This window comes from Campylobacterota bacterium, from assembly GCA_040752835.1.
Lineage (GTDB): Bacteria > Campylobacterota > Campylobacteria > Campylobacterales > Sulfurimonadaceae > Sulfuricurvum.
Map to the genome: position 1 here is coordinate 1 of JBFMGG010000007.1, position 227,547 is coordinate 227,547.

General features: G+C 54.1%; 245 protein-coding genes, 8 tRNA genes and 1 rRNA gene (1 of these 254 only partly in view). 164 read left to right on the top strand and 90 right to left on the bottom strand.

Features of this window, described 5'->3' with window-relative positions; genetic code table 11:
- Positions 1-2: 2 nt before the first annotated feature.
- Both rrf and AB1763_05955 read left to right on the top strand, forming a co-directional pair.
- Positions 3-118, top strand: a 5S ribosomal RNA gene (rrf, locus tag AB1763_05950).
- 239 nt (positions 119-357) lie between these two features.
- Complete coding sequence (locus AB1763_05955; GenBank protein MEW5832362.1) at positions 358-600, top strand: helix-hairpin-helix domain-containing protein; 243 nt, start codon at positions 358-360, stop codon at positions 598-600.
- On the opposite strand, the gene AB1763_05960 is transcribed toward AB1763_05955, so the two are convergent.
- From AB1763_05960 to bioD, 3 genes are read right to left on the bottom strand one after another with little or no spacing between them, the layout of a single operon-like run.
- Positions 597-1,541, bottom strand: a complete 945-nt coding sequence (locus AB1763_05960; GenBank protein ID MEW5832363.1) for an aminodeoxychorismate synthase component I — start codon at positions 1,539-1,541, stop codon at positions 597-599. The two genes, AB1763_05955 and AB1763_05960, sit on opposite strands and share 4 nt — an antisense overlap.
- Positions 1,541-2,410, bottom strand: coding sequence for an aspartate carbamoyltransferase catalytic subunit (locus tag AB1763_05965; protein ID MEW5832364.1), 870 nt, complete (start codon positions 2,408-2,410; stop codon positions 1,541-1,543). Before AB1763_05965 ends, AB1763_05960 begins: the two co-directional genes overlap by 1 nt.
- A gap of 17 nt (positions 2,411-2,427) precedes the next feature.
- Entirely contained in the window at positions 2,428-3,078 is a 651-nt protein-coding gene (gene bioD / locus AB1763_05970; protein MEW5832365.1) for a dethiobiotin synthase, read from the bottom strand.
- An 85-nt stretch (positions 3,079-3,163) separates the two neighbouring features.
- Here bioD and AB1763_05975 point away from each other — a divergent pair, with 85 nt between their 5' ends.
- The 20 genes from AB1763_05975 (at position 3,164) to dxs (ending at position 24,836) form a co-directional block, all read left to right on the top strand.
- Entirely contained in the window at positions 3,164-4,399 is a 1,236-nt protein-coding gene (locus AB1763_05975; GenBank protein ID MEW5832366.1) for a PLP-dependent transferase, read from the top strand.
- Between the two features lie 19 nt (positions 4,400-4,418).
- Entirely contained in the window at positions 4,419-4,712 is a 294-nt protein-coding gene (locus AB1763_05980) for an ATP-dependent Clp protease adaptor ClpS (GenBank protein MEW5832367.1), read from the top strand.
- A gap of 2 nt (positions 4,713-4,714) precedes the next feature.
- A complete protein-coding gene (clpA, locus tag AB1763_05985) occupies positions 4,715-6,895 on the top strand; it encodes an ATP-dependent Clp protease ATP-binding subunit ClpA (GenBank protein MEW5832368.1) in 2,181 nt (726 codons plus the stop codon).
- Complete coding sequence (gene aat, locus AB1763_05990) at positions 6,895-7,539, top strand: leucyl/phenylalanyl-tRNA--protein transferase (protein MEW5832369.1); 645 nt, start codon at positions 6,895-6,897, stop codon at positions 7,537-7,539. Before clpA ends, aat begins: the two co-directional genes overlap by 1 nt.
- Positions 7,540-7,691: 152 nt before the next feature.
- Positions 7,692-8,249 carry a hypothetical protein gene (locus tag AB1763_05995; protein ID MEW5832370.1) on the top strand — a complete coding sequence of 186 codons (558 nt, stop codon included), beginning with the start codon at positions 7,692-7,694 and terminating at the stop codon, positions 8,247-8,249.
- 109 nt (positions 8,250-8,358) lie between these two features.
- Positions 8,359-8,805, top strand: coding sequence for a DUF3015 family protein (locus tag AB1763_06000; protein ID MEW5832371.1), 447 nt, complete (start codon positions 8,359-8,361; stop codon positions 8,803-8,805).
- A 57-nt stretch (positions 8,806-8,862) separates the two neighbouring features.
- Positions 8,863-10,659, top strand: coding sequence for a DUF4105 domain-containing protein (locus tag AB1763_06005; protein MEW5832372.1), 1,797 nt, complete (start codon positions 8,863-8,865; stop codon positions 10,657-10,659).
- A gap of 48 nt (positions 10,660-10,707) precedes the next feature.
- Positions 10,708-11,691 carry a transaldolase gene (locus tag AB1763_06010; GenBank protein MEW5832373.1) on the top strand — a complete coding sequence of 328 codons (984 nt, stop codon included), beginning with the start codon at positions 10,708-10,710 and terminating at the stop codon, positions 11,689-11,691.
- Between the two features lie 7 nt (positions 11,692-11,698).
- Positions 11,699-12,901 (top strand): PilT/PilU family type 4a pilus ATPase, encoded by a 1,203-nt coding sequence (locus AB1763_06015; GenBank protein MEW5832374.1) that lies wholly within the window; start codon positions 11,699-11,701, stop codon positions 12,899-12,901.
- A 78-nt stretch (positions 12,902-12,979) separates the two neighbouring features.
- Positions 12,980-13,516 (top strand): 50S ribosomal protein L25/general stress protein Ctc, encoded by a 537-nt coding sequence (locus AB1763_06020; protein MEW5832375.1) that lies wholly within the window; start codon positions 12,980-12,982, stop codon positions 13,514-13,516.
- A 2-nt stretch (positions 13,517-13,518) separates the two neighbouring features.
- Positions 13,519-14,067 (top strand): aminoacyl-tRNA hydrolase, encoded by a 549-nt coding sequence (gene pth / locus AB1763_06025; protein MEW5832376.1) that lies wholly within the window; start codon positions 13,519-13,521, stop codon positions 14,065-14,067.
- 55 nt (positions 14,068-14,122) lie between these two features.
- Complete coding sequence (locus AB1763_06030; protein ID MEW5832377.1) at positions 14,123-15,211, top strand: LptF/LptG family permease; 1,089 nt, start codon at positions 14,123-14,125, stop codon at positions 15,209-15,211.
- A gap of 17 nt (positions 15,212-15,228) precedes the next feature.
- Positions 15,229-16,431: a diaminopimelate decarboxylase gene (gene lysA / locus AB1763_06035; protein MEW5832378.1), complete on the top strand. Its 1,203-nt coding sequence runs from the start codon at positions 15,229-15,231 to the stop codon at positions 16,429-16,431.
- Positions 16,432-16,440: 9 nt separating this feature from the next.
- Positions 16,441-17,220 (top strand): HAD-IIA family hydrolase, encoded by a 780-nt coding sequence (locus tag AB1763_06040; GenBank protein ID MEW5832379.1) that lies wholly within the window; start codon positions 16,441-16,443, stop codon positions 17,218-17,220.
- Positions 17,217-18,299: a prephenate dehydratase gene (gene pheA / locus AB1763_06045; protein ID MEW5832380.1), complete on the top strand. Its 1,083-nt coding sequence runs from the start codon at positions 17,217-17,219 to the stop codon at positions 18,297-18,299. Before AB1763_06040 ends, pheA begins: the two co-directional genes overlap by 4 nt.
- The gene (gene hisC, locus AB1763_06050; protein MEW5832381.1) at positions 18,296-19,390 is read left to right on the top strand and encodes a histidinol-phosphate transaminase; all 1,095 of its coding nucleotides are present in this window, start codon (positions 18,296-18,298) and stop codon (positions 19,388-19,390) included. The genes pheA and hisC overlap by 4 nt, the downstream gene beginning before the upstream one ends.
- 17 nt (positions 19,391-19,407) lie before the next feature.
- A complete protein-coding gene (fliF, locus tag AB1763_06055) occupies positions 19,408-21,129 on the top strand; it encodes a flagellar basal-body MS-ring/collar protein FliF (GenBank protein ID MEW5832382.1) in 1,722 nt (573 codons plus the stop codon).
- Between the two features lie 8 nt (positions 21,130-21,137).
- Positions 21,138-22,163, top strand: coding sequence for a flagellar motor switch protein FliG (fliG, locus tag AB1763_06060; protein ID MEW5832383.1), 1,026 nt, complete (start codon positions 21,138-21,140; stop codon positions 22,161-22,163).
- Positions 22,164-22,168: 5 nt separating this feature from the next.
- Entirely contained in the window at positions 22,169-22,951 is a 783-nt protein-coding gene (fliH, locus tag AB1763_06065; GenBank protein ID MEW5832384.1) for a flagellar assembly protein FliH, read from the top strand.
- A 67-nt stretch (positions 22,952-23,018) separates the two neighbouring features.
- A complete protein-coding gene (dxs, locus tag AB1763_06070; GenBank protein ID MEW5832385.1) occupies positions 23,019-24,836 on the top strand; it encodes a 1-deoxy-D-xylulose-5-phosphate synthase in 1,818 nt (605 codons plus the stop codon).
- On the opposite strand, the gene pgeF is transcribed toward dxs, so the two are convergent.
- Entirely contained in the window at positions 24,823-25,575 is a 753-nt protein-coding gene (gene pgeF, locus AB1763_06075) for a peptidoglycan editing factor PgeF (GenBank protein ID MEW5832386.1), read from the bottom strand. The genes dxs and pgeF overlap by 14 nt on opposite strands.
- A 78-nt stretch (positions 25,576-25,653) precedes the next feature.
- On the opposite strand from pgeF, the gene AB1763_06080 reads away from it, so the two are divergent.
- The 4 genes from AB1763_06080 (at position 25,654) to AB1763_06095 (ending at position 29,342) form a co-directional block, all read left to right on the top strand.
- Positions 25,654-25,731 (top strand) — tRNA-Pro (locus tag AB1763_06080).
- Between the two features lie 101 nt (positions 25,732-25,832).
- On the top strand, positions 25,833-27,767 hold the full coding sequence (ovoA, locus tag AB1763_06085; GenBank protein ID MEW5832387.1) for a 5-histidylcysteine sulfoxide synthase: 1,935 nt from the start codon (positions 25,833-25,835) through the stop codon (positions 27,765-27,767).
- Positions 27,758-28,936, top strand: coding sequence for a PatB family C-S lyase (locus AB1763_06090; GenBank protein ID MEW5832388.1), 1,179 nt, complete (start codon positions 27,758-27,760; stop codon positions 28,934-28,936). The genes ovoA and AB1763_06090 overlap by 10 nt, the downstream gene beginning before the upstream one ends.
- Positions 28,923-29,342, top strand: coding sequence for a pyridoxamine 5'-phosphate oxidase family protein (locus AB1763_06095; GenBank protein ID MEW5832389.1), 420 nt, complete (start codon positions 28,923-28,925; stop codon positions 29,340-29,342). The genes AB1763_06090 and AB1763_06095 overlap by 14 nt, the downstream gene beginning before the upstream one ends.
- Here the strand turns inward: AB1763_06095 and AB1763_06100 are convergent.
- Positions 29,314-29,490, bottom strand: a complete 177-nt coding sequence (locus AB1763_06100; protein ID MEW5832390.1) for a uracil-DNA glycosylase — start codon at positions 29,488-29,490, stop codon at positions 29,314-29,316. The two genes, AB1763_06095 and AB1763_06100, sit on opposite strands and share 29 nt — an antisense overlap.
- Positions 29,491-29,535: 45 nt before the next feature.
- Between AB1763_06100 and AB1763_06105 the strand changes: the two genes are divergently transcribed.
- Positions 29,536-30,222 carry a dUTP diphosphatase gene (locus AB1763_06105; protein MEW5832391.1) on the top strand — a complete coding sequence of 229 codons (687 nt, stop codon included), beginning with the start codon at positions 29,536-29,538 and terminating at the stop codon, positions 30,220-30,222.
- 13 nt (positions 30,223-30,235) lie between these two features.
- Here AB1763_06105 and AB1763_06110 read toward each other — a convergent pair whose 3' ends face one another.
- Together AB1763_06110 and waaC are read right to left on the bottom strand one after the other, a co-directional pair.
- Positions 30,236-31,117, bottom strand: coding sequence for a lipid A biosynthesis lauroyl acyltransferase (locus AB1763_06110; GenBank protein ID MEW5832392.1), 882 nt, complete (start codon positions 31,115-31,117; stop codon positions 30,236-30,238).
- Positions 31,114-32,112, bottom strand: a complete 999-nt coding sequence (waaC, locus tag AB1763_06115) for a lipopolysaccharide heptosyltransferase I (protein MEW5832393.1) — start codon at positions 32,110-32,112, stop codon at positions 31,114-31,116. The genes AB1763_06110 and waaC overlap by 4 nt, the downstream gene beginning before the upstream one ends.
- Positions 32,113-32,178: 66 nt before the next feature.
- Between waaC and AB1763_06120 the strand changes: the two genes are divergently transcribed.
- From AB1763_06120 to pssA, 8 genes are all read left to right on the top strand, one after another.
- Positions 32,179-33,087 carry a PDC sensor domain-containing protein gene (locus AB1763_06120; protein ID MEW5832394.1) on the top strand — a complete coding sequence of 303 codons (909 nt, stop codon included), beginning with the start codon at positions 32,179-32,181 and terminating at the stop codon, positions 33,085-33,087.
- Entirely contained in the window at positions 33,084-33,695 is a 612-nt protein-coding gene (hisH, locus tag AB1763_06125; GenBank protein ID MEW5832395.1) for an imidazole glycerol phosphate synthase subunit HisH, read from the top strand. Before AB1763_06120 ends, hisH begins: the two co-directional genes overlap by 4 nt.
- Before the next feature lie 15 nt (positions 33,696-33,710).
- Positions 33,711-34,409 carry a 1-(5-phosphoribosyl)-5-[(5-phosphoribosylamino)methylideneamino]imidazole-4-carboxamide isomerase gene (gene hisA / locus AB1763_06130; GenBank protein ID MEW5832396.1) on the top strand — a complete coding sequence of 233 codons (699 nt, stop codon included), beginning with the start codon at positions 33,711-33,713 and terminating at the stop codon, positions 34,407-34,409.
- Positions 34,410-34,484: 75 nt separating this feature from the next.
- Positions 34,485-34,859: a chemotaxis response regulator CheY gene (locus AB1763_06135; GenBank protein ID MEW5832397.1), complete on the top strand. Its 375-nt coding sequence runs from the start codon at positions 34,485-34,487 to the stop codon at positions 34,857-34,859.
- Positions 34,859-35,695, top strand: coding sequence for a 50S ribosomal protein L11 methyltransferase (locus AB1763_06140; GenBank protein ID MEW5832398.1), 837 nt, complete (start codon positions 34,859-34,861; stop codon positions 35,693-35,695). Before AB1763_06135 ends, AB1763_06140 begins: the two co-directional genes overlap by 1 nt.
- Positions 35,696-35,697: 2 nt before the next feature.
- Positions 35,698-37,644 (top strand): ATP-dependent zinc metalloprotease FtsH, encoded by a 1,947-nt coding sequence (ftsH, locus tag AB1763_06145; protein MEW5832399.1) that lies wholly within the window; start codon positions 35,698-35,700, stop codon positions 37,642-37,644.
- A 24-nt stretch (positions 37,645-37,668) separates the two neighbouring features.
- A complete protein-coding gene (locus AB1763_06150) occupies positions 37,669-38,316 on the top strand; it encodes a phosphatidylserine decarboxylase (GenBank protein ID MEW5832400.1) in 648 nt (215 codons plus the stop codon).
- 24 nt (positions 38,317-38,340) lie between these two features.
- Entirely contained in the window at positions 38,341-39,069 is a 729-nt protein-coding gene (pssA, locus tag AB1763_06155) for a CDP-diacylglycerol--serine O-phosphatidyltransferase (GenBank protein ID MEW5832401.1), read from the top strand.
- On the opposite strand, the gene AB1763_06160 is transcribed toward pssA, so the two are convergent.
- From AB1763_06160 to AB1763_06170, 3 genes are read right to left on the bottom strand one after another with little or no spacing between them, the layout of a single operon-like run.
- Entirely contained in the window at positions 39,057-41,402 is a 2,346-nt protein-coding gene (locus AB1763_06160) for a tetratricopeptide repeat protein (protein MEW5832402.1), read from the bottom strand. The genes pssA and AB1763_06160 overlap by 13 nt on opposite strands.
- 18 nt (positions 41,403-41,420) lie before the next feature.
- Complete coding sequence (gene serS, locus AB1763_06165; protein MEW5832403.1) at positions 41,421-42,665, bottom strand: serine--tRNA ligase; 1,245 nt, start codon at positions 42,663-42,665, stop codon at positions 41,421-41,423.
- A 54-nt stretch (positions 42,666-42,719) separates the two neighbouring features.
- On the bottom strand, positions 42,720-43,622 hold the full coding sequence (locus AB1763_06170) for a methylenetetrahydrofolate reductase (protein ID MEW5832404.1): 903 nt from the start codon (positions 43,620-43,622) through the stop codon (positions 42,720-42,722).
- 65 nt (positions 43,623-43,687) lie between these two features.
- Here AB1763_06170 and serB point away from each other — a divergent pair, with 65 nt between their 5' ends.
- From serB to AB1763_06185, 3 genes are all read left to right on the top strand, one after another.
- The gene (gene serB, locus AB1763_06175; protein MEW5832405.1) at positions 43,688-44,320 is read left to right on the top strand and encodes a phosphoserine phosphatase SerB; all 633 of its coding nucleotides are present in this window, start codon (positions 43,688-43,690) and stop codon (positions 44,318-44,320) included.
- A complete protein-coding gene (locus AB1763_06180) occupies positions 44,314-44,655 on the top strand; it encodes a hypothetical protein (protein ID MEW5832406.1) in 342 nt (113 codons plus the stop codon). The genes serB and AB1763_06180 overlap by 7 nt, the downstream gene beginning before the upstream one ends.
- A gap of 173 nt (positions 44,656-44,828) precedes the next feature.
- Positions 44,829-45,161, top strand: a complete 333-nt coding sequence (locus AB1763_06185; protein ID MEW5832407.1) for a c-type cytochrome — start codon at positions 44,829-44,831, stop codon at positions 45,159-45,161.
- Positions 45,162-45,200: 39 nt separating this feature from the next.
- Here the strand turns inward: AB1763_06185 and AB1763_06190 are convergent, their stop codons facing one another.
- Positions 45,201-45,527 (bottom strand): NGG1p interacting factor NIF3, encoded by a 327-nt coding sequence (locus AB1763_06190; GenBank protein ID MEW5832408.1) that lies wholly within the window; start codon positions 45,525-45,527, stop codon positions 45,201-45,203.
- Positions 45,528-45,642: 115 nt separating this feature from the next.
- Between AB1763_06190 and AB1763_06195 the strand changes: the two genes are divergently transcribed.
- Positions 45,643-46,506, top strand: a complete 864-nt coding sequence (locus AB1763_06195; GenBank protein MEW5832409.1) for a TIGR01777 family oxidoreductase — start codon at positions 45,643-45,645, stop codon at positions 46,504-46,506.
- Here AB1763_06195 and AB1763_06200 read toward each other — a convergent pair.
- Genes AB1763_06200 through AB1763_06240 form a run of 9 tightly spaced genes read right to left on the bottom strand, consistent with a single transcriptional unit; the run spans position 46,460 to position 54,267 of the window.
- The gene (locus tag AB1763_06200) at positions 46,460-47,443 is read right to left on the bottom strand and encodes a 6-phosphofructokinase (protein MEW5832410.1); all 984 of its coding nucleotides are present in this window, start codon (positions 47,441-47,443) and stop codon (positions 46,460-46,462) included. The two genes, AB1763_06195 and AB1763_06200, sit on opposite strands and share 47 nt — an antisense overlap.
- The gene (locus tag AB1763_06205) at positions 47,440-48,045 is read right to left on the bottom strand and encodes an ABC-type transport auxiliary lipoprotein family protein (protein ID MEW5832411.1); all 606 of its coding nucleotides are present in this window, start codon (positions 48,043-48,045) and stop codon (positions 47,440-47,442) included. Before AB1763_06205 ends, AB1763_06200 begins: the two co-directional genes overlap by 4 nt.
- Positions 48,046-48,047: 2 nt before the next feature.
- The gene (locus AB1763_06210; GenBank protein ID MEW5832412.1) at positions 48,048-49,016 is read right to left on the bottom strand and encodes an MlaD family protein; all 969 of its coding nucleotides are present in this window, start codon (positions 49,014-49,016) and stop codon (positions 48,048-48,050) included.
- Positions 49,000-49,755, bottom strand: a complete 756-nt coding sequence (locus AB1763_06215; GenBank protein MEW5832413.1) for an ATP-binding cassette domain-containing protein — start codon at positions 49,753-49,755, stop codon at positions 49,000-49,002. The genes AB1763_06210 and AB1763_06215 overlap by 17 nt, the downstream gene beginning before the upstream one ends.
- A complete protein-coding gene (locus tag AB1763_06220) occupies positions 49,752-50,870 on the bottom strand; it encodes an ABC transporter permease (protein ID MEW5832414.1) in 1,119 nt (372 codons plus the stop codon). The genes AB1763_06215 and AB1763_06220 overlap by 4 nt, the downstream gene beginning before the upstream one ends.
- 7 nt (positions 50,871-50,877) lie before the next feature.
- Positions 50,878-51,633 carry a metal ABC transporter permease gene (locus AB1763_06225; protein ID MEW5832415.1) on the bottom strand — a complete coding sequence of 252 codons (756 nt, stop codon included), beginning with the start codon at positions 51,631-51,633 and terminating at the stop codon, positions 50,878-50,880.
- Positions 51,630-52,505 carry a zinc ABC transporter substrate-binding protein gene (locus AB1763_06230; GenBank protein ID MEW5832416.1) on the bottom strand — a complete coding sequence of 292 codons (876 nt, stop codon included), beginning with the start codon at positions 52,503-52,505 and terminating at the stop codon, positions 51,630-51,632. The genes AB1763_06225 and AB1763_06230 overlap by 4 nt, the downstream gene beginning before the upstream one ends.
- Positions 52,506-52,514: 9 nt before the next feature.
- Positions 52,515-53,933 (bottom strand): hypothetical protein, encoded by a 1,419-nt coding sequence (locus tag AB1763_06235; GenBank protein MEW5832417.1) that lies wholly within the window; start codon positions 53,931-53,933, stop codon positions 52,515-52,517.
- 58 nt (positions 53,934-53,991) lie between these two features.
- Positions 53,992-54,267: a hypothetical protein gene (locus tag AB1763_06240; GenBank protein MEW5832418.1), complete on the bottom strand. Its 276-nt coding sequence runs from the start codon at positions 54,265-54,267 to the stop codon at positions 53,992-53,994.
- Between the two features lie 91 nt (positions 54,268-54,358).
- Here AB1763_06240 and AB1763_06245 point away from each other — a divergent pair, with 91 nt between their 5' ends.
- Positions 54,359-55,159: a serine hydrolase gene (locus AB1763_06245; protein MEW5832419.1), complete on the top strand. Its 801-nt coding sequence runs from the start codon at positions 54,359-54,361 to the stop codon at positions 55,157-55,159.
- On the opposite strand, the gene AB1763_06250 is transcribed toward AB1763_06245, so the two are convergent.
- Entirely contained in the window at positions 55,156-55,650 is a 495-nt protein-coding gene (locus AB1763_06250; protein ID MEW5832420.1) for a DNA-deoxyinosine glycosylase, read from the bottom strand. The two genes, AB1763_06245 and AB1763_06250, sit on opposite strands and share 4 nt — an antisense overlap.
- 85 nt (positions 55,651-55,735) lie before the next feature.
- Between AB1763_06250 and purH the strand changes: the two genes are divergently transcribed.
- The 4 genes from purH to ung all read left to right on the top strand — a co-directional run bounded on the left by purH (position 55,736) and on the right by ung (position 59,366).
- Positions 55,736-57,271 (top strand): bifunctional phosphoribosylaminoimidazolecarboxamide formyltransferase/IMP cyclohydrolase, encoded by a 1,536-nt coding sequence (gene purH / locus AB1763_06255; GenBank protein ID MEW5832421.1) that lies wholly within the window; start codon positions 55,736-55,738, stop codon positions 57,269-57,271.
- 149 nt (positions 57,272-57,420) lie between these two features.
- Positions 57,421-58,302 (top strand): J domain-containing protein, encoded by an 882-nt coding sequence (locus tag AB1763_06260; protein ID MEW5832422.1) that lies wholly within the window; start codon positions 57,421-57,423, stop codon positions 58,300-58,302.
- A 3-nt stretch (positions 58,303-58,305) separates the two neighbouring features.
- A complete protein-coding gene (locus AB1763_06265; GenBank protein ID MEW5832423.1) occupies positions 58,306-58,692 on the top strand; it encodes a helix-turn-helix transcriptional regulator in 387 nt (128 codons plus the stop codon).
- Positions 58,692-59,366 carry a uracil-DNA glycosylase gene (gene ung, locus AB1763_06270; protein MEW5832424.1) on the top strand — a complete coding sequence of 225 codons (675 nt, stop codon included), beginning with the start codon at positions 58,692-58,694 and terminating at the stop codon, positions 59,364-59,366. The genes AB1763_06265 and ung overlap by 1 nt, the downstream gene beginning before the upstream one ends.
- Here ung and AB1763_06275 read toward each other — a convergent pair.
- The 3 genes from AB1763_06275 to AB1763_06285 are packed head-to-tail and all read right to left on the bottom strand — an operon-like array spanning position 59,341 to position 63,070.
- Positions 59,341-60,087: a CHAD domain-containing protein gene (locus AB1763_06275; GenBank protein MEW5832425.1), complete on the bottom strand. Its 747-nt coding sequence runs from the start codon at positions 60,085-60,087 to the stop codon at positions 59,341-59,343. The genes ung and AB1763_06275 overlap by 26 nt on opposite strands.
- A 23-nt stretch (positions 60,088-60,110) precedes the next feature.
- Complete coding sequence (locus AB1763_06280) at positions 60,111-61,118, bottom strand: endonuclease/exonuclease/phosphatase family protein (GenBank protein ID MEW5832426.1); 1,008 nt, start codon at positions 61,116-61,118, stop codon at positions 60,111-60,113.
- Positions 61,118-63,070, bottom strand: coding sequence for a M3 family metallopeptidase (locus AB1763_06285; GenBank protein ID MEW5832427.1), 1,953 nt, complete (start codon positions 63,068-63,070; stop codon positions 61,118-61,120). Before AB1763_06285 ends, AB1763_06280 begins: the two co-directional genes overlap by 1 nt.
- A gap of 85 nt (positions 63,071-63,155) precedes the next feature.
- On the opposite strand from AB1763_06285, the gene AB1763_06290 reads away from it, so the two are divergent.
- Complete coding sequence (locus AB1763_06290; protein MEW5832428.1) at positions 63,156-63,767, top strand: DUF502 domain-containing protein; 612 nt, start codon at positions 63,156-63,158, stop codon at positions 63,765-63,767.
- A gap of 1 nt (position 63,768) precedes the next feature.
- Here the strand turns inward: AB1763_06290 and AB1763_06295 are convergent, their stop codons facing one another.
- Positions 63,769-64,866, bottom strand: a complete 1,098-nt coding sequence (locus AB1763_06295) for a trypsin-like peptidase domain-containing protein (protein ID MEW5832429.1) — start codon at positions 64,864-64,866, stop codon at positions 63,769-63,771.
- A gap of 2 nt (positions 64,867-64,868) precedes the next feature.
- Complete coding sequence (locus tag AB1763_06300) at positions 64,869-66,197, bottom strand: hypothetical protein (protein ID MEW5832430.1); 1,329 nt, start codon at positions 66,195-66,197, stop codon at positions 64,869-64,871.
- A gap of 96 nt (positions 66,198-66,293) precedes the next feature.
- Between AB1763_06300 and pyrH the strand changes: the two genes are divergently transcribed.
- The 6 genes from pyrH to AB1763_06330 are packed head-to-tail and all read left to right on the top strand — an operon-like array spanning position 66,294 to position 73,298.
- Positions 66,294-67,004 (top strand): UMP kinase, encoded by a 711-nt coding sequence (pyrH, locus tag AB1763_06305; protein ID MEW5832431.1) that lies wholly within the window; start codon positions 66,294-66,296, stop codon positions 67,002-67,004.
- A 22-nt stretch (positions 67,005-67,026) separates the two neighbouring features.
- The gene (locus AB1763_06310; protein ID MEW5832432.1) at positions 67,027-67,242 is read left to right on the top strand and encodes a DNA-directed RNA polymerase subunit omega; all 216 of its coding nucleotides are present in this window, start codon (positions 67,027-67,029) and stop codon (positions 67,240-67,242) included.
- A 21-nt stretch (positions 67,243-67,263) separates the two neighbouring features.
- On the top strand, positions 67,264-69,420 hold the full coding sequence (locus AB1763_06315) for a RelA/SpoT family protein (GenBank protein ID MEW5832433.1): 2,157 nt from the start codon (positions 67,264-67,266) through the stop codon (positions 69,418-69,420).
- A gap of 3 nt (positions 69,421-69,423) precedes the next feature.
- The gene (gene tyrS, locus AB1763_06320; protein MEW5832434.1) at positions 69,424-70,626 is read left to right on the top strand and encodes a tyrosine--tRNA ligase; all 1,203 of its coding nucleotides are present in this window, start codon (positions 69,424-69,426) and stop codon (positions 70,624-70,626) included.
- Positions 70,623-71,714: a nitronate monooxygenase gene (locus AB1763_06325; protein ID MEW5832435.1), complete on the top strand. Its 1,092-nt coding sequence runs from the start codon at positions 70,623-70,625 to the stop codon at positions 71,712-71,714. Before tyrS ends, AB1763_06325 begins: the two co-directional genes overlap by 4 nt.
- Before the next feature lie 6 nt (positions 71,715-71,720).
- Complete coding sequence (locus AB1763_06330; protein MEW5832436.1) at positions 71,721-73,298, top strand: N-acetylmuramoyl-L-alanine amidase; 1,578 nt, start codon at positions 71,721-71,723, stop codon at positions 73,296-73,298.
- Positions 73,299-73,304: 6 nt separating this feature from the next.
- Here the strand turns inward: AB1763_06330 and galU are convergent, their stop codons facing one another.
- Positions 73,305-74,126 carry a UTP--glucose-1-phosphate uridylyltransferase GalU gene (gene galU, locus AB1763_06335; GenBank protein ID MEW5832437.1) on the bottom strand — a complete coding sequence of 274 codons (822 nt, stop codon included), beginning with the start codon at positions 74,124-74,126 and terminating at the stop codon, positions 73,305-73,307.
- Between the two features lie 149 nt (positions 74,127-74,275).
- Between galU and AB1763_06340 the strand changes: the two genes are divergently transcribed.
- Together AB1763_06340 and AB1763_06345 are read left to right on the top strand one after the other, a co-directional pair.
- Positions 74,276-74,920: a hypothetical protein gene (locus AB1763_06340; GenBank protein MEW5832438.1), complete on the top strand. Its 645-nt coding sequence runs from the start codon at positions 74,276-74,278 to the stop codon at positions 74,918-74,920.
- 146 nt (positions 74,921-75,066) lie between these two features.
- A complete protein-coding gene (locus tag AB1763_06345; GenBank protein ID MEW5832439.1) occupies positions 75,067-76,278 on the top strand; it encodes an EAL domain-containing protein in 1,212 nt (403 codons plus the stop codon).
- 83 nt (positions 76,279-76,361) lie between these two features.
- Here AB1763_06345 and AB1763_06350 read toward each other — a convergent pair.
- The 3 genes from AB1763_06350 to pyrF all read right to left on the bottom strand — a co-directional run bounded on the left by AB1763_06350 (position 76,362) and on the right by pyrF (position 77,401).
- Positions 76,362-76,451: transfer RNA gene (locus AB1763_06350), tRNA-Ser, on the bottom strand.
- Between the two features lie 69 nt (positions 76,452-76,520).
- Entirely contained in the window at positions 76,521-76,667 is a 147-nt protein-coding gene (locus AB1763_06355) for a hypothetical protein (GenBank protein ID MEW5832440.1), read from the bottom strand.
- A 50-nt stretch (positions 76,668-76,717) separates the two neighbouring features.
- Entirely contained in the window at positions 76,718-77,401 is a 684-nt protein-coding gene (pyrF, locus tag AB1763_06360) for an orotidine-5'-phosphate decarboxylase (protein ID MEW5832441.1), read from the bottom strand.
- 169 nt (positions 77,402-77,570) lie between these two features.
- Between pyrF and AB1763_06365 the strand changes: the two genes are divergently transcribed.
- Positions 77,571-78,137 (top strand): YceI family protein, encoded by a 567-nt coding sequence (locus AB1763_06365; protein MEW5832442.1) that lies wholly within the window; start codon positions 77,571-77,573, stop codon positions 78,135-78,137.
- A 1-nt stretch (position 78,138) separates the two neighbouring features.
- On the opposite strand, the gene AB1763_06370 is transcribed toward AB1763_06365, so the two are convergent.
- Both AB1763_06370 and AB1763_06375 read right to left on the bottom strand, forming a co-directional pair.
- A complete protein-coding gene (locus AB1763_06370; protein MEW5832443.1) occupies positions 78,139-78,540 on the bottom strand; it encodes a hypothetical protein in 402 nt (133 codons plus the stop codon).
- A gap of 2 nt (positions 78,541-78,542) precedes the next feature.
- The gene (locus AB1763_06375) at positions 78,543-81,161 is read right to left on the bottom strand and encodes a valine--tRNA ligase (GenBank protein ID MEW5832444.1); all 2,619 of its coding nucleotides are present in this window, start codon (positions 81,159-81,161) and stop codon (positions 78,543-78,545) included.
- A 113-nt stretch (positions 81,162-81,274) separates the two neighbouring features.
- Here AB1763_06375 and AB1763_06380 point away from each other — a divergent pair, with 113 nt between their 5' ends.
- Positions 81,275-83,353, top strand: coding sequence for an ATP-dependent helicase (locus tag AB1763_06380; protein ID MEW5832445.1), 2,079 nt, complete (start codon positions 81,275-81,277; stop codon positions 83,351-83,353).
- A gap of 6 nt (positions 83,354-83,359) precedes the next feature.
- On the opposite strand, the gene AB1763_06385 is transcribed toward AB1763_06380, so the two are convergent.
- From AB1763_06385 to AB1763_06480, 20 genes are all read right to left on the bottom strand, one after another.
- Positions 83,360-84,607, bottom strand: a complete 1,248-nt coding sequence (locus tag AB1763_06385) for a type II secretion system F family protein (GenBank protein ID MEW5832446.1) — start codon at positions 84,605-84,607, stop codon at positions 83,360-83,362.
- Entirely contained in the window at positions 84,604-86,340 is a 1,737-nt protein-coding gene (locus AB1763_06390; protein MEW5832447.1) for a GspE/PulE family protein, read from the bottom strand. Before AB1763_06390 ends, AB1763_06385 begins: the two co-directional genes overlap by 4 nt.
- Before the next feature lie 12 nt (positions 86,341-86,352).
- Positions 86,353-86,898 (bottom strand): hypothetical protein, encoded by a 546-nt coding sequence (locus AB1763_06395; GenBank protein MEW5832448.1) that lies wholly within the window; start codon positions 86,896-86,898, stop codon positions 86,353-86,355.
- A complete protein-coding gene (locus tag AB1763_06400) occupies positions 86,895-87,623 on the bottom strand; it encodes a tetratricopeptide repeat protein (protein ID MEW5832449.1) in 729 nt (242 codons plus the stop codon). Before AB1763_06400 ends, AB1763_06395 begins: the two co-directional genes overlap by 4 nt.
- Positions 87,616-88,428 (bottom strand): AAA family ATPase, encoded by an 813-nt coding sequence (locus AB1763_06405; protein MEW5832450.1) that lies wholly within the window; start codon positions 88,426-88,428, stop codon positions 87,616-87,618. Before AB1763_06405 ends, AB1763_06400 begins: the two co-directional genes overlap by 8 nt.
- 4 nt (positions 88,429-88,432) lie before the next feature.
- A complete protein-coding gene (gene mshL / locus AB1763_06410; protein MEW5832451.1) occupies positions 88,433-90,040 on the bottom strand; it encodes a pilus (MSHA type) biogenesis protein MshL in 1,608 nt (535 codons plus the stop codon).
- 9 nt (positions 90,041-90,049) lie between these two features.
- Positions 90,050-90,568: a hypothetical protein gene (locus tag AB1763_06415; GenBank protein MEW5832452.1), complete on the bottom strand. Its 519-nt coding sequence runs from the start codon at positions 90,566-90,568 to the stop codon at positions 90,050-90,052.
- Positions 90,565-91,200, bottom strand: a complete 636-nt coding sequence (locus AB1763_06420) for a hypothetical protein (protein ID MEW5832453.1) — start codon at positions 91,198-91,200, stop codon at positions 90,565-90,567. The genes AB1763_06415 and AB1763_06420 overlap by 4 nt, the downstream gene beginning before the upstream one ends.
- Positions 91,197-92,738: a hypothetical protein gene (locus tag AB1763_06425; GenBank protein MEW5832454.1), complete on the bottom strand. Its 1,542-nt coding sequence runs from the start codon at positions 92,736-92,738 to the stop codon at positions 91,197-91,199. The genes AB1763_06420 and AB1763_06425 overlap by 4 nt, the downstream gene beginning before the upstream one ends.
- Positions 92,739-92,750: 12 nt before the next feature.
- A complete protein-coding gene (locus tag AB1763_06430) occupies positions 92,751-94,040 on the bottom strand; it encodes a M99 family carboxypeptidase catalytic domain-containing protein (protein ID MEW5832455.1) in 1,290 nt (429 codons plus the stop codon).
- A gap of 3 nt (positions 94,041-94,043) precedes the next feature.
- Positions 94,044-94,997, bottom strand: a complete 954-nt coding sequence (locus AB1763_06435) for a L,D-transpeptidase family protein (GenBank protein ID MEW5832456.1) — start codon at positions 94,995-94,997, stop codon at positions 94,044-94,046.
- Positions 94,991-95,869: a GTPase Era gene (era, locus tag AB1763_06440; GenBank protein MEW5832457.1), complete on the bottom strand. Its 879-nt coding sequence runs from the start codon at positions 95,867-95,869 to the stop codon at positions 94,991-94,993. Before era ends, AB1763_06435 begins: the two co-directional genes overlap by 7 nt.
- A 9-nt stretch (positions 95,870-95,878) precedes the next feature.
- Positions 95,879-97,207 (bottom strand): HslU--HslV peptidase ATPase subunit, encoded by a 1,329-nt coding sequence (hslU, locus tag AB1763_06445; protein MEW5832458.1) that lies wholly within the window; start codon positions 97,205-97,207, stop codon positions 95,879-95,881.
- Positions 97,208-97,212: 5 nt separating this feature from the next.
- Positions 97,213-97,746, bottom strand: a complete 534-nt coding sequence (gene hslV, locus AB1763_06450; GenBank protein ID MEW5832459.1) for an ATP-dependent protease subunit HslV — start codon at positions 97,744-97,746, stop codon at positions 97,213-97,215.
- 2 nt (positions 97,747-97,748) lie between these two features.
- Positions 97,749-98,195 carry a 50S ribosomal protein L9 gene (gene rplI, locus AB1763_06455; GenBank protein MEW5832460.1) on the bottom strand — a complete coding sequence of 149 codons (447 nt, stop codon included), beginning with the start codon at positions 98,193-98,195 and terminating at the stop codon, positions 97,749-97,751.
- 14 nt (positions 98,196-98,209) lie between these two features.
- On the bottom strand, positions 98,210-98,941 hold the full coding sequence (locus tag AB1763_06460) for a ferredoxin-thioredoxin reductase catalytic domain-containing protein (protein ID MEW5832461.1): 732 nt from the start codon (positions 98,939-98,941) through the stop codon (positions 98,210-98,212).
- A 9-nt stretch (positions 98,942-98,950) separates the two neighbouring features.
- Positions 98,951-100,168, bottom strand: coding sequence for an argininosuccinate synthase (locus AB1763_06465; GenBank protein MEW5832462.1), 1,218 nt, complete (start codon positions 100,166-100,168; stop codon positions 98,951-98,953).
- A 96-nt stretch (positions 100,169-100,264) separates the two neighbouring features.
- Complete coding sequence (locus tag AB1763_06470) at positions 100,265-100,519, bottom strand: hypothetical protein (protein ID MEW5832463.1); 255 nt, start codon at positions 100,517-100,519, stop codon at positions 100,265-100,267.
- The gene (fliS, locus tag AB1763_06475) at positions 100,509-100,883 is read right to left on the bottom strand and encodes a flagellar export chaperone FliS (GenBank protein ID MEW5832464.1); all 375 of its coding nucleotides are present in this window, start codon (positions 100,881-100,883) and stop codon (positions 100,509-100,511) included. Before fliS ends, AB1763_06470 begins: the two co-directional genes overlap by 11 nt.
- A gap of 52 nt (positions 100,884-100,935) precedes the next feature.
- Positions 100,936-101,331 carry a flagellar protein FlaG gene (locus AB1763_06480; protein MEW5832465.1) on the bottom strand — a complete coding sequence of 132 codons (396 nt, stop codon included), beginning with the start codon at positions 101,329-101,331 and terminating at the stop codon, positions 100,936-100,938.
- Positions 101,332-101,435: 104 nt separating this feature from the next.
- Between AB1763_06480 and AB1763_06485 the strand changes: the two genes are divergently transcribed.
- From AB1763_06485 to AB1763_06495, 3 genes are read left to right on the top strand one after another with little or no spacing between them, the layout of a single operon-like run.
- On the top strand, positions 101,436-102,641 hold the full coding sequence (locus tag AB1763_06485; protein ID MEW5832466.1) for an MFS transporter: 1,206 nt from the start codon (positions 101,436-101,438) through the stop codon (positions 102,639-102,641).
- Complete coding sequence (locus AB1763_06490; GenBank protein ID MEW5832467.1) at positions 102,638-102,937, top strand: hypothetical protein; 300 nt, start codon at positions 102,638-102,640, stop codon at positions 102,935-102,937. The genes AB1763_06485 and AB1763_06490 overlap by 4 nt, the downstream gene beginning before the upstream one ends.
- Positions 102,934-104,238 (top strand): MATE family efflux transporter, encoded by a 1,305-nt coding sequence (locus AB1763_06495; protein ID MEW5832468.1) that lies wholly within the window; start codon positions 102,934-102,936, stop codon positions 104,236-104,238. Before AB1763_06490 ends, AB1763_06495 begins: the two co-directional genes overlap by 4 nt.
- Positions 104,239-104,240: 2 nt before the next feature.
- Here the strand turns inward: AB1763_06495 and AB1763_06500 are convergent, their stop codons facing one another.
- Positions 104,241-104,657 (bottom strand): PAS domain-containing protein, encoded by a 417-nt coding sequence (locus AB1763_06500; GenBank protein MEW5832469.1) that lies wholly within the window; start codon positions 104,655-104,657, stop codon positions 104,241-104,243.
- A gap of 111 nt (positions 104,658-104,768) precedes the next feature.
- Here AB1763_06500 and AB1763_06505 point away from each other — a divergent pair, with 111 nt between their 5' ends.
- On the top strand, positions 104,769-106,793 hold the full coding sequence (locus AB1763_06505) for a hypothetical protein (protein MEW5832470.1): 2,025 nt from the start codon (positions 104,769-104,771) through the stop codon (positions 106,791-106,793).
- A gap of 9 nt (positions 106,794-106,802) precedes the next feature.
- Entirely contained in the window at positions 106,803-107,897 is a 1,095-nt protein-coding gene (dapE, locus tag AB1763_06510; GenBank protein MEW5832471.1) for a succinyl-diaminopimelate desuccinylase, read from the top strand.
- Here the strand turns inward: dapE and AB1763_06515 are convergent.
- Complete coding sequence (locus AB1763_06515; GenBank protein MEW5832472.1) at positions 107,881-108,885, bottom strand: hypothetical protein; 1,005 nt, start codon at positions 108,883-108,885, stop codon at positions 107,881-107,883. The two genes, dapE and AB1763_06515, sit on opposite strands and share 17 nt — an antisense overlap.
- Positions 108,885-110,066, bottom strand: a complete 1,182-nt coding sequence (locus AB1763_06520; protein MEW5832473.1) for an amidohydrolase — start codon at positions 110,064-110,066, stop codon at positions 108,885-108,887. The genes AB1763_06515 and AB1763_06520 overlap by 1 nt, the downstream gene beginning before the upstream one ends.
- 62 nt (positions 110,067-110,128) lie before the next feature.
- Between AB1763_06520 and AB1763_06525 the strand changes: the two genes are divergently transcribed.
- The 29 genes from AB1763_06525 (at position 110,129) to AB1763_06665 (ending at position 131,598) form a co-directional block, all read left to right on the top strand.
- On the top strand, positions 110,129-110,524 hold the full coding sequence (locus AB1763_06525; GenBank protein ID MEW5832474.1) for a DUF255 domain-containing protein: 396 nt from the start codon (positions 110,129-110,131) through the stop codon (positions 110,522-110,524).
- Positions 110,525-110,534: 10 nt separating this feature from the next.
- On the top strand, positions 110,535-110,906 hold the full coding sequence (locus tag AB1763_06530) for a RidA family protein (protein ID MEW5832475.1): 372 nt from the start codon (positions 110,535-110,537) through the stop codon (positions 110,904-110,906).
- 62 nt (positions 110,907-110,968) lie between these two features.
- Positions 110,969-111,277: a 50S ribosomal protein L21 gene (gene rplU, locus AB1763_06535; protein ID MEW5832476.1), complete on the top strand. Its 309-nt coding sequence runs from the start codon at positions 110,969-110,971 to the stop codon at positions 111,275-111,277.
- A gap of 36 nt (positions 111,278-111,313) precedes the next feature.
- Positions 111,314-111,571 (top strand): 50S ribosomal protein L27, encoded by a 258-nt coding sequence (gene rpmA / locus AB1763_06540; GenBank protein ID MEW5832477.1) that lies wholly within the window; start codon positions 111,314-111,316, stop codon positions 111,569-111,571.
- 208 nt (positions 111,572-111,779) lie between these two features.
- Positions 111,780-112,874 carry a GTPase ObgE gene (gene obgE / locus AB1763_06545; GenBank protein ID MEW5832478.1) on the top strand — a complete coding sequence of 365 codons (1,095 nt, stop codon included), beginning with the start codon at positions 111,780-111,782 and terminating at the stop codon, positions 112,872-112,874.
- A gap of 2 nt (positions 112,875-112,876) precedes the next feature.
- Positions 112,877-113,650, top strand: a complete 774-nt coding sequence (proB, locus tag AB1763_06550) for a glutamate 5-kinase (protein MEW5832479.1) — start codon at positions 112,877-112,879, stop codon at positions 113,648-113,650.
- A complete protein-coding gene (gene fmt / locus AB1763_06555) occupies positions 113,647-114,558 on the top strand; it encodes a methionyl-tRNA formyltransferase (GenBank protein MEW5832480.1) in 912 nt (303 codons plus the stop codon). The genes proB and fmt overlap by 4 nt, the downstream gene beginning before the upstream one ends.
- Positions 114,539-115,174, top strand: a complete 636-nt coding sequence (locus tag AB1763_06560) for a biotin--[acetyl-CoA-carboxylase] ligase (GenBank protein ID MEW5832481.1) — start codon at positions 114,539-114,541, stop codon at positions 115,172-115,174. The genes fmt and AB1763_06560 overlap by 20 nt, the downstream gene beginning before the upstream one ends.
- Positions 115,171-115,953: an AAA family ATPase gene (locus AB1763_06565; GenBank protein ID MEW5832482.1), complete on the top strand. Its 783-nt coding sequence runs from the start codon at positions 115,171-115,173 to the stop codon at positions 115,951-115,953. The genes AB1763_06560 and AB1763_06565 overlap by 4 nt, the downstream gene beginning before the upstream one ends.
- Before the next feature lie 9 nt (positions 115,954-115,962).
- On the top strand, positions 115,963-116,802 hold the full coding sequence (locus tag AB1763_06570) for a ParB/RepB/Spo0J family partition protein (protein MEW5832483.1): 840 nt from the start codon (positions 115,963-115,965) through the stop codon (positions 116,800-116,802).
- 68 nt (positions 116,803-116,870) lie between these two features.
- Positions 116,871-117,293 carry a F0F1 ATP synthase subunit B' gene (locus AB1763_06575; protein ID MEW5832484.1) on the top strand — a complete coding sequence of 141 codons (423 nt, stop codon included), beginning with the start codon at positions 116,871-116,873 and terminating at the stop codon, positions 117,291-117,293.
- An 8-nt stretch (positions 117,294-117,301) separates the two neighbouring features.
- Positions 117,302-117,817: a F0F1 ATP synthase subunit B gene (locus AB1763_06580; GenBank protein ID MEW5832485.1), complete on the top strand. Its 516-nt coding sequence runs from the start codon at positions 117,302-117,304 to the stop codon at positions 117,815-117,817.
- A complete protein-coding gene (locus AB1763_06585) occupies positions 117,818-118,354 on the top strand; it encodes a F0F1 ATP synthase subunit delta (protein MEW5832486.1) in 537 nt (178 codons plus the stop codon).
- A gap of 21 nt (positions 118,355-118,375) precedes the next feature.
- A complete protein-coding gene (gene atpA, locus AB1763_06590; protein MEW5832487.1) occupies positions 118,376-119,893 on the top strand; it encodes a F0F1 ATP synthase subunit alpha in 1,518 nt (505 codons plus the stop codon).
- Between the two features lie 8 nt (positions 119,894-119,901).
- A complete protein-coding gene (atpG, locus tag AB1763_06595) occupies positions 119,902-120,789 on the top strand; it encodes an ATP synthase F1 subunit gamma (protein MEW5832488.1) in 888 nt (295 codons plus the stop codon).
- 14 nt (positions 120,790-120,803) lie between these two features.
- Positions 120,804-122,204, top strand: coding sequence for a F0F1 ATP synthase subunit beta (gene atpD / locus AB1763_06600; protein ID MEW5832489.1), 1,401 nt, complete (start codon positions 120,804-120,806; stop codon positions 122,202-122,204).
- 27 nt (positions 122,205-122,231) lie between these two features.
- Positions 122,232-122,624 (top strand): ATP synthase F1 subunit epsilon, encoded by a 393-nt coding sequence (atpC, locus tag AB1763_06605; protein MEW5832490.1) that lies wholly within the window; start codon positions 122,232-122,234, stop codon positions 122,622-122,624.
- A gap of 3 nt (positions 122,625-122,627) precedes the next feature.
- On the top strand, positions 122,628-123,191 hold the full coding sequence (locus AB1763_06610; GenBank protein MEW5832491.1) for a MotA/TolQ/ExbB proton channel family protein: 564 nt from the start codon (positions 122,628-122,630) through the stop codon (positions 123,189-123,191).
- Positions 123,191-123,580 (top strand): biopolymer transporter ExbD, encoded by a 390-nt coding sequence (locus AB1763_06615; GenBank protein ID MEW5832492.1) that lies wholly within the window; start codon positions 123,191-123,193, stop codon positions 123,578-123,580. The genes AB1763_06610 and AB1763_06615 overlap by 1 nt, the downstream gene beginning before the upstream one ends.
- Positions 123,581-123,614: 34 nt before the next feature.
- Positions 123,615-124,367 (top strand): TonB C-terminal domain-containing protein, encoded by a 753-nt coding sequence (locus tag AB1763_06620; GenBank protein MEW5832493.1) that lies wholly within the window; start codon positions 123,615-123,617, stop codon positions 124,365-124,367.
- Between the two features lie 4 nt (positions 124,368-124,371).
- Positions 124,372-125,619 (top strand): Tol-Pal system protein TolB, encoded by a 1,248-nt coding sequence (tolB, locus tag AB1763_06625; protein MEW5832494.1) that lies wholly within the window; start codon positions 124,372-124,374, stop codon positions 125,617-125,619.
- A 52-nt stretch (positions 125,620-125,671) separates the two neighbouring features.
- Positions 125,672-126,232: an OmpA family protein gene (locus AB1763_06630; protein MEW5832495.1), complete on the top strand. Its 561-nt coding sequence runs from the start codon at positions 125,672-125,674 to the stop codon at positions 126,230-126,232.
- Complete coding sequence (locus AB1763_06635; GenBank protein ID MEW5832496.1) at positions 126,233-127,099, top strand: tetratricopeptide repeat protein; 867 nt, start codon at positions 126,233-126,235, stop codon at positions 127,097-127,099.
- A 72-nt stretch (positions 127,100-127,171) separates the two neighbouring features.
- Positions 127,172-127,693 (top strand): peptidylprolyl isomerase, encoded by a 522-nt coding sequence (locus AB1763_06640; GenBank protein MEW5832497.1) that lies wholly within the window; start codon positions 127,172-127,174, stop codon positions 127,691-127,693.
- Positions 127,680-128,450 carry a helix-turn-helix domain-containing protein gene (locus AB1763_06645; GenBank protein ID MEW5832498.1) on the top strand — a complete coding sequence of 257 codons (771 nt, stop codon included), beginning with the start codon at positions 127,680-127,682 and terminating at the stop codon, positions 128,448-128,450. Before AB1763_06640 ends, AB1763_06645 begins: the two co-directional genes overlap by 14 nt.
- Entirely contained in the window at positions 128,450-129,385 is a 936-nt protein-coding gene (gene fabD / locus AB1763_06650) for an ACP S-malonyltransferase (GenBank protein ID MEW5832499.1), read from the top strand. Before AB1763_06645 ends, fabD begins: the two co-directional genes overlap by 1 nt.
- Positions 129,382-130,140 (top strand): nitrilase-related carbon-nitrogen hydrolase, encoded by a 759-nt coding sequence (locus AB1763_06655; GenBank protein ID MEW5832500.1) that lies wholly within the window; start codon positions 129,382-129,384, stop codon positions 130,138-130,140. Before fabD ends, AB1763_06655 begins: the two co-directional genes overlap by 4 nt.
- 17 nt (positions 130,141-130,157) lie before the next feature.
- Positions 130,158-130,850, top strand: coding sequence for a 5'-methylthioadenosine/adenosylhomocysteine nucleosidase (locus tag AB1763_06660; protein MEW5832501.1), 693 nt, complete (start codon positions 130,158-130,160; stop codon positions 130,848-130,850).
- Positions 130,851-130,866: 16 nt separating this feature from the next.
- The gene (locus AB1763_06665; protein MEW5832502.1) at positions 130,867-131,598 is read left to right on the top strand and encodes an ATP-binding protein; all 732 of its coding nucleotides are present in this window, start codon (positions 130,867-130,869) and stop codon (positions 131,596-131,598) included.
- Here AB1763_06665 and AB1763_06670 read toward each other — a convergent pair.
- The gene (locus AB1763_06670) at positions 131,588-132,037 is read right to left on the bottom strand and encodes a hypothetical protein (GenBank protein MEW5832503.1); all 450 of its coding nucleotides are present in this window, start codon (positions 132,035-132,037) and stop codon (positions 131,588-131,590) included. The genes AB1763_06665 and AB1763_06670 overlap by 11 nt on opposite strands.
- Entirely contained in the window at positions 132,022-133,011 is a 990-nt protein-coding gene (locus tag AB1763_06675; protein MEW5832504.1) for an A/G-specific adenine glycosylase, read from the bottom strand. The genes AB1763_06670 and AB1763_06675 overlap by 16 nt, the downstream gene beginning before the upstream one ends.
- Before the next feature lie 109 nt (positions 133,012-133,120).
- Here AB1763_06675 and AB1763_06680 point away from each other — a divergent pair, with 109 nt between their 5' ends.
- Both AB1763_06680 and hcp read left to right on the top strand, forming a co-directional pair.
- Complete coding sequence (locus AB1763_06680) at positions 133,121-133,750, top strand: Crp/Fnr family transcriptional regulator (GenBank protein ID MEW5832505.1); 630 nt, start codon at positions 133,121-133,123, stop codon at positions 133,748-133,750.
- A 106-nt stretch (positions 133,751-133,856) separates the two neighbouring features.
- On the top strand, positions 133,857-135,182 hold the full coding sequence (hcp, locus tag AB1763_06685; GenBank protein MEW5832506.1) for a hydroxylamine reductase: 1,326 nt from the start codon (positions 133,857-133,859) through the stop codon (positions 135,180-135,182).
- Between the two features lie 39 nt (positions 135,183-135,221).
- On the opposite strand, the gene AB1763_06690 is transcribed toward hcp, so the two are convergent.
- Positions 135,222-135,392, bottom strand: a complete 171-nt coding sequence (locus tag AB1763_06690) for a hypothetical protein (GenBank protein MEW5832507.1) — start codon at positions 135,390-135,392, stop codon at positions 135,222-135,224.
- A gap of 51 nt (positions 135,393-135,443) precedes the next feature.
- On the opposite strand from AB1763_06690, the gene AB1763_06695 reads away from it, so the two are divergent.
- Complete coding sequence (locus tag AB1763_06695) at positions 135,444-136,013, top strand: YigZ family protein (GenBank protein ID MEW5832508.1); 570 nt, start codon at positions 135,444-135,446, stop codon at positions 136,011-136,013.
- Here the strand turns inward: AB1763_06695 and AB1763_06700 are convergent.
- On the bottom strand, positions 136,010-136,975 hold the full coding sequence (locus AB1763_06700) for a DUF3137 domain-containing protein (protein ID MEW5832509.1): 966 nt from the start codon (positions 136,973-136,975) through the stop codon (positions 136,010-136,012). The genes AB1763_06695 and AB1763_06700 overlap by 4 nt on opposite strands.
- Positions 136,972-137,532 carry a LemA family protein gene (locus AB1763_06705; protein MEW5832510.1) on the bottom strand — a complete coding sequence of 187 codons (561 nt, stop codon included), beginning with the start codon at positions 137,530-137,532 and terminating at the stop codon, positions 136,972-136,974. The genes AB1763_06700 and AB1763_06705 overlap by 4 nt, the downstream gene beginning before the upstream one ends.
- Positions 137,533-137,653: 121 nt before the next feature.
- Between AB1763_06705 and AB1763_06710 the strand changes: the two genes are divergently transcribed.
- From AB1763_06710 to AB1763_06735, 6 genes are all read left to right on the top strand, one after another.
- On the top strand, positions 137,654-137,974 hold the full coding sequence (locus AB1763_06710) for a hypothetical protein (GenBank protein ID MEW5832511.1): 321 nt from the start codon (positions 137,654-137,656) through the stop codon (positions 137,972-137,974).
- 67 nt (positions 137,975-138,041) lie between these two features.
- The gene (locus AB1763_06715) at positions 138,042-138,371 is read left to right on the top strand and encodes a copper-binding protein (GenBank protein MEW5832512.1); all 330 of its coding nucleotides are present in this window, start codon (positions 138,042-138,044) and stop codon (positions 138,369-138,371) included.
- Positions 138,368-138,622, top strand: a complete 255-nt coding sequence (locus tag AB1763_06720) for a hypothetical protein (GenBank protein MEW5832513.1) — start codon at positions 138,368-138,370, stop codon at positions 138,620-138,622. The genes AB1763_06715 and AB1763_06720 overlap by 4 nt, the downstream gene beginning before the upstream one ends.
- Positions 138,619-139,968, top strand: coding sequence for a TolC family protein (locus AB1763_06725; GenBank protein MEW5832514.1), 1,350 nt, complete (start codon positions 138,619-138,621; stop codon positions 139,966-139,968). The genes AB1763_06720 and AB1763_06725 overlap by 4 nt, the downstream gene beginning before the upstream one ends.
- The gene (locus tag AB1763_06730; GenBank protein ID MEW5832515.1) at positions 139,955-141,289 is read left to right on the top strand and encodes a copper oxidase; all 1,335 of its coding nucleotides are present in this window, start codon (positions 139,955-139,957) and stop codon (positions 141,287-141,289) included. The genes AB1763_06725 and AB1763_06730 overlap by 14 nt, the downstream gene beginning before the upstream one ends.
- Before the next feature lie 60 nt (positions 141,290-141,349).
- Complete coding sequence (locus AB1763_06735; GenBank protein ID MEW5832516.1) at positions 141,350-142,414, top strand: SO_0444 family Cu/Zn efflux transporter; 1,065 nt, start codon at positions 141,350-141,352, stop codon at positions 142,412-142,414.
- Positions 142,415-142,430: 16 nt separating this feature from the next.
- On the opposite strand, the gene AB1763_06740 is transcribed toward AB1763_06735, so the two are convergent.
- The 8 genes from AB1763_06740 to AB1763_06775 all read right to left on the bottom strand — a co-directional run bounded on the left by AB1763_06740 (position 142,431) and on the right by AB1763_06775 (position 144,748).
- Positions 142,431-143,009, bottom strand: coding sequence for a DUF2238 domain-containing protein (locus AB1763_06740; protein ID MEW5832517.1), 579 nt, complete (start codon positions 143,007-143,009; stop codon positions 142,431-142,433).
- A gap of 45 nt (positions 143,010-143,054) precedes the next feature.
- A tRNA-Asp gene (locus tag AB1763_06745) sits at positions 143,055-143,131 on the bottom strand.
- Between the two features lie 7 nt (positions 143,132-143,138).
- A tRNA-Val gene (locus tag AB1763_06750) sits at positions 143,139-143,214 on the bottom strand.
- A gap of 18 nt (positions 143,215-143,232) precedes the next feature.
- A tRNA-Asp gene (locus AB1763_06755) sits at positions 143,233-143,309 on the bottom strand.
- A gap of 7 nt (positions 143,310-143,316) precedes the next feature.
- Positions 143,317-143,392 (bottom strand) — tRNA-Val (locus AB1763_06760).
- Positions 143,393-143,410: 18 nt separating this feature from the next.
- Positions 143,411-143,486: transfer RNA gene (locus tag AB1763_06765), tRNA-Glu, on the bottom strand.
- Positions 143,487-143,499: 13 nt separating this feature from the next.
- A tRNA-Lys gene (locus tag AB1763_06770) sits at positions 143,500-143,575 on the bottom strand.
- An 81-nt stretch (positions 143,576-143,656) separates the two neighbouring features.
- On the bottom strand, positions 143,657-144,748 hold the full coding sequence (locus AB1763_06775) for a CinA family protein (GenBank protein ID MEW5832518.1): 1,092 nt from the start codon (positions 144,746-144,748) through the stop codon (positions 143,657-143,659).
- Between the two features lie 109 nt (positions 144,749-144,857).
- Between AB1763_06775 and ileS the strand changes: the two genes are divergently transcribed.
- The 9 genes from ileS (at position 144,858) to AB1763_06820 (ending at position 154,766) form a co-directional block, all read left to right on the top strand.
- Positions 144,858-147,632, top strand: a complete 2,775-nt coding sequence (ileS, locus tag AB1763_06780) for an isoleucine--tRNA ligase (protein MEW5832519.1) — start codon at positions 144,858-144,860, stop codon at positions 147,630-147,632.
- Positions 147,629-147,754 (top strand): hypothetical protein, encoded by a 126-nt coding sequence (locus AB1763_06785; GenBank protein MEW5832520.1) that lies wholly within the window; start codon positions 147,629-147,631, stop codon positions 147,752-147,754. Before ileS ends, AB1763_06785 begins: the two co-directional genes overlap by 4 nt.
- Positions 147,751-149,091, top strand: coding sequence for an Asp-tRNA(Asn)/Glu-tRNA(Gln) amidotransferase subunit GatA (gene gatA / locus AB1763_06790; GenBank protein MEW5832521.1), 1,341 nt, complete (start codon positions 147,751-147,753; stop codon positions 149,089-149,091). Before AB1763_06785 ends, gatA begins: the two co-directional genes overlap by 4 nt.
- A gap of 5 nt (positions 149,092-149,096) precedes the next feature.
- Complete coding sequence (gene guaB, locus AB1763_06795) at positions 149,097-150,542, top strand: IMP dehydrogenase (GenBank protein MEW5832522.1); 1,446 nt, start codon at positions 149,097-149,099, stop codon at positions 150,540-150,542.
- A gap of 103 nt (positions 150,543-150,645) precedes the next feature.
- Positions 150,646-151,911 (top strand): O-acetylhomoserine aminocarboxypropyltransferase/cysteine synthase family protein, encoded by a 1,266-nt coding sequence (locus AB1763_06800; GenBank protein ID MEW5832523.1) that lies wholly within the window; start codon positions 150,646-150,648, stop codon positions 151,909-151,911.
- 8 nt (positions 151,912-151,919) lie between these two features.
- Positions 151,920-153,017, top strand: coding sequence for a homoserine O-acetyltransferase (locus AB1763_06805; protein ID MEW5832524.1), 1,098 nt, complete (start codon positions 151,920-151,922; stop codon positions 153,015-153,017).
- Positions 153,014-153,208, top strand: a complete 195-nt coding sequence (gene xseB / locus AB1763_06810; GenBank protein ID MEW5832525.1) for an exodeoxyribonuclease VII small subunit — start codon at positions 153,014-153,016, stop codon at positions 153,206-153,208. The genes AB1763_06805 and xseB overlap by 4 nt, the downstream gene beginning before the upstream one ends.
- Entirely contained in the window at positions 153,208-154,008 is an 801-nt protein-coding gene (locus AB1763_06815) for a carbon-nitrogen hydrolase family protein (GenBank protein MEW5832526.1), read from the top strand. The genes xseB and AB1763_06815 overlap by 1 nt, the downstream gene beginning before the upstream one ends.
- Before the next feature lie 83 nt (positions 154,009-154,091).
- Positions 154,092-154,766, top strand: coding sequence for a HesA/MoeB/ThiF family protein (locus tag AB1763_06820; protein MEW5832527.1), 675 nt, complete (start codon positions 154,092-154,094; stop codon positions 154,764-154,766).
- A 55-nt stretch (positions 154,767-154,821) separates the two neighbouring features.
- On the opposite strand, the gene AB1763_06825 is transcribed toward AB1763_06820, so the two are convergent.
- The 6 genes from AB1763_06825 to AB1763_06850 form a co-directional block, all read right to left on the bottom strand.
- Positions 154,822-155,382 carry a c-type cytochrome gene (locus AB1763_06825; protein MEW5832528.1) on the bottom strand — a complete coding sequence of 187 codons (561 nt, stop codon included), beginning with the start codon at positions 155,380-155,382 and terminating at the stop codon, positions 154,822-154,824.
- Between the two features lie 122 nt (positions 155,383-155,504).
- On the bottom strand, positions 155,505-155,687 hold the full coding sequence (locus AB1763_06830; GenBank protein ID MEW5832529.1) for a hypothetical protein: 183 nt from the start codon (positions 155,685-155,687) through the stop codon (positions 155,505-155,507).
- Between the two features lie 302 nt (positions 155,688-155,989).
- On the bottom strand, positions 155,990-157,411 hold the full coding sequence (locus AB1763_06835; protein MEW5832530.1) for an efflux transporter outer membrane subunit: 1,422 nt from the start codon (positions 157,409-157,411) through the stop codon (positions 155,990-155,992).
- Entirely contained in the window at positions 157,404-160,535 is a 3,132-nt protein-coding gene (locus AB1763_06840) for a multidrug efflux RND transporter permease subunit (protein MEW5832531.1), read from the bottom strand. The genes AB1763_06835 and AB1763_06840 overlap by 8 nt, the downstream gene beginning before the upstream one ends.
- Before the next feature lie 2 nt (positions 160,536-160,537).
- Positions 160,538-161,668: an efflux RND transporter periplasmic adaptor subunit gene (locus AB1763_06845; protein ID MEW5832532.1), complete on the bottom strand. Its 1,131-nt coding sequence runs from the start codon at positions 161,666-161,668 to the stop codon at positions 160,538-160,540.
- The gene (locus AB1763_06850; GenBank protein MEW5832533.1) at positions 161,665-162,126 is read right to left on the bottom strand and encodes a MarR family transcriptional regulator; all 462 of its coding nucleotides are present in this window, start codon (positions 162,124-162,126) and stop codon (positions 161,665-161,667) included. Before AB1763_06850 ends, AB1763_06845 begins: the two co-directional genes overlap by 4 nt.
- 152 nt (positions 162,127-162,278) lie before the next feature.
- Between AB1763_06850 and AB1763_06855 the strand changes: the two genes are divergently transcribed.
- The 10 genes from AB1763_06855 (at position 162,279) to ligA (ending at position 172,031) form a co-directional block, all read left to right on the top strand.
- On the top strand, positions 162,279-163,073 hold the full coding sequence (locus AB1763_06855) for a polysaccharide deacetylase family protein (GenBank protein MEW5832534.1): 795 nt from the start codon (positions 162,279-162,281) through the stop codon (positions 163,071-163,073).
- Positions 163,074-163,129: 56 nt separating this feature from the next.
- Positions 163,130-164,266: a succinyldiaminopimelate transaminase gene (locus AB1763_06860; protein MEW5832535.1), complete on the top strand. Its 1,137-nt coding sequence runs from the start codon at positions 163,130-163,132 to the stop codon at positions 164,264-164,266.
- Positions 164,263-164,730, top strand: a complete 468-nt coding sequence (locus AB1763_06865; GenBank protein MEW5832536.1) for a hypothetical protein — start codon at positions 164,263-164,265, stop codon at positions 164,728-164,730. The genes AB1763_06860 and AB1763_06865 overlap by 4 nt, the downstream gene beginning before the upstream one ends.
- Positions 164,727-166,037 carry a UDP-N-acetylmuramate--L-alanine ligase gene (gene murC, locus AB1763_06870; GenBank protein MEW5832537.1) on the top strand — a complete coding sequence of 437 codons (1,311 nt, stop codon included), beginning with the start codon at positions 164,727-164,729 and terminating at the stop codon, positions 166,035-166,037. The genes AB1763_06865 and murC overlap by 4 nt, the downstream gene beginning before the upstream one ends.
- A gap of 3 nt (positions 166,038-166,040) precedes the next feature.
- Entirely contained in the window at positions 166,041-166,370 is a 330-nt protein-coding gene (locus AB1763_06875) for a hypothetical protein (GenBank protein MEW5832538.1), read from the top strand.
- Complete coding sequence (locus AB1763_06880) at positions 166,367-168,586, top strand: endonuclease MutS2 (protein ID MEW5832539.1); 2,220 nt, start codon at positions 166,367-166,369, stop codon at positions 168,584-168,586. Before AB1763_06875 ends, AB1763_06880 begins: the two co-directional genes overlap by 4 nt.
- 40 nt (positions 168,587-168,626) lie before the next feature.
- Entirely contained in the window at positions 168,627-169,004 is a 378-nt protein-coding gene (locus tag AB1763_06885; GenBank protein MEW5832540.1) for a hypothetical protein, read from the top strand.
- 422 nt (positions 169,005-169,426) lie between these two features.
- The gene (locus AB1763_06890) at positions 169,427-169,708 is read left to right on the top strand and encodes a type II toxin-antitoxin system RelE/ParE family toxin (protein ID MEW5832541.1); all 282 of its coding nucleotides are present in this window, start codon (positions 169,427-169,429) and stop codon (positions 169,706-169,708) included.
- Between the two features lie 10 nt (positions 169,709-169,718).
- Complete coding sequence (locus AB1763_06895; protein ID MEW5832542.1) at positions 169,719-170,015, top strand: HigA family addiction module antitoxin; 297 nt, start codon at positions 169,719-169,721, stop codon at positions 170,013-170,015.
- A gap of 3 nt (positions 170,016-170,018) precedes the next feature.
- On the top strand, positions 170,019-172,031 hold the full coding sequence (gene ligA / locus AB1763_06900) for an NAD-dependent DNA ligase LigA (GenBank protein ID MEW5832543.1): 2,013 nt from the start codon (positions 170,019-170,021) through the stop codon (positions 172,029-172,031).
- On the opposite strand, the gene AB1763_06905 is transcribed toward ligA, so the two are convergent.
- Positions 171,957-173,150, bottom strand: coding sequence for an NAD(P)/FAD-dependent oxidoreductase (locus AB1763_06905; GenBank protein ID MEW5832544.1), 1,194 nt, complete (start codon positions 173,148-173,150; stop codon positions 171,957-171,959). The two genes, ligA and AB1763_06905, sit on opposite strands and share 75 nt — an antisense overlap.
- Before the next feature lie 94 nt (positions 173,151-173,244).
- Between AB1763_06905 and AB1763_06910 the strand changes: the two genes are divergently transcribed.
- From AB1763_06910 to AB1763_06970, 13 genes are all read left to right on the top strand, one after another.
- Positions 173,245-173,955 carry a TlyA family RNA methyltransferase gene (locus tag AB1763_06910; GenBank protein MEW5832545.1) on the top strand — a complete coding sequence of 237 codons (711 nt, stop codon included), beginning with the start codon at positions 173,245-173,247 and terminating at the stop codon, positions 173,953-173,955.
- Complete coding sequence (locus AB1763_06915) at positions 173,936-174,763, top strand: bifunctional riboflavin kinase/FAD synthetase (protein ID MEW5832546.1); 828 nt, start codon at positions 173,936-173,938, stop codon at positions 174,761-174,763. The genes AB1763_06910 and AB1763_06915 overlap by 20 nt, the downstream gene beginning before the upstream one ends.
- A gap of 60 nt (positions 174,764-174,823) precedes the next feature.
- Positions 174,824-175,501 carry a F0F1 ATP synthase subunit A gene (locus tag AB1763_06920; GenBank protein MEW5832547.1) on the top strand — a complete coding sequence of 226 codons (678 nt, stop codon included), beginning with the start codon at positions 174,824-174,826 and terminating at the stop codon, positions 175,499-175,501.
- Between the two features lie 9 nt (positions 175,502-175,510).
- Positions 175,511-175,801 (top strand): hypothetical protein, encoded by a 291-nt coding sequence (locus AB1763_06925; protein MEW5832548.1) that lies wholly within the window; start codon positions 175,511-175,513, stop codon positions 175,799-175,801.
- Positions 175,798-176,352 carry a thiamine phosphate synthase gene (locus tag AB1763_06930; protein MEW5832549.1) on the top strand — a complete coding sequence of 185 codons (555 nt, stop codon included), beginning with the start codon at positions 175,798-175,800 and terminating at the stop codon, positions 176,350-176,352. The genes AB1763_06925 and AB1763_06930 overlap by 4 nt, the downstream gene beginning before the upstream one ends.
- Before the next feature lie 11 nt (positions 176,353-176,363).
- Positions 176,364-177,794: an Asp-tRNA(Asn)/Glu-tRNA(Gln) amidotransferase subunit GatB gene (gene gatB / locus AB1763_06935; GenBank protein MEW5832550.1), complete on the top strand. Its 1,431-nt coding sequence runs from the start codon at positions 176,364-176,366 to the stop codon at positions 177,792-177,794.
- A 13-nt stretch (positions 177,795-177,807) separates the two neighbouring features.
- The gene (locus AB1763_06940) at positions 177,808-179,367 is read left to right on the top strand and encodes an ion transporter (GenBank protein ID MEW5832551.1); all 1,560 of its coding nucleotides are present in this window, start codon (positions 177,808-177,810) and stop codon (positions 179,365-179,367) included.
- Entirely contained in the window at positions 179,364-180,065 is a 702-nt protein-coding gene (locus AB1763_06945) for an NAD-binding protein (protein ID MEW5832552.1), read from the top strand. Before AB1763_06940 ends, AB1763_06945 begins: the two co-directional genes overlap by 4 nt.
- The gene (locus tag AB1763_06950) at positions 180,062-180,952 is read left to right on the top strand and encodes an NAD(P)H-dependent glycerol-3-phosphate dehydrogenase (protein ID MEW5832553.1); all 891 of its coding nucleotides are present in this window, start codon (positions 180,062-180,064) and stop codon (positions 180,950-180,952) included. The genes AB1763_06945 and AB1763_06950 overlap by 4 nt, the downstream gene beginning before the upstream one ends.
- A gap of 6 nt (positions 180,953-180,958) precedes the next feature.
- Entirely contained in the window at positions 180,959-181,249 is a 291-nt protein-coding gene (locus AB1763_06955; GenBank protein ID MEW5832554.1) for a Dabb family protein, read from the top strand.
- 12 nt (positions 181,250-181,261) lie between these two features.
- The gene (locus AB1763_06960) at positions 181,262-181,459 is read left to right on the top strand and encodes a hypothetical protein (protein ID MEW5832555.1); all 198 of its coding nucleotides are present in this window, start codon (positions 181,262-181,264) and stop codon (positions 181,457-181,459) included.
- Between the two features lie 25 nt (positions 181,460-181,484).
- The gene (locus AB1763_06965) at positions 181,485-182,576 is read left to right on the top strand and encodes a hypothetical protein (GenBank protein MEW5832556.1); all 1,092 of its coding nucleotides are present in this window, start codon (positions 181,485-181,487) and stop codon (positions 182,574-182,576) included.
- 65 nt (positions 182,577-182,641) lie between these two features.
- Positions 182,642-183,067, top strand: coding sequence for a hypothetical protein (locus AB1763_06970; GenBank protein ID MEW5832557.1), 426 nt, complete (start codon positions 182,642-182,644; stop codon positions 183,065-183,067).
- Positions 183,068-183,090: 23 nt separating this feature from the next.
- Here AB1763_06970 and abc-f read toward each other — a convergent pair whose 3' ends face one another.
- The gene (abc-f, locus tag AB1763_06975) at positions 183,091-185,049 is read right to left on the bottom strand and encodes a ribosomal protection-like ABC-F family protein (protein ID MEW5832558.1); all 1,959 of its coding nucleotides are present in this window, start codon (positions 185,047-185,049) and stop codon (positions 183,091-183,093) included.
- A gap of 5 nt (positions 185,050-185,054) precedes the next feature.
- Positions 185,055-185,372, bottom strand: a complete 318-nt coding sequence (locus tag AB1763_06980) for a hypothetical protein (GenBank protein MEW5832559.1) — start codon at positions 185,370-185,372, stop codon at positions 185,055-185,057.
- Between the two features lie 87 nt (positions 185,373-185,459).
- On the opposite strand from AB1763_06980, the gene AB1763_06985 reads away from it, so the two are divergent.
- Entirely contained in the window at positions 185,460-185,891 is a 432-nt protein-coding gene (locus AB1763_06985) for a DsrE family protein (protein MEW5832560.1), read from the top strand.
- Positions 185,892-185,908: 17 nt separating this feature from the next.
- Positions 185,909-186,214 (top strand): monooxygenase, encoded by a 306-nt coding sequence (locus AB1763_06990; GenBank protein MEW5832561.1) that lies wholly within the window; start codon positions 185,909-185,911, stop codon positions 186,212-186,214.
- On the opposite strand, the gene AB1763_06995 is transcribed toward AB1763_06990, so the two are convergent.
- Positions 186,211-187,914: an EAL domain-containing protein gene (locus AB1763_06995; GenBank protein MEW5832562.1), complete on the bottom strand. Its 1,704-nt coding sequence runs from the start codon at positions 187,912-187,914 to the stop codon at positions 186,211-186,213. The genes AB1763_06990 and AB1763_06995 overlap by 4 nt on opposite strands.
- A 176-nt stretch (positions 187,915-188,090) precedes the next feature.
- On the opposite strand from AB1763_06995, the gene AB1763_07000 reads away from it, so the two are divergent.
- Genes AB1763_07000 through mscL form a run of 5 tightly spaced genes read left to right on the top strand, consistent with a single transcriptional unit; the run spans position 188,091 to position 191,845 of the window.
- Positions 188,091-188,435: a glycine zipper domain-containing protein gene (locus tag AB1763_07000; GenBank protein MEW5832563.1), complete on the top strand. Its 345-nt coding sequence runs from the start codon at positions 188,091-188,093 to the stop codon at positions 188,433-188,435.
- Between the two features lie 48 nt (positions 188,436-188,483).
- Entirely contained in the window at positions 188,484-189,479 is a 996-nt protein-coding gene (locus tag AB1763_07005; GenBank protein MEW5832564.1) for a hypothetical protein, read from the top strand.
- Positions 189,479-189,880, top strand: a complete 402-nt coding sequence (locus AB1763_07010; GenBank protein ID MEW5832565.1) for a hypothetical protein — start codon at positions 189,479-189,481, stop codon at positions 189,878-189,880. The genes AB1763_07005 and AB1763_07010 overlap by 1 nt, the downstream gene beginning before the upstream one ends.
- Entirely contained in the window at positions 189,870-191,384 is a 1,515-nt protein-coding gene (locus tag AB1763_07015; GenBank protein ID MEW5832566.1) for an HD domain-containing phosphohydrolase, read from the top strand. The genes AB1763_07010 and AB1763_07015 overlap by 11 nt, the downstream gene beginning before the upstream one ends.
- Before the next feature lie 23 nt (positions 191,385-191,407).
- Positions 191,408-191,845 (top strand): large conductance mechanosensitive channel protein MscL, encoded by a 438-nt coding sequence (gene mscL / locus AB1763_07020; protein ID MEW5832567.1) that lies wholly within the window; start codon positions 191,408-191,410, stop codon positions 191,843-191,845.
- Between the two features lie 6 nt (positions 191,846-191,851).
- Here mscL and AB1763_07025 read toward each other — a convergent pair whose 3' ends face one another.
- Genes AB1763_07025 through AB1763_07045 form a run of 5 tightly spaced genes read right to left on the bottom strand, consistent with a single transcriptional unit; the run spans position 191,852 to position 196,777 of the window.
- Positions 191,852-192,418, bottom strand: a complete 567-nt coding sequence (locus tag AB1763_07025; GenBank protein MEW5832568.1) for a hydrogenase-4 component G — start codon at positions 192,416-192,418, stop codon at positions 191,852-191,854.
- Between the two features lie 39 nt (positions 192,419-192,457).
- On the bottom strand, positions 192,458-193,669 hold the full coding sequence (locus tag AB1763_07030; GenBank protein ID MEW5832569.1) for an ABC transporter permease: 1,212 nt from the start codon (positions 193,667-193,669) through the stop codon (positions 192,458-192,460).
- The gene (locus tag AB1763_07035) at positions 193,666-194,361 is read right to left on the bottom strand and encodes an ABC transporter ATP-binding protein (GenBank protein MEW5832570.1); all 696 of its coding nucleotides are present in this window, start codon (positions 194,359-194,361) and stop codon (positions 193,666-193,668) included. The genes AB1763_07030 and AB1763_07035 overlap by 4 nt, the downstream gene beginning before the upstream one ends.
- A complete protein-coding gene (locus tag AB1763_07040; GenBank protein MEW5832571.1) occupies positions 194,361-195,572 on the bottom strand; it encodes an efflux RND transporter periplasmic adaptor subunit in 1,212 nt (403 codons plus the stop codon). The genes AB1763_07035 and AB1763_07040 overlap by 1 nt, the downstream gene beginning before the upstream one ends.
- Positions 195,569-196,777, bottom strand: coding sequence for a TolC family protein (locus AB1763_07045; protein ID MEW5832572.1), 1,209 nt, complete (start codon positions 196,775-196,777; stop codon positions 195,569-195,571). Before AB1763_07045 ends, AB1763_07040 begins: the two co-directional genes overlap by 4 nt.
- A gap of 127 nt (positions 196,778-196,904) precedes the next feature.
- Here AB1763_07045 and AB1763_07050 point away from each other — a divergent pair, with 127 nt between their 5' ends.
- On the top strand, positions 196,905-197,789 hold the full coding sequence (locus tag AB1763_07050; protein ID MEW5832573.1) for a rhodanese-like domain-containing protein: 885 nt from the start codon (positions 196,905-196,907) through the stop codon (positions 197,787-197,789).
- Positions 197,790-198,096: 307 nt separating this feature from the next.
- Here AB1763_07050 and AB1763_07055 read toward each other — a convergent pair whose 3' ends face one another.
- Positions 198,097-198,744 carry a ferritin family protein gene (locus AB1763_07055; GenBank protein ID MEW5832574.1) on the bottom strand — a complete coding sequence of 216 codons (648 nt, stop codon included), beginning with the start codon at positions 198,742-198,744 and terminating at the stop codon, positions 198,097-198,099.
- Between the two features lie 142 nt (positions 198,745-198,886).
- On the opposite strand from AB1763_07055, the gene AB1763_07060 reads away from it, so the two are divergent.
- The 13 genes from AB1763_07060 (at position 198,887) to AB1763_07120 (ending at position 209,913) form a co-directional block, all read left to right on the top strand.
- Positions 198,887-199,222: a DUF2325 domain-containing protein gene (locus AB1763_07060; protein MEW5832575.1), complete on the top strand. Its 336-nt coding sequence runs from the start codon at positions 198,887-198,889 to the stop codon at positions 199,220-199,222.
- 111 nt (positions 199,223-199,333) lie between these two features.
- Positions 199,334-199,489 (top strand): hemin uptake protein HemP, encoded by a 156-nt coding sequence (locus tag AB1763_07065; GenBank protein MEW5832576.1) that lies wholly within the window; start codon positions 199,334-199,336, stop codon positions 199,487-199,489.
- Between the two features lie 36 nt (positions 199,490-199,525).
- Positions 199,526-201,556 carry a TonB-dependent receptor gene (locus AB1763_07070; protein ID MEW5832577.1) on the top strand — a complete coding sequence of 677 codons (2,031 nt, stop codon included), beginning with the start codon at positions 199,526-199,528 and terminating at the stop codon, positions 201,554-201,556.
- A 193-nt stretch (positions 201,557-201,749) separates the two neighbouring features.
- A complete protein-coding gene (locus tag AB1763_07075) occupies positions 201,750-204,029 on the top strand; it encodes a TonB-dependent siderophore receptor (GenBank protein MEW5832578.1) in 2,280 nt (759 codons plus the stop codon).
- Positions 204,030-204,111: 82 nt separating this feature from the next.
- Entirely contained in the window at positions 204,112-204,795 is a 684-nt protein-coding gene (locus tag AB1763_07080; GenBank protein ID MEW5832579.1) for a Fe2+-dependent dioxygenase, read from the top strand.
- 26 nt (positions 204,796-204,821) lie between these two features.
- Positions 204,822-205,244: a TonB-system energizer ExbB gene (gene exbB, locus AB1763_07085; protein ID MEW5832580.1), complete on the top strand. Its 423-nt coding sequence runs from the start codon at positions 204,822-204,824 to the stop codon at positions 205,242-205,244.
- Positions 205,231-205,614 (top strand): biopolymer transporter ExbD, encoded by a 384-nt coding sequence (locus AB1763_07090; GenBank protein MEW5832581.1) that lies wholly within the window; start codon positions 205,231-205,233, stop codon positions 205,612-205,614. The genes exbB and AB1763_07090 overlap by 14 nt, the downstream gene beginning before the upstream one ends.
- Entirely contained in the window at positions 205,611-206,282 is a 672-nt protein-coding gene (locus AB1763_07095; protein MEW5832582.1) for a TonB family protein, read from the top strand. Before AB1763_07090 ends, AB1763_07095 begins: the two co-directional genes overlap by 4 nt.
- A gap of 115 nt (positions 206,283-206,397) precedes the next feature.
- Positions 206,398-206,595 carry a hypothetical protein gene (locus tag AB1763_07100; GenBank protein ID MEW5832583.1) on the top strand — a complete coding sequence of 66 codons (198 nt, stop codon included), beginning with the start codon at positions 206,398-206,400 and terminating at the stop codon, positions 206,593-206,595.
- A gap of 55 nt (positions 206,596-206,650) precedes the next feature.
- A complete protein-coding gene (locus AB1763_07105) occupies positions 206,651-207,874 on the top strand; it encodes a M48 family metallopeptidase (GenBank protein MEW5832584.1) in 1,224 nt (407 codons plus the stop codon).
- Positions 207,859-208,692, top strand: a complete 834-nt coding sequence (gene prmC / locus AB1763_07110; GenBank protein MEW5832585.1) for a peptide chain release factor N(5)-glutamine methyltransferase — start codon at positions 207,859-207,861, stop codon at positions 208,690-208,692. Before AB1763_07105 ends, prmC begins: the two co-directional genes overlap by 16 nt.
- The gene (locus AB1763_07115; GenBank protein ID MEW5832586.1) at positions 208,685-209,164 is read left to right on the top strand and encodes a DUF4149 domain-containing protein; all 480 of its coding nucleotides are present in this window, start codon (positions 208,685-208,687) and stop codon (positions 209,162-209,164) included. Before prmC ends, AB1763_07115 begins: the two co-directional genes overlap by 8 nt.
- Positions 209,161-209,913: an ABC transporter ATP-binding protein gene (locus AB1763_07120; GenBank protein ID MEW5832587.1), complete on the top strand. Its 753-nt coding sequence runs from the start codon at positions 209,161-209,163 to the stop codon at positions 209,911-209,913. Before AB1763_07115 ends, AB1763_07120 begins: the two co-directional genes overlap by 4 nt.
- Before the next feature lie 17 nt (positions 209,914-209,930).
- Here AB1763_07120 and AB1763_07125 read toward each other — a convergent pair whose 3' ends face one another.
- The 5 genes from AB1763_07125 to AB1763_07145 all read right to left on the bottom strand — a co-directional run bounded on the left by AB1763_07125 (position 209,931) and on the right by AB1763_07145 (position 214,734).
- Positions 209,931-210,293 (bottom strand): hypothetical protein, encoded by a 363-nt coding sequence (locus tag AB1763_07125; protein MEW5832588.1) that lies wholly within the window; start codon positions 210,291-210,293, stop codon positions 209,931-209,933.
- 106 nt (positions 210,294-210,399) lie between these two features.
- Complete coding sequence (locus tag AB1763_07130; protein ID MEW5832589.1) at positions 210,400-210,690, bottom strand: J domain-containing protein; 291 nt, start codon at positions 210,688-210,690, stop codon at positions 210,400-210,402.
- 14 nt (positions 210,691-210,704) lie between these two features.
- Positions 210,705-211,853: a cell division protein FtsZ gene (gene ftsZ / locus AB1763_07135; GenBank protein ID MEW5832590.1), complete on the bottom strand. Its 1,149-nt coding sequence runs from the start codon at positions 211,851-211,853 to the stop codon at positions 210,705-210,707.
- A gap of 18 nt (positions 211,854-211,871) precedes the next feature.
- On the bottom strand, positions 211,872-213,269 hold the full coding sequence (ftsA, locus tag AB1763_07140; protein MEW5832591.1) for a cell division protein FtsA: 1,398 nt from the start codon (positions 213,267-213,269) through the stop codon (positions 211,872-211,874).
- A gap of 1 nt (position 213,270) precedes the next feature.
- Complete coding sequence (locus AB1763_07145) at positions 213,271-214,734, bottom strand: peptidylprolyl isomerase (GenBank protein ID MEW5832592.1); 1,464 nt, start codon at positions 214,732-214,734, stop codon at positions 213,271-213,273.
- Between the two features lie 116 nt (positions 214,735-214,850).
- Between AB1763_07145 and AB1763_07150 the strand changes: the two genes are divergently transcribed.
- Positions 214,851-216,158 (top strand): adenosylmethionine--8-amino-7-oxononanoate transaminase, encoded by a 1,308-nt coding sequence (locus AB1763_07150; protein ID MEW5832593.1) that lies wholly within the window; start codon positions 214,851-214,853, stop codon positions 216,156-216,158.
- Here AB1763_07150 and AB1763_07155 read toward each other — a convergent pair.
- The gene (locus AB1763_07155; GenBank protein ID MEW5832594.1) at positions 216,144-216,734 is read right to left on the bottom strand and encodes a class II aldolase and adducin N-terminal domain-containing protein; all 591 of its coding nucleotides are present in this window, start codon (positions 216,732-216,734) and stop codon (positions 216,144-216,146) included. The genes AB1763_07150 and AB1763_07155 overlap by 15 nt on opposite strands.
- 46 nt (positions 216,735-216,780) lie before the next feature.
- Between AB1763_07155 and AB1763_07160 the strand changes: the two genes are divergently transcribed.
- From AB1763_07160 to AB1763_07215, 12 genes are all read left to right on the top strand, one after another.
- On the top strand, positions 216,781-217,662 hold the full coding sequence (locus AB1763_07160; protein ID MEW5832595.1) for a LysR substrate-binding domain-containing protein: 882 nt from the start codon (positions 216,781-216,783) through the stop codon (positions 217,660-217,662).
- 12 nt (positions 217,663-217,674) lie between these two features.
- Positions 217,675-218,610: a 16S rRNA (cytosine(1402)-N(4))-methyltransferase RsmH gene (gene rsmH / locus AB1763_07165; protein MEW5832596.1), complete on the top strand. Its 936-nt coding sequence runs from the start codon at positions 217,675-217,677 to the stop codon at positions 218,608-218,610.
- On the top strand, positions 218,607-218,885 hold the full coding sequence (locus AB1763_07170) for a hypothetical protein (protein ID MEW5832597.1): 279 nt from the start codon (positions 218,607-218,609) through the stop codon (positions 218,883-218,885). The genes rsmH and AB1763_07170 overlap by 4 nt, the downstream gene beginning before the upstream one ends.
- A gap of 104 nt (positions 218,886-218,989) precedes the next feature.
- Entirely contained in the window at positions 218,990-219,397 is a 408-nt protein-coding gene (locus AB1763_07175) for a hypothetical protein (GenBank protein MEW5832598.1), read from the top strand.
- Between the two features lie 8 nt (positions 219,398-219,405).
- Positions 219,406-220,296 carry a polyprenyl synthetase family protein gene (locus AB1763_07180; GenBank protein ID MEW5832599.1) on the top strand — a complete coding sequence of 297 codons (891 nt, stop codon included), beginning with the start codon at positions 219,406-219,408 and terminating at the stop codon, positions 220,294-220,296.
- Entirely contained in the window at positions 220,296-221,588 is a 1,293-nt protein-coding gene (gene hemA, locus AB1763_07185) for a glutamyl-tRNA reductase (GenBank protein MEW5832600.1), read from the top strand. Before AB1763_07180 ends, hemA begins: the two co-directional genes overlap by 1 nt.
- Positions 221,588-223,291, top strand: a complete 1,704-nt coding sequence (locus AB1763_07190) for a proline--tRNA ligase (GenBank protein ID MEW5832601.1) — start codon at positions 221,588-221,590, stop codon at positions 223,289-223,291. The genes hemA and AB1763_07190 overlap by 1 nt, the downstream gene beginning before the upstream one ends.
- Positions 223,288-223,698 carry an FxsA family protein gene (locus tag AB1763_07195; protein ID MEW5832602.1) on the top strand — a complete coding sequence of 137 codons (411 nt, stop codon included), beginning with the start codon at positions 223,288-223,290 and terminating at the stop codon, positions 223,696-223,698. Before AB1763_07190 ends, AB1763_07195 begins: the two co-directional genes overlap by 4 nt.
- Positions 223,652-224,488 (top strand): DsbA family protein, encoded by an 837-nt coding sequence (locus tag AB1763_07200; protein ID MEW5832603.1) that lies wholly within the window; start codon positions 223,652-223,654, stop codon positions 224,486-224,488. Before AB1763_07195 ends, AB1763_07200 begins: the two co-directional genes overlap by 47 nt.
- A 3-nt stretch (positions 224,489-224,491) precedes the next feature.
- Positions 224,492-225,439, top strand: coding sequence for a hydroxymethylbilane synthase (hemC, locus tag AB1763_07205; GenBank protein MEW5832604.1), 948 nt, complete (start codon positions 224,492-224,494; stop codon positions 225,437-225,439).
- Entirely contained in the window at positions 225,436-227,259 is a 1,824-nt protein-coding gene (locus AB1763_07210; GenBank protein ID MEW5832605.1) for a menaquinone biosynthesis decarboxylase, read from the top strand. Before hemC ends, AB1763_07210 begins: the two co-directional genes overlap by 4 nt.
- A 113-nt stretch (positions 227,260-227,372) precedes the next feature.
- A protein-coding gene (locus AB1763_07215; GenBank protein ID MEW5832606.1) for a cytochrome C crosses the window boundary here: on the top strand, positions 227,373-227,547 show its 5' portion. Its footprint extends 161 nt past the window's final position; only the first 175 of its 336 coding nucleotides appear in the window; the start codon lies at positions 227,373-227,375; the stop codon falls past the right edge of the window.

Here is a 227,547-nt window from a genome sequence, read left to right on the forward strand (position 1 = left end):
GCTCTGGTGGCTATAGAGAGGGGGAAACGCCCGGCCCCATTCCGAACCCGGAAGCTAAGACCCTCTTCGCTCATAATACTGCACCTTTCAGGTGTGGAAACGTAGGTCGCCGCCAGGCCGCAAGATTATTATTCCCCTAAAACCTCATAATAAAATACTTCTTGACTAACCATCAATCTTATAAATCATCAATTCTTATATTCTTCCTTTATTTACTGTCAAATCGTTTCACTTTAAATGATTGTATTCCCTTTGTAGCTGTCTTGCACAATTACCTAACGTTATAATCTTTATCCAAATACAATAAAAAATGTTAAATTATGCTATAGTATATTTATCTTTGCACAAAGGTCTAATATGCTCAAGCTGTTGTTTTTGTTATTCCTTCTGGTGTCGGTAGCGTTTGGTGTCGTCAACATCAATAAAGCCAATTCGGCGCAGTTGCAGACGCTCAGGGGGATCGGGCCCACGAAAGCCCAGGAAATCATCAAGTACCGCAAATCGCACGGCGGCTTTAAAAACGTTTCCGAACTCATCAATGTCAAGGGGATCGGTCCGAAAACTTTCGAAAAAATGAAAAAAGAGGTATCGCTGCGTTAGGGAATGTAGATCTTGTCGATCATTTCGTTGTATTCTCTTTCCCAGTCGCTCTCGGCGGTTATTCCGCCGCCGCTTTTGTAGAATAGCTCGCCGTCTTCGTTGCGTTCGATATAGCGAATCGCAACGGCACTGTAAAGTTTCTCTCCGTCGTAGTAGCCGAATATCCCGGTAAAATATCCCCGCTCATACCCTTCGACTTCTTCGATGATTTCGACCGTTTTTTTCTTCGGTGTGCCGCTGATACTCCCGGCGGGTAAAAGTGCACGAAGAATATCTCCCGCATGTTTTTTCCACTCTGCGTCGAGTTGTCCGCTGATGTGTGAACTCACCTGATGAAGACGTTTGATCCCGGTGTCGATGGTTGTGATGTAGCGGAATTTTTCGACTTTTACATCGCGTGCGACAATGCCAAGATCGTTGCGCAGAAGATCAACGATCATTGTATGTTCCGCTGTCTCTTTCGGATCGTTGAGTATGGTTTCTATCGCGTTCGGAAGAGCGGCATCGATCGTCCCTTTCATGGGGTAGGTGTGGATACGTGAGGTTTCGTCGATCATGATAAAGGGTTCGGGTGAAAAACAGACGAAGCGATTCCCAAACCGCATCTTGTAAGGGGCATGTGCCATAGCGTAGATCGAATCAAGCGAGTGGGGTGTTGTGATTTTGGTGGGTTGAGTCAGGTTAAGAAGGTAGGTGTTCCCGGCGCGGATATGCTCAAGAATCCGATCGAACCGGATTTTGTATGATTCCGGCGAAACGGGATGAAATAAGGGCTTGTGCGGTACGTTGCCCGTAGGAACGCCAGCAGGGGAAAAACTAAATTCGATATCGTGTTCGCCAAGCGCTTCAAGGGGATAACAGCTTAAGTGTTCCCCTTTGAAGTCGGTATGGAAAAAAACGGGGATACCCTGTGCGATGAGCCGGGTGAAGCGCTCATACATCAGGCGATTAGCGCCTTGAGGACGGCCATGCGGATCGCAACGCCGTTTTTGACCTGCTCGAGGACTTTACAGCGCGGGTCTTTGAGCATGGCATCGTCGATGTCGATGTTCCGGTGGACCGGTCCGGGGTGGAGGAGAATAAGATCGCGATCGCCGATCAGTTCCCGGGTAATGCAAAAATCGCTGGCGTAATCCTTCAGTGAACCGTATGTTTGATGAGAATGGCGCTCGGTTTGCGTCCGTAGGCTCATGATCGCATCGACGTTGTCCACAACTCCGCGAAGGTTGTGGGTTGTGTTCAATCCCGTTTCGGGAAGAAAGTGAGGCGGTGCCACCAGCGTGATCTCCATACCGAACCGCGTGAGCAGTTCAATGTTGCTGTTGGCGACGCGGGAATTTTTGATGTCGCCGACAATGGCGATTTTTTTTCCTTTGAGATTTCCGAAATGGCGTTTCAGGGTAAAAAGATCAAGTAACGCTTGTGTCGGGTGTGCGTGTGCGCCGTCTCCGGCGTTGATAATCGAAGCGGCCGTGTGTTGCGCAAGGATGTTCGGAACCCCCGCATGCGCATGGCGGACGATCATGGCATGAGGTCCCATCGCATCGAGGTTCATAGCGGTGTCGACGAGGGTCTCCCCTTTTTTCGTCGAACTTTTCTGGACATCGAGGTGGATTACTTCGGCACCGAGCCGTTTGGCGGCGATTTCAAAAGAGCTTTTCGTACGGGTGGAATTTTCAAAAAAGAGGGTGATAATGATCTTCTCGCGCAGGATCGGATCGAACCGCCCTCCCAGATAGTGTTCCGCGTCGTGCAGGACAGACTCGATCTGTTCGGTCGAAAAATCGTCGGTTCGTATCAAATGGCGCATGCTCTCTCCTCTATGGCTTATGCAATTGTATCCAAAAGTGCGCGGGCTATCGCATCGATGTCGCGCCCTATAACGTATAGCTTGTCGAAACGATCGGCAAAATAGGGAAGCGACGTTTGCTCAAAAGAGTAATCCTCGTCGCGGCAGTTGAATCCCCAGACATGGGGAAGGCGTGCTTCTTCAAGCGCTTTGAGATTGAGCAGAGTGTCGTTGATGCATCCCAGCCGGCAGTGGGTTACCAACAAGGTCACGGCATCGAAACGGCGCGGTAGATCGATCATCATCGTTTCCCGATCGATCGGAACAAACAGCCCTCCGGCCCCCTCGATGAGAACGATGTCGCAGAGGGATTCGATTTTTGCGAATGCGGCGTCGAGCTGCTCCAACGGGATCGGTTGCGCGCCGCCGGCGACGTATGGGGCGGCCGGGAGCGGGAACCGGAGAGGAACGATCTCTTCGAGGCTGAGCGAACGAAGCGGCGGATTATGGATGCATGCCGCATCCCACAGCGCTTTGCCGTCCTGGGGAATATCCCTTACACCCGTTTCAATCGGCTTGAATACCCCTACACGAAGACCCATGCGGCTGTAGGCGTCGATTAATAGCCGGGTAGTATAGGTTTTGCCGATGTCGGTGTTGGTGGCGGTAACAAAGATTCGTTTGGCCAATGCAATTTCTTTTTCGTTATAATTGCCGAAATTGTAATATAAAATTGATAAAACACGGCTATTGCGCCGTAAGGATGATACCGTTATGCGTTTTGAAGAATTTACGACCCGGTTTGTTCAACAGACAGGGAAAAAAGAGGGAGCCATCAGCCCCGTTATGGTCAATTCCGCGTCGTTCGGATACGGCAACAGTGAGACCGGGGAAGGGATATTCGACGGATCGGTCAAAAAACCTCTGTATGCGAGGGTCGGAAATCCGACGTCTGCCCAGCTCGAGCAGATTCTGGCGTCGATGGACGGAGGGATCGGGGCGATAGCCGCATCTTCGGGCATGGGGGCAACCGCGATGGCGACCCTGAGTCTACTGCGCGCGGGAGATGAAATCATCAGCGTCGGCGGACTTTTCGGCGGCACATATTCGTATTTTTCCGAGACGTTGACGCGTTTCGGGATCAAAACCCGCTTTTTTGACGTGGATGCGTTCGAAGCGATCGACGAAGCGGTGAATACGGCGACCAAGATCATTTTTCTCGAAAGCGTGGGGAACCCCAACATGCGCCTTCCCGACATCGCCCGCATCGCTCATATCGCGGAGTGTCACGGCGTTGCGCTGATCGTCGACAATACGATCACCCCGCTTAGCGTCTCTCCTTTGGCCCTCGGGGCCGACATCGTCGTTTATTCGACGACGAAAATCATTACGGGTAACGCTTCGGCGCTCGGCGGGGCGGTGGTTTTCCGTGCGATTTCGGAAGGCAACGACAAGTTCAAGACGCCCCGTTACCGTGACGTTGAACCTTTCATCCAAAAAATGGGGGCTATGGCCCTTGTGGCCAATGCCAAAAAGCGGGCTCTCCGTGATTTCGGGATGAGCGCGAACGGTTTCGGGAGCTATCTGACGATGCTGGGGCTCGAGACGCTGCCGCTGCGTCTGGACCGAATCGTTTCATCGGTCGAAAAAGTGGCCGGGGCGCTCGATGCCAAAGGATTGAAAATCAACCACCCTTCGCTGGCGCATCATCCGCACCATGAACGTTACAAGACGCAGTTCGCCAACGGGTGCGGGACGCTGCTCACCGTCGATCTGGGGAGCAAAGAAGCGGCGTTCGAGTTCCTGAACCGTTCGAAATTGATTACCATCACCGCCAATATCGGGGACAGCCGAACGCTGGGATTGCATATGGGATCGACGATTTACCGTGATTTTGACGAACCGACGCGTGAGTTTTTGGGGATTACCCCGGGACTTGTACGTATTTCGATCGGTCTTGAAAGTCCTGAAGCGATTATCGACGATTTCATTCGTTCGGCAAATTTCTAAAAATAGGGTATAGTTCAATATGGCGCTGAAACATGAGTTGGAAAACGAAACGACGCTCACCCATCCCAAACAGTACAAGGTCTTTTTGCTGAACGACGATTATACGTCGATGGATTTTGTCGTCGATATTTTGATCCGTGTTTTTCGCAAAAACTTTCACGAAGCCCATGCGATCATGATGGAAGTTCATCAGAAAGGGCGCGGTCTGTGCGGCGTCTATCCGTATGAAATCGCCGAGATGAAAGTCTATCAGGTCGGTGTGGCGGCGCGTGAAAACGGTTTCCCCCTAAAAGCGATACTCGAGGAGGCGTAAAAATGGTCAGCAGCGAGCTTAACGCGATTTTTCAAAAAGCCCTGGCGTTTGCGAAACACCAGCGTCACGAATACCTGACGATCGAACACGTTATGCTCGCACTTCTGAACTCTTCGGAAGGGGAAACCGTGATCCGCGAATGCGGCGGGGACGTCGAGAATATGAAAGAGGCATTGGGCACCTACCTGATCCGGATGATCGAACCGCTTCCCGATGACGTGAACCAGGAACCGTTCGAGACGGTCGCCCTCGCACGGATGGTGGAGGGGATGATGCATCATGTCCGCAGTGCCCAGAAAGAGTACGCCGACGTCGGGGATTTGCTGGCGGCGATTTTTGAGGAAAACCATACCTATGCGTGCATCCTCCTGCACGAACAGGGGATTGAGCGGGTGGATGTCCTCGAAGCGATATCGCATCGGAACATCGGAAACGAACCTTCCGCAAACGACGGGATCGAAGGGGCGTTGGCGCAATATGCCCTCAATCTGATTGCCTTGGCCAAAGAGGGGAAAATCGATCCGGTCATCGGACGCGTGAACGAGATCGAACGTTCGATTCAGACGTTATGCCGCCGTAAAAAGAACAATCCTCTTTTGATCGGGGAACCCGGAGTCGGGAAAACGGCGATTGCCGAAGGGCTGGCGCTGCGCATCGTGGCGGGAGAAGTTCCTGACATCCTTGCAGACGCGGAAATTTTTGCGCTTGATCTGGGGGCGATGCTGGCGGGGACGAAGTATCGGGGCGATTTCGAGAAACGGCTCAAAGCGGTCATGGACGAAGTGCAAGAACATCCCAACGCCATCTTGTTTATCGACGAAATCCATACGATTGTGGGTGCCGGAGCGGTCGGTGGCGGGAGTATGGACGCTTCCAACCAGCTCAAACCGGCCCTGGCTTCGGGCCGGATCAAATGCATGGGAGCAACGACCCATGCGGAGTACCGCAACGTCTTTGAAAAAGACCGCGCCCTGAGTCGCCGCTTTGCCCGAATCGACGTCGGAGAACCGAGCATGGAAGAAAGTTTCCTGATCCTCAAAGGATTGCGCGGGCGGTATGAACAACATCATCGCGTGAAGTACACCGATAAAGCGCTTCGCAGTGCGGTGGAACTTTCCAAAAAATACATCACCGACCGTTTTTTGCCCGATGTGGCGATCGATCTGATCGACGAGGCGGGAGCGTCGTTTCATCTGGCCAAGCACAAACGCCGTACGATCACTCCGCACGACATCGAGACGGTTATTTCGAAAATGACGGGTGTCCCGGTATCGAAAATGGGTGAGGATGTCCGAGAGAAACTTTCCGGCCTCGAAGCGGAACTCAAATCATCGGTCATCGGTCAGGATCATGCCGTAACGCTGGTCGTCAAATCGATCAAGCGCTCTTATGCCGGGTTGAGTGCTCCGAACAAGCCGATCGCATCGTTTTTGTTTGCCGGACCGACGGGGGTGGGAAAAACCGAACTGGCCAAATCCCTGGCCGATAAACTCGGGATTTATTTTGAACGGTTCGATATGTCCGAGTACATGGAAAAACATGCGCTCAGCCGCCTCATCGGAGCCCCTCCTGGGTATGTGGGATTCGAGCAGGGAGGATTGCTGGTCGAAGCGGTGCGCAAACACCCTTACATGGTGCTCTTGCTTGATGAAATCGAAAAAGCCCACCCGGATTTGATGAACGTACTGCTGCAGGTGATGGACAGTGCCACCCTGACCGACAATACCGGTTTTAAAGCCAATTTTGCCAATGTGGTGTTGGTCATGACCTCCAACATCGGCGCGAGCGAGCGCAACGTGATGGGGTTCAATGCCGACAGCTCGATCTCCAGACACGAGGCACTCAAAGCCTTTTTTACCCCGGAGTTTCGAAATCGTCTGGACGCCGTCGTCGAATTCGGTGCCCTTCCGCCGACGGTTGTCGAGGGGATCGTGGACAAATTCATCGTGCAGCTCAATGCCCAGCTCAAACCGAAAAAAGTTTTCGTCGAGGTCGCACCCGCCGCAAAAGCCTATCTGGCGAAAACGGGTTACGACAAAGCAATGGGCGCGCGGCCTTTGGCCCGGATTATTCAGGAAAAAATCAAAGACCCGCTGGTGGATGAGATGCTGTTCGGAAAATTGGCTGGTGGCGGAAAAGTTTTTGTGGACTATTCCGACCGACTGGAGTTCCGGTTCCTCTGATGATCCCCAAGCTTCCCCATCATCTTGCTTTCCCCGATCCCCGAAGCGCTTCGGAAGAGGGTATCGTCGCTTTTGGCGGCGATCTCTCGCCCTCACGGCTCATGATGGCGTACCGGATGGGGATATTTCCCTGGTATACTGCGGGAGACCCGATTCTATGGTGGTCGCCCGATCCAAGGTTGATTCTCGTACCGGACGAATTCAAACTGCATCGTTCCCTGCGCAAAAAACTGCACTCCTTCGACATACGTTTCGATACGGCCTTTTCTGAAGTGATTCGCGAATGCGCACGAATTCCTAGAAAACGGCAAAAAGGGAGTTGGATCGTTCCCGAAATGGTCGACGCTTATGAAGAGCTTTTCGCACTCGGATATGCCCACAGTGTAGAGGCCTATCGCGAGGGGGAACTCGTCGGCGGGCTTTATGGCGTATTGGTGGGGAAAGTGTTTTGCGGCGAATCGATGTTTGCAAAGGTGAGCGATGCTTCCAAAGCGGCGCTTGCAACATTGATCGCGAAAACCGAAGAATGGGGGATCGATTTTATCGACTGTCAGGTCCCGACCGAACATCTTAAAAGCCTCGGTGCGCGGGAAGTGTCGCGCGAAGAGTTTTTAAAGCGGTTGGATGGGGCAAAAACGGCATAAATATTGTGCAGGTACGGTTTAAAATATTCAAATGTATGAAATGAACCATGATTTTTAATAACTTTAAACATATCGTAATCTTTTTAAAAGTAGAATCAATTTAAGGAATACTTAATATTTCTAAAATACTCCTACAGAAGGATAGGTGAATCATGCGCAATCTTTTGTTTTCATCCGTTGCTCTCGCAAGCTTGCTACTATTGTCCGGTTGTGCGAATAAAGTTCCCAACTACGCAAGCTCTCCTCAAAATATCCGTGCGGTTAAAAATCTTCACAGCGAAGAAAAAACGACGGTCAAAATCGCTGCGTTCAAAGCCAAAAATGAAGGTGAAGCCAAGGTTATGTGCCGTTTGGCTACTCCGGTAGGAACCCCCGACGGCATGACATTCGCCAAATACGTCGAAGATGCATTGGCGGTTGAGCTCGAAATGGGCGACATGTACGATCCGAAATCGAACTTAACGGTTTCGGGATATCTGGAAAATGTGTACGGCAGTACCGTCCTTGGGAATGCATACTGGGAGCATACGCTGAAGTTGACCTCCTCTAACGGGAAAAGCATGAGTGTGACGTCACGTTACGATTATGAGTCGAGCTTCACTGCTTATTCAGCATGCAGTGAGATGCAGCGTTCGTATCTTCCGGCTGTGCAACAGTTGGTTCATCAAACGATCACCGACCCACGTTTTAAAGAACTGATTCGGAACTGACTTTTTACTGTTTCTGCGGCTGTACTTAGTCCCGGAATTTTTTAAGTGGGTAAATTTAAGGTGGGATCACCTATACTTTTTGTGAATTCTTATGAAAAGGGGTTTTTACATGAAAAAGATCATTATTTCGATCGCTGCGGTTGCGGCGCTGAGTACGGCTGGCTTTGCAACGGTGAACAATCAGACGGGATGCGGCCTTGGATCGCAGATTATCAAAGACGACAGCTCGGCATTGATGTTGGCGCTTCAGGCGACTACCAACACGACACTGGGGAATCAGACGTTCGGGATTACATCGGGAACGTCGGGCTGTAAGCGTGCTAGACTGGTACTGAACGAACGTGCGGCCGAGTTCGTCGCGTCGAATATGGATCAGCTTTCCCGCGAGATCGCGATCGGTCAGGGTGAGAGCGTCGACACGCTGGCGGAATTGCTCAACGTTGAAGACAAAGCGGCATTTGCCGCAACTTTGCAGGCGAATTACAACGCCATTTACACAAGCGAAAAAGCCGATATGGCATCCGTGATGGATAACGTCGCGACGATCGCCGGCTAATCTTTTTCGATCCTCCCGCGGATGCGGGAGCGTTTTAGTTTGCAGTAAAGGTTTTTTTTGCCTCTTCTCGTATTTTTGTGTGCGATGAGTTTGGCGGTCTGGGGAACGCCGACCGATAAACTCATCGCACTCTCCCGTGATATGAATCTTTCCGATACCCGATACTGGCATCTGCTCATGCATGCCCCGTACCAGGAAAGCGAGATCGACGACCCGGCGTTTTTTCTTTCGCCAATGGGGAAAAACGATCCCCGCGCCGAGCTTGAAGCAACGATCCGCCGTCTCAACGACGACGTGAACCGTAGCGATGAAAGCCCTTTTTGCCGATTCCCCGCCCGGAGGGCGTGGCTGGAGAAAGAGCTACACGTCTCCTTCGGCCGGGGGGAATGCCGTGAATACGAAACGCTGCTTGAAAAACTGGATCCCCAAAAGGTAACCCTCGTCTTTCCGAGTGCGCACATCAATTCGCCCGCGTCGATGTTCGGCCATACCTTTTTGCGGATCGATTCGTCGATGGAAAGCAAGCTGATGTCGTACGCGATCAATTATGCCGCCCATACGCAGGACACCAACGGATTGCTGTTCGCCTACAAAGGGTTGTTCGGCGGATACTACGGCTATTATTCGATGCTGCCGTATTACGAAAAACTCAAAGAGTACCGTGATACCGAGACCCGGGACGTCTGGGAATACGATCTGAACCTCACCCGCGATGAGGTCATGGCGATGGTGCGGCACATCTGGGAACTCCAGCGGATCAATTCGTGGTACTATTTTTTTGACGAAAATTGCTCGTATCATATGCTCTGGCTGACGGAAGTGGCGCGACCGAGTGTGCGGCTGCGCGAACATTTCTTTTATTACGTGATCCCTCCCGAGACCGTACGGGCGTTCGAAGCCGAGGGACTGGTGGAAGCCAGACACTACCGTCCTTCCAAACGGACGAAACTGCTCGAATACGAGCGTCGCCTTTGCGCGGAGGGGATTTCAGCGGTACACGCGCTGCAGGAAGGGAAAATGGAACCCGGCGACCTGGAAACATCGGGAATGTCGATCCAGGAACGACGTTACGTTCTCGAAGCGGCGGCCGAACTGGTCGAATACCGCTACATCGAAGGAAAAATCCCCAAAGAAGTCTATGCCAAACGCTATCATGCACTCCTCTCCCAGCGGGCTTTGCTGGGGAAAGGAGAACCCTTGGTAGTCGATGAAAAAGCCAACCCCGATACGTCACATAACGCCGCTCGCATCCGGCTGGCCAAAGGGTGGGGGGATGAACGCTCTCCCGTGCTGATCGGATGGCGGCCGGCGTTTCATGATCTTGAGGAAGACGATACGGGGCATCTGGCAGGTGCCCAGATCGAGTTTCTCGATACGCTTTTGGGGGTTGAGGACTCGAAAGTGACCCTGGAAAAGTTTACCCTCCTTTCACTCGCTTCGATCGCTCCGGTGAGCCGCTTTTTCAAACCTTTTTCCTGGCGGATGAAAAGCGGGTGGGACCGCGAGTACGGCGGAGATCGCCTCAGTTTCGTCACCCGCGTAGGTGCGGGGGCGGCGCTGGGCGAGGATCGGCTCTACGGTTATCTGTTGAGTGAACCGGAAGTGCGGCTCGGGTTTGATACGGATGCGGGGATCGGGTTGTGTGTCGGGGGAGGCATCACCTGGACGGGACGGATGAAAACATCGTTCGAAGCAGCCCGCATCGGTTACATTGAAGCCCCATGGAAGACGAAAATTTCGTTTTCGCACCTGTGGCAGTGGGGGAGCGGCGGGAATCTGTTCGCCGCCTATGAAATCCACGATCAGCATACGCGTGAAGAGCGGATACGGTTCGGGACGAACCTCTATTTTTAGCTCTTTTTGGGCATAATAACTTCACTTTGCATTAGGGAGCCTTTTTTTATGTACATCGCCGAATCACGTTTCGCCCTGTGGGCCGATTTTATCGAGCGGACCTTTCTGGATGAAGGGTTCAAAGATCTCATTTCGGGAGGGATTATCAACGGTGCAACGTCCAACCCCGCGATTTTCAAAAGCGCGATCTTGACCTCTCCGGCGTACAAGGAACAGCTCTCGGGGCTGGGAGAACTTTCGGCAAAAGAGAAATACGAGGCCCTGGCGGTCTATGACATTCAAAAAGCGGCCGATATCCTGCGCCCCCTCTACGATGCGGGAGACGACGGTTACGTCAGTATCGAAGTCGATCCGTTTTTGTGTGAGGATGCGGAGGGGACGATCAGCGAAGGGATCCGGTTGCATGCGACGATCGGTCGCCCCAACGTGATGATCAAGGTACCGGCGACGGAAGCAGGTTATCAGGCTATGGAAGCACTCGCGGCGAGGGGCATTCCCGTCAACGCGACGCTGATTTTTTCGGTTTCCCAGGCGATCTCCTGCGCCCGTGCGTTTGAACGTGCGGCGGCAAAAGCGTCCGCGCCGGCCGACACGGTGATCAGCGTCTTCGTCAGTCGAATCGACCGCGCGATTGACGCGATCCTCGCTTCCAAAGGGGTTGCTCCTGGGCTGACGGGGATCATGAATGCCGCAGACATCTATAACCGCGTCGAAGCGCTACGCGTCCCCAAATGCCGGGTGCTGTTTGCCAGCACGGGAGTGAAGGGAGAGGATATGCGGGCCTCGTATTACGTCGATGAACTGCTGGCTCCCGGAAGCGTCAACACTGCCCCCGTTCCGACGATCGAGGCGTACGTTCGCGGGGGCGACAAAACGATGAAGCTGCCGCTGGCGGAATCGACGATCCAAGAACACATGAATGCGGTTGCCACCGCGGGGGTATCGATGGAAAGCATCATCGACGCACAGATCCGAGAAGGGCTCGAAGCCTTCAAGATCGCATTTGACGAGATCCTAAGCGCACTGGAGTAAACCGGACATGAACGAACAGATCCAACGTCTGCATCAAGTCGACGTCAACCAGCTCAATTTCGAGGTTTTGAAAAAGATCCGCGGCTACCTTCGACGGATGGTCGAAGCGGGGGGAAGCGATCTTCACGTAAAGGCCAATTCCGTCGTCCGTGCGCGGATCAACGGCGATATCGTTCCGCTTTCGGGGGAAATCCTGTCCAAAGACGACGCTCTGATTTTTGCCAAAGAACTGCTCCGTACCCGTTTCCCCGAGCTGGTCGAGAAAAAAGAGCTCGACCTGGTGTACCCGTTTGACGAAAATACCCGTTTCCGTATCAATATCTTTTTCCAGATGGAAGGGATTTCCGCCGTTTTCCGTCTGATACCGGTGAAGATCCTGACCATCGACCAGCTCAACATGCCCGAAGTCGTACACAGCTTTACCCAGATCGAACGGGGACTGGTACTGGTCACCGGGGTGACGGGGAGCGGTAAATCGACGACGCTGGCGGCGATCATCGACGAAATCAACAACAACCGCCGCAAACACATCATTACGATCGAAGATCCGATCGAGTTCGTCCACAAAGACCGTAAATGCATCATCAACCAGCGCAGCGTCGGTCAGGATACCCGGAGTTTCAGTTCGGCTTTGCGTGCCGCCTTGCGGGAAGACCCCGATATCATCCTCGTCGGCGAGATGCGTGACGTCGAAACGATCGAAATCGCGCTCCATGCCGCCGATACCGGTCATCTGGTTTTCTCGACCCTCCATACCCTCGATGCGAAAGAGACGGTGAACCGTATCATCTCGGTGTTCCCGCATGAAGAGCAAAACCGCGTGCGGATGACGCTCGCTTCGGTACTCAAAGGGGTCATTTCGCAGCGGCTCGTCCCGACGGTAGACGGAAAACGGGTTGCCGCCTTGGAAGTTTTGGTCCGCACTCCCCGGATCGAGCAGCTGATCGCGGAGAACCGCGATATCGAAATCCCCGATACGATCGCGGAAGGGAAAGAACTCTACAAATCCCAGACGTTCGACCAAGCGTTGCTTGACCTCTATCAGGCGGGACGGATCAGCCGTGAAGAGGCGCTGTCCTACGCAACGTCGTCGTCGGATCTGAAGCTCAAAATGGAAGGGCTGAGTTCCAAAGTCGACAAAGACAAACTGGGTGTCGACGATTCTCCCAAGGAGTTCCGAGAAGAAGACTACATCGGGCTCAAACGCTGACGCGGAACGAAAACTTTAGGATACGATAAGGTTTTTTTAAGTATAATCCGTCCCATTTTATTTTTGAAGGACATGATTATGCTAGAAGGCATTGTAAGAGAGAGTATTGGCAAAAGCGCGACGAAAGCGTACCGCCGTGATGGTTATCTCATTGCCAACATCTACGGAAAAGGGCTTGAAAACGTTCACGCCGCGTTCAAAATGAACGACTTTATCCGTACCGTTCGCAACAAAGAGACCGTAGCGTTCCCCGTTAACGTCGGCGGAAAAGAGATGAACGTTGTCGTTCAGGGGTATGAGTCTCACCCGGTTTCAGGAAACCTGTTGCACGTTGATCTGATGGTAGCTCAGCCGGGTGTCGTCACCCACTATCATGTACCGGTTAAACCGTTCGGAAGCCCGGTCGGTTTGAAAAACAAAGGGATGTTGTACGTTGCGAAAAAACGCCTTCGCGTTAAAGCCGCGATCGAAAACCTCCCCAACGCGATCGAAATCGATGTTTCTCCGCTCGACCTGGGCGATTCCGTCCTCGTTCGTGACCTTCCGGTTATGGAAAACGTGAAATTCACCGATTCAGACCGCGTATCGGTTCTGAGCGTCATCAAAGCGAAATAATCATGCTGATCGTCGGTCTGGGCAATCCCGGCCCGGCGTATGAGCGTACCCGGCATAACGTCGGCTTCATGGTGATCGACGAACTTTGCCGTCGCCGCAGCGTTCAATCCGTTTCAAAGAGCTCCTTCGAAGGGGAGTTGTTTAAAATGGGGGAACATTTTCTCCTCAAGCCTACCACCTACATGAACCTTTCGGGCAAATCGGTCCTCTCCGTTAAAAATTTCTATAAAATCGACGACGTCATCGTCATCCACGACGACCTCGATCTTCCATTCGGTGCGCTTCGCTTCAAAAAAGGGGGCGGGCACGGCGGGCATAACGGGCTCAAGTCCACCGATGCGGCCATCGGGCCCGATTATATCCGCGTCCGGATGGGGATCGGAAAACCCGAACACAAATCGCAGGTGGCCGATTACGTCCTCCATCCGTTTACGGCCGATGAAAACCTTCGCCTTCCTGAATGGATTTCGAAAGCGGCGGACGCCGTCGAAATGCTTCTTCGCGCGGATTGCGCCGACGTGGCTTCCAAATGCTCCCTCAAGGGAATGTGAGTTTTATAGCTTCGTTTGGATACAATAAAGCCTAACTTTTTGACATTGGGTTTTTATGCTCGCTTTTACGACTTTATCGCTTTTGTACCTGCGCTATTTCTTTATCATTCTGATCGCTCTGGGGAGCTTCATGGTCGGATTCGACCTGATGGAAAATGCTTCGGAGCTGCCCGACTCCGCCAATCTGGTATTGATCTACATCATGTACAAGGCCTTTTACGCCGTGGATATGATGCTGCCGATCTCTTTGGTCTTTGCAATGATCGCGACGTCGGTGGAGATGGTCCGTTCCAACGCGCTGGCGGCCTATTACGCGATCGGGTATTCGAAACGGCGGATTCTTGCGCCGTTTATCAGCGTAGCCGTACTGATGGTGGGGATCCACATCGTTCTGCACGCTACGAATTTCGCCCGCGCCAACGAATTCGCCAACAATCTCCGGGAGACGTCGCAGTTCATCCGTCCCACCAGCAACCTCTTTTTTACCCATGAGGGGAATTATGTCTATTTCGGCAATCTCTATCCCCTGACCCGCAAGGCCGAAAAAATCCGCATTTTTACGTTTGAAAACGGGCGCCTCAAAGAGGTTCTCAGCGCTTCGGAAGCGGTGTACGACAACGGCTACTGGAACATGGACAAAGCCCACGTCATCCGCCCCCCCGAAAGTCTGGCGCTGGACGCTGCGGGGATCGTTACGGAAGATCGGACGAATGTGCGCGCGCTGAAAGATTTTAAGCCGAAAATTCTCGATCAGGTGTACGAAGGCAAAGCCAATTTCACGATCGTCGACGGGTTCGAAGCCTTGGCACTGCTCGAAAACCAGAACGTAGACGTCGGCAAAATCGAAAGCGCGATGTTCCGGATCTTCGTGACGCCGTGGTTCGCGGTGATGCTGATCGTGATCTTTTTCTCATATGCCCCCATCAGCGCCCGTTTTTTGAACTTATCGGTCTTCAGTTTCGGAGCGATCCTCGCCACGCTGCTTGTGTGGGGATTTTTATTTATGATGGGAGAACTCTCGAACAACAAAACCCTTTCTCCTCTGATCGGCGTCGTGACCCCCGTCGGACTTTTGTTTGCGTTCATGCTGTGGCGGCTTGGAGGTCCCCTAAGGAGAGTTAGGGTAAAATCGCGACCAAATTAAACGAGAAAAGGATAACGGTGACCGATTTCAAAGCTTTGGCCCAAACGTACGGTACTCCCTTGTATGTTTACGATTTCGACGCGATGAGCGCGCAGTTCGAATCGCTGAAAGAGGCGTTTCGCGGACGTAAATCGATTCTGGCGTATGCCGTGAAAGCCAACTCCAATCTCAGTGTCGTCAAACACTTCGCACAGCTTGGAGCGGGTGCGGACTGCGTGTCGATCGGCGAGGTGCGCCGTGCGCTGATGGCGGGGGTTCCCAAATACCGGATTCTCTTCAGCGGCGTCGGAAAACGCGATGACGAGATTCGCGAAGCGATCGAAGCCGATATCCTCTACATCAACGTCGAAAGCGAAGCCGAACTCTCCCGCGTCGAAGCGATCGCGGCGGAACTGGGGGCAACCGCACGGATCAGTATCCGGGTCAATCCCAATATCGATCCCAAAACCCACCCCTACATCTCGACGGGACTGCATGACAACAAATTCGGCGTCGAGATCGATGCGGCGAAGCGGATGTACATCCTGGCCAAAAACTCTCCGTCGCTCGATCCGGTCGGTATCCACTTCCACATCGGAAGCCAGTTGACCGAACTCGAACCGATCTACGAAGCGGCCGTCATCGTCGCCGACCTGCTCCGTTCGCTGCAGGCGATCGACATCGAACTCAAGTTCTTTGATATCGGGGGCGGACTTGGAGTACGCTACAACGACGAGACGACGATTGCGCCGTACGATTACGCGCAGGCGGTTCTTTCGGCGCTGCGCGGGCTGGATGTTACCGTCGTGTGCGAACCGGGCCGTTTCCTCACCGCCAATGCGGGGTATTTCCTGACCAAGGTGCTCTACGAAAAACGTAACGGCGAGAAGCGTTTTGTTGTCGTTGACGGGGCAATGAACGATCTCATCCGTCCCAGCCTCTACAAAGCGTACCACCGTATCGAGGCCCTCGGAAAAACAGGGGATGAGAATGCTGCCGATGTCGTCGGGCCGGTATGTGAAAGCGGCGATTTCCTGGCGAAAAACTATCCGCTTCCCCCGATGGAACACAACGATCTGCTGGTGGTTCACAGTGCCGGGGCGTACGGTTTCGGCATGGGAAGCAACTATAACACCCGCGGACGTTCCGCCGAAGTTGCCCTCGAGGATGGCAAGGACCGTCTGATCCGCCGCCGCGAAACTTTTGACGACGTTATTGCGTGCGAGCGCGATTACCTGTAGGAAGGTCCGATGTATTTTATCGATGTGCAGGGGACGCTGATCGAGGATAACACCAAGCAGCCCGTTCGGGGTGCCGTCGCTTTTATCGACCGCCTCAACACCGAAGGGACCCCGTACATGGTCATCACCAACAGTACGAAAAATCCCAGTGACGAGTTTTTGGGATACCTGAACGCAATCGGACTGGCGATACCCCCCGAGAAATATCTCGATCCCCTGATGATGCTTGAAAGCCGTATCGGCAAAAGTGAAAAAATCGCGGCATACGGTTCGGAGCCGTTTCTGAACGTCGTCCGCGCGATGGGGTACATGCTCGATTACCGCTGTCCCGATGCCGTCCTCATCGCGATCAAAGAGGATTTCACCGCCGAAGAATACGCGCAGATGATCGAATTCCTTCTCGCGGGCGCGCGTCTCATCGGCATGCACGAGACTTCGCTCTACGTCAAAAACCACAAACGCTATCCGGGGGTGGGGGCAATCCTGAAAATGCTCGAATTTGCGACTTCCGTCCCTTATGCCGTCGTCGGGAAACCGAGCGGGCCGTTTTTTGACGAAGCGCTGCGGCGTTTGCGCCTGCAGCACCCGGGAGCACGGTATGCTGACGTCACGATCATCAGCGACGACGTCAAAGGAGATCTGGTAGGCGCGCAGAAGCTGGGGATGAAAGGGGTGTTCGTTCTCAGCGGAAAAATCCGTAACGCCGATGAAATATTGCCCTCGCTCGACCCCGCCGAACGTCCGAGTGCCGTCTATTCTGATATGCAGGAAGTATTGGAGAAACTATGAATACACTCGAAGAATGCAGAGCGCGGATCGACGAGATCGATAACGCCGTCGTCGAATTGCTGAACCGGCGGATGGAAGTCGTCCGCCGGGTCGGGGAGATCAAGCATGAAAGCAATACGGCGATTTACCGTCCGGAGAGGGAAAAAGCGATTATCGACCGTCTCACCCTCATGAGCGAGGAATCGGGAGGATTGCTCAACCGTCAGGCCATTGAAGCGGTCTTTTTGGAAATTTTTGCCGTTTCGCGCAATCTCGAACTTCCCGAACGGATCGCCTATCTGGGGCCGGAGGGGAGTTTTACCCATCAGGCCGCGGAGTCGCGTTTCGGGGCGATGAGCGATTACCTCTCGCTCGGATCGATCGATGCGGTATTCAAAACGCTCGAAGCGAAACGGGCGAAATTCGGCGTCGTCCCGATCGAAAACAGCCGTGACGGCGTTGTCGGGGAGACCCTCGATCTTCTGGGAAAAAGCACGGTGAAAATCGTAGCCGAACTCTACATGCCGATCCATATGGCGTTTGCCACGAAAGCCGAAAAGATTCACCATATCAAGCGGATCTATTCGAAAGACAAAGGGTTCGGGCAATGCCGTGAATTCCTGCTTGAACACGGTTTGGATACGGTGGAACACATTCCCGTCGAATCGACCGCCAAAGCGGCGATCCTCGCTTCCAAAGATCCCGAAGCGGCGGCGATATGTTCGCATATCGCGGCGAAGCTCTACCGCGTTCCGACGTTGTTTGAGAACATCGAAGACACGCATAACAACGCCACCCGGTTTTTTATCCTCAGCGATTTTAAAAACGGTATCAGCGGTGAAGACAAAACCTCGATTCTCGTACGGCTCAAGGATGCCCAACGGGCGGGGGCGTTGGTCCATTTTCTCGAGGATTTCAACAACGCCCAAATCAACCTGAGCAAGATCGAAAGCCGTCCTTCGCGCGACAACGACGGTTTCGGGTATTGGTTTTTCATCGATTTTTTCGGACATATCGATGAACCGCGCATTCAGGAAGTAATCCAAAATCATGCAGACGAAGTAACGTGGCTGGGAAGCTACGTCAAGGGAGAATTATGACTTTTAACACGACATTGGACAGTATCAAAACCTATGAAGCGGGAAAACCGATCGAACTGGTAGTGCGCGAATACGGAATCGCCCCCGACCAGATCGTGAAGCTTGCCAGCAACGAGAACCCTTTTGGGTGTTCGCCGAAAGTCAAGGAGGCGGTCCGTGCGATCATCGACAACATGGCCCTCTATCCGGACGATTCGATGCTCAAACTCAAAACCGCCCTGGCGGCCAAATACGGCATCGATCCCAAAGAACTCGTCATTGGTGCTGGGAGTGACCAGGTAATCGAATTCGCGATCCACGCCAAAGCGCATCCGGGAGCGAAAGTTCTGATGAACAGCGTCACGTTCGCGATGTACGAAATTTACGCCAAACAGGTGGGGGCCCAGATCGTCCGGACCGCTTCGCGTGTTCACGATATGGATGAATTCTACGCCCTCTATACCGAGCACAAGCCGCAGATCATTTTTCTGTGTACCCCCAACAATCCGACCGGGGACGCGATCGATGCGGACGCCATGCTCTCGTTTATTGAAAAAATCGACAGCGATACGCTCGTGATCGTCGACGGCGCCTACATGGAATACGCCCGTTTCAAAAACCCCGCCAAAGCGGTCGAACCGCGCGATCTCATCGCACGTTTCGATAACGTGCTGTTTCTGGGGACCTTTTCCAAAGCCTACGGATTGGGCGGAATGCGCGTCGGATACGGGATCTCACGTGCCCCCATCATCGAAGCGCTTTACAAAGTACGCCCTCCGTTTAACATCACGACCCTCTCGCTGGAAGCCGCGTCGGTGGCCCTCGAAGACGAAGCGTTCGTGACCGAATGCATCGCCGACAACTTCCGCCAAATGAAGCGGTACGAAGCCTTTGCGGCGGAGAAGGGGATCGATATCATCGAAAGTTATACGAATTTCGTCACTTTATCCCTGCCTGAAGAAAAAAATTCGTCGAAAATTGCGCAAGAACTGTTAAAAAAGGGTATGATTGTACGTGATTTAAGCAGTTACGGTTTGAACGCAATCCGCGTTACCGTCGGTACCGCTGCACAGAACGACCGATTTTTTGAACTCACGAATTCTTTGCTATAAAGTAGACACAGGTAAAAATGGATTTTAAGGCCCTTTTCTCGCAACTCGTTGTTTTTTTCGGAAAGCTTAACCGTACCCAGAAGACCATCATCGGGGCGGCGGTAGCGGGGATTATCGCTTTTTTGGTTTTTCTGGTCGTGTACACTTCCGGCGGAACCAAGGAGAGTGAAGACGGCTATCAGGTTCTTTTTGACCAGCTTTCGCCGCAAGATGCCGCGAAAGTAATCGAACAGCTCGAAAAAGACCAGATTCCCTACCGAGTCCCGCGCGAGAACGTGATCGAAGTCCCCAAAGAGGTCGTGTACAAAGAGCGGATCGCGATCGCTTCCCAGGGGATTCCCAAAGAAGGGCATGTCGGATTCGAACTGTTCGACAAACAGGAGTTCGGGGCGACCAGTTTTGACCAAGAGGTTAAATTCCGCCGGGCGCTGGAAGGGGAACTGGCCCGCTCCATCGATTCGCTCGCGCCGGTCGAAAAATCGAGCGTGAGCCTCGCCCTGCCCAAAGAGACGCTCTTCGTTTCCGAAGAGGTTCCCCCTTCGGCATCGGTTATGGTTCAGCTCTATCCCGACCGCAAACTGACACCCAAACAGATTACGGGGATCAAAAAACTCGTCGCGTCGGCCGTACCGAAACTCAAACCCGAAAACGTCGCCCTCATCAACTCCGAAGGCGAAACGCTCGGTGATGACGAAGCGGCGGCGCAGATGGGCGAACTTTCCCAAATGCAGCAGCAGTACAAAACCAAGGAAGAGAAAAAACAGGAAGAAAAAATCATCAACGTTCTCGCCCCTTTCATCGGCGGCAAAGACCGTGTCGTCGCCAAAGTGACGATCGAGTATGATTTTTCCGAACAAAGTTCCACTTCCGAGACGTTTGATCCCGAAAACGTCGTCCGCAGCGAGCAGACCCTTGAAGAAAAACGTGAAGGCCCCGCACCCGCGCAGGTCGGCGGAGTTCCGGGCGCGGTGAGCAATATCGGCCCCGCAGAAGGGCTTGGCAACACGACGACGGGCGAAAAATACGAAAAAACGCAGGGGACGACGAATTACGAGATCTCCAAGACCGTCTCGACCAAAAAAATGGAATTCGCCCGCATCAAGCGGATGACGGCCGCGGTCGTCGTCGACGGAAAATACGAGCCCAAAAAAGACGCCAACGGAGAAGCGACGGACGAAATCGAATACATTGGACTCGACGAGACGCAGCTGCAGGCGATCGATGCGCTGGTCAAACAGTCGATCGGCATCGATGAACAGCGCGGCGACCAGGTGACGGTCCGAAATTTCGAGTTCCAGGCTTCGAAAGACGGGATGCGGCCCAAAGATACGGCATCGAAGACGTCCGAGTTCATCGAAACGTATCTCAAACCGTTCTTCCCGGTCTTCAAATATCTGCTCGTTGCGTTGATCCTCTACATCGCGTATCGTCAGATCATCATTCCGTTCGCCGAGCGGATGCTCGAATTCAGCCGTGAAGAAGAAGAGTTCGAGAAACCGAATCTCGAAATCAGTGACGACGAGGATGAAGATTTGGCGGAAAAAGTGCAGCAGATGCGAAAAAAAGTGGAGAATCAGCTCGGTATCGGCGAAAACTTCAACGAGGACGAACTCAAATACGACGTTCTTCTCGAAAAAGTTCGCGAAGTCGCCGAAGAGCATCCGGATGAACTGGCCTCTTTGATCCAGGCACTGATCGAAGAGGAATCGGCACCTGAGGGTGCCATGCACAAGCGATAGGAGGGACCATGACGCTCACACCGCAACAACAGGCCCATTTCGACGAAATGTCGATGGCGGAAAAAGTGGCCGTATTACTGGTACAGCTGGGCGAAGACGTGACCGCCACCGTTTTTTCTCGGATGAGCGTCGAAGCGATCACCGAGGTCTCAAAGTACATTGCCAACAATCGTTCGATCGAAAAAAATCTCGGCGCCGCCGTTCTCGAAGAGTTTTACGCCATCATCCAGTCCAACCAGTATCTCAATACCGGGGGTCTGGATTACGCCCGCGAAATTCTCTACAAGGCCCTGGGGCCGGATGAAGCGAAAAAAGTTCTCGAACGTCTCTCGAAATCGATGCAGAACATTCAGAATTTCTCGTATCTCGCGAAAATCAAACCGCAACAGCTGGCCGACTTCATCATGACCGAGCATCCGCAGACGATCGCCCTGATCCTCGCGCACATGGACGCTTCGGCGGCGGCGGAAACGCTTTACATCTTCCCCGACGACCTTCGGGCGGAAGTGGCGATGCGGATGGCGAAACTGGGCGATATCTCCCCCTCGATCATCAAGCGGGTCAGCGCCGTACTGGAGAGCAAACTCGAAGCGCTGGCGAGCTACAAAGTCGAGGTGGGGGGACCGCGTGCCGTCGCGGACGTCTTCAACCGCCTTGGGGCGAAAGCATCCAAAGCGACCCTGTCGCAGATCGAACAGCTCGATCAGGAACTCGCCGCGTCGATCAAGGAGATGATGTTTACCTTCGAAGATATCGTCGATCTCGACGGCGCAAGCGTTCGCGAGATCCTCAAATCGGTCGACAAAAACGATCTTATGCTCGCGCTCAAGAGTTCCGCCGACGAGCTCAAGGAGAAATTTTACGCGAACATGTCGCAGCGGGCCAAAGACGCGTTTGTCGAAGAGATGCAGTTTCTGGGGGCGGTCAAGGTCAAAGAGGTCGAGGCCGCGCAGCGTAAAGTCGTCGAAGTGGTCCAGAACCTGGCCGAGCAGGGTGTCTTGCAGCTGGGTGAATCCGAAGAGATGGTGGAGTAGTCTGAATGGATGTCGTTATACCCAACGATCGTACCGGCGCCCATACGATCAGCAAATACCAGTTTAAAATCCTTTCGTCGCTTTCGGGGTCCAGCGTCGGTGAAGCGAGCGAAGAGATCGCCCGCTCAGCGGGGGAAACGCCTTCGGCCCTTCCGCCGCAGACGGGGATCATGCACCCTTCGAACAAGGACGATCTGATCGAGTCGCTTCTCAAAAAAGCCGACGAAATGAGTTCCAACGTCATCAAAATGCAGATGCGCCTCGAAGCGATGCAAGAAGAGCACGCGCAGGCGCTCGAAGAGGCTAAAAAAACGGCTTACGAAGAGGGGGTGGCCGCGGGAATCGAACAGGAAAAATCCCAAAACCTCCAACGGCAGGAACATTCGCACGATCAGCTGGGCGTTTCGGTGAAAACGCTTGAAAACGCCGCCAAAGAGTTTGTCACCGCGCTCGATGCGATCCAAAAAGAACTGACCCACACCGCGCTTGACATCGCCAAAGAGGTGATCGGGATCGAAACGCACGAGAACAGCGCGAAAATCGCCGCCAAACTCTCGGCCGATCTGATCGAAGACCTCAAAGACGCATCGAAGATTACCTTGCGGGTCAATCCGATCGATCACGGGTTTATTTCCGAGAAGGTGGGGTCGCTTTCTCACGTGGAAGTACTATCCGACCGGGCGATCAGCCCCGGGGGCGTCGTTGCGATCAGCGACGTCGGGAACATCGATTCGGAGATCAAAAAGCGTTACGAAAGGCTTAAACGATCCGTCTTGCTTGAATCGTAAAGCCTTTTTCGAACCGATTCTCCTATAATGGACTAATTTCACCGATTTTCAGGATTTATCATTGCCTATGGACATTAAAAATTTTACGCTACAAGAACTGGCCGAACTTTCCCAGAAAATCCGTGAACGGATTTTAGACGTGGTCAGTTCGAACGGGGGGCATCTGAGCTCGACGCTCGGGGCAACCGAGATTATCGTCGCGATGCACAGGGTTTTCGACGCGGACAAAGACCCGTTTATCTTCGACGTGTCGCACCAGTCGTATGCCCACAAGCTGCTGACGGGGCGGTGGGAAGCATTTTCGACGCTTCGCCAGTTCGGAGGGCTCAGCGGGTATACGAAACCCTCTGAATCACCGTTGGACTATTTCGTGGCGGGGCACAGCTCGACATCGATTTCGCTGGGGGTCGGAGCGGCCAAGGCGATCGCCCTCAAAAACGAGCAGTCCAGCCGCATCCCGGTGGTCCTCATCGGGGACGGGGCAATGTCGGCGGGGATGGTTTACGAAGCGCTGAACGAACTTGGAGACCGGAAATACCCGATGGTAATCATCCTCAACGACAATGAGATGAGTATCGCCAAGCCGATCGGGGCCCTTAGCCGGATGCTCAGTTCCGCGATGGCCAGCCCCTTTTACCAGCGGTTCAAGCGCAAAACCGAGCAGTTCGTCGACAACTTCGGGGAAGGGGCCCACTACCTCGCCAAGCGATTTGAAGAGTCGTTCAAACTGATCACGCCGGGCATCATGTTCGAGGAGATGGGGATCGAGTACATCGGTCCCATCGACGGCCACGACCTCAAATCGTTGATCGAGACGTTCGAGACGGCCAAATCGATGGGCAAGCCGGTTCTCGTCCATGTCCAGACGATCAAAGGCAAAGGATACGAAATCGCGGAGGGAAAACACGAAAAATGGCACGGCGTTTCCCCCTTCGACCTTAAAAGCGGTACCGCCAGCGCGAAAAGCGCCGCCAAAAGTGCGACCCAGATTTACACCGAAGCGTTGATGGCGGCGGCCGATGCCAATCCGAAAATCGTCGGGGTCACTGCAGCGATGCCCAGCGGTACGGGAATGAGCGAACTGATCGAAAAGTACCCTGAGCGTTTCTGGGACGTGGCGATCGCCGAACAGCATGCGGTGACCTCCATGGCTTCGCTCGCCAAAGAGGGTTTCAAGCCTTTTTGCACCATCTACTCGACGTTTTTGCAGCGCGGATTCGACCAGGTCGTTCACGATGTCTGCCTGATGGACCTTCCGGTCGTTTTCGCTATGGACCGTGCCGGGATCGTCGGGGAAGACGGCGAGACGCACCAGGGGGCGTTCGATATCAGCTTTTTGCGGCTGATCCCCAACATGACCCTCTGCGCTCCCAGAGATGAACGTTCGTTTCATCAGGTGGTCGAGTACGCGGCGGCGTACGAACGCCCGTGCGCCATCCGTTATCCGCGCGGGGCTTTTTTCGCAGCGGATCTTCCCGAATCGGAGCCTTTTGAAACGGGGAAAGCACAGCTGTTGATCGAGAACGATTCGGACGTCCTTCTGATCGGGTACGGCAACGGTGTCGGACGCGCGGCGCAGACGATGGAGTACCTGGACGAAAAACCTTCACTCCTCGATTTGCGGTTTGTGAAACCGCTGGATACCCCGATGCTGCGCAAGATGGCCCGAAAACACAAACGGTGGTACGTCTTCAGCGATTCGGTCCGCATGGGCGGAGTCGGGAGCGCACTGCTCGAGTGGCTGTCCGAAGAGAAAATAGCGGATGTTGCGGTCGTGAGTTTCGAATACGACGACGCATTTATCAAACACGGTAACACCCGCCTCGTCGAAGAATCGCTTGGATTGCTCCCCGAACAGCTGGCCCGCCGCGTCAGCGAAGCATAATCACTCCCGCGATCCGTCCGGTCCGCCGCGCATCCGCGCGGTACGAAAAGTAGGTATCGCATCGGCACGCCGTACACTCCGCAAGCACTTCAACCGCTTCGGCGTTCACTCCCGCCGTTTCGAGTTGCCGCAGCAATATCGCGTTGACGTCCAAAAAGACCTTTTCACCTTCTCGGCGCAGTGCACCCTGATAACCCAGCGTCGTCACTTCCGACGCGATGGCAGGGTTGATTTCATAGCAGCACCCCCCGATCGAGGGTCCCATGCTGATCCGAATGTTTTCGGCGCGGGTGCCGTAGGCCTCTCCCATTGCGGCGATCGTTTTGGGGAGGATCGCCTTGAGCGCCCCTTCGCGTCCGGCGTGTACGGCTCCGATGGCGTGAGTGTGCGGATCGTGGAGTAAAATCGGGGTACAGTCGGCGCTCATCACCATGAGAGGCAGGCAGGAACGGTCGGTGATGAGCGCGTCGCATTCGGGAGGAGTATCGAACCCGAACGTCTCGTCGACCGCGACCACGTGGTCCGAATGGATCTGACGCATGTGAACGAGGCGGGAACGCTCATACCCCAGGTGCTGCGAGAGAAGGTCATGGTTTTGCGTGACCCGGAGCGGATCGTCACCGACGTGAAACGCCAGATTGGCGCTCTCGTAGGGGGCAGAGGAGACGCCTCCGCTGCGGGTGGTGAAACAGGCCAGAACAGCCGAAGAGTGCGAAAGGGCGGAAGGTAGGGTTTTCATGCAAACGAGTATAACCCGATTTACTTTTAGGTGGGATTAATCAAATTTTGATTATTCTTCCATTCCACTTTTTTACGTCGGGGCGTAGCGCAGTTTGGCTAGCGCACTACCTTGGGGTGGTAGAGGTCGCCTGTTCGAGTCAGGTCGCTCCGACCATTTTTCCTCTCTTTTAGCATTCTCCCACTATACTATCCGAAATCTATTTTCAAACCCGATTTTTATGCGTATTGTTTCGCAGGTTATCCAAAGGACTTTGAGTGCAAAGACAGATGAGATCGGTTCGGCTGGACGGGACGGACGTCGAGGCCAAACGCCGTGAACTCAGAGATTATTTTTACCAGAGCTACCAGCTGTTCGAATCGCTGTTCGAGTTATTCGCTTCGGACGAGGTGTTTTACCGCCAGTCCGAGCCGACGCGTCATCCGATGATTTTCTATTTCGGCCATACTGCGGTGTTTTACGTTAACAAACTCGTCGCGGCGGGGGTGTTGAGCGAACGGATAAACCCCCGCTTCGAATCGCTTTTCGCCGTCGGTGTCGATGAAATGGTGTGGGACGAAGCGAGCGAGCGGTTCGCGTGGCCGGAGGTGTCGGAGGTGCGGGAGTATCGTAAGCGGGTCAAAGCGTTGGTCGAGGAGATGATCCTGACGCTGCCTATGCAATTGCCCATCACCCAAAACGATCCGTTCTGGGCGATCTGGATGGGGATTGAACACGAGCGGATCCATATCGAAACCTCCAGCGTTCTACACCGTCAGCTGCCGATTGAGCTGATCAAACCCCATGAAAACTTTTACCGTTGCACGAAAAGCGGCGCCGCGCCTGAGAATGGCCTTGTCCCCATACAAGGCGGGGATATCGTGCTGGGAAAAGGGGAAGCCGATTGGGGACTCTACGGATGGGACAACGAATACGGGGCGCGGTCTTGTGCCGTCGAAAGTTTTGAAGCGTCGAAGTACCTCGTCAGCAACGGCGAGTTTTTGCCGTTTGTACTGGACGGGGGATACGGCGACCTTCGCTGGTGGGATGAGGAGGGGCAAAAGTTTTTGCGCATCCGTAAAGCCGAGTGCCCGCCGTTTTGGATTCCGCAGGGGGATGGGACGTATCGGCTCCGGACGCTCTGCGAGGAGATAGCGTTTCCGGCGAACTGGCCGGTGGAGGTCAATGCCCTCGAAGCGCAGGCGTTTTGCCGGTGGAAAAGCGCGCGGGATGCTAAAGTTTACCGTTTGCCCGGTGAGGCGGAATGGTACCGGATGGTGCAGGTGTGCGGCATGGAGTCGCAGGTTTACGACGATGTGCGGGCCAATCTCAATTTTGCCCACTTCGCGTCATCGGTTCCGGTCGATACGTTTGCGCAGGGTCCGCTGTATGATGTCGTGGGGAACGTATGGCAATGGACGCAGACGCCGATCGAGGGATTCGAGGGGTTTGAAACCCATCCGTGGTATGACGATTTTTCCACGCCGACGTTTGATGGCAAACACAACCTGATAAAAGGGGGATCGTGGGCTTCGACGGGCAATGAGATCGTCGCCGCTTCCCGCTATGCGTTCCGTCGACATTTTTACCAGCATGCGGGTTTTCGGTACGTATGCGGAGGCCGCGTGGAAGAGAGGGAACACGCAGCGCTCATCGAGGACCCCGAAATCGTGGCGTTGTGCGAAGCGGGGTACGCGCAAGGGGACGGTTTCGCCGTTGCCGCCGGCGAGGCGATCGCGCCGTTCGCCGATGCGGGAAGCGTGCTGGAACTGGGGTGCAAAGCGGGGCGGTTGAGTCTCGAGCTTTCCCGCTATTTCGGGAACGTCGTCGGAGTCGACCGTTCCGCCCGCTTTATTGCGCCGGGGGTAGAGTTGTTGCGGGAAGGATCGATACGCTATCGCAGCGGGACGTCGATCCGAGAGATCGCGCTTGAAACGCTGGCTCTTCCTTCCGCTACGAAAAAGGTCGAGTTTTATCAGGCGGATATGCGCAATCTCAAACCCCACCTGCGGGGGTATGCATGCATCATCATCAATGCGGTTTACGAGCCGCTCGCCGATATCGAAGCGATTGCCCGTTCTTTGCTCCCGAGACTCACGGCAGGCGGGGCGGTGATCGCCCTCACCGATACCCCCGTGCGAAGCGATGCGCGCGGCTTTGACTATGTCCGCGGTACAGAGACGGTGCGGGGGTACGTGAACGTATGGAACTAGACCCCTACAACGTCTTCATCGACCGCAGCGGCACGAACGCCGAAAAATACACCCTTCGGGCCTCTTTGTTCGGTACCGAAGAGGTACGGCCGATGTGGGTGGCCGACATGGACATCGCGACACCCGAATGTGTCCTCGAAGCGATCAGGGAACGGCTTGCCCACCCGGTGATGGGATACGAGATTATGAGCGATGCGGCGTACGATGCCCAGATCGGATGGTTTGAACGTCGCCATGCGTTCACGATGGAGCGCGAATGGCTCAGCTACTCCCCCTCGGTCGTCGCGTCGATCGGGTGTGCGATCCGCGCGCTCAGCGGGGAAGGAGACGAAGTGATCGTGATGGACCCCGTCTATCCCCCTTTTTACACGATGGTCAAACACAATCGCCGAACCCTGATCGTCCATCCCCTCCGCCCGGACGAGACGGGGGTATACCGCTTTGACCTTGATCGTCTCGCCTCGCAGGTCACCCCCAAAACGAAGATGCTGTTGCTGTGCTCGCCGCACAATCCGCTTGGGCGGGTTTGGTCGCGGGAGGAACTCGAAACGCTCGGTGCGTTTTGTCTTGAACGCGGGATCCGGATCGTCAGCGATGAGATACACTGCGATCTCGTCTACTCCCTCAACCGCCATATTCCCACTGCGTCCCTTTCGCCTGCGCTGCGTGAGAATACCGTGATGCTCATCGGACCGGGGAAGACGTTCAACATGGCGGGATTTTCGATTTCGACCGTCTGCATCCCCTCACATGAGCTGCGTGCGCTCTACGATGCAGAGCGTAAACGTCTGCACTGGGGAGAGGGGGCTTTGTTGTCCCACGTTGCCTTCGAAGCCGCTTATGCGCGGGGGGAGAGGTGGTATGCGGGGTTGATGGATCACCTGAATGCCAACGCCGAGGCGATCGTCACCTGGGCGTCATCCCGCCCGACGATAAGCGTCGGCAAGCCCGAAGCGACTTACCTCGCCTGGCTTGATTGCCGCGCTTTGGGAATGGGGGACGGCGAATTGCGGGAATTTTTCGTCCGCGAAGCCAGACTGGGGCTGAGCCCCGGACTGGGATTCGGCAAAGAGGGGAGCGGGTTTATGCGGCTCAATTTCGCCGTCCCCAGAGGCGTTTTGGACGAAGCGCTCGAAAGTATGGGAAGGGCGATCGATGGAACGCGCTAAAATCGATGCTTTTGTCGCCGAACATCATCTCCTCTCGCTCGCGACGTCGGGAGAGAGACTGTGGTGCTGCTCGGCGTTTTACGCGTATGATGCGGCGGGGGCTTCGTTCATTATCGCATCGGACGAAGCGACCGAACACATCGCGAATGTCTTGCGCAACCCCTCGGTGACGGGAACGGTGGCGCTGGAAACCAAAACGGTGGGAAAGATACGGGGGATACAATTTGCCGGGCGGATGGCTCGGGCGTCCGACGAGGAGGCCCGCCGTCTTTATTTCGGGAGGTTCCCGTACGCACGGGCGATGAATCCGACGCTGTGGCGGATCGAGCTCGATGAGGTTAAAATGACCGACAATACCCTCGGCTTCGGGAAAAAACTCACTTGGAAGCGTTCTGTTTCGGAGTGAAGTAGATACACTGTGCTCCGCTGGAGCTCAGGACGACCTGCGAGGGGATCATTCTCGATTTGAAACCGTAGGCTTTGCAGCCGTGCGGCTGGTGCGCTTCCCACGTCACGAAATAATAGGCGCAGCGGTGACAGTTGATCTTTTGCATGATTGGAAGTTTACCGTATAATTAGAAACTTTTTAAAGGAACGCTATGAATAAATTACTCTGCATGCTGGAACTGCAACAACGCCTCAACGACTCGACCAACGGCAAAGGATGGGAAAAAGGGGTAACGAAAGACGGAAAACGGATCAACTGGCGCCGTTGCGTCTATATGGAGTGTGCCGAGATGATCGATTCGTTCGGATGGAAACACTGGAAAAGCATCGCACAGCCCACCGATTACGCCAACCTGCAGATCGAGATCGTCGACGTATGGCATTTTATTATGAGCCTTGTCCTGGAGGACGGCATTTACCGGGAGGGGGAAACTTTTGCCCAGATGGCGGAATGGATGTCCGAAACTGTAGGATATACCGAACTTTGCAAGGCGCGAGAAGGGGAATTCGATTCGGACGAAGCATTGATGCTCAAAATCGAGATTCTGATGCGCCATGCCCTGCAGCCTGCGATCGACGGCGATCTGGAGAAAATGAGCGACGATTTTTTCAGGCTCGCGGCGATGGGAGGGCTCAACCTCGATACCCTCTATCGTCTTTACGTCGGGAAAAACATCCTCAACCAGTTCCGTCAGGACCACGGATACAAAGAGGGGCATTACGTCAAGGTCTGGAACGGCGAAGAGGACAACAGCGTGATGAAACGCTCGTGGGAAGCCCATCCGGATATGACCCCGGATGAACTGTATGCGGCGCTCAAAGCCGTTTATCCGGCCTGATTACCGCGTTTCTTTATTTCCGGTAGATTTCCGGAAATTCCCCTTTCCACCGTTTGTGACACCAGAACCAGAATTTGGGATGCGCGCGGATGATCCGCTCAAGCGTCGTCACGAGTTCCTGCGTTGCTCCTACAAGCGCCTGCGGATCTTCACCCGTTACTTCAATCGGATCTTCAAACCGGATCGTGTAGTGTTCATCGTCTTCGGTCAGGATATAGAGCGGGACGATCGGCGCTTCGTATTTGGACGAGAGGCTTGCCGGCGTCGAGGAGTGGTAGGTGCTGTGTCCGAAAAAATCGACGGCAACGCCGTGGCGTGCATTGCTGGCCTGGTCGATCATCAGTGAGACGCATCCGCCGCTTTTGAGCGTTCGGGCGAGGTGTTTGAGCGCCCCTTCTTTTTCGATCATCTCCATGCCGTGGCGGGTACGGGCTTCGAGCAGATAGGGGTTGAACTCGGGACGGTCGAAACTTTTGTAGATGGAAGTGGTGGGGACAATGAGCTTGGAAAGGGCGGTTGCCCCCAGTTCCCAGTTGCCGAAATGGGCGGAGATGAAGATGATCGGACGTCCCCCGGCGAGCAGGGCATCTACCGCTTCGCGGTTTTCGAAACGGACCGCTTTGCGAAAATCTTCGATCCGGTTGCGGCGGTTTTCCATCACCTGCAGAAAGTTCAAAAGGAGGTTCCGGTAGCAGTAGCGTTCGATGTGGAGGGTTTCTTGTTCGGAAAGTGTCCCGCCGAAGGCAAAGGCGAGGTTTTGGGAAATGACCCGGTTCCGCGAAGGTGCCAGCCGATGGGCCAGCCATGCCAGAAAAAGGAAAAAAGCTTTGCGCCATGACCCCGGCAGCGCCATCAGCAAACGCTCCAGCATTAAGAAAAGGCGAAAACGGGTCATAGCAGTTCCTTGGCTTTTTGTACGATAAGGTCAGGGTCGATTTCGCGAATCGAGAAATCGTTGCGATCGATTTTGAGGATATCGACGGTCGAGGACGACTGGATCGCGACGTTCAACGACGTCGGGTAGATCATCCGTTCGTTGGTCGGCCCGAACAGCGTGATCGAAGCCCGGTTCATCGCCCAGGCCATGTGGGTCGGACCGGTATCGTTGCCGATCGTCAGGTCGCATTTCCCGATAAAACCGACCAGTTCTCTGAGTGACATTTTCGGGGCGACGAAGGCATTGGGGGCATGGAGGGCGATCCATTCGGCATCCTTCCGCTCGGCTTCGCTTCCCCAGATGAGGTGGCAGGTCGTCCCCTCCAGTCCCGAGCATACCTGCGAAAAGAGCTCTTTGGGATAGCATTTGCTGGGCCACGAAGCGCCGATGACGCAGGCGACGGCGGGGCGATCCGAAGGAGAAAGGATGCCCTCCGGTTCCGACGGGAAGAGGGGGGCTTTGTCCCGGATCAGTGTTTCGGCATAGGGGATGTCGAGCGCTTCGGTGACGACCCGGACGTTTCGGCGGACGACGTTTTCGTCGTAGGGGATGGCCGAAGCGGTGTCGTAAAACCATGCCGCCGCCGATTCCCTCGCGCTGCGGCGGTCGAAGCCGTGGACCGGCCCTTTGAGGAGCGAAGCGACGAGGGCCGATTTCATCAGCCCCTGGGCGTCGATGATGCGGTCGTAGGGCGCGCGCCCTTTGAGCCCTCGGAGCGTACGCATCAACAAACCGAAATCCCGGCTCTTTTTGATCCGTTTGATCGGGACGGGGACCGTTTCGTGGAGGAGAGGATGCCCCTCCAGCAGCGGCGCAAACGCCTCTTCGACAAACCAGTCGATCAGGGCGTCGGGATAGCGTGCCTTGATGATCTGCAATACGACGGCGGTATTGACGATATCGCCCAGGGCGCTCAGCCGGACGATCGCGATTTTGGGACGGGGACTCTTCATAAGCGTAACTATAGCGCAACTAAGCTACAATCCCCCTCAATAATCACCCGCCAAAAGGAGAAAGGGATGGTCGTACAGGATATACAGCAATACGCGGAAGTCCGCCCGAAAGCACGAGCCTATTTTTGCTATCTGTTTCACAAAAACCTCCCTAACCACCTCCCCTCGGTATCGGTCGAAGCGGTTACGGCCCGACTGCTGAAAATCCGGGGCGATCTCAAAGGGCTAGAGGCGGCCTATCTCCTCGACGCCAAGGGAAACCAGGTGGGGCCGACCTATCTGAAAGAGGGGAAAAAAGAAGAGGACGCGGGTACGAGTCGTTCGACGCGGGCGTACTATTACCGGGCGATGCACGAGCGGCGCTGCACGATCACCGACCCTTACCCGTCGCTGCTCAACGACGAACTGACGGTAACCGCTTCCCAGCCGATTTTCGACGAATACGGCGAAATCGTCTACGTCGCGTGTCTGGATATGCCGCTGGCCGAAGTGCTGCGGATCGCCCACCCCCTTGCGGCGGAGACCTATGCGGGCAAGTTTTTCCGGATCGTATACGCGATGTTCTCGGTGGCACTCACTTTCGTCGCGCTGCTGCTGTTCGTCAAAGGGATCGAGAGTTTCCTCTCGTACGGTTTGGGGCATTACGAACGGATCGAGATCAAGGACATCTTTGAAGCGACGATTCTTCTGACGTTGTCGCTCGCGACGTTCGATCTGGTCAAAACGATTTTTGAAGAAGAGGTGCTCGGGCGACCCAAACACGATCCTGCGTCGGATATCCACAAAACGATGGTCCGCTTCCTGGGCTCCATCATCATCGCGCTTTCCATCGAGGCGCTGATGCTCGTATTCAAATTCGCGATGACGGCGCCGGAGATGCTGGTCAACGCGATTTACATCATCGGCGGGGTGTCGATGCTGTTGATCGGACTGGCGGTCTATATCCGCTTTACCCATCAAAAGGAGAGAATGTGATTGCGATCGTCGATTACAACATGGGGAACCTCGCGAGCGTCAAAAACGCGTTTGACTTGCTGGGTGAACGGGTCGTCGTCGAATCGGACCCCGAAAAACTCTCATCGTACGACAAAGTGATTTTGCCGGGGGTCGGGGCGTTTGCCGACGCGATGGAACACCTCAGAACCCGGGGGATGGATGAGGCGGTCAGGGAATACGCCCGCAGCGGCAAGCATTTGCTGGGGATCTGCCTGGGAATGCAGCTGTTGTTCGATTCGAGCGAAGAGTTCGGGATTAACGAAGGACTCGGCCTCATTCGGGGACGGGTCGTCGCGTTCGATACGAGCCGTTTTCACACCCCCCTGAAAGTTCCCCACATGGGATGGAACCGGATGTTCACGAAACCCCATGCGCTGTTTGAAGGTCTGGACGAAGCCCATTACCTCTATTTCGTCCACTCCTACCACGCCCTGTGCGAAAACGATGCCGACAGCATCGGCGAGAGCGTCTACGGCTACCGTTTTACAAGCGCCGTTGCGCACGAGAACGTCATGGGGATCCAGCCCCATCCGGAGAAAAGCCACCGGAACGGACTGAACATTCTCAAAAACTTTATCAACCTCTGACAAGGATAGACCAGCATGACTATTTTTCCCGCGATCGACCTCAAAGACGGCAAAGCCGTCCGCCTCACGAAAGGGGCGATGGAGAGCGCCAAAATTTATTCGGATACCCCATGGGAACTCGTCAAAACGTTCGAAGAGATGGGCGCCGAATGGGTTCACCTCGTCGATCTCAACGGCGCGTTTGCCGGAGAGCCCAAAAACCTCGAACAGATCCGCCTGATCCGTGAAAACTGCAACGTCAAACTCGAACTCGGCGGAGGCATCCGTGACGAAGCGACGATCAAACGCTATCTGGAACTGGGGATCGACCGGCTCATTTTGGGCTCTATCGCCGTGAAGGACCCCGATTTCGTCAAAGCGATGGCCGCGAAATATCCCATCGCCGTCGGGATCGATGCAATCGACGGATATGTCGCCGTCGAAGGGTGGGGCGAAGTGAGTTCCATGAAAGCGACCGATCTGGCCCGCGCGTTTGCGGATGCTGGGGTCGAAGCGATCATCTGCACCGATGTCGGGCGCGACGGTACACTTTCGGGCGTAAATGTCGATTTTACCCTTGAGATTGCCCGGGCGTCGGGAGTCGTGACGATCGCAAGCGGCGGCGTCCGCGACGAATCGGACATCGAAGCGCTCCGCGCGACGGGCGAAATCGAAGGGGTGATTGTCGGAAAAGCGTTTTATGAGGGTACAATCGATCTCAAACGCTTTTTTTAAACTTCCCGCAAAGATGGATGCGTTATCATTGGGTATTAAATCCGCAAAAATTTTGAATCGACAAAAGGACGTACATTGAAATTATTGGTAGTAGATGACAGTTCGACAATGCGCCGTATTATTAAAAACACCCTTTCACGGCTCGGGTACGAGGACGTGTTGGAAGGTGAAGACGGCGTGCAGGGATGGAATGCGTTGAATGAAAATCCCGACATGGGGATGCTGATCACGGACTGGAATATGCCCGAAATGAACGGCCTTGAGCTGGTCAAAAAAGTGCGTGCCGATGCCCGTTTCACGGATCTGCCGATCATCATGGTCACGACGGAGGGGGGAAAAGCGGAAGTTATTACCGCCCTCAAGGCCGGGGTGAACAACTACATCGTCAAACCGTTCACCCCGCAGGTCCTGAAAGAGAAGCTTGCCGCCGTTCTCGGTACTGAGGGTTGATGCAAGATTTCTATTACATGCTGGTGGTCAAACCATCATCTCATCTTGAACTCTTCAGCGATTTCCTGGTCGATCTCCTTCCCGTCGGTTTCGAAGAGACCGAGGAAGGATTCATTGTCCGCAGCGAAGAAAACCTCGAAACGGTCAGCTGGGGGATCGAACAATTTGCCGAAGCGCTTCAACGGGCGACCGGCGAGGTCGTCGACGTGGAACTTACCCTCACAAAAGAAAAAAACGACGACTGGATTGCCCGTTACCAAGAAGCGGTAACCCCGGTCGAAATCGAACCGTTCTACATCCATCCCACGTGGGAAGAACCCAAAGAGGGGATGCTCAACATTGCCATCGATCCGGCCCTCGCCTTCGGGACGGGGCACCATCCCACAACCGCATCGTGCCTGCGCGCCGTCGCCAAATACGTTCGTGCGGGAGACACCGTTATGGACGTCGGATGCGGCAGCGGGATACTGGCGATGGCGGCGCTTCGCAAAGGGGGCGTTGTGGATGCGTGCGATACCGATCCGCTATCGGTCGAAAACGCGGTTGCCAATGCTGCCCAAAACGGCCTCGAATACCGCCGTATCTGGGAAGGCCCCGTGCAGGAAAGTTCCGAACGTTACAACGTGATTATCGCGAACATCGTCGCGGATGTCCTTGTCTTCATCGCGTCGGACCTGAAAAAACGGTTAGAAGAGGGGGGTGTTCTGATCCTCTCAGGCATTATGGATAAATATGAAGATAAAGTGCTGCGCGCTTACAAGGCGATGGAGCTGACCGAGCGCATCGTCGAGAACGAATGGGTAACCCTCGTGATGACCCAAAAAGGAAATGGATAATTATGAGCCAAAACGAGTCGAATCCGAACCCGGACAAAAACGGCAACTTTTTCAACAAAAATCCGCTGATCACGTTTGCCATCTTTTCGATCGTCATCATCATGCTCTTCAAAGCATTTATCGGCGACGAGAATGAGTTGGCGGGAAAAATTTCGGGTCAGAACGTTACGCGGACGCAGGAGATCAGTTACGCCGACCTCAAACGTCTGATCGAAAACAAAGAGGTAGAAAAGGTATCGATCGGCCAGACCTACATCCGCGCCATCGGCAGCGACGGTAACGGTAAAGTCGCCTATACGACGCGCCTCGTTGGGAACGATCCGGCCCTGATCGCGCTCCTGGACAAACAGGGGATCAATTACAACGGTTTCTCGGAGAGCAACTGGTTTACCGAAATGTTCGGATGGCTCTTTCCGTTTCTGATCATCATCGCGATCTGGATGTTTTTCGCGGGGCGGATGCAACGGAACATGGGCGGAGGGATTCTCGGAATGGGGACCTCCAAGCGTCTCATCAACTCCGAAAAGCCCAAAACCAAGTTCGACGACGTGGCCGGTGCGCAGGAAGCGAAGGAAGAGGTACTCGAGATCGTCGATTTTCTCCGTTATCCGGACCGTTACGTCGAGTTGGGGGCCAAGATCCCCAAAGGGGTACTCCTGGTAGGAAGCCCAGGTACGGGTAAAACGCTGCTTGCCAAAGCGGTGGCCGGGGAGGCGGACGTTCCGTTTTTCTCCGTTTCGGGTTCCAGCTTCATCGAAATGTTCGTCGGGGTCGGTGCCGCACGGGTGCGCGATCTGTTCGAACAGGCCAAAAAAGATGCTCCGTCGATCATTTTCATCGACGAGATCGACGCCATCGGTAAAAGTCGCGCCGCAGGCGGCATGATGGGCGGAAACGACGAACGCGAGCAAACGCTCAACCAGCTGCTCGCGGAGATGGACGGTTTCGGCACCGATACGCCGATCATCATCCTCGCTGCGACCAACCGTCCCGAGATTCTCGATCCCGCGTTGCTCCGTCCGGGGCGCTTCGATCGCCAGGTTCTCGTAGACAAGCCCGACTTCCAGGGACGGATCGATATCCTGAACGTCCACGTCAAAGGGATCAAAAAAGACCTCGACGTGGACATCGAAGAGATCGCGCGTCTCACCGCCGGACTCGCGGGGGCCGATTTGGCGAACATCGTCAACGAAGCGGCGCTCCTCGCCGGACGAAAGAACCAGAAAACCGTTACTCAGGCCGATCTGCGCGAAGCGGTAGAGCGGGCCATCGCCGGTCTTTCGAAAAAAAGCCGCCGTATCGATGAAAAAGAGAAAAAGATCGTTGCGTACCACGAAAGCGGTCATGCACTGCTGGCCGAGACGACGAAGGGAGCCAAAAAAGTTTCCAAAGTCTCGATCGTCCCGCGCGGTCTGGCGGCTTTGGGCTACACGCTCAACACCCCCGAAGAGAACAAATACCTGATGCAACGCCACGAATTGTGGGCCGAAGTGGACGTATTGCTGGGCGGCCGGGCGGCCGAAGAGGTCTTTATCGGGGAAATCAGTACCGGCGCGGCGAACGACCTCGAACGGACTACCGATATTATCAAAGCGATGGTACAGATGTACGGTATGAGCGACGTCGCCGGGCTAATGGTCCTTGAAAAACAGCGTAGCAGTTTTCTCGGCGGCGGGATGACACAGTCCCGCGAATACAGCGATAAAATGGCCGAAGAGATGGATGCGTTCATCAAGCATTCACTGGCGGAACGTTACAATGCGGTCAAGGCCCGGTTGGAAGAATACCGCGGCGCAATCGAAAAAATCGTCGAGCTGCTCTACGAAAAAGAGAACATCACCGGAGACCAGGTGCGTGAAATCATCGAGGCATTCGAAATCGAAAACGGCATCGAGACCAAACTCGAACCGCGTAAAGAACACATGGGCGAAACGACGATTTCCGAATAACCATTACGAAAGAAGGGGCACTGCATGAATATTCAAAACGATACTTTTATCCTCTCCAAACGCGGCTGGCTCATCGCCGCCGTTGCGGGTGCGCTCTTTCTCTTTTTTACGATGACGGGGCTCCATCTGTTCCAGTTTATTTTCGGCGCATTGCTGATTGCACTGCTGGCGATTTTCCGCAATCCCGAACGCAATACGGCGGCGTATGAACCCGATGCGATCATCAGCAGTGTCGACGGGGTGGTTCTGTCGGTTGAAGAGGTGAACGTAGAGGAGCAGAAAATGTTCAAAATGACGGTTCTCAATTCCCTTTGGGACGTATCCATTCTGCGGTCTCCGTTCGATGCGACGGTAGAGGGGTACAAGATTCGCCGCGGCGCATCGTTGCCGCTGTACAATCCTCTGGCCGAAACCCTGAACGAAAAAGCGGTGTTGTCGTTTCGTTCTTCCAAAGGGAATGAAATCTACGTCGAACACGTCAGCGAACAGAACTGTTTTCCCATCGGCATCGACGCCGAGGTGAGCCAGAAACTCAAAGAAGGAGCCCGTTACGGCTTCCTGGCCAAAGGTCGCAGCGTAATCTACCTTCCCGAAAACGTCCGCCTCTCGGTCAATGCCGGGAACAGCCTCCGCGCGGGTGAAAGCGTCATCGGCTATTTCGCCGCCGCCTGAGCCAACCTGGTGTAAGGCCGGCACATGATCCGCAAAGACCCCCCGCCACCGATCGCCTATCTTCTCCCCAACTTTTTTACCGCCGCATCGATTTTTACCGGTTTTTATGCGATCGCCCTGGCGCTAGAGGGATCGTTTTCCGCTTCGGCATGGTTTGTTTTCCTCGCGCTCATTTTTGACGGGCTCGACGGCCGCGTCGCGCGAATGACCAATACGGCCAGCCATTTCGGCGTGGAGTTCGATTCGCTGGCAGACATTGTCGCGTTCGGTGTCGCCCCGGCGTTTTTGATGTACCTGTATGTAGGGGAAGAGTACGGGCGGATCGGGTTTGTGGCCAGTGCGTTGTTCATCATTTTCGGAGCGGTCCGGCTGGCGCGGTTTAACGTAACGACCTCACGGATCGAGCCGAGTGTTTTCATCGGCCTCCCCATTCCGACGGCGGCGATCATGATCGCGATTGCCGTATTGCTGCTCGAACGCTACGGCGAATACGTCGAGCTGAAATTTCTGATGCTGCCGCTGGGCATCGTGCTTTCCGTACTGATGGTAAGCAACATCCGGTATCCGAGCTTCAAAAAAATCAACTTCAAATCGTTCCATTTCCTCCGTTTTCTCGTCGGAGTGATCGTCGTCGCAATGGGGATTTTCGTTTATCCCATCGAGGGGATGGCGCTTGTCGCCGCCTTGTACCTTGTTTACGGCCCCTTAAGGGCCTCGTTTTACCTTATCCGCCGGTTTCTTCACAAAGCATGATATTTATGCGGCTCGTTCGCTAATTTGTCGGTATCGATCGCGAAATCGAAATAGCGCGAGACGAATCCGTTGTTCCCCAACCGGCTGAGCTGTCCCGCCCCGGCGGCATTGTTCTGTGCCTGAAGGTAAAGCAACCCAAGCGCGTAACGGGTTTCGGCAAAGGCGGGATTGGTTAGTTTGGAGAGTTCGAGGAGCGCAATCGCATTTTCGTAGTGTTCGGCTCCGATCGAGGCGCATGCGCCCAGGAAGAGGGTCTGGCCGTCTTTGATTTTGTGGGTATCGACGAGCTGATTGTAGAGCGCATAGGATTCTTCAAACTGCCGGTTGAACAGGTATGCCTGCGCCAGCGCGCCGGTGATGTCGACGGTATTGCCCCCCGTTGTCTGCAGTTGGCGTTTGAGCCGTTCGATCATCGGGGTGAGCTGACCCGTCATGACGCTCATCGTAACGGCCCGGTCACGGGTGATCTGGGGCCCGTAATAGAGGTCGTCGTAGCGGAAGTTTTTGGTTTTAAGATAGTTGATCGTCGACGAGGCGAAGGCTTTGGGCTTTTGCCGTTTGAAATGGGCGTCGATGTAGAGCAGATGCGGCAGCATGTCCGAAGGTTGCATTTTAACCAGTCTTTCGGAGGCTTTCCGTGCTTCTTCGTCATCCCCGTTTTCGAGGGCGATGAGGGTTTTTAGGCCGATGTAGAACGGACGTTCCCTGTAACGGTTGTCGAGCCATTTCGATGCTCCGGGGAAATTGTTCTGGGCGATTTCGAGAACGGTCCGGTAGAGCTCGAATTCCTCGCTCGCAGGTTCTTTCGAGAGGTTCTCTTTGAGGATGGAGGAGAGTTTGGCGTTGTGCCGGCCGATAAGATCGGAACTCATGAGGGCAAAGATCCCCGAGAGATAGTTGTCGGCATCGAGATGATAGGAACGGAGAAAATGGTCGTATGCCTTGGCGAAATCGCCCATTTGCGCGTAAGTCAGCCCGAGATTGTAATGGAGGATCGAGTGTTTCGGATTGTTTTTGAGCAGGGCATTGAACTGCACGTTGGCGTCACGGATCTGAAAATCGAGCGCTTTTTGGATGGCGAGGGCGATGCCGTGGTCAATGATTGAGAGGCGTGTGCTGTTCTCCAGATAGGATTTCGCCCCCTCCATGTTGTCGACGTAGATGCTGGCGTTCCCTTTTTGAATGTAATTGACGGCCTGCGAGGCATTGAAGATCTTGTAGGGCGCAAAATAAAAAACCGTCTGGAAGTTTTTGGATTTCGCGCCGTGTTTCTGACTCCGGTAGATGTTTTGCGCCGCATCGGGCTCGAACAGCGAGGGTTTGAGAAAGACTCGAATGGGATAAGGCGTATAGACCTGGTCGGGATAGGCCTGGGTCGTTTTGCGGATCAGACCGGCCGCCTCTTCCTGCAACCCCATTTTCAGGTTGACAAAGGCCAGCGCGAGGCTTTCTTGTACCGGTTCGGGGTTTTGCATCATCGCGTCGGAGAGATATTTTTTTGCGTTGCGAAGGTCTCCGGTGTTGGCATAAAGAAGACCCAGAGAAAACGAATCCTCCTCCTGCAGCGGATTTTCGAGTGCCTGGATGGCATCGGGATAATTGCCGTAAAGGGCGCTGATTTTCGCGCGCAGTTTGTTCTGGGTCGTGAGGTACTCTTCGGATGTGGGGTGCTTGAGGGCGCTGAGCGCCTCGGGATAATGCCCTTTGTAATAATGGATCAGGGTATAGTAATACGAATACAGCGGTGAATTGGTCTCCTGGGGCAGATAGGCCAGCGCCAGGTCGATGTAATAGTTGAAATCTTTTTCCCGTTTGAGATGAAGCGAACAAACCGCGGCATTGATCGCGCTGACGCATCGGTTTTCGCTGCTGGCGATGGAGCGTTTGAAGTTGTCGAGCGCCTGGGCGTATTTCCCCTCTTTAAGCTGGATCACCCCCAGGTTATACTGGGAGATCGCTTCGGAGTAGAGGGCGATTTTCTGGTAGAGCTTGAGGGCTTCGGCCGTTTCCCCGTTGGCGTAGAGGGTATTGGCCTTGTCGATCATTTTTTCGAGTTCGCTGGGTTCGATGATCTCTTCTTTCGGGGTTGCGTGCGTTTCGTTGAGGGCGGGTATGCCCGAAGCGGCCGGGGCTTCGTGCGAAGAAAAGAGAATGTATCCGCCGCCTCCGGCGAGGGCCAGGAGCAAAGCGGCGGCGGCACCGATGACGATCCGTTTCTTTTTACGGGCGGCGGATTCGTCGGATGCCTCACCGGGTTTGGGTTCGTTCGGGGAACCTTCGTTCGGGGTCTCCCCCTCTTCGATGATGATAATCTCTTCTTGGTTATCGGCCATACGGTCTCTTTATTCGCTTTAGAGGTATTTATGCAACACTTGCGGAATCCGGATCGAACCGTCTTCATTCTGGAAATTTTCCATGATGGCTATCATCGTCCGTCCGACGGCCAAACTTGAACCGTTGAGGGTATGGGCGAGAAGATTTTTCCCCTCTTCCTTGTAACGGATACGGGCGCGGCGGGCCTGAAAGTCGCGGGTATTGGAAACCGAACTGATTTCGCGGTAGGTGTTCTGTCCCGGGAGCCACACCTCCAGGTCGACGGTGCGGGCTGCGCCGAACCCGAGGTCTCCCGTACATAGGGTCACGAGGCGGTGGGGGAGCTCGAGCGCTTTGAGCAGATCCGAGGCACACGCGACCATCTCGTCAAATACCGCGTCGCTTTGCGCTTGCGTGGTGATCGCGACCAGCTCTACCTTGTGAAACTGGTGCTGACGGATCATTCCCCGCACGTCGCGTCCGCCGCTTCCCGCTTCTTTACGGAAGCATGAGGTGTAACCGGTCATTTTGATCGGGAGCTCGGAGGCGGAGAGGATTTCGTCCTGATACAGATTGGTGAGCGGTACTTCGGCGGTCGGGATCAAAAAGAGTTCTTCTTCTTCGACTTTGAAGAGATCCTCTTCGAATTTGGGAAGCTGTCCGGTCCCCTCCAGCGCGCGGCGGTTGACGAGTGCGGGGACGCTGACTTCTTCAAATCCGCGCTCGCGGTTGAAATCGAGCATGAAGTTGATGAGGGCGCGTTCGAGCCGCGCACCCATGCCGCTGACGACGCTGAAACGGCTTTTGGCGAGTTTGACGCCGCGCTCGAAATCGATCCAGCCGTTTTGCTCGGCCAGTTCCCAGTGCTCTTTGGGGGTGAACGAAAAGGCGGGCGGGACGAGGACCTTGCGGATCTCGACGTTGTCGTTCTCGTCCTCGCCCGCGGGGACGTCCGTATCGGGGAGGTTCGGGATTCTCATGATCAGCGCATCGAGCGCCTCTTCGGCCTCCCGCTGTGTTTCGAGGAGTTCGGCGACGAGGGCTTTGTTCGCATCGACCTGTTCTTTGAGTTCGTCGGTATTTTTCCCCTCTTTTTTGTACTGTCCGAAAAGGCGGCTGAGTTCGTTTTGTTTCGCCTGGGCGTTTTCGTACGCGGTTTTGGCCGCTTTGAGGGCTTCGTTGGCGCCCTGGAGCTCGCGGATCGTCTCGGCGGAGACTTTTTTGCGCATCAGCGCGGAGGCGGTTTCGTCAAAATTTTTCTGGAGAAGTTTTACATCGATCATAAAGGATTATTCCTGCATTAAAAAGTGATCGATTATAGCCAAAAGAGGCTGAAATTAGCTCAAAATCGCCTTTGCCAGCTCGAACTGGTTCGCCGTCATAATGTGGATTTTGGGATGGAGCGCTTTGAGTTCGTCGAAAAGGTTTTTGCTTAGTTCGAAGCCGACGCGGTATTCCTCCTCCGGCCCCCTCAGCGATGCCGCTTCCAGGGCTTCGACCCATGTTCCGGGGACAAAGATGCCCGGGACGTTTTCGTCCAGAAAACGGGCCGTGCGGAGTTTGGTGATCGGGAAATAGCCGAGAATGAGCACCGCATTTTTGCCGTGTTCGGCGTTGGCCTCTTCCATCATCGCCAGCAGTTTCCGCGCGTTTTCGAGGTCGTAAACGGGCTGGGAAATGATGCCGATCGCGCCGTGGGCGACTTTTTTGGACATCCTCTTCTGCAGCGTCGCCGCACTTTTGGCGTAGGCGTCGATGACGGCAAACGGGTAAATCTCCTGTACCGGGGAGAGGAGCTTCTGTCCGGCAAGATCGGTACCCCCGTTGAGGGTCGAGATGATTTCGAGGAGGAGTTTGCTGTTGGCTTCGAAAACCCCTTTGGCGTGAGGCTGGTCGGAGTAGTGGGCGCTGTCGCCGGTGAGGGCGAGGATGGCGCGGACGTTTGCCTCGTTGGCCCCCAACAGGTCGCTTTGGAGCGCGATGCGGTTGCGGTCGCGCATGCTCATCGTGGCGAGCACCGGCAGGCCGAAGCGGTTCTGGAGCATCTGCGCGGCGAAAAGGGCGTTGTATTTGAGTTTTGCCAGCGGGTTGTCGGTCGTACTGAAACCGTCGACGAGGTGCTGCAGGCCGAGCGATTCGATTTTATCGACGGTGGGGGCGAATCGGGCCGATCGCGACGGGGTGGTTTCCAGAGTGATGTAAGTGCCGGAGCGGAGTTTTTCGATAAAGGTGCCGAACAAAAGATGCCTTTAGGGGTAACAAAGATATAATTGCGTCATTATAACAAAGAGGATAAATTCTTTTGATTAAGTTAGCGGTATTTGATTTTGATTCGACCCTGATGGACGGGGAGACGATCGATTTTTTTGCGGAAGCGCTGGGGATCGGCGAAGAGGTTTCGGCCATCACCGAGCGGGCGATGAACGGCGAACTCGATTTTTTCGAAAGTCTGCAGCAGCGGGTAGGGCTTTTGAAAGGGCTGGAGTTTTCCAAGGTGGAAAAAATCTGCCACAACCTCCCTTACATGCCCGGAGCGGTCCAGACGATCGCCGATCTGAAAGCGCGGGGGATCAAAGTGGTCTGCTTTAGCGGAGGATTCCGCAGCGCGACGTCGTATGCGAAAGGAATTTTGGGGTACGATGCCGATTTTTCGAACGTGCTGCACGAAAAGCACGGGCACCTCACTGGGCTCGTCGGTGGCGACATGATGTTCGATTTTTCCAAAGGGGATATGCTGCTGCGGCTGCAGGGGCTTTTCGGAATCAGCCCCGAAGAGACGATGGTCGTCGGCGACGGCGCGAACGACCGTTCGATGTTTGCGCACGCGGGGACGAGGGTGGCCTTCTGCGCCAAGGAGATTCTCAAAAAAGAGGCGAACGTCATCGTCGAGACGAAAGATTTGACGCAGATCATTACAAAGGTATTTCAACCATGCTAGAAAATTCACTCTGGACCCAGTACAATCCCCAAAAAACGATCCGCGAGGTACTGGCGCGTATTTACGAATGCAGCGCCGTCGAGATCGGCGAGGACGAACGGGAGCTCTATGCGGCCCTTAAACGCCACCTGACCAAAAAAGAGCTTAAAATGGTAATCATGAACGAAGCCGGTTTCGCCCCCGAAGCGATCGCCGGGGAAGTCGGACTGGATGCGGAAGCCCTGCGGAAGGCTCAGTACAAAGCGTACCGTAAAATCCGGCAGGAGAAAATCCGGCGCGAAGTGAATACCGGAATGCCTCAGGAAGAACCGGAAGATAACGGTGATGAACAGTAACGTGAAGCTTTGATACAATTTTGATAAAATAAGCTGAAAAACTATCACATTTACATAACATTAAACCTCTATTTACCCTTTATGGGATATGATGTCCGGCATCAAGACATCTTCACCGTTTTTTCGGAAACGTTGAAGGTGTCTTAAACCATTAAATTTCGTAGGAGAACGACATGAAAAAGTCTGCTTCATGCTTTCTTGCTGCACTTGTAGCGGTAGGAATGATGAGTACAGCCGCATCTGCGGATGTCAAAAAAGGGCAAAAAGCCTATTTGAAAACCTGTAAAAACTGCCACGGAAGCGGTACAAAAGGTGCTGCGATGCACACACAGGACGAGTGGGACGATCTTTTCGCCAACGGCGCGGCAAAAATCATCAAAGCGCACGCAAACGACAAATCGGCGGCTTACTTCAACGGCGATCTGTTCAAAAGCCAGGCTCAAGACCTGCGCGACTTCCTGTTCGAATACGGTTCGGATTCAGGAAACGTGCCTTCTTGCGGCTGATACCGCCTTCTTCGCCCCTTTCGGGGCATTTTCTCCCCTCTATTCGAAATCTTCCAGTGTTTTTAGTTCGATAACCCCATACGCCGGTTCCTCATAGGGATGGTTTTCTCTCAATGCGCGTAAAACTTTTTTGAGGCATTCGGCCGTACAGACGGTTTCGATTTTCACTTCCGGGACGTATTCGACCGTCTCGATGCGCCCGATGGCGGGGTTGGCCCCCTGAAGCGGCCGGAACTGTCCCGTTCCGCCGCACTCCCAGCTGCAACGGTCGTAGTGTTTGTATTTTCCCGCACCTGCCGCGAACAACGCTTCTTTGAGATGCTCGGCATCCCCGGTGGGGACGTAGACGATCAACTGGTAAAGCATGACGATTCCTTTGTATTAGAACAGGTTTAAAGTGTCGGATCAATTATAACTTTAAACCTCCCATACCCCTTTTAAGTTACAATCTTTGCAAAGAGCACAAAGGGATAATGATCTGATGAAAATAGTCATTTGCGGTATGAGCGGCTTTGTCGGGAGCGCTCTGGAAACCTATTTCCGGGAAAAAGGGGATAACGTAGAGGCTCTGAGCGTCCGAAGCGGCACAAGCCTCGATACGGTTGCTTCGGCGCTCGAGGGGGCGGACGTTTTGATTAATCTGGCCGGAGCGAATATTCTGGGACGCTGGACCCCCGAGTACAAAAAGGTGCTCCGTCAAAGCCGTCTGGAGACGACGGGGAAAATTGTCGACGCGATCGGGCGGTGCATCCATCCCCCAAAAGTGCTCCTCAACGCCTCGGCCGTCGGGATTTACGACAGTTTTCACCAGCACGACGAACACTCCCGCCATCTGGCGGACGATTTCCTGGCCGATCTGGTACGGAGCTGGGAGGGTGTCGCTCTGCGTGCCGCTTCGGAACGTACCCGTGTATGTCTGATGCGTTTTGGGGTAGTTTACGGCCGGGGAGGGGGGGCGATGGCCAAGATGCTTCCTCCGTTTCGTTTCGGCTTTGGCGGAAAAATGGGGGACGGATACCAGATGATTTCGTGGATACATCTCGCCGATCTGGTCCGAGCATGCGAATTTTTGATCGAACAGCCCCGGATCGAAGGGATTGTCAATTTCACCGCCCCCGAACCCATCAGCAACCTTGCACAGACCAAAGCGATGAGTCGCATTCTTCAGCGTCCCGCTTTTTTCGACCTTCCCGCCTGGCTGGTGAAGCTCGTTTTCGGAGAGGGGTCAACGGTCATGCTTGATTCCAAAGAGGTGTATCCCCGCCGGCTGCAGGAAGCGGGGTTTACGTTTTTGTACCCTACCTTTGACAGCGCGATGGAAGAAATTGTCCGCGTCCGAGATTGAGAAGCTCCTCGTCGAGGCGGTAGGGGTGTAACGCGACCTCGTCGATCGTTCGGAAAACGAAATGGCTTTGGGTGTAGCAGATAACCGAATCGCTTTTGCCCGCAAGGAGAGCGTCGATCGCATAGGTGACGAAACGGTACGCCATGAGACGGTCGTATACACTGGGGTTTCCGCCGCGTTGGGTATGACCCAGAACGTTCACCCGGGCTTCGAAGCCGAGTTCGCGTTCAAACCATTCGGCGACGGAGGAGGAACGCCCCAGCGCTTCGGATACGACCGCGATGAAATAATCCCTTCCCGCTGCGGTCTGGGATGCGAAACATGCTTTGTATTCGTCGATTTCGACGGGGATTTCGGGAATGAGGCACAGCTCCGCACCCGAAGTGAGCGCGGAGACGAGGGCGAGGTATCCGCAGTTGCGTCCCATTGTTTCGATGACGAAAGCCCGGCGGAACGACGCCGCCGTATCGCGGATCTGGTCGATGGCATTGCGGATCACCCCCAGCGCCGTATCGACTCCCAGACAGTAATCGGTTCCGTTGATGTCGTTGTCGATGGTGGAGGGGATGCCGCAAAAGGCGATGCCGGTCTCTTTGTAAAACTGTTCCATGCCGCGAAAACTCCCATCTCCTCCCAGAACGACAAGCATGGATATTCCCCGTTTGCGGAGATTTTCGGCCGCAATGCTGCGGTAGGCGCTCTCTTTGAACCGCTCGGAGCGTGCCGAACCGATTTTCGTCCCCCCCCGGGTAATGATCCCCGAAACGTCCGGATACCCCGCCGCGACGATCCGGTCGTCGATGAGCCCTTCATAGCCGTGGTGGACGAAAAAAGGGTTCAGGTTGTTGGCAAACGCGTACTCAACGAAGCGTTTGAGGGCGGGGTTCATCCCCGAAACGTCCCCTCCCGAACAGAGGATCGCGATATTTCGATTCATGGTTTCTCCTGTAGGTAGTGCGCCAGCCATTCGGTGCTTTGGCGCGAAAGTTCGCGGGTAGCGCGGCTGAGGGCGTCGACGCCTCCCCTGGCATCTCCCGAGGCCGCGGCCGCGACGATTTGAAACCTTTTGGACGAGAGGGTCTGCTTGGTTTTGGGATCGATGAGCCGATAGGTCATATCGATGTAGCCTTCGCTTCCCCCCTCTTCGCGAAAACGGTGTTCAAAAGCATTGAGATCCGATTCAAGCAGGTGTGTCGCCCCGGCGGCCGAACCCGGGGGGAGGATTGCGGCGTAGAGTTTCCGATTTTGCAGCGATGCGACGAAGTTGCGTTCGATCAGCAGTGCGGGGGCGTCGCTCCACCGGCTGTAGAGGTATTCCCCCGATTCCCCGTGCGGACGGAGGTAGCGGAGGGCTTTCGAACCCAGCGAGGGAAGGGTGCGGGTCGGGGCGAGTTTGATCGTTCCCGCATGAAGGGGTGCGGAGGTATCGAGGGATGCAGCGGAGTTGGGAAGGATCGTGTAGACGCTGCTCGCGGGGGAGTTCAGCGAACATCCCGCAAAAGTCAATGCGCCGAGGGCGAAAAGGAGGAGGCGTAGCATGGTTATTCTCCTGGACCGGGTTTTTGGGATGTTTTTTTGAAAAGAAGATCCGAAGGGCTCTCCCGCAGGCCGCGGATGGTTGTCTCCATCTCCTGGGTGAGCGTTTTGGTCTGGACGATCAGTTCGTTGAGTTCGGCGGCGGTGGGGGAAGCGATCGATTTGAGGTCGTAATCGCCGCGGTCCAGCGACGCTTCGAGTTTTCGGATCAGTGCGTCGCTCCGGAGAGAAGTCTTGTGCAGCGAATCGAGCGTTACGGCCATTTTCGTCTGCACGAGCGTGTTGAGGTTGTCCGACGTTTGTTTGACACTTCCCGCGGCGTTTTTCATGCTTCCCAGCGCCTCCGAGGCGTTGGATTCAAGTGCCGCGCTGCGTTCGAGAATCGTCCGGACCTCTTTTTGGTACCCGTCGATCTGTTCGCTCAGCGAGCGGAGGTGTTCGAGGCTTTGACGGACGTTTTCGACGTTGCGGTCGTCGAAAAGGCGGTCGGCGTGCTCGAGGGTCTGGGAGAGCTTGTTGGCGACGTTGCTGAGCGACTCATCCAGTCGCGTGATCAGTGAAGGACGAGCGGGAATGACCGACGCGCGCTGACCGTTTTCCATCAGCAGCGGAGCGTTATTGGAACCTCCCGTAATCTCGATGAACGCCAGCCCCGTAATACCGTAGAATTTCAGTACGGCGTACGAATCGGTTTTGATCGGCGTCTCTTTTTTGATTTTGAGGATGAGTTCCACCTCTTCGTTGTTGCGGGGGTTGATGCGGATCGATTCGACTTTTCCGACATCGACGCCGTTGTATTTGACCGATGCTTCGGGGGCGAGCCCGGAGACCGATTCGGTGATGTAGACATGGAAACGGCGGTAGTCCCGTTCGTCCTGGCCGTATTTACCCAGCCAGAATGCGAACGCGATGAGCCCCATTGCGAAAATGACGACGAAAAGACCGGTAAAAGTGTAGTTATAACGAGATTCCATGTGTCCCTTTCTGAAAAAAGTAATCCACGATCGGATGGGAGACGGCGAGTACTTCGGCAAGAGTCCCCTCGGCAATCGCCCGTTTGTCCCCCAGCAGGGTGAAACGGTCGACGATGTGGTGTATGGTATCCAAATCGTGGGTAACGAGGACCACCGTCAGCCCCAACAGGTCGCGAAGTTCCTGAATGAGCGCATCAAACTGGCGCGAGCTCAGCGGGTCGAGCCCCGATGTGGGTTCGTCGAGGAACAGTAGTTTCGGGTCGAGCGCCAGCGCCCGTGCGAGTGCGGCCCGCTTGACCATTCCGCCGCTGAGCTGGCCGGGATAGAGATGGATCGCGTGGGGAGGGAGGCCGACGAGATCGATTTTGAGCTTGACGAGTTCACGGACGAGCCTGGGGGGAAGGCGGGTGTATTCATGGTAGAGCAACGCAATGTTTTCTCCGACGGTCAGGGAGGAGTAGAGCGCTCCGGACTGAAACAGAACTCCCCAGCGGCTGCGAAGATCTTGGGCCTCTTCGTACGAGAGGTTCGCAAGATCGTAGCCGAGCACGTTGATACGTCCGCTGCGGGGGCGTTCGAGCATGATCATCTCCCGTAAAAGGGTCGATTTTCCCGAACCGCTTCCCCCCAGCAGCGCGTAAATCTCATTTTCGTAGACGGTGCAGCTGACGTGATCGTGGACGATGTTGTCATCGAATGCGGTGACGACGTCCCGGACGGTGATAACGGGCGTTTTCACAGCTTCAGCTCCGTCAGAAGTACCGAGAAAAGGGCGTCGCAGGCGATGACCAGGAAGATCGAGTTGACGACGCTCTTGGTGGTATAGTGGCCGATGCTTTCGGTATTCATCGACACCTGAAATCCCCGATAGAGGCTGGCCATCGCGATTAGAAAAGCGAAAAAGGGCCCTTTGACGATCCCGATGACGTAGTGTTTGAGCGCAAGGGCGTTTTGAAGCCGATGGATGAATTCGGGGAAGCTGATGTGCGACTGGGTCGAGGCAATCACCATGCCGCCGAAAATACCGACGATGTCGGCAAAAAAAATCAGCAGGGGCATCACGAGCATCAGGGCGATCACCCTGGGCCATACGAGAAAGACGAAGGGATTGAACCCCATCGTTTTCATCGCGTCGATCTCCTGCGTCATCTTCATGGCTCCCACCTGCGCCGTAAAGGCCGACCCGCTGCGTCCCGCCACGACGATGGCCGTGATGAGGGGAGCGAGTTCCCGGGTGAGCGAGATGCCGATCGTATCGACAATAAAGATGTCGGCTCCGAATTTCTGTAGCTGTACGATGCTTTGGTAAGCGATTACCACCCCGATCAAAAAGGCGCTCAGGGCGATGATCGGCAGTGCCTGCAACCCCGTGGTCCGAACGTGCGCGCCGATCGCGTGCCAGCGGATTTTCGAAGGATGGCGGAGGGTGTGGACCAGCAGTACGAAGGCTTCGCCCAAAAAAGAGAGAAAGTTCGCCGCCCCTTGCGCATAACGGTGGGTTTCGCGCCCCAGGGAATAAAGCCATGAAGAATGGCCCGGAGGGGGAACTTCACCGATAGGATGGGGGTAGAGGAGGCGGTAAAGTTTGGTCTGGTTGTCGTCCGCGCCCGTGAGGGTCGATTCGATTCCGCTTTCGCGAAAAGAACGGTCGTGCAGATGCCACAGCGCCATTCCGGCCGAATCGACGTCAAGCACCTCGCGCACGTCCCATTCGACGGCTGCAGGCGGACGGAACTGTTCCAGGGTGCGGGCGGCGCCGCAAATGTTGGGAAGCGTCCAGTCGCCTCTGCATATCAGCCGCGCTTTGGTACCTTCTATGACAACGGTTACGGTTGCCGGGGATGTGCTTCGCATCCTTCAATTATAACGCATTTGATCCTTTTTTGGCAGAGAATGCCAGTACGGATACCAGCGCTGAAAAGGCGCCGATAAAAACGATCGTATATCCAGTCGGAAGATCGGCATAGAATGCCGTGAGCATTGACAGTATCCCGCACAGGCTTCCCAGGAATACCGCAAGGGGATACGGGGAAAACCGGCACTGCATCGATGCGACAAGAATCGGCCCGACAAGCAGTATGAATACGACAAGCACTCCTGCAAGCTGAACCGAAGATGTTACGGTTAACGCCAGCAGGGAGAAAAAAAGTGCTTCGCGCCCGAATCCACGGCTTCGGGGATAGATCAATGCGATTGCCGCACCGATCGCTCCATAGAGGGGCAATGCTTCCAAAAATTGTTTTTGTGTTGTAAACAAAATGTCGTTGGCCAGCAAAGACTTGAAATGTTCCATTCCTTCAGCCGAATGGGCCAACACAATCAATATGGCACTTGCGCCCAATACGTATATCAATCCGATGAATGCCTCGAGATGAAGGCGGCGCGTGGTGGCAAAAGCGATTAACAACCCTGTTCCGAGCGCAAATGCAAGAGTGATCGGATACAGGAATTCTCCATGAAAATATCCCAGGCTGATTGCAGACCCAAGTGCTGCAGCCTGTGCAATGGAGAGATCGGTAAAAATGATCCCCCGTTCGAGAATGCCTTTCCCGAACCAGGTGTGAAGCGCGACCAGGATAACGATGAGTACGGCCGGCAGGAGAAACAGATCGGTCATTGCAGACTTCCGATGAGGGAATCGAAGAGTGACGCAAGATTCCCTATCCCTTTTTGTGCCCCCACATCATGGGGCAGAACGACGAGCCTGATGCCGGTTTTGGTATGCAGGAATTCGGCTGTTTTGGTCGGGTGGTAGACATCGTGCATGATGCAATACGGATTGCGTTCCTGTATCAGTGCGACGAGCTTCATCGTATGGGTGGCGGATGGGGGGATTCCGGCAAGAGGTTCGATCGTCCCGATGGGTTTTATCCCGTATGCACGGAGGAAATAGTTGAATACCGGGTGATATTGAATAATTTCTTTGCCTTTGAGAAATGCCATCTGCTTTTCCCATTGTTTCAGGCGGGCATTCCATTGCAGTTTGAATACGGTGAGGTTATTCTGATATCTGGATGCGTGCGATGGATCGTTCTTGCTTAGAAAAACGGCGATCGATTCGGCAAGAACGGGAATATTGCGCGGATCGAGATGGAAGTGCGGATTTCCGTCGGCGTGAACGTCCCCGCCTGCGCGACTGGTATCGGCGGGAACGTCGATCAAGCGAATTTTTGAGGCCAGCGTAAGACGGCTGGAAGATGACGCGAGACGGGTATTCGCCGCACGCTCCAGTAGCGGCGGAAGCCAACCGATTTCAAGATCCGCGCCGTTGGTGATCAGCAGATCGGCTTTGCGCACCTTGGTGATAAGGGAAGGTTTCGGAACCACGAAATGAGGGTCCCAGTTCCCTTGCGCCAGAGTCTCTACCCGAACGTTATCGCCGCCGATCGATTCGGTTAGCGAAGCGATGTAGGGATAGGTGACTGCAACTGTCAGCTCGGCATGTAGCCCCACGGCACACAGAGCCGATGCAAGAAGCCTTTTCAACATTGTGTTCCTTTAAAATGAATGGGCCGCATGGGTGCCCAATGCAACATTGATTGAAAATATCAGCGAATCGAGAGTCCGGCGATTGCCTTCTTCGTCGAACAGTGCATTCGAATGAGTATACTGGAGACGATAACGGGCAAATTCACTGGTATTGTATTCAATCATCGCCGAATATTGATCCATGTGCTCCGGTTGTTCCTGATCGACACCGTTTTTTATGACGTCGTTACGGTAAATATTATCATAGCGCGCACCGATTTTCCAGGTCTGATCGGGTGCATAGACAAGCTGGGTATAGTAGCCTGACTGTTTTTTATGCATTGTCGGCGATACCAGATTATTGGTCGTCACATCAGCATCGGGATCGGAAAACTGAGTCCCTTCCATGTCGCGGTAAAGCCATTCGCTCTGCCATGTCAGCGAACTGTAGCTGTCGAAATAGTGTTTGACCGTGAGATCGAGGCCGTAAAGATCGCTTTCTCCGGCAAAAGCATGAGGCGTTTCGTCGCTAAAATGGTCAATACGGCTTTTGCCGTTGGCGATGCTGGCGCCTGCGAGAATGGTGGTGTCTCCGATATCAGCGGAAGTTTTGACGTAGCCTATCAATAAGGAGGGTTGATGGGCGGAGCCGGCGAGGATCTCTTCTTCGTAACCTTCGCTTGGATTGTTAATGGCGGCTTGACCGAACATGGCTTCGTTTTTTCCTTGAAGCGCTTCGAATCCGACCATCAGGTAGTTACTCGTCGGTGCGACCCATTGCAGTTGTGCCCCGATTTCATTGATTCCGTGGTTTCCGAGAAATGCTTCGTATACCAGAGGCATATCCGAGAAATTCCAGGCATGGTGATGCTGGTTGTTCAGTCGCCCGAAATCACTCAGGAATTTCCCGCCGCGTGCCCGGAAATTGTAGGGAAGGGCACGCGTAGTGACGTAGGCTTCTTCGATTTCCACGGAATCTTCGGAAAAATGGAAAACAGCATTGGCGTCAAGATAAGGATCGACGGTGCTGTGAATTGCCAGCTCGGCGTAGTTAAGGTTGAACCCGTTGGAAGCGTTGTAGGTCGCGTGATCGTGTCCATCATGGGAATGGGAACCGATAAGACCGTGAGCGACGCCGGGAAGTTCAAGATGCTGAGTCACTTCGTCTTTTTTCGAGCGGCTTACGTAGGAAGCGTCGAGGATGAGGGAGAGATCGAGACCCGAAGTGGTTTTGGCGACCGCATCGACGAGTTTGGAGGTGGGCTTTTCCTCCGCCGCGGCCAGGGGGGCGGGAGAAGTCCGGGTACTTTCGAGAGTATCGATTTTGGCCTGCATGGCCTTCATCATCGCTTCCATCTGCGCCATCTGCGCCTTGAGGCTTTGAAGTTCGGTGCTGTCGGCCGACAAGGCCGCCGCCGCGAGGACGGACAATACAAGTTTATTCATCATAAGGGTTTCCTGATCGTGTAATTGTTGGATATCGTAAGAATGAAATGGTGTAAAACGATCAGGAGAGGGGAGGGGAACGGTTTTTGAAAAGAGCGGGTGCGGTTAAGGGGTGCGGCGCCGGAGGAGCTTTATACGCTTCGAACGCAGCGGCGAGGTTCACCGGCGGGGTTTCATCGTTGAGGACGACCGGAGTATGCCCCAACAGGTAAAGGGGACAGCTCTCTTCGACGGATGCGTCGGCATGATGATCGTGATCGTGGATCACTTCGTGCAGGGCACCCAGAAGGGTCGATACGATGAACAAAACGGCAAATAAACGTTTGAAGCGTCGCATCTTTCCCCTTTTTTTGATGCGAATTTTAGCACAGATGGCATAGGGTTTGCTTTCGTATGTCATAATCAAAAAGTTTTAAAGGAATCGGATGATGATCAAACGTTTTAGCACCCTCTTATTTACTTTTTCACTCGCCCTCTACGGCGATATCAACAAAGCCGAACTGAACAAACTCGAAGTCGAGGCACTTATCGTCAAGGATCTCAGCGCCAAACAGACTCTTTATGCCAAGGAACCGTTCAAAGAAGTCCAGCCTGCCAGCCTGACCAAGGTAATGACGGCGATCCTGGCAATCGAGCGGGGGAATCTCGCGCAGCCCGTTACGATCACGCGGGAGATGACGCGGGTCGAACCGACGATCGCGGGGTACCGGAGAGGGGATGTGATCCGGCTCGAAGATCTCATCAAGGCGGCGATGATCAAATCGGACAACGACGCGGCCAAAGCGATCGCGATCACCGTCGGGGGGAGCGAAGAGCGGTTCGTCGAGATGATGAACGCCAAAGCCCGGGCGATCGGGATGAAACACACCCGTTTCAGCAACCCTTGCGGATACGATACGAAAGGGCACTATTCGACCCCTAAAGACCTCCTTAAAATGACCGAATACGCGATCCAGAACCGTAAGTTCAACGAAATCAGCAAAATGAACGAGCACCGCTACCGCGCGCTGAACAAAAAACGGGAGTTTTACGCCTACACCCACAACCGCCTGCTCAACCGCTACCAGTACGCCGTCGGGGTCAAGACGGGGTATACCGCCAAAGCCGGGCCGTGTCTCATCGCCCGGGCGAAAAAAGACGGTAAAGACTGCGTGATCGTCATGATGAATGCGAAAGGGGACCGTTGGAAAACGGCCAAATCGATTTTTGAACAGGTCCTCAACAGCTAGAGAATGCCGTTTTTTTCGAGGAATTCTCGGTAAAGTCTCTCTTTTTCTCCCCTTTTCATCGACGCGTGGGCCGGCGAGGTGGAGGGGAGCTGTATCACCCTTATCCCGATGTCGCCGTAATATTTCATAAACAGATCGAAGCTTTTTTTCCCCGTACATCCGATCGCTCGGATATCGGGATATCGGCTCAGCAGGGCGACGAAATCGTTGGGGAGGCAGTTTTTCAGATTGGTATCGCTTGAATTGCTTCGGACGCAGCTGCCGACCACGTCCCATAATCCGATCCCTTTTTCAAGGCAAAACGCCTTTTTGGCTTCGCCGGAGGGGAGCGCGACGCCGAAGATACTCTCCATGATCGGCCAGAAAGCGTTGCGGGGATGGGCGTAATAAAACGACTGCTCGAACGATGCGATACTGGGGAAACTCCCCAAAAACAAAACGCGCGTACGGTCATCGATGATCGGCTCAAAGGGGTGGCGTTGCGGGGTCATGTTGAAACTTTACCTTACCTTAAAGCATATTCAGCTAAAATTCCGCCATTAATTCACGGGCACACGACCCGTACAAAGGAACTGCATGAAGCGCGCTTTGCTCAGTGTAAGCGACAAAACCAATATCGCTCTGTTCGCGAAATCCCTGATCGGACTGGGATATCAGATCATTTCGACGGGAGGAACGTACAAGCTTCTTCGCGAAGAGGGGATCGATGCGATCGAAATCGATGAGGTGACCAAATTCCCCGAATGTTTCGAGGGACGGGTTAAAACCCTCAACCCCTACATCCACGGGGGAATCCTCCACCGCCGTGACAAGCAGTCGCACCTTGACCAGGCCAAAGAGCTGGGTGTCGAGGCGATCGACCTGGTGTGCGTCAACCTCTACCCCTTCAAAGCGACGATCGAAAAAACCGACGATTTTGAAGAGATCATCGAAAATATCGACATCGGCGGACCCGCGATGGTCCGTTCCGCGGCCAAAAATTTCGACAGCGTCGTGATCGTGACCGATCCATCGGATTATTCGCTCGTGCTCAACGCCATCGAAAACGGCCTCAACAGTGTCGAGTTCCGCCGCGATCTGATGATCAAAGCTTACGAGCATACCGCCGCTTACGACAGCATGATCGCCAACTATATGAACAAGCGCTTCAACAACGGCATGGGAGCCAAGCAGTTCATTGTCGGAAACAAGGTGATGGATACCCGATACGGCGAAAACCCGCATCAGAAAGGGGCCCTGTACGAATTCGACGCGTTTTTCAGCCGCAACTTCAAAACCCTCAAAGGGGAAGCGAGTTTCAACAACCTCACCGATATCAGCGGCGCGGTCAAAATCGCCGCGGCGTTCGGGAATGAAAACGCGATCTGTATCGTCAAACACGGTAACCCCTGCGGTTTCGCGATCCGCGACAACCTGCTGGACGCTTATACCGAAGCGCTTAAATGCGATCCCGTTTCCGCCTTCGGCGGTGTCGTCGCGGTGAACGGCGTCGTGACCAAGGAACTCGCCGAAAAAATGAACGAGATGTTTCTTGAGGTAATCATCGCCGGGCGCATCGACGACGAAGCGCGCGCGGTATTCGAACCGAAAAAACGGCTCAAACTCTTCGAATACGGTGCGGATCGGATCATCCTGAGCAACGACCCGGTCGATTTCAAACACATCGACGGCGGATTCGTCTTCCAGGATGCGGACAGGGTTGCTGAGGATGAGGTGAAAAACGCCAAACTCGTCACCAAGCACACTGCGAGTGCCCAGGAGATCAAAGACGCCGAAATCGCCTACAAAGTGGCCTCTTTGACGAAATCAAACTGCGTCGTTTACGTTAAAAACGGCGCGATGGTCGCGGTAGGAATGGGGATGACTTCCCGTGTCGACGCGGCCCGCTGCGCCCTCAAAAAAGCCGAAGAGATGGGTCTGGACGTGAGCGGATCGGCGCTGGCCAGCGAAGCATTCTTCCCGTTCCGCGATTCGATCGACGCGGCGGCGGGCGCGGGGGTCAAAACCGTCATCCAGCCGGGCGGTTCCGTTCGCGATGACGAAGTCATCGCCGCCGCCGACGAGCACGGTATGGCCCTTTATTTTACCGGCATCCGCCATTTCCTCCACTAAAAACAGTTGCGCCGCTCAGGCGCAATGAGTGATTGCCTCTTTATCCCCTTTCCATCGTATCTCCTTGGTTTAACTTGATTGACACGGACTCAATGTTAGTGCTATAATTTTTTCAGAAAAAAGAAACCGATAAATTTTAGGAACCGATCATGTCAAAAAGTTTGTATGCCACACTCGAAGTTTCACCCGGAGCCAGCGAAGCGGAGATCAAAAAAGCGTACCGGAAGCTTGCGCGCCAGTACCATCCCGACGTTAACAAAGACCCGAAAGCCGAGGAGAAGTTCAAAGAGATCAATGCCGCCTATGAAGTGCTCAGCGACAAAGAAAAACGGGCCAAGTACGATCAGTACGGTGATGCCATGTTCGGTGGCCAGAATTTTCACGATTTCGCCCGCGGTCAGGGCGCCAATGTCGATCTTGACGACATCCTGCGCAACATTTTCGGACAGGGCGGCGGTTTCGGCGGCGGCGGTTTCGGGGGAGGTTTCGGCGGATTTGGCGGCGGTTTCGGGGGAGGTTTCGGCGGCATGAACCTCGACATCGATGCCAACGTAACGGTTCCTTTCGCGGTTGCGGTTCTCGGCGGCAAACATACGATCAGCCTCTCGGGAGAAAGTTTCGACATCAAGATTCCCGCCGGGATCAAAAGCGGTGAAAAATTGCGCGTGCGCGGCAAGGGCAAACGGGGAGGAGGCCAGGTCGGTGATCTGTACCTGCGCATCGACGTCGCCCCCAATCCCGAATATGAACGCGAAGGGGACAACCTGGTCAAAACGTTCAACGTACCTCTCTATGCGGCATTGTTCGGCGGGAAGGTGAGCGTCCAGACGCTGGAAAAAGAGGTGACGCTCAAAGTGCCCGAAAACACCAAAAACGGCCAACGGTTCCGTCTGAAAGAGATGGGGGTCACAAACCGCCAAAGCGGCGTCCGCGGCGATCTGTACCTCAAAGCCAACATTGTCCTCCCCCCGCTGGAGAAAATCGATCCCGAGCTTGTCGAACAGATGAAAAAATCGCTTCCGCAGGAGTAGAAGATGCACCACTACGACGAACCCGTATACATGATCAGCATCGTTGCCAAAATCCTCGATATTCATCCGCAGACGCTGCGGCAGTACGAGCGGGAAAATCTCATTTCCCCCTCGCGCTCGGACGGACGGATCCGGCTGTATTCGCAGCGTGACATCGAAAAGATCAAAACGATCCTGCGCCTGACCCGCGAACTGGGCGTCAACCTCGCCGGGGTCGACGTAGTGATGCGGCTGAAAGACAAAATGGAAGCGATGGAGCAGGAGATGGCCGAGATGCGCATGGAGCTTTCCCGCCTTCGCAACAGCACCACGGTCCCTCCTGAAAAATCGCTCGTGGCCAAACGGAGCATTTACGAGATGGTCATTTTCGAAGACGACATTCTCAAATAATGGCACTCGATCCCCAAATCCACGAGAGCTGGAAAGAGGCACTCAAAGAGGAATTCGCCCACAGCTATATGGGCGAGCTGAAAACTTTTCTGCTCGAGGAAAAAACGTTTCATACGATCTATCCGCGCGGGAGCGAGATATTCAACGCGTTTAATTCCACCCCATTTGAGCGGGTCAAAGCGGTCATCTTGGGACAAGACCCGTATCACGGGCCGGGACAGGCTCACGGCTTGTCGTTTTCCGTCCGTCACGGTGTGGCCCTGCCGCCGTCACTGCAAAACATTTTCAAAGAGCTGGTGGACGATATCGGCTGCGGGTATCCCCAGAGCGGGGATCTGACCCACTGGGCGCAAGAGGGGGTGTTGCTGCTCAATACTCTCCTCACCGTCCGCGCGGGGGAAGCGTTTTCGCATAAAGAGCGGGGGTGGGAACGTTTTACCGACCGTGTGATACAAACCCTCAGCCAAAGACGCGAGCACATCGTGTTTATCCTCTGGGGTGCACCGGCGGGGAAAAAAGCGGCTCTGATGGATGGGAACAAACACTGTATCCTGCGCGCGCCTCACCCTTCTCCGCTCTCGGCTTACAGGGGTTTTTTCGGTTCCAAGCCCTTTAGCCGCACAAACGAGTACCTGATCCGAAACGGCATCACCCCGATCGACTGGCGTCTTTAAGCGCTTTGAGCTCCTTTTTCCGCTCCCGCAGCAATTCGGCGGTTTCGGAGGAAGGAGAACGTTTGTACACTTTTTTCAGCCATTCGACCTGATTGTAGGCATCCTGAACTCTCCCCAGCCGGTTTTGTATCTTTTTGCATTCGGCAATTTTCCGGTGCTCTTCTCGGAGTTCCGCGGCGGCGAGAAATTCGAGGCCGTAACGGGCGTTTTTGAAGCGCACCCGCAAACGGTGGAGCTCTTTTTGGGAAGTCTTCGGCCCGATCGACGCGTAATCGGAGAGTGCCGAAGCGTAATAGCGCTCGACGGTATCGATCAGGTGCGCGGAGGAGATGTCGGGGTCGGCGTCGCACAGGGTGTCATAGTGATTTCGTATCGCATTAAGCGTCTGCGCTTTGAATTCGGGGCTCAACGTCGCGTCGGCGTATCTGCTCCGCAGCAGGGAGAGCGTCCGGCAGGTTTTTGGGTAACGTTTGGGTTTGAGGGATTCGATCAGGACGTCGAGTTCACGGATCGCATTCGTCGATTTGACGGCCGCTTTGAGTTCGGGGGGGAAGGGGACGCTTTTGCTGAGGAAGAGGGCCGTGACCGAACGGACACGGCGTATCGCAATTCTGAAATCGTGGACGTCTCCGCTTTGGCGGCTTTGCATCAGCACACCCAGGAGTGTGCTGGCGTGATAGAGCTGATACGTCAGATAGCGGGTCAGTACATTCAGTCGCATCCGACCATTATAACCGATTTGGATTACAGTTTAAAGACCGCCGCGATCGGAAGGTGATCGGAATATCCCTCACCCATATGGTGGCGGGGTTTTTTTCGGGACTGTTGCCAGCGGTAGGGTTTGCCTTTGTAAAAAAGATAGGGTTTCTCAAAACGTTTGAAACTGCCGCGAACGTATTCGATCCCCTTCCCGTCCGCCAGCGCGGGAGAGATGATCATATTGTCGAGCGCTTCGCTGTTGCCGCGGAATTCATGGCTCCAGCGCTCCGAACCGTCCACTTCATACCAGAGGTTGTAGAGACACTCCCTGCACGTTTTGAGCGAATGGTAGGTGATCGGATTGTTGTCGGCGTCAACCGTTCCGAGAATGTGGTTGATCCCCGTAATCCCCCCCGTATCGTTGTGTTTTCGGCTGCGGAGGAAAGTACGGTACTCCTCATAGTCGGAGTTGAAATCGCCCAGCAGTACGAAGGGTTCGTTTTTCTCCAGGGCGGCGAGGCGTTTTTTGAGTGCTTTGGCACTCAGGATCCGCATGCTCTCCGGACCGCTTTTGGATTTCCAGTGGTTGACGAATACCCGCAGGCTTTTGCCTTCAATGTCGAGTTTGACCTCGAGGATGTCCCGATAGGCGCGGTGGGAACTGACCGAATGGCTGAGGGCGCTTTTGATGGGGTAACGGCTCAGCAACGCGGTAGCGACGGTGGTATTTTTAGCCCGTGCAAACGCGTGGTAAGGATAATAGAGTCCCTGACGCTTCAGTTCGGTTTTGAGTGCTTTGAGGGCGGTTTCGGATTCGATCTCCTGCAGTCCGATGACGTCGGCGCCGATGTCACGGATTACCTGAGCGGTATTGTGAAGTTTGATGCGGTACATCTCCTCGTTCCACCCCCACGAGGTGTTGGGAATGTATTGCTCGTACTCGTTTCCGTCATCGTTCATGTCGAACAGGTTTTCGACGTTATAGGATGCGATCTTCACTTCGGTACCTCCCAGCAGAGCGTAAAAAAAGAGCAACAGAACCAGCAGCTTCATCATTCGATCCCGCTGAGGCGCAACAGATGTTTCGTCTCGCATTCGCGCCCCATCATTTCGACAAAGAGCTCCTGCATGCTTCGGCTTCCCCCTTTGGCGAGTATCACCTCTTTGTACCGCCGGGCGAGTTCGGAACCGAAAATCCCTTCGTCCACGATCGCGTAATAGGCGTCGGCACTGAGAACTTCAGCCCATTTGTAGCTGTAGTATCCGGCACTGTAACCGCCGCTGAAAATATGGGAAAACCCGTTTTGGAATTTGTTGTAGGAAGGCGGGCGGATCAGCGACGTCCGCTCTCGAACCCGGTCAAGAAGGCTCTGAATCTCGTCCCCCTGATAGAGGCGCGAATGGAGTTCGAAATCAAAAAGGGCAAATTCGAGCTGGCGGAGCATGAAAAGAGCGCTTTGGAAGTTTTTGGCGCGGATCAGCTTGGCGATCATTTCATCGTCGAGAACCTCCCCGCTTTCATGGTGCCGGGCGAAAAGTTTGAGCACTTTGGGCTCGTAGGCGAAATTTTCCAGAAACTGCGAGGGAAACTCGACCGCATCCCATTCGACGCCGCTCACTCCGCTCACCCCGCGCTCGCGGACGCGGCTGAGGAGGTGGTGGAGGGTATGGCCCATTTCGTGGAAAAGGGTGACGACGTCGTCATGGCGCAGCAGCGAAGGGGAGGTGTCGCCTGAGGGGGGGAAGTTGCAGACGACGAAAGCGCTCGAGAGACGGGTATTGCCCTGCGGGTCTTCGCAATGGCTTTCAAAATTGTGCATCCAGGCACCGCCGCGTTTGTGTTTCCGGGCTTCGAGATCGAAGTAGACCCGCGCGAACAGGCGGTCGTTTTCATAGATGTCGTAGGCGCTGGCCTTCTCGTCCCACAGAGGGATATCGATCTTGACGAAACGGATGCCGAAGAGGTCGTGCAAAAAGGCGAACATCCCTTCCATGACCGAGCGTTGTTCGAAATAGGGGCGATACTCCTCCTCGTCGATGTCGTAGCGCGCTTTTTTGAGAATTTCGCCGTAAAAGGCGGTGTCGTAGCTTTGCAGCTCGATCCCCCCGGCGATCTCGCGGAGTTCGGCAATCTCCTGCTCCGCCTGTGGGCGAGACGCGTCGATCAGTTCGTGGAGGAATTTGAAAACGGCATCCGTATCGGGGGCCATTTTGGAAGCCAGGGAATACTGGGCGTAATTGTCGAATCCGAGCAGCGCCGCGCTCTCCTGGCGCAATGAGAGAAGCTCGTCGATGATCGTCCCGTTTTGCGGCGCGCGCGTCGTATAGGCCCGGTAGAGCTCTTCTCGCACCGCGCGGTTGGGGCCGTAGGTCATGTAGGCGATGTAAGAGGGCATCTGGAGCGTAAAACGGTATTTGACGACCCCCTCTTCTTCGAAGCGGGCGTTTTCGAGGTCACTTTCGGGGATCCCCTCCACGTCGGCTTCGTCGGTGATGATTTTCTCATAGGCGTTGGTCGCGTCAAGGAGGTTTTGCGAAAAGTCGTTCGTCAGGGTGCTTTTGCGGAGATTGATTTCGGCGAGACGGGCTTTGGCCGTCTCGTCAAGGTGGGCGCCGGCAAGTTCGAAATGGAGGATGTTCAGATCGAGCAGGCGCTGTTGTTCGGGGTCGAGAACGTCGTATTCGGCGGCCTTGATCTGTTTAAACGCTTCGTAGAGGCCCAGGTTTTGCCCCACATAGGTCGAATATTCCGTCAGAATCGGCAGCGCTTCGGCGTAAATTTTTTGGGTCGCTTCGGAGTTTTTGACGGCATTGATGTGGGAGAGGGGGGTAAAGAGCAGCTCGAGTTCTTCTTCCATAAAATCGAAGGGGCGCACGAAGTTGGCGTACGTCTTTACGGGAACATCCAGCAGCTCTTCGACGGTGTGGCGGTTTTGCGCGATCAGCGCGTTGAGATCGTCGATAAAGGTATCCAGGTTCAGCTTGAAATCGTTAAAGGGGGTCATATTCTCTCCTAATATAGGACGTTATTGTAGTGCAGCGTTTCAAAAAATATTCTATAATTTGACAATTTGTTATCAAGGCCCAACCATGCGCGCGACCCTTCGAACCAAAATCCAGCAGCTGCTCCGCTACATCTTTGTCGGCGGGCTTTCGATGTTCCCGCTGATCCTGGTGCTCATCGTCGTCAATTTCATCAAGGATCTGGGAATAAGCGCGTTTTCTTCGCTTCACCAGTACACCCATTCGTTCGGCGTGACCGTCGCGCTGATCGTCATCGTGATCGTTTTGTTCGCGGTGCTGGGGTATTCGATCGAAAAATACGGCCGTTCGATGTTCGTCTCCATCATCGACAGCCTGTTCGAGAGAATCCCGGCGATCCGATCGGTCTACTCGGTCTCCAAAAAACTGGCAACCATGCTCTCCGGCGGCGAAGACGGGGGAAAAAAGGAAGTGGTGCTCGTCGAATATCCCAAAGAAGCAGTCTGGGTACCGGCCTACCTGCTCAACCGCCAGGGGAACATCTGCGTTCTGTTCATCCCCACGTCGCCCAATCCTACAAGCGGTTACACGGTGATTGTGGACGAGAAGCTGACGATCAAAACGACCCTGACCCTTCAGGAAGCGTCGTCGTTCATTATCAGCATGGGGGCCGATTTCCCCAAAAAAGAGGAGATCGCCGAAAAACTCAACGTCCGCTGAGTTATTCGAATTCGTCGTATTTGGGTTCGAGGGCTTTGAAGCGTTCGATGAGAAGTTTCTGGTAGCGGGGCGCTTCGCGATAAAGCTTTTCGAGCGCTTCGGTCCCATGGTGCAGGGTGAGCGAAGAATCGACGACGATGTAGGAGAGGAAAACCGTGTTCTCGTTGATCGAGAACTGCAGCCGTTGTAAAAGACCGTTCTCCTCCAGCAAAAAATCGTAGAGTGCGTCGATGTTTTCCTGCGGGATACGGCAAAGGGGGGAGTCGGCGATGACGATCCCGTTGTCGTAATAGTTGATGTCGATCCGGGTCGTTCCGGTTTCGCTCCGCCAGCTTCGCTGGCTGCGCCGGGAGAGGGTGACGTTGACCCCCAGGTTTTGGAGGATCGTCTCCACGAGCGCCACGACGCCGGTCGGCTTGTACCCCTCTCGGCGTCGCTTGGCCACTTCGAGCTTGGTACCGCATTTGGGGCAGTAGTCGTTGCGTATCGTCTCTTCGCGGATCAGGTTTTTGCACGATACGCAGCGGATGACGTTCTCTTGAGCTTCCGTTTTGAACTGGACCAGTGCTTCGTGCAACAGGTAAGCGGGGAGCGCGAACCCCAGATTGTTCGAATTCTGGATGATGAAAGTGTTGACGCCGATCACTTCGGTATTTTCGTTCAACAGCGGCCCTCCGCTGTTGCCCGGATTGATCGCGGCGTCGAACTGGATGTATTCGACTTCACCCTGCAGCCGTGCGGCTTTGGAGACGATCCCCTCGGTGGTGGAATAATTCAGGCCGTAGGGATGGCCGATCGCGATGACGCTGTCGCCGTCATGGACCTGTTCGAGGCTGAGGCTCAGAGGGTGCTCGCAGACCAGGGGAAGGGGGGAACGGACAAATGCCAGATCGTACGCGGGATCGTCATAAACGACGGTTCCGATTGTTTTGGGAAGCGTTTCGGTGCTGATGAGCACCTCCTTGAGCCCCCCGACGACGTGTGAATTGGTGACGATCAGTCCGTCGCATACGAAGCCGCTTCCGCTTCCGTAGGGGGTGGTCACCTGAACGATGCTCTCGATGGTTCTCTCCACCATCTTCTGGGTAGCGAGATTCATCTTCACACCTCCGTGAAATCGAGATTTTTGATTTGGAGATAAAAACTCTGGCTGAAATGGTCCAGATCGGTGTAGTTTAGATCGTCCGCAAAGTTTCGCAACCCTTTGTAGCGCTCGGTATAGGGTTCGATCGCCGACGCGATCCGCTGCCCGATACGGTGGGTATCGAAGCTTTTAGTGAGGGGATCGTAGAGGGGAGGTTCCCCTTCGGCCGCGAAAAAGTCGCCCGCATAAATCTCGACGTGCAGATGCATCAGGCTGCGCAGGGAGGGGTGCAGTCCGTAATTGTAGAGGATGTAGAGGGCGATGTAGCGGTAGATGACGCTGATGACGTAATGGGAACGGTTGTTTTTGTACCACCGCACTTTCGCGAGCGATTCGTCGATAAAGGAGGCGATTTCGTCGTGGAGGGCGTGTTCGTACGGCGAAAAAGTGTACGGGGCGGTGTAAAACTGTGTCGCGAACGTTTCGGGAGAAATCGCGTCCAGCTCCCCCAGATAGGTTTCGAGCTCGGCATTTTTGTCTTCGGTGAGCTTTTCGTCGTCGAGGAAATAGCCGTTGATTTTTTCATTGATCTCTTTGGCCAGTTTTTTGCGCGGCATCAGGAGATAATCGATCTGCAGCAGCAAGGCGAGGTAGCTGAACGATACCATACCGCTGTTGTCGTTGGACAGAAGCCCGACCAGGCTTTGGCGCGTTCGGGCGATCCATTCGCGCATCAGGGCGTAGTGACGTTGCGAACGTTCCCGCGGCAGAGGGGAGACGTGATCGTATTCGAGCAGGATCGTTTCGTCGAATTCCGCGGCGATGAACTCTTTTTCGAAATCGGCGTTCAGGGCGATTTCACGCAGGGGGTAAAAGATTTTTTGCGGGGTGACGGTCGCGTTGTCGAGCCGGATGCGCAGGCGTACCACCCCCTCCTCGCGGCTGAAACGGCCGTAGGTGAGCTGGAAATTCCGTTCCAGGAAACGGCGTTTGACTGCGACGTCAAGACCCTCGCACACGGCGATATCGGCATACGCCTCGAACGATTCGGGGGTGACGGTTCCCCGGATGAGGGCACTCCCCTGGTAGAGGAGAAAAACGATGCGATCGTCGTGTTTTTCGAGGCTGAGGTGAGAGAGGGGGTGATCGCTCTGTTCATGCAGCAGCGACGAGAGGAAACATTCGTACCCCCGAAGTTTGTCACCCTGGACGAAGGCTTCGGACGCCTCGTCGAAAAGTTCCCGTTCGTCCGGATTGGGCAGTGCGTGTATCCCCCGCCCGTAACGCGGCGCATCGGCTTTTGCTCGGGGGGTCAACCATGAACGGAGGGCATCGAACAATCTCATCCCCTGTTTTTCCTTATGTGTAATCTCCCTAGTGTAATCAAAGCAACCTTAAAGCGACGATAAAGTATAATACGCGCAATTCAAAGAGGAGACGGTATGGGTTACAAGCGTGTTTTGGTAAAGTTCTCGGGTGAGGCTTTGGCAGGTGAAAACGGCCATGGAATCGATACGAAAATCCTCAAATTCATCGCTACGGAGATCAAAACCCTCGTCGATGCGGGGATCGAAGTAGGAATCGTCATCGGTGCGGGGAACATCATCCGGGGTGTTACCGCCGCCGCCGACGGGATTATCCGCCGCACCTCCGGAGATTACATGGGGATGCTGGGGACCGTCATCAACGCCATCGCGATGCAGGAAGCCTGCGAGCATGAAGGGATGCACGTACGGGTTCAGAGCGCCATCAAAATGGAACAGATCGCCGAGGCGTTTATCGTCCGTCGCGCGACCCGCCACCTCGAACGCGGCCGCGTAGTCATCTTCGCCGCGGGGACGGGGAACCCGTTCTTTACAACCGATACCGCCGCGACGCTCCGCGCGATCGAGATCGGCGCCGAAGTGATCATCAAGGCGACGAAAGTCGACGGCGTTTACAACAAAGACCCGAAAAAATACGATGATGCGGTCAAGCTCCCGACGCTGGGGTATGACGAAGCGCTTCAGGATCACATCAAAGTGATGGACGATACCTCGATCGCGCTGGCCAAAGAGAACCGTCTCCCGATCATCGTATGCGACATGTTCACCCCGGGGAACCTGCTGGAGATCATCCAGGGAAATTTCGATCGCTGTTCGATCGTCAAATAAAATCTCAAAAAAGGAAAACAAAATGAGACTTGAACAACTTACCGCGAAAGCGCTGGAAACAGCGAACATCGACCGTTATCAGCTGGCCCTGGCCGTCGCCAAACGTTCCGAAGAACTTCAAAACGGCGCCGTATCGAAACTCAACGTCGATGCGAAAAAAAGCAAACCTGCCGACATCGCTTTGATGGAGATCGCCGAAGGGCTGATCAGCGTCAAAGGTTTTATCGACCGTAACTGATTTTACGTCAAAGCCCCATCATTGAACACCATCGATATCGAGACCATTACCCGGATCAATGATGTAGAGGCTGCCGTAGAGCACCTCTATTCGCTCATCCCTCCCACCAAACGCATATCTGCCGCCCTCGAGTACGCCCGCGAAGCCCACCGGAATCAGGTCCGCAAAAGCGGGGAACCCTATATTGTCCATCCCGTCCTCGTCGCCTCGATCGTCGCGGCGATCACGGGGGACGAAGCGATGGTGATCGCCGCGCTCCTGCACGACGTCGTCGAAGACACCCACATTACAAGCGAAGACGTCGAGCGCGATTACGGTGAAGACGTCGCCAACCTGGTTGAAGGGCTTACCAAAATCGATACGATCCGCGACGCCCAGCTGATCCCTTCGAATTCGGACGAAAAACTGGTTGTCTCCGCGCTGTCGTTTCGGAAAATGCTGATCGCCTCCATCGAAGACGTCCGTGTCCTCGTCGTCAAACTGTGTGACCGCCTTCACAACATGCTTACCCTTGGGGCCCTCAGCCCCGCCAAACAGCACCGTATCGCCGAAGAGACGCTGGTCGTTTACGCCCCTATCGCAAACCGCCTGGGGATCTCGTTTCTTAAAAACCAGCTCGAAGATCTCAGTTTTCAGTACCTTTTTAAAGAAGAGAAAGAGGCGATTGACCTTTATCTCGAAGAAAACTACCGCTCGATCAACTCCCGTCTGAGTATTTTTTGCGAAAAACTGACCAAGATGATGCTCGAAAACGGCTTCAATGAAGAGGATTTTCAAATCCTCAGCCGGGTTAAGCACGACTACTCCATTTACCTCAAAATGCAGCGTAAGGGGATCAGCATCGATGAGATTCTCGACCTTTTGGCCGTTCGGATCCTGGTAAAAAAACCGATCGACTGCTATCGCGTTTTCGGGCTGGTCCATTTGAACTTTCAGCCGCTTAGCTCGCGCTTCAAGGATTACATTTCGATCCCCAAGGAAAACGGCTACCAAACGCTGCACACGACAGTTTTCCACGACAGCGCTATTTTCGAGGTGCAGATCCGCACCTACGAGATGCACAAAACGGCGGAGCTTGGAGTCGCGGCCCACTGGAAATACAAAAACGGGGGCAACAACCCCATCAGCCTTGAATGGCTCCACAATCTCCAGTACCAGAACGAATCGGTCGAAGCGTTTTACGAGCTGATCAAAAACGACCTTTTCAGCGACGACATCAGCGTCTTTTCGCCCAAAGGGAAATCGTTTACCCTTCCGCGCGGAGCGGTTGCTCTTGATTTCGCCTACGCGGTTCACACCGAAGTGGGGGATACGGCGGAAGGGTGCTACATCAACAAGGAAAAAGCGAGCCTTCTGACCGAATTGCACAACGGCGATATCGTCAAGATTACCACTGCGCCGAAAAAGATCCTCCGTTGCAGCTGGCTGGATGCGGTTAAGACGTCGCGTGCCAAGGCCAGCATGCGGGCTAACTGCAACCAGCGGATCCGGATGATCGATGCCCAGAGCGGCATCAATATTATCACCACCATTCTGGGTATTTCGCGGGAAAGGGCCGAAGCGCTGTTCGAGCAGACCCATCTCGACGATCAGCGTCACCGTATCCCCAGGGAACTCGACCTTCTCAAAGAGACGGTCAACCGTTTCTCTGGCGAGATGCGGGGAACGAGCCGTATCAGTTTCTGGAGCCGCAGCCGCGTGAAACCCAAACTCTATGAATTCCCCTCGCTCGAAGTGTATGCGAGCCGGAGCGTGGGAGACGTCGTATTCGACTACTGCTGTCATCCCAAAACGGGGGATGAAATTGTCGCGTTTCTCCAAGACGGCAAAGCCCACGTTCATCACAAAATGTGCAAACACGCCGCATCGATGATGGAAAAGCACGAACCGATGGTGTTCGTACGGTGGAAACAGCAGCACTATTTCCGCTACCATCTTATCATCAGTATGCAAAGCGCCCAGGGGTCGCTCGCCGACCTGCTTACTTACATGGCGAAAATGGGTGCCGACATCAACTCCATCGAGCTTGGAAAAGAGCGGACCGAACACACCCAGTACTGCGAAATGGAGTTTCAAACCCTCGAAGCCGACATCAACCGTCTTCGTTCAAAACTCGAGAAAAAAGGGAAAATCATACAATTTTTTCGGACCGACGACGCGTACCGAAGCCAAGGATAAAACATGATCAACGAAGCATTACGAGAAATCAGACGCGGCACCGCCGAAATCATCGACGACGAACGTATCGTCGCCCTTGTGAAAAACTACTTTGAAAAAGGGGAAACGTACACCGTGAAAGCGGGGTTCGACCCGACCGCCCCCGATTTGCACCTGGGACACACGGTATTGCTGCAAAAGCTGGCAATTTTTCAGAAATACGGCGCGCGCGTACAGTTTCTGATCGGAGATTTCACCGCCCAGATCGGGGACCCGACCGGCAAAAGTGAAACCCGCAAAAAACTCCTCCCCGCGCAGGTACAGGAAAACGCCCAGACGTACAAAAACCAGGTTTTCAAGATCCTTGATCCGGAAAAAACGACCGTCGTTTTCAACGCCGACTGGCTTAACGCTCTCGGCGCGGCAGGGATGCTCGAACTCACTACCACCTACAACGTCGCACGGATGCTCGAACGCGACGATTTCGACAAACGTCACAAAGCGGGGATCTCCATTTCGATCAGCGAATTCCTCTACCCGCTGCTGCAGGGATACGACAGCGTCCACCTGCGCAGCGATATCGAGATCGGCGGGACGGATCAGAAATTCAACCTCCTGATGGGGCGGCACCTGCAGCGCGTCTACGAAACGGGCAAAGAGCAGGCGGTATTGATGATGCCGATCCTCGAGGGGCTTGACGGCGTCCAGAAAATGTCTAAAAGCCTCGGCAATTACATTGCGGTCGCCGATGCGCCGGGTGACATGTACGGCAAGGTACTCAGTATCAGCGATACACTGATGTGGCGTTATTACGAGCTGCTCAGCTCCAAAACGCTTGACGAGATCGACACCCTCAAAAAAGGGGTGGAGGAAGGGACGCTGCATCCCAAAAAGGTCAAAGAGGCCCTTGCGATCGAAATTACGGCCCGCTTCCATTCGAGCGACGCGGCCGAAGCGGCGCACGCCGAATTTGAACGGGTTCACGCCCAGAGCGAAATCCCCAGCGATATGGAAGAGTTTACCGTCTCCGGACCGCTTTGGATCGCCAAGGCGCTGGTCGACTGCGGCTTAAGCCCATCTACTTCGCAGGCACGGCGGGAGATTAAGCAAGGCTCTGTTAAAATCGATCAAAACAAACTAAGCGATGAGCAATACCAGCTGGAAGAGGGCGAATACGTTCTTCAGGTCGGTAAACGTAAATTTGCGCGATTAAAGGTTATCAAATGAGTCTTCCGCCACTTACAATCGGGAAATATACGATCCCAAAACCCATTGTACAGGGCGGCATGGGCGTCGGTATCAGCTGGGACCGTCTGGCCGGAACCGTCTCCGCCGAAGGGGGGCTTGGGGTTATCAGCGCCGTAGGAACCGGATATTACGGTGACAAGGCCTATGCCGACAAACTCGTTGCCGGGCGGCCGCTGGATGCGGAAAATTTCTATTCCAAAAAAGGGCTGGCGGCCATCGTCGAAAACGCCCGTAAAATCTGCGGCGACGCTCCGCTGGCGGCGAATATCCTCTACGCGATCAACGACTACGGCCGCGTTGTCCGCGACGCGTGCGAAGCGGGGATTGACATCATCATCACCGGTGCGGGGCTGCCGACCAACATGCCCGAATTCACCGCCGACTTCCCCGACGTGGCACTGGTTCCCATCGTCTCTTCCCCAAAGGCGCTCTCGATCATTTGCAAACGGTGGGAAAAACGCTACAACCGCCTCCCGGACGCCGTTGTTCTCGAAGGGCCAAAAAGCGGCGGACACCAGGGGTTTACGTACGAGCAGTGTTTTATGGATGAATACCAGCTCGAAAACCTTGTCGCTCCCGTCGTCGAAGAAGCGGCGGCATGGGGGAACATTCCCGTGATCGCGGCCGGAGGGATCTGGGACAAAAACGACATCGACGCGATGATGGCGCTGGGCGCTTCGGGGGTCCAGATGGGGACCCGCTTTATCGGCACGCACGAATGTGACGCCCACGAGAATTTCAAAAAAGTGCTCCTGAACGCCAAAGAAGAGGATATCACCCTCATGAAATCGCCGGTAGGGTATCCCGCACGGGGCGTGCGGACGAATCTGCGTGATCTGATCGATACCCGCACCGGGCCTTCGATCAAATGTATTTCCAACTGCGTCGCCCCCTGCAACCGCGGAGTCGAAGCCAAAGAGGTCGGTTTTTGTATCGCCGACCGCCTGAGCGACGCCTATTTCGGCGATTTGGAGCTTGGGCTCTATTTTTCGGGAACAAACGGTTACCGAATCGATGAGATTATCTCCGTCAAAGAGCTGATGGACAAACTCACGCACGGGGAATAATCTTACGTGCTGGCCCGTCTTTTCTTACTGGCGTTTTTTGTTTTGGCTTCGTATGCCGCTGCGGCGGACAATCGCCTCGAGTCGGCCAGAAAAGCCCTCGATAGCGGCGATGAAGTCGAACAGTTCCGTGGATACAACGAATACAAAACGATCTATCTACGTGCCATGCTCGATAAAAATACGGCCACCGCGCGTGAAGCGCTCGAGGGGATCGTCCGTGGCGGGCACAAGCTCGGGATCGACGTCTCCAAATACGAAGCAGACCTCTCCAAACTCCCCGCTCCCGTCCGGCCTGCGGCGGTCAAAACGGTCGAACCGGTCCAAAAGCTTTCGGACAAATCGGCGGAGACCGGTATCCCTTCCGTCATTTACGACAAAACGATCAAGCCCGCGGCCATTGCCGGCAAATTTACCACTCCCGAACCGGTCAAGCTGAAAGTCGAACCTCCGGTACGTCCCGAGAGCGTTTCGGTCGTGATGCGTCACCGCCTCGAAGACGCGCGCTGGAAAGACAAAGGGCTCGAACTCCTTTTCGACAGCCCGGTACAGCAAAGCCAGATCCGGATGTCGAAAATCATCGAAGCCGACAAGCAGCGCTTCCGTTACATCATCGACATCGATTCGGCTACGCTCTCCAAAACGCAGACCCTCGAACACAAAGAGATCAACCGGATCAAGATCGCCCAGTTCGATGCCAAGACGCTGCGCCTCGTCATCGAACACACCAAGGCCATCGGAATCAAACCTTCCGCTCAGGGCAAATCGGTTTACATCGACCTGAACCTCGAAGCGCCCAAAATCACCCCTCCGCTCGCGACGGCCCCGGTAACACAGCCTCCCGTCGTCGAGCCGCCGTTGATGGCGACGCTTCCCCCCCTGGTGAGCGTAACTCCCAAGGACCGGAGCAAGAAGATCATCGTGATCGATCCGGGACACGGCGGCAAGGACAGCGGCGCCGTCGGAAACGGTTTTATGGAAAAAAACATCGTTCTGGATATTTCGATGCAGTTCGCCGATAAATTGCGTTCGATGGGGTATACCGTTTACATGACGCGCAGCAACGACACCTTTATCGAGCTAAAAGACCGTACGAAATTCGCCAACGACAAAGAGGCCGACCTGTTCATCTCGGTCCACGCCAACGCCATTCCCAAAACCTCCGATCCGCTGCTGGCGCAGGGGATCGAAACCTATTTCCTCTCTCCCGGACGGAGCGAGAGGGCGATGCGGGTCGCGGCGCTGGAGAACTCCGAGGATATGAACGAGATGGGACAGTACGGCAAACTCAGTTTTCTGAGCTTTTTGAACACCGAAAAGATCATCGCCTCGAACAAACTTGCAATCGACCTGCAAAAAGGGATGCTCACTAACCTGCGCAAGCAGTTTCCCAACGTGCGGGACAACGGCGTGCGTGAAGGGCCTTTTTGGGTCCTTGTCGGCGCGCAGATGCCGGCGGTGCTGCTCGAGGTGGGTTACATCAGCCATCCGGACGAATCGGTCCGCATCGCCGATGACAAATATCAAAAATGGATGGTGGAAGGGCTTGTCGAAGGGGTCGCCCGCTATTTCGCCAATAACGGGTAAGATACTTTATTTGGTTTTTTCGTAGAAATAGTTCGTCGCTTCGACGAACCCCTCGACGCTTCCGCAGTCAAACCGTTTCCCTTTGAATTTATAGGCCAGTACGGTACCTTGCTGCGCCTGGGTCATCAGCGCGTCGGTGATCTGTATCTCCCCCCCCTTGCCCGGAGGGGTCGTTTCGATGATGCCGAAAATATCGGGAGTGAGGATGTAACGCCCGATAATCGCCAGATTGCTCGGAGCGACGGCGGGATCGGGTTTCTCGACCATATTCGTAATCCGGTAGACCCCCTCTTCGATCTCTTCTCCCTCGATGATCCCATAGCGGTTGGTCTGACTCGGATCGATCTCTTCGATCGCGACGATCGAACACCGATGACGCGCATAGAGTTTGGCCATCTGCGCGAGGACGCCCCCCTCGCCGTTACCGTCGCACAGGTCATCGGCCAAAACGACCGCGAACGGTTCGTTCCCGATTAGCGTCTCGCCGGTCAGAATCGCATGCCCCAGCCCTTTCATTTCGTTCTGGCGGGTATAGGAGAACGTGCACCGCTCGATCAGCGCGCGGATTTCGGTAAGGTAGTGTTCCTTGTCGGTTCCCGCGATCTGATGCTCGAGTTCGTAACTGACGTCGAAATGATCTTCCAACGCCCGTTTTCCCCGTCCCGTGACGATTGCCATCGTATGCATCCCCGCTTCGACCGCTTCTTCGACTCCGTATTGGATAAGGGGTTTCGTAAGCACCGGAAGCATCTCTTTGGGCATCGCTTTGGTGGCCGGCAAAAAACGGGTCCCGTATCCTGCCGCGGGAAAAAGGCATTTTTTGATCATACTCGCTCCGCGTCGTAAACTGTGGACGCTATTGTATCACACTGCATCTCTCTTGCGCCACGGAGACCCGGTTAGGGAACGCTTGCACCGTTTACCGTCCGGCAACAAAAAACGGTGTATAATGTTTTTTTATCCATAAGGAGGATACGATGAAACGTTTTGCCGTTGCGGCATTGATAGCAGGAAGTCTCTACAACGGAGCGGTAGCCGCCGATTTCGATATCGGCATTTCGGGTTCGGATGAGGGGATTACGGGACTGTCTCTCTCGATCGGGGAATATTACCGTGTCCCGCACCGTGAAATCATCATGATCGAACGCTCGATCCCCCGAGAGGAGATGAGTGTCGTCTATCTCCTCTCGCACCGCGCGCACCGCAATGCGCAGTTTATCGCCGATCTTCGGCTGCGGGGACTCAGCTGGTGGGACATCACCCTCCGACTGGGGCTGGACCCGCACACTCTCTACGTGGTCGATACGCACCGCCATAGCGGGCCTCCCTACGGAAAAGCCTACGGGTATCACAAAGCAGGGAAAAAACATCGTCTGCGGGATGATGAAATCGTCGAGCTAGCCAATGTACGTTTCCTGTCACGATACCACGGCGTGAGCGTGGACGATGTCATCGATCGTCGTCGGGGCGGGGAACGGTACCTGCATATCGACGAACACTACCGCGGCAAAAAAGGGGGCGCTCGATACGAAGGGAGAGGATACGACGAACGCAAGGGCGGCAAACCTCCCCATGAACGGGGCGGTAAAGGACACGGCAACGGCAAGGGGAATGATCGCTGAGTATTCTCCTCCTCCCATCCGAGAGTTAAAAAAAATACGGTACGCGATGAAATCCGTTAAAGAATTCAACCTTTTTCAGGCAGAATGCCGATATAGATTAAAGAGCATACCGATCAAGCGTCGGGCAGACGAAAAAGGAATCGTTTTTGGGTAAATTGTATCTGGCCAAACAAAAGATTTTCAATGCGGAAGGGAACGTATTCGCCTACGAACTGCTGTTCCGGGATTCCGCCCACGGGATTGCGGAATTTCCCGGCAACATGAAAGCGACGTCGCAGATCATCATCAATACCCTTACCAATCTCAATATCGACCAGCTGCTGGGGAAAAACGGCATTGCGTTCGTCAACGTCGACGAGCAGATGCTGAGCTCGGGCGTCGTGGACGTTCTGGATAAAAAACGGTTCGTACTCGAGCTGCTCGAGACCATTGAACTCAACGACAAACTGATCGAACGGATCAAAGCCTACCATCGCAAAGGGTATACCATCGCGATCGACGATTTCGACTGCAGCGTCGGGATGATCAAAAAATTCGCCCCTCTCATGAAATACGTCCATATCATCAAAATCGACGTCATCGCCGCCGAAACTCCCAACATCGAAACGGTGATGGCCAAACTCCGCAGCAGCGGAATCCAGTTCCTCGCCGAAAAGATCGAGACCAAAGAAGAACACGACAAATGCCGCCAGATCCGGTTTGATTATTTTCAGGGCTACCATCTGCACAAGCCCGAGGTGATCGAGGTTGACGGCTACAAAGAGGTGACCCATCTCATCATCTTGCAGCTGATCCGTCTCATCAAAGACGATGCCGAAACGAACCAGATCGAGATGTTCATCAAACAGCGTGCCGACCTCTCGTACAAACTGATCAAATTCCTCAACAATCAGGAGTCGTTCAGTACCCCCGTCGAATCGATCACGCAGGTTATTACCCTGCTGGGCCGCGATAAGCTCCTGCGCTGGCTGCTCGTGTATCTGTACGCCGAGATTTCGACCAATCCCGCCTCGCAGACCATTTTGCAGTTTGCCCTCAACCGTGCCGAACGGATGGAAGACGATGCCCATCACCGCGACAAGGAAAAAGCGTATCTGGCGGGGATGTTCTCGTTGCTGGGCGCCGTTTTTGACACCAACATCAAAGAGTTGATGAACCACGTCAAAATGGACAGCGAAATCACGCGCCTCGTCGTCGAGAAAAAAGGGAAATTCGCCCACAGCCTTCTGAAAGCCGAAAAAGAGGAGCGCGATTACCTGCGCAAAATCGTTTTCGACAACTTCGACCGCATCGACCCCGTCGAGCTCATCTACGCACTCGAATACAGCGGCATACACGTCGATAAAGCAAGGGTGTAAATACAAACCGTGCGAGCTTTGTGCGGTTACAATCAGATTTTCGTATCTTTGAAGTTTCTTTAATCGGGAAGTTTTAATGAAGGTGGCGGACAGAGAGGGATTTGAACCCTCGGTCCCGTTTCCAGGACGCACCCTTAGCAGGGGTGTGGTTTCAGCCACTCACCCATCTGTCCATTAGTTGAGAGGGCGTAATTATACGGATGTGTAGATAACAAGCACCTTAAAGCGGTGCTTGCAAACCGTTAAATCGCGGGGGAATTTTTCGGATTGGTGAGGATCTGATCCAGGAGGGTCTGGAGTTGTGCGGCAAGCGCTTCGTTGGTCGCTTTGGCTTCGGCGATTTTCTCTTTGAGTTTGACAACCAGTTCGATTTTATCCATAAACTTCATGCGGACTCCTCGCAGTAAATTTGCGAAATTCAAGCAAGGAGCATTCCAGTTTAGAGGCGCTCGAGAATCCTTTCGACGACTTCGGCGGGGTTTGGGGCTTTGTAGATGGGGCGCCCGACGACGATGAAATCGACTTTTTCGTTGTGCGCGACGTCGATCGTCGCCACCCGTTCCTGGTCTCCGGCATCTTCGCCGAAAGGGCGGATACCCGGGGTGAGGGTGACGAAGTTCTCGGCAGTGAGCGACTTGATCGAGGCGCTCTCATAGGCGCTGCACACGACACCGTCAAGCCCCGATTCATGGGCGTCACGGGCAAACCGGTCGGCTTTTGCCGCGATCCCTTCTCCGTAGACGTGTCCGAACTCGTTTTCGTCGAAGGAGGTGAGTGCGGTGACGGCAAGAACGAGAGGACGTTTTTCGTAGGGCTCGAGCCGTTTCATCACCTCACGCATCGCTTTGCGCCCCGCGGAGGCGTGGACATTGAACATATCGACGCCCAGCGACATGATCGATTCGGCGGCATCGGCCATCGTGTTGGGGATATCGTAGAGTTTGAGGTCGAGGAAGATTTTAAACTCGGGGTTGATCGCTTTGATCGCGTCGATGAAGGGCTTTCCGTCGCGGATGTAGGAACGCAGCCCCACCTTGAGCCATATGGGATAGGCTTTGATCTTTTCGACGAGGGCGAGGTTTTCTTCCATGCTGGAGAGATCGAGGGCGACGCACAGCTGCATACATAACCTTTGGTTGAAATGCGAAAGTATAGCCTAGGGTAGTTGTAAAAGGGTTTAGAAAGGGTTACTGATGAAAGTCTTAAATGTATCGTCCGTTAGCATTGCGTTAATAATTCATTGAGAAAAACACCCTACAATAATCGGATATCAACCCAAAAAGGATATTGAAATGAACAAAAGTCTCTTCGTAACGGTTTTGGCAGGTTTGATGATCGGCTCGTCCGCTCTCTCAGCGGCGGTATACAAAGTGGATGTCTCCCATTCCAACGTCGGCTTCAAGGTCAAGCACATGATGATCAGTACGGTGACCGGGAAATTCGGCAACTTCAGCGGAACGTACGAACTGGACAAAGGACATTTCAAATCGCTGAGCGGGCACATCAAGGCCGCTTCGATCGATACGGGGATCGCAAAACGCGACGATCACCTCCGCAGTGCCGATTTTTTCGATGTGGCGAAGTTCGGCGATATTTCGTTCGTGATGACCGGTGCGACCAAAGAGAAAATGACGGGTAATCTTACCATCCGCGGCGTCACCAAAAAAGTGACACTGGATATCGACATGGGAGGTGTGGTGACCGATCCGTGGGGGAACCAGCGCTCGGGCTTCGTTCTCACCGGCCAGATCAACCGAAAAGATTTCGGGCTTAACTGGAACAAGGCGATCGAAGCGGGCGGCGTCGTCGTAGGAGACGAAGTGAAGCTGATCGTGGAGGTCGAAGGGATCGAAGAGTAACCTACAACGTTTTGATAAAGCCGTCCCGCTTGGGGCGGAATCCCTGCAGGTCGTCCAGACTGATTCCCCTTTGTTTCCCCGAAAAAAGAATTGTCTTGCATTGGTACATCTTCGCGTAGTCGCCCAAAAAATCGATCATCTCGCGGCTAAAGCGCTCGTATCCTTCGTGGGCGGCGAAATCGTCGACGATGAGATGGCGTCCGAGCTCGAAATTTTCACGGATGGAAACTCCCGCGTAGATGCACAGTTCGCCGCGCTGATATGCTCCGAGGGGTCGGTATTCGGCGGGGTAATGTGCGGCCATGAAATTGTCGAAGTCCTCGACGTCGAGGTCAGGGCGCAGCGTGCACAACAGTGCGTACCCTTCGGCGAATTCGTCGCTGGAGAGTTCCCGGAACTGCACGATCAACGGCCCAGAGAAGCGAGCTGCGCATCGATTTTGGAAATTTTGTCCTGCGCGTCGGCAAGCCCTTCGCGGTTAGTTGCGATGACCGCTTCGGGGGCATTGGCGACGAAGCGTTCGTTGGAGAGCATGGCGGAGAGTTTGTCGGCCTCTTTCTGGAGTTTTTCGCGCTGTTTGCTCAGTCGGTCGACGATGGGCGAGAGGTCGATGGCGTCGGTCGGGAGGTAAACCTCGACGCTTTCGCCCAGGTCGCTCACGGCCTGATCGATTTTCGTATCGGTAAAACGGACCTCTTCGACTTTGGCGAGGCGTGTGATAAAGGGCTTCATCATCGCCTCGTCGCCGCTGCATTTGACGTAGGCCAGATCGATTTTCTGGTTCCCGAGATCGATCAGGGCTTTGGCGCGGCGGATCGTGACGATAGCATCCATGATTGCGGCGAACTCGTTTTCGATCGTTTCGTCTACGACGGTGTTGTCGGGGTATTCCATCACCATGATCGATTCACCCTCCTCGAGCGTCGTGCCGGAGAGTTCGTGGAAGAGGTATTCGGTGATGAACGGCATGAACGGGTGGAGAAGTTTCATCGACTCTTTGTAGATGCTTCCCAGCTCCGCGATGCTCTCTTTGCTCGCCTTGGAGAGTTCGATCCCCCAGTCGCAGAATTCGTTCCACATAAAGCGGTAGAGGACGGTAGCGGCGTCATTGAAACGGTATTCGTCCATGAACGCTCTTGTTTCCGACGTCGCGCGGCGGAAGCGGCTGAGCATGTAGCGCCCCAGCGGTGTCGTGATCTCCTGATCGCTCAGGTCGGCAAACGTCGAAACGTTCATTTGCAAGAAACGGGCCGCGTTGAAGAGCTTGTTCGTGAAGTTGCGGCTTTGCTCGAGTTTGTCGGTGCTCAGGCGGATGTCGCGTCCCTGAACGGCCAAAACGGCGAGGGTAAAGCGCAGGGCGTCGGCGCTGTATTTCTCGACCATGTCGAGCGGATCGATGACGTTGCCCTTGGATTTCGACATTTTCTGCCCGTGTTCGTCGCGCACGAGGGCGTGGAGATAAATATGCTTGAACGGCAGCTCGCCGGTGAAGTTTTCCCCCATCATCATCATCCGCGCGACCCAGAAAAAGAGGATGTCGAACCCGGTGATGAGGAGGGTGTTAGGATAAAAACGGGCCATGTCGTCGCTCTGGAAGAGGCGATCGGAAGCGGTGTCGCCGTTCCCCCATCCCAGCGTCGAAAACGGCCACAGAGCCGAACTGAACCACGTATCGAGGACGTCGGGATCCTGCGTGAAATTTTTCCCCGAACAGTGGGGGCACGATGCAGGTTCGTCGTCGAGGCTGGCCCATTCATGAGCGCAGTCGTCGCAGTAGAATACCGGGATACGGTGCCCCCACCACAGCTGGCGTGAGATACACCAGTCGCGCAGGTCGTTCATCCATGCGTTGTAACTGTTGATCCAGTGGGGCGGGAAAAACTGCGCCAACCCGGCGTTGGTCTTGTCGATCGAGCCTTTGGCGACCTCTTTGCGGACGAACCATTGCTTGGAGATGTAGGGTTCGACGATGTTTTTACAGCGGTAGCAGTGGCCTACCTGGTGGGTGTGTTCTTCGATTTTTTCGATGAAACCCTCTTCTTCGAGACGTTTGACGATCGCCGAGCGCGCTTCGAGCCGCTCGAGCCCTTTGAACTCGCCGGCATGGTCGTTGAGGATCCCTTTTTCATCGAAGACGGTGATGAACTCGAGATCGTGCCGTTTGCCCACTTCGTAGTCGTTCGTATCGTGTGCGGGGGTCACTTTGACGACGCCGGTTCCGAATTCGCGGTCGACGTGGCTGTCGGCGATGATTTTGATTTCGCGGTTGATGAGGGGGAGGGTGATGCTTTTTCCGATCAGGTGGAGGTAGCGTTCGTCATCGGGATGCACCATGACCGCGGTATCGCCGAAATAGGTTTCAGGACGCGTCGTCGCGACCGTGATGTGGCCGCTGCCATCAGAGAAGGGATAGCGGATATGGTAAAAATTCCCCTGGTGTTCTTCGTGTTCAACTTCGATGTCGCTGAGTGCCCCGTCGTGGGTACACCAGTTGACCATGTAGTTGCCGCGTACGATCAGGTTTTGGTTGTAGAGGTGGACGAACGCCTCTTTGACCGATTGCTTGAGCCCCTCGTCCATCGTGAAGCGTTCGCGGCTCCATGCGGGGGAGACGCCCAGTTTGCGCATCTGGCCGACGATGGTTCCGCCGCTGTGTTCTTTCCATTTCCAGACCCGTTCCAAGAACGCGTCGCGCCCGAGTTCTTCTTTGGTTTTACCTTCGGCGAGAAGCTGTTTTTCGACGACGTTTTGGGTCGCGATCCCGGCGTGGTCGGTCCCCGGTTGCCAGAGGGCCGCGTAGCCGTCCATCCGCTTGTAGCGGGTGATGATGTCGATGAGGGTGTGGTTTAGCGCATGCCCGATATGGAGTGATCCCGTGACGTTTGGGGGAGGGAGCATGATTGCAAAATGTTTGTTGGGTTTTTGGATCGCACGGTTGCCGTCAACCTCAAAATACCCCCGCTGCTCCCAAATGGGGTAATACGTCGATTCAATATTTTTAGGATCATAATGGGTAGCGGACATAAATAAGCCTTCATGGAAAATATTCGCGAATTATAGCGCAACGCCTCTGAATTGGAAAATTCAACTCGCATGGGTATAATTCGATTCATCTACCGACTTTCCCAAGGAACGATTTGCCTCTTTCTCGTCTAAACCCCCAGCAATACACCGCCGCTACCGCGCCGTTCGGTCACAATCTGATCATCGCTTCGGCAGGGACGGGTAAAACGTCGACGATTGTCGGGCGCATTGCCTACCTACTTTCGCAGGGGGTCCGGCCCGATGAAATTTTATTGCTGACGTTTACCAACAAAGCGGCGCAGGAGATGGTCGAGCGGGTCGCCGCTTTTTTCGGGCGGGAAATCGCGTCGAAAATCGATGCGGGGACGTTTCACGCCGTCAGTTACCGCTGGCTCAAACGCAAAGAGGGGAAAGTGGTTCTCAAGCAGCAGCGTGAGCTCAAAACCCTCTTTCGCAGCGTTTACGAAAAACGGACGTTCAGCCACATCGACTGTGCCACACCCGCATACGGTGCGAATTATCTGTATGATGTTTATTCATTTTACCAGAATACCGAACTTTCCGTCACGTTCGAAGAGTGGATCACGACGCGCCAGGATGAGCACGCCCTCTATGCGGCGATTTATGCCGACATTGTCGACGAATTCGAGGGGCTGAAAAAAGAGTACGGGTTCGTCAATTTCAATGACCTGCTCTTGTTGATGCGCGATCTGGCGCAGCGGAGCGACCTTGGGTATAAAGAGGTGCTGATCGATGAGTATCAGGATACCAATGCGCTGCAGGGGACGCTGATCAACGCGATGAAACCCCCCTCGCTTTTCTGCGTCGGGGATTACGACCAGAGCATTTATGCCTTTAACGGGGCCGACATTTCGATTATCGGATCGTTCAGCAAAAACTATCCGAACGCCCAGGTCTATACGCTCAACAAAAACTACCGTTCCACCGTTCCGATCCTCTCGTTGGCCAATACGGTGATCTCCTACAACGAACGGATTTACCCCAAAGCCCTCGAGGTGACCCGTACCGGCGAAGCGCAGAACCCGACGCTGCTGATTTACGACGAGCTCTTCGATCAGTATCACGGGATCGCGCAGATGATCGGCGATTCGGGAACGCAGCGCGACGAGATTGCGGTGATTTTCCGGAACAACGCTTCGGCGGACGGGATCGAGGCGGCGTTGCGCGAACTGGGGATACCCTGCCGCCGTCGGGGGGGCGTGAGCTTTTTCGATTCCAAAGAGGTCAAGGCGCTGCTGGACATCTATACCCTGTTGGTCAACGAATCGGACATGATGGCGTTTATCCATCTGTTCGATTATGCCAAAGGGGTGGGGAGCGCGGTCGCCAAAGAGCTCTTCGTCGCGCTTCAAAAGCTCGGGCACGGGTCGTTTTTCCGGGGGCTTTATTCGCCCGACACCCAGATCAGCAATCCGTTTGAAAAACGCAAGCTCAACCATCAGTTGGGGCTGTTTGACGATTATGCCGAAATGGGAAGCGCCGGGCGATTTGCCAAGCTCTCCATCGACTCGACCTTTCTGACCAACCCGATTTTCAAACACCCGAAACTGACCAAAGAGAGTGCCATTTTTCTCAATGACATGTACGCTCTTTTCCGGCAGCTGCGCAATCTCTCCGAACCTAAGGCGGCGGTGCAGAAAATCGCCGTTTCGGCGTTGTACGCCCACACCGTCGAGCAGCTTTCGCACCGCCGGGCGATGAACGAAAACGGTGCTGTCGATGAACGGGCGAAGCAGGAAGCGAAAGAACGGATTTTGCGCAAGGCGACACTGCTGTTTGAACTCTCCCGCCCCTACAAAGAGCATGAGAGGTTTTTGAACGCGATGGTATTGGGGTCGCAGGATCTGACGCAGGGTGAAGGGGTCCACCTGCTGAGCATTCACGCGTCCAAGGGGCTTGAATATCAGGAAGTCTACGTCATCGATCTGATGGACGGACGATTCCCCAACCGTAAACTGATGAGCCGCAGCGGCAGCATCGACGAGGAAAGACGGCTGTTCTACGTCGCCGTCACACGGGCCAAAGACCGGCTGTATCTGAGTTTTGCCAAATACGACAAAATCAAAAAGAGCAATTTCGTCCCTTCCCAGTTCCTTTACGAAGCGGGACTGATCCCCAAGGATGAAACCTACAACGCCCTGGTCGCAAAAGGGGCGGTCGAAGAGGAATGACCGCGCTTAACGGCGTCCCTGAACGGCGTTCCCCATCTCCCACATCGGTAAAAAGATCCCCAGCGCAAGCAGTACCACCATCGCGGCGATGAGCAGCAGCATGATCGGCTCGATCGCTTCGGAAAGACCGTCAATGATGGCATCAAAGCGCATCTTGTAATATTCCATAACCTTTTGCATCATGGCGTCAAGCTGTCCGCTCGATTCCCCTGCCGAAATCATCTGGATAATCATGTTCTCAAACAGTTTTGTCTCCGCCAGCCCCGAATAGAGGGTTCCCCCCTTTTCGACGGTTTGGCGGACGGTGAGGAGCTTTTCTTGCAGCGGGAGGGTTTCGATCATCCCGATGGAGGTATCGAGCGCATCCGAGATGGGAATACCGGCACGGACGAGTTCGGAAAAAACCAGGGTAAAACGGTTGAGCGTCGCAAACATGATGATGTTTTTGATCAGGTAAAGCTTGAGCAGGAGCTGATGCCACTTGTAACGGAATTCGCGGTTGTGGTTGAGCATGTAGCGGAATACAAAGAAAAAGACGATCAGGGCGGCGAGCACGTAGGGGCCGTAGGTATTGAAAAGGTGCTCGAGGAAAAGGAGGATCTTCGTCGGTAGGGGAAGCTCCGCCTGCAGCTGTTCGAAAATCGCTTTGAACTGCGGAACGACGTAGGAAATAAGGACGGTAAAGGCGATGGCCATCGCGATCATGACGTTTCGGGGATACGCCATCGCCTTTTTGAATTTGATGATATTCCGGCGGATCTCTTCGAGCATGTCGGCAAGTTTGTGGAGCGCTTCGGCCATGTTCCCCGTTTTCTCTCCCAGCTCGATCATCGCCAGTGTCAGGGTACCCAGTTCATACCCGAATTTTTTGGCGGAGTTGGAGAGGCTGTGCCCGGCATTGATGTCTTCGGCCATTGTCCCTAGAACGTTTTGAAGGACCTTGTCAGTCGTCGCGTCGGCGATTTCACGGAGCGAATCGTGGATCGAAATCCCCGCGTTCGTCATGACGGCCATCTGGCGGACGGCGGCGATGAGGGCGTCTTGTTTGAGTTTGCGCTTACGGACGTTGGAAAAGAGGTTTTCCTTGAAACGCCGCAGCTGATCTTCCAGGGGAGGCGCGGCCTCCACGACTTTGATCACCATACCCGTGAATTTGATTTTGGCGAGGTAATGGGCCTCTTTTTTGCTTTCCGCATAAAAACCGTGTTCGGTTTTTTTCCCTTTGGACAGGACTGTCGCTACAAAATATTTCATACTTTCGCCACCCTCAAAATTTCATCGAGCGTCGTCACGCCGGCGACCGCTTTGGCCATGCCGTTTTCGAACATTCCGACAAAACCCTCTTTTTTGGCCTGCTTGGTGAGCTCCTCTTTCGAAGAACCCCGCGCGATCATGCTGGAGAGCTCTTCGCTCATGGGGAGCACTTCACAGATCATTTCGCGCCCCATATAGCCTGTCGTGTTACACTCTTTGCATCCCGCACCGTGATAAAAAACCGTTCCCTGCGGTATGTAGGCGGAATATTCCTGCAGGAGCGTCTGGGGAATTTCGATCTCCTGTTTGCAAAATTTGCAGATTTTCCGGACCAGCCGTTGCGCCTGTACGGCAACGAGCGCCCCGCTGATAAGATAGGGTTCGATACCCATGTCGGCCATACGGGCGATGGCGCTGATCGCATCGTTGGTGTGCAGCGTCGAAATTACCAGATGCCCCGTAAGAGCTGCTTTGACGGCGATTTCAAGCGTTTCGTGGTCACGGATTTCCCCGATCATGATCTTGTCGGGGTCTTGTCGGAGGATGGAACGCAGCGCGTCGGCGAACGACAGGCCGACCTTGGGATTGACCTGCACCTGCTGGATGAGGTTCATCCGGTATTCGACCGGATCTTCGACGGTGATCACCTTGTCTTCGACATTTCTTAGCTCATTCAGTGCACCGTAGAGGGTTGTCGTTTTACCGCTTCCCGTCGGACCCGTGACGAGAATGATCCCAAACGGTACGTGAAGGGCCTTGATGAGTTTTTGGTAACTCACCGAGTCCATCCCCGAGTCTTCAAGCTTCACCAGGGCTTTGGTTTTGTCGAGGATACGCATGACGATCGATTCGCCGTAGATGGTTGGCAACGTCGAAAGACGGAAATCGAATTCGGCTTCCATCACGACGGCGGAGAAACGACCGTCCTGGGGCTTTCGGCGTTCGGCGATATCGAGATTGGCGAGCAGTTTGATCCGGGATGCGAGGGGAGGGTAGATGTCGCGGTCGAAGATAAAAATCTCGGCCAGCTTTCCGTCGATCCGTCCCCGAACCACGCAGTTTTTTTCGGTCGGTTCGATGTGGATGTCGCTGGCCCGCCCTTTGATACACGCTTTGAGGATAACGTCGATAAGCTGGAGAATCGAAGAGGCTTCCTGCTGTTCTTCGATCGTCCCGATGTTGCGCAATTCGTTCCGGATGTTGGTAACCAGTTCCTTGACGCTGTCTTTAAGCTCGATTTTGAACAGGTAAGCCTGGATCTGTTTTTCGGTGGCTACGGCTACTTTGAGCGATTTTCGGGGGAAAAGCCGCTGGACCGACTCCTGGGCTTCGATGTTGAGCGGGTCGGAAAATACGACCGTGACGTACATGTCATCCTGTGAAATGGGAAGGACGTTGTAACGTTTGAGCTGAACGGTAGGGATTTTTTCGACCAGGCGGTAATCCATATCGATCGAATCGAGATCGACGAAAGGGATCTCCATCACTTCGGCGAGATGGGCCAGGATGGAGGCTTCATCGAGAAAATGGTAATTTTTGATGATGGAGAGTTCGTATCGGCCCAGACGGATCTGCTCGACGATGAAGCGTTTGATAAAGTTGACCGATACGGCTCCGACTTTGCTGAGGGTTTCGAGAATCGTGTCATCCTGAACCCCCCGCGTCGTCAGCCGTTCGATCTGCTGTTGGGTGATATGGCGTTTTTCGAGTAAGTCATGGGTGATACGATCCATATCCGTCCTTTATCAATACACGTGATGAAAAGTTAATATTCTATCATAATACTCATCGATCGCTATGCTCTTGCGCCCGTTGTTTTCGGCGGTGTAGAGCTTGTAGAACCGTCGCGGGTCCTGGGGATCGGCATACTCTTTGACCGCTTCGGCCGGTTTGGGATCGCGAAGATAAAAATCGAATACTTTGGAGAGAAGATGGCTGCTGGTAGGAAATTTGAGCCCGTTGAGGGGCTTGTTGTCGTAGAGGGCCTGTGCGAGGAGTTTCTTTTGCATCAGCAGCATCGCGAAATAGGAACTGTTGGCACGCGATTCGGGGGTGGCGTGCAAAGCGGGGACGACGGGGGCCAGACGATCGATCTGATCGGCTTTGAGGCATGAAAAACCGACCAGCGATACGAAGGATTCATTCCGTTTGTTCGGGGTAAAGAACCGGTAGCCGAAATCGCATCCCTGGGCGTACAACCCCCGCTGGTAGAGCGAATAGAGCTGAGTGCCCGCATCCGCAGCCGATACCGTCCCCAGAAAAAGCAAGACGACCGTCACGAGTTTTCTCATTTAAACGTCCCTTTCTCGATGGAATTGAGCAATGCTTTTGCCGCATCCGAATCGGATTGCTGGACATAAAGCTGGAGGGTTTTTTTTGCCTGTTCTGTCCGGCCGAGCTTCACCAGAGCCTTCGAAAACAGCAACCAGCTCTCCTCGATCCGGCTATTGATTGCATTCGTTTTGAGCGCGTAGTTGTACGCCTCGGCATAGTTGCCCCGATCGTAATGGTATTTGGCGATGTAGAGGCCGAGATTGGCGTTGGACGTTTCCTTGAAGCGATTTTGCAGTTCTTCGATATCGGCTTTGTTCTCATTCCGGTTGATGAGCAAGGAACGTCCCCCCTGCGCACTTGCCGTTGCCGGTTTCGGGCTGCCGGGAACAATTTGGGGCGGTTCGGGCATTTCGAGGATTTTCGGCGGCGGAAGCGACGATTGGACCGGAAGGCGCGCAGCCGCGGCGGGCTGTGCGGCAAGAGACCCTTGAAAGGTTTCGACAAAGCGCATGGAAGGTTCAAGAACGGTCGTATTGTGATCGGCGCTTGCGGAGGGGGCCGATGCGGAACGCTCAGAGCCGTTTGATTCTCCAATGGAGGAGAGGGCATGCGAACCCTCGCGGGTCGGGAAAAGAGCCATCACAACCCCGCCAAGGACGATCAATGCCACTGCGGCATAGGGGAGATAACGTTTGAGTTTGTATTTCAGCCAGCGCCGTTCGAGATCGCGGATATCAAGCACGGATCAGTCCTGTGTGGATCGCGGCCATTTCGATCCATTTGGGTTTTAGGGCATTGTAGCCGATGGCGGCAGGGTGGTTTTCTTCATACCAGCAATACAGGCTGAAGAGAGAAAAGAGGAGCTTGTTGGTTTCGCGGTAGTTGCCACGGGTCAGCGAAGCGACCAGTTTCATGTTTTTGTCGTTGAACATGTTCGCGACGTCAAAACAGTTGGCTTTGAGGAGTTTTTTCTGGACGTACACTTTCAGCTCTTCGGGAGTCGCGTTTTTGAGTTCGATGCTCTCCCAGATGCGGGTTTGAAAATGTTCCTTGGCGATGACGTCCTCTTTGTCGGTTTTGTGGAGGGTGATGACGAACTTGACCGCACGGGCGTCGGAAATGAGACGGATCTTTTCCATCAGCGAAGCCGAATACAGCTGCGCTTCGTCCAATAGCACAATCGGCACGTTCGGCAGCGAAAGGGCACGGGCAATCTCAAGAAAACGGTTCAGAGACATCCCTTCCCGGGGAGAGTGCCCGAAAATCTGCTGGGCGAGAATGCGTAAAAAATCTTCTTCCTCGATGATCGGGGTTTCAACCATGAAAACTTTCTGGTGCTTGGAAAGATCGTAATGGAGCTTGTGCAGCAGCATACTTTTCCCGGTCCCCGGCTTTCCGTAGAGGAGGATCATCTTGAGCGGTTTTTCGACCGAGTTTTTGAGGGACTGGTACATGTGCGAGACGCTGTCGATCTGCACATAATCCCTGGCGTTTACGACGTCGAGAAACAGATCGCGCGGTTTTGAGAAAAGGGAGTTTTCTACCATTTCCTTATTTGGCGTCCTGCTTTGCTTCTTCTTCGATTTTGTTGCCCAGACGGGTATATCCCAAATCGCTCAGCGTCAGTTTGTCCGACTCTTTTTGCACGATGTGCGGCTCGATGATGATGACAATCTCTTCGGTCTGTTTGGTGATCCCCTCACGTTTGAAAAGATGGCCGAGGACCGGAATATCGCCCAGCAGCGGAACTTTGTTCGTATCATTGACGTTTTTGGTGTTGATCAGTCCGCCGAGGATGACACGGTTTCCGTCTTTGACCGAAATGACCGAAGAGAGCTGGCGACGGCTCAGGTCGGGCGGCATTTTACGATCGGCATTGTTCGCTGAAATATCACTTGCCACTTCCGAAATAGAAGGGTTGATCCGTAGGGTGATCGTACCGTCTTTGGCAATTTCGGGGGTAATATCGAGCAAAACGCCGGAGAAAACCGAACTGACGATTTCGGTTTGGGATGTTGTTCCGGTTGAACCTCCGGCAAGAGTATTGGATTGCGATGTTTTATAAAACAGTTCGGTTCCCGCCGTAATCAGCGCCGGCTGATTGTTGAGGGTCATCACTTTCGGATTCGAAATGGCGTAGACATCGCCTTGCGTTTTGAGAAATTTGATCACTTCGTTCAGGCTCCCTTTGGCGGACAACTGGAACGCGTGGGCGTTATTCACCGCTTGTTGCCCCATGGTAGTAAAGGAGGTCGTTCCCAGCAGGTCCCCGTCGTTGGAATATTCGACGAGGTTGTTTTTGCTGACGTAGTCGAACCCGAGCTTGATGTTTTGCAACGCATAAAGCTGCGACCAGTCGATACCGGTCGATGAGGCGTCGCTGAAAACGACACTGTACATTTTGACGTCAATGAGGACCTGTGTCTGCATCTTTTTTTCAAGATCGTTCAAATAGGCGTCAAGACGCTTGTGCTGCGCGCCCGTAGCGGTGACGGTGATAAGACCGGCGTTTTTATTGATCATCGGCATTTTGGCCGTATAGGTGTCTTCGGGGCGGTTCAAAATGCTTTCGAGCTCTTTGTCGAGCGTTTCCCAAAAGAGTACTTGATCGTTTGAAGTGATCTTGATCCCCGATTCGGACGAAGTGCTGCTTTTTGATTGGGCTCCGCTTCCGCTACCGCCTGAAGAAGATGTCGTCGAGGCGGTCGACGCACCTGTCGTGCTCTGGGCCGAACCGGTGTTGGAACTAAGGGTGATGTTGGCGCTGCCGCTCCCTCTGCGTTCGGAAATGATGTAATCGATAGCGTACGTTTTTGTTTGCAGGTACGAAATTTTCAGCACGTTGTTTTGAAGAGTGTACTGTAGATCGTTTTCCTTGATGATCAAGTCGAGTACTTCATTGATGGTGAGATTTTTCAGGAAGGTTTTGTTCATCGCTTTGGCCAGAACTTTTTCCGCTTCGGGGTCGGCCACGATGACGCTCATCCCGCACTCTTCGCTCAGCTGGTCGACGAATTCGCCGACCGTCGTCCCCTTGACCGAAGAGATGTTGAAAAGTTCATAGGTACAGTCCGCCTGCAATGCGGTCGAGGAGAGGAGGGCAGCCGCAAGACCGGATAACATTAACGCGCGTGCATGGTGTTTGATTACGGATGTCATGATACTTTCCTATTTGGTGTTGATTTTAATATTGTTGTTTTGTTTGGTCAAAAACAAGATCAGTTTTTGCGCTTTTTTCCCGCTCAGCAGCACCGATGTCGGTTTGATTTCGCTGAGCGTATACCCGCGCACGGTGTCACCGGCACGGTACCATTTCCCGCTGATCAGGGCCGACTGGTTCATCAGTGCCATCAACCGCAGCGGCTCTTCGACGATTTGCGGCGCAGGAGGTGTCAGGGTACTTCCCAGTTTCGGCGGAGGGAGAAGTTTATTTCCTCCCTGCAACGCGGTTGCGGAAGCTGCCGGTTTTTTGAGTTTGACCGGGTCCCGCAGCGAATTGATGAAACTGTCCGAGATTCCGACCCTTGCGGGGAGGATGGAGCGGATCTGTTCGTCAACCCACGCCAATTCTTTGTCCTGCTGCGGTGAGGGAACCATGGGCACGGCGGTTGCAGGGACGGCCGTCGCAACGGCCGCTTCGAGCGCGAGGGCGCTCATCAGTAATCCCAAGAAGATAAACGGTCTCATTGGCGTACGATCCCCCATACCGAGATATTCAGATTCCCTTTGAGTTTCTCTTCGGCGCTCAGGTTGAAATCGTGAAGGTCGACGACCAGAAAACTCTGCTCGAGGGCATTGACGAATTTGAGGGTGTTTTTGTAAGGCCCTTCCGAAGAGATGTTGATGTCAAGAACGTGCCCGAACGAACTTTTATCGGTTTGGAGCGTATTGCCGAATTTGGCCAGTTTCACGTTATAGGCCCTGGCGTACCGTGAAACCGAATCGAGGTATGCCCCCCATACTTTTTCGTCGTAATAAAGGGATGATATTTGCTCGAGCTGTTGCTTGATGTAATCGTTGTACTGAATGTACAGTGCGTGCTGGCGTTCGATTTCGATCGTTTCCTGCTCGATTTGCTTGATCCGTTCGGGAGGGTTTGCGGCGAGGTATTGTTTGTCGACGTTCAGATCGTTTTCGACCTTGACCGCTTTTTCGTGGGAAACGTTGAAACTCGCTTCAGAGCTTTCCCACAAAAAGAGATACGAGAAGGCGAACAGCGAAGCAAAAATCATGATGAAAAGCATCATTTTGTCGCGTTCACTTTTTTGCGACAGGGAGTGGTCGAGGGCGTAGAGGTAGTCTTCGATATTGAACTTCATTTGAGTACCGCCTTGAGTTCGCCGAGATAGGACTTTTCTTCCTCGTTAAACGAGATCAGCTTCAGCTCGAAATCGTATTTGTCCCGTTTGGCATCGGTGAGGTGCTTGAGGAGTGCTGTAATGTTCTGGGTCGAGGGTGAAACCAGTCCGAAGGTAAAAGCTTTCTGCGTTCCGTTTTGGTCTTCGGTATACGAAGCGTTTTTGAGCTGTACGCGGTACTGGTTGAAGCTACGGGTGAAATCGGCCATGATTTTGGCTTTCATCGGGTAATTGACCTTTTTGTCATGCACCTGTACCAGCGTGTCCTGTTTTTGCTGATACGCCGTTTTCTGCTCGTTGAGAAGCGTCTCCGCGGCGTTGCGGTTGGCCATCTTCAGATTGATTGTCGCCTCTCGCGTCATTTTTTCGATGTGGACCTGCTCGTATTCCTTGGTGAGGAAGGCATGGCGGAACTCTTCGACGTATGAAAGCCCCCAGTAAACCCCGGGGTACAGGAGTGCGGCGGTCAGGGAAGCCGCGGCCACGAGAATCATTTTTCCGCTGTCACGCTGTGTGAACGGGGGCGGACGGTGGAAAACGGTGAAGTTGCACTCATAGCGTTCTTCCGCTTCCATCCGTCCGTAGAGATGCATCAGCTGATGAATCTGATCGACCCGTGATCCGCCCGTGTTGAAGCCGTAATTGAAATCGAACGGCGAAGTCCGTATCCCGAGGTAGGTTTGCGCGTATTCGTCAAGACCGCTGACGCTGCCTGCCCCGGTTCCGATGAAAATCTGATCGAATTTTTGAATGTCGTAAGCCCGTTTGGCATACGTCATGACGTCACTGACGTGCAGGAAAATTTCTCCGAAGAGTTTGATCAGATTTTTCTGATATTCGGGATGGGAGGCGTTAAGTCCCTCTTCGACAAGCATCCGCTCAAACTGCATCAAGTCGATCTGTTCACCGAGAAGTTCGCAGAAGCGTTCGTGCATCTGTTTGAGCGAATACTTCAACGATTTGGCATAGACGAACTGCTGCTCGTTGTAGATACAGAAAAAGGCGTCATTTTCCTGAAAATAGATAAAACAGTGGATGTCGGAAGTTTCGATCAGGTCTTTGACGTAGAGCGATTTGAGCAGCAACGGAACGGGGACGATCTGGTCAACGTATTTAATTTCGCCGACGACACCCGCGAATTCCTGTTCCAGAGTCAGAGGATCGACGACGAACGTGTGGAAAAAACGTTCCGATTCACTCCCGCGTTGCGGCGCTTCGATGTGCTTGATATGGTATTCGATCGCCATGTCCAGCGCCAGGTCTTCGTAGACTTTCGTCTCCAGGGCATCGTAGATGTCCTCGTCGGGGATATTTTTGCTGATACCCACGAGGGTATAGATAAACCCTTTGGTGTTCAGAAAGGAGACGGCATACTGTTCTTTTGAAAAAGAGGGTGAAGTCGTTTTCGAGATCGTGTTGAACGTACCAACGTACCAGTCCCCTTTGTAGGGGTTGGCTGAAACGATGGTCGAATAAGTCTGCTGCTTGCTTTTACTCATCCTCTGTTTATCCTATTTAAAATGTACAAGGACCATCCCGCAAAAACGGTTTTCCCGATAAAACTCCAAACGATAGCTCTTTTTGGAGGTATCGATCGAATAATTGGTATCCAAATCTTCCCGCCGTATACGGAGGTTGCTTTCGTCTCTCACCCCTTTTGCGGTGAAACCGATAACGTTAAGCCGTATGTCGGGATTGGGATTGACGACCTTAAAATCGTCCGTTACAAAAAAATCTGTAGCAACAGATAATGTTTTTTGTTGTCCGTCAGCCTGTACGCTCACTTCATTGACACAGTCGTCATTTGCCGCATAGCTCGGGAACAGAGAAGCGATTTTCCGGTTCCCGATAAAAAGATCGTATTGACTCTTGTTTTTTCGTACACTTCCCAACGGATGGGAAAATTTAAAATCGTTTCGTCCTGATTTTAGCGGAATGAAACTTAAACTGTTTCTTAAATTTTCCATTTTTAGATAAAAATTGTTATTAATAGTTAAATTTCCACGCAATTCCAGAAGATTCCGTATCGCTTCGGGTTCAAGGCTGAATGACCGCTCGAATTCGATCCCCATCAGTTCCATGTAACATTCGATTGCCCGCAGCTGATAAAAAACCTTGTGGTGAAGGGTAGGGAGATGTTTGCTCGTTTCGATTGCAAATGCCGGTTTGTGGTTCGTCACGGCGTAATAGGTGAGCGAATGGCGCATCGCTTCGTCGTCAAAGCGGGTATTCGTATTACGGACGTCGAAAAAATGGTGGTCTTCGATCAGCCCGCCGTTGAGGGTTTTGCTCACTTGGGTCGCGATGTGGTCGAGATGGCCGAAAGGGTGGTCGTGATCGAGCGCTTGCTGGTCGATGACGCACGTTTGTCCCCATGCGTTGGGATTGAAAATCGTATTGAGGTATTTTTTCCGGTAGAAGCCGTGCCCGTCGTGAAGGTTGAGAATCAGCCCCACCTCCGGGCTGACGATGATTTTCTGGACTTCCCTGACGATCTGATAGTCCGGGTCATCGGGGGAAATGTCGGCAAACTTACGGTTCAGATCGCCGTTGATTCCCCGATTGTTTTCCTGAATACTTTGACGGTTCAGATCCGGGATAATCCATAGATTCCCTTTGGTGATCCGGTAGTATTCCGAAAGGATCGCCCCGGCGAAATAACTTCCGGGTTCATTGCCGTGAATCCCTCCGATGACCAGCAGTGTCTGGGCATTGGGGGTATGGGTCTCTTTTTTGATGAGGGAAAAAGGGGAAGCATGAAGCGTAAGGGAGACGAATAAGACGAAGGCGGGAAATCGCATCGATTATTCTTCGGTCAGGATAGAGATGGTTTTATCTCCTTTAAGGGAAACGAGCAGCGATTTTTCCCCCTCAAACCGATGGCTGTCGCTGACGTATGTCTGATCGAACGTGACGAGAAACAGATTGGGTTTCTCCCCGGGATAGGGGATGATATTGATATTGTTGAATGTAATCGTTTTCGTTTCGTTTTTGGCAAAAATCCGTTCTTTAAACGATTTGAACTGGGACAAACCCATTCCGTCGAAACGTTTGAACGAAGAGTCGTAAAACGCGAGATAGCCTTCCAGATCGTTGTAGGTCCAGGCGTATTTCCACTGGTGGAGTCCTGCGAGAATGGCCGTATACGCGGCGGGTTCCACGGGCTTTTTGGGAGCCGAATCGATGATGAGCAGGGTGTCGGCGGGGTTGATGCTGCGGTCGAGTTGAATCAGGTCGTTGTTGTTGATCGCGATACATCCGCGCGTAAACGATTCGCGGGTGCCGCTGAGCGGGACGCCGTGGACCCAGATCCCCGAACCGTTTTTGCCACGGATACGGTCGTAGAGGTTGGGATAGGAGGTGACGAATGCCATCGGGCCGTAGAACGGATCGACCGTTTTTTTCTTCTGGACGAGGTTATAAATACCGATTGGGGTTCGGAGGTCGCCTTCGACCATTTTGTCCCCCGCGTATTTGCCGGTAAGGGCGCCGTAGCGTTTTTTGAGAGCGAAGCGTTTCTGGGCATCCGGGGCATAGAGCTCGAGGATACCTTTTTCCTTGTTGCACGAAAGAAGCGAGAAAGCGCGTTCGAAATAGCCGAAACGGAGGTCTTTACGGTTGACGTTGCCGGACCAGTACGAGGTGTGCAGGGTCTCTTTTTCGATCAGTTTTTTGCCGCCGCTTTTGTAAAGCGTAATGACTTCGGCAGAGAACAACAACCCCGACGACACTATAAACGATGCAACAATTTTTACCATTCGTATCCCAAATCACTCAAGGTTTTTTTGTCCGAACTCCACCCCTTTTTGACCGACACGAAGAGATCGAGATAGACGGGCCGTCCGGCGAGGCGTTCGATTTTTTCACGGGCGTTGCGGCCGATCCGTTTGATGGCGCTTCCCCCTTTACCGATGATGATCCCTTTTTGGGTCTCTTTTTCGACGATGATGGTCGCCCGGATATGCTCGGTCGGCCCTTCTTCGTCGATTTTGTCGATCATGACGTCTGATTCGTAAGGGATTTCGTCACTGATGTTTTCGAAGATCGCTTCGCGGATGAACTCTTTATAGATGTCCCGCATCATCTCCGTCGTGAGGTTGTCGGGATCGTAGAGGTGGGGAGACTCTTCGAGGTGTTTGACAATCGTGTCGAGCAGATCGTTTTTACCGACGTTTTTGGTCACGGACATCGGAATCAACGCTTCGAAGCGGTCGCTGAAACGGTTGTACTCTCCGATTTTTTTGAGGAGCTCGGCCTGTGGTACCTGATCGATTTTGCTCAAGACGATGATGTGCTTGCGTTTTTGGGCATTGAGTTCGAGAAATTTTTCGTAATGGCTCGTTTTATCCGAAGCGGGAGCCAGATAGACGATCAGATCGCAGTCGCCGATCGCTTTGAGCGCTTCTTCGAGCATGTACTGGTTCAGCAGTTTTTCGGCATGGTGCAGTCCTGGGGTGTCGACGAAAATGATCTGGTCGTCGTGGTGCATGACGATGGCATTCGAACGTTTCCGGGTTGCATTGGCTTTTTGGCTTACCAGGGCGATTTTTTCGCCCAGCAGCCAGTTCATCATGGTGCTTTTCCCCGCGTTCGGACGGCCTACAAGAGCTACGAATCCGGCTTTGCTCATCGAAATCCTTTAGAGAATGTAGCGTGCGAGATCTTCGTTCTCGACGACGGGTGAGAGGATGGTATTGACCGTTTCGGCGGTTACCGTAACCGTAGTATTTTTGTGCATAAGCGCATTGAAACTGATCTCTTCCAGAACTTTTTCGACGACGGTATGAAGGCGTCTGGCTCCGATGTCTTCGGTTTTGTCGTTTGCTTTTTGCGAATAGCTTGCCATGGCACGTATCGCGTCGTCGTCGAATTCGAGAGTGACGTCTTCGGTAGCCAGAAGCGCTTTGTACTGCTCGAGCAGAGAGTTCTTCGGTTTGGTCAGAATGCGATACAGTGCTTCTTCGTCGAGCGGCTCGAGTTCGACGCGCAGCGGAAAACGTCCCTGAAGCTCGGGGATCAGGTCGCTGGGTTTGGTCAGGTGGAAGGCACCTGCCGCGATGAAAAGGATGTGGTCGGTTTTGACGGGTCCGAACTTGGTCGAGACGATGCTCCCCTCCACGATGGGGAGAAGGTCACGCTGAACCCCTTCCTTGCTGGGGTCGTTGCGGCCGTCACTGCGGGCGCTCACGGCGATTTTATCGATTTCGTCGAGGAAGATGATTCCCCCCTCTTCGACGCGGCGGAGCGCTTCACGTTTGATCTGTTCTTGATTGAGCAGGGTTTCGGAAGCTTCCTGGCGGAGAAGCTCTTTGGCCTCTTTGATCGTCACCTCTTTTTTGGACTCCTCTTTACCCATGACCGAAAACATTCGGGAAAAAGACTCCTGAACCCGTGCGATTTCGGGCGGCATGTTGGTATCGTTAAATTCGATGTTCCCTTTGGGCAGATCGATCTCGATGGTCCGTTCGTCCATCTCGCCTTTAAGAATCCGTTCTATCATCCGCTCCCGTGATTCGGCGTATTCTTCCCGTTTGGCATCCGATGCGAAATGGGAGGGTTCAGGGAGAAGTTTCTTGAGGATCGTATCGATGACGTACTGCTCGATCGCTTCGGCATTGTTTTCCGTGTGCTCGGCTTTGACCATCGCCAGAGCCGTCATGACCAGGTCCCTGACCATCGACTCGACGTCCCGTCCGACGAAACCGACTTCGGTGTACTTGCTCGCCTCGACTTTGATGAAAGGAAGCTGCATCAGTTTGGCCAGCCGCCGGGAAATTTCGGTTTTCCCGACCCCGGTCGAACCGATCATCAGGATGTTTTTGGGCATGATCTCTTCACGCAGCGCCGGATCAAGAAGCAAACGGCGATGCCGGGTACGGAGCGCCAGGGCGATCGTTTTCTTCGCATCTCTTTGGCCGATGATGTGCTGATCGAGATAATCGACGATCTCTTGGGGGGTCATGTTCATGCGTCTTATCCGAGGGTCAGGGTTTTGATGTTGTGATTCGTGTAAATACACAAATCCGCAGCGATGGAGAGGGACTCTTTGACAAGGGCTTCTTCGTCGAGCGCAGAATGGTGTTTCAGCGCCCGGGCGGCGGCGATGGCATAGCTTCCGCCGCTGCCGATCGCGGCGAGTTCCCCGTCTTCGGGTTCAACGACGTCTCCGTTGCCGGTGAGGATAAAAATGTGTTCGGTATTGAGGACAATCATCATCGCTTCAAGTCGGCGGAGGATTTTGTCTTTGCGCCACGCTTTGGAAAAATCGATAACCGCTTTGATGAGTTCGCCTTTGCGGTGGGCGAGGTGCTCTTCGAACATATCAAAAAGGTTAAAGGCATCCGCGGTTGAGCCGGCAAAACCGGCCAGAATCTCTCCGTTGTGCAGGGTACGGATTTTGGTCGCGTTGTTTTTGAGAACGGTATGGCCGAACGTCACCTGGCCGTCGCCGCCGATAACGGCTTTATTCCGCCCTTTGTAGGCGAGGATGGTGGTGGCGTCGAACATCCTTATTCCCCTTTGATTTCGAGATGAAGGGTGGCGTGAATGCCGTGCCCGAGTTTGAGGTCCAGGTCGTGCAGACCGGTTGTTTTGATCCCGTGCTTGGCATCGAGTTCTTTTTTGTCGATTTCGATTCCGTGCTGGACTTTAAGCGCGTCGGCGATTTCGTCTTTGGTGACGGCCCCGAAAAGGTGACCGGTATTGCCGAGTTTTTTGGTGATGACGACTTGGAGATCCCCAAGACGGCTTTTAAGGGCATTGAGACGCTCGATTTCGGCAGCTTCGTCGGCCGCTTTTTTGCGTTGTTCCGCTTCGTACTTTTTAAGCACTTCGTTGGTCGCGGCGAGCGCGAGCCCTTTGCCGATGAGGAAGTTTTTGCCGTAGCCGTCGGCGACCTCTTTGATCTCTCCGGCTTTTCCGACCCCTTTGACGTCTTTGGTCAATAATACTTTCATACAGGTTCCTTCAATCAGCCCCGGACGATTTCGCCGCCGTACGAGACGATTCCGTGGGCAAGGTTCGATACTTTGGTGTAGCCCATATCGGTCAGAATACGCTGGCAGTGCGCACTCCGGCTTCCAACGTGGCAATAGACGATGATATGTTCGTCTTTACCGATCGCGGCTTCGTTCAGGGTCTGGAAAAAGCTGCTGGTCGGAACCAGGTGGTCCGCCCCCGCGATCCGTCCCATTTTCCATTCCATCCACTCGCGGACGTCAACGATTTTGAAATCGACCATTCCCAGCGCGCGTGCTTCGATCAATGCGGTGAGTTCATCGCTGTCGAGGTCGCTTTTGTTCAGCAGGATCTGGCACTCTTCTGTGCTCAGTCCGCGTGAGTGTTGATGGACAACCGATTCGATCTCTTCGTTTTTGAGCTGCGATGCGGCATATTCGGGGGTACAGAAAATCTGGCAGTGGCATACGCCGTCTGTCGGAATTTCGTGTTCCAAAGCGGGTTTGCACGGGCAGATACGGTCTTCTTCCTTGTTCCCGGTTACGAAAAAACAGGGGCAATAGCGTTTGCCGTGGATGAGCTTGTTACGGGTGAGACCGAACTGGATCCCCTGATTGATCTCGGGATCGGGATTGTAGACGAACCCGAACTGCGTGCACACTTTGTCGGTAAATTTAATCGTTTTTTCGAGTTCTTCTTTGAATTCGACCGATTCGGGGTCGATTTTTTTGATCGTTCCGCTCATGAATGTTCCTTATTTGTTTTTACGGGCCTTGCCGGCGATGATAAAGCGCAATGCGTTGAGTTTGATAAAGCCTGCCGCATCTTTTTGATCGTAAACGGCATCTTCTTCAAACGTGCAGTAATCGGCGTTGAACAATGAAATATCCGAACTGCGTCCGACGACCATGACGTTGCCTTTGTAGAGTTTCAGGCGTACCGTACCGCGGACGTTTTCCTGGGTTTTGTCGATTGCGGCCTGAAGCATTTCACGCTCGGGTGAAAACCAGAAGCCGTTGTAAATCAGTTTGGCGTAGCGGGGCATCAGCTCGTCTTTGAGGTGGGCTGCTTCGCGGTCGAGTGTAATCGATTCGATAGCCCGGTGTGCTCGGATCATGATTGTACCGCCCGGCGTTTCGTAGCATCCGCGGCTTTTCATCCCGACGTAGCGGTTTTCGACGATATCGGCACGTCCGATACCGTGACGCCCGGCAATGATGTTGAGCTGTTCGAGCATTACGGCCGGAGAAAGGGTTTTTCCGTTCAAGCTTACCGGGTCACCTTTTTCGTATCCGATCTCGATGTATTCTGCTTCATCCGGCGCATTTTCGGGAGACACCGTCCAGCGCCACATGCTCTCTTCAGGTTCGGCGGCAGGGTCTTCGAGGATACCCCCTTCATAAGAGATGTGCAACAGGTTCGCATCCATCGAATAGGGGGATTTTTTCCCGCTCATCTCGATTTTGATGCCGTGTTCCGCAGCGTAGGCGAGAAGCTTTTCACGGGAGTTGAGATCCCACTCGCGCCAGGGGGCGATAATGGTGAGCGAACTGTTTTGTCCCAGGTAACCCATTTCGAAGCGGACCTGGTCGTTCCCTTTGCCGGTGGCCCCGTGGCTCACGGCATCCGCACCGGTAATGCGGGCGATCTCGGCCTGACGTTTGGCGATGAGCGGGCGGGCGATCGATGTTCCGAGGAGATATTCCCCTTCGTAGATCGCGTTGGCGCGGAACATCGGGAATACGTAATCGCGAACGAACTCCTCGCGCAGGTCTTCGATATAGATGTTTTCAGGTTTGATCCCCAGGCTCAGCGCTTTTGCGCGGGCAGGCTCCACCTCTTCGCCCTGGCCGATATCGGCTGTGAACGTAACGACTTCGCATCTGTATTCATCTTGGAGCCATTTTAAAATAACGCTGGTGTCCAATCCGCCGGAATAGGCGAGAACGACTTTTTTGACCTCTTTTTTCATAATCAGTATCCTTCTTAATTGATCCCCGGACTTCATACATCGGAAATGGAATGGAGTGAATACCGCGATTCTATCAAAAAAAGAATGAGAATCGCGTTAAAGTTTGATATTTAAAGAAGAGTCAGCGGGAGTTTGGGACGATTTGAGAAAATCGATGGTGCTCTTGAGATGTTGGAGCGTATGGGCGGTGAGACGTTTTTGCTGTTTAATCATTTCGGATGCCTGCAGAAGAAGATAAGCAGCTTCTTCTACCTCTTGGCGGGTTTCGAAACGGGGCATTTCATCGAGCAGAGATGCAACTGTATCGGGTTCTTCGAGTATCAGGGCCGCTTTAAAGCGTTCAAGCCACATTCGTACTCTCTTTCCACGCTTCGAGCAGCCCTTTCATGACGTTGTTGACTTCATCGATTTTGGCCGTATCTTTATACAACGCGGCTTCCATCAGCAGTTGAAGCTGGTAATTGTACAGACCGGCCAGATAATAGGCGACGTCCCCGTGGGAATAATCGAGAATGTGGATCAGTTCATTGATGACGGCGGAAGAGCGGTTGATCCAGTAGGTCCGTTTTTCAATGTCGCCGGTTTCGATGCACCGTTTTGCCTGCATATTGAAACGCAAGATCCCTTCATACATCATCTGAACCAGTTTGGCGGGCGATTCGACGACGATGTCGTTCTGGATATAAGTATTGTAGGCAAGATTATTGTTGTACATCGAAAATCCTTTTTCTTGTTCTTTTTCTGGTTCGGAAGGCGCGGGATCGGCTTCAGACGCTTTCATCAAACAGCAAACCGTTAATCTCTTGCATCTTTGGAAGGATCACTTGGGCTTCTTCGGCCGGAAAGCGGCGGATCATGTTATTGGTTTTGGTGTCGATGACCGACACGTAAAAATCTTCCGAGGAACTGTCAAATCCGAAACGGAGCGAAGTGTTGAACGGGTTAAGCGAACGGTTGAGTTCAAGTACCAGCTTTTCCATCTCTTTTTGATAATCGCCACCTGAAACTTTTGCTTCCCGCATTTTTTCGCTGGGCTTATTCTCATTCATCTGGCTTTGCTGCATCTGCTGCACGTTCTGCGTGCCGGGCGCTTCAACTCCGCCGCTTTTGGGCATTGCCATCTGGCTTTGCTGCATTTTCGCGGTTGATTGTAGAACTTCCATTTTTTTCTCCTACTGATAGGTTGGAACATTTGATACCCCTAAATCGTCTATCGAAAAAAAAACTTTAGGGCGCTTCTTCGATTATGTGTGATACCCTTGCGTTCATGAAACGATACTGGGCTCTTTTACGAAACGAACCGTTGTTGCGGCGTCTTTCGCTGATACAGTTGATCGCCTATTTCGGGGCGTGGTTCAGCAACGTCGCCATCTATACGCTTCTTATCCAGATGGGTGCGGATGCGGCGACGATCGCGTTGGTCGCCGCGCTCCATTTTCTGCCGGGTGTTTTCCAGGCTCCGCTGAGCGGGGTGCTTGTGGATCGGATCGATCCTCGACGGCTGATGATTATCCTCACCATCGTCGAGATCGTCTGCACCCTTTCGCTGATCAGCGTCGATTCGGTGTCGATGCTGAGTCTTTTGTATCTGCTGGTGTTCATCCGCATGGGTGCGGCAAGTTTTCATTTCACCGTCGAGATGTCGCTTTTGCCCCGCATACTCGAAGGCAAGGCGCTGCAAGCCGCCAACGAAATCCATTCGATCATCTGGTCGTTATCCTACACCCTCGGGATGGCACTCAGCGGGGTCGTCGTCTATTGGATCGGGGTGGTTCCCGCGTTTTTGCTCGACGCGGGGCTGTTCGGAATCGTTTTGCTGCTGGCGTGGGGAGTGAAACTGGAAAAAAAGATATCGGACCATTCCCCGCGGTTTACGGCGATGATGAGCGAAGCGATGTATTACATCGCCCGCAACCCGATCGTCGTTCATCTGATGCTTTTGCACGCAGTGCTGGGTTTTACGGCATTTGATGCGCTGGTGGCGCTGACGGCGAAGCATTATTATGCCGGTATTGTTGCCGTTTCTTTGGGAATAGGGCTTCAAAACGCCGCGCGCGCACTGGGTCTGGTGATCGGCCCCATGGTGCTGGGGCACTGGATCAACAATGCCCGGCTGGGATGGCTCTTTGTTGCCGAAGCGGGGGCAATCGCCCTCTGGGCGGCGGTTATGGAGAATTTTTACGCATCCCTGGCCGCCGCGGTGCTGGTCGGCTTCGTGACGACAACGTTGTGGTCGTATACCTATACGTTGTTGCAGCACCATACGCATCGGGATTTCTACGGGCGGGTAGTCGCCTATAACGACATGATTTTTTTGGGAGTCGGCGCTTTGGCGTCGATCTTGATAGGGAGTCTCGCGCAGCGGGGCGTTGCGCTTGAAACGATTACCCTGATCCTCGGGTGTGTTTTTCTCGCGGCCGCCGTTTATTACGCATGGATACGGCGCAATTACAGGTTGAAGGAGATCGAATGAACGGCGAAATATGGTTTGAAGAAGGAGAGACAAGAATCGATCTCTCCCGGCTCACGCGGCTCTACCCGGCCGCAGTGGTTCATGCCGCCGGAGAAACCGCTTCGGTATCGCTGGAGTGGGCGGAGATGAAGTCCGATGCCGTTCGGATCGAAGCGTACGTGCTGGTGTGCGATTTCGACCCTGTGGGCGAGGTACCGATCAACCGGGTTGAACTGCGATACGGAACAAAAGAAGAACTCTTTGCGACCATGGAGAAGGTCGCTTCGGCATTGCAGGGAGCGGCTCGAACGCAATGAAGCATCATGTTTTGCGCCTGGCCGTCCCCGCGGCGCTGAAACACCTTCTCGATATCCTCCAAATCCTTATCGATATGGTCATGGTGGGAGTTTTGGGGGCTGCGGCCCTTGCGGCGGTCGGACTTTCGATGCAGTTTATGATGGTGATACAGGCAGCCATGACCCTTTTCGGAGTCGGATCAAGCGCCCTGATTGCACGTTACATCGGAAGCGGCCGACGCCGCAGGGCATCGGCGGTTGTCTATGCCGGAGGGTGGATTGCCCTTGTCGGATCGGTAGGGGTCGGAGGGATCGGGTGGTTTTTTGCGCCCGAATTTTTCCGTTGGATGGGTTCGGACGGCGACGTTATCGCACTGGGAAGCGGTTATTTTCAGATTCTGTGCCTTGGAATGGGACTGATTTTTCTCGATACACTGGCCTACAATGCCCTCTCCGCCGCCGGGGACACCCAAAGCTCTCTGGTGATAAAAATCTTTTCGGCTCTGCTCAACGCGGGGCTGAATTATCTCTTTATTTTCGGTCACGGGGGTTTCGAGCCGATGGGTGTCGAAGGAGCCGCATACGCTACGGTGTGTGCGTACGGCTTCGGCGTCGCGGCATACGGGTGGCTGTTGTTCCGAAAGGGCGGGGTTTTGGACGTCTACCCCCTCTTCGTATCGGCGGACATGCGTCGAATCCTCTCCATCGGTCTGCCCGCGGCGTTTGAACGAGTGATCGGTGTTTCGTCGTTTTTGCTTTTCGTGGTGATTATCGCCTCGTACGGGACGCAGGCGCTGGCCGGATATCAGATCGGATTACGGATCGAAGCGCTGGCGTTTATGCCCGGATTCGGGTTTTCGGTGGCCGCCATGGTGCTCGCCGGCCAGTTTATCGGTGCCCGTCGATACGATGATGCGTACGCTTCGGGGATATTGAGCGCCAAAATCGCGATGGTGTTTATGGGGACGGTGGGGATTGTCCTCGTCGCCGTTCCCGAATATCTGGCCGCGATTTTTACCGACGATGCCGCAACCATCGAGTACGCGTCGATCTATTTGAGGCTCGTGGGGATCTCGCAGATTCCGCTGGCTTTGACGTTTGTCCTCAGCGGTGCGTTGCGCGGTTCGGGGGCGACGAAGACGACGATGCGGATTTCGATTCTTTCGCTGTGGCTGTTCCGGATCATCCCCTCGTATCTTGTGATGAAAGGGGGGGTGGGGATCTTCTGGGTTTACGTCGCGATGACGGTTGAGACGTTTATCAAAGGGTGGTGGTTCTGGCGGGTTTACCGTGCACGGCGATGGATCGAGACGAAAATCTGATTTTATCCCCGCTCGGTCTCGAGCATCTCTTTGTATTGCGCTTCGATGATTTTGAGGCGGCTGCGATCGGGCATTTTACGTGAAGCAATGTAACCGATCACGTTCCCTTCGGCATCGAGTTTGGGGACGATATGGACGACGACCCAATAAAATTTTCCGTCTTTGCGGAGATTTTTGACATACCCTTCCCAAATTTTTCCGCTTTGGATGATTTTCCACATCCCCTCAAAAGCGGCTTTGGGCATGTCGGGATGGCGGAGGAGGCTGTGGGGCTGCCCCACGGCTTCAACGGCCGTGTAACCGGTCATTTCGGTGAATTTGCGGTTGACGTAGGTGATGACCCCTCTGGTATCGGTTTCGGAAATCAGGCTGCGTCCGTCAAATAATACTTCTTCGTTGACCGGTGTTGGGCGTTTCATGTTAAGATTATCCTAAAACTTAGAATGGAGTATAAATGTGCGATTATAACCCCATTCTTACTAAAACTAAAGTTAAACACGGACTATTCTTTATTGTGAAGGGATAATGCAATGATTTCAGAACCTTACGCCTCACTGTACATTGACAGGAACGTCGGCGGCTATGCCGTCGGGATCGCGATGAGCGAACCCTACGGGATGAAAGGGTGGCTGTGTGAAATCCCATCCGACCCCGCCCATCCGTACGCGGTGATCGACCGGGCACTTCATCTGTTGTTCGTGATCGGGTGCAGCCGGGTCATCGTGGGGGCCAGCGAAGAGCGGTATTTCGAGGAGATCAAGGCCAATTTTTCGCTGTTCGAGTGCCGATACGTCACGTCGTGTTTTGAGAGCGAAGAGCAAAACCGTCTTTTTCGCGAAGCGTTTGCAATCGAATCTCTCCTGACCCCTATCGAGCATTTGTCGCTCGAACAGAGGCCGCTGTGTGCCCAGGCCCTGTCGCTGCTCGCACAGGAACTCCTCTTATCGCGGGAGGGGGGTCCGTATGCGGTTCCCTCGATCCTCGATACCTCGTTGCTGATGGAGTTGGGGAACAATGCGCTTGAACAGCTTGAAATGATCTCTCCCGATTCGAAGATGCCCAGCGTTTCGAAAGTCGTTCTGAGCATGAGCACGCCGATGGGAAAACGGTTGGGACGCTTCCGGCTTTTTTTGCCCATACGCGATGCGGTTGAACTGGAGCGGCGGTACGACTGGATCGAAGCAGCCCGTCCTCATGCGCAATGGTTGCGCGAACATCTGCGCGAAATCGGAGATATCGAATTGCTCTGGTGGCAATGCCAGAACCGCAAGGCATCAGATGAAAACGTTTCGCAGCTCCTCGATGCGATCGATCGAATCACGCTGATCCGCGATTATCTGATCCGGCATAAAGTCGCCTTGCTGATGCCCGAAGAGAGTTTGTTTGAAGGATGGGAAGACGCCATCCGCTCTTACGCCAGGCGCCAATGGCTCAGTGAACGGACCCCCCGGATACATGCGCTTTGCGGCTGGATCGCCCGACTCGACGTTGCGGTCGAGTCGGCGCGAAATGCCCAGACTTACGGACTCACGCGGCCGACGATCGTTGGGGATGCGAAGGAAGCATTTTTCCAGGCAATGGGATTGCGGCATCTGCTGGTCGAGTTGCAGGGGGTCGCGTACGTCCCCAACGACATTGTCATGGGACAGCGCGATTATCTTGATCTGCCCTATCCGCAGACCGTGATGCTCGATCCCCGGGTGCACGACGGGGCGAATGTACGCGGCGTTTTGCTGTACGGTATCAACTCCAGCGGAAAATCGTCACTGATGAAGAGCATCGGTATTTCGGCGGTCCTCGCGCAGGCGGGCTTCTTCGTTCCGGCGCGATCGATGAAATTTGCTCTGTTCGAGGGGGTCTATACCCGCATCATGTCCCGTGACAATGTCGCCAAGTCGCTTTCGACATTCGGTGTGGAGATGCTCGAACTCAATACGATTTTCAGCCGCGCCTCCGAGCGTTCGCTGGTCCTTGGGGATGAAATCAGCCACGGTACCGAGACGCTCTCGGCCGTGGCGATCGTAGCGTCCACGATCATTGAGCTTCAGCGCAGGGGTGCGCTTTTTTTGATGACGACCCATCTGCATCAGCTCTCTATGATTCCCGAACTGAGCCGTTTGCGCGAAGTGGTGAGCCTCCATCTTAGCGTCCGTTACGATGAACCGAGCGACCGGCTGGTGTACGACCGTATCCTCAAACCGGGACGGGGAAGCAGCGTATACGGACTTGAATTCGCCGAGTCGCTGCACATGGACCGCTGTTTTCTCGATAACGCCAAACGTCTGAGGGAACATCTGGCCAAAGAGTACGATGTCCTCGAACTCGCCCATCAAAAAGAGTACATCAAGCGTTATCGCGAAGTGAGCGCCTGCGAATGCGTCATCTGCGGGACATTGATCCGAAACCCCAAAACGGCGGGTACGGGAGGGACACACCATAACCTGATACCGCTTTGTGAAAAAGACCGCGCACGGATCGCTGAAGGCAAAATCAAACCAAGAGGGCTTATAATGACACCTCAAGGTTTGCGTCTGGAATACGAGACGCAGTTGTAAGGGATAGCATTGGACGTCATCAAACTCTTTAAAAAACTTCTCGAATCGCGCAGTGTCACCCCCGAAGACGGGGGAATTTTCGATTTTCTCGAAGGATATTTGGACGGATTCACCTTTATTCGGATTGACCGCGAAGAGGTGAAAAACCTTTTCGCCTACCGCCGTTTCGGAGAAGGGCCCCATTTGTGTTTTGCGGGGCATGTAGACGTTGTTCCTCCGGGAGAAGGGTGGGAAAGCGATCCTTTTGTCGCCACCGAAAAAGAGGGATTTATCTATGCGCGGGGAGCGCAGGACATGAAAAGCGGTGTTGCCGCGTTCGTTCAGGCTCTCAAAGAAGCTCCATCGTTCAACGGTACCCTTTCCGTACTCCTCACATCCGATGAAGAGGGACCGGCCAGGTACGGAACGCTCGAAGTGCTCAAATATCTCAAAACCCGCAACATGCTTCCCGATGCGGCGATCGTTGCCGAACCGACCTGCGAAGAGCGCTTTGGTGACGCGATCAAAGTAGGGCGGCGCGGTTCGATCAACGGCGTGATCGAAAAACACGGGAAACAGGGGCATGCGGCGTATCCCGAAAAAGCGACCAATCCGATCCACAAAGTCGCCCACGTCCTCCCCCATATCGCGGGAGTCGATCTGGATGAGGGAGACGAATATTTCGCTCCCAGCAAATTCGTCGTCACGGACATCCGCGCCGGGATGGAGGTGACCAACGTCACCCCCGGAAAACTCAAGCTGATGTTCAACATCCGCAACTCGACCAAAACGACGATGGAAGACGTGGAAAATTTCGTCCATCGCTATTTCAAAGAGATGAACTACACCCTACGGCTCGATCAGTCCGCGAAGCCTTTCGTCACCAATGCCGATACCCGAATCGTTCGTACCCTGGACGCGTCGATCGAAAAAGTGACGGGGATCCGGCCCAAACATTCGACCGCCGGAGGAACATCCGATGCCCGTTTCATCGCCGAATACGGGATCGATGTGATTGAATTCGGCGTAAAAAACGATACGATCCACGCCCCCAACGAGCGGACGTCGATCGATGAGGTCGTGAAGCTCTGCGAGGTTTTTTCGGAGGTTATCCGAACCTACTGATGCGCCGTTCGTCTTCGAGGATGAATCCCAACAGGTATTGCCCGAATTCCGAATAGCACTGCAGATCCTCTTCGTCCACATTTTGGGTGTTTTTGCGCTGCAGACGCAGATAATCTTCTCCTCCGTGCAGCGAATACATCACACCGGCATAAAAGAACCCGCGGCGGTTGAGCAATTCTATCGTTTCTTCGATATTCCCGAAGCGCTGAAGATTGACGTCGGCGTAGATCATCGCGCAGGTTTCCGACATCAGTGCGACTAGGGTAAGCTCCAGATGCTGCGGAGAGAGGGGAGCATCGATAATGATCGAGCCGATCCCCAATGCCTGATTGTGATGACAGGCGGGCGGCGTTACGGCGGCAGTGGTGGGCGGCGCCTCGTGAAAAGGGATTTTCGAACGTTCATAGGTTGCGGCAATGATTGCACGGTAGCGTTCGGGCAGTGCCAAAGAACGTTCGCCGCGGTCAAACAGCAGATACGAAACCATCGCTCCGCTTCGTCGGGTATCCTTGTAACGGTGTTCGATTTCGACCGTGGAGGGGACTTCGCCCAGCAATACGGCGGTTTCACTCATCCCGTGACGGAGATTGGCCCTTTGGCTGAAGGGGTGCAGCATGATCGCTTCGCCGTAAAATCCTGTTCGTCCCATCGAACGGGCGGTTGTGCACAGCAAATCGAACATCCGGTTCATGATCCCAAGATGCTTGAACGCCGGATCGACCGCGGCGATACCGATCTCGGCGATGGAAGAATTTTGTGCCGGGATCAGCGCGAAATGGCCGATCACCGTTTCGTAGTAATGGGCGACGATGGAGACGATGCGGCCCGTTTCGTTCGCCTGCCGGACCGCATCGGGATCGTAGACGAACCGTTTGTGATAAGTCTCATCGTAATTGCGCCGGATCAGGATCGAGATTCCCTCTGCATCCGAAGGGATGAACGTTCGTACCGCGATCTCCACCGTATCGTCGGGGGGGACGGGTGCCATTACATACTCCTCAATGCCAGCAGTCCCAGCACTTTCATCCCTACCGACAGCGCATCGTCGTCAACGTTGAAACGGCTGTTGTGCTGCGCCACACAGGTCCCTTTGGACTCGTCGCACGTCCCCAGCCGAAAAAAAACACCCGGAACTTTTTCGAGATAACGGCCGAAATCTTCCCCGCCCATCACGGGATCGACGAGATCGATGCAGTTTTCGCTTCCCAGCAGTGAAGAGGCTTCCCGGATGAGGAGATCGACCATGCCATCGTCGTTTTGCACTTCGGGAGTTCCGAAATCGTAGTGAAACCGGTAATCGGCGTGCATCGATTGGCAGATACCGCGAAGCGAGATCTCCATCATCTGGGGGATCTGCCGCCGCACGTCATGGTTGACGGTCCGGACGGTTCCCCTGAGGCGGACATGATCGCAGATGACGTTCGGAGCCCGTCCGCCTTCGATGGTTCCCAGTGAAATCACGGCGGGGTGGAGGGGATCGATCTGGCGGGAGACGATGTGGTTGATCGAGTTGACCGCCATCGACGTCACGAGGATTGCGTCGACTCCTTCGTGGGGACGCGCGGCATGGGAACTGCGTCCGAAAATCTCGATTTCGAACGTATCGGCCGAAGCGAGCATGACCCCTTTTTTGTAGCCGATCCGGCCCGTCGGCAGATAAGGGTAGGCGTGGAGGGCGAAGATCGCTTTGACGTTCTCCAGGCACCCGTCTTCGATCATTTGGCAACTTCCCCCCTCCATCACCTCTTCGGCGGGTTGAAAAATAAACCGCACGTTCCCCGTCAGTCTTCCCCTGATCCGGTTCAGGGCCAGTGCCGTCCCGAGAACGATTGCGGTGTGGGCATCGTGCCCGCACGCATGCATGACCCCTTTTTCGCAAGACGCGTAGGGAAGATCGTTCTGCTCCTCGATCGGCAGCGCATCCATGTCCGCACGCAACGCGACATAGGGTTTGGCGGGATCGGTAGTGATCTGGGCGACGAGGCCATGATGCCCCTCAAAGCCGAAGACTTCGATCCCCTCGGCTTCGAGAATCCCTTTGAGAAAATATTTGGTTTTTTCCTCTTTTCCTGAGAGTTCGGGATGGGAATGGAGCTCGTGGCGTATGGTTACGGTTCGCATTTCGAGATGGTCGATTGCTTCGAACAAAGAGTGATGTAACGCTTTCATGCTATCGAGTATAACACAGTTTTTTGCTACAATGGCGCTTTAAAATCCAAAAGGAAAAGGCCATGACAAAAATTGCCTTATGGCTCGCACTGCCCCTGTGGCTGATGGGCGCCGAGATCAACTGGAGTGCAAACTACGCCGAAGCGCAGGCAAAGGCGAAAAAAGAGTCCAAGCCGATGCTTGTCATCATTACCACCGAGCAGTGCCGCTGGTGCCGAAAACTCGAAGCGACGACGCTGGAAGATGACGGCATTATCTCGACAATCAACGGCAAATTTGCCGCGGTACATGTAACGCGGGATAAAAGCGTCTATCCCAAAAACCTGACCGCCAAAATGGTCCCGATGAGCTATTTTCTCGATCCGAACGGAAAAGTTCTTCACTCGATGCCGGGGTACTGGCCGACCGAGGATTACCAGTCGATCCTGAACGACGCTCTGCGAAAATACAAAAAATAAAAGGAAAACGATGCAAATTGTTCAAACGCCAAACGCTCCCGCGGCAATCGGGCCCTATTCCCAGGCGATGATCGCGAACGGAATGGTCTTTACGTCGGGGCAGATCGCCCTCAAACCCAGCGGAGAGATGGTGGACGGGGACGTCAAAACGCAGTGCGCGCAGGTGCTCGCCAACCTCAAAGCGGTTCTCGAAGCGGCCGGCAGTTCACTGGATAAAGTCGTCAAAACGACCATTTTTCTCGACAACATGGATGATTTCGGTGCAGTCAACGAGCTGTATGCCGAGGCTTTCGGGAATCACAAGCCCGCCCGCTCGACCGTGGCGGTCAAAACGCTACCGAAAAACGCGCTTGTCGAGATCGATGCGATCGCTTTAATCTAAGCTTAAATAAAGTTCGGCTACAATTCGCCACTTTTTGTAGACTTGTAAAGTAAGGAACAGTAATGTACGCAATTATCAAAAACGGCGGAAAACAGTACAAAGTTCAAGAGGGTGATATCCTTTTGTTCGACAAAATGGGTCTTGAGCCCAAAGCCACCGTCGAAATCAAAGAAGTTCTTGCCGTCAACAACGGCGAACTCAAAACCGGTACTCCATTTGTCGCGGGTGCTGTCGTCACTGCAGAAGTTATCAATGAAGGTCGTGACCGCAAAGTCGTGATCTACAAAAAACGCCGCCGTAAAGACAGCAAACTCAAACGTGGTTTCCGTAGAGATCACACACGCGTTCGTATCACGAAGATCGCCGCGTAATTTCATTTAATTACAGAAAATTAAGAGGAGAATACAATGGCTCACAAGAAAGGGATGGGTAGTACCCAGAATAATCGTGATTCAGCCGGTCGCAGACTTGGCGTCAAAAAATACGGCGGAGAATTCGTAAGAGCGGGTAACATCATTATCCGCCAGCGTGGTACGAAAGTACACCCCGGCAAAAATATCGGTATGGGTAAAGACCACACTCTGTATGCGTTGGTAGACGGTGTCGTAGCGTTCGAACGCAAAGACAAAAAACGCAAACAGGTTTCTGTTATCCCCGCTGCATAAATTCTTTAAATATCGGGCTTTTGCCCGATGTCTCTGGTAGTTTTTTCCCAAATCCTGTAAAATCTATTTTCTTAACGGTGTACTTGATCGGCATAGACGTCGCGATGCGTAAATGGTTAGAGAAAGCAAAAGTACAATATTAAGCGAATGATTGCAGACCGTGCGGCCGGAAACGTTCCCGGTCCGGTTATATGAAAAAGGAACATCAATGTTTAGCGATAGCGTAGAACTTACCGTCTCATCCGGAAAAGGGGGAGCAGGGTGTGTTGCTTTCCGCCGGGAAAAATTCGTCATTCAGGGCGGTCCAAACGGTGGTGACGGCGGTCGCGGCGGAGATGTCTATTTCAAAGTCGACAACAATACCCATACCCTCGCCCATTTCCAGGGAAACAAGAATCTCAAAGCCGAGAACGGACGGCCGGGCATGGGATCGAATATGGCCGGCAAATCGGGTCAGAAACTCGTCATTACGGTACCTCCGGGTACCCAGGTCGTCGATGTCGAAACGGGCGAAGTGCTCCTGGATCTCCTCGAAGACGGCAAAGAAGTTCTTTTCCTTCAGGGGGGGAAAGGGGGACTGGGGAACGTCCATTTCAAATCTTCCACCAACCAGCGCCCGATGTACGCACAGCCGGGCGAGCCCGGGGTGACCCGTATCGTCAAACTCGATCTGAAACTGATCGCCGATGTGGGGCTGGTCGGGTTTCCCAACGTCGGAAAATCGACCCTGATCTCCACCGTATCGAATGCGCGTCCCGAAGTGGCCAATTACGAATTTACCACGCTGACGCCGAAACTCGGTCAGATCAACGTCGGTGATTTCGATTCGTATATCATGGCCGATATTCCCGGTATTATCGGCGGCGCTTCCGAAGGAAAAGGGCTCGGGTTGAAGTTCCTGCGTCATATTGAGCGGACGAAGACACTGCTGTTCATGATCGATCTGGCTTCCTACCTCGAAATGGAGTATCAGTACCAGACGCTCAAAGAAGAGCTTGAGAAATTCTCCCCCCTGCTGGCTGAACGCAATTACGCGATCGCTCTGACGCGTGCGGATGCGATGAGTCCCGAAGAAGCGGTGCAGAAGAGCTCCGAATTCCTTGAAATGCTCGGATTGGATCGCGTCGCGAAAAGCCGTTTCGGCTTTGACGAAGCGTATCCCCTCTTCGAACAGGAACATTTCGAAAAAGAGTTTTACGATCCGTCCAAACCGGCATTCGTCGTCCCCATATCCTCGGCGGTTCATCTGAACATCAAGCCTTTGACCTATGCCCTGTATCATCTGATCGTTACGGAGCGCTAAGGATGAAACGGATTGTCGTCAAAGTCGGCAGTGCGGTACTCAGCGAGCAAAACCGCATCGCGAAAGACCGGATGCAAAATCTCGTCGATCTGATCGCAGAGCTGAAAACGAAATACGAAATCATCCTGGTCTCTTCGGGGGCGGTCGCCGCAGGGTATACCGAACTCAAACTTGACAAAAAAGTACTGGCCAACAAACAGGCGCTTGCTTCGATCGGTCAGCCGATCCTGATGAACAAATACCGAAAACTCTTCGACCCGCACGGGATACTTCCTTCCCAGGTTCTCGTAACGGCGGCCAATTTCAACACCCGCGAAGAGTCGCAAAAAGCCAAGGATACGATCGAAACGCTGCTTCAGCACAACGTCGTCCCCATTATCAACGAAAACGACGCAACGGCTACCGAAGAGCTCGTTCTTGGGGACAATGATCAGCTTTCGGCGTATGCGGCGTATCATTTCGGTGCCGATTTGCTGGTGATTCTCTCCGATATCGATGCCTATTACGACAAAGACCCACGCGGGAACCCGGACGCGAAAGTCCGTTCGCGGATCGAATTCATCACTCCCCACGAACTGGCGATGGAGGTGAACCCGAACCATAATTTCGCAACCGGCGGGATCGTGACGAAACTCAAAGCGGCCGATTTCCTGTTGAAGCGTGGGGGGGCGATGTTCCTGGCCAGCGGCTTTGAACTCGGGGATGTCCGCAGTTTCCTGATGGACGGGGTCCACAAAGGCGGAAGCCTCTTCAAAGCGTACGAAGGGGATGCATGATCCGCGTCGTCTTTATGGGGACACCCGATTATGCCGCGTCGATCCTCAAGGGGCTGATCGACGCTTCGGACATCGAAGTGCAGGCCGTCTACACCCAGCCCGACAAGCCCGTCGGGCGTAAAGCGGTATTGACGCCGCCCCCGGTCAAGGTATCGGCGACGGAGGCCGGGATACGGGTCGTTCAGCCCGAACGCCTCAGGGAACCGCAAACCGTGGCGGAACTCAAAACGATTTCGTGCGATTTGATCGTTGTTGCTGCTTACGGGCAGATTCTTCCAAAAGAGGTTCTCGAATACGTCCCCTGCGTCAATCTCCACGCATCGATTCTTCCGGCGTACCGGGGAGCGAGCCCGATACAGCAGAGTCTGCTGAACAACGATTCCCAAACGGGGGTTACGGCGATGTGGATGGATGAGGGGCTGGATACGGGTGCAATCATCGATATCCGAAAAATCCCCATCGCTCCCGATGAAATGGTGGAGTCGCTGTATAAAAGGCTGACCGACACGGCGATCGAGCTGACGTTGGACGTCGTCCGAAATTGGGACCGTCGCACCGCTCGGCCCCAAAACGATGCGGAGGCGAGCCATTGCCGTAAAATCACCAAATCCGAAGGGCTGATCGATTTTGTCGACGCGAAAGAGATTTATAATCGTTACCGTGCATTCACGCCGTGGCCGGGGATCTATCTCGAATCGGGGCTGAAAATCAAGAAGATGGCGCTGGAGACGGCAGAGGCCCCCGGAACGCCGGGAGAAATCGTTGCGATCGACAAAGAGAGTATCGTTGTCGCGTGCCGGACCGGAAGCCTACGGATTTTGACGGTTCAGGCCCCTTCCAAGCAGGAAGCTTCCGCCGTCGATTATCTCAACGGGAAACGGATCACGCGTGGAAATACGCTGGTTTGAATCGCTCGGATCGACGCAGACCTATCTTGTCGAGGAGTTGAAAGCGGGGAGGGCGGTTGCCCCGGTTTGCGTCGGAGCCTCCTTCCAAAGCGAAGGGAAAGGATCGCGCGGAAACCCCTGGATCGGAGCCGAAGGGAATCTTTTTCTCTCGCTTGCCTTTCCCCGCGCACTGTTGCCGGCGGACTTGAGAATCGAATCGGTGTCGATTTACATGGCTTTTTTGATGAAAGAGCTTTTGGCACGAATGGGATCGGGCGTATGGCTGAAGTGGCCGAACGATTTTTATCTGGAACACCGCAAAATCGGCGGAGTCGTTACGAATCTCGCAGGAGAGGATATCGTCTGCGGAATCGGGATCAACCTGGTCTCCGCACCTGAAGGATTCGGAACCGCCGATATTACCGTCTTACCATACAATTTAACAAAAATGTATTGCGAAATGTTTGAAAATTTGCCTTCATGGAAGCAGATTTTTAGTAAATACCAGTTAGAATTTGAGCATAGCAGAGAGTTTTTTACCCATCACGAAAAGGGTAGAATAGCGTTGGATGAGGCGGTGTTGCTGGACGACGGCTCGTTAATGTGCAAAGGTCAAAGGATATTCAGTTTACGATGAGTGAAGTTATTGTCATTGCCAATCAAAAAGGGGGCGTCGGAAAAACGACGACCGCGGTCAATCTTGCCGCATCTTTGGCGGTTGCCGAAAAAAAAGTTCTTTTGATCGATGCCGACCCGCAGGCCAACGCGACCACGTCGTTGGGGTATCATCGCAACAATTACGAGTTCAATATCTATCACGTATTGATCGGGGCGAAAAAACTTCGGGAAATCATTCTCAAAACGTCATTGCCCAAACTTTTCCTTGCCCCCTCGAATATCGGGCTTGTCGGGGTGGAAAAAGAGTACTACGATGCCGGAAACGCCAAGGGCCGTGAACTGATCCTCAAGCGGGCCATCGCACAGGTAAAAGACGATTACGATTACATCATCATCGATTCTCCGCCGGCGCTGGGGCCGATGACGATCAATGCCCTTTCGGCTTCCAATTCGGTGATTATTCCGATCCAGTGCGAGTTTTTTGCGCTTGAAGGACTCGCGCAGCTGCTCAATACGGTCAAGCTGGTGCGCAAGACGATCAACCCCAAATTGACGATCAAAGGTTTTCTGCCGACGATGTACAGCGCGCAGAACAACCTTTCCCGGCAGGTTTTTGCCGATCTCAGACAGCACTTTCAGGGGAAACTCTTCAAATCGCCCAGCGACGACTTTATCGTCATTCCGCGTAACGTCAAACTGGCGGAGTCCCCGAGTTTCGGCAAACCGGCTATTTTATACGACGTAAAATCGAGCGGGTCGGTTGCGTACCAAGAGTTGGCGCACGCGATTATCGCCTAAAGGAACACCATGGCCAAAGCATCTGCACTCGGGCGCGGTTTGGGCGCACTTTTAAGCGAAATCGAAGAAGCGTACGAAAACGAACTGCCTAAAAAAGGGGGAGTCGAAGAACTCCCGATCGTAAAAATCCGTCCCAATCCGTATCAGCCGCGCAAGCATTTTGACGCCGAATCGCTCTCCGAACTTTCCGAGTCGATCAAAACACACGGTTTGTTACAGCCCATCGTCGTCAAGGAAGATCTTGACGGGTACGTGCTGATTGCCGGCGAACGTCGTCTGCGCGCCAGTAAACTGGCCAAAACGAAAACGATCAAGGCGATCGTCGTCTCCGTCAGTGACGATCAGATGCGCCAGCATGCGCTGATCGAAAACATCCAGCGCGACGAACTCAATCCCATTGATTTGGCCCAGGCTTATCAGGAACTGATCGAAATCCACCAGCTGACGCACGATCAGCTCTCCCAGACGGTACACAAAAGCCGTGCGCAGATCACCAATACCCTTCGGCTTCTCCAGCTCGGGGAAAAAGGACGCAAAGCGCTTGCGGAAGGGAAAATCACGGCGGGACACGCCAAAGTGATCGTCGGACTCGAACCGAATGAGCAGGCGCTGATGATCGATTCGATCATCGGGCAGAAGTTAAGCGTCCGCGACGTCGAAGCCATGGTAAAAAAGATCAAGGTCCCTTCCGCCACGGTACCGGTTTCGTCCTCTTCGGACCTCGATTTCACAGCGCTCAAAAAGCGTTTGGGCGAGTTTGGTTATAAATGTGGCACCAAAGGTGACAAATTGACGATCGAATTTGAAAATAATGCCCGAATTGAATCATTTTTAGACCTTCTTTCCTAATATCCGCCGGCGTTTAACTGTCCCTTCAATTTAGTAGTTGTATAATCACGCAACTTTTAGGAGGTGGTATGTTAGATATAAGTCCGATGCTGCTTGGCAGCACACTGATTGTCTTCCTTGTCCTTATTGCCGTACTAAACAGTTTGCTTTACAATCCTCTTTTCAATTATATGGAAAAACGGGATGCGGATATTAAACACGATTTGGAACAAGTTGGCAGCAACGATTCCGAAATCGCCGCGTTCCACGCCAAAGCCGAAAAGATTATGAGTGATGCCAAACTGGAAGCTGCGGCATTAAGAGAAAAAGTTATTGCTGAGGCCAAAGCGCTGGCAAATAGCAAAATTGAGGCAAAGCGTGCTGAACTGGCACTTGAGTACACGAAATTCGAAGAAGCACTCTCGCAAGAGCGTGCGCGATTGACGGAATCGTTGAAAAACGAAGTTCCTGCTTTCCAATCCGCTGTATCAGCAAAACTAAATCAAATTTGAGGGACGCCATGAGTAAAATTATCGTAACGGTACTGATGCTGGGCGCCTATCTTTTTGGATCGGAAGCTGCGGCGGAGGGTTCGACGGATATCGTTCAGCGAACGGTTAACTTCCTGATTTTCGCCGGAATCCTTTATTACATTCTGGCCGAACCGGTAAAAAGCTATTTTTCCGGACGCAGTGCGGCAATCGCCGAGGAGCTGGACAAAGTCCAGGAACGTCTGCGCGAGTCGAAACGTCTTAAAGAGGCGGCAGAGCACAAAGTTGAAGAAGCGGTACGTTTCGCCAACGAACTGAGCGAAAGTGCCAAAAAAGAGAACAAAATTTTGAGCGACAAAATTTTGGCTCAGTGCGAACAGGATCTCGAAGTCATTCAAAAACAAAACGAAGTACTGATGGATCTTGAAAAACGCAAGATGGTCCGTGAAGTTGTCGGCGAAGTGATGAATGATGTCATGAACAGCAGCGGCGAAGCTCTGGGCAAAGAGGCCATGACCGAAATCTTGAAAAAGAAGGTGGCCTAAATGCAATACGAACTGATTGCCAAACGCTATACGAAGCCGCTGATCGACATGTGCGATCAAAACGCTCTTGAAAATCTTTCGGAACTTTTGAGCGGCGTTGCCGAATCGTTCAAGAATGAAAAATTCATTCAGATCATGAACAGCAGCGACGTCAAAAGCGAAGCGAAAACGGCACTGGTACTGGATATGGTAGCCCCTGCGAAAAGTCAGGTGGCCAACAATCTGGTCAAGCTGCTGGCCGAGAACGGCCGTCTTGCTTTGATTCCCGCCCTTGCGAGCGAACTTAAACGCGAGATCGCCCGTTCCAAACGGATGTATCAGGGACGCATCTACAGCAATAACACGATTGATCAGGCATCGGTCGATTCAATCGCACGTGATCTCGGAAACAAAGTCGGTGCAACCATCGCTTTGGAATACGTTCCGGCTCAATACGACGGCATCCGTGTCGAAGTGGACGAGCTCAACATCGAGATCAATTTTTCAAAAAGCCGCCTCAACGCTCAGTTGGTTGAGCACATTTTAAAAGCAATTTAACCCTCGCGAAAGGAGAAACTAGTGGTAGCAAAAGTACAAGCAGACGAAATCAGTTCGATTATTAAAGAGCGGATTGAGAATTTCGAACTTAACGTAGATATTAATGAAACCGGTAAAATTGTCTCATACGGAGACGGAATCGCACAAGTATATGGCTTGAACGACGTTATGGCCGGTGAAATGGTCGAATTCGAGGACGGTACTCGCGGTTTGGCGATGAACCTCGAAGAGAGCAGCGTAGGGGTTGTTGTTCTCGGTAAAGGGAAAGAACTCCGCGAAGGGATGTCGGTAAAACGTCTCGGCCGCCTTCTGCGCGTTCCGGTCGGTGATGCACTTCTCGGACGTGTCGTCAACGCCCTCGGTGAGCCGATCGACGGTAAAGGGCCTATCGAAACGACCGAAGTCCGTTTCGTTGAAGAAAAAGCTCCGGGGATCATGGCGCGTAAATCGGTTCATGAACCGATGGCAACCGGTATCAAGGCAATCGATGCCCTCGTTCCGATCGGCCGTGGACAGCGTGAGTTGATCATCGGTGACCGCCAAACCGGTAAAACAACGGTAGCACTCGACACCATCATCAACCAAAAAGGTAACGGTGTCGTCTGTATTTATGTTGCGGTAGGTCAAAAAGAATCAACGGTTGCTCAGGTTATCCGCCGCCTCGAAGAGCACGGCGCTCTTGAGTACACCATTATCGTATCGGCTACCGCTTCTGAAGCGGCGGCTCTTCAATTCCTTGCACCCTATACCGGCGTAACAATGGGTGAATATTTCCGTGACAATGCACGCCACGGTCTGATCATTTACGATGACCTCTCAAAACACGCGGTAGCGTACCGTGAAATGTCATTGATCCTTCGCCGTCCTCCGGGCCGTGAAGCGTATCCGGGTGACGTTTTCTACCTACACTCTCGTTTGCTCGAGCGTGCAGCGAAGCTCAACGACGAAATGGGTGCGGGTTCATTGACGGCGCTTCCGATCATTGAAACCCAGGCGGGTGACGTTGCGGCGTACATCCCAACCAACGTTATTTCGATCACAGACGGTCAGATTTTCTTGGAAACGGATCTGTTCAACTCAGGTATCCGCCCTGCGATCAACGTCGGTCTTTCCGTATCACGTGTCGGTGGTGCCGCTCAGATCAAAGCGACCAAGCAAGTTGCCGGAACACTCCGTCTTGACCTTGCACAATACCGTGAGCTTCAAGCGTTCGCCCAGTTTGCTTCTGATCTGGACGAAGTAAGCCGCAAACAGCTTGAGCGTGGGCAAAGAATGGTAGAGGTTCTCAAACAGCCTCCGTATTCTCCGCTCGGTGCCGAGAAACAAGCGTTGATCATTTTCGCAGGTAACGAAGGCTACCTTGACGATATCGCCGCTTCTGCAGTTGTAAAATTCGAAGCGGACCTTTATCCGTTCGTAGAGGCGTCTTATCCTCAAATTCTTGAAAACATCCGCAGCTCGTCAAAAATCGATGACGAAACTACGGCTCTAATGAAAAAAGCGCTCGAAGAGTTTAAATCTACTTTCGTTGCTGAATAAGGATTTCTATGGCTAACTTGAAAGAGATTCAAAGACAGATCAAGAGTGTTTCGAACACGCAAAAAACAACGCGTGCCATGAAGCTCGTTTCTACGGCGAAACTCCGCCGTGCGGAAGAGCTTGCGAAACGTTCTCGTCTGTTCGCACAAAAAACGAATCAAGTAATAGCTGAAATCGCGGCGCGTATCCAATGCAACAAAGTCGGCGGAATCGAAAACCGCTGCTTCCTTGAAAACGATGCGCCCGAAATGATTGATATCATTTTTGTCACTGCCGACAAAGGTCTTTGCGGCGGGTTTAACATTCAAACCATCAAAGCGGTAAAACGCGTGATGGCCGAATATAAAAACAAAAAAGTCAAAATTCGCCTTCGCGGAATCGGGAAAAAAGGTATTGAATATTTTAACTACAACGAAGTAGAGATGCTTGATGAAGTTAAAAATCTCAGCTCTGCACCCGACATGCAGCGTTCAAGCGAATTTATGGCGCGTTCGATCAACGATTTCAAAGAGGGTAAAATCGATGCCGTGTATGTCATCTACAACGGATACCTGAACGTTATTACCCAACAGTTGCATGTGAACCGGGTGTTGCCGGTAGATACTTCTGCGTATGCGTGTGAAGTGGAAAAAGATGCAATGCTTGACCTTGAAGCCCAGGATGAAGAGAAAATGCTCGATTCACTGGTTACCAAATACGCCGAGTATAACATGTACTATGCGTTGATCGATTCATTGGCAGCGGAACACAGTGCGCGTATGCAAGCTATGGATGCTGCAACCAACAATGCAAAAGAGATGGTTAACTCGTTGAAAGTCAAGTTTAACAAAGCGCGTCAAGAGGCTATCACGACAGAGCTTATCGAAATTATCAGCGGCGTAGAGTCGATGAAATAATTATGGAGGAAAGAATGATTGGTAAAATTGCTCAAGTAATTGGTCCGGTTGTTGACGTTGATTTTGACGGGTATTTGCCTACTATCAACGAAGCAATCGAAGTAAATGTAAGTGTTGAAGGGAATACTACTCGTCTTGTACTTGAAGTAGCGGCTCACCTCGGAAACGGTCGTGTCCGTACGATTGCTATGGATATGTCAGAAGGTCTTGTACGCGGCATGGAAGCAAAATCGACGGGTGCGCCGATTAAAGTTCCGGTCGGTGAAGAAGTTCTCGGACGTATTTTTAACGTTATCGGTGATCCGATCGACGGCGGCGAAGCGGTTAAAGGTAGCGATCAGTGGTCTATCCACCGTGATCCTCCTGCGTTGGTTGATCAAAGCACCAAAACCGAAATGTTCGAAACAGGTATCAAAGTTGTTGACCTTCTTGCTCCATACGGCAAGGGGGGTAAAGTCGGTCTGTTCGGTGGTGCCGGTGTCGGTAAAACCGTTATCATCATGGAATTGATCAACAACGTTGCAATGGCGCACAGCGGTTACTCTGTATTCGCGGGTGTCGGTGAACGTACCCGTGAAGGAAATGACCTTTACCACGAAATGAAAGAATCAAACGTTCTGGACAAAGTTGCCCTGTGCTACGGTCAAATGTCAGAACCACCGGGAGCACGTAACCGTATCGCTCTTACGGGTCTTACGATGGCGGAATATTTCCGTGACGTCAAAGGTCTCGACGTTTTGATGTTCATCGACAACATCTTCCGTTTCGCACAATCGGGTTCTGAAATGTCAGCACTTCTTGGCCGTATCCCTTCAGCGGTTGGTTACCAACCGACTTTGGCGCGTGAAATGGGTGCGCTTCAAGACCGTATCACATCAACCAAAAAAGGTTCGATCACTTCGGTTCAAGCGGTATACGTACCTGCGGATGACTTGACTGACCCGGCTCCGGCTTCAGTATTTGCCCACTTGGATGCGACAACGGTTCTTAACCGTAAAATCGCTGAAAAAGGGATCTACCCTGCGGTTGACCCATTGGATTCAACGTCACGTCTGCTTGATCCGCAAATTATCGGTGAAGAGCACTACAGTGTTGCTCGCGGTGTTCAAAAAACGCTTCAAAAATACAAAGATTTGCAAGATATTATCGCAATTCTCGGTATGGACGAACTTTCTGAAGATGACAAATCGACCGTTGAACGTGCACGTAAAATCGAGAAATTCCTTTCTCAGCCGTTCCACGTTGCGGAAGTGTTCACCGGCGCTCCGGGTAAATACGTCAAACTTGAAGACACCATCAAAGGATTCAAAGGAATCCTCGAAGGTGAATACGACCACCTGCCAGAAAGTGCTTTCTACATGGTCGGCGATATGAACGAGGCGATTGAAAAAGCGGCTAAAATGAAAAGCAAGTAATTGCTTCTCGCCTTATAAGGAAACACGATGGAAACACTCCAATTAGAAGTGCTTACGCCCAGCGGTCCGATCTATAACGGTCCGGCGAAAAGCGTCACCCTTCCGGGTGAAGAAGGGGAATTTGGCGTTCTCCCCGCACACGTCTCTCTGACGACGTTGCTCCAGGCCGGAGTCGTCGATATTCAGAAAGAGAACGGCAAAACCGAATCGATCGTCGTCAACTGGGGTGTGGTTCAGATCACCCACAATAAAGTTGTCGTCCTGGTCGACGGGGCCGTAGCGATTCGCGGTGACAGCGAAGGGGATATCGCCAAGGCGCTCGATGAAGCGAAAACGCTCATCAACAGCGTCGCAGATTCGAACACGATGATCGCGTCGGTCTCTGCACGCATCGAATCCGCTGCTCACAATCTCGTCTAAACTATGTTTCAGACGTTTGCCGAATTTTACGACAAAAGCCATCCGGTAACACTCTTGGTGTTACTGGTCCTCTCCGTTTACTTCATCGCGATCAACTGGGTCTTTTTTTACCGCTATTTTTCGCTCAATCAATGGATATATACCGAAAATCAATCGCTGGAATCGCTTTTGATGGGGCAGCAGAAAGTTCCCGAATACGCTTATCTCAGCCATTTTACAAACTCCTCTTCTCTCTCGAAAGCGCTTTTTGACCTGGCGTCGTACGCTTCGACCAAAGAGGCGACCAAAGGGCTGATGCTCCTGTCGGTTGTGGCGTCGACGACGCCGTTCATCGGTTTGTTCGGGACGGTGATATCGATTCTGGACACATTCGATCATATCGGGCACTCCAGCGGGACGATGAGCATCATCGCCGCCGGGGTTTCGGATGCGTTGGTGGCAACCGCATCGGGTATTTTCGTCGCCATTTTCGCCTATACCTATCACCAGATTCTCAAGCGTAAGTCGTTTGAACTCTCGGGTCTGATCCGGATGCAGGGCGATGCACTTTTGGCGAAAGAGTCCTGATGTACGATTGGGAAGAAAAACCGGAACTTAACATTACGCCGCTGGTGGACGTCATGTTGGTGCTGCTGGCGATATTGATGGTGATCTCTCCCAATATCGTTTACGAAGAGTTGATTCGCCTCCCTAAAGGTTCGGCCCAAAAAGAGGTGACGCAGAAAGAGAAAATCGAGATTTCTCTCTCCTCGGACAAAAAAATCACTCTTAACGGCAAACCGTATCCGTACGAGACGTTCAACGACGACTTCGTCCTCTTCTCGACATCGCTTCCCAAAGATTCTCCCGTCCGTATCAGCGCGGACGGACGGCTCAGCTACAACGACGTGATGTATGTTCTCACCGCCGTGAAACGTGCGGGATTCCAAGAAATATCGCTTCCAACGACGAATTGATTGCCAATGCATTTGTGATTGAAAGGCGTTGCCAATGAATTCACATAACGAACGTTATTTTTTCATCAGTGGTCTGATCGCTTTCTCTTTTTTCGCAGTGCTGGTGCTGCTGATCGGCTACAGCCTCGCTGCGGCCAATAAAATCGAACAGTTTGCCATGGTCCAGAGCGACGTCGTCTCCGTATCGATTGCCGACGTTACAGAAGTTACCCGTTCCGAACCCCCCGAACAAAGCGAGCCTTCGGCCGACCTCTCCCCCGCCGAAGAAGAGGCGGTACCCGAAGCGAAAACGCCCGAAGAGCCGGTTCCTGACATTTCCGACCTTTTTGCGCAGGTGAAACCTAAAAACGACCCTAAAAAGAGTCCCGAAACGCAAAAGCGCAACGAACAGCTCAATGCCCTTGAACAAGAACTGCTCAAACCCAAAGAGACTTTGCGGATCAGCGACAAGGTGAAAAAAGTCGAGCTCTCCAGGCCCGGGATGAAAATGGTCGTGCAGGGAGCCTCCTCGGGACCGATCGTTAACGAATACCATGCTAAGATTCAGGGACTCATTTATGCCCGTTTTCACCCTCCCTCGGGATCGCAGGGACAGGCTGCACGCGTGCGTATCACGATCGATGCGGCGGGGAGGCTCGTTTCGTACAAGGTGATCGCCTATTCCCGGAGCGTTTCGCTCAACGGTGAAGTCGACTGGCTTCGGGAGCGGCTCGAGACAGTCGTATTCCCGCCTCATCCCGAGGGGAGGGACGCGGTGCTGGAATGTATTTTAACGGCCAAGGAGTAGCCATTTGAAGTTTTTGTTTGTTTTGTTCGCGGCGGTTTGTTTTCTGCGTGCCGCCGATGCGACGATCGAAGTCGTCAAAGGGGTCGAATCGCTGCCGAAACTGGCGGTGGAAGACGCCTCGGCGTTTAAAAGCGACGCGACGGTACGGATGTCCAAAATGCTTGTTGCCGATATGCAGGTGGTGTCGTTGTTCGACGTTGACGCAAACTATGCGGCGGCTCCCTATGAATCGACTGTGCCCGCACCCGTTCACAAAGATGCGCAGTACCTTCTCCGCTACCGGCTGCATGACGACGGAAACGGGGGAATGAAAGCGGATGTGCGCCTGATCCGAAACGGCCAGGAGCTGTTTGCCAAGTCCTACGTCCTCAAACAAAGCGAGATGATGGTATTCCTGGCCCATTCGATCGCATACGACATCAATGCGAAGATGGGGGGCACCCCGATGGAATGGATGAAACGTAAGGTCCTTTTGACCCGTTTGAGTGCTCCCAGACGCGCCGACATCATCGCCGCGGACTATACCCTTTCGTACCAGAAAGTGATTCTCAGCGGCGGGATGTACGGTTTTGCCAAATGGGCCAATCGCGAACAGACCGACTTGTACTATACGTCGCTGAGCGATTTCAAGCCGACGATTTACAAAATGAATCTTTCCAGCGGCAAGCGGGAAAAACTGATCTCTTCGGACGGAATGGCGGTGTGTTCGGATGTCAGTGAAGACGCCAAGCGGTTGTTACTCACACTCGCCCCGGCGGGACAGCCCGATATTTTCCTCTACGATACCCAAAGCGGCACCAAAACCCGTCTTACCGACTATTCGGGGATTGACGTCAACGGACAGTTTCTGGGGAACGAGGGGATCGCGTTTGTTTCGAACCGTCTGGGATACCCCAACGTCTTTGCAAAGAACTTCAATTCCACCGCCGTTACGCCGCTCGTTTACCAGGGAAAAAACAACTCTTCACTCAGCGCATACAAAAATCTCCTTGTCTACAAAGCGCGTGAAAATCCTGCCACATACGGCGGAAACTCGTTTAACCTCCATCTGCTTTCGCTCAATTCAGGGAGTGTCAAACGTCTGACCGCCAGCGGCGAAAACGATTTTCCCCGTTTCTCTCCCGACGGAGAAGCGATTTTGTTTATCAAGCAAGAAGGGAGCCGCAGCTCGGTCGGCGTGATCCGTCCTTCTGTTAACAAAAGTTTTGCCTTTCCGTTGAAAATGGGTCGTATCCAGTCCATCGACTGGTAATGTTTACCGTTTTTCGGTACCATAACGCATATCACAAGTATGAGGTGACAGCATGATGAAAAATGCAGCTTTGATCAGTGCCACGGTAGCACTTTTAGTTTTGAGCGGATGCAGCAGCAAAGAGCCTGCGATCGACGCAACCGCTTCTTCGGCATCCGCCACGGGTACGAACACGGCTTCTTCTGCGGCGACCACCGCCGGTACGGATTCGAATGCGGTCATCGCACCGATCACCAACGCCGCTACGGCCGATACAACGGCTTCGTCTGCAGTCGGGACTAACGGTTCGGAAGGCGGGTTGAACAATATCCTGTTCGACTACGACAAATTCGACATCCGTGAAGATATGCAAGAGGCGATGAAAAACAACAGCGCGCTCGTCAAAGGCAAAAACGTCAAACTCGAAGGAAACTGCGACGAATTCGGAAGCGACGAATACAACTACGCCCTCGGCCTCAAACGTGCCAATGCGGTCAAAACGGCGCTGGTCAATGACGGTATGAACCCTGACTCGATCACGATGGTCAGTTTCGGCGAAGGCAATCCCGTATGTCTGGAGAAAACTCCAGAGTGCTGGCAAAAAAACCGTCGTGTAGAATTCAAACTTCCCTAAATGCGTACGTCTGTCGCGTTTTTAACACTCCTTTCATTCTCCCTTTCCGCATCCGAACCGTCGGTTTTCGGTGCGGGTAACCTGAACGTTCCCAACCCTTACGGTCTTACCAGTGAAGAGAAATTGATTCTCGAAAACAAAAAAGAGATTCAGACGGTGTTGCAAAAACACAACGTCCAAAATGCCAAGGTCGAAACCGTGACCGAACGGCTCGACGGTCTGCAGACCATTGTCGAAGGGCTGGCGCAGACGACCAACGAACACCGGCAAAAGCTCCAGCGGCTTGGAGACGATAACGCATCGCAAAGTATTTCCGAACTGAAAAAACAAATCGATGCCAATACCGAAAACATCGCCCAGTTCAAATCGCTGCTCGAAGAGCTCTCTTTGGTCGTTGACGGGATCAATGCCAATTACGTCACCAAAGATCAGTTCGCCCAGCTGATTTCCCAGCTCAAACTCAAACCGATCGCGGCAAAAAAAGGGGAAAACCCGGCCATCGTGAGCGTATCCGCGATCGAAAAAGAGGCTTTTCGGCTTTTCGGCGAAAAAAAGTTTGCCGAAGCCCAGTCGATGTTCGAGCAGATGGTGCAGAAAAAACACAAAACGGCCGAGGCGCATTACATGATCGGGGAGTGCCAGTATGAGCGCAAAGCCTACAAAGAGGCGGTAGCAAGTTACAAAGAAAGCGCCTCACGCAATGAAAAAGCGCTGTATATGCCTACGCTGCTGCTCCACTCGGGGATTTCCATGGAAAAAACGGGCGATCAGGCGATGGCCAAAGCGTTTTACCAGGCGACCATCTCCAAATACGGCGGCAGCGGTGCGGCACGAGAGGCGCAGGAACGGATCTCTAAGCTCAAGTAGCTACCGGTGCGCTTTCAGCGTCGCTATAGGTAAATGTGCTAAAATCGCACCATCTTAAAAGAAGGCTATATTATGGCAATTGAAACGAATCAGATCGTATCTCTTGAGTACGAAGTACGCGACGGCGGAACCGTCGTAGACAGCAACGTCGGCGGACACCCCCTGGTATTCATGTTCGGAAAAGGGCAGATCATCCCGGGTCTCGAAACAGGGATCGCACACATGAATATCGGCGATAAAGGCGATGTTCTCGTGAAGGCGGCGGACGCTTACGGCGATTACAATCCCGAAGCCCAGCAGGAACTTCCGCGCGAACAATTCGCCGGAATCGATCTTAACGTCGGGATGACCCTCTACGGACAGGGTGAAGACGGCGGTACCGTCCAGGTCATCGTCAAAGACATCAAAGACGACTCCGTCGTTATCGATTTCAACCACCCCCTCGCGGGCAAAGACCTGATGTTCACGGTCACGATCCACAACGTACGCGACGCGTCACCCGAAGAAGCGATGACGGGCATTCCTGCCGAAAATCGCGTAGAGAGCAGCGGATGCTGCGGAAGCGGCGGTAACCACGGCTGTGGATGCCACTAATTTCCTGACGGCCTCGAACGCTTCGATCGAAGCGTTCAAGACGGCCAATCTTTTGAAGGGATTAGGGGTCAACGCCGTTATTTTCGGAGAACGGGGAACGGGTAAACTGACCCTTGCCCGTTACATCCTTCCCCATGCACCCGTAATCGATGCGAGCCGTTTCGATGAATTGCTCGACGCGATCGAGTCCCACAGCGAGGTTATCATTTACCGCCTGGACAACGTCGCAAACCTGAAGCGATTGATCGAAGCGTTGCAAAAGACCCGTACGCGCGTCGTCGCAACCGCGGGCGGGCGCTATTCGCAAGATCAGCTTGACGAGATTTTCACGATCCGCCTGGCGTTGCCTCCACTGTCCGAACGGAGCGAAGATGTCGCCGTACTGATCGACGCGTTCGTGCAGGAAGCACGCCACACGCTGGGCAAAACGGAGCCGTTTGAACGCAACGGATTCGTCCCCGATCTGAGCGAAAACGCGATTTCGCTTCGTCGTCAGGTGTACCTGCATTATCTTTTCGACAGCATCGGGGAAAACGACCTGATGGGGATCATGGAACACTATCTCAGCGACAAGCTCGGCAGCAATAACGATTACCGGGCATTTTTGCACCTTTATGAAGTGCCGCTGATCCGTGCAGGGATCAAGCGATTCAAATCGCAGCTGCAACTTGCCGAACGGCTGGGGCTCAACCGAAACACCCTGCGTAAAAAAATCGCAGACCATTCCGATTATCAACTCGAAACAAAGGAGCATTAATGTCCAAAAAAATTGCGATGATATTTCCCGGCCAGGGGAGCCAGAGCGTAGGGATGGGGAAATCCTTCTACGAAAACTCTCCGCTTGCCCGTGAAATGTTCGAAAAGGCGGGGGAACGGATCGGTGTCGATTTTGCCAAACTCCTTTTCGAGCCGAACGAACAGCTTGATCAGACCGCCTATACGCAGCCTGCCATCTTGCTGGTATCGTTGATCGCCTATCGCCTTTTCCAGGAAGCTCGTCCGAGCGATGCGGTGATGTTTTTGGGACACTCCCTCGGTGAATTCAGTGCCCTTGCGGCGGCCGGTGCTATCGATTACGTCGATGCGGTGGAGCTCGTGCACAAGCGCGGGGCATTGATGCAAAGCGCATGCGAATCGATCGATGCGGGGATGATGGCTATTCTGGGGCTTGACGATGCGCTCGTCGAAGAGCTGTGCGAAAAAGCGCAAAGCGAGGGCAAAAAAGTGTGGCCGGCGAACTACAATCAGGCCGGACAGCTCGTCGTTGCCGGGCTCAAAGCCGATTTGCAGTCGATGGAAAGCGTTTTTAAAGAAGCGGGAGCGAAGCGGGCCCTGCTGTTGAACATGTCGATCGCCAGTCACTGCCCGCTGCTTGAAAGCGCGCAGGCCCCGTTGGCCGAGGTTATGGAAAAAATGCTCGTCGACACCTTCGTAGCACCCGTAGTTTCGAACGTCACGACGGGCAAGTATTCGAACAAAACCGATGCCGTGGCGCTGCTGAAAGATCAGCTGGTCAAGCCGGTCAAATACAAACAGTCGATCGAAGCGATCGCGGGTGAAATCGACGTGATGATCGAATTCGGAAACGGTGCGGTCCTCAAAGGGCTCAACAAACGGAACGCTCCCGATATCGAGACCTACGGCATTTCCGACATGGACAGCCTCGCGAAGGTTTGCGAAGCGCTCGCATGAAAATCGCCCTCGTCCAGACCTCGCCGCGACTGAATCGTTCCAACCTTGCGGAGATTTTGGAACGGGTCCAAGAAAATGCCGACGCCGACGTGGTCGTTTTCCCCGAACTCTCGCTGAGCGGCTACCTGCTGCAGGACAAGCTGTTCGAAGACGCGTGGAACCTCGACGAACTCGAGCCGCTGGCGCAGGCGAGCCGACAATGCGACATCGTGGTCGGCGCGGCGATGTGGGACGGGGGGAAAGTCTACAACAGCGCGCTCTATTTTTCGCAGGGTGCGTTGGCCCACATGCATCATAAAAATCATCTTCCCACCTACGGGATGTTTGAAGAGGGGCGGTATTTTGCCGCAGGCGATGCAATCGAGGCGTTCGATACCCCTCACGGCCCTGCGGTGATGGTCGTATGCGAAGACCTCTGGCATGCGGATACGATCGACGCGATCGCCCAAAGCGACGCGCAGATCGTTTACGTTCTCGCCGCGTCTCCGGCGCGCGAGTTCGGCGACGCGGGGATCGGTATCGAAGTGCAATGGGACGCGCTGCTCAAAGCAACCGCGCTTCTGAGTCACAATTACGTCGTCTTCGTCAACCGTGTCGGCTTCGAAGACGGATTGGGCTTTTGGGGCGGCAGTCGGGTCATTACCCCATCCGCAGAGACCGAGCATCGGCTTGAGCTTTTCAAGCCGGGCAGCATGAACGTCGAACTGAATCATCGTCTTCAGAAACTGGGGCGTTACCTCGCCAAAAATTTTTAATACAGACAAGGAATCCAATGAAAATCGCAATTATGGGCGCAATGCGCGAAGAGATCGAACCGATCCTCGAATCGGTAGGAAGTTATACCTCTTTCGACCATGCGGGAAATACGTTTTACGAATGCCGCTACGGCGACCACGATCTTGTCATTGCCTATTCGAAAATCGGTAAAGTCTTTTCGGCGATCACCGCGTCGGTCATGATCGAGCGTTTCGGGGCTGAAACACTCCTCTTCAGCGGTGTGGCCGGCGGAATCAGCAAAGAGCTGAAAATCGGCGATCTGGTGATGGCAAGCGCTCTGTGTCAGCACGACGTCGACATTACCGCGTTCGGCCACCCTTACGGTTTTATCCCCGAGGGATCGGTCATGGTCGACGCCGACCGGCCCCTCATCGCACTGGCCAAAGAGGTGGCCCTGGCGATGGGTGTAGAGGTCAAGGAAGGGATTATCGCGACGGGAGATCAGTTTGTCGCCTCTGCGGAGCGTAAGCACTGGATCGAGACGACGTTCAAGGCTGACGCCCTGGAGATGGAAGGGGCAAGCGTCGCGTGCGTGTGCGCCAATTTCGGGATTCCGTTTTTTATTCTGCGCGCGATCAGCGACAGCGCCGACGGCGATGCGGGGATGGACTTCGATACGTTCTTGCAAAGCTCGGCCAAAGTCAGCGCCCGCTTTATCCTAGAGATGGTTAAACGCCTTGGGCATTAAACTCAGCAAAAAAATCATGCGCCAGATCGGCCGTACCAATGCGGCGTTCGGTCTGATCGAGGAGGGGGACAGAATTCTCGTCGGTCTGAGCGGCGGGAAAGATTCCCTTACGATGGTGCACGCCCTGATGGAACAGCAGCGGCGCGCGCCGTTTCGGTTTGAAATTCTGGCCGTCACCGTTACGTACGGGATGGGGGAGGACCTTTCGGCCCTGATCGCGCATTGCGCCGAGCATGGCGTCCCACACCGGGTATATGAGACCAATACGTACGAAATCGCCGCTGACAAGATCCGCCACAACTCATCGTTTTGCAGTTTCTTTTCGCGGATGCGCCGCGGAGCTCTTTATACGGCGGCCAAAGAGTTCGGGTGTAACAAGGTTGCCCTGGGACATCACCTCGACGACGCTGCGGAGAGTTTTTTCATGAACCTGATCTACAACGGTCATCTGCGCTCGCTGGCCCCCAAGTACCGTGCCGAAAACGGATTGGTCGTCATCCGTCCGCTGATCCAGCTGCGTGAGCGTCAGCTTGCCGCGTGCGCGCTGGAGAACGAGATGCCTACCGTCGGCGATGAGGCGTGCCCTTCGATGCGGTTCGACGTCAAGATGCCGCACGCACGGGCTTCTATGAAAACGATGCTTCACGAAATGGAGGCAAAATACCCCGATTTGTTTGTGTCGATCAACTCTGCGTTCGGCCACATCAGCGACGACGCTTTCTTCGACCCCGAACGTTTTAACGTTTAGCCTCTTCGTAATCGAGCCGTTTGCGGCTCAGAAACTCGATAATACGCTCCTGATAGATCTTGCTCTCATCCCCGGATGTGCAGGCCTGAAGCCTGCGCAGGTGGGAAGGCTCGATTTTCTGCGCGTAGCGGGGCATCAGACGAAGCTCTTCGACGATGTCGTAGATGAGGGTCTGGTCGTTGCGGGTTTTTTTGCTACCCGAAGCGGCAACGTACTCCTGAACCGTCATCACCAGTGCCGCGGCACGGTCCGATTCGGCATAAATCTCTCCCGCAATCTCTTCAAGCGCCCCAAGATAACGGTGGATCGGCTCTTCGGCGCCGGCGATCATGACCGCGTACGTTTTGGCACGAAATTCAAGCGAAGTATGGTGATAGACAAAAATTTCACGGAACGCACTGAAAAAATGGTTGCGTATTTGTCTTAATACGGTTCGCACCGGCGCTCCTTTTTTCCCGAATTATAGCGTAATAATGCCAACGCCTTATGATCGGCACGGCTGAGGGAAAGGGCTTCTATCTCTTTAGGGGCGAACCACTCGAACCCATCCGCGTCTAAAGGCTCGTTGCAGCGGTAAACCTCCGCTTCGAGGGCGAAATGGGAGTAGTGCTGGGTCACATGCCCGAGCAAAAGCGAAGGGGACGGAGGTTTTTCGTCGGTTTCGAAAAATCCCCAAAGACCGTGCAAAAAACGGGAGGTGCGTTGTTTAAGCGCGTACATCCCGTTACGCTCATAGACGATGAGGTTGAGCCGTCGGATCGGTTTGGGCTTTTTGATTTTTGCCTCGGGGTAGGCGAGGGGATCGTTCCTGCCCGCACAGTATTCTGCGAACGGGCATCGGTCACATACGGGTTTTTTGGGAAGACAGACGGCGGCGCCGAGATCCATCATCGCCTGATTGTATTCGAACGGACTCGAAGCGTCGAAAAGGCGGTAGGCGTATTCCCACAATCTTTTTTCGTTCCGTTCTTTGAGGGCGTAATAACGGTGGAGAATACGTTTGACGTTCGCGTCGAGAATCGGAAGGCTCTCACCGTAAGCGAATGCCGCGATCGCGTGGGCGGTAGAACGGCCGATACCGCTGAGTTTCATCAGCCCTTCGGCATTGTCGGGGAGGTGTCCCTGGCACTGGCGGGCGGCAATGTGAAGGTTTTTGGCCCGCGTGTAGTAGCCCAGCCCTTCCCACATTTTCAGTACGTCGTCGAGCGGGGCCCCGGTCACATCGGCGAACGTGGGGAAGCGTTCCAGAAACGGGAAATAAAACCTCTCCAGCACTGTTTTGACCTGGGTCTGCTGGAGCATGATCTCGCTGAGGTAGATCCGGTAGGGATCATCGGTATTGCGCCAGGGCAGGTCGTGGCGTCCGTGGGTTTCGTACCAGGCGAGGAGGGCGGAGTGTTCAGCGCGTTTCATACGTGAATTGTACCCAAATCGATCGGCCCGAATGGAGTGGTAACTTGACGGACATCAATTTTCGCTGCGCCGTTTTTCGATATTGTTCGCCCCGATAAAAGAGGGGATTATGAAGAGACACATCGAACTGTTTGAGGAGTTGAGCTTTTCGGAGATGCAGAAGCTTGGAACCATCGCTTCGGAAAAAAGATACACGCGGGGAAATCTTTTGTTTTTCGAAGGGGACGAACCCAAAAAGCTTTTTTTGCTGCTTGATGGGATCGTCAAGGTCTACAAAGTCGATTCGCGGGGGAATGAAGTCGTATTGCATTTTTTTCAGCCGCAGACGCTCATCGCCGAAACGGCCCATATGGAGCGGATCCGTTATCCCGCGACCGCCGTATGCGAAACGGAGTGTCTGGTACTGGAAATCGACTACGCGCAGTTTGAAAAAGATTTTTTGTGCAATCCCGAGATGAGTCTGAAGATCATCCATTCGCTCAGTAAAAAGGTCAAGGCGCTTCAGAACGTGATCAGCGCCAATCTGACGATGGATACCCTCGGGCGGTTGTGCACATTTCTCTACGAGAACGAAAACCATGTGGGGGAAATCTCCCACCGAAAGATTGCCGCCATCCTCAACATCACCCCCGAAACCCTCTCGCGCAATCTTGCGGTTCTGAAAAAAGCGGGGATCGTCACCGTCGAAAAACGAAAAATCGTCATCCTCGAAAAAAACCGCCTCCGCAGCTATTGTTGATCCGGGTCAATGAAAGAGGGCGGGGGGAAAGAATATCATCCCGCTTCACGTTCGATCGTGTCTTCGGCCGCGGTGAGCGAAAATAGATGTCAAAGGTTCAAAGACGATGAGTATGTTTTGTTATCAGTGTGAAATGAGTACGCCAAACGGCTGCGGTTCTACGGGTGCAACGGTCGGCACATGCGGAAAGGATGAAAATCTTGCGAGATTGCAGGATACGATGATTTTCGGGCTTAAAGGGCTCAGCGCGTACCGCGAGCACCTCAACGAGCTTCGCCCCCACGAGACGAAAGAGATCGACGATGTGATGAGCGAGACGCTTTACTTTACCCTCACCAATGTCAATTTCAATTTCAACGACCACATCAGCCAGTTGATGAAAGTGGGCCGTGCGGGCGTCGAGGTGATGGATAAGCTTTCCAACGCCCATACCGCCAAATTCGGTATTCCGACTCCCGTGGTGGTCTCCCAAAACAAAGTGGAAGGGAAAGCGATCCTTGTGAGCGGGCACAATCTGGAGATGATGGAGAAACTTCTCAAAGCGACCGAAGGGAAGGGAATCAACGTCTATACCCATTCGGAGATGCTCCCCGCCCACGGATATCCGGAGCTTCGCAAATACCCGCATCTCAAAGGGAACGTCGGGAAAGCGTGGTTCGATCAGGCCGAATTGATGAAACGGTTCAAAGGGACGTTCGTCGTCAATACGAACTGCATCGTCCCCCCCAAAAAAGATGCGGACTACGTCGACCGCGTCTTTACCTACAAAATCGTCGGGATCGAAGGGGGGACCCCGATCGTGGAGGACAATTTCGACGAGCTGATCCGCAAGACTCTTGCGTGTGAGGACACGGTGATGGACGATGGCCTGAGCCTTACAACCGGGCACCACTACAAAACGATCCTGACCCTTGCGCCGCAGATTCTCAAAGCGGTAGAAGAGGGGAAAATACGGCAGTTTTTCGTTATCGCCGGATGCGACGCTCCGGGCAAAGCGGGGAATTATTACCGTGAAATGGCGCAGAGCCTTCCCGAGGATTGTGTCATCATCACCTCCAGCTGCGGCAAATTCCGTTTCAACGATATCGATTTCGGAGAGATCGCGGGGACGGGGATCCCGCGCTACCTTGATCTTGGGCAGTGCAACGATTCCAACGGTGCGGTGGAGATCGCCAAAGCGGTGAGCCAGGCACTGAATACGCCGATCAACGACCTTCCCGTCTCCATCGTCCTCTCATGGATGGAACAAAAAGCGGTCATCATCCTGCTGGCACTGTTCAGTCTGGGGATCAAGGATATTTATCTGGGGCCCAAGCCGCCGCAGTTTGTGAACGAGGAGATTTTCAATTTCCTCTCGGAACATTTCAATCTCCATCTCACGGGCGATCCGCAGGAAGATTTGAAAAACCTCCTTCTTCCCAAAGCGGCTTAAGGGACCGCCGCCAGGACGGACTGTCCTGCCGTAGGGTATTCAGCCCAAGATGGCGGGAGGGTTGAAATACCAGAACGCCGCCAGGGCAAGGATGCCGAAAAAAGCGACTTTAAAAACCCATTTCATCAGTTTCAGATACATCAGGAAAACGATGATCCCGATCAGCCCTATCGAACTCAAACCGTATCCGCTCATCAAAAAATCGATCATAACGACTCCGAAAACAAAATGCGCCATTATAGCAAATGCTATAATCGCGTCATGAAAACGGTACATTCCCTCTACAGCGATTCGATCGAAATCAAAGGATCGAAATTCATTGCCCATCTGATGCCGATCGCGATGTTCGAGAGTGAAATGGTGCGCTTGCGTGCCGAACACCCCAAAGCGGTCCACTGGGTCAGCGCTTCCCGCAGTCTCAACGAATTCGACCAGGTCGTAGAATCGTCCAGCGACGACGGAGAGCCCAAAGGGACGTCGGGGAAACCGACATTGGCGGTTTTGCAGGGGCACGAGCTCATCAATGCCGCCATCATCACGGTACGCTATTTCGGCGGGACGAAGCTGGGGCCGGGGGGGCTGGTGCGGGCGTATGCCGATTCGGCTAATGCCGCCGTGGGAACGGCCGAACTGAGGGAATACGAAAAAACGTACCGCAAAACGTTTGCGACCGAATACAAAAATATTTCGATCGTCGAATACGAATTGACGCAAAACGGCGTGAGCTGTATTGCCAAGGAGTTCGGCGGCACCGGAGCCGAATTCACGGTCGAAGCGACCGCCGAACGGCTCGAAAAACTCTGCACCGCTCTGGGCCGGTTGATCTTTTAGGATTTACTCCACAACTTTTCGTTCAGTTTCAACTCTTCCACCAACCCGATCGTATTGCGCAGCGTATTGACGTATTCCATCGCCTGTTTGTAGTCGAGCAGGGATGTGAACAAAGCGGGTTCGAACAGGTCTCTTCCCGTAGCCACGGCGATATGGATATGGTTGTGGACAAACGAGACGAACAGCGGATGGGGAAGTTTTATTTGAAAGTCGAGGATCCGCTTCATCATCGAATGGGTGAGGATGTAGCGCGTTTCGATGGGATCGCTGCCGTAGACGACAAACCGTTTTTCGAATTCGGGATCGTCAAGGCGGATGAGACCCTCACGGGCGAAATTTTTGGATTGAAGCCATCCGCCGATCAGAGAGCCGAAGATTTTTTCGGCATGATCGGGGAGGATGACGGTTTTGGCGTGGAAATGCTTATTAAACTCGGCAACCACAAACAATCCCCGAAAGAGGGTGTGCCATTGGGTCCGTCCCTTGGAGTCGCGGGTCTGGTATTCGGCGTGGACGTCGGAAAACTCCATCGGTACCCCTTTGATGGAGCCTTTGACGTAGTCGTTACCGCTGTAACGGTCGATGGAGCGTTTGAAGAGATCGCTGCGTTCGAAAAGGTGCTGTGAAACGGTGAAGCCGGGGTTATAGAGGAGATGGGGATCGATCGCATGGATCAGGGGGGTGATGATGCGCGTTTTGAAGTCTTTGGCATACCCTGAGCTTATCTGCCGATAGGCGAATCCCGCCACGGCCAGGAACCCCATCAGCAACACGAATACAAAGGGGTGGAACAGTCCGAATGTTTTTCCCGCCCAGGCGGCGCAGAGAAAAAAAACGACGATGCCCATCCCCCCGTACCATTTGATGCGCCCGACGATCTCTTGTCGGTTTTGTTCGAGTTCACGAACGGCAGGATAGAGCTCCCGGTAATAAAAGTCGGTAAGTTCCGAAGCGCTTTTCATGAACGGTTGAAAAGATCGCCGACGCTGACGTTCTGCCGCTCGTTGAGAGTGATTTCAAACACGGCCCGGCGTTGCAGCTTCATCCATCCTGCCATCAGATTGGTCGGGAACATCTCGATGGCGTTGTTCAGGTCGGTGACGGCCTGGTTGTAGGCGCGGCGCGCGGCGGAAATCTGCTCTTCGATTTCGGCCAGCGAGCGCTGCAGATGCATCACGTTTTCGTTGGCTTTCAGATCGGGGTAGGCCTCCATCGCCACCGTGATTGATCCGAGCGCGGCGGTCAGTTTGGCGTCCAGAGCGATTTTCCGTTCGTCGCTGATCCCGCTTTTCATCCCCTCGCTGCGCAGTTGCGTGACTGTCTCCAGCGTCGATTTTTCATGTTCCATATAACGTTCTACGGAAGCGACCAGATTGGGGATGAGGTCGAACCGTTTTTTGAGGACGGCGTCCACTCCCGCGAAGATGTTGTCGACCTGATTTTTTTTACCGATCAAAGAGTTGTACATCAGTATCAGAATGAGCGACACTACGGCAAGAATGATGAGAAAAAGCTGCATGAGGTTCCGTTCCTTGGTGTGGATTTGGATTATTGTAGCGTATAGTTTGGTTACTTAATCGTATTTTGAGTTTCACGGGAGTACATTTAGTGAAGAGATACCTTACGAAAAGGAGGAAACGATGACGATCAGTTCCTATCTTTTTCAAAGCCCGCACTCCCAGCCTTTCCAGGTGGGCCGGCCAGATCCGGCCATGCTCAAGGCGCAGGAAGACGAAGCAAAACAAGAGCAACAGCAAATGGAAGAAAAGAGCCGAAAATTTTCGGAAGATTATTCCGGGTATCGGGATAGCGGCCTGAAAATCAAAAGCGCCGCCGCGTATGCCGCGGATGAGGGGTTCGCACTGAGCGCCGAACAGGTGGAACAGTTATCCGACGCGTCGCGAAAAACGAATCAAGGGAATTACGTCAAGGTTTACGCGCAGGAAGACGGCGCGCGTTAATCCTGTTAACAGTCCATTGATAGAGGGTCAATAAAGCTTTGTTAGACTTGTCCGAAAAGGAGTTTGCATGAAAAGCGTGTTGATAGCTTTGGCCCTTTCGGCCGCCTCTTTGGAATTGATGGGAATGGGGGATGAGCCGCATGAACATCACGATTCGGTAAAAACCGATGTACGGCAGGTCTACTCGGCAAGCGGGAAGATTAAATCGATTGCCGAAAACGGCGAATCGGTCCGTATTTTCCATGATCCCGTTCCCGCCCTCAAATGGCCTGCCATGAACATGAAGTTTGAATTTTCGGAAGGAGTTTCGGAACGTTCGTTTAAAAAAGACGAAACCGTCCGTTTCGATTTCATCGAAAAAGAGGGGCGTTACATCATTACCAAGATTTCCCGATGAGAGGGTTGTGGATGATGGCGATCGTGTTTGCCGCAGGATGGGGTGCTGAGTCCGTCCTTCACAATCCTCCTCCGCATCAGCCTGAGGCGCAAAAGGGGAAAGAACACTATACCCCTCTTCCCGATACCCTTAAGGTAGATGAAGAGATGCGCATTCAGCAAGAAAACGCGATCCCCGGAGGAAGAGGGGACGGGATGCACAGTTACGGCATGCCGGCTGGGGAAAAATCCGAAACGGAAACAAGACCATGAAAACGTGGCCTGCGATCTGCGTTGCTGCGGTGCTGGGGCTGAGTGGCTGTTCCGTACCCGGTAAAGAAGGGGTATTCCGGTCGCTAAACGAAGGGATGGGGAGTAATCTCGTATGGATCAAGAACGAGAAGGAGGCTGCAGCGGTCGAGCAAAACGTGACCGCCATCCTCGCCCGGCCGCTGGAACGCGAAGATGCCGTCCGCATTGCCCTGATCAACAACCGTTCGTTGCAGCAGACCTACGAAGAAATCGGGATAGCGCACGCCGATTTGGTGCAGGCGGGGTTGATGAGCAACCCCGTACTGGGATACTCGGTCGGAAGGGGCGGCGGCGTGACGACGAAGAAGGTCGGGATCGAACTGGCGTTTTTGGACCTGTTGTGGATCCCTCTTCGGAGAGAACTGGCCGGGATAGCGCTGGAAGAAACCAAAGCACGGATCGCCGATGAGGTACTTCAAGCGGTGCGGGATACCCGTAAAGCGTACGTCGATGCGTATACGGCCGAAACGATAGCCCGGTTTCAGGACGAGCAGCTGTCGTCGGCTTCGGCATCGGCACAGCTGGCCGTTCGGCAATATACGGCGGGGAATCTCTCCAAGCGGGATATGCTGAGAATGCGTGCGGAGTATTCCCGTGCCCGCATCGATGCGCTCGCAGCACGTCAGGCGGCGTCGGATGCCCGCGAAGAGCTCAATAAACGGATGGGCGTTTACGGGCACTTCACCGATTATCGGATGGCTGAGACGGAGAGGTCGCTCCTTGCGCCGCCCGTTTCGTCGGAAGATCTCGAACGCGAGTCCATCCGTCGGCGTTTTGATATCGCCGCCGCCCGAAAAAAACTCGAATTTGCCGCCAGAGCCGCAGGGATGGTCGAAAGTACCCGCTTGCTGGACGAACTTTCCCTCGAGTACGAAAATGAAAGAAGTACGGGGGAAGCGCGTTTCAATACGTTGGGAGTGAAAATCCCCCTGCCGCTGTTCGACGTGGGGCAGGGACGTGTCGAAAGCGCGAAGGCGGAGTACAATCAGGCGTATCATGCCCTTTACGCCCTTTCGGTCAATGTCCGCAGCGACGTCCGTCGCGCCTATGCGGCGCTACGGTATCGTTACGATATTGCCGCTGAGTATCGGAACGCGTTGTCGGGAATCCATCGCGAAGTGCTGGAGGAAACGGGGCTTTATTACAACGGGATGCTCGAGGGAATATACGCATTGCTCGAAGAACGCCGCCGTTACGGCGAGATCCAAATCGGATCGGTCGAAGCGGCGGGAGAATACGAAAAAGCGCGGATCGATCTGGCTTATGCCCTCGGTTCGCCAATGGAGGATGCTGATGCAGCACAATAGACGCAATTTCCTGGGATTGGCATCCGCAGCGCTCGCGGCGGCCGCCCTTCCAAAAGTGTCGGGGGCTTCGGAACACGATCACGCCGCCCACACGGTTGCAAGACGGCAGCTGAGCCGGGTGGAGAACCCGGTGAAAGTTCTTTCTCCCTCAACGGTCGTGACGCCCCGGAAGGGAAAAAACTACAACCCCGTACTCACCCTTAACGGCTGGAGCCTTCCGTACGAAATGAAAGAGGGGGTCAAGGAATTCCGTCTCGTTGCCGAACCGGTCGTGCGGGAATTCGCACCCGGCATGGTCGTCAACTGCTGGGGGTACAACGGTACGTCGCCGGGGCCAACCATCGAAGCGGTGGAGGGAGACAGAATCCGCCTGATCGTCACGAACCGTCTTCCCGAACATACGACGATCCATTGGCACGGTCTGATTTTACCCAACGGTATGGACGGGGTCGGGGGACTGACGCAGCCGCAGATCAAACCGGGAGAAACGTACGTGTACGAATTCACCCTTCGCCAGAGCGGAACGTTCATGTACCATCCCCATGCGGACGAAATGGTGCAGATGGCGATGGGAATGATGGGGATGTTTATCGTCCATCCCAAAAATCCGAAACTGCATCGGGTCGACCGTGATTTTTGCTTTCTTCTCGCCAGTTACGATGTCGCGCCCGGAACGTATACCCCCGATCCTGCGACAATGACCGAATTCAACCTTTGGAGCTTTAACAGCAGGGTGTTTCCGGGGATCGATCCGATGGTCGTACGCAAGGGAGACCGGGTACGGATCCGGGTCGGCAATTTGACGATGACGAACCATCCGATCCACATGCACGGCCACGTTTTCGAAGTGAGCGGAACCGACGGCGGATGGGTTCCCAAAAGCGCGCGGTGGCCCGAGGTGACTGCCGATATACCGGTGGGATCGATCCGTTGCATCGAGTTTACCGCGACCGAAGAGGGAGATTGGGCGTTCCATTGCCATAAATCACACCATACGATGGGGCCGATGGGACACGGTATCCCCAATATGCTCGGGGTCAAACAAGACGATCTGACCGAGAAAATCAGCGACCTTCTCCCCGACTACATGTACATGCCGATGGGGCGCGGCGGTATGGCGGAGATGCAGGATATGGCCGAGATGGGAATGGCACTCCCCGAAAATACGTTGCCGATGATGACCGGAAAGGGGCCTTTCGGGCCGATTGAAATGGGGGGAATGTTCACCGTCGTCAAAGTGCGCAAGGATCAGCCCCATGGAGACTATGCCGATCCGGGATGGTTCGATCACCCCGCAGGGAGTGTAGCGCAAAAAGTATAGGAGAAATTAAGGAGAAAACACAATAATACGATAATGGTTATCATTTAAAGGGAAGTGGACATGGAAGAGTTATGGTCGGCGTTGTGGGGGTTGAGTGTCGATATGGGGGTTTACATCCTGTTCGGATTGTTGGCAGCCGGAGTTTTGCACCAGTTCATACGCGAGGAATCGGTTCGAAAACATTTGGGCCCCTCGACGCACGGGGCAGTCTACAAGGCGGCACTTGTCGGTACCCCGCTTCCGTTGTGCTCGTGCAGCGTTATCCCGTTTGCCGCGTCGCTGCGCAAAAGCGGTGCATCCAGAGGGGCTACCCTTTCGTTCCTGATATCGACCCCGATAACGGGAGTGGATTCGATTCTTGCCACATTCGGGATGTTCGGATGGGCATTTACGCTGTATCGCGTTGCCAGTTCGGTATTGATTGCGATTGCCGCGGGGGTGCTGATGAACCGTATCGAACCCGATGAAACGTTACAGGCTCCGAAATTTTCCGCCGTTCGTCCCCGGAACCCTCTATCATCGCTGCAACCTTCTTCGTCTCCTCCGGCCGTACCTTTCAGTGTACGGCAAGTCTTTACTTACGGGTTTGGGACATTGCTGGGGAGTTTTAGCAAGCCGCTGTTCTGGGGATTGGTCGTCGGTGCGTTCATCGCCGTGGCGTTACCGCACAACCTTCACCAGCTTTTCGACGACAACCGGGTATGGGGATACCTCATTGCCGTCGCGGTGGCGGCCCCCATGTATGTATGCGCGACTGCTTCCCTGCCGATCGCGGCATCTCTTATAATGGCCGGCGTTTCACCGGGGGCAGCTTTTGTATTCCTCACGGCGGGTCCCGCGACCAATACCGTTACGATGGGCGTGGTCAAATCGATGCTCGGAACGCGCGCCTTGACGGTTTATCTGTCGGTCATTATCGGTGGAAGTCTTCTGTTCGGAGCTTTGATCGATGTGGCATTCGATGCACTCGAATTTCGTATGGCGATGGGGCACAGTGAAAAACCGGGATGGCTCGAACAAGGAGCGGCAATTTTGTTGTGGGGACTCATCGGCTATCATCTTCTCCGAGACCGATTCGGCCGTCCGGACGGAAAAAACTGTTCAAAGGGGAGTTGCTGCGGTTAAAGCGGTGAGTCTGTTGTCAGAATAAGATCCGTCTTCTCCAAACAAATGCCCCGGTGACAGTGCCCAGATAACACATCAGCATGTCTTTCTGGGCATCCCACTCATCTCCCTGCGTTCCCAAAAATGCGGTTCCGAGATCCGCATGGGTCACTTCGGTAGCGAGCCACTCAAGTACCTCGTAAAATCCCGATGCCGCGATCATAAAAACAAACGCGAAGACGAAAATTGTTTTGGAGGGGCTGGCGGAAATTGCGAAGAGTTCGGCAAACGGGACTAACAGCAAAAACCCGAAGAGAAAATGGGCGACGCGATCGTAATGGTTGCGTTCGAAACCGAAAAAGCGGGTAAGATGATCAAACCAGGGCATCTCGCTGTAGGTGTAGTGGGCGCCGATCGCATGCAGAACAAAAAACACAAACAGCATCCATGCGGCGGCGTCGGAAAATCCGAAACGGCGTTCCCCCCATACCACGATCGGCAGCGCGACAAACACCAATATGTTTTCGAGCAGCCAGTCTTCACGATACCACGGATCGATTGCCAGAGCTAACCAGACCATAACATAGGCAACGAATAAAACGGGTTTGAGTTTCATCGGACAATCATAACACAAATAAAAAAAAGGGGAGAAAAAAGAGGGTGGCGCAGCCAACGAGACTCGAACTCGCGACCTCCTGCGTGACAGGCAGGCATTCTAACCAACTGAACTATGGCTGCATAAATATGGTGGGAATTACAAGACTCGAACTTGTGACATCTACCTTGTAAGGGTAGCGCTCTACCAACTGAGCTAAACTCCCGGAGTGATTCAAAAAACATGGCGCAGCCAACGAGACTCGAACTCGCGACCTCCTGCGTGACAGGCAGGCATTCTAACCAACTGAACTATGGCTGCACAAAAATGGTGGGCATTACAAGACTCGAACTTGTGACATCTACCTTGTAAGGGTAGCGCTCTACCAACTGAGCTAAACGCCCTTACCGAATATCGAACAATGGCGACCCCTAAAGGATTTGAACCTCTGTTCCTACCATGAAGTGATAGTGTCCTTGGCCACTAGACGAAAGGGTCACTGAACCAACCATGGTGTCTCGTGATGGATTCGAACCATCGACCCCCTCATTAAAAGTGAGATGCTCTACCGGCTGAGCTAACGAGACCTCTTCAACCGACCGAATTCGGTGATTGTGAGGGCGAAATTATAGGGGAAATGTGCCGCTTTGTCAAGAAAAAAAACGTGATTAGGAAAAAAACAGTTCGCGGTCGACGTTGAGGAGCATTTTGACGGCCATCAGGACGCTTTGTTCCTGAATATAGTTGCGATCCCCTTCGAAATGGAACCGTTCGGTGTGGACGGCCGTTTTCGAGCGGGCGCTGATATAGACGGTACCTACGGGCTTGGCGTCGCTCCCCCCGCTGGGCCCCGCCACACCGCTGATGGAGAGGGCGTAGTCGGAAAAGCTGACGTTCATCGCCCCTTCCGACATCTGCATCACCACTTCGGCACTGACGGCCCCGAAAGCGTCGAGCGATTCGTCATCGACGGCGAGCCAGTTGGCTTTGAGGACGTTGGAATAGGTGATGAGCGAACCGTCGAAAACCGCGGATGCGCCGCTTTGTGAGGTAAAAAAGTGGGCCAGCGACCCGCCGCTGCAGCTTTCGGCGAAAGAGAGCTTTTTGTTGTGTGCCCCCAGCCGTTCGATGATAAAGGCGGCGATGTTCGCCGCGGCGATCACCTTGTGGTGCATCAGCCCTTTGGCCGAGGCGATGAACTGCGAAAGATTGCCGTGACGGCGGGCATGGATACGGATTTTAAGCCATCCCTCGACGAGGAGGCTGAATTCGAGCCGTACGTCAAAGTTCTGTGCCAGCGGTTCAAGCAGGGTCTGTGCGCTGGCGAGATCTTCGTTGAACAGATGGATGACCGCCTGGCGTGATTCGTCGCCGATCAGGATCGGGGGGAGGGCTTTTCCCTCCGTTGCGAGGATGACGTTGATTTCGGAGCTGTTATGGTTGAGAAGGTAACTGCCGTTTTCCAGAATATCGGCGCGGGAAGGGATCAGCATGTTGTTTTTAAGCACCTGGTTGTCGGCGGTGACGGTACTGAGAAGTTTGCCGACGATCGTAAAGGTGCTTTTGGTCGTAATGATGACCAGTTTGGATTCGTGTTTGAGAAGCGCGTCAAGATGCAAAAAGAGGTCTTTGTCCGATTCTTCGAAATAGCTGATCGAGTCGATTGAAGAGAAACGGCTTTTGATATTTCGGAGAATGTAGCGCTCGTACGCCTCGTTGAGAATCAGGCGGTTTCCGACAAAAATTACGTCGCGTTTCATAGTCCAACCCTGTATAAAATTGGGGTAGTATAGCATAGTGACAGCAAAATTTAATCACCTAAAAGCTATAATGCACCACTTTTTATATGCTCATTATTAAGGGATCCGAATGGATTATAAAGATACCCTCCTCCTGCCGCAGACCGAGTTCCCGATGCGCGGAAACCTGGTCTCCAACGAACCTGCGCGTTATGCCGCATGGATCGCCAAAGACGTCTATGCCCGGATGAAAGCCAACCGTCAGGGCGCCCAAAGCTTTACGCTGCACGACGGTCCTCCCTACGCCAACGGCCACACCCACATCGGTCACGCGCTGAACAAAATTCTCAAAGACATCATCGTCAAATACCATTATTTCAACGGCAAGTCGGTCCGGTTCACCCCGGGTTGGGACTGCCACGGACTCCCGATCGAACAGCAGGTCGAGAAAAAACTGGGGGGAAAACAGAAAAAAGAGCTTCTCAGTACCGCCGAAGTGCGCCGTCTCTGCCGCGAGCATGCGAGCGAGTTCATCGACATCCAGCGCGAGGAGTTCAAAAAGCTCGGCGTCGTCGCCGACTGGGATAACCCTTACCTGACGATGGATTATAAATTCGAAGCCAACATTTACCGTACCCTGTGCTCGGTGGCGAAGAAAGGGCTGCTGATCGAGCGTTCCAAACCGGTTTACTGGAGCTGGGCGGAGCGCACGGCGCTGGCCGAAGCCGAAGTGGAGTACGAGGACAAAGAGGACTATTCGATCTACGTCGCGTTCGAACTCTCCGATGAAGCCAAAGTCCGCGTTGGAATCGAAGGCAGTGCCGCGATCGTTATCTGGACGACGACACCGTGGACGCTCCCGGCCAATACCGGTATTTCACTTAACCCCGATGAAATGTACGTCCGCACTTCCGATGGCTACATCGTCGCCGAAAAACGCTACGAAGCACTTCTGGAAGAGGGCGTTTTCACCGGAACGGTCGTTCAGAAGATCGAAGCAAAAAAATTCGAAAACCTGTATGCGATCAATCCGCTCAACGGGCGGGGATCGCACCTGGTTCTGGGCGAACACGTATTGATGGACAACGGTTCGGGATGCGTTCACACCGCGCCGGGACACGGGGAAGACGACTACCGTGTCGGGTTGCGCTACAACCTTGAAGTGGTGATGCCCGTCGATGAGACGGGATGCTACGATCAGACCGTCGTTCGCGAAAAGCTTCTTCCGAAGGCGGAAGAATTTGTCGGGATGCACATCTTTAAAGCGAACGAGCCGATCATCGAGCTTCTTGGCGATAAGGCGCTTAAAGTATCCAAATTTCGCCACTCCTATCCGCACTGCTGGCGTTCGCACACGCCGCTCATTTACCGTGCGACGAAGCAGTGGTTCATCAGTGTCGACGGAACGCCTGATGGCGAATCCAAATCGCTTCGCGAGATCGCCAAAGACGAAGTGGCCAAAACGGCGTTTTATCCCGAGAGTGGGCGCAACCGTCTGGGATCGATGGTCGAAAACCGCCCAGACTGGTGTATTTCCCGTCAGCGCGACTGGGGGGTTCCCATCGCGTTTTTTCGCGTCAAGGCCACCGGAGAGGTGATTCTGGACGAGAAAGTCCTCAACTTCATCGCGATGATTTTCGAAATGCACGGAACCGATGCGTGGTATTCGATGGAAATTGCCGAACTGCTTTATCCCGGATGCCCCTACAAGCCCGAAGAACTCGAAAAAGTGACCGACATCCTCGACGTCTGGTTCGATAGCGGATCGACCTGGAACGCGGTCCTGAAATCGCGCAACTACGACGCGGGGACCTATCCGGCAGACCTGTACATCGAAGGAAGCGACCAGCACCGCGGATGGTTCCAGAGTTCGCTCTTCCTGAGCGCGTCGGTCGAGCACATCGCCCCCTACAAAGCGCTTCTCACCCACGGGTTCACCGTCGATGAAAAGGGCGAGAAGATGTCCAAATCCAAAGGGAACGTCGTCGCTCCAGAATCGGTGCTCAAAGAGTATGGCAGTGAAATTCTCCGCCTCTGGGTTGCCATGAGCGACTATCAGGGAGATCTGAAAATTTCGGCCAACATCCTCAAACAGACGGCCGAGCAGTACCGCAAGCTGCGCAACACGTTCCGGATCATGCTCGCCAACCTCGACGGGCTGGAGCAGATCGTCCCCTACAGCGAAATGGGGGAGATCGACAAATGGATCGTTGCCAAAGCCAAGGAAGTATTCGACGAAACGCACCGTCTCTTCGGCGAATACAATTTCGTCCACGGGATGAGCGGCTTGAACTACTTCATTGTTAACGAACTCAGCGGCATCTACATCGACATCACCAAAGACCGGATGTACTGTGACGATGCTGATTCGCCCGAGCGCCGTTCATCGCAAAGCGCGATGGCGATCATCGCCCGTTCGATGCTGGGGTTGATCGCTCCGATCCTCACTTATACGGCCGATGAGATTTTTGAACACGCTCCTGCGGTAATCAAAGGCGGAGCCGCCGATATTTTCGATCTTGTTTACACGTCGATCGATCCGGTTGAAAGTACGTGGAACGAAGAGTACATGAAAGCGGTTCGTGAAGCGCTTAATGAGATCGTTGATACTCTCAAAAAAGAGAAAGTGATTAAAAATACCCTCGAACTGGTCGTTTCAAGTGCCGATCCGAAAGCCAAAAGCCTCAGAAAGAGCGATGCCGAAGAGTACCTGGTGATCTCCAAATGGTGCGCGTGCGTACTTGATGACGTCAAAGCGACTTTCGAGATCGACGGGGAACTTTACAACGTAGCGCTTGCGACGAAAGCCAAATGCCCCCGCTGCTGGAAATACCACAGCGAGAACGAAGAGACGCTTTGCCCCCGTTGCGCCAAGGTTGTTTCGGGCTGGATGGTCGCCGAATGATCGATGTGGCACAGCCGGTGCCGATGGCTTTTATCGCGGAAACGGTAGCGGTGATTTTCGCCGTCATCGGAGCGGGGATTTATATGGTGCAAAAAGCAAAACGAACAAAGGAAGGTGCATGATAACACTCAAAGAAGCGTTAAAGCTCTCCAAAGAAGAGGTTGCCAAGCTCAAAGAGGAACTGAAAGCGAAGATAGAAGCGAAGAGTGAACTCAACGCTTACATCGATGTCCTCAATGTCGGAGAGGGGATTCCGATCGCGATCAAAGACAACATCCAGGTCAAGGGATGGTCGATCACAAGCGGCTCGAATATCCTCAAAGGATACATCGCTCCGTACAACGCGACGGTGATCGAAAAAATGCTTGATGCGGGGCTCAGTCCGTTCGGGCGGACCAATATGGACGAATTCGCGATGGGATCAACAACCGAGAGCAGCTGCTATGGTAAAACCCTCAACCCTCTCAACCCCAGCCGCGTCCCCGGCGGAAGCTCGGGCGGATCGGCGGCGGCGGTTGCTGCGGGGTTGGCCGTGGCGGCATTGGGAAGCGATACGGGCGGATCGATCCGTCAGCCTGCCGCGTTCTGTGGAATCGTCGGGATGAAACCGACTTATGGGCGGGTAAGCCGATACGGTTTGGGAGCGTATGCGAGTTCTCTCGATCAGATCGGACCGATGACCCAGAATGTCGAAGACGCGGCAATCCTGTACGACATCATCCAAGGATATGATCCTAAAGATTCGACAAGCGCCGAACGCCAAGACGGTAAAGTCAGCGACAAACTTGATCCCGGCGTCAAACTGACGATCGCCATCGTCCCCGATTATGTCAAGGACGCATCCCAAGAAGTTCGCGATGCCTACGCCAAAGCGGTTGAAGCGTTGAAAAACGCCGGGCATACGATTGTCGAAAAATCTCTGATGGACCCGAAATACGACATATCGGCCTACTACATCACCGCTACCGCGGAAGCGACCACGAACCTTGCCCGCTACGACGGGATCCGTTACGGCAACCGGGTTGAGGGGGAAAACCTCAAAGATACGTTCCTCCAAACCCGCTCGAAAGGGTTCGGAACCGAAGTGCAACGGCGGATCATGCTCGGGAACTTCGTCCTCTCGTCGGGATACTACGATGCGTATTACGTCAAGGCGCAAAAAGTGCGGACTCTGATTCAAGAAGAGTATAATAAGCTTTTCGAAGAAGTCGATCTGATCCTTACTCCTGTAGCGCCCCGGACGGCGTACGAGTTCGGCGCTCTGAGCGATCCGCTCGAGATGTATCTGAGCGACATCTATACCATTTCGGTCAACCTTGCCGGGCTTCCGGCCATCTCGCTTCCGGTCGATACGGCTCCGGACGGGATGCCGGTCGGATTGCAGCTGATAGCCGCTCCGTATGCGGAGCAAACCCTGTTCAACGGGGCGCTGAGCCTCGAAACAAAGCTTAAAGGATAAACCATATGAATATTCGTAAACGTGCCCTCACATTTGAAGACGTGCTTCTCATCCCAAAATACTCCGAGGTTCTCCCGAAAGAGGTGAGTCTCAAAACGATGCTGACCCGTAACATCCCGTTGAACATTCCGATGGTATCCGCGGCGATGGATACGGTGACCGAATACCGTGCGGCGATTGCGATGGCGCATCTGGGGGGAATCGGGATCATCCACAAGAACATGGACATCGAAACGCAGGTCAAACAGGTCAAAAAAGTGAAAAAATCCGAAAGCGGGATTATCATCGATCCGATCTACGTTCTGCCGGACGCAACTCTCGCCGATGCGGAGCAGCTCATGAGCGAGTTTAAAATTTCGGGTGTTCCGGTTGTGGATGCCCATAACAAACTGCTCGGCATTTTGACCAACCGCGACATGCGTTTTGAAAAAGATCTCAAAAAACAGGCCCACATGGTGATGACGCCGATGCCTCTGGTCACCGCGAAAGCCGGAATCACCCTCGAAGAAGCCGAGCAGATCATGCACAAAAACAAGATCGAAAAGCTCCCCATCATCGATGACGAAGGGTGTCTCAAAGGGTTGATCACGATCAAGGATATCAAAAAACGGATCGAATACCCGCACGCCAACAAAGACGATTTCGGACGTCTTCGCGTCGGCGCCGCGATCGGCGTAGGTCAGATCGACCGCGCCCGCGCCCTGGTGGACGCGGGAGTGGACGTTCTCGTCCTCGACTCGGCACACGGCCATTCCAAAGGGATCATTGACACCGTCAAAGCGATTAAAAAAGAGATGGTCATCGACATCATCGCCGGCAACGTTGCGACGGCTGAAGCGACCGAAGCACTCATCGAAGCGGGTGTCGACGGCGTCAAAGTCGGTATCGGACCCGGTTCGATCTGTACGACCCGTATCGTTGCCGGTGTCGGCGTACCGCAGATTTCGGCGATTGATGAATGTGCGGGCGCGGCACGCAAACACGGCGTCCCCGTCATTGCCGACGGCGGTATCCGCTATTCGGGAGATATCGCCAAAGCGTTGGCGGTCGGCGCGAGCGCCATCATGGCCGGATCGCTTCTGGCCGGTACGGAGGAATCTCCGGGCGATACGATCATGTACCAGGGGCGCCAGTACAAAGCGTACCGCGGGATGGGGTCCATCGGTGCGATGACCAAAGGATCGACCGACCGTTATTTCCAGGAAGGGACCGCTGCCGACAAGCTCGTCCCCGAAGGGATCGAGGGGCGCGTACCTTATCGCGGGACGATCGCGGCCGTCGTCCACCAGATGATGGGCGGTCTGCGTTCGTCGATGGGATACTGCGGAAGCGAAAGCATTCCCGTCTTTTGGGAGAAAGCGGAATTCGTGGAGATCACCAGCGCGGGGCTGAAAGAGTCGCACGTCCATGACGTCATTATCACGCAGGAAGCGCCGAATTATCACGTATAAGTAAATCCTATCGGTTTGATGGTGATTAAACCGTTCGGGAAACATGGGAAAACAGACGGGTTGTGGATACAATTGCGCCAAACAACCCTCATAAAGGATGAATATGCAACTTCAAACCGATGCCATCCATGCCGGATACGACAAAGATACCCAAAGCACGATGGCCGTCCCCATTTACCAGACCACGGCTTACGAGTTCCGTGATGTTGAGCATGCGGCCAACCTGTTTGCTCTTAAAGAGCTCGGGAACATCTATACCCGTTTGAACAACCCGACGACCGACGTGTTCGAAAAACGTTTCGCCGCACTCGAAGGCGGGGCGGCGGGTCTGGCGACATCAAGCGGAATGGCGGCCATTTTTTACGCGATCGCCAATGCCGCCGAAGCCGGAGACAATATCGTCTGCGCCAGACAGCTCTACGGCGGAACCCTCACCCAGGCGGCCCACACCCTCAAACGGTTTGGAATCCAGGCACGGTTTTTCAACGTCCACAACCCAGAAGAGATCGAAGCACTCGTCGATGACAAAACCAAGGCGATCTTCTTTGAGACCCTTACCAACCCCAGCATCGATGTCGCCGACATCGGTGCGATTGCGGCCATTGCCAAAAAGCACGGCATCCTCACGATTGTCGACAATACCGTCGCGACCCCGGTACTGTGCCGTCCGCTGGAACACGGGGTGGATGTCGTCGTCCACAGTGCCAGCAAATACACGACGGGGCAGGGACTCGCGATCGGTGGGATCATGGTCGAACGGCACGGTCTTGCGGACCTGATCAAAGGAAACGCACGCTACCCGCAGTTCAACGAGAGCGACGAGAGCTATCACGGCCTCGTGTACGTCGACGTTCCTCTGCCGCTCTTTACGCTGCGAGCCCGGCTGTCGCTTTTGCGCGATCTGGGTGCAGTCGTATCGCCGTTTAATTCGTGGCTCTTTATCCAGGGGATCGAAACCCTTGCGCTGCGGATGCGGGAACACTCGCGCAACGCGCTGGCCGTCGCGGAATTTCTCGAAGCCCATCCGAAAGTGAAAAAAGTCAATTATCCGGGGCTGGCGAGCAACGCCAATTACGCCAATGCGCAGCGCTATTTCGAGGACGGTATGTCCAGCGGGTTGCTCAGTTTCGAGGTGGAGAGTTTCGAAGAGGCCAAAAAAATCGTCGACGCGACGAATCTTTTCTCCCTCGTCGTCAACATCGGCGATTCCAAATCGATTATCACCCATCCGGCCTCCACGACCCATCAGCAGCTTTCGAACGAAGAACTGATCGCCTGCGGCGTCCCTGCGGGACTTATCCGCCTCAGTATCGGTCTTGAAGACAGCCGGGATCTGATCAACGACCTCAAACAGGCGTTGGACGCGTAAAGGAAGTTATGTTAAACCTGCAGATTCACAGCGAGCATTTTACCAACCCTCTTTATCTGGAGAGCGGGAGGATTCTCGAACCTTACGACATCGTTTACGAGACGTACGGAGAATTGAACGACGCAAAAGACAATGTCGTTGTGATCTGCCATGCCCTCACCGGATCGCATCACGCGGCCGGTACGTACGAAGGGGACAACAAACCCGGGTGGTGGGACGGACTAATAGGCCCCGGCAAAGCGGTTGATACCGACCGTTTTTTCGTGATCTGCACCAACGTCATCGGCAGCTGTTTCGGCTCGACGGGCCCGATGTCGCTGCGCTACCCTTACAACGAACCCTACCGTTACAAATTCCCCGTCATCACGATCCTCGATATGGTCAAGGCGCAGCGGATTCTGTTCGACCGTCTGGGAATCCATGAGGTTCACGCGATCATCGGCGGATCGATGGGGGGGATGCAGGCGCTTGCGTTTGGCGTCTTTTTCCCCAATTTCGCCAAAAAGATCATTGCGATGGCGACAACCGCCGCGACCCAGCCCTGGGCGATCGCGTTTAACAAGGTCGCGCAGGAAGCGATTCTCAGGGATCCCGATTTCAAAAACGGTTATTACGATCCCGACACGGTCCGAGAAAACGGCCTCCCGGGGATGGCGATCGGTCGGATGGCGGGACATATCAGCTTTTTGTCGCATCAGTCGATGACCAAAAAATTCGGGCGTGAATACCGCCGTAACGACGGATTGTTCGAGCTGTTCGGGAAATTCCAGATCGAATCGTACCTGGAGTACAACGGGTATAATTTTACGAAATGGTTCGACCCGCTTTCGTATCTCTACATCACCAAGGCGATCAACATTTACGACCTCTCGCGGGGGTTTGATTCGATGGAACAGGCGTTATCGAAGATCAATGCGGAACTCTACCTGGTCAGCTTCGCCAAAGACCTGCTGTTCCTGCCCGACGAAATGGAAGCGATTTACACGGCGATGACGACGCAGGGGAAAACGAACGTCGATTATTACGCGGTCGAGAGCGATTACGGCCACGACGCGTTTCTGGTCGAGATCGATAAAATCGACACTTACGTCAGGGAGGCCCTATGAACGAAGAAGCCAGTTTCGAAACGAAGATCGCCAAAGCCAAAGAGATCCTCGAAAAGCTGATGGACCCCGCATTGCCGATGAACGAGAGCATCAAGGCATACGAAGAGGGGATGAAAGAACTTCAGTCGGCTCAGAAAATGCTCGAAGAAGCCGAATTACAGATCCAAATCATCAAGAACCAGGAGCAATGATGCGCTGTGCCCTTTTGCAACTCCCCTCGATCGGAATGGGGAGCAACAAACTAGAAAACTACGCGCGGGTAGCGCATCAAAAAGGGGTCAAGCTCGTTTTGATGGGAGAATATCTCCTGAACCCGTTTTTCAAAGAACTGGTCCAGACCCCCGTGTCGATGATTGCCGAACAAAGCGCCCACCAGATCGAGACCCTCAAAGCGCTGGCCGCCAGATACGAGCTTGTGTTTGTCGCCCCGATCGTCACCGTCAAGAAAAAAGAGTGCACCAAAACGATCGTCAAAGTAGGCCCCCGAAGCGTCACCTACTATCCTCAACAGTTTCTGATCAACTACCCGCACTGGAACGAGGAAAAATTTTACAACAACCCCGTCGAACCGGTCAAACCGCCCATGATTTTTGCCGTAGGCGGATTCAAATTCGCCGTTATGGGAGGATTCGAGACCCATTTCGATCCCCTTTGGGAAGCCGTCGAGACCAAAAACGTCGATGCCGTCCTCGTCCCCAGTGCCTCGACGTTCGAATCGCACAACCGCTGGCGCGAACTCCTGAAAATGCGGGCGTTTACCCATAACTGCTACATTCTCCGTGCCAACCGGGTCGGCGAATATTTTGACGAAAAACATGCCTGGAAGTTTTACGGCGATTCGATGGTCATCTCTCCCGAAGGGGAGATCGAAGCGGATCTGGGGAATACCGAAGAGCTGCTGATCGTCGATCTGGACCGCAAAGCGCTGAGTGAAGCGCGCAAAGGGTGGGGCTTTAAAGAAGCGCTCCGCAAACGAAACGCCCGCATCTGATTCCTGAGCCGACCGATACGAATTGGGAGGCTTTTAACGAAAACGATGCTAGAGTAAACGATCCTAACAGGAGGGAACGCGACATGATGCACTATTTCCATCGCCAGGTACAGCTCTGGGGCGAAGAGACGCAACGCAGCCTTCAGAACAAACGGATCGCCGTGATCGGAAGCGGAGGACTCGGTTCTTCGCTGGCGTTCGCGCTGGGGGCCTCGGGGATCGGCGAGATCCACATGATCGATTTCGATACCGTCAGTCTCCACAATATCCACCGTCAAATCGCTTTTAAAACGGGTGACGAAGGGAAAAACAAAGCCGAAGTGGCGTGTGCTCTCATCGAGTCGCGCTGTCCCTACGTCAAAGCGGTTCCCCACGCCTGCCGTTTCGAAGAGTTCGCGGAAAAAGGGATCGACGTCGATCTCATCGTCGATGCGACCGATAACCTTCCCACGCGGGGTATGATCAACACCTACGCCAAAGCCAAAGGGCTTCCGTGGGTTTACGGCTCGGTCGAAGCTTTTAACGGGCAGGTCTGTTTTTTCGACGAGGCCTCTTTCAACGAGCTGTTTAAAATCACCCAAAAGACCCCTGCGGGGATTGCGGCTCCGATCGTCATGCACATCGCATCGCTGCAGGCGAATCTGGCGCTGCGGTATCTTGCCGGGCTGAGCGTCAAAAAAGATTTTCTCTACTATCTGTTTTTTAATGAAGAAGGGGAGCTGGTAACGCAGAAATTCGCATTACCCAAGAGCCGATAAGGGAGCGATCTTTTCTATCGGTGTTCCCCTCGGCCTTTGAAAGGGTTCTGAACAATCAGAGCCCGGAGATATGATTCGCCAGAGCGTCGATTTGTCCGTCGTTCAGCCCTTTTGCCTGTCCCTGCATCAACGCCTTCATCTCTTTGCCGTAGGTACCGGCCTGATACCCTTTAAGCGCCTCTTTGACCTGCTGAGCGTTCCATCCCGCAATTACCTGCGATTTTCCCAGTGCCGATTTTTCCGCTTTGGTTCCGTGGCACGAAGCGCATTTCTGTCCGAACAGTGCGCCCCCGTCCGCGGCTGCGGACGCAGCGGCTTTTGCCGGAGCCGGTTCGGACGTTTTTACCGGCGCGACGGGTGCTTTGGGGGCGGGTTGTGCTGCTTTCGGCTCCGCTACCTTGGTTTCCGATGTTTTGGCCTCGGTTGTGGAAACGGCTGTAGGGGCAGAGGCTTGCGGTGCCGTGTCGACGGCAGAGGTCAGATTGGATTCGGAAACGTTGGTTTCGACGCTTGCATTGGTTTCGCTCGGGGTGACGGAGGCGTTGCTTTCGGTTTGGGCGGAATCACTGCATCCGATCAATAACAGCGAACAGGCGATGGCGGCGATGTATTTCATAACGAATCTCCTAACGGTAAAGTATTAGGATATTGTACGGTGTTTAGTTTGAATGAAGTTTAAAAAAGAGGAAAGGGATAAAATTTCGCACCGAAGTGCGAAATAAGCGAGTAAGTAAGAACTTACTGAGCAGCAGTAGCGTTAGCTTCTGTAGCGTTAGCTTCAGTAGCGTTAGCTTCTTCCATTACTGGTGCTTCTTCAGTAACGTTAGCTTCAACAGTAGCGTTTGCCTCTTCAACAGGGGCAGATTCGCTACATCCGATGAACATAGCAGCAAGCAACAAAGCAGAAAAGAATTTCAACATGGTAAGGCTCCTTAAAAATTTATGGCGGAAGTATATCACTACCTCCCCCATGCTTGTCAAGAGGTTTTGACAATTTTTTGAAATTTCTTTTTCAAACTCCCTGAAATAGGGCTTTTGAAGGCATCACATTTTTTTCAAAAAAAGGGTTTGACGGTTTAAAAGAGCAACATCCGGAGAGGTAAAAAAACGTTTTTTCGGCCCTTTTTTGGCTTTTGTTTACTTTTGATTATCTTTTCGATGGCATTTCAGAAAGGGTCAAGGGGAGGAATTTGTACCCCGAAGGGTACGAAGAGAATGGAATACTACCGCCCCGCAGGGTAGTAATCGAGGGCCAGGACAGACTGTTTTTCATCCCATCCGCCCCCGAGGGTTTTGTAAAGATTGGCCGTTGCGGTCAGGCCGTTTTGTTTGGCGATCAGGTAATTCTGGCGGGCGCTTAGCCACTGCTGCTGAACGATCAGCATTTCCGAATAGGAAATGCTGCCCACCTGATAACGCAGTTTGGCCTGCCGGAGCGCGCGCTCGATCGCTCCGGAACGTTTGTTCTGGTAGGCGATCTGTTCGGTTGCCTTGGCGTTTTGCCCGAGGGCGCTGTCGGTGTCGTTGAACGCGGTGACGACCGTTTTACGGTAAGCGGCAAGGGTGGCGTTGTATTCCGCTTCGGCGGTTTTGATCTCGCCCGCGATCCGTCCGGCACTCAAAAGCGGTACGGAAACCGAAGGGGCGATTTCCCAAAGCTTGGTGGGATTGGCGACGAAATCGCTCAGTTCGAGGCTCTGCACCCCCAGCATCCCCGTGAGTTTGAAGCTCGGAAAATAGGCCGCCTTGGCGATGCCGATCTGGGCATTGGAGGCGACGAGTTCCTGCTCTGCCGCCGCGACGTCAGGCCGCCGGGCGAGGAGGGTACTGGGAATCGCGGCGGGGACGGAGGGGAGCGTTATCGATTCCAGGGAGGCCGTCTGTACCTCCCGGGGATTGCGTCCGAGCAAAACGTTGAACACCGCTTCTTCGGCGATTTTCGCGGCTTCGAGCTGCGAGAGGGTCGCTTTGGCGCTTTCGTATTCCGATTCGGCCTGAAGGTAGCTGCTCTCGTCGATCACGCCGTGGCGGTATTTCAGCCCCGTCATTTCGTATAGTTCGCGGCTGACGGAGAGGTTTTCTTTCGCCAGGTCGATCTGGCTGCGGAGCGATGCGAGTTTGAAATACGACGCGGCGACGGCGGTGGCGACCGAGAGCCTGAGCGTCTCTTTGGCGTAAACGCTCGAGAGCAGAAGCGCACGCGCCGCTTCGTTGGCACGCCGGACTTTGCCGAAAAGGTCGATTTCGTAGCTGGCCAGCGAGAGTGACGCCGCGTAGGTCGAACTGACCCCCTCGCGCAGATTCGGGCCGGTAGCGTCGTAGACCCCTTTTCGGGTGAGCGAACCGTTGCCGTTGATTTGCGGGTAGAGGTACGATTTGGCCTGGTCGAATTTTCCCAGCAGTGCGTCGACGCGAGCCTGGGAAGAGTGCAGGTCGTAGTTGGCCCGCAGGGAGGTTTCGACCGCTTCGCTCAGTTTGGGATCGTTGAAGTTTTCCCACCACTGCGTCTGAACGGCGGCGGTGCCGTTCGTGTCGCGGAACGTTTGGGGAGCGGTCATGGAAGGTTTGACGTAATCGGGCCCGATGGTGCACCCTCCCAGCAGCAAAGCAAGCGCAAGCGAGCCGTAGGCGATGTGTTTATTCATGGGATACCCCTTTGCGCGCATTGAATTTTTCCTGTGCCGTTGCGACCCAGTAATAAAGGAACGGGATGAAGTAACGTTCGATAAACGTCGCGGCCATCATCCCGCCGAACATCGCCACCCCGATCGAAAAGCGTCCCGCAGCCCCGGCACCGGAGCTGAAGATGAGCGGAAGCATCCCGGCAAGGAAGGCAAACGACGTCATCATCATCGGACGGTAACGCAACCGTGCCGCCTCCATCGTGGCGTCGTAAATACTTTTGCCCAGTTGGCGCTGCTCTTCGGCGAATTCGACGACGAGAATCGCGTTTTTGGCCGAGAGGGCGATGAGGGTGAGCAGACCGATCTGGAAATAGACGTTGTTGTTCAGCCACGGGATGATCCATACCACCGCGTACGCACCCATGATCCCGTACGGTACGGCGAGCATGATCGAGATCGGCAGGGTCCAGCGCTCGTACAGCGCCGCGAGGATCAGGTAGACCATCACCAGCGCGAACGCCACGATGATGAAAGCTTTGGACCCGACCAGTTTTTCCTGCAGGTAGAGCCCTTCCCAGTCGTAGCTCGCGCTTGCGGGCAACACGGTGTCGGCTTTATGCTCGATCGTTTTGATAATGTCTCCCGAGCTGTATCCCGGCGAAGGGGAACCCATGATGGTCGTGCTGAGTACCCCGTTGAAGTGTTCGATCGACGAAGGGGCGCTCGACATTTTAACGGTGACGACGCTCGAGAGCGGCACGAGCATCCCGGTACTCGAGCGGACCCACGCGCGGCCGATGTCCTCGGGCGTCGCGCGGTAGGAACTGTCCGATTGCATCTGCACCCAGTAGGTTTTGCCGTTGCGGTCGAACTGGTTGACGTACATCGTTCCGATCGTCGCCTGCAGCGTTCCGAAGACGTCGTTGATTGAAAGTCCCAGCGATTTGGCTTTTTCCCGGTCGACTTCGACCGAAAGGGTAGGGGTGTTGACGTTCATTGTCGTAAAGGGCATTTTGATTCCCGGCTCGGCACGCAAAGATGCGACGAACTCGTTGGTCGCGGCGGCATGGCGGCTGACGTTGTTGTCCCCCGGCTGCAACAGGCGGAGGCTGAACATGTCCGACGAACCCATCCCGCGGATCGGCGGCGGCGGCATCGCGAACACCTTGGCCTCCTGGATGGCCCCCAGTTTCGGCCCAAGAGAGTTGAGGATCCCGAAGACCGAGAGCTCTTTGCCCGGACGCTCGTCCCACGATTTGAGACGGGTGAAGACGACCGCCGAGTTGGGTTCTTGCGAAAAGGTGAGGATGTTGAGCCCCGTGATCGCGGTGTATTTGTAGACCCCTTCTTGCTGTGCGAGGATCCCTTCGACCTGTTTGACCACTTCGAGGGTACGGTTGGCCGTCGCCCCTTCGGGGAGGTTGACGCTGGTGATGAAGTATCCCTGGTCTTCCATCGGCAAAAAGGCGGTCGGAAGGGTCTTGTGGAAATAGGCGATGAACCCGTACGTCGAGAGGTAAATCACCCCGAAAATCGCCGCTTTCCGGATCATGAACGCCGAACGGCGGACGTACCCTTCGGTCATGCGGCCGAAGGCGCGGTTGAACCAGCGGAAAAAGGCGGCGGGCTCTTTGTCATGGTATTTCAGGATCTGTGCGCCGATCGCGGGGGCGAACGTGAGGGCCATGAATCCCGAAAAGACGACCGAGATGGCGATGGTCGCGGCGAACTGTTTGTAGAGCTGTCCCGTCATACCGCCCAAAAAGGTCGCGGGGATGAAGACCGCACACATGACCAGAACGATCGCGATGACGGGTCCGGAGATTTGCATCATCGCCTTGATCGCCGCTTCGCGCGGGGATATTTTCTCGGTCTGGAGTATCCGCTCCATGTTCTCGACGACGACGATCGCGTCGTCGACGACGATCCCGATCGCGAGAACGAGTCCAAAGAGGGTAAGGGTGTTGATCGAGTACCCCAACAGGTACATTCCGATGAACGCTCCCGTCAGCGAGATCGGGATCGAGAGGATCGGGATCAGCGCGGCGCGGGTGCTTTGCAAAAAGAGGTAGATGACGAGGCTGACGAGGATGATCCCCTCGATCAGCGTTTTGACGACCTCGTCGATCGAAATCTGGACGAAATCGGTCGTGTTGTAGGGGATGTCGTACGTGATGCCGGCGGGGAATTTTTTGGCCAGCTGCTCCATTTTGGCCTCGACGGCGGCCGAGGTGTCGAGGGCGTTGGCGTTGACGTCGGCGAAAATCCCGATCATGGCCGCCGGTTTGCCGTTAACCCGTCCGAAAAACTCGTAGTTCTGCGCCCCGAGCTCGACGCGCGCGACGTCGCGCAGACGGATCATCGAACCGTCGTTTTTTGCCCGGACGATGATGTTGGCAAACTCTTCGGGGGTCGAGAAACGCCCTTTGGAGGTGAGTTGCATCGTCCACATCTGCTCCTCCGCCGTCGGAGACTGTCCCAGACGTCCCGGGGAGACCTGAAGATTCTGGTCGCGGATCGCGGCGGCGATTTCGGCGGCACTCACGCCCAGCGAGGCCATTTTGTCGGGATTGAGCCAGATACGCATCGCGTAGTCGCGCTGTCCGAAAATCTGGCTGCGTCCCGCGCCGGGGATTTTCTTGATTTCGTCGAGGAGATTGGAGGAGATGTAGTTACTGATCCGGGTCGAGTCGTAACTGCCGTCTGGCGAAGTGATCGCGACGATCAGTAGAATGTCCGATGTCCGTTTTTCGACGGTCACCCCAAGGTCGCGCGTCGTCTGGGGCAACTGCGCGAGGACCGAATTGATCCGGTTCTGGACGTCGACGGCGGCCATGTCCTGGTTGACGCCGATATTGAAGGTACACGTAATCGTTCCCGTTCCCGGCAATGCCGCGGCTTTGGAAGACATGTACATGAGCCCGTCCGCCCCCGCGATCTGGGATTCGAGGGGCGTGAGGATGTTGTTGGCGATCGTTTCGGCGTCGGCCCCGGGATATTTTGCGGTGACGACGACGGTCGGAGGGGTCAGGTTGGGCAGCTGCGAAATCGGGAGGCTTTTGATCGCCGCAAATCCCAGCAGCATGATGATGATCCCGATGACGATCGAAAGTACCGGCCGGTTGATAAAATATTTGGAAAACATGGTTATTTACCGTTCGGAATCACTTCCGCCCCCGGTTTGAGTTTGGGGAGGGCGTCGGCGGCGATTTTTTCATTCCCTTTGAGCCCCCCTTCGATCACGATGTTCTCCCCGATCCAGGCCCCGACGCTGACCGGACGGGGAGAGACGGTGTTGTTCGCTTCGACGACGTAGACGAATTTTCCTTTTTCACCGGTGAGGACCGTTTTTTGCGGGAGATAATGGGCGTCTTTCCATTCCATCCCTTTGACTTTGACTTTCACGAACTGGCCGGGGAGGAGTTTGTGGTCGCTGTTGTCGAGGACGGCACGGTAGAGGATGCTTCCCGTCGTCGAATCGACAAACGGGGCGACGAAATCGATGCTCCCTTTGCGCGAGAGGGTTGAGCCGTCGGCAAGGACGAGTTCGACTTCGTATTTACCGTCTTTGGGCGGGATCAGTTTGCCCGAGGCGATCGCGTTTTGGCGTGCGATCTTCTGGTTTTCGCTGAAGGTGAAGTTGACGTAGATGGGATCATTCTGGTACATCGTCGTCAGCAGCCCGTTCGCCCCCGCCGCGACGTAGGTGCCGACGTCTACTTTGCGTTTGTCGACGAAACCGCTGATGGGGGCCTTGACCGTGGTGTAGCTCAGATTCAGCCGCGCTTGTTCGAGGGAGGCTTTCGCGGCGGCTACGGCGGCGGCGGTATTGCGCTCGTTTGCGGTGGCGGTGTCGAGTTCCTGGCGGCTGGCGGCGTTGGCTTCGGCAAGAGGTTTGATCCGGTTCAGGACCGCTTTGGCGTTCGTATGGTTGGCGACCGCGAGATCGTAGGAGGCTTTGGCGCTCGCGAGCGCGTTTTTCAGATCGCTGGGATCAATGGTAAAGAGGGTCGTCCCCTGCGTCACGTATGCCCCTTCGTCGTAGTGGCGTTTGGCGAGGTAGCCGTTGACGCGGGCGTAGATCTGAACGGTATTGTACGCTTCGGTTTGTCCGGTCGCTTCGAGGACGGCGGGGAAATTGCCGGTTTTGACCTGTGTGGTGGTCACGGGGACGGGCCCCTGCGGGGGCTGCTGCATGCCGGCGGCTTTGGGGCGTTCGCACCCGCTGATGGCCAGGACGGCGGCCAGAGACAAGCTAACAAAGATCAGGCGTTTCATTCGGATTCCTTTGAGGGATAGTGGAGTAGGTGGCACATTTTTTTGAGGACGCGCAGCGTCGCGGCGAGTTCTTCGGGATCGAATTCGCGATGAATCGCTTCGTTGGCACGGTTGAGAATTTCCATCGTCGGTTTTTCGAGGGCGATTCCCTGGGGGGTGAGGGTGACGAGGTTGCAGCGCTTGTCGTTCTCATCGGTTGTGCGGGTGATGAGGGAACGTTTTTCAAGCCCCGCGATGAGGCGCGTGATGCTGGTTTTGTCTTTTCCCACGAAATCGGCGATCGCCTGCTGGGTCGAAACTTTCTCTTTCCACAGCACGACCATCACTTTAAACTGTTCGATTGTGATGTCGATCCCGTGCTCTTCGAGACGGCGGGTGAGATAGTTGCGAGCCGCGTGCGCCGCGTGGTTGGTGAGGCATCCGAGCGATTCGTCGATGGGGCATTCGCAGCGGTTCAATGCGTCCTCCTCGGGAATGTATTTAGTTGTATATGCAACTAATCGGACGAATTCTAGGACAAACGGGCAACAATGTCAAGAAAATTTGTGTTAACCGTATGAACGAATGCGCTATAATCCCCCCATTTTTATCGATAAAGGTTGAAACAACAATGCTCCGATTCGTCTTGCCGATTCTTTTAAGCCTCGTCTCATTGTGGGGTGCCGCCGCTCCGGCCAAAATCCCCGTACTGTGCTACCACCGTTTCGGTCCCGAAGTGGCCGATTCGATGACGATCAAAACGTCCGCGTTCGGCGAGCAGCTCGCATGGCTCAAACAAAACGGCTACACCGTCATCCCTCTGGATACGGCGATGCGACATGTCCGGGGGGAACGGGTAGCGCTTCCGAAAAAACCGGTCGTCATCACCGTCGACGACGGACATAAAAGCGTCTATTCGGAGATGGCACCGCTGGTCAAGCGGTATAAAGTTCCCGTAACCCTCTTCATCTACCCCAGCGCGATTTCCAACGCCAAATATGCGATGGGCTGGGAACAGCTCCTCGAACTTGAAAAGAGCAAACTGTTCCGCGTCGAATCGCACACCTATTGGCACCCCAATTTCAACCATGAGAAGAAGAAACTCTCTCCCGCCGAATACGATAAATTCGTCGACAAACAGCTTGCAGGGGCGAAGAAAAAGCTGGAGGAGAAGATGGGGCACGAGGTGAAATACCTCGCGTGGGTGTTCGGGATCTACGATGACGAACTGGAGAAAAAAGCCGCTGCGGCGGGATACGCCGCAGCGCTCACGATCGACCGCGCCCATGCCGCAGCGGGGAAAAAAATGACCTCCCAGCCCCGCTACATGATCGTGAGCAAACACGATCTCAAAGCGTTCGCACGTATGGTCGACGGTACCGAAGACCGGATGCCGCCGTCGAAAAAAGAGGCCATCGGATACTAAATTACAGCCGGGGGAAGGTATAATAACCCCCGTTATTTCATTATAAAGACCGTCCTTTGCATTTTGAACCCTATCCGTTTGAAAAACTCAATGCCCTTTTAGCCGGGATCACCCCGAATCCGGCGTACTCTCCGATCGTCCTCACCATCGGAGAACCGCAGTTCGAAACCCCGGCGTTTATCCAAAAATCGCTCGCCAAGCATTCCGAAAAACTCCGTTATTACCCCAAAACGGCCGGAGAAGCGGAACTGAACGGTTCGATGCGCGGTTTCGTCGAACGCCGTTTCGGCGTCAGACTTGCACCCGATCAGCTCGTCAGTGCGTTCGGGACCCGCGAAGTGCTGTTCAATTTCCCGCAGTTTTACCTGTTCGACAAAGCCGATCCGGTGATGGCGTACACCAATCCGTTTTACCAGATATACGAAGGTGCCGCGATCGCCTCGCGCGCACGGGTGATTCACCTCAACCTCACCGCGTCCAACGGCTTCAAACCCCGCATCGACGAAGCCGAACTCACGGGATGTGATCTGGTGATTCTCAATTTTCCCAACAATCCGACCGCATCGGTGCTGAGTCTCGAGGAGCTGGGGGAATGGGTGAAACTCGCCCTCAAACACGATTTTTGCCTTATCAACGACGAGTGTTACAGCGAGATTTACACCGGGGAGAAGATCCCTTCGCTCCTCGAAGCCTCCGTACACGTCGGAAACACGGCGTTTAAAAACGTCCTCGTGATCAACTCGATCTCCAAGCGCTCTTCCGCACCGGGGCTGCGCAGTGGGTTCATCGCCGGGGACGCGCAGATCCTCAAAGCCTACGCGCAGTACCGTACCTACGTCGGTTGCGCGTCGCCGCTGCCGTTGCAGATGGCCGCGGCGATGGCATGGGACGACGACAAACACGTCGAGGCGGCCCGCAGCGTCTACGCCGACAATTTCAAAGCGGCGCGGGAGATACTGGGAGTCGAAACGTCGGATGCGACTTTTTATCTGTGGCTGAAAATACCCGATGCGCTGGAGTTCACGCAAACGCTGTACCGCGACTACAACGTCAAGGTTCTGCCCGGGGAATTCCTCGCCCGTACCGACGCCGCAGGCGAAAACCCCGGTCACGGGTATGTCCGTATCGCCCTCGTCGAAGAGCGGGCGCGTACCGTCGAAGCATTAAAACGGCTGAAGGAGGCCCTGGGATGAGCGAAAAACTGAAAGAGAAAATTTTTAACGCGCAGAGCGAAGGGGATATCGCTTCGCTGTACGTTCTGGAGAGCGAAGCGCACGAGAAGTTTGACGAAGACACCCTGATGGCCTATTACGCCAACATCCTCGATATCGCGCTCGAGCGGCTGACCAATGCCCTCGAAAACCTCGAAAAGCTCGATATGACTCAGGTGCAGGATTTTGCGACCCTGCGGGCGCTTTACGAGTACGCGATCGAGCACTACAGCGCGGGGAGCGTCCACGATGCGAGCGCGCTGTTTGAAGTGCTCGGCGGGATCAGCAACGACGAGCCGTTCAGCGAGGCGATGAAATTCCACCGCGCCGCGTGCGACGCGCAAATCCCGTTTGACGATTTCATCGAGCAGTACGTCGATATGGAAGCAACGCAGAACAGCGGAAAATTTTACATCAGCACTTTTAAAAAGGGAATCGGAGAATGAAAATCCATTTTATCGGAATCGGCGGAATCGGTATTTCGGGACTGGCCAAATACATGCGCTTCAGCGGCCACGAAGTGAGCGGATCGGACATGAAAGAGACCCACATCACGCAGCGTCTTCGGGATCGCGGGATCACCGTCCATATCGGCCATAATGCCGCCAACATCCCCGAGGGGTGCGACCTCGTGATCCATTCGGCGATCATCAAGCCGACGAACTCCGAGATCGTCGAAGCCCGCGCCCGCGGCATCGAGGTGCTCCACCGCCGCGACGCGCTGCTGCGTATCCTCAAAGAGAAAAAAGTCTACGCCGTCTGCGGCGCCCACGGCAAGAGCACGACGACGGCGATCCTCGCCTCCATTATGAGCGGCAGCGCGATCATCGGGGCCGAGTCCAAAGGTTTCGGCTCCAACGTCCGTTATGACGGCAGTACCGACGTCATGCTCTTCGAAGCCGACGAATCCGACGGCAGCTTTTTGAACTCCAACCCTTACTGTTCGATCGTCACCAACGCCGAGCCCGAGCACATGGAGTACTACAACTACAACATCGACGAGTTCCACAACGCCTACCGCCGTTTTGTCGAAATGGCGCCGCTGCGGGTCATCAACGCCGAAGATCCGTTCATGGGGACACTCGAATGTGATGCGATCCGATTGTATCCGAGCCGGGACATCACGAACATCACCTACATCCTCATCGATGACGAACCCTACACCCGCTTCACCCTCAAAAACCTCGGCGAATTCGAGGTATGGGGATTCGGCGAACACATCGCGATGGACGCGTCGCTCGCGATCCTCGCGGCGGCCCAGACGATGAGCATCGCCGCGATCCGGGCCAACCTGCTCCATTTCAAAGGGATCAAAAAACGGTTCGACGTCATTTTCAAAGGGACCGAGCGGGTCATCATCGACGACTACGCCCACCACCCCACCGAGATCAAGGCAACGATGGAGTCGCTCAAAACCTACGCGGCGCTCAAAGGATTCGACCGCATCATCGCGATCTGGCAACCCCACAAGTATTCCAGAACGATCGACAACCTCGACGCGTTCGTAGAGTGTTTCGAAGGGTGCGACGACCTCGTCATCCTCCCCGTATGGGCGGCGAGCGAAGAGCCCAGAGAGATCGATTTCGAGGGGCGTTTCGCGCGGTACAATCCGCTCATGTGCGATAAGCTCCACCGAAATGGGGATACGATCGAAGCGCTCATCGGCGATAGCGTGGCAAAAACGTACGACAAAGGGCTCATCGTCGGTTTCGGCGCGGGGGATCTTACCTACCAGCTGCGGGGAGTCAAATAAGTCATGGCCTATCTGCTCTGGTTCGGGATCGTTGCATTGGCGTTTGCGTGGATGCACTATTTTACGGAGCTCAGCGGCAGGCAAAAAGGGATCATATCGGGGATCATTACCCTTTTGATCGCCGCTGCAGTCGCCTACAACGTCCGCAGCGACCGTGAACGCGACCGGATCATCGCAGTGGAACTCAAATACCGCAGCGGCCAGACGCTCGTCTGCGACGGGGTAGAGGTGAACGCGTCGACCTTCGACTACAGCGTCGGGACCCAGAGCTTTATCGGTCTCAAGGGGACACCCCACTATCAGCGGATCTTTAACGCCCGCGAGTGCGAATGAGCCGCCTCTCCCACAGCCTTTCCGAACTCTTCGGAAAACTCGATCTTCTCCCCCACATCGGGGCACTCGAGCACTTCTTCTCCCGCTCCCAGAACATCGCGATGCCGGGGGACCAGGAACGCCACCACCGCTACATTGAAGCGCTCGATGCGCTGGAGTTCAAGGCCCCGCCCAAAAGCGTTCCGTTCGAGACGATCCTCAACCACCTCAAAAAACAGGGGGTACTGCGGTTCGAGGAGATTTTCGAAGTGCTCAAGATCGTCCGCTATTTCCGCTTTTTGCGCAATCAGGGCTACAGCGGCCTGATCGGGGAGTGGATGGGGACGATTCAAATTCCCGAAGGATTCGAGGAGATCGACGACTATTTCGACGTCGAGGGGAAATTCATCGAAAGCCGCGACGAGGAGCTTTACCGGATCGCGCAGCGGATCAAGGGGATCAAAACCGAGATCAACGACGCGATCAAGCGGCTGCTGCATACGCAGAAACTTTCTTCCTACCTCGTCGACACCCAGATCCACTACGTCGGAGACGAGGAGTGCCTCCTCGTGCGCGGCGGTTTCAACCACGTCCTCAAAGGCTCCGTCGTCGGGCGGACCGGGGCGGGATATTTCTACGTCGCCCCCGATGCGGTGCTCAAAAGCAAGGAGCAGCTGCGCTACGTCCTGCAGGAGCGCGACGCCAAGCTCTACGAATACGCCAAGCGCTTCTCCGCCAAGCTCGCGGGGTTCGTCCCTTTCATCGCTTTCATCGACCGCGAGTTCGACCGGTATGATCACTACCAGGCGCGCGTCCTCTTCGCCCGCGCCCACGATTACGCGATCTTAAAACCCTCCGGCGACGACGCGATCGTCCTCGAGGAATTCGCCCACCCCGCACTCCACAACCCCAAACCGGTCAGCATTTCGTTCAAGGGGAACCTCCTCCTCATCACCGGGGTCAACGCCGGGGGGAAAACGATGCTCCTCAAATCGATCCTAAGCGCCGCGGCGATGGCCAAATACCTGATCCCGATGAAGCTCAACCCCCACAAATCGCGTATCGGGAGCTTCAAGCGCCTCGAAGCGGTCATCGACGATCCCCAGAACGTCGGCAACGACATCTCCACCTTCGCCGGGCGGATGGTGCAGTTCGCCCACCTCTTCGAGCACAAAAGCGCCCTGATCGGGGTGGACGAGATCGAGCTGGGGACCGACAGCGACGAGGCGGCGGCGCTCTTTGCCATCGTCCTTGACGAGCTGATCAAGCGGGGGCAGAAGATCGTGGTGACGACCCACCACAAACGCCTCGCCGCCCTGATGGCCGACCGCGACGACGTCGAGCTCCTCGCCGCGTTGTACGACGAGGAGCGGCGCGTCCCGACGTATGAGTTCCTCCACGGCGTCATCGGCAAAAGCTACGCCTTCGAGACGGCCGCCCGCTACGGGATCAACCCCGCCATCATTTCCCGCGCCCGTGCCCTCTACGGCGAAAACCACGAAAAGCTGAGCATCCTGATCGAGCGGGGCAGCGAGCTGGAACGCTCGCTCAAGCAGAAAAACCGCGAAGCAGACGAACGGCTCGAATCGATCCGCACCGAGCAGCGGGAACTCAAAGAGGCGCGCGAGGCCCTCCGCACCGAGCTGGAGCGAGAGAAAAACCGCCTCCGCACCGAGTACGACGCCGCGATCCGCGAAGCCAAAGCGGCCGCCAAAGAACACGATCAGGCCGCCATCCACCGTCAGCTCAACCGTGCGCAGGCCAAACTGCCCAAAGTCGAAGTTCCCAAAATCGCGGAGCCTGAAAAAGTGACCTACGAAGTAGGGCAGACGGTCAAATACCGCAACCAGCGCGGCACGATCGTCAGCGTCGGGGCTAAGGATGCGATGATCGAGGTGGAGGGGATGCGGCTGCGGGTGAAACTGCACGACCTCAAACCCAGCGGCAACCTCCCCAAAAAGCCCAAAGTCACCGTCACCTCGCAGATCGAGCAAAAAAGCGGCCTCAAGCTCGACCTTCACGGGCTTCGGGGCGAGGAAGCGTGCGAGAAGATGGACAAGTTTCTCTCCGACGCGCTGTTGCAGGGATTTGACGAGGTGCTGATCTATCACGGGATCGGGACGGGGAAATTGGCCTATGCGGTCAAGGAGTTTTTGAAAGCTCACCCGAGCGTCAAGAGTTTTGCGGATGCGCCGGCGCATATGGGGGGATTTGGGGCGAAAGTGGTACGATTATAGGTATTGAGTGATTCTAATATTGGTTCAAAGGTAAAAAAGTATGGACATTATTTCATCTGTCAGCACTTCAATAGAATTATTAAAAAGGCTTCGTGAAATTTCAAAAAATATAGAAGAAGCTGAATTTAAAAACTTGTTAGCTGATTTATCAAATGAACTAGCCGATATTAAACTAGAAGTCGCTGGACTTAAAGAAAAAATTGTAATTCTTCAAGAAGAAAATAGAGTACTTAAGTTGACACTTCCGGATAAAGATGAAAAACCTATTGGAACAAAATGGGGATGCTATTTATTCGAAAATGATGATGGTCTTTATTGTACGGGTTGCTGGGATTCACAACGTAAAAAAATACGAACAAATCGAGCTACTTCTAGACATAGGTTGTGCCCAGTATGTAAAGCTGCAATAGGTTCATAAAGCTAACAAATCTCTATGCACCAAGCCCACTTCCCTCGTTCCCAACGTCCTCGTTGGGAATGCAGAGGCTCGCCTGATTAAACCCTTGTCACTTTTTTTGTTCCGGCAAAAAAAGTAACCCAAAAAACCTCGTCTTTCGAGCAAATCGCTCGCGCGACTTTCGGCAGAGCCTTCGCGCGCGGCTTTCAAGGATGCTCGAAAGACCGATTGCTATCTATTTTCGCGTTCCGCGAAAATCATTCCATGAAATTGTATTTGCCCCCAAAACACACCCAGAGCCAGGCCGCTCGCCGAAGGGTGGAGCGGCCGGTTAAGCGACCTGTTGCGGGGGCGCTTTTCTTTTCGTTCTTTTCTTTACTAAAAAGAAAAGGACAGATAAATATGTCGTTGACAATATTATCGTATTGCGATAATATATCCACATGATAAAATCGTTCAAGTGCAAAGAGACGGAAAAGTTGTTCTGGCAAAAACCCAGCAAAAAGTTCCCTGCCAATCTCGCGATGCGTGCCAAAATCAAACTCGACATGCTCGATGCCGCACAAGAAAAACAGGATTTGTGTATCCCCCCGGCCAATCATCTCGAAGAGTTGAAGGGGAGCCTGTCGGGATTCATGAGCATCCGCATCAACAACCAGTTTCGGGTCGTATTCCGCTTCGACGGCAAAGATGCGTACGATGTCCATATCACAGACTACCACTAAAGGAAAAACGATGAAAGAAATCCGACCTTCCACCCATCCGGGTATCATCCTCAAACTCGAATTCGCCGAACCGCTCGGCCTGACACAGGCACGGATGGCGGATGATCTGGGAGTAGGGATCAAAACCCTGAGCGAGCTGTATAACCAAAAACGGGGAATCAGCGCGGTGATGGCGCTCAAGCTCTCCGAATATTTCGGAACGACTCCGCAGTTTTGGATGACGCTGCAGGATAATTTTGATCTTTATCAAGCCTATGTGCAGGAAAAAGAGTCCATTCAAAAAATCAAAAAGCTTCAAGTAGCCTAACTCATGACCCACACCGAATACCAAAACGCCGTAGAACTGCTGAAAAAATATTCCTACCACTATTACGTCCTCGACGACCCCATCACGACGGATGAGGAGTACGATATCCTCTACCACAAGGTCGTGGCTTACGAGCATGAGCACCCCGAGCAGATCATCCCCGATTCACCGACACAGCGGGTAGGGGATGTGCCGCAGGATAAGTTCGAGAAGGCGCAGCATCTGAGCCGTATGTGGAGCCTCGAAGATTTGTTTAACCGTGACGAGCTGGAAACGTGGGTGAACCGCATCACGAAAGGGTACGGGGATGTCCGCTTCTACTGCGAGCCGAAATTCGACGGGGCGAGTCTCAACCTGATCTATGAGGACGGGAAGCTCGTGCAGGCGATTACGCGCGGTGATGGGGTAGAGGGGGAGGACGTCACCCAAAACGCCAAAACGATCCAGAGTATCCCCCTCACCATCCCCTATGCGGGACGGATCGAGATACGGGGAGAAGTAGTCATTTTCAAAGAGGATTTCGAGAAGATCAACGAGGAGCGGATGCGCAGCGGCGAATCGCTGTTCGCCAACCCGCGCAATGCGGCGGCGGGGAGCCTGCGGCAGCTCGATACCCGCATCACGGCGTCGCGGCGTCTGGTGTTCATGCCCTACGGGATCGGAGCCAATACGCTGGAGATCAAAAACCTCTCCGAGCGGATGGAGTGGGTCTATGCTCTGGGGTTCCGCAACCCCCATATGACACACCTATGCGAAAGTGCGGAGCAGATCGAGACGTTTTACCATGAGATGCGCGTTGAGCGGGACAATTTCGCGATGCTGCTGGACGGGATGGTGATCAAGGTCGATTCGATTGCCGTGCAGGACGAGCTGGGCTATACGGTCAAAAACCCCCGCTGGGCGGCGGCGTACAAATTTCCCGCCATCGAAAAGCTCACGACGCTGCGTGACGTCATCTTGCAGGTGGGGCGCAGCGGCGTTGTCACCCCCGTCGCGATCGTCGAACCGGTGGACATCGAGGGGGTCACGGTCGAGAGGTCGACCCTGCACAATTTCGACGAGATTGAGCGCAAGGACATCCGCATCGGGGATCGGGTGATCATCCTGCGCAGCGGCGACGTCATCCCCAAGATCGTCAAGGTGATTGCAAGCGAGCGCGACGGAAGCGAGCAGGTCATCCATCGCCCGACGCATTGTCCCGTTTGCGGCTCCGAGCTTCTTGATGAGGGGGCGCTGATCAAATGCCAGAACATGGGGTGCGAAGCGCGGGTCGTCAACTCGATCATCTATTTCGCCTCCAAGCAGTGCCTCAACATCGACGGGCTGGGGGACAAGATCGTCGAAGCGCTTCATAGCGCGGGGATGGTGCACGAGGTGAGCGATCTTTTCGATCTCACGATGGATCAGCTCCTATCCTTAGAGGGATTCAAAGAGAAAAAGAGCCGTAACCTCCTGGAGGCGATCAATGCAGCCAAAGGATGCGAGTGCTGGCGTTTTATCAACGCGCTGGGGATCGAGCATATCGGCGAAGTGGCCTCCAAAACGCTGTGCGGCGCGTTCGGAACGGCGTTCGATACCGCCACGCGCGACGAGATCCTGGCCCTTGAGGGGTTCGGCGTCGAGATGGTCGAATCGATCCTCGAATTCGGGCGGGTCAACGGCGAGAAGATTGAAAGGCTCAGATCGATTCTAAACCCCGTCGCTCCCGTGAAAGTCGAAGCGCACGATAACCCGTTCAAAGGCAAAAGCGTTGTCATCACCGGAACGATGAGCGTTCCGCGCGACCATATCAAGGCGATGCTGGAAGAACTGGGGGCAAAGGTGGCTTCGTCGGTCTCGAAAAAGACCGATTACGTCGTCTACGGCGAAGATGCGGGGAGCAAATACGACAAAGCGGTGGAGCTGGGGGTTAAGCTCCTCACCGAGAGTGAGTTTAGAGCCTTATCGTCTCTTCCCGATGAGGCTCCGGCGCCGCAGGGGAGCGGTGTAGAGGTGAAATATAGCCTTTTTGATTAAATAGGCGAGGTATCCCTTGACCCGGATTCCCCCGGGGAGGATTCCCGCGCCGTATTCGCCTCCCAGCGCGATCATGACGCCGCCGCTTTGATAACGGAAAGGCGAGCGGGGTTTGTGATCGAGGTCGGCGCGGATCATTGCGACGGCGTGTTCGCCGCTCCGTTCGGCCAGCTGTGCGGTGGGGGGATAGAGTTTCCCCTCCGCGTCGGCGAGGTGGGCGACGTCGCCGATGGCGAAGATTTCGGGATGATTGTCGATCGAGAGATCGGGGGCGACGAGGAGATGCCCTTTGGCGTTGACCGCGAAGCCCAGACGCTCGGTGAGCGTTCCGGCGCAGACCCCCCCGGTGAAGATCATGAACTCGAAATCGAGGATTTTTCCGTTATCCAGTACGATCTGTTTTTTGCGCACTTCGCCGATGCGGTTGTTGTGCCAGACGTGCACCCCCAGCTTCTCGAGCCGCTCGTGCGCACTGCGGATCAAAAACGGGTCCATGCCATAAAGGATGCTCTCGTACGCGTCGATGAGGTAGACGTCCACCCCGCGGCAGCCGAAATTGCCGTTGCGGTAGAAGTGGTTCGCATACGCCGCCATCTCCGCGGCGATTTCGACTCCCGAAAGCCCCGCGCCGCCGATGACGATGTTGAAAGGCTTGACGTCGCACCCCTGCCGCTGCGCTTCGATCCGCTCAAGCAGGGAGCGTTCGAACTGCTGTTTGAAATCGAGGGCGCCGGGGATGCTTTTGACGCCGTGGGTGTGTTCGCGCAGACCCGGAATGAAAGAGGGGAAATAGGTGCGGCTTCCGGTGGCGATGATGAGGTAGTCGTAACCTATTTCGCGGGTGGCGGTGCGTATCCTGTGTCCTTCGGCGTCGACGTTTAGCACCTCTTCGCAGACAAATTCGACGTTTCCGAAGCTTTTCATCAGCGAGGGGAGGTCGATCATGACGCGGGACATGTCGACTTTGTTGGCGATGAAGTCGTAGACTTCGGCCTGCATGTAATGGTAGGCGTTCTGATCGATCAGGGTGACGTCGATTTCAGGACGTTTGCAGAGGTGTTCGACGGCGCGGATACCGCCGTATCCGCCCCCGATCACCGCGACATGAATTTTTTGCACTCGGCCCCCCTGAAATATTTGTGGAATGGTAGCGGATTTCGGAGCCATTCTCAACCGTTGCGGTATAATTTGCCGACAGATAAGGACAGAACGAATGAGATTAGACAGTTGTTTGGTAGAACGGGGCCTCGTCGAGAGCCGAAACAAAGCGCAGCAGCTTATCAAGGAACACGCGGTGAGCGTGGACGGCAAAATCGTCGACAAAGTGTCGTTCGAAGTGGACGAGGGGATGGATGTGAGCATCAGCGACACGCATCTCTACGTCAGCCGCGCGGCGATCAAGCTCAAAGGGTTCCTCCCCTATACGGGGTGGGATCTCAGGGGGCTGAGGGCGCTGGATATCGGCTCTTCGACGGGAGGGTTTACACAGGTGCTTCTCGAAGAGGGGGTCGAGGGGGTGACGTGCGTCGACGTGGGACGCGATCAGCTCCATGCCTCCCTGCGGGGCGATCCCCGGGTGCGGGTGCATGAGAATACCGACATCCGCCACTTCACCGCAGAAACACCTTTTGACATCGTTACCTGCGACGTCGCATTTATCGCGATCGAGCACATCATCGATGCGATCGACACGCTGGCGGGGCGTTACATCGTCGTCTTGTTCAAACCGCAGTTCGAGGTGGGGCGCGAGGCCAAACGGGACAAAAACGGGGTGGTCAAAGACGACAGGGCGATTGCAAAAGCGCAGATCCGTTTCGAGGACATGTGTACCCTCAAAGGATGGAAACTCATCGCCAAAGAGGTCGCCCACATCAGCGGCAAAGAGGGAAATCAGGAGATATGCTATGGCTTTATCAAAGGTTGATGCGATCGCCGTCGGCGGGTTTGACGGGATGCACGTCGGGCATCAGCACCTTTTCAACGAGCTGGGAGAAAACGGCGCGATCGTCGTGATCGAAACGGGATACGCCAACCTCACCCCCGCCTCCGAGCGGGAACGCTATACCCATTATCCCATCGTTTATTATTCGCTGGAGGACATCCGTCATCTGGAGGGGCAAGCGTTCGTCGACATGCTCCGCGAACGGTTCCCGCGACTGCGCAAAATCGTCGTGGGGTACGATTTTCATTTCGGCAAAAACCGCCGCTATTCCCATGCTGATCTGGGGCAACTGTTCGGCGGCGAAGTCAAGGTGGTCGAGCAGGTCTGCATCGAAGGCGATTCGGTCCACTCCCATAAAATCCGCGCCAAGATCCAGATCGGGGATATCGAAGGGGCCAACCGCTTTTTGGGGCACAACTACCAGATCAAAGGGACGGTCGTGCGGGGGCAGGGGATCGGCAAAACCGACCTCGTCCCCACGATCAACCTCGAATGTCCCGGGTATCTTCTCCCCTACGAGGGGGTCTACGCCGCGCTGACGCGGATCGACGACGAAGAACATTTCCATCCCAGCGTCGTTTTCGTCGGGCACCGTGTCACGACGGACGGCAGCTACGCGGTAGAGAGCCACATCCTGGGGGAAAAGATCTCCGAATGCTCTCGCGCGTCGGTCAGTTTTGTCAAATTTTTGCGCAAAAACCGAAAATTCGAGAACCTCGATGCGCTTAAAAAGGCGATCGATGATGATATTTTGGCCGCGCGGCGCGAACTGCTCCACCTCAGTTTATAGGAATTTAATTTCAAAAGCGGTAAAATCCCGCTAATTTTCTACAGCAAAGGAACACTACGTATGGGTGAGTTGTTTACCTTCTTCGGCCTTATCAGCCACGACCATAGCTTCATTTTCCTCACGCACATGCTGCTGACCGCGGCGATTGTCCTCGTGATCGCGAAAATGGCGACATCGAATCTCCGTCTGGTACCATCAGGCGCTCAAAACGTTATGGAAGCTTATCTGAGCGGCGTTCTGGCCATGGGTGCCGACGTTATGGGTAAAGCGGAAGCTCGCCGTTACCTCCCTCTTGTTGCGACGATCGGTCTTTTTGTCGGTATCGCGAACATCATCGGGGTAATCCCGGGTTTTGAAGCGCCGAGTGCGTTTTTGGATTTCACCCTTGCTTTGGCATTGGTCGTATTCGTTTACTATAACTTCGAAGGGATCCGCCGCAACGGGCTGATCAGCTACTTCAAACATTTCATGGGTCCCGTATGGTGGCTGGCGTGGTTGATGTTCCCGATCGAGATCGTTTCGCACATCTCCCGCATCATCTCACTCAGCTTCCGGTTGTTCGGTAACGTCAAAGGGGACGACATGTTCCTCATGGTTATCCTGATGCTGGCTCCGTGGCTCCTGCCGATGATCCCGTTCGCGTTGCTGACGTTCATGGCGTTCCTGCAAGCGTTCATTTTCATGATGCTCACCTACGTTTACCTCGGCGGTGCGGTTCTTCTTCACGACGAACACTAAGAACCCTCCATGAAGCGAAGTACGTTTGACGCACTGTTGAGCTTCCTGGGCGGCGTCTCCTGGGCATTCGTCATTGTGGGTGTCTGGGTGACGTTCCAGTCTTTCGTTTTCCTCGGGGTGGTTCCCGCCCTGATGTTCTCCTTTATTTTCCTTTTTCTGGCCCTGTTCTTGATCCTGATCCTCGAAGTGATGGGGATGCAGCGTGACCGCCATGACGCGGTACTCAAGCAGACGGCATTGCTCGAAGAGATCCGTGAGCGCCTACGATCGAAGGAATCCGAATCCGCAGAGGAAGAGTGAAACAGTACCTGATCACCGATCCTTCGGCGTACGGAGCTCTCCCCGACGCTCTCCGACGCTCCCTTGAAACCGCATTTTCCAAGAAACTCCCCGATTTTGCCCTTTTTCGAGACAAACAGACATCTCATTACCGCGATCTTGCCCAAACCTTTGTAGCGGTATCTCGAAGCTATGGAATCGCACATGTTTTGCTGCACGGCGATTACGCTTTGGCGTATGAGCTGAAAGCCGACGGGGTGCATCTGACGTCATCGCAGTTCGATGCGATCGGCGAGGCCAAAAAAAAGGGGCTCTACGTCATCATCAGCACCCACACCCACGCCGAAGCGCTTAATGCGCAAAACCTCGGTGCCGACGCGATCACTTACAGTCCGATTTTCCCCTCTCCTGGGAAGGGGGAACCCAAGGGTTTAGAGGATTTAAAAGAAATAGTGGATAAAATAGAGATACCTATTTTCGCGCTCGGCGGGATCACCTCAGAAGAGCAGATACATGCCGTTGCCGCCACGGGCGCATACGGATTTGCATCGATTAGATATTTTGTTCCATAAGGATTTTTTGTATGTTTGAAACCATTATCGGTTTGGAAGTCCACGTCCAGCTCAACACCCAGTCCAAACTCTTCTGCTCCTGCCCCACCAGCTTCAACCACGAACAAAACACCAATACCTGCCCCACCTGTCTGGCACTCCCCGGAGCGCTGCCGGTGCTGAACAAAGAGGCGCTGAAAAAAGCGGGGATGTTCGGAACCGCCGTCGATGCGACGATCAACCGCACGAGCTTCTTCGACCGCAAGAGCTATTTCTATCCCGACAGCCCCAGCGCGTACCAGATCACGCAGCTTTACACACCGATCGTCGAACACGGCCGTCTCGTGATCGATTTCGAAGACGGCAGTTCCAAAACGATCCGGATCAACCGCGCCCACATCGAAGCCGATGCGGGGAAAAACATCCATGAGGGTTCCATCTCCAAGGTCGATCTGAACCGCGCGGGGACCCCGTTGCTCGAGATCGTCTCGGAGCCTGACATGCGCTCGGCCGAAGAGGCGATTTTGTACCTCAAAAAGCTCCACTCCATTGTCCGCTACATCGATATCAGTGATGCGAACATGCAGGAAGGGTCGTTCCGCGTCGACGTCAACGTCTCGATCCGCCCCAAAGGGGACGAAAAACTTTACACCCGCGTCGAGATCAAGAACATCAACAGCTTCCGCTTCATCCAGCGCGCGATCGAGATCGAGGTGGCCCGCCAGATCGAGGCGTGGGAAGACGGCACCTACGAAGAGGAGATCGTCCAGGAGACGCGCCTTTTCGATCAGGTGAAGCAGGAGACGCGATCAATGCGCGGCAAGGAAGAAGCGGCCGATTACCGCTATTTCCCCGAACCCGACCTTCTCAAGGTCGTTGTTGACGATACGATGTACGCGCAGATTCGCGACATTCCCGAACTGCCGGATGCGAAAAAAGAGCGTTTCGTGAGCGCATTCGGTCTTCGCGAATACGATGCCGCGGTCATCACGGCGGATCTTGAAACCGCCCATTATTTCGAAGCGATGCTGGAGCAGGGGATCACGGCAAAAAATGCCGTCACGTGGCTTACCGTAGAACTTCCGGGGCGCTTGAGCGGCGGTATGACCCCGTCGACTTCACCGATCAGCGCCGTGACGCTGGGAACCCTCGTCAAACGGATCGAGGAGAGCGTCATCAGCGGCAAGGCGGCCAAAGAGATTCTTGACTATTTGTTTGAAAACAAGGGCGGCGACGTCGACGCGGCGATCGAAAAACTGGGGCTCAAGCAGGTCAGCGACACGGGCGCCCTCGAAGCCCTCATCGACGAGATCCTCAGTGCCAACGCCGACAAGGTCGCCGAGTATAAGTCGGGGAAAGACAAACTGTTCGGATTTTTCGTCGGGCAGGCGATGAAAGCTTCCAAAGGTTCGGCCAACCCGCAGACTCTCAACGAAATCCTCCAAGCCAAACTGGCACAGTAGCGGGCTTCAGCCGATGATAGGCCGGGCGCTGGTCGGGATCGCGTTTTATCTTCACGGCTCGATCCGTTACCGCCGCGCCAAAAAGTTTTTTTACAACCTTCTCGAAAACCCCGCCTACCCCTACAAAAAGTTTTTCGATTACCTGATGATCGGGCTGATCGGGATCAGCGTCTATATCCTCATCCGCCATGTCAAACACGACGTCAGCCCGCAGATGCTTTTTTTCAACAATTACGTCATTTCGATCATTTTTCTGTGCGAATACCTTCTTCGGATGTGGGTCTACAGCGACGGTTCGAAAGTGATCATGGAACGTTACGAGCACGATCTTTTTTTGCAGCGCCCGTTTCGCTGGGTCGAGGCGGTCCGGGCAATCGCGGCGAAAAAAGCCGAATACGTCGTTTCCCCCTCCGCGCTGATCGATCTGCTTGCGATCATGCCGTTTTTCCACGAGTTGCGGATGTTGCGGATTTTTATCCTGTTTCGGGTGTTCAAACTGTTCCGCTATACGAAGAGCCTGACCCAGTTCGTATCGATCCTCTCCTCCAAAAAATTTGAAATTTTCACCCTGAGTCTGTTCGCAACGGTCATCATCGTCGTATCGTCCGTCCTGATTTACGTGATGGAAGCGAACAATCCCGATTCGCCGATCAATACCCTTTTTGATGCCATCTACTGGTCGGTCGTTACCATTTTCACCGTCGGTTACGGCGATATGGTTCCCGTAACCGACGAGGGGCGTACGGTCGCGATGGCGATCATCGTCGCGGGTATCGCGGTGATCTCGTTTGCGACATCGATCGTCGTTTCGGCGTTTACCGAAAAACTCGATGTAATCAAAGAGGAAAAACTGATCGAGGACGTCTCGAAAATCGGCCGTTTCTATCTGATCTGCGGCTATACACCCCTGGCCGTTCAGATTGCGCGCAATTTTATGAAAAAAGGCTCAAAGGTTCTCATCCTCGACAGCGATCCGGATAAAATCGCCACCGCGCTGAAAGAGGGATTTCTCGCCCTGGCCTACGACCCCGCAAGTCTGCACTCCTACCGAATGCTGCGAGTCGATTTCGACCGCCAGGTGATCGCGGCCATTTTATTGCATCCCAGCGACGTCCTCAACGTCTACACGGCACTGACGATACGAGAGCTTTCGCTCAGCGTAGCGCTTCTGTCGATCCTCGTACAGCGCGAAAACCGCCGGAAGCTCGCCCTTGCCGGGATCAACGAGATCGTCTATACGCAAGAGCTGATCGGTCTGGTGAGCAAGGAGATGAGCGGAAGCCCCGTCGCGTTCGAAGTGATTCATGCGCTGCGGACCGAAAACAACGGGGTCGTGATCGAAGAGATCGCCCTGGATTGGGTCGGCGCAGAGCGTTTTTTCGAAACGTCGCGGCAGAAACTGTTCCATACGCGCCTGATCGTGCTGGGCGTTTATGCGGCGGCGGAAAAACACTTCGTTTTCAACCCGTCGATCGATACTCCGATCCGTCGCGGGGACGTTGCAATCGTCATCGGAAGCCGGATGCTGATCGACGAATTCAAAACGGCACTCTACCAGAAGGGGAACCGATGAGAAAACAAGGTGCGATCGTTTTCGGATTCAACGAATACGCCAAAGAGATCGCGATGCAGATCGCTCCCGATTACCCTTCGTTCGCCGTCTATGTCATGAACGAAACCGAAAAAGCCTCTGCCGAAGCCAGGGGGTTTGAAACCGAAATCTTCGATTTAAGCGAGGATTGGCGGAGCATCGAAGAGCGTTTTGCTCCCGGAAGCCTGATCGTGTTCTGCGCACTGGACAACGATGCCGAAAACGTCTTTCTGACCATTTCGCTCCGGTCCGTTTTCGAAGAATTGACCATCATCGCGCTGGCGCAGGACAACGAAAGCGCCGCCAAACTCAAAAGTGCGGGAGCGAACAAAGTCCTCGCTACCCAGCAGATAACCGCCGGGATCATTGACGAAATGCTGGAAAAACCGACGGTGCGCGAAGTGCTGCACGACATCCTTTACGAAAACAGCGCGCTCAAGATCGTTCAGCTGGCGGTGCCCGAAGGATCGTTCCTGGTCGGGAAGCATCTTTACGACATCGACTGGGCGGGAGAATACGACGTGCTGGTGCTGGCGATTGTCGATCGGGAGCTTTCCGCGACGTTCAGTTTCACCTCCAAAGGGCACAATCATCACATCGATCCGCACGACCTCTTGATTGTCGCCGGATATGAAGATAAAATTGCGGCATTGAGCGACGCGATGGGAGAGAAGAGATGACGAACGTGGGGGTGATCGGAGCAGGGAAATGGGGGGAAGCCCTCAGTTTTGCGATGAGCGAAAAAAACGACGTGATCATCACGTCGCGCACTCCCCGCGAAATGAGTAATTTCCGTCCTCTATCCGAAGTACTCGAATGCCCCTACCTGATCATTACCGTCCCGGCGCAGCAGGTGGCGCAGTGGTTGCGGGAACATTTTGTTTATTCGGGACAAAAAGTCCTCGTTGCGGCCAAAGGGATCGAAGCCTCCAGCGGACGTTTTCTCAACGAAATTTATGCCGAATACGTCCCCCAGGAGAATCTGGCGTTTCTCTCAGGCCCCTCGTTTGCCTCGGAAGTGTTGCGTAAGCTGCCCACCGCACTGGTGGTCAATTCGAGCTCGTCGCAGACGGCGGACGAATTCGCCTCCCTTTTTCCGGGGTTTATCCGCACCTACACCAGCGATGACGTGATCGGCGCCGAAGTCGCCGGTGCGTACAAAAACGTGATCGCGATAGCGGCGGGAATCTGCGAAGGGCTCGGGCTGGGACACAATGCCGCGGCGAGCCTGATCGCGCGCGGACTGGTCGAGATGGAACGGTTCGGGCGTGCCTACGGCGCCCGGGAAGAGAGTTTCCTCGGACTTAGCGGGGCGGGAGATCTGTTTCTCACCGCCAGTTCATCGATGTCGCGTAATTACCGAGTCGGTCTGGGATTGGCCGAGGGGAAAAGCAAGGAGGCGGTCTGCGCCGCGATCGGAGAGGTCAGCGAAGGGATCGGTACGGCCTACGCATTGCACGAAATCGCCCGCGCACGGGGTATTTACCTCCCCATTGCGGGTGAAGTATACGCGATATTGGAAGGAAAATCGCCCCGCCAGAGTTTGAAAGATTTGATAGAGAGGTAGTAGAATATGTTGGTACACATCGTAATGTTTCAGTTTAAAGAAGAGAACAAAGAGGCCAATATGGCCCGGGTCAAAACGATGCTCGAAGCACTCCCCGCGAAAATCGCAACCCTTAAAAGCATGGAGGTGGGGATCGACATCAGTCGCAGCGAGCGTTCGTTTGACATGGTACTGGTGTCGACGTTTGAGGATCAGGCGGGATTGGACGCGTACGCTCCCCATCCGGCCCATCAGGAAGTAGTCGGGGTAATCAAAGAAGTGACCCTTCTCTCCAAAGTGGTCGATTACGAAAAATAGGGGGATGAGGGGATGGGATGGACATGCCAGCATGACGCCAAAGGGTTTTGCAAACTGCTGAACGTCCCCTGCGAACCCGGTATCAAAGGGTGCACGCTCAACAAGGGTGCCGAAGTCGTCTTTACGACCGGCAGTTACGAGCAGGACCGGCAAAAAGCCGAAAAACGCCCGGAAGAGATCGATTTTTCCGAACTCGCGCGACGCCATTAAGCGTAATTTATAGTCAAGGATATTTGTGAACGAACCATTGCCGGCCGAAGAAACCCAAGTTGCGAACGAACCCTCCGCGTCAACCGCGGAAGAGCCGTTTTACAAAAAATACAAAATCCATCTTTCGGTAGCCGCCGCGATCCTCGTCGCCGCAGTCGGGGTATTGTCCCATTACAAAAACGAACGGGTCAAAGCCGAACTCGAAAAAGCGATCGGCGAATACCAGCAGAACCTTTTGCTCGTCGGCGGCGAGATGCGGTACGGCTCGCTCGAATGCAGCGGGGTGATCTGGACCGATTGCGAAATCGAAGAGATCCGTCTCTCGATGTTGGGGCAGGAACAGCTCTCGATCAAGAAACTCCGTATCGGGGACGTTGAAGAGTTCGAAGCGCTGAAATCGTTTTCCGAGGGAGGAAACGTCGATGCCTCGGTCGATATTGAAATCGAAGAGATCGCTCTGCCCAAACCGATACTGGCGCAGATGGTGGCCGAAAACGTCAGCAACGCTTTTCAGCAAAGCACCCTTGAGAAACTCAGCACGATGAACATCTCCATCGAAGGGGAAATCGAAGGGAATTCCGCACTGATCAAAGAGATCGAAATCGAACGTTTCGCGATCGACAACGCGATCATGCCGATCGAATTTTCGATGGAAGCACGCGACGTCGTCTCGGGTAAACCCGACTCGATGATCCTGGAAAATTTTTCACTGAGCGTCGAAAACCGTGCGGTATCGGACGTCACCTACGAATCGGTCAAAAGTTTCATGACTCTTCTCAGCCCTGCCGAACAGGCGGCGTTTCTCAAAGAGTTCGGTCTCAAAGCGTCCGATATGGGGGACAAAGCCAAAGCCTCCGAAGCGATCAACCGTACCATCGCCAAACGGTTCGAAGCCGATCTGGCCGTTGCTTCGGGAATGGTCGAAAAAGAGCTGATCCGGGCGATGGTCGCGATGCTCCGGGGCGAAGCCGACGAGATCGTTCTGCGGGGTGAAAACAAAAACGGCCATACCATGGGACAGGTTCAAAATTTTCTGCTGCAGTCGGCGACGATGGGCGAAAAAGAGGCCAAAGCGTTCATGGAGGACAAATTCGTCATCGACGTCGAAGCAGATTAATTTTCTTAACAATAATTTAACAAAACTCTATTACAATGGGACGATATACCCAAAAGGAGTTTTCCATGAAAACATTGGCATCGATCGTCACGGCGTCTCTTTTGTTGTGCAGCACAGGATGGGCCGAAACGCCCGTGCAGGCACAGGTTCAGAATGAAAACCAGAGCCGTTTCAAAAACATGAGTACCGACGAACTGCTCGGACAACGTGGGCACCTGCATAACCAGCAAGAACGCGAACAGCTCCATAACGAACTTATGAACCGTCAGCAGAGCATGACCGCCGAACAGAAAGAAAAATTCGGAAACGCTCCGGGGAAAACCTCCCAGCAGATGGGTAGCCAGGGCAAAGGAATGGGATACGGCCAGGGGCAGGGAATGATGCAGGGGCAAGGCCAGGGGGCTCAGGGAATGCAAAAAGGCAAAGGGATGATGCAAGGCTCCGGCGGAGGCATGGGAGGCGGCATGATGAAAGGAAAAGGGGGGCGTTGACCCCTTTTTGAACCGTCGAAGCGCTAGAGGCTTTTGAGCGCTTCGATCTCCTCGATTTTTTCTTCGATACTCAGCAGCTCATCCACTTTCGTTTCGTATTCGGCTTTGACTTTTTCAAGCTCCGCGGCCAGTACCGTGATCCCGATTTTTTCGTACTGTTTCGGATCGGCCAGTGCGGCACCCAGCTCGTCAATTTTCGCCTCCAGCGCCTCGATCAGGGCGGGGAGCCGTTCGAGCGCTTTTTGTTCGTTGTAGCTGAGTTTGAGAACTTTGGGCTTTTCGGCGGCGGCTTTGGCCGGTGTCGTCTCGGGCTTGGAAAATTCCGCCTCCATCGCGTCGATTTCCCGAAGTTCTTTTTCGTCTTCGAGGTATTCGCTGTAGGGCTTGTAACTCTCCTCGACGGTGCCGTCTCCTTTGAAGATAAAGAGTTTCTTGGCGATTTTGTCGACAAAATAGCGGTCGTGGCTGACGAGGATGACCGCTCCGGGGAAGTTTTGGAGCTTCTCCTCGAGGATGTTGATCGTCGGGATATCAAGATCGTTGGTCGGTTCATCAAGGATGAGGCAGTCCACTTTTTTCGTAAAGAGCAGAGCGAGCGCGACGCGGTTTTTCTCTCCGCCGCTGAGAACCCCGATTTTTTTGTCGAGAAATTCGCGGGGGAAGAGGAAGTTTTTCAGGTAGCCGTAAACGTGAAAATCCTGTCCCTGCGCCTGTACCCGGTCTCCCCCGTTGGGGCAAAATGTTTCGATCAGGTTTTTGGAGTCGTCGAGCATCTCGCGGTGCTGGTCGAAATAGCCGATCGAAAACTCCCCTTGCTTGATGACTCCGGAGGTGGGTTTAAGTCTTCCTAGCAACGCTTTGAGCAGCGTCGATTTGCCGCTGCCGTTCGGACCGACGACGGCAATGACGTCTTGCCGCAGAATCCGGGCCGAGAAATCGCGGATCAGCGTTTTTTCGCCCAGTTTCAATCCCAGATGTTCGATCTCGAAGAGCATTTTTTGCCGGTTGATCCCCTCATCGCGGTTGAAGTGTTTGGCTTCACGCTCGAGTTCGAGTTTCATTTTGCGGATTTTGGAAGGATTATGCTTGGCCTGCTCGCGCAGCTCCAGTACCCGTTGTTTACGCCCTTCGTTTCGTTTGAGGCGCGCCTTGACCCCGCGGCGGAGCCATTCATTTTCGGCTTTGAGGAGTTTGAGGAGGTTTTCGTGCTGCTGTGCCATGGTGCGCAGCAGTTCTTGTTTCTGCTCCAGGTAGTTGCTGTAGCCGCCGTTGAATTCCCGCAGGACACACTCTTCGACTTCGATCGTTTTGGTCGCGACCTGATCGATGAAATAACGGTCGTGGGAGATGAAGAGGAGGGTAAAACGCTCTTTGAGGATCAGCTCTTCGAGAAACTCGACCATATAGACGTCGAGGTGGTTGGTGGGTTCGTCGAGGAGGAGGATGTCGGGTTTTTGGAGCAGTAGCGAAGCCAGCGCGACACGCCGCTGTTCCCCCCCGCTGAGGAGGTTGACTCTTTTGGTTTCGTACTCTTTGAGCATGAAGTGCTGCATTACCCTCTCGATCTTGTCGTCGAGATTCCATGCATTGTGGTGGTCGAGGAAATTGGTCAGGCGCGACTGCTCTTCGAGCAATCCGGCATCGTCGAAGCGTTCGGCCAGCACGACGGAGATTTCGTCGAAACGGATTTTGGCCGTTCTGAGCTCTCCCAGCCCCGCTTCGATCGCTTCGCGTACCGTATGGTCCGGATCGAAAACCGGGATCTGCGAGAGCATCTTGATATCGATCCCCTGACGCGTGATCCGCTCTCCCTCATCGGCATCGAGGACGCCCGCGACGATTTTCATCAGGGTTGATTTCCCGCTGCCGTTTTTGCCGACGATGACGATGCGCTCCCCTTCGTCGATGTGGAAGTGGACGTTCTCTAAGATTTTCTGGGCCTCATAGTGTTTCGAGACACCGAGTAGATCGACTAATGCCATGGAGACTATTCCTTCGGAAGACTAAAACAGGTACGGCGCGAGAGATACCACGACGCGATCGCGTAGTCGCTGTACGACATCTCCCGCTGTGCCGGGGGGATCGAATCGGCGCGCAGCTTGCTCCGGACGATCCCGAAAACGATGAACCCCAGCAGAAGCGATCCCGCGGCGATGAAAGCGTCGCTTTGCACCCAGACCGCCGCGGCGACAAGATAGTTGCCGTAACTGAGCGCGTATCCCATCACACGGGCCAGAAGGCGGCACCGACGGGTCGGAAGGGTGGGGGTGGGATCGATCGTGAAAAGGGGGTGCTCGCTGTTCATGGGGCGAATTATAGCTTAACCTCTCTTGTAGGGGTTTAAGGGAGAACCATATATACTGTCCGGAAATTATCGTGATAAGGATGGATAATGAAACGTATGGTTTCGGCCTTGGTGCTCTTTACGCTTTCCCTTGAGGCGGATCAAACGACGAAAGCGGTGTTTGACTGCGCCAACAAAGATATGAAATACATTGCCTCACGAATGTTTTTGATTGAAGAGAGTGCAAAAGAACTCCGGGCGGCACACCGTCCTTATGAGTTCGTCCTGACCGTCCATTCGGGATGTACACCCGTTATTACCGAGGATGTGGGGGATGACGAGGTAAAAAAAGGGATTTCCGAACGTCTCAAAAAACTCAGTCGGCAGTATAATGTCAAAATCGAAGCTTGTGAAATCGCAATGGAGCGGTTTGGCATCGAAAAAAGTGATTTGCCTGAACATATCGGCACCGTGCGCAACTCCATAACCCGTGTTATCCAACTTCAAAACAATGGATACGCATTTATTCCCTACCATTAAAAAAAAAGGATGAAACCATGAACGTATTATTGCAGATCGATTTTCCCTATTCGGGGCCATACGGCGAAGAGATGGCTCAGGCATTTGCGGGGCTGGCCGAATCGATTGCTCAGGAAAAAGGGCTGATCTGGAAGATGTGGACCGAAAACCGCGAGACCGGCGAAGCGGGGGGAATTTACCTGTTTGAAGATGCCTCTTCCGCGACGGCGTATCTTGCGATGCACACCGCGCGTCTGGAAAGCTTCGGGGTTCAGGGGATCCGCTCGAAGCTGTTCAACGTGAACGTCCCGCTCTCCCGCATTACCAAAGCCCCTTTGAGCTAACCCTCCATGGATGGGGCGGGCTCTGCGAAATAATACCCCTGCATCGCATCGATGGGCAGCGTCTGAAGGTAGCGGCAGATCGGTTCGGAACTGACGAATTCGGCCACGGTTTCGACGCCGAGTTTGGACGCGAAATCGAGGATGGTATCGAGGATGATCTTCGAGGTACGGTTTGTATCCACGTCGCGGATGATCGAACCGTCGATTTTGACGTAGTCGATGTCGAGCCGGCTGATGTAGGCAAAATTCGAATACCCCGCTCCGAAATCGTCAAGGGCGATTTTGACCCCGTATTTTTTGACTTCGGTGATAAAGGCGTTCACAACGTCGTAGTTTTCGATCCCCTCGGATTCGAGAATTTCGAAAATCAGCTGCGGAGCATTGGTACAGTTACGCACTTTGTCGATGATGTAGGAATACATTGACGGGTTGTGGATGTCTTCGATGGAGAGGTTGATCGAACAGATTTTTCCCGGATTTTGCCGGAGCGCTTCGAATACCTTGTCGATCATGATCCGTGTGACGTGGTAATAAAGTTTGACTTTTTTCGAAATGTCCAGAAAATGATACGGCGTGACGACCGAGCCGTCTTCCTCCACGATCCGTACCAGTGCTTCGTATTTTTCGATTTCGAGCGTTCGGGCGTTGACGATGGGTTGATAGTAGGGGACGATACGGTCTTCTTCGATCGCTTCGCGCAGCCGTTTGATCCAGCGGATATTTTTTTCGTAATCTTTTTTGATGTGCAAGGACGGGTCGTAGACGATGTAATTGCGTCGTCTTTTTTTGGCCAGCTTGAGCGCCATCCCCGCACGCAGCAGTACGCTTTGGCGCGTGTCGGTCAAATCGTTCGAACACGCTATCCCCACCGTTGCGTTGAGATTCATGCCGTGATCTTGGATGTGAAAGTTGCTTTGGGCAATCTGCTCGACCACATAACCGGCGAACGCTTCGATCTCTTCGCGTGAGGGAGGGGCCGTGATAAGGAGCGCGTATTCGTCCACGGGGAGTTTGTAAAGGACGCTGCCGTTCATCTGCTTGGAGAGCTCGCCGAGCAGTTCGGCTACGCTTTCGAGGAGTTCGTCACCGATCTCGTGGCCGTAGAAACTGTTGATTTCACCGAAACGGTCGATGTTCAAAACGACGATCGCGTAGGGTTGTTCGAGATTTTCGGTGTCGTGTATCAGTTTGGTTCGATTGGGGAGACGGGTGAGGGAGTCGTAAAAAAGACGGTAGGTGAGTTCGCGGGTCCGATTTTCCACGATCCCTTTCAAATCTTCGGTGTACCGCTGCAATTCGGCTTTTGAATCGGAAAGTTCTTTGTTGAGTTCATGCAGATGCGTCAGGTCCCGGATGCTGACCACGATGGTGCGGATTGTTCCGTGATCGTCGTACAAAGCCTGGACGTTTTTCGAAATATGGACGGTAGAGCCGTCTTTGCGTTTAAAGATCGTTTCCTGATCGCTGCAATGCCCGTGTGCGTTGATACTGTCAATGCAGCTGCTGAGGATGTCGAGATTTTCCAGATGTTCCGTGACGGATGAACCGACCAGTTCTTCGGCCTCGAATCCGAGCAGTTTGCAAAATGCGGGATTGGCATACCGGATGATGAGGTTGGTATCGAGCGTAAACATCCCATCGGGCATGTGCTTGAGTATGTCGTGAACGTGAACCCGATCGGCAGGAAAAGGGTTTTGCATTAATTATCCTTATGGATTGCTAAGCGGTCATTATAATTCAGTGTTGCTTGAAAGTTTCATTAAGCAAACGGTTTGAATGTTGTTTTAATAATAAAAAATAACTTTTCGCATCGTAGGGATATTGTCTCTTTTTAGTGTAAAATTTTCGTAAAATTACGCAATATAAGGATTACAGTATGAAAAAAAACCGTATAACCGCCATTTTCGGGATCACGGCCCTGCTGCTGGGCATTCAGGCCAATGCTGCCCAGATCGACGGTTCGGCCGTACTCGGGAGCGCGATCGGAGCCGCTGCGGGATCGGCCGTAGGCTCTGCGGTCGGCGGTAAAGACGGTGCGGTCATCGGCGGCGGGATCGGCGGTGCGGTCGGTGCGGCGGCGGGAAGCGGCAAATCGTCGGTACAACCCTCCGCCCAGGTGCGGGTAGGATCGTCGGCGATTGCGGCGGACGACGATCGCGGACATCGCGATCACGGCCTGCACAAGGGACATTACAAACACAAACATAAACACAAGCATTGATCCCCGGGGCTTGCAAACAGGAAAAAAACGGTGAAAGCAGGTAGGCAAGTGCGTAGATATCCTTGGTGGTTATGGTGCATTCCGATGGTTGCGGTGTCGCTGTACGGGGAGTCTTATGAACCCGGACGGGGTGTCAGTCTCAGCGATTCGCTCAATGTCGGCGGCTATTTTTCCACCGAATTCGAATCGAGCGCGAGCCGCGACCGCTTTACGCTGGATGATGTCGCGGTGATGGCGTACGGGGATCTTACCCCCGCGTTTTCATATCTTGCGGAACTCGAAGCAGTAGGCTTTTACCAAAAAGATTTTACCGACGGCAGCGAGAGCGGTGATCGCAAGTTTCACATCGAACGCCTCTACGGTGACGTATGGGTAAACGACGCTTTTAACGTCCGTTTCGGAAAACAGATCACCCCCATCGGATACTGGAACCGCGAACCGATCAACGTTTTGCGCGACACGACGTCCAACCCCCTCTACAGCAAACTGCTGTTTCCGAAATTTTTGACGGGGATGGATATTAACGGATACGTTCCGGGGGTTGAAAACCTCAATTACCATCTCTTCGGTCAGAGCACCCATGACATGGACGAAGAATACATCAATATCCCCAATACCCATTTTTACGGTCTGGCCTTGGAAAAAGAGTTTTCCTGGGAATGGAACGGGGGCGGAAGCGTCGGGGAATACATTGCAGCGGCGAGCGGCGAGCGGACCCGATTCCTCCAGGGGAATCTGAAATACGAAAACGAAGAGTGCGTCGTTACCGTCGAAGCGATCGCGGCACGCACCGCATACCGTATCGGCGGAGACGATGACACCTATGCGGGGTATTTTCAGGGGCTTTACCGGTTCACGCCGCAACACGCCGCAGTCGCCCGATACGAGTATTACGACCGGCGCCACGACGATTACCGTGACCATATCGGGATTGTCGGATACAGCTATCGTCCGATCTATCCGGTTTCGCTCAAAGGGGAGTACCAGTGGCACTCCCAAAACGATGAAAACCGGTTTTTATTTTCGTTTGCGGTGTTGTTCTGATGAAAGGGATCGTGGTCGCGGCTTGCCTGGTTTGCATGTTGAACGGGGCGGAATACGTGGTGGTCGTTTCGAAAAAATCCTCTATCGGTACGCTGAGCGTTTCGCAGATCCGCGACGTATTCTTGCAGAAGCGCCGAAGTCTCGGCGAACAAAAAACGATCCCCGTCAACGTACTGGGGCACGACGAGGTGCGCGGCGCTTTCGAGTCGAGAGTGCTCGGGATGGATCGCAACCGTCTGAACGCCTATTGGGTCAAGCAGCATTTCCAGGGGGTCACTCCTCCCCTGACGCAGCCTTCTTTCGAATCGGTCAAAGCGTTTGTCGAGAATGTCGAAGGCGCGATCGGTTATCTGCCCGGATCGATGGTGGATGCCAAAGTAAAGGCCGTGTATGAGTTTTAAAATCAAAACGATCCTCTTTTTTCTCGGCGTCAGCCTTGTCCCCTACATCGCTACGATGTTTTTGCTCGGGAACTCTTTTCGGGAGGAACAGTACAACGCGGTGACGGCGGAAATGAATACCCAGCTGCGTTTGACGGTTGAACGGATCGATCAGCATCTTGCAACTTTGCAAAAAGATATGGCCTTTATCGCCAAATCCGATTTGATGAACGACATGTACACGCTTGACCTCGACCGCCGTATCGGCAACACCCTTCTGGCGAAAAAGAACGATATGAAGCTCCAAGGGGATTTTTACGCCGTCGATCTGAAGAACCGCGTGATCGCATCGAGCGATTTCGCGATGATCGGAAAAAGCGCCGGAGCGCCTCTCTTTTATTCCGTACCCATCACGTCGGCGTTTACGGGAGAACAAATCGGGTGGCTGAGGGTGGATTACCGGATGGAAAATTTCAGCCGCTTTTTTTCGAATACTCCGCAGCGTCATTACTATCTCCGCCATCAAAACGGAAAAGTCGACCTACGCCCCTCCGTGTTCGGCGAGTCGCTTCAGGTGGCCCGTAAACTGAGTAGCAACCCTGAACTCACGGTCGTGCTTGAAGAGGAAAAAGCGTTTGCCTATCGGCTGCTGTACAAGTACGAACGGTGGTTTTTGTTGCTGTTGGTTCTGGGGGCCGTCTTTATCGCGATCGCGGCGTACTTTATCGCCAAGGGGCTTATCCGTCCCGTCATCGCCCTCTCCGCAACCGCAAAGCAGATCACCCGCACCCGCGATTACACGCAACAAGTCAGCGTTGACCGCGACGATGAGATCGGACAGCTCTCCGATGCTTTCAATACGATGATCCGGGGGATGGACAGTGCGCTTGGCGAGATCACCGCGCTGAACAAAGAGATCGAAGATACCCAGCGCGAAGTCGTCTTTACGATGGGCTCGATCGGGGAAAGCCGCTCCAAGGAGACGGGAAACCATGTCCGCCGCGTTGCGGAATATTCGAAGCTGCTGGCTCTCTATTACGGACTGGATGAAGAAGAAGCCGAAATGCTCAAGCAGGCATCCCCGATGCACGATATCGGAAAAGTGGCCATTCCCGACGCGATCTTGAACAAACCCGGACGATTCGACGAAGAAGAACGCCGTATCATGGATACGCATGCGGAATTGGGATATGATATGCTCAAGCACTCGCAGCGTCCCCTTTTGCAGACCGCCGCGATCGTCGCTTACGAGCATCACGAAAAATGGGACGGCACCGGCTATCCCAGAGGTTTAAAAGGAGAGCAGATCCATATTTACGGTCGCATCACCGCCCTGGCGGATGTCTTTGATGCCCTTGGAAGCGACCGCGTTTACAAAAAAGCGTGGACGGACGAAAAGATTTTCGCCCTTTTCAACGAAGAAAGAGGGAGACATTTCGATCCCCGGCTGATCGATATCTTTTTTGCCCATCTGGATGAGTTCCTGTCGATCCGCGAACGCCTGAGGGACGTTTGCGCGGATTGATCCCATTTTTCAAGGAGACGTAAATGCTAGAAGAATTCAAAAAGTTTCTCATTACGGGGAATGTTGTCGATATGGCGGTCGGATTCATCTTCGGAGCTGCGTTTGCAACCGTCGTCAAATCGCTGGTCGCCAACGTCATCATGCCGCCCGTCGGGCTACTGATGGGCGGGGTCGATTTTTCGTCCCTTTTCATCGCGCTTGACGGGAAGGAATACGCTTCGCTCGCCGCGCTCGATGCGGCGGGAGCTCCGGCGATCAAAGTGGGGGTGTTTCTCAACGACGTGATTTCGTTCACGATTCTGGGATTTGTGATGTTTATGATGGTCAAAGCGTACAACCGGCTCAAAGCGGCCGAACCCGCTGCGGAACAGGCTGCACCGACCAGCAAAACGTGCCGAGAATGCGGCATGGAAATCCCTGCCGCCGCAAAAAGCTGTCCGTATTGCCGGACTCCCCAGTAACGGGGGTCAGATACTCGTGTCGAGAAGATTGCCGCCCAGTGCGGCGATTCTCTCGTCGATGAGGGCGAGGGTTCGCTCCTGCGTTTGGTAGGAGATATCGGGCAGTTTCCCTCCCCACATCGCCTCGGCTTCCTCGAAACCGCGGATCACTCCTTCGCGTCCGGCTTTTAGCCGTTCAAGGTCCTCTCCCGCTCCCGATATAACGAAATCGGCTACCCGTTCAGAGGTTTGCTTGATGCCGAAAAATCCGTCTTCGGAGACCAGTGCGGCCGCTTCTTCGGGTGTCATGTCGGCAATCGGCTTGCCATCATACCCGATCGTTTCGAAATCGATCGTTTCCAGCAGATCGCGCACTTTGTTCAAATCGAACACGCCGCTTTGCGCGCTGAAGTTGTCTGCACTGTTTTTTTGCGCTTTTTGGGTGTATTCGACCAAATACGCCTCGGTCAGTTTTTTACCGCTGATCTCACCGCTTTTGACCTTTTCTTTAAACTCTTCGCGCTTGGTTTCATCCGACGAAATCCCTTTTTGGACGTAGGGGTTCGCCGAGGGGTGTTCGGAACCGATTTTCATAATACGCTCCTTTGTATGGATAATATAATATCGTCCGATTCATTCGTGACGTAAAGCGTCGATCGGATTGAGGCGCGCCGCTTTGCGCGCGGGGAAATATCCGAACAAAATCCCCACAAGCGCCGAAAACAAAAAAGCGACGAGGATGATGAAGGTGTTGAAAATCAGCGGCAGGTCGAAAAAGAGGCTGATTGCAACCCCCGCGCCGACGCCGAGCACGACCCCGATGATACCGCCCAGTGAAGAGAGGACGATCGCTTCGACGAGAAACTGCAGCAGTACTTCGCGCTCCAATGCCCCGATGGCGAGGCGTATCCCGATTTCGCGGGTCCTCTCGGTGACGGAGACGAGCATGATGTTCATAATCCCGATCCCTCCCACGAGGAGGCTGATTGCCGCTACCGCTCCCAGAAGGATTGTCAGCATCTGCGTCGTCGAAGAGAGGGTCTGGACCATTTCGCGCATGTCGCGCACGTTGAAGTCGTCCTCTTCCCCCCGTTGGATACGGCGCCGCTCCTGCAGCAGAAGGGTAACCGAGCTTTTGACCGCTTCGATGGCCGATGCCGATTCGGCGGAGATCATGATGCGTGAAATGTCCTGGTTGCCGCTGATGCGGCGCTGAAACATCCGGATCGGCACGACGACGATGTCGTCTTGGTCCATCCCGAACATTGCGGCCCCTTTGGGGTCGAGAACGCCGATCACTTCGCACGAAAAACTTTCCAGCCGGATCGATTCGCCCAGAGGGGGCTGGTTGCCGAAGAGCTCCCGCCGAACCGTCTCGCCGATGACGCAGACCGCTTTACCCCCCTGGAGTTCCGCGTCCGAAAAGGGGCGTCCCGAGGCGAAAACCCAGTCTTTGATCGTGAAATAGTCGTTGTCGCTCCCCTCGACCGTCGTGGAGTAATTCTGGTTGCCGTACACCGCATGCATCGAAATCGATCCCACCGGGGCGGCGCCGCGGATACGGTCGATTTCGTGTTTGAGGGCTTCGACGTCGTTGTGGGTGAAACGCTTGGCCGTCAGATCGCTGCTGGGAGGCCCGCGGCGTTCCTGCCCCGGGATGACGACGAGCATGTTCGTTCCCAGTTTGGAAATGCTGTTCGTGACGTAGGCGGTCGTAGCGTCGCCCAGCATCACCATCGCGATGACGGATGCCACCCCGATGACGATCCCCAGGGTGGTGAGGATCGAGCGCATGGCGCTGCGGCGGATTTCACGTAGAGCGAGTAAAAAAGCGTTCCAGATCATGCGGTCGCTCCGTCGATAAGCCCGTCGCGGAAGCGTACGGTGCGCGAGGCGTATGCGGCCATGTCGCTTTCGTGGGTTACCATGATGATCGTGATTCCCCGTTCGCGGTTGAACGAGGCGAGGAGTTCCATCACTTCGATGCTTTTGGCCGAATCGAGGTTTCCGGTGGGTTCGTCGGCCAGCAGGATGTGCGGATCGGTGACGATGGCCCTGGCGATGGCGACACGCTGCTGTTGACCTCCGGAGAGTTCGGCGGGGGTATGGTGGGCGACGTGTTCAAGGCCGACGCTCCGGAGCGCTTCGAGGGCTTTTTCACGGCGCGTTTCCGCGGCAAATCCGCGATAGAGGAGGGGGAGCTCGACGTTTTCGACCGCAGAGGTTTTTCCCAGCAGGTTGAACCCCTGAAAAATGAATCCGATGTAGTTGCGCCGCAGCAACGCCCTCTGATCACGCGTCAGTGCCCCCACGTCGACCCCTTCGAAAAGGTATTGTCCCTCGGTAGGGGTGTCGAGACATCCGATGATGTTCATGGCGGTTGATTTGCCCGAACCGCTGGGCCCCATAATGGCGACGAATTCTCCCCGATCGATCCGGAGGTCAACTCCTCGTAGGGCGTAGGCCGCAGCTTCCCCCTCGCCATAGGATTTCACCGCGCGCCGCAACTCGATGACCGATTGGGAGGAGGGTGCCATCAGTGTTTTTCCCGGGTGCCGACGATGACGGCATCCCCTTTTTTAAGCGATGTTGAAGTGATTGCGGTCGACGAACCGTCCGTCCGGACGATCCGTACGGCGGTTTTCCGGGGTGTCCCCTCATGAAGCGTCCAGACGTATCGTACGTTATCCGAAGAGAGGGTTTTGGCTTTTTTGGTTCCGTCGCCCTTTTCCGAATCGGGGGTAAAGCGCAACGCGGCGTTGGGGATGGTAAGCTGCGCTGGATAGGTTCCCGTCACGATCCGGGCCGAGACGGTCATTCCCGGGCGCAACAGCAGCTCTTTGTTGTCGATGGTGACGACGGCGTCGTAGGTGACGACGCCGTTGACGATCTGGGAGTTCAGCCGCAGCTGCGTGATGACTCCCGCAAAAAGACGGTTGGGATACGCATCGACGGTGAATTCGACTTTTTGATTCTCTTTGACCTCCCCGATATCGGCTTCGTCAACGCTGACGATCGCTTTCATCACGCTGAGGTCTTCGGCCATCGTAAAGAGAACGGGAGTCTGCATCGACGCGACGACCGTTTGGCCCGGTTCGACTTTGCGTTCGAGGACGATACCCCTGACCGGAGAGACGACGGTCGCTTTTCGGATGTTCTCTTCGTCGGTTTGAAGCTGCGCACGGGCCTGATCGGCCTGGGCCTTTGCCGCGGCCACCTGCGCGCGGGCTTTTTCGACCGCGGTGCGGGCATCGTCGATTTCCTGGGCGGAAGGGTAGTTTCCCCGGGTTGCCGCCGCCATTTTCATTACCCGCTCCAATTCGCTGCGGGCATTTTGGTATGCGGCTTCGGCTTCGGCAATGTTGGCACGGAATCGTTCGAGAGAAGCTTTGGAACCGACGGCCTGAGCGAGGAGCTTCGTCGTATCGAGCCGTGCCATCACTTCCCCCTTTTCGACACGGTCGTTATAGTCGACGTTCACCGCTTCGATCGTCCCGGAGACTTCGATGCCCACTTCGACGGTATTGGTGGGTTCGAGGTTCCCCGTCGCCGAAACGCTCGTGGTGAGCGTTTTGGTCTCGACGGGTGCGGTAAGGTACTCGGCGGGTGTCTCTTTGGCGCTTTGGTACCATATCCCCGATCCGACGGCCAATACCGCCGCAGCGGCAATCCAGGCAATCCGTTTTTTGTGTTTTCGCTCCGGGGGCGTATCGAGCCCCAGAGTCTGTCGGATCGGATCGGAAGTCATGGCAGTTCCTTGGCGGGATTGAGTGCGAAATGGAGTTTGGCCAATTCGATTTGGATGTTGATTTCGTAGACGCGGATATCGTATTCCTCGATCGATCGGGAATTTTGGAGCGTCTGAAGATCGTAGCCGGTTTTGGTTCCGGCTTCGACCCCCGAGCGTATCGCGCCGATGAGATCGTCGTAGAGCGATAAATTGCGCCGGATGAGGGCGATCGTCTCTTCAAAACTTCTGATTTTTTCGACCGCCTGGGCGTAGGTTCCGTCCAGGGCCCGCCGTTTGTCGGCGACCGAAGCCGCTTCCTTGAGATAGAGGGCTCTGGCTTCCTGGACGGTCGAGGAAGCGTTGTAGGCCAGCGGCAGCGTAACCGATACACCCGTATTGTAGTAGTGCCCGTCATACTCGCCCGCCCGATCCCGGGGATCGTAACGGCGGTATCCCAACGCGGCGTTGAGTGCGATCGAGGGGAGGTAATCAGAAGCGGTCACTTCGTACGCATAGCGTTGTGTCTGGGTGTTGGCACGGGCGTAGCGCAGGTCCAGCTGCTCTTCGACGTAAGCTTGTTTGTCGATCCGTTCGAATCGCGGAAGTTCAAAGGAATCGGGGGAGAGATTGCTGATCTTGGCGATTTCGTAACGCTGTTCGGCGATCGAATATTCCAAACCGGCGAGCGATTTGAGTTCGGCACTTTGCGCCATCAACGCGTTGTTCAGTTCGGTGATATCGGCTTTTCCCGCATCGAAGAGATGGCGTTTGATGATTACTTCGATCTCTTTGTTCCTGAGTTTAAGAAGGGTTTGCTCTTTCTGAAAAAGGGCTTTGCGGTATTCGAGCAGGGAAACAAAAAGCTGCCGGTTGAGCTCTGCGATCTCTTTTTGGCGCGAGAGCGATTCGCGCTCTTTTTTGGCGTCGGCGTAAGCGATCCGGTAGGTAATTCCCCCCGAACGGAAGATATCCTGTGCGATCGATCCCGAGACGTTTTCGGTCGTACTGAAAAATCCCCCCTGCGCGCTGCGGTCGTAATCGTACGCACCGTTCAGGTTGAGCGGCGCGATCCAGTCGGTCCGCAGTTTTTCGTGTTCGGCTTCGTACGCTTCGCGCTCTAAACGCAGCATTTCCTGTTTTTCTTGGGACAGCAACGCGTAGGGCTCATCGGCGTGGCCGATCTGCGACAACAGAAGAAGGTTCAGCAATACCGGGTATTTCATATTGCCATCATACACCGTTTTTCGCTAACAAAGAAGTAAACGCCGTAAACGGAAAATTAACAATGGAAAAAAATTATCCTTTAAGTCAAAACGCCCTAAGATTGACGAAATAATTTAAAGGAAACGCATGAAAATCCTCACGGCTCTAGCGGCGGCAGTCGTCTCGTTGATGGCGATCGAACCCGTCGTCACCCCGCAATGGCTCCATGAACACCAAAAGGACGCCAATCTTCGGATCGTCGAAGTATCGGAAGGAGATGCGTATGCGTTCGGGCACATACCGGGTGCGATGCATACGACAATCGCCAAATGGCGGTTTGACAACGGCACTTTCCTCTCGGTACGCCCGGTGGCCCAGATCGAAGCGGAAATCTCCCGTCTGGGGATTGACGCCCGAAGCGACGTTGTCCTCTATGCCCCCATCAACGATCCCAAAGACTTGCTGAAAACGAGCTATATCTACTGGGCTCTCAATTATCACGGGGTGAAAAACGTCGCATTGCTCGACGGCGGACTCAAAGCTTGGACAAACGCCTCTTTTCCCCTTGCTCAAGATGAACCGCTTATCAAGCCTACCGCGTACAAGGCCAAGCTCGATCCGGCCAAAATCGCCGATGTAGGGTATGTCAAAAGCCATCTCGGAAAGATTCCCATGATCGATGCCCGACCCGGCGACATGTACCTGGGGGTTACCCCGACCCCGACGGTCAAACGTGACGGCCACATCAAAGGAGCAATGAGCTATCCGTGGAACTATTCGGTGGACAAAGAGTACGTCCTCAAATCGAAGAGCATGCTCGACAGCGTCTTCAAAGAGGGATACGGACTCGACAAGAACAAAGAGGTGCTGGTGTATTGTACCGGAGGGCTTGAAACGTCGTTTAACTATTTTATTCTCAGTGGAGTATTGGGATACAAAAACATCCGTCTTTATGACGCGTCGATGAAAGAGTGGGGGAACCGCGAGGATACCCCGATGACCCGGTTCGGTTACGAAAGGTTTTCCGAATAATCGTAACGATTAGCGATAAAACTTATCCGATTGATAAGTTTTATCCTGTATAATTCCGCTCGTGCCCACTCTTTCTTTTTTTTCACACTCTAAAGTCCGTGTGGGCGCATCCTCGATTCCTACGTTTCCATTTTCTCCGGTTCACACAGATATTTTTTCTCTTTTGCCGCACGCGCGCATTTAGTACAGATATATTTCGGGTTTTTGACAATCTTGACGATCTTTTTAAAATCCGACTTAAGATCGGATTTGCCGAGTTTGCAGAGTTCTTTCACGGGGTTCTCCTTGTCCCCCCGGAGGAGGGGCTTTAGTGCAGGTGCTCGCGTTTGAAATATTCACGTCCTACTTTGCACAGCGGACAGGCGACGGGGGGCTTTTTCCCCCGGTGGACGTGTCCGCACACCTCGCAAACCCAGATTTCCTCGTCGGGGCTTGAGAAAAAGCCGTCCGCGATCAGGGCCTCTTTGAGGGCGGCGTATTCGCGCTCGTGTTCCACCTCGACTTTTCCGATGGCGGTAAAGAGGCGTGCCAGGTCCTTATGCCCCTCGGCCGTTGCGATCTCGGCAAAAGAGGGATACATGACCGTGTGTTCGTAATTCTCGCCGTGCATCGCCGTCTCGAGATTTTCGGGGGTCGCATCGACCTCTTGTCCGTAAATCAGTTTGTGATACGCTTTGTACTGCGCGCGGGCATGGTACATCTCGTTAAACGCCGCTTCGCGGAAATGGCGCTCGACCGCATGCCACCCCTCATCGCGGGCGATGTCGGCGAAGAGTTCGTATTTGTTCCGGGCCATGCTTTCGCCTCCGAACGCTTTCATCAGGTTCACCGCCGTGAGGTTTTCGGTGGTCATTTCCATCTCTTCACCGCAGCAGACCAATGTCCCGCCTCCCACTTTCTGGATTTCGACTTCGTTGCCGCAGACATTACATCGGTAGGTTTCGTATTGACGCATCGTTACTCCTTCATCGAACGCTTTGTCTGTATCATAACGCAAATAGTCGAAAAAGAATAATATGATATTTGTTATCAATATTATTTTATTTTAAGGGATAACTTCGTAATATTTGATATCTATTATCAATAAAGGAGTGCCAATGTCCGTTCTCATTATCGGAGGAGACAAAGTCACGCGCCTGCAGTCGCTGTTGCAATCGCTGGGTGCGACCGAAACGCGTCACTGGGACAGCCGCCGCAATTCGACGTCCCACAAGACGCTTCCGCACAACACCGATATGATCATCATGCTGACCGATTTTCTCAAGCATAACTCGATGAACCATTTCAAGCGGGAAGCGAAAAAATCGGATATCCCTTTTCTGTGCGTCAAAGGGTTGAGCGGATGCAGCGAGTGCCAGATCCGCCAGATGGTCGAAGGGATCCGCAACGCGGATGAAACGAACCGTTTTTGCAGCGGCGTATGCGCTCGTTGATCCAATGAAAGGAACTGACCCTATGAAACTTCCGTGTGAACCCAAAACCGATACCGTCCTCCCCCCGTCGCACCGGCTGTTGCGGCGCGGACGCGCTTGCTAGGAGAGAGGATGGTAACCGAAAGCTCATCGTCAAAAGAGTATAATGGCACCGTTATTGAGTCCAAAGAGCTGTTTAAAAACGACAGTTCGATCAGGATCGTCCACGGTAACGATGTCTACATACTTCGCATTACCAAAGGCAACAAACTGATCCTCACCAAATAAGCGGCGCCCTTGGCGCCGTCCGCCGAAGGAATTTTTGTGCTGCGTCCCCTGTTTTTCACCGCTTTATCCCTCTCCGCCGTCTGTGCGCAGGAGATCATCCAGCTTGACAAAATCGAAGTCGAAGAAGAATATACCGTCCTCGAAGAACGCAAAGAACACTCGATCGCCAAACGGATTATCAAAGGCGAAGAGCTCAGCCAGTACGGCGACCTCAATGCCCTTGAAGTACTCAAACGAACCCCCGGCGTCACGGTTGCCCAGGGCAAAGGGAAAAAAGGGACGCCGGGCAAGGGATATACGAAAGTGCTGATCGACGGCGAAGAGGTTTCGTCGACGAAGCGTGGGAACCCGCTGGAACAGATTTCGCCCGAAATGATCGAACGGATCGAGGTGATGACCAACGGATCGGCCGAATACACCGCCGAAGCGATGGGGGGAATCGTCAACATCGTCCTGAAAAAACCGTCATCGGAGGGAAAAACGATCGCCAAACTGAGCGGAGGGGCATACAACGGTCGGCCGCTGGGATCGGTTTTTGCCCAAAGAGAAGGCAAATCGGGGCGGTATTCGTACCTGTTTAACGCCACGTACGCCGACAATACGCACAAAGACGACGCTTCGACCCGGATCGACGACACGATCAACCTCACCGAAAAACTGCGCGATTCGCAGGGGCGTTACCGTGCGTTGAGCCTCAACGGCAAGCTGATGTACGCGGCGGATACAAAAAACAAATACGCCTTCGACGCGTCGATGGGGCTGAATGCAAACCGTGCCACGGCGGATGAACGGACGTATACGAACGGGACGTTAAGCACGACTCTTTACAACCGCGACGAAAGCGACGCGATGATGCTCTGGACGAAAATTTCGGGAGAACATCATGTGTCGGGAACGGAGCTCGTTGACTGGAAACTCAAATTCCATCAAAACGATTCGGAAGGGGAGAACCGTTCGGGAACGAAGCTTCAGTACGACGATTCCCTGTTCCGCGTGTTCGGAGCCGAAGGGAGCTACTCGCGCATCAGTGCGGAGCATTTCGTGAAAACGGGAGTCGAGGTCAAGCGGATCCTGCAGGACGAAAGCGTGAGGGTTCTCAGCGGCGGAGTGGAGACCTCCAACGTACGACAGACCCTGCGTCAGGAGAAAGGTGCGCTCTACATCCAGGACGAAGTGGGGATCGGCGAGAATTTCCTGGTGACTCCGGGAATCCGCTACGAGAGCGTTTCACGCGATTTCGCAGGGTCGTCGAACATCGATTATTTCGCCCCTTCGCTGCACCTGCTTTATCGCCTCAGCCCCGATGATAACTTCCGGGCAAGCGTTTCGAAAACGGTCAGGCTGCCACGCCTGGACGAACTGACCGATACCGTCGACAGTTCGCTGGAACTCAACGATCTTACCCGTCCGGACGTGAGCGGGAATTCGGCTCTGAGAGAAGAAAAAGCACTCAGTTACGAAGTGCGTCTGGAACACTATTTCGCCGACAAGGGGATAGTGAGCGTGGGCGGATTTTACCGCGTCATCGACGACAAGATCGAAAAACTGACCACCTATGAGGGGGGACGTTACATCGAACGGCCCTACAACGCGGGCGAGGGGAGATTATGGAGTGTGGAGGCCGAGCTGAAAAAATCGCTTGCTTCGTATGTGACCGGCTTGGGGATTTTCGCCAATGCGACGGTCCAAAACTCCTCTCTGAGCGTCAACGGCTTTAAACGTCCCATCAAAGCGACCAATGATTATCTCTATAACGTCGGTGTCGACCATACGCTCAGCGCCTACCGCCTGACCTACGGCGCCGCCTACCGCTACGTCAGCGGCTACGACGATCCGACCGACGAAAACGGCATCGCCGAATCGCAAAAGGGGTACGGAACGTTCGACCTGTACGCCAAAAAGCGGATCGATTCGACGTTCAAAGCCGGGATCAATCTCAAAAATCTCACCGGTGAAACGATCACGACCACGACCCGCCGCTATACGTCGGGGACCCTTGTCGAAACCCAGACCTATCGGGAAAATACCCGTCCCTATCTCCTTGTGACGCTCGAGGGGCGTTGGTAATCTTCATGATTCTTAAGCCGGAATAAACTCCGGCATCTTATTTATTTAATAATGCTTATCACTATTGACATAATCTTTCAATCCCGCTATAGTTCCATAAATTGAAATCAATTATCAATTGCTTTTCTAGAAACTAGCCAGCAAATGCTCTCCCGAGCCGGTAGCCAGCCACTTCAACTTTCAAGGAGTGCTTATGGCCTACCACAACCGTTTTCTCAATTCTCAGATGCTTCCGATAGGTGCGATGCTTTTGAGCATCGGAGCAAGTTCCGTGTTGGCGGATTCCGCCGATTCGAACGCAACGATCAAGGCGATAGACATCCAAGATACCGTCGAGATCGAACTGCCGCGATATCAGCCGGGTATTTCCAAAACCGCCAAAACCGGACAACTCGCGCACGACGTTCCCCAGGCGATTACCGTCGTGACGAAAGAGCTGCTGCACGACAAATCCGAATTTACCCTCAAAGAGGCGCTCAGCAACGTGTCGGGCCTCACCTTCAACGCCGCCGAAGGGGGACGGATCGGGGATAACATGAATCTGCGCGGTTTTTACACTTTCGGGGACCTTTACCTCGACGGTATCCGCGACGTTGCGCAATACAACCGCGATACGTTCAATCTCGAGCAGGTCGACGTTCTGCGCGGCGGCGCGGCCATGCTGTTCGGCCGCGGGCAGGCCGGCGGCGTCATCAACCAGGTGAGTAAAGACGCCGAAGCCGAAAATTTCGGCAAGCTCTCGATGACGCTCGGTACGGACGAGTACAAACGGGCATCGGCCGACATCAACGTCATGCTCGACGATACGACGGCGCTTCGCCTTAACGTGATGGGGATGGATGCCGGGAGTACCCGAAACGACGTCTATAACGAATCGTACGGCATCGCCCCTACGATCACTTTCGGATTGGGGACCGACAACGAGTTCAGCCTCTCCCATTTTTATCTCAACACCCACATCACTCCCGATTACGGTGTCCCTTTCGACAGTGCTACAAAGCGCCCTGCGGATGTAGGTAAGGAAACATTTTACGGATTTACGGACGATTTCGAGGATAACCGTGTCAACATCACGACCGCCAGTTATACCCATAAATTTTCGTCGGACACGCAACTGCGTTCGGTGATCCGTCATGCCGATTATCTGCGGGACAACTGGGCTATCGCCCCGGGCGGGTACGATTCGGCGACGGGATCGGTGAACCGGAGTTCAAAAGGAAACGGGGCCAAGGAGAAAACCGATACGTGGCAGAACGATTTCACAACCAGATTCGAAGCGCTGGGGATGAAGCACGAAGCGCTTGTAGGGACCGAATTCCTGCGCGAGGAACAGGTACGCTGGGGACATGACGGGCTTTCGTCGTATTATCCGAACATCAGCGATGCCAACGGTCCGGCCAACGGATTGCCCGATACCGCGACGGGGCGGTATGTGGCGAGCAACGGGATTATTTACTCCCGTACCAGCGCTACGGGATCCTGGGTGGCGCAGTTGCCCAACTCCCTGGAATCGGGTTCGTCGATTCCCGAAGCCTACAAGGCGGTTTACGGCAACAAAGAGCGCAACATCAACGGCGGATACAAAGGGCATACCTGGGCCCTCTACGCCCAGGACGTCGTCGAATTCGTTCCCAACTGGAAAGTGATGGCGGGATTTCGCAAGGACTGGCTGAAGATGGATTATTACACCGGCGCGTCGCTGACGCAAAACGGAGATCTCCGTTACAACGAGATGAGTTACCGTGCCGGGCTGTCGTATCAGCCCGATACCCGTCAGCACTATTACGTAGCATGGAACAATTCGTTCAATACGACCGGGGATCTGTATTCGTTTTCGAACCGATACGATCCGGAACGGAGCGTCACGTACGAGCTGGGGGCAAAATGGGAATTTTTTGATGGGGACCTGTCGCTGCGTACCGCAGTTTATCGGACCATCAAAGAGTGGGAACGCAATACCGACGTCATGAGCGCTTCGTCCAACCCGATTCTCTCCAAAGAGCGTCATACCGACGGCATCGAACTCGAAGCGGCCGGCCGGATTACCGACAACTGGGACGTTTTCGCCGGCGTCGCGCTGATGGATCCCGAAGTCGATGAGGTCGCACCCGGTAAATCGGACATCGTCGTCGGACATAAACCGCCCAATTCGACCGACTATACGTTCAACCTCTGGACGACGTACAAACTCGGCGGCGGATGGAAAGTCGGCGGCGGAATTGAGGGCAAAGGGGACCGTGCGGTCTACAGCTATCCCAACGCCGGTGCTACGTCGTTCAACCCGAACGTAGCGCCGCATTACGTCCGTTACGACGCGATGGTCGGCTATACCCAGAAAAACTACGCGGTGCAGCTCAACGTCAAAAACCTTTTCGACACCACCTATTACGAATCGGCCTACATCAACGGCGGATTCGCCATACCCGGGACGGGACGGACGGCGCAGGTGACGCTCGATTACAAATTCTTTTAATCGAAAACTCCCCCAGGGGAGTTTTGATACGGCTCCATGCGGTGCGTGGGACCGTACCAAAACTCAGGCAAAGGAAAACACCATGTTACTCCACATACCCAACGTACTCACTCCCGAACAGGTGGCGGAATGCCGCCGTATTCTGACGTCGTCGACGTGGGTGGACGGCAACGTCACCAGCGGCACGCAGGCGGCAAAGGCAAAAAACAATCTTCAGCTTCCCGAAGATTCCGAAGCGGCGGTCGCATTGCAGAAAATCGTATTGGACGCGCTGAGCAACAACGCGCTGTTTTTCACCGCGGCACTCCCCAAAAAGATTTTTCCGCCGTTATTCAACTGTTATACGGGTGAGTTCAACACCTTCGGAAACCATGTCGACAATGCGGTCCGTACGATGCGCGGTGGGGGGAAAAGGGTACGCAGCGATCTGTCGTTCACCCTCTTTTTTTCCGATCCGGAAGAATACGACGGGGGGGAACTGGTGATTGAAGACACGTTCGGATCGCAAATCGTGAAACTTCCCGCCGGAGATATGGTTCTGTATCCTTCATCGAGCGTCCATCGCGTCGAACCGGTAACGCGCGGCGCGCGTATCTCGTGTTTTACCTGGTTGGAGAGCATGATCCGTGAAACGGACAGACGCCGGTTGCTTTTTGATCTGGACATGAGCATTATCGCGTTTCGCGAACGGCTGGGCGACGATGAGGATACGGTCAAGCTGACGAGCATTTACCACAATCTGCTCCGTACCTGGGCGGACACTTAATACATCATAACAAACAGGAGACAAAAATGGAAGAATTGAAACTGGCGGTCGATTATGCGACCTTGGGAATTTTGGGAATTATGAGCGTGATCGCTTTCGCCTATGGAATAGAGCGTTATTTCTATTATCGTTCGGTGGATGTCAGCAGTTACGAAACGAAAAACAAGGCGGAGGCGGAGCTGTCGAAAAACCTCACGGCCATCTCGGTAATCGGGTCGAATGCCCCCTATGTAGGCCTGCTCGGTACGGTTGCGGGGATCATGGTGGTGTTTTACGAGATCGGCCAGAGCGGTGGGATGGAACCCTCGGCGGTGGTTATCGGTCTGTCGTTGGCACTTAAAGCAACCGCGCTGGGACTGCTCGTCGCGATCCCGTCGATGATGATCTACAGTGCGTGCCTTCGGAAGATGGATCTGCTGATGGGGGCATGGGAAGATGCGCGCGCTTAAACGGGTAGAGGGGATCAACGTCGTTCCCCTTATCGACGTCGTCCTTGTTTTGCTGGCAATCGTATTGACCATTTCGACGTTCGTCGCGTCGGGAGCGATCAAGCTTGATCTTCCCAAAGCCGCCAGTGCGAAAGAGACTTCTGCACAAAAAATCGAAATCGCGGTCAATGAAAGCGGCGAGATGTTCTGGAACGGCAAAGCGATGCAGCGTGTTGAACTGATGCAGGCGATTTCGACATTGAAAAGCGACGCAAGCGTGAGTGTATTGGGGGATAAAAAAGCGTTTTTCAACGATTTCATCTTTATTCTCGACCGCTTGAAACTTCAAGGAATCGAAAAAATCTCGATCGTGACGAAGAGAGACGCATGAAAACGCGCGGCTCGTTCATATTTTCGGTATTACTGCATGCGCTGATCATTGCCGTTGCGGTTGCTTCCCTTCCCGTGGAGGAGACCGAAGAAGAGATTGTTCTGGAACTGGCGCTGACTCCTGCCGTGTCCCCCGGGCGAACTGCGCCGGTCGTGCAAACGGCCGTGCCGAAATCCCCTGAAGCCAAACCGCTGACCGAAAAGAGGCCCGATCCGCTACCCGAAACCCCGACGATCGATAAAGAGGATCCCGAACCGGTCGTATCGAAAACGGTTGCCGTCCCTTCCGAACCTGTCCGCGCGGTGCAGACGGCACAACCCGAATCCATAGCCGCTCCGAAACCCGTTCCGGCCGTCCCTGTAATCGATGCGGAAAAGGAATATTTGGACGACCATCTTTCGACGATTCGGGAATTGTTGGTGAAATACCGCAAATATCCCTCGCAGGCCGTACGCCTGAGACAGGAAGGGAGCGTCAGAATTTCGTTTCGTTTAAAACATGACGGCGAGGTCGATGACATCAGGATTGTGGACGGGTCGGGATTTCCGATACTCGATGAGGACGCGATCGCGCTGATACGCAAAACAGCCGAATATTTTCCAAAACCTCCCAAACCCGTGCGGATTACGGTTCCGCTCAACTATACGCTGAAAATGCGTTCATCGTGACGATAAAAAGAACCAATAAACAAACTTAAACCGTCAGAGTAGGGGAGATTCGTTAACTCGATGTAGGGTAAGATGGCTAATATTATCGCATTATCTGCATAAAAAGGAACCACCCATGAAAGACAATGAACCTACTCTCAGCTCGATTGAGGACTACGATACGCTCAAAGGGGAGAAAAAACGGATCGTCTGGACCGTTATCGTGATCGGATTACTCATCGGAGCGGTGTTTGTCGGTGCCAAATACTATTACGGCGATGCAAACGATTCGATTCCCGTCGAAGATACGATCGGTAAAGTTCCGGTCAAATAATGGTAAAATCCCTTTCAAAAAAACGGGACAGTGAATGATAGCCACGATCATAGGCGTGTACACATTTTATATTTTCATCCGGACATACGTCAGCGTGATGCAGATCGGTTACGTCAACCGCCTCAAATGCAAGGGTGCGGTGTTGATGGGCGAAGCCGATTATCGCGATGCCGCAGCGTATGCGATCGCCAAAGAGAGGCTTTCGATCATCGAAGGGATGGTGGAATATTTTCTATTCCTCGCATGGATGGGAGGAATGATCGCATGGCTTGATGGCGCATTGATGGAAGAGGGCGGATTGACCCAAACGATCGGCGCCGTGATGGGCCTGGTGCTTATTAACGCTTTTGTGACGCTTCCTCTGGGATGGTATGCCAAGTTTAAAATCGACGCGCGTTTCGGCTTCAACCGTTCGAGCACGGCTCAATACGTCAAAGATACGTTGATCACAACCTTCTTGAGTGTTCTGTTCGGAAGCCTCGTCGTGTGGGGCGTCGCTTCGATCATCGCTTCGAGCGAGGAATGGTGGTTATGGAGCTTCGCGTTCATCATGACCGTCGTCGTGGCGATCAATATGTTTTTCCCCACGGTCCGTGCCCTGTTTTTCGATAAAGTGACACCGCTCGAAGACCCCGAACTCAAATCGAAGATCGAAGAGCTGATGCAAAAAACCGGTTTTGTCTCAAGCGGCGTATTCGTCAGCGACGCGAGCAAGCGCGATGCGCGGCTCAACGCTTATTTCGGAGGGCTCGGGAAAGCCAAACGGGTGATTTTGTTCGATACCCTCATCCAGAAACTTACTCCTGCCGAACTGATCGCGGTGCTGGGGCATGAACTGGGACATTTCGCCCACGGCGATCTGTACAAAAATATCGCGATGGTGGGTGCGATGCTGTTTGGAATGTTCGCCTTTTTCGGCAATCTCCCCCAAACGCTGTATCTTGAACTCGGCGTAGCCCAAAGCCCGCACGTTGTCATGATGCTGTTTCTTCTGATGCTCCCGATGGTGAGCTTTTTCATCATGCCGCTCTTTGGTCTCATGAGTCGTCATAACGAGTATGAAGCCGACCGAAGCGGTGCCGAGCTCGGAGGGGCCGGGCATCTGGCCGACGCGCTCAAAAAACTGGTGAGCGAAAACAAAAGCTTCCCGCTATCCCATCCGCTCTACCGCTTTTTCCACACGACTCACCCGCCGGTCGTCGAACGGCTGCGGGCGCTGGGTTACGAGATCCGTATCGATGCGGAGGAAGGGTACGGTGATCCGTGTCCCAACGACTAAGCAGTCTGCACGAAGCACTGACGCAAAAACTGTCGGGAGTCGTCGAATCTCCCCGCCGTGAAGCCGAATTGCTTCTGATGGCGTATCTGGGAAAAGATCAGCTTTATTTCATAACCCATCAAGACGACCTGATAGACGACAGTGACCCGAAACTGTGTGAATGGATCGAAAAACGTTCCCGTAACGTTCCCCTTGAATACCTTACCCGGCGTGTCAGCTTTTACAGTCGGGAGTTCTACGTCGACGAAGGGGCGTTGATTCCCCGCCCCGAAACGGAGCACCTGATCGATGAGGTCCTCAAACGTGTAGACCCGCGCGAATCGATCAGTGTTGCGGAAGTAGGAGTGGGTAGCGGGATCATTTCGATCATGCTGGCCCTGCACCTGCCCAACGCCCGTTTCATTGCCGTGGATATCTCTCCGGCGGCACTGGCGGTAGCGCGACGTAACATCGAAGCGTTCGGCCTCAGCGAGCGGATCGAGCTGCGGGAGGGGGATCTTCTCTCCTGCGTGGACGAGACGATTGATCTGCTGGTATCCAATCCCCCCTATATCGCACTGGATGCCCCGCTGGAGAGCAACCTCTCGTTTGAACCCCAAAACGCCCTTTTCGGAGGGGAGATCGGGGATGAGATCATCCGGCGCCTCATCGGTGAAGTATATGCGCGTCGAATCGGTTGTTTTGTTTGTGAAATGGGATACGACCAACGTACGAAAGTGCAGGAATATCTTACGCCATTTGCGGTACAATCATTGGAATTTTATACCGATCTCGCGGGATTCGACCGGGGGTTCGTTTTAAAGGCGGTACATGAATAAAAAAGCAGCGGTCGACGCACTCTATCTGCTACTGGTCGGGATGACGGCCGGCGCCGTTCTGGTTCTGGGCGTTTTCGTCGCGGCGGTTGTTTTCCACTCCGAACTTTTCTTGAGCGTACCGCTTCTGTCCCGTTTCGAAGAGGGGAAAATCATGGGAGAGGTGTTTCGCCGCTTCAGCTACTGGGGATACGTGATGGCGGCCGTTATCGTTCTGTATGAAGTTTCCCGTTACAAGGTGATGCAAATCGACAAAATCGCGATTCTGAGCGCATTGGGTTCGGTCGCGACGCTGCTTCTTTTCAGCGCGGTGTACACTCCGAAAATCCTGGCCTACCAGGCGCTTGGGGAAAGCGGGATCGACGAAGGGTTCGAAGCGCTTCACAAAGCAAGCGAGATTGATTTCAAAATTCTCTTGATTACCCTGAGCGTACTGTTTGTGCGCCGTGCGTATCTGATGGCGGTAAAACGATGATCCGGTTTGAAAACGTGACCAAAAGCTTCGGTTCGCGCCAGATTCTGCGCGGTGTCGATCTCGAGATCGAAAAAGGGAAAACGACGGTCATTTTCGGCGTATCCGGAGGCGGAAAATCGACGATCATCAAACACATCGTCGGCTTGCTCAAGCCTGATGGCGGTTCGATTACGGTGGGGGGAATACGGGTCGACAACGCGGATGAAGCGACGTTGCGCGACATTCGGACAAAGGTGGGATTCCTGTTTCAAAACGGCGCGTTGTTCGACAGTATGAACATCCGCGATAACGTTGCATTCCCGATGATCGAGCACCAAAAACTGACCCCAAAAGAGCTGGAATACAAAATCGATGAAAAATTATCGATGGTCGGGCTCAAACCCGACATCGTCAAACCGCTTTATCCCGAAGAACTCAGCGGCGGGATGCGCAAACGGGTCGGACTTGCGCGTACGCTGGCACTTGAACCGGAGGTCATTTTGTACGATGAACCTACTTCCGGACTTGACCCGGTTACCAGCGATTTCATTACCCAGATGATCTGTCGTCTGCGCGATGAGATCGGCATGACGTCGATCCTGATCAGCCATGATGTTAACGAGAGTTTCAAAGCGGGCGATCGTTACGCGATGCTGTTTGAGGGGGTTATAGTGGAAGCGGGCGACAAAACGTCGTTTCAAAATTCCTCCAACCCTGTCGTTCAGCAATTCATCCATGCCCGTTCCGAAGGGCCGATCGCTTTTCACTAAACGTGTGCCTACCGCTTTTAGAGCGGTAGGCCGTACCATACCCTCGAACCCGTACGCGAAGCCAAAACCGTCGAAATTCTCTCGAGTATCGAATTCACCCGTACCGTGTATTCAGCCAATGTCGCTTCGTGCCTGTCCGTCTTTTCCAGACCCCCTTCGAGCCGCTTTAACGTTTCCATGACCGAACGGATGAAATTGCGATGGTCGATGCAGTTGCTGTCGATCGCCGCATTGGTGCACAACCCCGCTTCCATTACCGCATAGGCCTCTTTGGTCGCGGCGCTCAACTGTGTAAAATAGTCCTGTGCATAGATTTCGGGATAGCTCAGGATGGCATGAACGCTTTGAAAACGTTTTTTGGCTTCATGAAAAATATCCATAATGGTTTTCTCCCGTTGAGATTTTTATGCCATTATAATGAAACAATAATAAACAAAAATAAAACAAAAGTATTATTGTGGAATGAATGAGGAAAACGGTGCCGGATCAGCGTCCGCCGAATTTTTTGGTCCACCATTCCTGGGGAGTGAGGGTTTGTTCTTTTAAAAACGCTTCGTCGAAGTTGTATTCGTAGGCCGAACAGTATTCCAATAAGGTGGCGTAGGCTTCGTTGATTTGCGCACTCATGGCGTGTGCGCCCTCCGGATCTTCGGGGTGTTTGTCGGGATGCCACCGGTGCATCATGTTTTTGTAACGGGCTTTGATTTCAGAAAGAGTGGCTTTGTCGTGAAGGCCAAGGAGCGTTTTGGCCTTCATGAGTTTGTCAAAAGAGAGCATGGAAAAAGGGCGGATTAGTCTCTTTGCTGACGCATAAACGTCGGAACGTCAAGGAAATCTTCACTGTAATCGCCGTTGGCTACCATTGCGGGGCGGGCAACGACGCGCGGTTTGGCAACGGCTGCGGTAGCGGCTGCGGCGACCGCTTCTTTGTTCTCGAATTCGCAGTTGTTGATCCCCATCGTCGCTTTTTTCTCGAAGCCTGTGGCAACAAGAGTGATGCGGATGTAATCTTGCGGTAGATTGGCATCGGTGGTTGTTCCGAAAATAACGTCGGCACCGTCGTCAACGCTGTTGTGGACGACGTCCATCGCCGCCGAGAGTTCCATGAACGGGAACTCGGGATGCATGCTGAAGTGGACGAGCACTCCAAGCGCACCGGTAATCGACATATTATCCAGAAGAGGAGATTCGATCGCGTTTTTGATCGCTTCGTACGCCGCGTTCTCCCCTTTGTATTCGCCTACACCCATCAGCGCGAGGCCGCGATGGCTCATGACCGTCTGAAGGTCGGCGAAGTCGAGGTTGATGTCGTTGTCCCCGCTGGCGAGGATGACGCCCGAAGTTCCGCTTACCGCGCGGGCCAGGACGCTGTCAACGATTTTAAAACTCTCTTTGATCCCCAGTTTGGGATCGATGATCGAGAGGAGTTTGTCGTTAGGGATGACGACGATCGAATCGGACTCTTTTTTGAGTTCTTCCAGCCCTTCTTCGGCAAGTTTAAGACGTTTTTTCCCTTCGAACGAGAACGGCTTGGTAACGACCGAAATCGTCAGGGCGCCTACCTCTTTGGCAATTTTGGCGATGATCGGAGCCGCACCGGTTCCGGTGCCTCCCCCCAGGCCTGCCGCAACGAAAACGATATCGGCCCCTTCGAGTGCACGGGCGATATCTTCGTAGCTTTCCAGTGCCGACTCTTTGCCCACTTCGGGTTTCATCCCCGCGCCGAGTCCTTTGGTCAGTTTGGCCCCGAGCTGGATTTTGCTCGCCGCGCTTCCCTGCTCAAGTACCTGTGCATCGGTGTTGGCCATAATCAGCTCGATGCCGGGGATCTGCTCTTTGAGCATATAGCCGATCATGTTGCCGCCGCCGCCGCCGACGCCGACCGCTACGATACGGGCCCCCGTTAGAGAGGTTGATTCTTCAATTGAAAATGGTTCCATGCTTGCTCCTTGACGTAATTAAAAAAGTTGAGTTGCCCAATTCCAGAATTTGGTGATCGGGTTAGGCTGGTCGTCCTGTACCGGCTTATTCGACCCGATGTTGACCATCTTCGACACATCCGCCTTCTTCTCTTCCTTGACCGGTTCGGGCTGGGGAGGAGTAGGGGCGGCGTTTGGAATGTCGAATTCCGGTACCTCTTCGTGGAATTGAACCTGCGGCTGGGTTGCCGGTTCTTCGCTCGCGTGACGCATGTGTTTGTTCACGTCGATTTCATAGGGGGTATAGCCGCCGGCCATGTATTTGACCAATCCGACCGCCCCTGAATAGGAAGGATCTCTGAGCGTATCGAAAAGACCTCCCATGTCGCTTGGTTTTGCGAGGCGCACTGGCATGTTGTCGAAAATTGCGACCGCCAGTTCGCGCAGCCCTTCGATTTTGGTAAATCCGCCGGTCAGGACGACTCCCGCTCCCATGTGTTCTCTAAGGCCGCTTTTTTCAAGCGACTGGGCGATAATCATCAGCGTCTCTTCCACCCGGGCGTAGATGACGTTATGCACTACTTCGAGTGAGACTTCGTGGGTTGCGTTTTCGTCTCCGATGACGGGGAGCTCGATCAGGTCGTTGCTCGGTGCGTAGAGGGAACCGTAGTTGATTTTGACGTTGTCGGCGGTCTGAAGCGGCGTATGCAGCGCCATGGAGAGATCGTTCGTTATATGGTTAGAACCGACTCCGAGAAAATCGTTGTAGCGGATGGCGTGCCCGGAGTGGATCACGATGTTGCTGGTGTTTCCACCCATATCGACGACGGCCGCTCCCAGTTCTTTTTCGTCTTGGTTGAGGACGGCGATTGCCGAGGCGTATCCGCTCAATACGACGCTTTCAACTTCGACACCGGCGGCTTTGACCGCTTTGCGGAGGTTGTTGAGATTGCTTTTCTGGGTAGTGATGATGTGGGTCTCGACCTCGAGGCGCGCGGCGTTCATCCCCAGCGGGTCTTCGATGAAATCCTGATCGTCCACTTTGAAATTGTAGGGGAGGGCGTGGAGCACTTCGAATTCATTAGGGATATTCGCGTTGTAAAGCGAGGTATGCATGACGCGGTTGATCTCTTTGAGGGTGATCTCTTTATTCGGGATATTGACGATACCGCTGGAATTGAGGCTTTTGGTATACGCTCCCGAAATCGATACCACGGCGCTGCGCAGTTCCGTACCCGCAACGCGTTTCGCGTCGTTCAGGGCGCTTTTGATCGATTTGCTGGCGAGCTCGATGTTGGTAATGCTCCCTTTGCGAAGCCCCTGCGCTTTTGAGATTCCGGCTCCGATGATCTGCGCACTGTTGTCATCGTCGATTTCGGCGATGATGGCGCAAACTTTTGTCGAGCCGATATCGATGGCTAAAACGGTTCGTTTCAAATCAGATCCCTTCCACATAGATTTCAACAGGGTATTTGTTTTCAAGGACTTTGATCAGTCCCTGATCCAATACATTGCCCTTCAGCTTCGCAACGGCTGCTTCGTTCGCAATTGCTTTTGTTTGAAGCAACTTTTGTTCCAAAACGTTATAGATTATAACATTTCCGCTTTCCAAAGCGATAAAACCCTGTTTTTGTTTGGAGGTGAAGAGTTTGGAAAGGAATTCGGACGTTTCCGTAGGAGTTAAACCGGCCAGTTCGGGAGTTTCGGTGCGGCTGATGAAGTCGGTGGTCGTACCCGTGAACGAGCGATAGCTGTTTTTAGCCAGCTCTTCGAGTTTTTGCGTTTTGAGCTGAGTGGTATACAGAACGTTAGCTTCGTTTTTCGCCTCTTCGTACGTTTTGGTCCGTGAGGGGATCGATTTATCGAGTTTGATGACAACGAAATCGCTTCCCGCTTTGCGGGGTTTGAGATAGGGCTTGTTCGGATTCAGCGCGGCGATCTCTTTGGTCAGCGCGGGATCGAACGGTGACGCGGAAGCGCTGAAAGCGGCTTTTTCGACCGGGATGTTTTGGAGCTGCCCTTTTTTGTAATCGACGTAGAGGCGAAGCGCTTCTTTTTCAGTTGCTTTTTCCTGCAAAGCGGCAACGACGGCCTCACGGGCGTCGGCCGGAGGGAGGATTTTTCCCGACGCGTCTTTGAGCGTCAGGCGGTTGGCTTCGTAATATTCGGCAATTTCGCGTTCCGAAGGAAGTTCGGCAACCGGTGCCTGGCGAACGAAGGAGATTTCATAGCCGGGTTCGGTTTTAAATTCTTTTTTGTGTTTTTCCCAGAACGCCTTGAGTCCCGCTTCGTCGGCGGAAACGTCGATCATCGCGGGTGTCAGGAGCTTGTAGGTGATTTTGTCGGAAACACCCAGCGCGCTGCCCAGTGCACGGGTTTCGAAAGGACGGGCGTTGGAAGCGAGCATGTAGAGGGTTTTTTGGATCAGCAGCTCTTTGCGCAACGACTCTTCGTACTCTTTTTTCGTGAGGCGGTTATCGGCAAGCGCTTTTTCGTAAACGGTTTTGTCGAAAGCTCCCCCCTTGAAAAACATCGGCTGAGACTGGATCACCTCGGCGAGTTCCTTGTCGCTGACGACCATTCCGTAACTTTGGGCGAGGTTCAGTACGAGAGCCTGATTGACCAGCTGGCGGAGGGCCTGGCGCTGCAAGCCCAGTTGCTGGGCCATTTTTTCATCCATTTTTCCCTGAAACATCTGATTGTACTGGTTGAAAAGAGAAGTGTAGCTTTTCTGGAGCTCTTCGGCGGTGATCGAAATATCGCCCACTTTGGCGACGGCACCCGCTTTGTCCCCGTAGCTGTATTGTCCCCATCCGACGAATCCCGCACCGATAAAAGCGATCGTGGAGATCCAGATCGTTACGACCAGGTATTTGCGATGGCGCTGCATCCATGTGATCATTAAAGCGTCCTGTTGTAGAATTCAGATATTTTATTGCGTTTAGCATTAAACTTGGATGAAAAGAACCCTTGGCTAACGCGTGTTATCACATTATAACCCAAAAAAGGGAGGTTTTCATGAACAATTCGGAGATGGCGCGGCGCGATTTGAACGTTGTGTGGCATCCGTGCACACAGATGAAGGATCACGAGACTCTTCCGATGACGCCGATTTCACGCGGTGAAGGGGTCTGGCTCGAAGATTTTGAAGGGCATCGCTTCATCGATGCGATCAGCAGCTGGTGGGTCAATCTTTTCGGTCATTCGAACCCCTACATCAACGGCAAAATCAAAGAACAGCTCGAAACCCTCGAACACGTCATTCTTGCAGGATTTACCCACGAGGGGGTCGTGCGCCTCTCCGAACGGCTCGTCGCCCTTTCACCCGAGGGGCTAACGCGCTGTTTTTATGCCGACAACGGTTCGAGCGCCATCGAAGTGGCGCTCAAGATGAGCTACCATTTTCATCGTAACCGTGGGGAGGAACGCCCTCTTTTCGTCTCTTTGTCGGAGAGTTATCACGGCGAAACGCTCGGAGCCCTCGCGGTTGGGGACGTTTCGCTTTACAAAGAGACTTATGAGCCACTTTTGATCCGTTCACTGGTTACCCCTTCGCCCCGGGATCAGAGCCTTGAAGCGGCGCTCGAAGCCTCGGAAACATTCGGAAGACTTTTGAGGGAACGGGGCAAAGAGATATCGGCGCTGATCGTGGAACCGCTAGTGCAGTGCGCGGGAGGAATGAGAATGTACCATCCCCGTTTTCTCAGCGAAGCCAAGCGGTTGTGCGAAGAATACGGCATCCATTTTATCGCCGATGAAATCGCGGTCGGATTCGGTCGTACGGGGACGTTGTTTGCCTGCGAACAAGCCGGGATTTCACCTGATTTTATGGCTTTATCCAAGGGGCTTACCGGGGGGTATCTTCCTCTTTCTGTGGTTCTAACGACCGAAGAAGTGTACGGTGCGTTTTACTGTGATTACAACCCTGCAAAATCGTTTCTCCACTCACACAGTTATACCGGAAACGCTCTTGCCTGCGCCGCTGCCAACGCGACTTTGGACCTGTTCGAATCGGAATGTGTTATTGAATCGAACCGCCGCCTCATCGGGGTGATCGAACGGGAACTTAAACGGTTTGAACGTTATGAAAAGGTCAAGGAGACACGCCAGTGCGGGATGATCGCCGCCATCGAGCTTGACGGGTTCGATCCCAAAGCGCGGATCGGACTCGAAATCCACCGGCGGTGCATGGAAAAAGGGGTGCTTATCCGTCCGCTGGGGAGCGTCGTGTACGTGATGACGCCCTACGTGATAACCCCTGATGAACTGGTGCGGGTATTCGATGCGATCGAGAGTGCGGTCGCGGCGATTTCAGTCGATGTCTAAACGTGCCTGGGAGTGATCGAGCATCAGGATCCGGCAGCTGCGTTCGAGGATCGAGAGCTGGCGCACCATCGAGTGGATGTCGCGGCTGAAAGCGTAAACGCCGTATCCGCGGATGACCATGATCGAGGTGTTGTTCTGCTGGAAATACTGAGGGATTTCACTCACCGCCCGTTCGTACCAGTCGTCGAATTTTTTCGGGTCGTAGATGGCGATTTTGCCAAATTCCTTGAAGCCGAAATAGTCGTTGGGGATGATGATGCTGTGGTTCAACGAAAAGGCGGTCGTAAAGGGGGGCATCGTAAAGGTGATGAATTTGGCGTCCGATATCTGACGGTAAATCCCGTGGTGGATCGAGGCGTCGATGCTTGCCTCCTTCCAACGGTAATCTTTATTGTAAAAAAGATCGATGAGGCTGTTTTCGCCGATCGAATCGAAAATGGCGTTTTTCGTATTGATCGTGAAAAGATTGGTATCGAGTTTGGCCGAGAGCGAACCGTGATAGATTCCGAAAAAATCTTTCCGGAACATCGACAGGGCGAATGCGGCGAGCTGACGTTTTACGTTTTGTTTGTCCATGAAAAGGATTTTAGCATATAATAGTGCACAAATGAGGGGTGAAAAGATGTTTACGCTGCGTCAACTTGAAATTTTTACGGCCCTGGCCGCCTCGTCCCGCGTTATCGACGTCGCCGAAACCCTCTCCATGAGTCCTTCGGCCGTTTCGATGGCGGTACGGGAGCTGGAGAAAGATTGCGGCGAAGAGCTGTTCGAGAGGATCGGCAAACGGCTGGTTCTCAATGAAAGGGGACGTTATTTTTACGAACATGCGGCCCGAATCGTCGACAAATCGCACCGATTGTTCGAAACCTTTCAGGCCGATTCGATGGGCGGACATCTCTACCTCGCCGCCAGCGTAACGATCAGCAACTATCTTTTGCCCGAATGGATCGGGGATTACCGTTCCGGGAATGAGACGGTCAAGGTATCGCTCAAAACCGCCAACAGTACCGAGGTGATCGAAATGGTCCGCAACGGGGGGTGCGATCTGGGATTCGTCGAAGGCAAATTCGACGAAAACGACATGGAATCCCTGCGGCTCATGAGCGACGAACTCGTCGTCATCGGAAGCGATCCGTCGTTAGCGGAGCGGGAGTATTTCATCGACGAACTGGTTGCCAGACGCTGGATCCTGCGCGAGCGGGGTTCGGGGACGCGCGAAATCTTCCTTTCGCAGATTGCCCCGGTCGACAAGGAACTGCAAATCGATATGGAATTCCAGCACAACGAAGCGATCAAGCGCTACCTGATGCACGACAAAGAAGCCCTCTCGTGCCTTCCCAGACTCAGCGTTGCCGAAGAGCTGGATTCGAAAAAGATGTTCGAGGCCCGGATCATCGGTCATCGGTTCGAGAGGGAATTTCGTCTGATATGGAGAAAAGAGAAGACGCTGACACGGGTGATGCGCGATTTTAAACGTTATGTTAGTGAGCTTAGGATAGTATAGGGCGATAAAAACATGCAAGGAACCCCAGTGCAGGAAGCCCCCCATATTCCCGTTTTGTACCGCGAAGTGATCGAAGCGTTTTCGCCGTGTACCGACGGGATCGTCATCGACTGCACGATGGGGTACGCCGGGCATTCGTCGATGCTGCTCGAACACTATCCTGACGTTTCGCTGATCGGGATCGACCAGGACCCGGAGGCGATTGCGTTTTCTTCGCGCAGACTTGAACCGTTCGGCAAACGGGTCGAAATCCGACAGGGGCGTTTTTCCGACGTTGCACGTGAGGCCATCGCCGAAAAAGGGGATGCGATCTGCGGCATACTGGCCGACATCGGGGTGTCGTCTCTTCAGCTTGACCGGCGCGAGCGGGGCTTCTCGTACGAAAGCGACACCCTCGACATGCGGATGAATCCCGATGCGGCGCTGAGTGCGGCGGACGTGGTCAATACCTATGGGCAAAGCGAATTGGAGACGATCCTGCGCGAATACGGCGAAGTGACCAATGCCCGCCGCGTTGCCGAAACGATCGTACAGCGTCGACCTTTCTATTCGGCCAAAGAACTTTCCGGTGCCATTTTCCATCTGATGCCCAAGGGGAAAAAAATACACCCCTCCACGCTGGTGATGCAGGCGATCCGGATCGAGGTAAACGACGAACTCGGGGAACTCGAGAGGCTGCTGGATGCGGTTGAACAATCGGACGTCAAGCAGATGAGGGTGGCGATCATAACATTTCATTCCCTCGAAGACAGAATCGTCAAAAACCGCTTCGCGAAATGGTCGAAAAACTGTATCTGCCCAGCCGAAGCGATGCGCTGTACCTGCGGCAACAACCATGCGATCGGCAAGACCCTCACCAAAAAGCCGCTGAGTGCGCAGGAGGACGAATTGCGTTCCAACCCGCGCAGCCGGAGTGCGAAACTTCGCGTATTCGAGATTCGACGATGAACGACAAACACGATATCCTGGAAGAAACGAGAGAGATTATCGCCCCTGATGAGTCGATGGGGCCGGTCTTTTTACGCAACGTTTTTGTCGGGGTTTTTCTGGTTTTGATCGTCGTTTTTCCGAAAATTTTCATCAATACGCAGATCTATTTCAAAAGCCGTGAAATTTCGACCCTGACGCATGAACACGATGCCCTGATGGAAGAGAACCGCCTGATCAAGGCCAAAGTGGAAGCCCTCAAATACAAAAACGAAATCCTCGATACCCAGTTTTGATTTTTGAGCGAACGATTCTCTATCGCATCAACTAAGAATTGTGGTGGTATAATCGCGATCCTAATGTTTGGATCAAGTTGGGTCCGAAACGGTCAGGATGTCGGATGAAAAAGCTTTTTTTCGTTTTAGCGATGACGGCGGCGATGCTTCAGGCGGCTCCGTGGAGGGAATCGAAAAGCTTTGTTTTGCCGAAGGACCGTACCGTGAAGGTGCTGGTAAAAAGCGAAGGGCTCGAACGTCTTCTCTCTTTTCGATGGACGCTGTATGCTGATAAAGGGCTCGTCGTGCACGAAAATTTTGATCGGTTTGTGGGACAGCATGTTTTGTACGCGTCACATACTAACCAAAGTTTTCGAAAGCGGCTGCTTCCGGCGAAAAAGAGCGAAAAAGACGTTCCCTACATTGTCGTCGTATTCAAAAAATTCGACGAAGGGGCGAAAACCGCGCAGCTTGACCTGCTGTTGTTCGACAAAGAGCAGCGGATCATGCTCGAGTATTTAACGGAGAAGTGATAAAGAGGATGCAAGAAAAGGTAGAAACACTCATTGCCAAACTCGTCGAAGAGGTCGATTATCCCAAAGCGGCAGAGCTTTTTGCAAAGCTTTCGGGGGGAAAACGGCTCCGCGCGCGGCTGATCCTCACGATCGCCCCCGAAGCCCCTGAAGCGCCTCTTCTAGGGGCCATCGTCGAACTGATCCATGCGGCCAGCCTCCTGCACGACGACGTAATCGACGAAGCGATGCTCCGGCGCGGCGTCCCTTCGGTGAATGCGACCCACGGCAGCAAAGTCGCCATTATGCTCGGCGATATCCTCTACTCCAAAGCGTTCAGCTCTCTTACGGCTTTTGACCCCGCCATTTCCCGTGCCGTTGCCGAATCGGTCACCCGTCTCTCGATCGGGGAGATGATGGATGTCGAGATGGCCGAAACGTTCAATACCGATCGGGAACTGTATCTTAAAATGCTCTATCTCAAAACGGCGACGTTGATCGAAGCCGCCGCCTTTTCGGCCGCTCTTCTGGCAGGCAAGGATGCACAGTCGTACGCAACGTACGGAAAAAATCTCGGTCTGGCGTTTCAGATCGTCGATGACATCCTCGATATCACTGCCGACGAAGCGACGCTCGGTAAGCCCTCATTGAACGATTTTGTAGAGGGGAAAACGACGCTTCCCTACATTGATCTGTACGATGCGCTAGACGTTCCGGGTCGTGAAAGGCTCCGGAATTCCCATGCCCGTCCGATCGACGAGGCGGAGAAAAGGTGGATCCGTTCGCGAATGGATGAACACGGGGTGATCGAGCGTTCATACGCCTTCGCGCGCTCCCTTTGCGACGAAGCGACTGCGGCGGTAGGGAATGATCTTCCTCTCCACGCCATCATCGAATCCGTTTTGAAAAGAAGTAACTGATGCACTATCTCATCGTCAGCTTTTCACACCGCAACTCGACGCTTGCCATCCGCGAAAAGCTGGCATTTGTAAACGAATCCGAACAGCTCGAAGCCCTGGCGGCGCTGAGACGCTGTAGCGCCATCGGCGAGTCGATGCTCCTCTCCACCTGCAACCGGGTCGAAATTTTTTGCAGCTGCAACGATACCGAAGCGGCGACAGAAGCGATTTTCGCTCTTCTTTCGAAGCGTTCGGGGATCGGACACGAAGAGTTGCACGAGCGGGGCGATATTTTCGATGACGAAGGGTGCATCCACCACCTTTTCAGCGTTGCCAGTTCGCTCGATTCGATGGTTGTGGGTGAGACTCAGATCGCGGGGCAGCTCAAAGACGCGTTCCGCCTTTCGCAGGAAAACGGCTATTCGGCTCAGAAAATTTCGCGGGCAATGGGATTTGCGTTCAAATGCGCCGCAGAGGTCCGAAACGCAACCAATATCTCCTCCAAACCGGTTTCGGTGGCGAGCGTGGCGGTATCCAAAGCCAAAGAAAGTGTCGGTAGCCTTGAGGGGAAAAAAGCCCTTGTCATCGGCTCAGGGGAGATGTCGGTCATCACCTGCAAGCACCTGAGCGCTCAGGGTGCGGAGGTGACGATGATGAACCGCACCTTCGAGAAAGCCGAAGAGATCGCGCGCGAATGCGACGCCCGGGTCCGGTCGTTCGAAGAGATTGCTTACGCCATCAACGATTACGAGCTGCTCTTTACGTCGACAGGGTCGATCCATCCCATCATCACCGAGGAGATGATTTCCCAGACGCCGTATAAGCGGTACTGGTTCGACATGGCCGTCCCGCGCGATATCGATTGCGATGGGGCGAAGTGGGGAATATCGCTTTATTACGTCGATGATTTGCAGGAGATCGTGAGCGAAAACATTGCCCTGCGCGAAGACGAGGCGAAAGTCTCCTATGTGATCGTCCGCCGGCATGTCGTGCAGTTTTTCGAATGGCTTAAAACCCTCTCGATCGAACCGCTGATCAAGACCCTTTATCTTCGTGCCGAAGAAGCGGCCGATGAGGAGGCGTTCCGCGTTATCCGTAACGGCTATATCCCCGAAGAATACGAATATGCCGTCCGCAAAGCGGCCATCCAGACGCTGAAGCGGTTTTTGCACCCCTTCGCCGAACGGATGCGCGACGGATCGGATCCTCTCAAAGTGGATGCGCTGATCGAAGCGATGAATTTTTTACTCGACAGCGAGGACGGATCCGACCTCTCCCAAAAAGCCTGTACCTATCATACGAAAGGAAAATGATGCGTTTTAGCAAAGCCTATATCCCCACTACCAAAGAGTCTCCCAAAGACGCCCAGCTCCCGAGCCACATCTATCTCTCCCGCGCCGGTTTTATAGCGCAGGTCGCGAGCGGTCTGTACAACTTTCTGCCGCTGGGCAAGCGGGTGTTGCGTAAGATCGAAAACATCATCAACGAAGAGATGTCCGCGTGCGGCGCGTTGGAAGTCGATCTCAGTTTCGTTACTCCCGCCGAGCTGTGGGAAGAGAGCGGTCGCATCGAAAAATTCGGTAAAGAACTCCTCCGTTTCCGCGACCGGAAAGAGAATCTTTTCGTTCTGGGACCGACGCATGAGGAGATGATGGTCAACATCGTTCGTAACCGCGTCACGAGTTACAAACAGCTTCCGCTGAACGTTTACCAGATCAAAACGAAATTCCGCGACGAGGCCCGCCCCCGGTTCGGTTTGATGCGCGCCCGCGAATTCGTCATGAAAGACGGTTACAGCTTCCATGCGACGACCGAGGACCTCGATCGTGAGTTCGATGCCATGGAAGCGGCGTACAAACGGGTTTTGGAACGTCTTGGGCTGACGTTTCGCATCGTCGAGGCCGACAGCGGAGCGATCGGCGGGACCGGATCGAAAGAGCTGATGGTTCTGGCCCAGAGCGGGGAAGATACCCTTGCGGTCTGCGATACCTGCGAATACGGCGCGAACGTTGAAGCGGCGCGCCGTGCTCCCCGTTCGACGGTTCCCGAAGCGCCGGAGGCCGATTTCATGCGGTTTAAAACGCCGGGCGTCAAATCGATCGACGACCTGTCCGCCTTTTTCAAGGTCGACTCCTATTACACGCTCAAAGCGGTGGTCCAGCGGGCCGTCTATACCGAAGGGAGCGAACTGGTCTGTTTCTTCCTCCGGGGTTGCGACGAACTTCAGGAAGTCAAGGCACGCAACAGCGTCGGGGCGATCGATCTCGTCGACGCGGGCGAGGAAGAACTCCGTTCGATCGGTCTTGTACCCGGATTCATCGGGCCGCTCGATCAGGATAAAATCCGTATCGTCATGGACAGCGATACCCGTAATGCGACGTCCATGATCTGCGGTGCGAACGAAGAGGACTACCACTTCGTAGGCGTTGATCTGAGCGTGATGGGCGAAGCCCATTTTGCCGATCTGGCGAGCGTTCAGGAAGGGGACGGATGCCCCCACTGCGGAGGGAAGCTCCTCCATACCAAAGGGATCGAAGTCGGGCATATCTTCAAACTGGGGACCGTTTACTCCGCGCCGCTGAAGGCCGAATTCCTGGACGAAAACGGCCGTTCCCAGCCTTTTATCATGGGTACGTACGGGATGGGGGTCAGCCGTCTCGTCGCCGCCGTGATCGAACAGCACCACGACGAACGCGGGTGCATCTGGACCCCCGCGACGGCTCCTTATCTCGTCAACGTCATGGTGTCGAACGTCAAAGAAGAGACCCACCTCTCCTATGCCGAAAAACTGTACGGCGAACTTCAGGCCAGGGGGATCGAAACGATTCTTGACGACCGTAAGGAACGTTTCGGATTCAAGATGTCCGATGCCGAGCTGATCGGATTCCCTTTTACGGTTATCGTAGGAAAAGAACTCGACAACGGCTCGGTGCAGATCATGATCCGCGCTACCCGCCAGATGGTCACCGTCGATGCCGACAAAGTGATTGAAACGCTTGAGGAACTGCGGGGATGATCTATTTTCTGATCTACCTCTTCGCCGAGGTGATCGTCACCGTGGAGATCGCCTCGCGAATCGGGGGGATCGCGACGTTTCTCGAAATCGTCGGAAGCGCTTTTCTGGGAGTTTTCATTCTCCTCAACTTCCGCCATGCCCTCGCGGAAAACCTTTACGCGCTGCAAACCCGCCGAATCGACGTTCAGGGATTTGCCAACCGGAACCTGATGGGACTTGTCGGGGCGTTTTTACTGATCGTTCCGGGCTTTTTGAGCGATTTGGTCGGGATAGCGCTGCAGCTTTTCGTGGCCGGTTCGTTTCTGGTTAACCGTTTTGGGCGAAAATACGGATCGCCAACCCCAACACAAAAGGATGAATATGTCATTGATGCCGAAATTATCGACGATACTCCTTCTCTCCGCTAGCCTCTTCGCGGCGAGCGACTCCGAAGTGGTCTCGTTTTTGAAAAAAGGGATCGGAAACAATCCCGCCATCAGCAATCTCAACATCGAGATCAACGGTAAAAAGCCCGTTCCGTCCATGAGCGGATGGCAGGCCTATTTCGTCAGTATCGGTGCGGACGTCAAACAGGGGAATGAAAAACGCCGGATCAACCAAAACGGCATCTACTTCGTCAGCGGCGACGTGATCGCCCCCGAACTGGTCAACCTCAAAACCGGGGTTCGCTACAACGATACGATCACCCCCGATTTCAACGCTTCGTATTACACGAAAGCCAACCGCATCAGCGGGGATGCCAACGCGACCCACAAAGTGGCCATTTTCTCCGATCCGTTGTGCCCCTTCTGCCGCCGCTACGTTCCCGAAGCGATTTCATACATGGCCAAGTATCCCAAAACGTTTGCCGTCTATTACTACCACCTCCCCCTCGCCGGGCTTCACCCCGCCGCGGTGACCCTGACGAAAGCCGCGATCGCGGCGGAAGAAGAGGGGATGTCAAATGCGGTGATGAAGCTCTATACGGTCGATATCGACGCCAACGAGAAGAACGAACAGAAGATTCTCGATGCGTTTAACAAAGCGACCGGCGCGAAAGTGAGTCCGGCCGACATACGCCGCCCTTCCGTCCTCAAACAATTCGAATTCGACCGAAAGGTGGCCGACGACATGATCGTTTCGGGAACCCCGACGGTCTTTTTCAACGGTGAAAAAGACCCCAAAAAAATGAAATACAAAGACGTAAAGGTTAAATAATCGATGAAAAAACTGACCATCGCAACCCGCGGAAGCAAACTGGCCCTGTGGCAGTCCAACCACATCAAATCACTCATCGAGACCAATTTTCCCGAGGTATCGGTGGAACTGAAGATCATCATCACTTCCGGTGACAAGATCCTCGACGTTCCGCTCGCCAAAATCGGCGGCAAAGGGCTGTTTCTCAAAGAGATCGAAGAATCGATGCTCCGCGGGGAAGCGCAGATGGCGGTCCATTCGCTCAAAGACGTTCCGACGGTGATGCCCGAAGGGCTGCTGCTTTCGGCCATTACGACGCGCGAAGATGTCCGGGACGCGATGCTCAGTGAAAAATATCCCGATATCGCTTCGTTGCCGCAAGGGGCCGTTGTCGGTACCTCTTCGCTGCGCCGCCGGATGCAGCTCGCGCTTCAGCGCCCCGACCTCGTGATCAAAGACCTTCGCGGAAATGTCGACACCCGCATCCGCAAACTCAAAGAAGGGGAATTCGACGCGATTATCCTCGCGGCCGCGGGGATCAACCGTCTGGGACTCCGCGATTCCGTGACGTACTTCTACCCGATTTCGCTGGATGAGATGCTTCCGGCAATGGGGCAGGGGGCCTTGGGAATCGAAACCGTCAACGAGCCGTGGGTGCTCGAAATCGCCCGCTTTCTCGACGATGAAAACAGCCGCATCGAAACGTCGATCGAACGCGGGTTCGTCGATACCCTTCAGGGGGGGTGCCAGGTTCCCATCGGGGTAAGCGCACGGGTGCGTGAGGACGGCAGCGTGGTGGTCCGTTCAACCCTGGGAATGCCCGACGCGAGCGAAACGATGGGAGACGAAATCGTGGTTGAGCGCGACCGGACCGCCGGCGTGGGCGAAGCGATGGCGAAGCGCCTCATTTCGCAGGGTGCGATGGAGTTGCTGCAACGTGCCGAAGCGATGGCAAACGGGGCCGCGCAATGACCCTTCAAAAGACGATCGATCTGCTCCAGTCGCAGGGTGAACTCCGTATCATCAGCGAGCCTTTGGACATCTATCTGGAAATCCCCCATCTGGCCTATGCCGAAGTCAAAAAAGAAGACGGGGGGAAAGCACTCCTTTTTACCCATCCGATCGACCGTAAAAGGGGCAAACGCTTCGATGCCCCCGTGGTTATGAACCTGTTCGGATCGTTCCGCCGGACCGAACTGCTGTTCGGGCGCGAGGTCGAAGGGGTGGCCGAAGAGATCGAAAAACTGCTTCACATGAAGCCGCCGCAGAGTTTCAAGGAAAAAATCGGAATGCTCGGCGATCTGTTCTCGATGAAAGATATTTTCCCGAAAAAACTCCCCAAGCGGGGAAGCTGCCAGGAGATTGTCAAGGAGGGGGAAGAGGCTTCGTTGCACGACATCCCCGTTCTCACGACCTGGGAAGAAGACGGAGGGCCGTTCATCACAATGGGGCAGGTCTATACCCAAAGCCTCGACGGCGATGTCGTGAACCTGGGAATGTACCGTCTGCAGGTTTACGACAAGCACCGGCTGGGGATGCACTGGCAGATCCACAAAGATTCGTCCCATTTTTTCGACCAGTACCAGCGGGCGGGCAAAAAAATGCCCGTCTCCGTCGCGATCGGGGGAGATCCCCTTTACACCTGGTGTGCGACGGCACCGCTCCCTTACGGGGTTAACGAGCTGCTGCTGTATGGACTCATCAAAAAAGAAGCGCCGAAACTGGTCCAATCGATTACCACTCCCCTTTACATCCCAGAGGATGTCGATTTTGTGATCGAGGGATGGGTGGATCCCGAAAAAATGGAACTTGAAGGGCCTTTCGGGGATCATACCGGCTATTATACGTTGCAGGAGTATTATCCCGTTTTGGAAGTAAGCGCGATCACGCACCGCAAGGAGCCTTATTACCTCGCCACCGTCGTGGGGAAACCGCCGCTTGAGGACAAATACATGGGATGGGCGACGGAACGGATTTTCCTGCCGCTGCTCAAAACGAACGCGGCCGATCTGATCGATTACCACATGCCGGAAAACGGGGTGTTCCACAACCTGATTCTCGCCAAGATGAAGACTCTCTACAAGGGGCACGCGAAGCAGTTTATGCACATTTTCTGGGGATCGGGGCAGATGAGTTTCGTCAAACACGCCCTCTTTTTTCCCGAAGACGCCCCGAAACTCACCAATTATGAAGCGCTGGCGACGTACGCGCTCAACCGTTTCCAGCCCAAATGTCTCTTCCTCTCCGAAGGGATCACCGACGCGCTGGATCACTCCAGCCCCGAAGCGCTTGTCGGCGGGAAACTCGGGATCGATTTTACCGCATCGCTGGCACCCCAACAGCCCGAGTCGATCGAAACCGCCGCATTGCTCGAAAAAATTGCCGCGCTGATTCCCGAAACGGTCAACGTCGCGCAGTACATGCGCCATACGGCCAATCCGGTTACGGTCGTCAGCGTCCGCAAAGGGGAGCGTTCGATCCGGGACCGTTTCGCTTCGCTGGAGACGCTGGAACGTTATCTGCGGATCGTCATTTTCGTCGACGAAGCCAAAAACGACCTCTACAACCCGTACATGCTGATCTGGAGGGTGAGCAACAACCTCGACGCACAGCGCGACCTGTACCGTGGAAATACGGTCGTGGCGCTGGACGGAACGACGAAAACCGCCGCCGACGGGTATGAGCGCGAATGGCCCGGCGACGTGGAATGTACCCCCGCGGTTGTCGAGCGGCTCAAATCGATGGGGATCTGGGATCTGGACGAACTTCTGGAAAAGAAGTACCGGCCCTGAGGCAAAAAGGGCGATTTTTAGCGCCTTTTCGGCCTGAAAAATGATTAAGCATTCTATTAGATTTAGTAATGTAAGATTAATTTAAATTTTTTTTAACAGGAAGAGCGATTCCGATGCGCACATTATACGCTACCGTAGCCCTTACGCTTTTAGCCGGTTCTACCCTCCTCAGCGCAGCGACCTACAAGGGTCAGAAGATCTATATCGAATCGTGCAAAGAATGCCACGGCGGCGGCCAGGAACTCGCGGCTTCCAAAAAACAGCGCGCCTGGGAGAAGTTGATGGCGA

Coding starts and splice junctions, on each gene's coding strand:
- AB1763_05955 (MEW5832362.1), top strand. CDS start 358: ATGCTCAAGCTGTTGTTTTTGTTATTCCTTCTGGTGTCGGTAGCGTTT.
- AB1763_05960 (MEW5832363.1), bottom strand. CDS start 1,541: ATGTATGAGCGCTTCACCCGGCTCATCGCACAGGGTATCCCCGTTTTT.
- AB1763_05965 (MEW5832364.1), bottom strand. CDS start 2,410: ATGCGCCATTTGATACGAACCGACGATTTTTCGACCGAACAGATCGAG.
- AB1763_05975 (MEW5832366.1), top strand. CDS start 3,164: ATGCGTTTTGAAGAATTTACGACCCGGTTTGTTCAACAGACAGGGAAA.
- AB1763_05980 (MEW5832367.1), top strand. CDS start 4,419: ATGGCGCTGAAACATGAGTTGGAAAACGAAACGACGCTCACCCATCCC.
- clpA (MEW5832368.1), top strand. CDS start 4,715: ATGGTCAGCAGCGAGCTTAACGCGATTTTTCAAAAAGCCCTGGCGTTT.
- aat (MEW5832369.1), top strand. CDS start 6,895: ATGATCCCCAAGCTTCCCCATCATCTTGCTTTCCCCGATCCCCGAAGC.
- AB1763_05995 (MEW5832370.1), top strand. CDS start 7,692: ATGCGCAATCTTTTGTTTTCATCCGTTGCTCTCGCAAGCTTGCTACTA.
- AB1763_06000 (MEW5832371.1), top strand. CDS start 8,359: ATGAAAAAGATCATTATTTCGATCGCTGCGGTTGCGGCGCTGAGTACG.
- AB1763_06010 (MEW5832373.1), top strand. CDS start 10,708: ATGTACATCGCCGAATCACGTTTCGCCCTGTGGGCCGATTTTATCGAG.
- AB1763_06015 (MEW5832374.1), top strand. CDS start 11,699: ATGAACGAACAGATCCAACGTCTGCATCAAGTCGACGTCAACCAGCTC.
- AB1763_06020 (MEW5832375.1), top strand. CDS start 12,980: ATGCTAGAAGGCATTGTAAGAGAGAGTATTGGCAAAAGCGCGACGAAA.
- pth (MEW5832376.1), top strand. CDS start 13,519: ATGCTGATCGTCGGTCTGGGCAATCCCGGCCCGGCGTATGAGCGTACC.
- AB1763_06030 (MEW5832377.1), top strand. CDS start 14,123: ATGCTCGCTTTTACGACTTTATCGCTTTTGTACCTGCGCTATTTCTTT.
- AB1763_06040 (MEW5832379.1), top strand. CDS start 16,441: ATGTATTTTATCGATGTGCAGGGGACGCTGATCGAGGATAACACCAAG.
- pheA (MEW5832380.1), top strand. CDS start 17,217: ATGAATACACTCGAAGAATGCAGAGCGCGGATCGACGAGATCGATAAC.
- hisC (MEW5832381.1), top strand. CDS start 18,296: ATGACTTTTAACACGACATTGGACAGTATCAAAACCTATGAAGCGGGA.
- fliF (MEW5832382.1), top strand. CDS start 19,408: ATGGATTTTAAGGCCCTTTTCTCGCAACTCGTTGTTTTTTTCGGAAAG.
- fliG (MEW5832383.1), top strand. CDS start 21,138: ATGACGCTCACACCGCAACAACAGGCCCATTTCGACGAAATGTCGATG.
- fliH (MEW5832384.1), top strand. CDS start 22,169: ATGGATGTCGTTATACCCAACGATCGTACCGGCGCCCATACGATCAGC.
- dxs (MEW5832385.1), top strand. CDS start 23,019: ATGGACATTAAAAATTTTACGCTACAAGAACTGGCCGAACTTTCCCAG.
- pgeF (MEW5832386.1), bottom strand. CDS start 25,575: ATGAAAACCCTACCTTCCGCCCTTTCGCACTCTTCGGCTGTTCTGGCC.
- AB1763_06090 (MEW5832388.1), top strand. CDS start 27,758: ATGGAACTAGACCCCTACAACGTCTTCATCGACCGCAGCGGCACGAAC.
- AB1763_06095 (MEW5832389.1), top strand. CDS start 28,923: ATGGAACGCGCTAAAATCGATGCTTTTGTCGCCGAACATCATCTCCTC.
- AB1763_06100 (MEW5832390.1), bottom strand. CDS start 29,490: ATGCAAAAGATCAACTGTCACCGCTGCGCCTATTATTTCGTGACGTGG.
- AB1763_06105 (MEW5832391.1), top strand. CDS start 29,536: ATGAATAAATTACTCTGCATGCTGGAACTGCAACAACGCCTCAACGAC.
- AB1763_06110 (MEW5832392.1), bottom strand. CDS start 31,117: ATGACCCGTTTTCGCCTTTTCTTAATGCTGGAGCGTTTGCTGATGGCG.
- waaC (MEW5832393.1), bottom strand. CDS start 32,112: ATGAAGAGTCCCCGTCCCAAAATCGCGATCGTCCGGCTGAGCGCCCTG.
- AB1763_06120 (MEW5832394.1), top strand. CDS start 32,179: ATGGTCGTACAGGATATACAGCAATACGCGGAAGTCCGCCCGAAAGCA.
- hisA (MEW5832396.1), top strand. CDS start 33,711: ATGACTATTTTTCCCGCGATCGACCTCAAAGACGGCAAAGCCGTCCGC.
- AB1763_06140 (MEW5832398.1), top strand. CDS start 34,859: ATGCAAGATTTCTATTACATGCTGGTGGTCAAACCATCATCTCATCTT.
- ftsH (MEW5832399.1), top strand. CDS start 35,698: ATGAGCCAAAACGAGTCGAATCCGAACCCGGACAAAAACGGCAACTTT.
- AB1763_06150 (MEW5832400.1), top strand. CDS start 37,669: ATGAATATTCAAAACGATACTTTTATCCTCTCCAAACGCGGCTGGCTC.
- pssA (MEW5832401.1), top strand. CDS start 38,341: ATGATCCGCAAAGACCCCCCGCCACCGATCGCCTATCTTCTCCCCAAC.
- AB1763_06160 (MEW5832402.1), bottom strand. CDS start 41,402: ATGGCCGATAACCAAGAAGAGATTATCATCATCGAAGAGGGGGAGACC.
- serS (MEW5832403.1), bottom strand. CDS start 42,665: ATGATCGATGTAAAACTTCTCCAGAAAAATTTTGACGAAACCGCCTCC.
- AB1763_06180 (MEW5832406.1), top strand. CDS start 44,314: ATGCTAGAAAATTCACTCTGGACCCAGTACAATCCCCAAAAAACGATC.
- AB1763_06185 (MEW5832407.1), top strand. CDS start 44,829: ATGAAAAAGTCTGCTTCATGCTTTCTTGCTGCACTTGTAGCGGTAGGA.
- AB1763_06190 (MEW5832408.1), bottom strand. CDS start 45,527: ATGCTTTACCAGTTGATCGTCTACGTCCCCACCGGGGATGCCGAGCAT.
- AB1763_06195 (MEW5832409.1), top strand. CDS start 45,643: ATGAAAATAGTCATTTGCGGTATGAGCGGCTTTGTCGGGAGCGCTCTG.
- AB1763_06200 (MEW5832410.1), bottom strand. CDS start 47,443: ATGAATCGAAATATCGCGATCCTCTGTTCGGGAGGGGACGTTTCGGGG.
- AB1763_06205 (MEW5832411.1), bottom strand. CDS start 48,045: ATGCTACGCCTCCTCCTTTTCGCCCTCGGCGCATTGACTTTTGCGGGA.
- AB1763_06210 (MEW5832412.1), bottom strand. CDS start 49,016: ATGGAATCTCGTTATAACTACACTTTTACCGGTCTTTTCGTCGTCATT.
- AB1763_06220 (MEW5832414.1), bottom strand. CDS start 50,870: ATGCGAAGCACATCCCCGGCAACCGTAACCGTTGTCATAGAAGGTACC.
- AB1763_06225 (MEW5832415.1), bottom strand. CDS start 51,633: ATGACCGATCTGTTTCTCCTGCCGGCCGTACTCATCGTTATCCTGGTC.
- AB1763_06230 (MEW5832416.1), bottom strand. CDS start 52,505: ATGTTGAAAAGGCTTCTTGCATCGGCTCTGTGTGCCGTGGGGCTACAT.
- AB1763_06235 (MEW5832417.1), bottom strand. CDS start 53,933: ATGATGAATAAACTTGTATTGTCCGTCCTCGCGGCGGCGGCCTTGTCG.
- AB1763_06240 (MEW5832418.1), bottom strand. CDS start 54,267: ATGCGACGCTTCAAACGTTTATTTGCCGTTTTGTTCATCGTATCGACC.
- AB1763_06245 (MEW5832419.1), top strand. CDS start 54,359: ATGATCAAACGTTTTAGCACCCTCTTATTTACTTTTTCACTCGCCCTC.
- AB1763_06250 (MEW5832420.1), bottom strand. CDS start 55,650: ATGACCCCGCAACGCCACCCCTTTGAGCCGATCATCGATGACCGTACG.
- purH (MEW5832421.1), top strand. CDS start 55,736: ATGAAGCGCGCTTTGCTCAGTGTAAGCGACAAAACCAATATCGCTCTG.
- AB1763_06260 (MEW5832422.1), top strand. CDS start 57,421: ATGTCAAAAAGTTTGTATGCCACACTCGAAGTTTCACCCGGAGCCAGC.
- AB1763_06265 (MEW5832423.1), top strand. CDS start 58,306: ATGCACCACTACGACGAACCCGTATACATGATCAGCATCGTTGCCAAA.
- ung (MEW5832424.1), top strand. CDS start 58,692: ATGGCACTCGATCCCCAAATCCACGAGAGCTGGAAAGAGGCACTCAAA.
- AB1763_06275 (MEW5832425.1), bottom strand. CDS start 60,087: ATGCGACTGAATGTACTGACCCGCTATCTGACGTATCAGCTCTATCAC.
- AB1763_06280 (MEW5832426.1), bottom strand. CDS start 61,118: ATGAAGCTGCTGGTTCTGTTGCTCTTTTTTTACGCTCTGCTGGGAGGT.
- AB1763_06285 (MEW5832427.1), bottom strand. CDS start 63,070: ATGACCCCCTTTAACGATTTCAAGCTGAACCTGGATACCTTTATCGAC.
- AB1763_06290 (MEW5832428.1), top strand. CDS start 63,156: ATGCGCGCGACCCTTCGAACCAAAATCCAGCAGCTGCTCCGCTACATC.
- AB1763_06295 (MEW5832429.1), bottom strand. CDS start 64,866: ATGAATCTCGCTACCCAGAAGATGGTGGAGAGAACCATCGAGAGCATC.
- AB1763_06300 (MEW5832430.1), bottom strand. CDS start 66,197: ATGAGATTGTTCGATGCCCTCCGTTCATGGTTGACCCCCCGAGCAAAA.
- pyrH (MEW5832431.1), top strand. CDS start 66,294: ATGGGTTACAAGCGTGTTTTGGTAAAGTTCTCGGGTGAGGCTTTGGCA.
- AB1763_06310 (MEW5832432.1), top strand. CDS start 67,027: ATGAGACTTGAACAACTTACCGCGAAAGCGCTGGAAACAGCGAACATC.
- tyrS (MEW5832434.1), top strand. CDS start 69,424: ATGATCAACGAAGCATTACGAGAAATCAGACGCGGCACCGCCGAAATC.
- AB1763_06325 (MEW5832435.1), top strand. CDS start 70,623: ATGAGTCTTCCGCCACTTACAATCGGGAAATATACGATCCCAAAACCC.
- galU (MEW5832437.1), bottom strand. CDS start 74,126: ATGATCAAAAAATGCCTTTTTCCCGCGGCAGGATACGGGACCCGTTTT.
- AB1763_06340 (MEW5832438.1), top strand. CDS start 74,276: ATGAAACGTTTTGCCGTTGCGGCATTGATAGCAGGAAGTCTCTACAAC.
- AB1763_06355 (MEW5832440.1), bottom strand. CDS start 76,667: ATGAAGTTTATGGATAAAATCGAACTGGTTGTCAAACTCAAAGAGAAA.
- pyrF (MEW5832441.1), bottom strand. CDS start 77,401: ATGCAGCTGTGCGTCGCCCTCGATCTCTCCAGCATGGAAGAAAACCTC.
- AB1763_06365 (MEW5832442.1), top strand. CDS start 77,571: ATGAACAAAAGTCTCTTCGTAACGGTTTTGGCAGGTTTGATGATCGGC.
- AB1763_06375 (MEW5832444.1), bottom strand. CDS start 81,161: ATGTCCGCTACCCATTATGATCCTAAAAATATTGAATCGACGTATTAC.
- AB1763_06385 (MEW5832446.1), bottom strand. CDS start 84,607: ATGAAATATTTTGTAGCGACAGTCCTGTCCAAAGGGAAAAAAACCGAA.
- AB1763_06390 (MEW5832447.1), bottom strand. CDS start 86,340: ATGGATCGTATCACCCATGACTTACTCGAAAAACGCCATATCACCCAA.
- AB1763_06395 (MEW5832448.1), bottom strand. CDS start 86,898: ATGAGAAAACTCGTGACGGTCGTCTTGCTTTTTCTGGGGACGGTATCG.
- AB1763_06405 (MEW5832450.1), bottom strand. CDS start 88,428: ATGGTAGAAAACTCCCTTTTCTCAAAACCGCGCGATCTGTTTCTCGAC.
- mshL (MEW5832451.1), bottom strand. CDS start 90,040: ATGACATCCGTAATCAAACACCATGCACGCGCGTTAATGTTATCCGGT.
- AB1763_06415 (MEW5832452.1), bottom strand. CDS start 90,568: ATGAGACCGTTTATCTTCTTGGGATTACTGATGAGCGCCCTCGCGCTC.
- AB1763_06420 (MEW5832453.1), bottom strand. CDS start 91,200: ATGAAGTTCAATATCGAAGACTACCTCTACGCCCTCGACCACTCCCTG.
- AB1763_06425 (MEW5832454.1), bottom strand. CDS start 92,738: ATGAGTAAAAGCAAGCAGCAGACTTATTCGACCATCGTTTCAGCCAAC.
- AB1763_06430 (MEW5832455.1), bottom strand. CDS start 94,040: ATGCGATTTCCCGCCTTCGTCTTATTCGTCTCCCTTACGCTTCATGCT.
- AB1763_06435 (MEW5832456.1), bottom strand. CDS start 94,997: ATGGTAAAAATTGTTGCATCGTTTATAGTGTCGTCGGGGTTGTTGTTC.
- era (MEW5832457.1), bottom strand. CDS start 95,869: ATGAGCAAAGCCGGATTCGTAGCTCTTGTAGGCCGTCCGAACGCGGGG.
- hslU (MEW5832458.1), bottom strand. CDS start 97,207: ATGAACATGACCCCCCAAGAGATCGTCGATTATCTCGATCAGCACATC.
- hslV (MEW5832459.1), bottom strand. CDS start 97,746: ATGTTCGACGCCACCACCATCCTCGCCTACAAAGGGCGGAATAAAGCC.
- rplI (MEW5832460.1), bottom strand. CDS start 98,195: ATGAAAGTATTATTGACCAAAGACGTCAAAGGGGTCGGAAAAGCCGGA.
- AB1763_06460 (MEW5832461.1), bottom strand. CDS start 98,941: ATGAGCGGAACGATCAAAAAAATCGACCCCGAATCGGTCGAATTCAAA.
- AB1763_06465 (MEW5832462.1), bottom strand. CDS start 100,168: ATGAAAAAAGAGGTCAAAAAAGTCGTTCTCGCCTATTCCGGCGGATTG.
- AB1763_06470 (MEW5832463.1), bottom strand. CDS start 100,519: ATGTGGCTTGAACGCTTTAAAGCGGCCCTGATACTCGAAGAACCCGAT.
- fliS (MEW5832464.1), bottom strand. CDS start 100,883: ATGTACAACAATAATCTTGCCTACAATACTTATATCCAGAACGACATC.
- AB1763_06480 (MEW5832465.1), bottom strand. CDS start 101,331: ATGGAAGTTCTACAATCAACCGCGAAAATGCAGCAAAGCCAGATGGCA.
- AB1763_06485 (MEW5832466.1), top strand. CDS start 101,436: ATGAAACGATACTGGGCTCTTTTACGAAACGAACCGTTGTTGCGGCGT.
- AB1763_06490 (MEW5832467.1), top strand. CDS start 102,638: ATGAACGGCGAAATATGGTTTGAAGAAGGAGAGACAAGAATCGATCTC.
- AB1763_06495 (MEW5832468.1), top strand. CDS start 102,934: ATGAAGCATCATGTTTTGCGCCTGGCCGTCCCCGCGGCGCTGAAACAC.
- AB1763_06500 (MEW5832469.1), bottom strand. CDS start 104,657: ATGAAACGCCCAACACCGGTCAACGAAGAAGTATTATTTGACGGACGC.
- AB1763_06505 (MEW5832470.1), top strand. CDS start 104,769: ATGATTTCAGAACCTTACGCCTCACTGTACATTGACAGGAACGTCGGC.
- AB1763_06515 (MEW5832472.1), bottom strand. CDS start 108,885: ATGGCACCCGTCCCCCCCGACGATACGGTGGAGATCGCGGTACGAACG.
- AB1763_06520 (MEW5832473.1), bottom strand. CDS start 110,066: ATGAAAGCGTTACATCACTCTTTGTTCGAAGCAATCGACCATCTCGAA.
- AB1763_06525 (MEW5832474.1), top strand. CDS start 110,129: ATGACAAAAATTGCCTTATGGCTCGCACTGCCCCTGTGGCTGATGGGC.
- AB1763_06530 (MEW5832475.1), top strand. CDS start 110,535: ATGCAAATTGTTCAAACGCCAAACGCTCCCGCGGCAATCGGGCCCTAT.
- rplU (MEW5832476.1), top strand. CDS start 110,969: ATGTACGCAATTATCAAAAACGGCGGAAAACAGTACAAAGTTCAAGAG.
- rpmA (MEW5832477.1), top strand. CDS start 111,314: ATGGCTCACAAGAAAGGGATGGGTAGTACCCAGAATAATCGTGATTCA.
- obgE (MEW5832478.1), top strand. CDS start 111,780: ATGTTTAGCGATAGCGTAGAACTTACCGTCTCATCCGGAAAAGGGGGA.
- proB (MEW5832479.1), top strand. CDS start 112,877: ATGAAACGGATTGTCGTCAAAGTCGGCAGTGCGGTACTCAGCGAGCAA.
- fmt (MEW5832480.1), top strand. CDS start 113,647: ATGATCCGCGTCGTCTTTATGGGGACACCCGATTATGCCGCGTCGATC.
- AB1763_06565 (MEW5832482.1), top strand. CDS start 115,171: ATGAGTGAAGTTATTGTCATTGCCAATCAAAAAGGGGGCGTCGGAAAA.
- AB1763_06570 (MEW5832483.1), top strand. CDS start 115,963: ATGGCCAAAGCATCTGCACTCGGGCGCGGTTTGGGCGCACTTTTAAGC.
- AB1763_06575 (MEW5832484.1), top strand. CDS start 116,871: ATGTTAGATATAAGTCCGATGCTGCTTGGCAGCACACTGATTGTCTTC.
- AB1763_06580 (MEW5832485.1), top strand. CDS start 117,302: ATGAGTAAAATTATCGTAACGGTACTGATGCTGGGCGCCTATCTTTTT.
- AB1763_06585 (MEW5832486.1), top strand. CDS start 117,818: ATGCAATACGAACTGATTGCCAAACGCTATACGAAGCCGCTGATCGAC.
- atpG (MEW5832488.1), top strand. CDS start 119,902: ATGGCTAACTTGAAAGAGATTCAAAGACAGATCAAGAGTGTTTCGAAC.
- atpD (MEW5832489.1), top strand. CDS start 120,804: ATGATTGGTAAAATTGCTCAAGTAATTGGTCCGGTTGTTGACGTTGAT.
- atpC (MEW5832490.1), top strand. CDS start 122,232: ATGGAAACACTCCAATTAGAAGTGCTTACGCCCAGCGGTCCGATCTAT.
- AB1763_06610 (MEW5832491.1), top strand. CDS start 122,628: ATGTTTCAGACGTTTGCCGAATTTTACGACAAAAGCCATCCGGTAACA.
- AB1763_06615 (MEW5832492.1), top strand. CDS start 123,191: ATGTACGATTGGGAAGAAAAACCGGAACTTAACATTACGCCGCTGGTG.
- AB1763_06620 (MEW5832493.1), top strand. CDS start 123,615: ATGAATTCACATAACGAACGTTATTTTTTCATCAGTGGTCTGATCGCT.
- AB1763_06630 (MEW5832495.1), top strand. CDS start 125,672: ATGATGAAAAATGCAGCTTTGATCAGTGCCACGGTAGCACTTTTAGTT.
- AB1763_06635 (MEW5832496.1), top strand. CDS start 126,233: ATGCGTACGTCTGTCGCGTTTTTAACACTCCTTTCATTCTCCCTTTCC.
- AB1763_06640 (MEW5832497.1), top strand. CDS start 127,172: ATGGCAATTGAAACGAATCAGATCGTATCTCTTGAGTACGAAGTACGC.
- fabD (MEW5832499.1), top strand. CDS start 128,450: ATGTCCAAAAAAATTGCGATGATATTTCCCGGCCAGGGGAGCCAGAGC.
- AB1763_06655 (MEW5832500.1), top strand. CDS start 129,382: ATGAAAATCGCCCTCGTCCAGACCTCGCCGCGACTGAATCGTTCCAAC.
- AB1763_06660 (MEW5832501.1), top strand. CDS start 130,158: ATGAAAATCGCAATTATGGGCGCAATGCGCGAAGAGATCGAACCGATC.
- AB1763_06665 (MEW5832502.1), top strand. CDS start 130,867: ATGCGCCAGATCGGCCGTACCAATGCGGCGTTCGGTCTGATCGAGGAG.
- AB1763_06675 (MEW5832504.1), bottom strand. CDS start 133,011: ATGAAACGCGCTGAACACTCCGCCCTCCTCGCCTGGTACGAAACCCAC.
- AB1763_06680 (MEW5832505.1), top strand. CDS start 133,121: ATGAAGAGACACATCGAACTGTTTGAGGAGTTGAGCTTTTCGGAGATG.
- hcp (MEW5832506.1), top strand. CDS start 133,857: ATGAGTATGTTTTGTTATCAGTGTGAAATGAGTACGCCAAACGGCTGC.
- AB1763_06690 (MEW5832507.1), bottom strand. CDS start 135,392: ATGATCGATTTTTTGATGAGCGGATACGGTTTGAGTTCGATAGGGCTG.
- AB1763_06695 (MEW5832508.1), top strand. CDS start 135,444: ATGAAAACGGTACATTCCCTCTACAGCGATTCGATCGAAATCAAAGGA.
- AB1763_06700 (MEW5832509.1), bottom strand. CDS start 136,975: ATGAAAAGCGCTTCGGAACTTACCGACTTTTATTACCGGGAGCTCTAT.
- AB1763_06705 (MEW5832510.1), bottom strand. CDS start 137,532: ATGCAGCTTTTTCTCATCATTCTTGCCGTAGTGTCGCTCATTCTGATA.
- AB1763_06710 (MEW5832511.1), top strand. CDS start 137,654: ATGACGATCAGTTCCTATCTTTTTCAAAGCCCGCACTCCCAGCCTTTC.
- AB1763_06715 (MEW5832512.1), top strand. CDS start 138,042: ATGAAAAGCGTGTTGATAGCTTTGGCCCTTTCGGCCGCCTCTTTGGAA.
- AB1763_06720 (MEW5832513.1), top strand. CDS start 138,368: ATGAGAGGGTTGTGGATGATGGCGATCGTGTTTGCCGCAGGATGGGGT.
- AB1763_06725 (MEW5832514.1), top strand. CDS start 138,619: ATGAAAACGTGGCCTGCGATCTGCGTTGCTGCGGTGCTGGGGCTGAGT.
- AB1763_06730 (MEW5832515.1), top strand. CDS start 139,955: ATGCAGCACAATAGACGCAATTTCCTGGGATTGGCATCCGCAGCGCTC.
- AB1763_06735 (MEW5832516.1), top strand. CDS start 141,350: ATGGAAGAGTTATGGTCGGCGTTGTGGGGGTTGAGTGTCGATATGGGG.
- AB1763_06740 (MEW5832517.1), bottom strand. CDS start 143,009: ATGAAACTCAAACCCGTTTTATTCGTTGCCTATGTTATGGTCTGGTTA.
- AB1763_06775 (MEW5832518.1), bottom strand. CDS start 144,748: ATGAAACGCGACGTAATTTTTGTCGGAAACCGCCTGATTCTCAACGAG.
- ileS (MEW5832519.1), top strand. CDS start 144,858: ATGGATTATAAAGATACCCTCCTCCTGCCGCAGACCGAGTTCCCGATG.
- AB1763_06785 (MEW5832520.1), top strand. CDS start 147,629: ATGATCGATGTGGCACAGCCGGTGCCGATGGCTTTTATCGCGGAAACG.
- gatA (MEW5832521.1), top strand. CDS start 147,751: ATGATAACACTCAAAGAAGCGTTAAAGCTCTCCAAAGAAGAGGTTGCC.
- guaB (MEW5832522.1), top strand. CDS start 149,097: ATGAATATTCGTAAACGTGCCCTCACATTTGAAGACGTGCTTCTCATC.
- AB1763_06800 (MEW5832523.1), top strand. CDS start 150,646: ATGCAACTTCAAACCGATGCCATCCATGCCGGATACGACAAAGATACC.
- AB1763_06805 (MEW5832524.1), top strand. CDS start 151,920: ATGTTAAACCTGCAGATTCACAGCGAGCATTTTACCAACCCTCTTTAT.
- xseB (MEW5832525.1), top strand. CDS start 153,014: ATGAACGAAGAAGCCAGTTTCGAAACGAAGATCGCCAAAGCCAAAGAG.
- AB1763_06815 (MEW5832526.1), top strand. CDS start 153,208: ATGCGCTGTGCCCTTTTGCAACTCCCCTCGATCGGAATGGGGAGCAAC.
- AB1763_06820 (MEW5832527.1), top strand. CDS start 154,092: ATGATGCACTATTTCCATCGCCAGGTACAGCTCTGGGGCGAAGAGACG.
- AB1763_06825 (MEW5832528.1), bottom strand. CDS start 155,382: ATGAAATACATCGCCGCCATCGCCTGTTCGCTGTTATTGATCGGATGC.
- AB1763_06830 (MEW5832529.1), bottom strand. CDS start 155,687: ATGTTGAAATTCTTTTCTGCTTTGTTGCTTGCTGCTATGTTCATCGGA.
- AB1763_06835 (MEW5832530.1), bottom strand. CDS start 157,411: ATGAATAAACACATCGCCTACGGCTCGCTTGCGCTTGCTTTGCTGCTG.
- AB1763_06840 (MEW5832531.1), bottom strand. CDS start 160,535: ATGTTTTCCAAATATTTTATCAACCGGCCGGTACTTTCGATCGTCATC.
- AB1763_06845 (MEW5832532.1), bottom strand. CDS start 161,668: ATGAAACGCCTGATCTTTGTTAGCTTGTCTCTGGCCGCCGTCCTGGCC.
- AB1763_06855 (MEW5832534.1), top strand. CDS start 162,279: ATGCTCCGATTCGTCTTGCCGATTCTTTTAAGCCTCGTCTCATTGTGG.
- AB1763_06865 (MEW5832536.1), top strand. CDS start 164,263: ATGAGCGAAAAACTGAAAGAGAAAATTTTTAACGCGCAGAGCGAAGGG.
- murC (MEW5832537.1), top strand. CDS start 164,727: ATGAAAATCCATTTTATCGGAATCGGCGGAATCGGTATTTCGGGACTG.
- AB1763_06875 (MEW5832538.1), top strand. CDS start 166,041: ATGGCCTATCTGCTCTGGTTCGGGATCGTTGCATTGGCGTTTGCGTGG.
- AB1763_06880 (MEW5832539.1), top strand. CDS start 166,367: ATGAGCCGCCTCTCCCACAGCCTTTCCGAACTCTTCGGAAAACTCGAT.
- AB1763_06885 (MEW5832540.1), top strand. CDS start 168,627: ATGGACATTATTTCATCTGTCAGCACTTCAATAGAATTATTAAAAAGG.
- AB1763_06890 (MEW5832541.1), top strand. CDS start 169,427: ATGATAAAATCGTTCAAGTGCAAAGAGACGGAAAAGTTGTTCTGGCAA.
- AB1763_06895 (MEW5832542.1), top strand. CDS start 169,719: ATGAAAGAAATCCGACCTTCCACCCATCCGGGTATCATCCTCAAACTC.
- ligA (MEW5832543.1), top strand. CDS start 170,019: ATGACCCACACCGAATACCAAAACGCCGTAGAACTGCTGAAAAAATAT.
- AB1763_06910 (MEW5832545.1), top strand. CDS start 173,245: ATGAGATTAGACAGTTGTTTGGTAGAACGGGGCCTCGTCGAGAGCCGA.
- AB1763_06915 (MEW5832546.1), top strand. CDS start 173,936: ATGGCTTTATCAAAGGTTGATGCGATCGCCGTCGGCGGGTTTGACGGG.
- AB1763_06920 (MEW5832547.1), top strand. CDS start 174,824: ATGGGTGAGTTGTTTACCTTCTTCGGCCTTATCAGCCACGACCATAGC.
- AB1763_06925 (MEW5832548.1), top strand. CDS start 175,511: ATGAAGCGAAGTACGTTTGACGCACTGTTGAGCTTCCTGGGCGGCGTC.
- gatB (MEW5832550.1), top strand. CDS start 176,364: ATGTTTGAAACCATTATCGGTTTGGAAGTCCACGTCCAGCTCAACACC.
- AB1763_06940 (MEW5832551.1), top strand. CDS start 177,808: ATGATAGGCCGGGCGCTGGTCGGGATCGCGTTTTATCTTCACGGCTCG.
- AB1763_06945 (MEW5832552.1), top strand. CDS start 179,364: ATGAGAAAACAAGGTGCGATCGTTTTCGGATTCAACGAATACGCCAAA.
- AB1763_06950 (MEW5832553.1), top strand. CDS start 180,062: ATGACGAACGTGGGGGTGATCGGAGCAGGGAAATGGGGGGAAGCCCTC.
- AB1763_06955 (MEW5832554.1), top strand. CDS start 180,959: ATGTTGGTACACATCGTAATGTTTCAGTTTAAAGAAGAGAACAAAGAG.
- AB1763_06960 (MEW5832555.1), top strand. CDS start 181,262: ATGGGATGGACATGCCAGCATGACGCCAAAGGGTTTTGCAAACTGCTG.
- AB1763_06970 (MEW5832557.1), top strand. CDS start 182,642: ATGAAAACATTGGCATCGATCGTCACGGCGTCTCTTTTGTTGTGCAGC.
- abc-f (MEW5832558.1), bottom strand. CDS start 185,049: ATGGCATTAGTCGATCTACTCGGTGTCTCGAAACACTATGAGGCCCAG.
- AB1763_06980 (MEW5832559.1), bottom strand. CDS start 185,372: ATGAACAGCGAGCACCCCCTTTTCACGATCGATCCCACCCCCACCCTT.
- AB1763_06985 (MEW5832560.1), top strand. CDS start 185,460: ATGAAACGTATGGTTTCGGCCTTGGTGCTCTTTACGCTTTCCCTTGAG.
- AB1763_06990 (MEW5832561.1), top strand. CDS start 185,909: ATGAACGTATTATTGCAGATCGATTTTCCCTATTCGGGGCCATACGGC.
- AB1763_06995 (MEW5832562.1), bottom strand. CDS start 187,914: ATGCAAAACCCTTTTCCTGCCGATCGGGTTCACGTTCACGACATACTC.
- AB1763_07000 (MEW5832563.1), top strand. CDS start 188,091: ATGAAAAAAAACCGTATAACCGCCATTTTCGGGATCACGGCCCTGCTG.
- AB1763_07010 (MEW5832565.1), top strand. CDS start 189,479: ATGAAAGGGATCGTGGTCGCGGCTTGCCTGGTTTGCATGTTGAACGGG.
- AB1763_07015 (MEW5832566.1), top strand. CDS start 189,870: ATGAGTTTTAAAATCAAAACGATCCTCTTTTTTCTCGGCGTCAGCCTT.
- mscL (MEW5832567.1), top strand. CDS start 191,408: ATGCTAGAAGAATTCAAAAAGTTTCTCATTACGGGGAATGTTGTCGAT.
- AB1763_07025 (MEW5832568.1), bottom strand. CDS start 192,418: ATGAAAATCGGTTCCGAACACCCCTCGGCGAACCCCTACGTCCAAAAA.
- AB1763_07030 (MEW5832569.1), bottom strand. CDS start 193,669: ATGATCTGGAACGCTTTTTTACTCGCTCTACGTGAAATCCGCCGCAGC.
- AB1763_07035 (MEW5832570.1), bottom strand. CDS start 194,361: ATGGCACCCTCCTCCCAATCGGTCATCGAGTTGCGGCGCGCGGTGAAA.
- AB1763_07040 (MEW5832571.1), bottom strand. CDS start 195,572: ATGACTTCCGATCCGATCCGACAGACTCTGGGGCTCGATACGCCCCCG.
- AB1763_07045 (MEW5832572.1), bottom strand. CDS start 196,777: ATGAAATACCCGGTATTGCTGAACCTTCTTCTGTTGTCGCAGATCGGC.
- AB1763_07050 (MEW5832573.1), top strand. CDS start 196,905: ATGAAAATCCTCACGGCTCTAGCGGCGGCAGTCGTCTCGTTGATGGCG.
- AB1763_07055 (MEW5832574.1), bottom strand. CDS start 198,744: ATGCGTCAATACGAAACCTACCGATGTAATGTCTGCGGCAACGAAGTC.
- AB1763_07060 (MEW5832575.1), top strand. CDS start 198,887: ATGTCCGTTCTCATTATCGGAGGAGACAAAGTCACGCGCCTGCAGTCG.
- AB1763_07065 (MEW5832576.1), top strand. CDS start 199,334: ATGGTAACCGAAAGCTCATCGTCAAAAGAGTATAATGGCACCGTTATT.
- AB1763_07075 (MEW5832578.1), top strand. CDS start 201,750: ATGGCCTACCACAACCGTTTTCTCAATTCTCAGATGCTTCCGATAGGT.
- AB1763_07080 (MEW5832579.1), top strand. CDS start 204,112: ATGTTACTCCACATACCCAACGTACTCACTCCCGAACAGGTGGCGGAA.
- exbB (MEW5832580.1), top strand. CDS start 204,822: ATGGAAGAATTGAAACTGGCGGTCGATTATGCGACCTTGGGAATTTTG.
- AB1763_07090 (MEW5832581.1), top strand. CDS start 205,231: ATGCGCGCGCTTAAACGGGTAGAGGGGATCAACGTCGTTCCCCTTATC.
- AB1763_07095 (MEW5832582.1), top strand. CDS start 205,611: ATGAAAACGCGCGGCTCGTTCATATTTTCGGTATTACTGCATGCGCTG.
- AB1763_07100 (MEW5832583.1), top strand. CDS start 206,398: ATGAAAGACAATGAACCTACTCTCAGCTCGATTGAGGACTACGATACG.
- AB1763_07115 (MEW5832586.1), top strand. CDS start 208,685: ATGAATAAAAAAGCAGCGGTCGACGCACTCTATCTGCTACTGGTCGGG.
- AB1763_07120 (MEW5832587.1), top strand. CDS start 209,161: ATGATCCGGTTTGAAAACGTGACCAAAAGCTTCGGTTCGCGCCAGATT.
- AB1763_07125 (MEW5832588.1), bottom strand. CDS start 210,293: ATGGATATTTTTCATGAAGCCAAAAAACGTTTTCAAAGCGTTCATGCC.
- AB1763_07130 (MEW5832589.1), bottom strand. CDS start 210,690: ATGCTCTCTTTTGACAAACTCATGAAGGCCAAAACGCTCCTTGGCCTT.
- ftsZ (MEW5832590.1), bottom strand. CDS start 211,853: ATGGAACCATTTTCAATTGAAGAATCAACCTCTCTAACGGGGGCCCGT.
- AB1763_07145 (MEW5832592.1), bottom strand. CDS start 214,734: ATGATCACATGGATGCAGCGCCATCGCAAATACCTGGTCGTAACGATC.
- AB1763_07150 (MEW5832593.1), top strand. CDS start 214,851: ATGAACAATTCGGAGATGGCGCGGCGCGATTTGAACGTTGTGTGGCAT.
- AB1763_07155 (MEW5832594.1), bottom strand. CDS start 216,734: ATGGACAAACAAAACGTAAAACGTCAGCTCGCCGCATTCGCCCTGTCG.
- AB1763_07160 (MEW5832595.1), top strand. CDS start 216,781: ATGTTTACGCTGCGTCAACTTGAAATTTTTACGGCCCTGGCCGCCTCG.
- rsmH (MEW5832596.1), top strand. CDS start 217,675: ATGCAAGGAACCCCAGTGCAGGAAGCCCCCCATATTCCCGTTTTGTAC.
- AB1763_07170 (MEW5832597.1), top strand. CDS start 218,607: ATGAACGACAAACACGATATCCTGGAAGAAACGAGAGAGATTATCGCC.
- AB1763_07175 (MEW5832598.1), top strand. CDS start 218,990: ATGAAAAAGCTTTTTTTCGTTTTAGCGATGACGGCGGCGATGCTTCAG.
- AB1763_07180 (MEW5832599.1), top strand. CDS start 219,406: ATGCAAGAAAAGGTAGAAACACTCATTGCCAAACTCGTCGAAGAGGTC.
- hemA (MEW5832600.1), top strand. CDS start 220,296: ATGCACTATCTCATCGTCAGCTTTTCACACCGCAACTCGACGCTTGCC.
- AB1763_07190 (MEW5832601.1), top strand. CDS start 221,588: ATGCGTTTTAGCAAAGCCTATATCCCCACTACCAAAGAGTCTCCCAAA.
- AB1763_07195 (MEW5832602.1), top strand. CDS start 223,288: ATGATCTATTTTCTGATCTACCTCTTCGCCGAGGTGATCGTCACCGTG.
- AB1763_07200 (MEW5832603.1), top strand. CDS start 223,652: ATGTCATTGATGCCGAAATTATCGACGATACTCCTTCTCTCCGCTAGC.
- hemC (MEW5832604.1), top strand. CDS start 224,492: ATGAAAAAACTGACCATCGCAACCCGCGGAAGCAAACTGGCCCTGTGG.
- AB1763_07210 (MEW5832605.1), top strand. CDS start 225,436: ATGACCCTTCAAAAGACGATCGATCTGCTCCAGTCGCAGGGTGAACTC.